The sequence below is a fragment of the Pseudoxanthomonas sp. LjRoot143 genome (assembly GCF_964252945.1).
Taxonomy (GTDB): domain Bacteria; phylum Pseudomonadota; class Gammaproteobacteria; order Xanthomonadales; family Xanthomonadaceae; genus Pseudoxanthomonas_A.
Window position 1 is genome coordinate 3,820,213 of the sequence record NZ_CAXUPM020000001.1, and the last position, 228,285, is coordinate 4,048,497.

197 protein-coding genes and 1 pseudogene (2 of these 198 cut by a window edge) are annotated in these 228,285 nt (G+C 66.9%); 105 read left to right on the top strand and 93 right to left on the bottom strand.

The window, feature by feature from the left end; genetic code table 11:
* From ACSQ1W_RS18445 to ACSQ1W_RS18475, 7 genes are all read left to right on the top strand, one after another.
* Window positions 1–363: the 3' end of an ABC transporter permease gene (locus tag ACSQ1W_RS18445; protein WP_436045278.1), read on the top strand. 891 nt of this gene lie to the left of the window's left edge; the window shows 363 of its 1,254 coding nt (coding positions 892–1,254); the start codon falls outside the window, past its left edge; it ends in the stop codon at window positions 361–363.
* A 72-nt stretch (window positions 364–435) separates the two neighbouring features.
* Window positions 436–2,478 carry a TonB-dependent receptor gene (locus ACSQ1W_RS18450; RefSeq protein WP_436045279.1) on the top strand — a complete coding sequence of 681 codons (2,043 nt, stop codon included), beginning with the start codon at window positions 436–438 and terminating at the stop codon, window positions 2,476–2,478.
* 85 nt (window positions 2,479–2,563) lie between these two features.
* Window positions 2,564–5,440 (top strand): hypothetical protein, encoded by a 2,877-nt coding sequence (locus ACSQ1W_RS18455; protein ID WP_436045280.1) that lies wholly within the window; start codon window positions 2,564–2,566, stop codon window positions 5,438–5,440.
* Between the two features lie 65 nt (window positions 5,441–5,505).
* Entirely contained in the window at window positions 5,506–6,222 is a 717-nt protein-coding gene (gene exbB / locus ACSQ1W_RS18460; protein WP_436045282.1) for a tonB-system energizer ExbB, read from the top strand.
* On the top strand, window positions 6,219–6,644 hold the full coding sequence (gene exbD / locus ACSQ1W_RS18465; protein ID WP_436045283.1) for a TonB system transport protein ExbD: 426 nt from the start codon (window positions 6,219–6,221) through the stop codon (window positions 6,642–6,644). Before exbB (ACSQ1W_RS18460) ends, exbD begins: the two co-directional genes overlap by 4 nt.
* A 431-nt stretch (window positions 6,645–7,075) precedes the next feature.
* Window positions 7,076–7,369, top strand: coding sequence for an energy transducer TonB family protein (locus ACSQ1W_RS18470; RefSeq protein ID WP_436045284.1), 294 nt, complete (start codon window positions 7,076–7,078; stop codon window positions 7,367–7,369).
* Between the two features lie 66 nt (window positions 7,370–7,435).
* A complete protein-coding gene (locus ACSQ1W_RS18475; RefSeq protein ID WP_436045285.1) occupies window positions 7,436–8,422 on the top strand; it encodes a hypothetical protein in 987 nt (328 codons plus the stop codon).
* A gap of 13 nt (window positions 8,423–8,435) precedes the next feature.
* Here the strand turns inward: ACSQ1W_RS18475 and ACSQ1W_RS18480 are convergent, their stop codons facing one another.
* From ACSQ1W_RS18480 to ACSQ1W_RS18505, 6 genes are all read right to left on the bottom strand, one after another.
* Window positions 8,436–9,308 (bottom strand): ion transporter, encoded by an 873-nt coding sequence (locus tag ACSQ1W_RS18480; RefSeq protein ID WP_436045286.1) that lies wholly within the window; start codon window positions 9,306–9,308, stop codon window positions 8,436–8,438.
* Window positions 9,309–9,360: 52 nt separating this feature from the next.
* Window positions 9,361–10,920 (bottom strand): BCCT family transporter, encoded by a 1,560-nt coding sequence (locus ACSQ1W_RS18485; protein WP_436045287.1) that lies wholly within the window; start codon window positions 10,918–10,920, stop codon window positions 9,361–9,363.
* 192 nt (window positions 10,921–11,112) lie between these two features.
* Window positions 11,113–11,487: a DUF6768 family protein gene (locus tag ACSQ1W_RS18490; RefSeq protein ID WP_436045288.1), complete on the bottom strand. Its 375-nt coding sequence runs from the start codon at window positions 11,485–11,487 to the stop codon at window positions 11,113–11,115.
* The gene (locus ACSQ1W_RS18495; protein WP_436045289.1) at window positions 11,480–12,034 is read right to left on the bottom strand and encodes an RNA polymerase sigma factor; all 555 of its coding nucleotides are present in this window, start codon (window positions 12,032–12,034) and stop codon (window positions 11,480–11,482) included. Before ACSQ1W_RS18495 ends, ACSQ1W_RS18490 begins: the two co-directional genes overlap by 8 nt.
* A 135-nt stretch (window positions 12,035–12,169) precedes the next feature.
* Complete coding sequence (locus ACSQ1W_RS18500; RefSeq protein ID WP_436045291.1) at window positions 12,170–13,999, bottom strand: sodium:solute symporter family protein; 1,830 nt, start codon at window positions 13,997–13,999, stop codon at window positions 12,170–12,172.
* A 566-nt stretch (window positions 14,000–14,565) separates the two neighbouring features.
* Entirely contained in the window at window positions 14,566–15,303 is a 738-nt protein-coding gene (locus ACSQ1W_RS18505) for a response regulator transcription factor (protein WP_436045293.1), read from the bottom strand.
* A gap of 355 nt (window positions 15,304–15,658) precedes the next feature.
* Here ACSQ1W_RS18505 and ACSQ1W_RS18510 point away from each other — a divergent pair, with 355 nt between their 5' ends.
* The 6 genes from ACSQ1W_RS18510 (at window position 15,659) to ACSQ1W_RS18535 (ending at window position 21,018) form a co-directional block, all read left to right on the top strand.
* Entirely contained in the window at window positions 15,659–16,753 is a 1,095-nt protein-coding gene (locus ACSQ1W_RS18510; protein ID WP_436045294.1) for a sensor histidine kinase, read from the top strand.
* Window positions 16,750–17,499 carry a LytR/AlgR family response regulator transcription factor gene (locus ACSQ1W_RS18515; protein WP_436045296.1) on the top strand — a complete coding sequence of 250 codons (750 nt, stop codon included), beginning with the start codon at window positions 16,750–16,752 and terminating at the stop codon, window positions 17,497–17,499. The genes ACSQ1W_RS18510 and ACSQ1W_RS18515 overlap by 4 nt, the downstream gene beginning before the upstream one ends.
* A gap of 117 nt (window positions 17,500–17,616) precedes the next feature.
* Window positions 17,617–19,056, top strand: coding sequence for a serine hydrolase domain-containing protein (locus tag ACSQ1W_RS18520; protein WP_436045298.1), 1,440 nt, complete (start codon window positions 17,617–17,619; stop codon window positions 19,054–19,056).
* Between the two features lie 73 nt (window positions 19,057–19,129).
* Window positions 19,130–19,426: a hypothetical protein gene (locus tag ACSQ1W_RS18525; RefSeq protein ID WP_436045300.1), complete on the top strand. Its 297-nt coding sequence runs from the start codon at window positions 19,130–19,132 to the stop codon at window positions 19,424–19,426.
* Window positions 19,427–19,654: 228 nt separating this feature from the next.
* Window positions 19,655–20,437: a hypothetical protein gene (locus ACSQ1W_RS18530; protein ID WP_436045301.1), complete on the top strand. Its 783-nt coding sequence runs from the start codon at window positions 19,655–19,657 to the stop codon at window positions 20,435–20,437.
* Between the two features lie 248 nt (window positions 20,438–20,685).
* Entirely contained in the window at window positions 20,686–21,018 is a 333-nt protein-coding gene (locus tag ACSQ1W_RS18535) for a Qac family quaternary ammonium compound efflux SMR transporter (protein ID WP_436045303.1), read from the top strand.
* 371 nt (window positions 21,019–21,389) lie between these two features.
* On the opposite strand, the gene ACSQ1W_RS18540 is transcribed toward ACSQ1W_RS18535, so the two are convergent.
* The gene (locus ACSQ1W_RS18540) at window positions 21,390–22,235 is read right to left on the bottom strand and encodes a DUF4238 domain-containing protein (RefSeq protein WP_436045305.1); all 846 of its coding nucleotides are present in this window, start codon (window positions 22,233–22,235) and stop codon (window positions 21,390–21,392) included.
* 118 nt (window positions 22,236–22,353) lie between these two features.
* Window positions 22,354–23,925: a YecA family protein gene (locus ACSQ1W_RS18545; RefSeq protein ID WP_436045306.1), complete on the bottom strand. Its 1,572-nt coding sequence runs from the start codon at window positions 23,923–23,925 to the stop codon at window positions 22,354–22,356.
* A 354-nt stretch (window positions 23,926–24,279) separates the two neighbouring features.
* Between ACSQ1W_RS18545 and ACSQ1W_RS18550 the strand changes: the two genes are divergently transcribed.
* The gene (locus tag ACSQ1W_RS18550) at window positions 24,280–24,825 is read left to right on the top strand and encodes a DUF6232 family protein (RefSeq protein ID WP_436045307.1); all 546 of its coding nucleotides are present in this window, start codon (window positions 24,280–24,282) and stop codon (window positions 24,823–24,825) included.
* A gap of 50 nt (window positions 24,826–24,875) precedes the next feature.
* Here the strand turns inward: ACSQ1W_RS18550 and ACSQ1W_RS18555 are convergent, their stop codons facing one another.
* The 3 genes from ACSQ1W_RS18555 to ACSQ1W_RS18565 all read right to left on the bottom strand — a co-directional run bounded on the left by ACSQ1W_RS18555 (window position 24,876) and on the right by ACSQ1W_RS18565 (window position 27,516).
* Window positions 24,876–25,469, bottom strand: coding sequence for a hypothetical protein (locus ACSQ1W_RS18555; protein WP_436045308.1), 594 nt, complete (start codon window positions 25,467–25,469; stop codon window positions 24,876–24,878).
* A gap of 35 nt (window positions 25,470–25,504) precedes the next feature.
* Window positions 25,505–26,503, bottom strand: coding sequence for a J domain-containing protein (locus tag ACSQ1W_RS18560; RefSeq protein ID WP_436045309.1), 999 nt, complete (start codon window positions 26,501–26,503; stop codon window positions 25,505–25,507).
* A 143-nt stretch (window positions 26,504–26,646) separates the two neighbouring features.
* Window positions 26,647–27,516: a TonB family protein gene (locus tag ACSQ1W_RS18565; protein ID WP_436045310.1), complete on the bottom strand. Its 870-nt coding sequence runs from the start codon at window positions 27,514–27,516 to the stop codon at window positions 26,647–26,649.
* Between the two features lie 220 nt (window positions 27,517–27,736).
* Between ACSQ1W_RS18565 and ACSQ1W_RS18570 the strand changes: the two genes are divergently transcribed.
* The 3 genes from ACSQ1W_RS18570 to ACSQ1W_RS18580 all read left to right on the top strand — a co-directional run bounded on the left by ACSQ1W_RS18570 (window position 27,737) and on the right by ACSQ1W_RS18580 (window position 35,378).
* Window positions 27,737–32,062 (top strand): AAA domain-containing protein, encoded by a 4,326-nt coding sequence (locus ACSQ1W_RS18570; protein WP_436045311.1) that lies wholly within the window; start codon window positions 27,737–27,739, stop codon window positions 32,060–32,062.
* Window positions 32,063–32,159: 97 nt separating this feature from the next.
* Window positions 32,160–32,426, top strand: coding sequence for a BPSL0761 family protein (locus ACSQ1W_RS18575; RefSeq protein ID WP_436046248.1), 267 nt, complete (start codon window positions 32,160–32,162; stop codon window positions 32,424–32,426).
* A gap of 258 nt (window positions 32,427–32,684) precedes the next feature.
* The gene (locus ACSQ1W_RS18580; RefSeq protein ID WP_436045312.1) at window positions 32,685–35,378 is read left to right on the top strand and encodes a protein kinase domain-containing protein; all 2,694 of its coding nucleotides are present in this window, start codon (window positions 32,685–32,687) and stop codon (window positions 35,376–35,378) included.
* 29 nt (window positions 35,379–35,407) lie between these two features.
* Here ACSQ1W_RS18580 and ACSQ1W_RS18585 read toward each other — a convergent pair whose 3' ends face one another.
* The 3 genes from ACSQ1W_RS18585 to ACSQ1W_RS18595 all read right to left on the bottom strand — a co-directional run bounded on the left by ACSQ1W_RS18585 (window position 35,408) and on the right by ACSQ1W_RS18595 (window position 54,016).
* The gene (locus ACSQ1W_RS18585; protein WP_436045313.1) at window positions 35,408–39,121 is read right to left on the bottom strand and encodes a hypothetical protein; all 3,714 of its coding nucleotides are present in this window, start codon (window positions 39,119–39,121) and stop codon (window positions 35,408–35,410) included.
* Between the two features lie 11 nt (window positions 39,122–39,132).
* The gene (locus ACSQ1W_RS18590; protein WP_436045314.1) at window positions 39,133–52,854 is read right to left on the bottom strand and encodes a DUF7507 domain-containing protein; all 13,722 of its coding nucleotides are present in this window, start codon (window positions 52,852–52,854) and stop codon (window positions 39,133–39,135) included.
* 412 nt (window positions 52,855–53,266) lie between these two features.
* Entirely contained in the window at window positions 53,267–54,016 is a 750-nt protein-coding gene (locus tag ACSQ1W_RS18595) for a GntR family transcriptional regulator (protein ID WP_192273979.1), read from the bottom strand.
* 122 nt (window positions 54,017–54,138) lie between these two features.
* Here ACSQ1W_RS18595 and zwf point away from each other — a divergent pair, with 122 nt between their 5' ends.
* The 4 genes from zwf to ACSQ1W_RS18615 all read left to right on the top strand — a co-directional run bounded on the left by zwf (window position 54,139) and on the right by ACSQ1W_RS18615 (window position 59,150).
* Window positions 54,139–55,617 carry a glucose-6-phosphate dehydrogenase gene (zwf, locus tag ACSQ1W_RS18600; protein WP_436045315.1) on the top strand — a complete coding sequence of 493 codons (1,479 nt, stop codon included), beginning with the start codon at window positions 54,139–54,141 and terminating at the stop codon, window positions 55,615–55,617.
* Window positions 55,618–55,704: 87 nt separating this feature from the next.
* On the top strand, window positions 55,705–56,418 hold the full coding sequence (pgl, locus tag ACSQ1W_RS18605) for a 6-phosphogluconolactonase (protein WP_436045316.1): 714 nt from the start codon (window positions 55,705–55,707) through the stop codon (window positions 56,416–56,418).
* A 136-nt stretch (window positions 56,419–56,554) separates the two neighbouring features.
* On the top strand, window positions 56,555–57,073 hold the full coding sequence (locus ACSQ1W_RS18610) for a c-type cytochrome (RefSeq protein ID WP_192273982.1): 519 nt from the start codon (window positions 56,555–56,557) through the stop codon (window positions 57,071–57,073).
* A gap of 334 nt (window positions 57,074–57,407) precedes the next feature.
* Window positions 57,408–59,150, top strand: coding sequence for an ExeM/NucH family extracellular endonuclease (locus ACSQ1W_RS18615; protein ID WP_436045317.1), 1,743 nt, complete (start codon window positions 57,408–57,410; stop codon window positions 59,148–59,150).
* 338 nt (window positions 59,151–59,488) lie between these two features.
* On the opposite strand, the gene ACSQ1W_RS18620 is transcribed toward ACSQ1W_RS18615, so the two are convergent.
* The 9 genes from ACSQ1W_RS18620 to ACSQ1W_RS18660 form a co-directional block, all read right to left on the bottom strand.
* Window positions 59,489–59,902 (bottom strand): hypothetical protein, encoded by a 414-nt coding sequence (locus ACSQ1W_RS18620; protein ID WP_436045318.1) that lies wholly within the window; start codon window positions 59,900–59,902, stop codon window positions 59,489–59,491.
* A 33-nt stretch (window positions 59,903–59,935) separates the two neighbouring features.
* A complete protein-coding gene (locus tag ACSQ1W_RS18625; protein WP_436045319.1) occupies window positions 59,936–60,481 on the bottom strand; it encodes a DUF1697 domain-containing protein in 546 nt (181 codons plus the stop codon).
* A 105-nt stretch (window positions 60,482–60,586) separates the two neighbouring features.
* Window positions 60,587–60,832 carry a hypothetical protein gene (locus tag ACSQ1W_RS18630; RefSeq protein WP_436045320.1) on the bottom strand — a complete coding sequence of 82 codons (246 nt, stop codon included), beginning with the start codon at window positions 60,830–60,832 and terminating at the stop codon, window positions 60,587–60,589.
* A 7-nt stretch (window positions 60,833–60,839) separates the two neighbouring features.
* The gene (locus ACSQ1W_RS18635; protein WP_436045321.1) at window positions 60,840–61,082 is read right to left on the bottom strand and encodes a DUF1653 domain-containing protein; all 243 of its coding nucleotides are present in this window, start codon (window positions 61,080–61,082) and stop codon (window positions 60,840–60,842) included.
* Window positions 61,083–61,207: 125 nt separating this feature from the next.
* Window positions 61,208–61,675, bottom strand: coding sequence for a hypothetical protein (locus ACSQ1W_RS18640; RefSeq protein ID WP_436045322.1), 468 nt, complete (start codon window positions 61,673–61,675; stop codon window positions 61,208–61,210).
* Window positions 61,676–61,828: 153 nt separating this feature from the next.
* Window positions 61,829–62,182, bottom strand: a complete 354-nt coding sequence (locus ACSQ1W_RS18645; protein ID WP_436045323.1) for a hypothetical protein — start codon at window positions 62,180–62,182, stop codon at window positions 61,829–61,831.
* A 114-nt stretch (window positions 62,183–62,296) separates the two neighbouring features.
* On the bottom strand, window positions 62,297–62,683 hold the full coding sequence (locus tag ACSQ1W_RS18650) for a hypothetical protein (RefSeq protein WP_436045324.1): 387 nt from the start codon (window positions 62,681–62,683) through the stop codon (window positions 62,297–62,299).
* 65 nt (window positions 62,684–62,748) lie between these two features.
* A complete protein-coding gene (ggt, locus tag ACSQ1W_RS18655) occupies window positions 62,749–64,482 on the bottom strand; it encodes a gamma-glutamyltransferase (RefSeq protein WP_436045325.1) in 1,734 nt (577 codons plus the stop codon).
* A gap of 49 nt (window positions 64,483–64,531) precedes the next feature.
* Window positions 64,532–65,164 (bottom strand): tetratricopeptide repeat protein, encoded by a 633-nt coding sequence (locus ACSQ1W_RS18660; RefSeq protein WP_343227351.1) that lies wholly within the window; start codon window positions 65,162–65,164, stop codon window positions 64,532–64,534.
* Window positions 65,165–65,319: 155 nt separating this feature from the next.
* On the opposite strand from ACSQ1W_RS18660, the gene ACSQ1W_RS18665 reads away from it, so the two are divergent.
* Window positions 65,320–69,027 carry an indolepyruvate ferredoxin oxidoreductase family protein gene (locus ACSQ1W_RS18665; protein ID WP_436045326.1) on the top strand — a complete coding sequence of 1,236 codons (3,708 nt, stop codon included), beginning with the start codon at window positions 65,320–65,322 and terminating at the stop codon, window positions 69,025–69,027.
* A gap of 45 nt (window positions 69,028–69,072) precedes the next feature.
* On the opposite strand, the gene ACSQ1W_RS18670 is transcribed toward ACSQ1W_RS18665, so the two are convergent.
* The gene (locus tag ACSQ1W_RS18670) at window positions 69,073–69,900 is read right to left on the bottom strand and encodes a hypothetical protein (protein ID WP_436045327.1); all 828 of its coding nucleotides are present in this window, start codon (window positions 69,898–69,900) and stop codon (window positions 69,073–69,075) included.
* A gap of 221 nt (window positions 69,901–70,121) precedes the next feature.
* On the opposite strand from ACSQ1W_RS18670, the gene ACSQ1W_RS18675 reads away from it, so the two are divergent.
* Window positions 70,122–70,829 carry an iron-containing redox enzyme family protein gene (locus tag ACSQ1W_RS18675; RefSeq protein WP_436045328.1) on the top strand — a complete coding sequence of 236 codons (708 nt, stop codon included), beginning with the start codon at window positions 70,122–70,124 and terminating at the stop codon, window positions 70,827–70,829.
* A complete protein-coding gene (locus ACSQ1W_RS18680) occupies window positions 70,826–71,260 on the top strand; it encodes a VOC family protein (RefSeq protein ID WP_343227352.1) in 435 nt (144 codons plus the stop codon). The genes ACSQ1W_RS18675 and ACSQ1W_RS18680 overlap by 4 nt, the downstream gene beginning before the upstream one ends.
* 3 nt (window positions 71,261–71,263) lie before the next feature.
* Here the strand turns inward: ACSQ1W_RS18680 and ACSQ1W_RS18685 are convergent, their stop codons facing one another.
* From ACSQ1W_RS18685 to ACSQ1W_RS18695, 3 genes are read right to left on the bottom strand one after another with little or no spacing between them, the layout of a single operon-like run.
* Window positions 71,264–71,860 carry a DUF938 domain-containing protein gene (locus tag ACSQ1W_RS18685; protein ID WP_436045329.1) on the bottom strand — a complete coding sequence of 199 codons (597 nt, stop codon included), beginning with the start codon at window positions 71,858–71,860 and terminating at the stop codon, window positions 71,264–71,266.
* A gap of 33 nt (window positions 71,861–71,893) precedes the next feature.
* Window positions 71,894–72,214 (bottom strand): hypothetical protein, encoded by a 321-nt coding sequence (locus tag ACSQ1W_RS18690; protein WP_436045330.1) that lies wholly within the window; start codon window positions 72,212–72,214, stop codon window positions 71,894–71,896.
* A gap of 12 nt (window positions 72,215–72,226) precedes the next feature.
* Complete coding sequence (locus ACSQ1W_RS18695; RefSeq protein ID WP_436045331.1) at window positions 72,227–73,078, bottom strand: NYN domain-containing protein; 852 nt, start codon at window positions 73,076–73,078, stop codon at window positions 72,227–72,229.
* A gap of 124 nt (window positions 73,079–73,202) precedes the next feature.
* Here ACSQ1W_RS18695 and ACSQ1W_RS18700 point away from each other — a divergent pair, with 124 nt between their 5' ends.
* From ACSQ1W_RS18700 to ACSQ1W_RS18755, 12 genes are all read left to right on the top strand, one after another.
* Window positions 73,203–74,831 (top strand): TldD/PmbA family protein, encoded by a 1,629-nt coding sequence (locus tag ACSQ1W_RS18700; RefSeq protein ID WP_436045333.1) that lies wholly within the window; start codon window positions 73,203–73,205, stop codon window positions 74,829–74,831.
* 171 nt (window positions 74,832–75,002) lie between these two features.
* Window positions 75,003–76,637, top strand: a complete 1,635-nt coding sequence (locus ACSQ1W_RS18705) for a TldD/PmbA family protein (RefSeq protein ID WP_436045335.1) — start codon at window positions 75,003–75,005, stop codon at window positions 76,635–76,637.
* Window positions 76,638–76,660: 23 nt separating this feature from the next.
* Entirely contained in the window at window positions 76,661–77,995 is a 1,335-nt protein-coding gene (locus ACSQ1W_RS18710) for a TldD/PmbA family protein (protein WP_436045337.1), read from the top strand.
* Between the two features lie 217 nt (window positions 77,996–78,212).
* Complete coding sequence (locus tag ACSQ1W_RS18715; protein ID WP_436046249.1) at window positions 78,213–78,890, top strand: DUF4159 domain-containing protein; 678 nt, start codon at window positions 78,213–78,215, stop codon at window positions 78,888–78,890.
* A gap of 103 nt (window positions 78,891–78,993) precedes the next feature.
* Window positions 78,994–79,986: an AAA family ATPase gene (locus tag ACSQ1W_RS18720; protein WP_436045339.1), complete on the top strand. Its 993-nt coding sequence runs from the start codon at window positions 78,994–78,996 to the stop codon at window positions 79,984–79,986.
* 13 nt (window positions 79,987–79,999) lie between these two features.
* Window positions 80,000–80,890: a DUF58 domain-containing protein gene (locus tag ACSQ1W_RS18725; RefSeq protein WP_192274000.1), complete on the top strand. Its 891-nt coding sequence runs from the start codon at window positions 80,000–80,002 to the stop codon at window positions 80,888–80,890.
* Window positions 80,887–82,050 (top strand): BatA domain-containing protein, encoded by a 1,164-nt coding sequence (locus tag ACSQ1W_RS18730; RefSeq protein ID WP_436045341.1) that lies wholly within the window; start codon window positions 80,887–80,889, stop codon window positions 82,048–82,050. The genes ACSQ1W_RS18725 and ACSQ1W_RS18730 overlap by 4 nt, the downstream gene beginning before the upstream one ends.
* A complete protein-coding gene (locus tag ACSQ1W_RS18735; protein ID WP_436045343.1) occupies window positions 82,047–84,218 on the top strand; it encodes a hypothetical protein in 2,172 nt (723 codons plus the stop codon). The genes ACSQ1W_RS18730 and ACSQ1W_RS18735 overlap by 4 nt, the downstream gene beginning before the upstream one ends.
* Window positions 84,215–86,038 (top strand): carboxypeptidase regulatory-like domain-containing protein, encoded by a 1,824-nt coding sequence (locus ACSQ1W_RS18740; RefSeq protein ID WP_436045345.1) that lies wholly within the window; start codon window positions 84,215–84,217, stop codon window positions 86,036–86,038. Before ACSQ1W_RS18735 ends, ACSQ1W_RS18740 begins: the two co-directional genes overlap by 4 nt.
* A 59-nt stretch (window positions 86,039–86,097) precedes the next feature.
* Window positions 86,098–86,463 (top strand): I78 family peptidase inhibitor, encoded by a 366-nt coding sequence (locus tag ACSQ1W_RS18745; protein ID WP_192274004.1) that lies wholly within the window; start codon window positions 86,098–86,100, stop codon window positions 86,461–86,463.
* A gap of 239 nt (window positions 86,464–86,702) precedes the next feature.
* Complete coding sequence (gltB, locus tag ACSQ1W_RS18750; RefSeq protein WP_436045348.1) at window positions 86,703–91,175, top strand: glutamate synthase large subunit; 4,473 nt, start codon at window positions 86,703–86,705, stop codon at window positions 91,173–91,175.
* On the top strand, window positions 91,172–92,614 hold the full coding sequence (locus tag ACSQ1W_RS18755) for an FAD-dependent oxidoreductase (RefSeq protein WP_436045350.1): 1,443 nt from the start codon (window positions 91,172–91,174) through the stop codon (window positions 92,612–92,614). Before gltB ends, ACSQ1W_RS18755 begins: the two co-directional genes overlap by 4 nt.
* Window positions 92,615–92,686: 72 nt before the next feature.
* On the opposite strand, the gene ACSQ1W_RS18760 is transcribed toward ACSQ1W_RS18755, so the two are convergent.
* The gene (locus ACSQ1W_RS18760) at window positions 92,687–93,739 is read right to left on the bottom strand and encodes an NAD(P)-dependent alcohol dehydrogenase (protein ID WP_436045351.1); all 1,053 of its coding nucleotides are present in this window, start codon (window positions 93,737–93,739) and stop codon (window positions 92,687–92,689) included.
* A 143-nt stretch (window positions 93,740–93,882) separates the two neighbouring features.
* On the opposite strand from ACSQ1W_RS18760, the gene ACSQ1W_RS18765 reads away from it, so the two are divergent.
* From ACSQ1W_RS18765 to ACSQ1W_RS18775, 3 genes are all read left to right on the top strand, one after another.
* Complete coding sequence (locus ACSQ1W_RS18765; RefSeq protein ID WP_436045353.1) at window positions 93,883–94,767, top strand: methylglyoxal synthase; 885 nt, start codon at window positions 93,883–93,885, stop codon at window positions 94,765–94,767.
* 117 nt (window positions 94,768–94,884) lie between these two features.
* Window positions 94,885–96,060, top strand: a complete 1,176-nt coding sequence (locus ACSQ1W_RS18770) for a benzoate/H(+) symporter BenE family transporter (protein WP_436045355.1) — start codon at window positions 94,885–94,887, stop codon at window positions 96,058–96,060.
* 129 nt (window positions 96,061–96,189) lie between these two features.
* Window positions 96,190–96,648, top strand: coding sequence for a PepSY domain-containing protein (locus tag ACSQ1W_RS18775; protein WP_436045356.1), 459 nt, complete (start codon window positions 96,190–96,192; stop codon window positions 96,646–96,648).
* A gap of 54 nt (window positions 96,649–96,702) precedes the next feature.
* Here ACSQ1W_RS18775 and ACSQ1W_RS18780 read toward each other — a convergent pair whose 3' ends face one another.
* The 5 genes from ACSQ1W_RS18780 to ACSQ1W_RS18800 all read right to left on the bottom strand — a co-directional run bounded on the left by ACSQ1W_RS18780 (window position 96,703) and on the right by ACSQ1W_RS18800 (window position 101,526).
* Entirely contained in the window at window positions 96,703–97,947 is a 1,245-nt protein-coding gene (locus ACSQ1W_RS18780; RefSeq protein ID WP_436045358.1) for a TCR/Tet family MFS transporter, read from the bottom strand.
* 198 nt (window positions 97,948–98,145) lie between these two features.
* A complete protein-coding gene (locus tag ACSQ1W_RS18785) occupies window positions 98,146–99,012 on the bottom strand; it encodes a D-hexose-6-phosphate mutarotase (RefSeq protein ID WP_436045360.1) in 867 nt (288 codons plus the stop codon).
* Entirely contained in the window at window positions 99,009–100,253 is a 1,245-nt protein-coding gene (locus ACSQ1W_RS18790) for a lytic murein transglycosylase (RefSeq protein WP_436045362.1), read from the bottom strand. Before ACSQ1W_RS18790 ends, ACSQ1W_RS18785 begins: the two co-directional genes overlap by 4 nt.
* A 173-nt stretch (window positions 100,254–100,426) precedes the next feature.
* Window positions 100,427–101,098: a DUF6624 domain-containing protein gene (locus tag ACSQ1W_RS18795; protein ID WP_192274014.1), complete on the bottom strand. Its 672-nt coding sequence runs from the start codon at window positions 101,096–101,098 to the stop codon at window positions 100,427–100,429.
* 5 nt (window positions 101,099–101,103) lie between these two features.
* Window positions 101,104–101,526, bottom strand: coding sequence for a protease inhibitor I42 family protein (locus tag ACSQ1W_RS18800; protein ID WP_436045364.1), 423 nt, complete (start codon window positions 101,524–101,526; stop codon window positions 101,104–101,106).
* A 69-nt stretch (window positions 101,527–101,595) separates the two neighbouring features.
* Between ACSQ1W_RS18800 and queF the strand changes: the two genes are divergently transcribed.
* The 9 genes from queF (at window position 101,596) to ACSQ1W_RS18845 (ending at window position 108,558) form a co-directional block, all read left to right on the top strand.
* Window positions 101,596–102,414 carry an NADPH-dependent 7-cyano-7-deazaguanine reductase QueF gene (gene queF, locus ACSQ1W_RS18805; RefSeq protein WP_436045366.1) on the top strand — a complete coding sequence of 273 codons (819 nt, stop codon included), beginning with the start codon at window positions 101,596–101,598 and terminating at the stop codon, window positions 102,412–102,414.
* 109 nt (window positions 102,415–102,523) lie between these two features.
* Entirely contained in the window at window positions 102,524–102,823 is a 300-nt protein-coding gene (locus ACSQ1W_RS18810; RefSeq protein WP_192274017.1) for a LysM peptidoglycan-binding domain-containing protein, read from the top strand.
* Between the two features lie 32 nt (window positions 102,824–102,855).
* Window positions 102,856–103,338, top strand: coding sequence for a hypothetical protein (locus ACSQ1W_RS18815; RefSeq protein WP_192274018.1), 483 nt, complete (start codon window positions 102,856–102,858; stop codon window positions 103,336–103,338).
* Window positions 103,339–103,593: 255 nt separating this feature from the next.
* Entirely contained in the window at window positions 103,594–105,819 is a 2,226-nt protein-coding gene (locus ACSQ1W_RS18820; RefSeq protein WP_436045369.1) for an NADP-dependent isocitrate dehydrogenase, read from the top strand.
* Window positions 105,820–106,052: 233 nt separating this feature from the next.
* Window positions 106,053–106,748 (top strand): hypothetical protein, encoded by a 696-nt coding sequence (locus ACSQ1W_RS18825; RefSeq protein WP_436045371.1) that lies wholly within the window; start codon window positions 106,053–106,055, stop codon window positions 106,746–106,748.
* Window positions 106,745–107,296, top strand: coding sequence for a GTP-binding protein (locus tag ACSQ1W_RS18830; RefSeq protein WP_225589646.1), 552 nt, complete (start codon window positions 106,745–106,747; stop codon window positions 107,294–107,296). The genes ACSQ1W_RS18825 and ACSQ1W_RS18830 overlap by 4 nt, the downstream gene beginning before the upstream one ends.
* Window positions 107,289–107,705 (top strand): roadblock/LC7 domain-containing protein, encoded by a 417-nt coding sequence (locus ACSQ1W_RS18835; RefSeq protein ID WP_436045373.1) that lies wholly within the window; start codon window positions 107,289–107,291, stop codon window positions 107,703–107,705. The genes ACSQ1W_RS18830 and ACSQ1W_RS18835 overlap by 8 nt, the downstream gene beginning before the upstream one ends.
* A 54-nt stretch (window positions 107,706–107,759) precedes the next feature.
* Window positions 107,760–108,119 (top strand): hypothetical protein, encoded by a 360-nt coding sequence (locus tag ACSQ1W_RS18840; RefSeq protein WP_436045375.1) that lies wholly within the window; start codon window positions 107,760–107,762, stop codon window positions 108,117–108,119.
* Between the two features lie 94 nt (window positions 108,120–108,213).
* Entirely contained in the window at window positions 108,214–108,558 is a 345-nt protein-coding gene (locus tag ACSQ1W_RS18845) for a gamma-glutamylcyclotransferase family protein (protein WP_436045377.1), read from the top strand.
* Window positions 108,559–108,690: 132 nt separating this feature from the next.
* Here ACSQ1W_RS18845 and ACSQ1W_RS18850 read toward each other — a convergent pair whose 3' ends face one another.
* Window positions 108,691–108,930 (bottom strand): hypothetical protein, encoded by a 240-nt coding sequence (locus ACSQ1W_RS18850; RefSeq protein WP_436045379.1) that lies wholly within the window; start codon window positions 108,928–108,930, stop codon window positions 108,691–108,693.
* Window positions 108,931–109,039: 109 nt separating this feature from the next.
* Here ACSQ1W_RS18850 and ACSQ1W_RS18855 point away from each other — a divergent pair, with 109 nt between their 5' ends.
* The 4 genes from ACSQ1W_RS18855 (at window position 109,040) to ACSQ1W_RS18870 (ending at window position 115,345) form a co-directional block, all read left to right on the top strand.
* Window positions 109,040–109,918 (top strand): LysR substrate-binding domain-containing protein, encoded by an 879-nt coding sequence (locus ACSQ1W_RS18855; protein ID WP_192274024.1) that lies wholly within the window; start codon window positions 109,040–109,042, stop codon window positions 109,916–109,918.
* Window positions 109,919–109,948: 30 nt separating this feature from the next.
* The gene (gene aceK / locus ACSQ1W_RS18860; protein ID WP_436045381.1) at window positions 109,949–111,658 is read left to right on the top strand and encodes a bifunctional isocitrate dehydrogenase kinase/phosphatase; all 1,710 of its coding nucleotides are present in this window, start codon (window positions 109,949–109,951) and stop codon (window positions 111,656–111,658) included.
* Window positions 111,659–111,725: 67 nt separating this feature from the next.
* Entirely contained in the window at window positions 111,726–114,431 is a 2,706-nt protein-coding gene (locus tag ACSQ1W_RS18865) for a bifunctional acetate--CoA ligase family protein/GNAT family N-acetyltransferase (protein ID WP_436045383.1), read from the top strand.
* Entirely contained in the window at window positions 114,428–115,345 is a 918-nt protein-coding gene (locus ACSQ1W_RS18870; protein ID WP_436045385.1) for a hypothetical protein, read from the top strand. The genes ACSQ1W_RS18865 and ACSQ1W_RS18870 overlap by 4 nt, the downstream gene beginning before the upstream one ends.
* A 10-nt stretch (window positions 115,346–115,355) precedes the next feature.
* Here the strand turns inward: ACSQ1W_RS18870 and ACSQ1W_RS18875 are convergent, their stop codons facing one another.
* Window positions 115,356–116,384, bottom strand: a complete 1,029-nt coding sequence (locus ACSQ1W_RS18875; RefSeq protein ID WP_436045387.1) for an NADP-dependent oxidoreductase — start codon at window positions 116,382–116,384, stop codon at window positions 115,356–115,358.
* A gap of 143 nt (window positions 116,385–116,527) precedes the next feature.
* Between ACSQ1W_RS18875 and ACSQ1W_RS18880 the strand changes: the two genes are divergently transcribed.
* Complete coding sequence (locus tag ACSQ1W_RS18880) at window positions 116,528–117,391, top strand: class I SAM-dependent methyltransferase (protein WP_436045389.1); 864 nt, start codon at window positions 116,528–116,530, stop codon at window positions 117,389–117,391.
* Window positions 117,392–117,453: 62 nt separating this feature from the next.
* Window positions 117,454–117,990, top strand: coding sequence for a pseudouridine synthase (locus ACSQ1W_RS18885; protein WP_436045391.1), 537 nt, complete (start codon window positions 117,454–117,456; stop codon window positions 117,988–117,990).
* Between the two features lie 23 nt (window positions 117,991–118,013).
* On the opposite strand, the gene ACSQ1W_RS18890 is transcribed toward ACSQ1W_RS18885, so the two are convergent.
* Window positions 118,014–118,388, bottom strand: coding sequence for a hypothetical protein (locus ACSQ1W_RS18890; RefSeq protein ID WP_225589648.1), 375 nt, complete (start codon window positions 118,386–118,388; stop codon window positions 118,014–118,016).
* 113 nt (window positions 118,389–118,501) lie between these two features.
* On the bottom strand, window positions 118,502–120,988 hold the full coding sequence (gene hrpB / locus ACSQ1W_RS18895) for an ATP-dependent helicase HrpB (protein WP_436045394.1): 2,487 nt from the start codon (window positions 120,986–120,988) through the stop codon (window positions 118,502–118,504).
* A gap of 163 nt (window positions 120,989–121,151) precedes the next feature.
* Here hrpB and ACSQ1W_RS18900 point away from each other — a divergent pair, with 163 nt between their 5' ends.
* Window positions 121,152–121,949: a TatD family hydrolase gene (locus ACSQ1W_RS18900; protein WP_192274032.1), complete on the top strand. Its 798-nt coding sequence runs from the start codon at window positions 121,152–121,154 to the stop codon at window positions 121,947–121,949.
* Between the two features lie 12 nt (window positions 121,950–121,961).
* Here the strand turns inward: ACSQ1W_RS18900 and ACSQ1W_RS18905 are convergent, their stop codons facing one another.
* The 5 genes from ACSQ1W_RS18905 to ACSQ1W_RS18925 form a co-directional block, all read right to left on the bottom strand.
* A complete protein-coding gene (locus ACSQ1W_RS18905; protein ID WP_192274033.1) occupies window positions 121,962–122,477 on the bottom strand; it encodes a hypothetical protein in 516 nt (171 codons plus the stop codon).
* A gap of 72 nt (window positions 122,478–122,549) precedes the next feature.
* Window positions 122,550–124,073, bottom strand: coding sequence for an OmpA family protein (locus ACSQ1W_RS18910; protein ID WP_225589649.1), 1,524 nt, complete (start codon window positions 124,071–124,073; stop codon window positions 122,550–122,552).
* 93 nt (window positions 124,074–124,166) lie between these two features.
* Window positions 124,167–125,096: a 2-dehydropantoate 2-reductase gene (gene panE, locus ACSQ1W_RS18915; protein ID WP_436045397.1), complete on the bottom strand. Its 930-nt coding sequence runs from the start codon at window positions 125,094–125,096 to the stop codon at window positions 124,167–124,169.
* Window positions 125,096–125,866, bottom strand: coding sequence for an ABC transporter permease (locus tag ACSQ1W_RS18920; RefSeq protein WP_192274036.1), 771 nt, complete (start codon window positions 125,864–125,866; stop codon window positions 125,096–125,098). The genes panE and ACSQ1W_RS18920 overlap by 1 nt, the downstream gene beginning before the upstream one ends.
* A complete protein-coding gene (locus ACSQ1W_RS18925) occupies window positions 125,863–126,831 on the bottom strand; it encodes an ABC transporter ATP-binding protein (protein WP_192274037.1) in 969 nt (322 codons plus the stop codon). Before ACSQ1W_RS18925 ends, ACSQ1W_RS18920 begins: the two co-directional genes overlap by 4 nt.
* 99 nt (window positions 126,832–126,930) lie before the next feature.
* Between ACSQ1W_RS18925 and ACSQ1W_RS18930 the strand changes: the two genes are divergently transcribed.
* From ACSQ1W_RS18930 to ACSQ1W_RS18945, 4 genes are all read left to right on the top strand, one after another.
* A complete protein-coding gene (locus ACSQ1W_RS18930; protein ID WP_436045400.1) occupies window positions 126,931–127,683 on the top strand; it encodes a ferredoxin--NADP reductase in 753 nt (250 codons plus the stop codon).
* Window positions 127,684–127,774: 91 nt separating this feature from the next.
* Entirely contained in the window at window positions 127,775–129,280 is a 1,506-nt protein-coding gene (locus ACSQ1W_RS18935; protein ID WP_436045402.1) for an alpha/beta fold hydrolase, read from the top strand.
* Between the two features lie 42 nt (window positions 129,281–129,322).
* On the top strand, window positions 129,323–130,069 hold the full coding sequence (locus ACSQ1W_RS18940) for an ABC transporter ATP-binding protein (protein ID WP_436045404.1): 747 nt from the start codon (window positions 129,323–129,325) through the stop codon (window positions 130,067–130,069).
* The gene (locus ACSQ1W_RS18945; protein ID WP_436045406.1) at window positions 130,066–131,247 is read left to right on the top strand and encodes an ABC transporter permease; all 1,182 of its coding nucleotides are present in this window, start codon (window positions 130,066–130,068) and stop codon (window positions 131,245–131,247) included. The genes ACSQ1W_RS18940 and ACSQ1W_RS18945 overlap by 4 nt, the downstream gene beginning before the upstream one ends.
* Window positions 131,248–131,300: 53 nt before the next feature.
* On the opposite strand, the gene ACSQ1W_RS18950 is transcribed toward ACSQ1W_RS18945, so the two are convergent.
* The 6 genes from ACSQ1W_RS18950 to rpmH all read right to left on the bottom strand — a co-directional run bounded on the left by ACSQ1W_RS18950 (window position 131,301) and on the right by rpmH (window position 137,060).
* Entirely contained in the window at window positions 131,301–131,852 is a 552-nt protein-coding gene (locus tag ACSQ1W_RS18950) for an outer membrane beta-barrel protein (RefSeq protein WP_436045408.1), read from the bottom strand.
* 169 nt (window positions 131,853–132,021) lie between these two features.
* Window positions 132,022–133,011, bottom strand: coding sequence for an energy transducer TonB (locus ACSQ1W_RS18955; RefSeq protein WP_436045410.1), 990 nt, complete (start codon window positions 133,009–133,011; stop codon window positions 132,022–132,024).
* A gap of 233 nt (window positions 133,012–133,244) precedes the next feature.
* Entirely contained in the window at window positions 133,245–134,585 is a 1,341-nt protein-coding gene (gene mnmE, locus ACSQ1W_RS18960) for a tRNA uridine-5-carboxymethylaminomethyl(34) synthesis GTPase MnmE (RefSeq protein ID WP_192274044.1), read from the bottom strand.
* Between the two features lie 88 nt (window positions 134,586–134,673).
* Complete coding sequence (gene yidC, locus ACSQ1W_RS18965) at window positions 134,674–136,380, bottom strand: membrane protein insertase YidC (RefSeq protein WP_192274045.1); 1,707 nt, start codon at window positions 136,378–136,380, stop codon at window positions 134,674–134,676.
* Window positions 136,381–136,393: 13 nt separating this feature from the next.
* A complete protein-coding gene (gene rnpA, locus ACSQ1W_RS18970; protein ID WP_436045412.1) occupies window positions 136,394–136,834 on the bottom strand; it encodes a ribonuclease P protein component in 441 nt (146 codons plus the stop codon).
* Between the two features lie 85 nt (window positions 136,835–136,919).
* The gene (gene rpmH / locus ACSQ1W_RS18975) at window positions 136,920–137,060 is read right to left on the bottom strand and encodes a 50S ribosomal protein L34 (protein WP_027083663.1); all 141 of its coding nucleotides are present in this window, start codon (window positions 137,058–137,060) and stop codon (window positions 136,920–136,922) included.
* Window positions 137,061–137,330: 270 nt separating this feature from the next.
* On the opposite strand from rpmH, the gene dnaA reads away from it, so the two are divergent.
* The 12 genes from dnaA to ACSQ1W_RS19035 all read left to right on the top strand — a co-directional run bounded on the left by dnaA (window position 137,331) and on the right by ACSQ1W_RS19035 (window position 150,247).
* Complete coding sequence (gene dnaA / locus ACSQ1W_RS18980) at window positions 137,331–138,659, top strand: chromosomal replication initiator protein DnaA (protein WP_192274047.1); 1,329 nt, start codon at window positions 137,331–137,333, stop codon at window positions 138,657–138,659.
* A 474-nt stretch (window positions 138,660–139,133) separates the two neighbouring features.
* Window positions 139,134–140,234 carry a DNA polymerase III subunit beta gene (dnaN, locus tag ACSQ1W_RS18985; RefSeq protein WP_192274048.1) on the top strand — a complete coding sequence of 367 codons (1,101 nt, stop codon included), beginning with the start codon at window positions 139,134–139,136 and terminating at the stop codon, window positions 140,232–140,234.
* Window positions 140,235–140,432: 198 nt separating this feature from the next.
* Window positions 140,433–141,539: a DNA replication/repair protein RecF gene (gene recF / locus ACSQ1W_RS18990; protein ID WP_436045415.1), complete on the top strand. Its 1,107-nt coding sequence runs from the start codon at window positions 140,433–140,435 to the stop codon at window positions 141,537–141,539.
* A gap of 112 nt (window positions 141,540–141,651) precedes the next feature.
* The gene (gene gyrB, locus ACSQ1W_RS18995; RefSeq protein WP_436045417.1) at window positions 141,652–144,117 is read left to right on the top strand and encodes a DNA topoisomerase (ATP-hydrolyzing) subunit B; all 2,466 of its coding nucleotides are present in this window, start codon (window positions 141,652–141,654) and stop codon (window positions 144,115–144,117) included.
* Window positions 144,118–144,127: 10 nt separating this feature from the next.
* On the top strand, window positions 144,128–144,964 hold the full coding sequence (locus ACSQ1W_RS19000; protein WP_436045419.1) for a CPBP family intramembrane glutamic endopeptidase: 837 nt from the start codon (window positions 144,128–144,130) through the stop codon (window positions 144,962–144,964).
* A gap of 69 nt (window positions 144,965–145,033) precedes the next feature.
* Window positions 145,034–145,840, top strand: a complete 807-nt coding sequence (locus tag ACSQ1W_RS19005; RefSeq protein ID WP_192274052.1) for a M48 family metallopeptidase — start codon at window positions 145,034–145,036, stop codon at window positions 145,838–145,840.
* A gap of 134 nt (window positions 145,841–145,974) precedes the next feature.
* Window positions 145,975–147,165: a tetratricopeptide repeat protein gene (locus ACSQ1W_RS19010; RefSeq protein ID WP_436045421.1), complete on the top strand. Its 1,191-nt coding sequence runs from the start codon at window positions 145,975–145,977 to the stop codon at window positions 147,163–147,165.
* Window positions 147,166–147,324: 159 nt separating this feature from the next.
* On the top strand, window positions 147,325–148,002 hold the full coding sequence (locus tag ACSQ1W_RS19015) for an energy transducer TonB (protein WP_192274054.1): 678 nt from the start codon (window positions 147,325–147,327) through the stop codon (window positions 148,000–148,002).
* 73 nt (window positions 148,003–148,075) lie between these two features.
* Window positions 148,076–148,825, top strand: a complete 750-nt coding sequence (exbB, locus tag ACSQ1W_RS19020) for a TonB-system energizer ExbB (RefSeq protein WP_192274055.1) — start codon at window positions 148,076–148,078, stop codon at window positions 148,823–148,825.
* Between the two features lie 47 nt (window positions 148,826–148,872).
* Entirely contained in the window at window positions 148,873–149,298 is a 426-nt protein-coding gene (locus ACSQ1W_RS19025) for an ExbD/TolR family protein (RefSeq protein ID WP_192274056.1), read from the top strand.
* Between the two features lie 3 nt (window positions 149,299–149,301).
* Entirely contained in the window at window positions 149,302–149,712 is a 411-nt protein-coding gene (locus ACSQ1W_RS19030) for an ExbD/TolR family protein (RefSeq protein WP_192274057.1), read from the top strand.
* 133 nt (window positions 149,713–149,845) lie between these two features.
* Window positions 149,846–150,247: an ExbD/TolR family protein gene (locus ACSQ1W_RS19035; protein WP_436045424.1), complete on the top strand. Its 402-nt coding sequence runs from the start codon at window positions 149,846–149,848 to the stop codon at window positions 150,245–150,247.
* A 32-nt stretch (window positions 150,248–150,279) separates the two neighbouring features.
* Here ACSQ1W_RS19035 and ACSQ1W_RS19040 read toward each other — a convergent pair whose 3' ends face one another.
* The 3 genes from ACSQ1W_RS19040 to cls all read right to left on the bottom strand — a co-directional run bounded on the left by ACSQ1W_RS19040 (window position 150,280) and on the right by cls (window position 152,834).
* The gene (locus ACSQ1W_RS19040; protein ID WP_436045426.1) at window positions 150,280–151,053 is read right to left on the bottom strand and encodes a pyridoxine 5'-phosphate synthase; all 774 of its coding nucleotides are present in this window, start codon (window positions 151,051–151,053) and stop codon (window positions 150,280–150,282) included.
* Window positions 151,050–151,313 carry a hypothetical protein gene (locus ACSQ1W_RS19045; protein WP_436045428.1) on the bottom strand — a complete coding sequence of 88 codons (264 nt, stop codon included), beginning with the start codon at window positions 151,311–151,313 and terminating at the stop codon, window positions 151,050–151,052. Before ACSQ1W_RS19045 ends, ACSQ1W_RS19040 begins: the two co-directional genes overlap by 4 nt.
* A gap of 66 nt (window positions 151,314–151,379) precedes the next feature.
* On the bottom strand, window positions 151,380–152,834 hold the full coding sequence (gene cls, locus ACSQ1W_RS19050) for a cardiolipin synthase (RefSeq protein ID WP_436045430.1): 1,455 nt from the start codon (window positions 152,832–152,834) through the stop codon (window positions 151,380–151,382).
* Window positions 152,835–152,891: 57 nt separating this feature from the next.
* Between cls and ACSQ1W_RS19055 the strand changes: the two genes are divergently transcribed.
* Entirely contained in the window at window positions 152,892–153,980 is a 1,089-nt protein-coding gene (locus ACSQ1W_RS19055; protein ID WP_436045432.1) for a PA0069 family radical SAM protein, read from the top strand.
* Between the two features lie 87 nt (window positions 153,981–154,067).
* Complete coding sequence (locus tag ACSQ1W_RS19060; protein ID WP_436045434.1) at window positions 154,068–154,616, top strand: nucleoside 2-deoxyribosyltransferase; 549 nt, start codon at window positions 154,068–154,070, stop codon at window positions 154,614–154,616.
* Here the strand turns inward: ACSQ1W_RS19060 and ACSQ1W_RS19065 are convergent.
* Both ACSQ1W_RS19065 and ACSQ1W_RS19070 read right to left on the bottom strand, forming a co-directional pair.
* Window positions 154,599–155,306, bottom strand: coding sequence for a 2OG-Fe(II) oxygenase (locus tag ACSQ1W_RS19065; protein ID WP_436045436.1), 708 nt, complete (start codon window positions 155,304–155,306; stop codon window positions 154,599–154,601). The genes ACSQ1W_RS19060 and ACSQ1W_RS19065 overlap by 18 nt on opposite strands.
* Before the next feature lie 34 nt (window positions 155,307–155,340).
* Window positions 155,341–156,372, bottom strand: coding sequence for a class 1 fructose-bisphosphatase (locus tag ACSQ1W_RS19070; protein WP_436045437.1), 1,032 nt, complete (start codon window positions 156,370–156,372; stop codon window positions 155,341–155,343).
* A gap of 98 nt (window positions 156,373–156,470) precedes the next feature.
* Here ACSQ1W_RS19070 and ACSQ1W_RS19075 point away from each other — a divergent pair, with 98 nt between their 5' ends.
* The gene (locus ACSQ1W_RS19075) at window positions 156,471–157,706 is read left to right on the top strand and encodes an MgtC/SapB family protein (protein ID WP_436045439.1); all 1,236 of its coding nucleotides are present in this window, start codon (window positions 156,471–156,473) and stop codon (window positions 157,704–157,706) included.
* 105 nt (window positions 157,707–157,811) lie between these two features.
* On the opposite strand, the gene ACSQ1W_RS19080 is transcribed toward ACSQ1W_RS19075, so the two are convergent.
* The 8 genes from ACSQ1W_RS19080 to phhA form a co-directional block, all read right to left on the bottom strand.
* Window positions 157,812–158,441: a response regulator gene (locus ACSQ1W_RS19080; RefSeq protein WP_436045441.1), complete on the bottom strand. Its 630-nt coding sequence runs from the start codon at window positions 158,439–158,441 to the stop codon at window positions 157,812–157,814.
* Entirely contained in the window at window positions 158,438–159,544 is a 1,107-nt protein-coding gene (locus ACSQ1W_RS19085; protein WP_436045443.1) for a sensor histidine kinase, read from the bottom strand. Before ACSQ1W_RS19085 ends, ACSQ1W_RS19080 begins: the two co-directional genes overlap by 4 nt.
* Before the next feature lie 81 nt (window positions 159,545–159,625).
* Complete coding sequence (gene prpF / locus ACSQ1W_RS19090; protein WP_436045445.1) at window positions 159,626–160,819, bottom strand: 2-methylaconitate cis-trans isomerase PrpF; 1,194 nt, start codon at window positions 160,817–160,819, stop codon at window positions 159,626–159,628.
* A 32-nt stretch (window positions 160,820–160,851) separates the two neighbouring features.
* Window positions 160,852–161,340, bottom strand: a complete 489-nt coding sequence (locus ACSQ1W_RS19095) for a hypothetical protein (protein WP_436045447.1) — start codon at window positions 161,338–161,340, stop codon at window positions 160,852–160,854.
* A gap of 129 nt (window positions 161,341–161,469) precedes the next feature.
* Window positions 161,470–161,934: an SRPBCC family protein gene (locus tag ACSQ1W_RS19100; protein WP_436045449.1), complete on the bottom strand. Its 465-nt coding sequence runs from the start codon at window positions 161,932–161,934 to the stop codon at window positions 161,470–161,472.
* Window positions 161,935–161,977: 43 nt separating this feature from the next.
* Entirely contained in the window at window positions 161,978–164,593 is a 2,616-nt protein-coding gene (gene acnD, locus ACSQ1W_RS19105) for a Fe/S-dependent 2-methylisocitrate dehydratase AcnD (RefSeq protein WP_436045451.1), read from the bottom strand.
* A 141-nt stretch (window positions 164,594–164,734) separates the two neighbouring features.
* Window positions 164,735–165,190 carry an azurin gene (azu, locus tag ACSQ1W_RS19110; protein WP_436045453.1) on the bottom strand — a complete coding sequence of 152 codons (456 nt, stop codon included), beginning with the start codon at window positions 165,188–165,190 and terminating at the stop codon, window positions 164,735–164,737.
* A gap of 45 nt (window positions 165,191–165,235) precedes the next feature.
* Window positions 165,236–166,120 carry a phenylalanine 4-monooxygenase gene (gene phhA / locus ACSQ1W_RS19115; protein WP_436045455.1) on the bottom strand — a complete coding sequence of 295 codons (885 nt, stop codon included), beginning with the start codon at window positions 166,118–166,120 and terminating at the stop codon, window positions 165,236–165,238.
* 129 nt (window positions 166,121–166,249) lie between these two features.
* Here phhA and ACSQ1W_RS19120 point away from each other — a divergent pair, with 129 nt between their 5' ends.
* From ACSQ1W_RS19120 to ACSQ1W_RS19130, 3 genes are all read left to right on the top strand, one after another.
* Window positions 166,250–166,729, top strand: coding sequence for an Lrp/AsnC family transcriptional regulator (locus ACSQ1W_RS19120; RefSeq protein ID WP_436045457.1), 480 nt, complete (start codon window positions 166,250–166,252; stop codon window positions 166,727–166,729).
* A 63-nt stretch (window positions 166,730–166,792) separates the two neighbouring features.
* Complete coding sequence (locus ACSQ1W_RS19125; RefSeq protein WP_436045459.1) at window positions 166,793–167,095, top strand: putative quinol monooxygenase; 303 nt, start codon at window positions 166,793–166,795, stop codon at window positions 167,093–167,095.
* A 124-nt stretch (window positions 167,096–167,219) separates the two neighbouring features.
* On the top strand, window positions 167,220–167,831 hold the full coding sequence (locus ACSQ1W_RS19130) for an HD domain-containing protein (RefSeq protein ID WP_436045461.1): 612 nt from the start codon (window positions 167,220–167,222) through the stop codon (window positions 167,829–167,831).
* Between the two features lie 4 nt (window positions 167,832–167,835).
* Here the strand turns inward: ACSQ1W_RS19130 and ACSQ1W_RS19135 are convergent, their stop codons facing one another.
* Window positions 167,836–168,870 carry a patatin-like phospholipase family protein gene (locus tag ACSQ1W_RS19135; RefSeq protein ID WP_436045463.1) on the bottom strand — a complete coding sequence of 345 codons (1,035 nt, stop codon included), beginning with the start codon at window positions 168,868–168,870 and terminating at the stop codon, window positions 167,836–167,838.
* A 72-nt stretch (window positions 168,871–168,942) separates the two neighbouring features.
* On the bottom strand, window positions 168,943–169,755 hold the full coding sequence (locus ACSQ1W_RS19140) for a hypothetical protein (protein WP_436045464.1): 813 nt from the start codon (window positions 169,753–169,755) through the stop codon (window positions 168,943–168,945).
* 306 nt (window positions 169,756–170,061) lie between these two features.
* Here ACSQ1W_RS19140 and ACSQ1W_RS19145 point away from each other — a divergent pair, with 306 nt between their 5' ends.
* Complete coding sequence (locus ACSQ1W_RS19145) at window positions 170,062–172,332, top strand: TonB-dependent receptor (protein WP_436045466.1); 2,271 nt, start codon at window positions 170,062–170,064, stop codon at window positions 172,330–172,332.
* Between the two features lie 68 nt (window positions 172,333–172,400).
* On the opposite strand, the gene ACSQ1W_RS19150 is transcribed toward ACSQ1W_RS19145, so the two are convergent.
* From ACSQ1W_RS19150 to ACSQ1W_RS19160, 3 genes are all read right to left on the bottom strand, one after another.
* On the bottom strand, window positions 172,401–173,513 hold the full coding sequence (locus ACSQ1W_RS19150) for a glycoside hydrolase family 18 protein (protein WP_436045468.1): 1,113 nt from the start codon (window positions 173,511–173,513) through the stop codon (window positions 172,401–172,403).
* 53 nt (window positions 173,514–173,566) lie between these two features.
* Entirely contained in the window at window positions 173,567–174,370 is an 804-nt protein-coding gene (locus ACSQ1W_RS19155; RefSeq protein ID WP_436045470.1) for a rhomboid family intramembrane serine protease, read from the bottom strand.
* 90 nt (window positions 174,371–174,460) lie between these two features.
* Entirely contained in the window at window positions 174,461–175,420 is a 960-nt protein-coding gene (locus tag ACSQ1W_RS19160; protein ID WP_436045472.1) for a TerC family protein, read from the bottom strand.
* A gap of 241 nt (window positions 175,421–175,661) precedes the next feature.
* Between ACSQ1W_RS19160 and ACSQ1W_RS19165 the strand changes: the two genes are divergently transcribed.
* Together ACSQ1W_RS19165 and ACSQ1W_RS19170 are read left to right on the top strand one after the other, a co-directional pair.
* The gene (locus tag ACSQ1W_RS19165; RefSeq protein ID WP_436045474.1) at window positions 175,662–176,831 is read left to right on the top strand and encodes a class I SAM-dependent rRNA methyltransferase; all 1,170 of its coding nucleotides are present in this window, start codon (window positions 175,662–175,664) and stop codon (window positions 176,829–176,831) included.
* A gap of 2 nt (window positions 176,832–176,833) precedes the next feature.
* Complete coding sequence (locus ACSQ1W_RS19170) at window positions 176,834–177,511, top strand: 3-keto-disaccharide hydrolase (RefSeq protein WP_436045476.1); 678 nt, start codon at window positions 176,834–176,836, stop codon at window positions 177,509–177,511.
* 149 nt (window positions 177,512–177,660) lie between these two features.
* On the opposite strand, the gene fabV is transcribed toward ACSQ1W_RS19170, so the two are convergent.
* The 3 genes from fabV to ACSQ1W_RS19185 all read right to left on the bottom strand — a co-directional run bounded on the left by fabV (window position 177,661) and on the right by ACSQ1W_RS19185 (window position 181,290).
* Complete coding sequence (fabV, locus tag ACSQ1W_RS19175) at window positions 177,661–178,878, bottom strand: enoyl-ACP reductase FabV (protein WP_436045478.1); 1,218 nt, start codon at window positions 178,876–178,878, stop codon at window positions 177,661–177,663.
* Between the two features lie 172 nt (window positions 178,879–179,050).
* Window positions 179,051–180,487, bottom strand: coding sequence for an amino acid permease (locus tag ACSQ1W_RS19180; protein ID WP_436045480.1), 1,437 nt, complete (start codon window positions 180,485–180,487; stop codon window positions 179,051–179,053).
* A gap of 164 nt (window positions 180,488–180,651) precedes the next feature.
* A complete protein-coding gene (locus ACSQ1W_RS19185) occupies window positions 180,652–181,290 on the bottom strand; it encodes a suppressor of fused domain protein (protein WP_436045482.1) in 639 nt (212 codons plus the stop codon).
* Window positions 181,291–181,453: 163 nt separating this feature from the next.
* On the opposite strand from ACSQ1W_RS19185, the gene rmuC reads away from it, so the two are divergent.
* From rmuC to ACSQ1W_RS19200, 3 genes are all read left to right on the top strand, one after another.
* A complete protein-coding gene (gene rmuC, locus ACSQ1W_RS19190) occupies window positions 181,454–182,839 on the top strand; it encodes a DNA recombination protein RmuC (RefSeq protein WP_436045484.1) in 1,386 nt (461 codons plus the stop codon).
* A gap of 63 nt (window positions 182,840–182,902) precedes the next feature.
* Complete coding sequence (locus ACSQ1W_RS19195) at window positions 182,903–183,250, top strand: hypothetical protein (RefSeq protein ID WP_436045486.1); 348 nt, start codon at window positions 182,903–182,905, stop codon at window positions 183,248–183,250.
* A 52-nt stretch (window positions 183,251–183,302) separates the two neighbouring features.
* On the top strand, window positions 183,303–183,845 hold the full coding sequence (locus ACSQ1W_RS19200; RefSeq protein WP_192274090.1) for a glutathione peroxidase: 543 nt from the start codon (window positions 183,303–183,305) through the stop codon (window positions 183,843–183,845).
* 68 nt (window positions 183,846–183,913) lie between these two features.
* Here the strand turns inward: ACSQ1W_RS19200 and ACSQ1W_RS19205 are convergent, their stop codons facing one another.
* From ACSQ1W_RS19205 to ACSQ1W_RS19230, 6 genes are read right to left on the bottom strand one after another with little or no spacing between them, the layout of a single operon-like run.
* The gene (locus tag ACSQ1W_RS19205; RefSeq protein ID WP_192274091.1) at window positions 183,914–184,918 is read right to left on the bottom strand and encodes an MlaA family lipoprotein; all 1,005 of its coding nucleotides are present in this window, start codon (window positions 184,916–184,918) and stop codon (window positions 183,914–183,916) included.
* A 31-nt stretch (window positions 184,919–184,949) separates the two neighbouring features.
* Window positions 184,950–185,249 carry an STAS domain-containing protein gene (locus ACSQ1W_RS19210; RefSeq protein ID WP_436045488.1) on the bottom strand — a complete coding sequence of 100 codons (300 nt, stop codon included), beginning with the start codon at window positions 185,247–185,249 and terminating at the stop codon, window positions 184,950–184,952.
* Window positions 185,236–185,904, bottom strand: a complete 669-nt coding sequence (locus ACSQ1W_RS19215; protein WP_436045490.1) for an MlaC/ttg2D family ABC transporter substrate-binding protein — start codon at window positions 185,902–185,904, stop codon at window positions 185,236–185,238. Before ACSQ1W_RS19215 ends, ACSQ1W_RS19210 begins: the two co-directional genes overlap by 14 nt.
* The gene (mlaD, locus tag ACSQ1W_RS19220) at window positions 185,901–186,443 is read right to left on the bottom strand and encodes an outer membrane lipid asymmetry maintenance protein MlaD (protein ID WP_436045491.1); all 543 of its coding nucleotides are present in this window, start codon (window positions 186,441–186,443) and stop codon (window positions 185,901–185,903) included. The genes ACSQ1W_RS19215 and mlaD overlap by 4 nt, the downstream gene beginning before the upstream one ends.
* A gap of 4 nt (window positions 186,444–186,447) precedes the next feature.
* Window positions 186,448–187,200 carry an MlaE family lipid ABC transporter permease subunit gene (locus ACSQ1W_RS19225; RefSeq protein WP_192274095.1) on the bottom strand — a complete coding sequence of 251 codons (753 nt, stop codon included), beginning with the start codon at window positions 187,198–187,200 and terminating at the stop codon, window positions 186,448–186,450.
* The gene (locus ACSQ1W_RS19230; protein ID WP_192274096.1) at window positions 187,200–187,988 is read right to left on the bottom strand and encodes an ABC transporter ATP-binding protein; all 789 of its coding nucleotides are present in this window, start codon (window positions 187,986–187,988) and stop codon (window positions 187,200–187,202) included. Before ACSQ1W_RS19230 ends, ACSQ1W_RS19225 begins: the two co-directional genes overlap by 1 nt.
* 215 nt (window positions 187,989–188,203) lie before the next feature.
* Between ACSQ1W_RS19230 and recC the strand changes: the two genes are divergently transcribed.
* From recC to ACSQ1W_RS19255, 5 genes are all read left to right on the top strand, one after another.
* Window positions 188,204–191,788, top strand: coding sequence for an exodeoxyribonuclease V subunit gamma (gene recC / locus ACSQ1W_RS19235; protein ID WP_436045494.1), 3,585 nt, complete (start codon window positions 188,204–188,206; stop codon window positions 191,786–191,788).
* A complete protein-coding gene (locus ACSQ1W_RS19240; RefSeq protein ID WP_436045496.1) occupies window positions 191,785–195,411 on the top strand; it encodes a UvrD-helicase domain-containing protein in 3,627 nt (1,208 codons plus the stop codon). Before recC ends, ACSQ1W_RS19240 begins: the two co-directional genes overlap by 4 nt.
* A complete protein-coding gene (recD, locus tag ACSQ1W_RS19245) occupies window positions 195,408–197,294 on the top strand; it encodes an exodeoxyribonuclease V subunit alpha (RefSeq protein ID WP_436045497.1) in 1,887 nt (628 codons plus the stop codon). Before ACSQ1W_RS19240 ends, recD begins: the two co-directional genes overlap by 4 nt.
* 77 nt (window positions 197,295–197,371) lie before the next feature.
* Window positions 197,372–197,866: a hypothetical protein gene (locus ACSQ1W_RS19250; protein WP_436045498.1), complete on the top strand. Its 495-nt coding sequence runs from the start codon at window positions 197,372–197,374 to the stop codon at window positions 197,864–197,866.
* Between the two features lie 277 nt (window positions 197,867–198,143).
* A complete protein-coding gene (locus ACSQ1W_RS19255; protein ID WP_436045500.1) occupies window positions 198,144–198,488 on the top strand; it encodes a hypothetical protein in 345 nt (114 codons plus the stop codon).
* Between the two features lie 94 nt (window positions 198,489–198,582).
* Here the strand turns inward: ACSQ1W_RS19255 and ACSQ1W_RS19260 are convergent, their stop codons facing one another.
* Window positions 198,583–198,765, bottom strand: a complete 183-nt coding sequence (locus ACSQ1W_RS19260; protein ID WP_436045502.1) for a lana protein — start codon at window positions 198,763–198,765, stop codon at window positions 198,583–198,585.
* 218 nt (window positions 198,766–198,983) lie between these two features.
* Between ACSQ1W_RS19260 and ACSQ1W_RS19265 the strand changes: the two genes are divergently transcribed.
* The 6 genes from ACSQ1W_RS19265 to ACSQ1W_RS19290 all read left to right on the top strand — a co-directional run bounded on the left by ACSQ1W_RS19265 (window position 198,984) and on the right by ACSQ1W_RS19290 (window position 202,069).
* Window positions 198,984–199,259 (top strand): hypothetical protein, encoded by a 276-nt coding sequence (locus ACSQ1W_RS19265; RefSeq protein WP_436045504.1) that lies wholly within the window; start codon window positions 198,984–198,986, stop codon window positions 199,257–199,259.
* A gap of 188 nt (window positions 199,260–199,447) precedes the next feature.
* Window positions 199,448–200,332: a hypothetical protein gene (locus ACSQ1W_RS19270; RefSeq protein ID WP_436045505.1), complete on the top strand. Its 885-nt coding sequence runs from the start codon at window positions 199,448–199,450 to the stop codon at window positions 200,330–200,332.
* Between the two features lie 36 nt (window positions 200,333–200,368).
* Window positions 200,369–200,863, top strand: coding sequence for a hypothetical protein (locus tag ACSQ1W_RS19275; RefSeq protein WP_436045507.1), 495 nt, complete (start codon window positions 200,369–200,371; stop codon window positions 200,861–200,863).
* A 97-nt stretch (window positions 200,864–200,960) separates the two neighbouring features.
* Window positions 200,961–201,161, top strand: a complete 201-nt coding sequence (locus ACSQ1W_RS19280; RefSeq protein WP_436045509.1) for a polyprenyl synthetase — start codon at window positions 200,961–200,963, stop codon at window positions 201,159–201,161.
* Window positions 201,162–201,219: 58 nt separating this feature from the next.
* The gene (locus ACSQ1W_RS19285) at window positions 201,220–201,588 is read left to right on the top strand and encodes a GFA family protein (protein ID WP_436045511.1); all 369 of its coding nucleotides are present in this window, start codon (window positions 201,220–201,222) and stop codon (window positions 201,586–201,588) included.
* Between the two features lie 55 nt (window positions 201,589–201,643).
* Window positions 201,644–202,069: a hypothetical protein gene (locus ACSQ1W_RS19290; RefSeq protein ID WP_436045513.1), complete on the top strand. Its 426-nt coding sequence runs from the start codon at window positions 201,644–201,646 to the stop codon at window positions 202,067–202,069.
* A 42-nt stretch (window positions 202,070–202,111) separates the two neighbouring features.
* Here the strand turns inward: ACSQ1W_RS19290 and ACSQ1W_RS19295 are convergent, their stop codons facing one another.
* The gene (locus ACSQ1W_RS19295; protein WP_436045515.1) at window positions 202,112–202,651 is read right to left on the bottom strand and encodes a GNAT family N-acetyltransferase; all 540 of its coding nucleotides are present in this window, start codon (window positions 202,649–202,651) and stop codon (window positions 202,112–202,114) included.
* Window positions 202,652–202,677: 26 nt separating this feature from the next.
* Between ACSQ1W_RS19295 and ACSQ1W_RS19300 the strand changes: the two genes are divergently transcribed.
* The 5 genes from ACSQ1W_RS19300 to ACSQ1W_RS19320 all read left to right on the top strand — a co-directional run bounded on the left by ACSQ1W_RS19300 (window position 202,678) and on the right by ACSQ1W_RS19320 (window position 205,456).
* Window positions 202,678–203,439, top strand: coding sequence for a hypothetical protein (locus ACSQ1W_RS19300; protein WP_436045517.1), 762 nt, complete (start codon window positions 202,678–202,680; stop codon window positions 203,437–203,439).
* A gap of 37 nt (window positions 203,440–203,476) precedes the next feature.
* Window positions 203,477–203,827 (top strand): PDZ domain-containing protein, encoded by a 351-nt coding sequence (locus tag ACSQ1W_RS19305; protein WP_436045519.1) that lies wholly within the window; start codon window positions 203,477–203,479, stop codon window positions 203,825–203,827.
* Between the two features lie 462 nt (window positions 203,828–204,289).
* Window positions 204,290–204,616, top strand: coding sequence for a hypothetical protein (locus ACSQ1W_RS19310; RefSeq protein ID WP_436045521.1), 327 nt, complete (start codon window positions 204,290–204,292; stop codon window positions 204,614–204,616).
* 5 nt (window positions 204,617–204,621) lie between these two features.
* On the top strand, window positions 204,622–204,975 hold the full coding sequence (locus ACSQ1W_RS19315; RefSeq protein WP_436045523.1) for a hypothetical protein: 354 nt from the start codon (window positions 204,622–204,624) through the stop codon (window positions 204,973–204,975).
* 52 nt (window positions 204,976–205,027) lie between these two features.
* Window positions 205,028–205,456 (top strand): energy transducer TonB, encoded by a 429-nt coding sequence (locus ACSQ1W_RS19320; protein ID WP_436045525.1) that lies wholly within the window; start codon window positions 205,028–205,030, stop codon window positions 205,454–205,456.
* A 67-nt stretch (window positions 205,457–205,523) separates the two neighbouring features.
* Here ACSQ1W_RS19320 and ACSQ1W_RS19325 read toward each other — a convergent pair whose 3' ends face one another.
* Genes ACSQ1W_RS19325 through ACSQ1W_RS19335 form a run of 3 tightly spaced genes read right to left on the bottom strand, consistent with a single transcriptional unit; the run spans window position 205,524 to window position 207,979 of the window.
* Window positions 205,524–206,627 carry a hypothetical protein gene (locus ACSQ1W_RS19325; RefSeq protein WP_436045527.1) on the bottom strand — a complete coding sequence of 368 codons (1,104 nt, stop codon included), beginning with the start codon at window positions 206,625–206,627 and terminating at the stop codon, window positions 205,524–205,526.
* 46 nt (window positions 206,628–206,673) lie between these two features.
* Window positions 206,674–207,372: a class I SAM-dependent methyltransferase gene (locus tag ACSQ1W_RS19330; protein WP_436045529.1), complete on the bottom strand. Its 699-nt coding sequence runs from the start codon at window positions 207,370–207,372 to the stop codon at window positions 206,674–206,676.
* A 58-nt stretch (window positions 207,373–207,430) separates the two neighbouring features.
* Window positions 207,431–207,979, bottom strand: coding sequence for a DUF2058 domain-containing protein (locus ACSQ1W_RS19335; RefSeq protein WP_436045531.1), 549 nt, complete (start codon window positions 207,977–207,979; stop codon window positions 207,431–207,433).
* A gap of 68 nt (window positions 207,980–208,047) precedes the next feature.
* On the opposite strand from ACSQ1W_RS19335, the gene ACSQ1W_RS19340 reads away from it, so the two are divergent.
* Window positions 208,048–208,548, top strand: a complete 501-nt coding sequence (locus tag ACSQ1W_RS19340; RefSeq protein WP_436045533.1) for a YgjP-like metallopeptidase domain-containing protein — start codon at window positions 208,048–208,050, stop codon at window positions 208,546–208,548.
* Window positions 208,549–208,582: 34 nt separating this feature from the next.
* On the opposite strand, the gene ACSQ1W_RS19345 is transcribed toward ACSQ1W_RS19340, so the two are convergent.
* Together ACSQ1W_RS19345 and ACSQ1W_RS19350 are read right to left on the bottom strand one after the other, a co-directional pair.
* Window positions 208,583–209,575, bottom strand: coding sequence for a S41 family peptidase (locus ACSQ1W_RS19345; RefSeq protein ID WP_436045535.1), 993 nt, complete (start codon window positions 209,573–209,575; stop codon window positions 208,583–208,585).
* A gap of 59 nt (window positions 209,576–209,634) precedes the next feature.
* Entirely contained in the window at window positions 209,635–210,105 is a 471-nt protein-coding gene (locus ACSQ1W_RS19350; RefSeq protein WP_436045536.1) for a LuxR family transcriptional regulator, read from the bottom strand.
* 147 nt (window positions 210,106–210,252) lie between these two features.
* On the opposite strand from ACSQ1W_RS19350, the gene ACSQ1W_RS19355 reads away from it, so the two are divergent.
* Window positions 210,253–210,666, top strand: coding sequence for a DUF4279 domain-containing protein (locus ACSQ1W_RS19355; protein ID WP_436045538.1), 414 nt, complete (start codon window positions 210,253–210,255; stop codon window positions 210,664–210,666).
* 32 nt (window positions 210,667–210,698) lie between these two features.
* Here ACSQ1W_RS19355 and ACSQ1W_RS19360 read toward each other — a convergent pair whose 3' ends face one another.
* Window positions 210,699–211,745 carry a lipid A deacylase LpxR family protein gene (locus tag ACSQ1W_RS19360; RefSeq protein ID WP_436046251.1) on the bottom strand — a complete coding sequence of 349 codons (1,047 nt, stop codon included), beginning with the start codon at window positions 211,743–211,745 and terminating at the stop codon, window positions 210,699–210,701.
* Between the two features lie 67 nt (window positions 211,746–211,812).
* The gene (locus ACSQ1W_RS19365; protein WP_436045540.1) at window positions 211,813–212,241 is read right to left on the bottom strand and encodes a hypothetical protein; all 429 of its coding nucleotides are present in this window, start codon (window positions 212,239–212,241) and stop codon (window positions 211,813–211,815) included.
* A gap of 139 nt (window positions 212,242–212,380) precedes the next feature.
* Between ACSQ1W_RS19365 and ACSQ1W_RS19370 the strand changes: the two genes are divergently transcribed.
* Entirely contained in the window at window positions 212,381–212,929 is a 549-nt protein-coding gene (locus tag ACSQ1W_RS19370; RefSeq protein WP_436045542.1) for a DUF1905 domain-containing protein, read from the top strand.
* A gap of 15 nt (window positions 212,930–212,944) precedes the next feature.
* Here the strand turns inward: ACSQ1W_RS19370 and ACSQ1W_RS19375 are convergent, their stop codons facing one another.
* The 3 genes from ACSQ1W_RS19375 to dcp form a co-directional block, all read right to left on the bottom strand.
* Window positions 212,945–214,144 (bottom strand): glycosyltransferase, encoded by a 1,200-nt coding sequence (locus ACSQ1W_RS19375; RefSeq protein WP_436045544.1) that lies wholly within the window; start codon window positions 214,142–214,144, stop codon window positions 212,945–212,947.
* Window positions 214,145–214,201: 57 nt separating this feature from the next.
* Complete coding sequence (locus ACSQ1W_RS19380; protein ID WP_436045546.1) at window positions 214,202–214,585, bottom strand: hypothetical protein; 384 nt, start codon at window positions 214,583–214,585, stop codon at window positions 214,202–214,204.
* A gap of 160 nt (window positions 214,586–214,745) precedes the next feature.
* Window positions 214,746–216,893 (bottom strand): peptidyl-dipeptidase Dcp, encoded by a 2,148-nt coding sequence (dcp, locus tag ACSQ1W_RS19385; protein WP_436045548.1) that lies wholly within the window; start codon window positions 216,891–216,893, stop codon window positions 214,746–214,748.
* Between the two features lie 209 nt (window positions 216,894–217,102).
* On the opposite strand from dcp, the gene folE reads away from it, so the two are divergent.
* Window positions 217,103–217,708, top strand: coding sequence for a GTP cyclohydrolase I FolE (gene folE / locus ACSQ1W_RS19390; RefSeq protein WP_192274124.1), 606 nt, complete (start codon window positions 217,103–217,105; stop codon window positions 217,706–217,708).
* A gap of 118 nt (window positions 217,709–217,826) precedes the next feature.
* Complete coding sequence (locus tag ACSQ1W_RS19395; protein WP_436045550.1) at window positions 217,827–218,210, top strand: YchJ family protein; 384 nt, start codon at window positions 217,827–217,829, stop codon at window positions 218,208–218,210.
* A 24-nt stretch (window positions 218,211–218,234) separates the two neighbouring features.
* Here ACSQ1W_RS19395 and ACSQ1W_RS19400 read toward each other — a convergent pair whose 3' ends face one another.
* The 5 genes and pseudogenes from ACSQ1W_RS19400 to ACSQ1W_RS19420 form a co-directional block, all read right to left on the bottom strand.
* The gene (locus ACSQ1W_RS19400) at window positions 218,235–221,108 is read right to left on the bottom strand and encodes a protein kinase domain-containing protein (protein WP_436045552.1); all 2,874 of its coding nucleotides are present in this window, start codon (window positions 221,106–221,108) and stop codon (window positions 218,235–218,237) included.
* The gene (locus tag ACSQ1W_RS19405; RefSeq protein WP_436045554.1) at window positions 221,105–223,696 is read right to left on the bottom strand and encodes a protein kinase domain-containing protein; all 2,592 of its coding nucleotides are present in this window, start codon (window positions 223,694–223,696) and stop codon (window positions 221,105–221,107) included. Before ACSQ1W_RS19405 ends, ACSQ1W_RS19400 begins: the two co-directional genes overlap by 4 nt.
* A 9-nt stretch (window positions 223,697–223,705) precedes the next feature.
* Window positions 223,706–223,993, bottom strand: coding sequence for a hypothetical protein (locus ACSQ1W_RS19410; protein WP_436045556.1), 288 nt, complete (start codon window positions 223,991–223,993; stop codon window positions 223,706–223,708).
* Between the two features lie 247 nt (window positions 223,994–224,240).
* Complete coding sequence (locus ACSQ1W_RS19415) at window positions 224,241–225,566, bottom strand: M20 family metallopeptidase (RefSeq protein ID WP_436045557.1); 1,326 nt, start codon at window positions 225,564–225,566, stop codon at window positions 224,241–224,243.
* 43 nt (window positions 225,567–225,609) lie between these two features.
* Window positions 225,610–226,692: pseudogene (locus ACSQ1W_RS19420) on the bottom strand (DUF6624 domain-containing protein).
* Between ACSQ1W_RS19420 and ACSQ1W_RS19425 the strand changes: the two are divergent.
* Window positions 226,592–227,380 (top strand): TSUP family transporter, encoded by a 789-nt coding sequence (locus ACSQ1W_RS19425; RefSeq protein ID WP_436045559.1) that lies wholly within the window; start codon window positions 226,592–226,594, stop codon window positions 227,378–227,380. The pseudogene ACSQ1W_RS19420 and the gene ACSQ1W_RS19425 overlap by 101 nt on opposite strands.
* A 97-nt stretch (window positions 227,381–227,477) precedes the next feature.
* On the opposite strand, the gene ACSQ1W_RS19430 is transcribed toward ACSQ1W_RS19425, so the two are convergent.
* A protein-coding gene (locus ACSQ1W_RS19430; protein WP_436045561.1) for an amidohydrolase crosses the window boundary here: on the bottom strand, window positions 227,478–228,285 show its 3' portion. The gene runs 497 nt beyond the window's last position; the window shows 808 of its 1,305 coding nt (coding positions 498–1,305); the start codon falls outside the window, past its right edge; it ends in the stop codon at window positions 227,478–227,480.

Genomic DNA, 228,285 nt, shown 5'->3' on the forward strand with positions numbered 1-228,285 from the left:
TATGCGCGCTATCCGGAATGGAGCGACTCAGCCCCCTTGGGGACTGCGTTCCACTACAAGTGGTACCTCGCGTTCCACCAGAACGGCGACGACGATGTCGCGCAGATGGCCGCGGACTATCGTGCGGGCATCGAGCATCGCTCGGCTGCGGCTTCCAACCTCGGCTGGCTGTTGCCACCTGTGGGCATGCAGGCCGCACTGACACGCCTGGCGGACACCGACATGCAGGCGCATCTCGCCTACCAGGACCGGATCCGCGCCTATCACGCCGACCTGCGCGCCTACTACTACCGCTTTCTCTTTCGCGATGAGCCGTTCCGGCAGGCGGACTACCCGCGTGCGCCCGCGTTCGAGCCCCACTAGGCCCCGTCGCTGCTTCCTACCCTCTTCCCACTCCCGGTGCCGCCCCGCCGCACCTGCCAGGCCCCTGTCTCCATGAAATTCCACATCCTGAGTGTCTCCCTCCTGTCCGCATTGGCGGCCAACTCGGCCCACGCGCAATCCACAAGCGCCACCACCTCCATGGGAACGGTGGAAGTCCGCTCCAGTCGCGGCCAGCTCACCGCGAACGAAGTGCTGACGTCCGTCGACGTCCTCGGCGCCGAAGACATCGAGGACAAGAACGTCTCCCAGAGCTGGGAACTGCTGGGCCTGATGCCCGGCATGCAACTGACCGAGACGCGCCAGGGTGCGGAATCCGGCAAGGTCAGCTTCCGCGCATTCAATGGCGAGGGCTATCTCAATGCCATCAAGACGCTGATCGACGGCGTGCCGAGCAACGTCAACAGCGGCAATCAACGCTTCATCGACATGCTGTTCCCGCTGGAGATCGACTACATCGAAGTCGTGCGCGGCACCAACGATCCCCGCTACGGGCTGCACAACATCGGCGGCAACATCAACTTCGGCACACGGCAGGGCGGCGAGTACACCGATGCCCGGCTGAACTACGGCAGCTTCAATACGCGCGGCGCGCAAGTGGCGGTGGGGCGCGAGCACGGGGACTTCTCGCAGAACTACTTCGTCGGCGTGCTCGCGTCGGACGGCTACCGCGACCACGACACCTCGGAGAAATACGCGATCGGCGGCAAGTGGTTCTACGGCAGCCTGGAAGATGGCATGCGGATCGGACTGACGGCACGTGCCTACCACCATGAGGCGGATGAACCCGGCTTCATGACAGCCGAGGAACTGCGTGCAGACCGCAGGGGCTCCGATCTTCGCAACCGCAACGACGGCGATGACCGCGACATGCAGCAGGCCGCCCTTCACTTGGATCTCGGCCTGGCCGACGGCCTGGTGCTGGGCAGCAAGCTCTACTACAGCCGCTACGAAGACGATCGCCGCGTCACCTTCAGTGACCTGCCCACCGGCAATGCACCCCGGCAGCGTCGTCTCTGGGACGAGAAACAGGCCGGCCTGCTCGCCACGCTGACCTGGACCGCCAGCAACATGCTGACGCTGGAGGGCGGCGTCAACTACGAGCAGCAGGACAACCACTACCGGCGCGAGCGCTTCAACTACGTCGAGCCCACCGATTTCGATGGTGTGCCGGCGCGGGTCCAGAACGACGACAACCACACGTTCGACAACTGGGGCGCCTACGTCCAGGCGATCTATCAACCCCTCGATGCGCTGAAGATCGTGCCGGCCTATCGCGTCGACAGGTTCGATGGCACCACCCACTTGTTGGGTGGTGTTCGTGCTCCGCTGCAGGACTACGGCACGATCAGACAGCCCAAGCTCAGCGTGGTGTATGCGCTGACGCCGAGCACGAACGTGTACGCCAACTGGGGCCGCACGTTCCAGGTGCTCACGGGCGCGACGGCGCCGGCCTACCTGACGCCGGGCCAGGCCGCGATGCGACCGTCGACCAACACGGGCGTCGAAGCGGGCATCAAGTTCAGCCCGTTTGATGGTGTCCAAGCGCGCATCGCGCTGTGGCAGCAGGATGCGGAGAACGAGGTCTCCAACATGCCCGCGACCGGCACCACCGTGGTGCTGGGCAAGACCCGCCGCCGTGGCGTCGACATGCAGGTCGATGCCCGCCTGGGCGAGCGCTGGACGGTCTGGGCGTCGCACGCCTACCAGGAAGCGAAGATCGAACGAGACGGACGCGCGGCCGGCGCTTCCCTCGAAGGGCGCGAAGTCGCCGCCACGCCCCGCTACATCAGCAATGTCGGCATCGACTTCCGTGCCACCGATGCATTGACCTTCGGACTGCAGGGTCGCGCGCAAGGCGACTACTACCTGGAGGAGCAGAACGTGGCCGGAAAGTTCGGCGGCTTCGCGGTGCTCGACCTGAGCGCGAAGTACCAGATCAATCCGCGACTGAGCCTGGACATGCAGGTCAAGAACGCGACCGGACGCGACTACGTCTACGCCTGGTACGACAGCTTCTTCTGGGAACAGGCGCAGCCGATGTTCTCGCCGTCCACAGGCCGAGCGCTATTCGTCGGCCTCACGCTGAAGCTCTGACACCTATCTCGCTTCAAGCCTCCCCCGGAAGAACTTCATCTCTCGCCGAGCCTGGCGAGCAAACCCCGCTCAAGGAGTGTCACCCATGTCGCGCCATTCTCGTACCCGTCGCCCACTGTTTCCTACGCTGGCGCTGGCCGGTGCGGTTTCAATCGCCCTGTCCTCCGTTGCTACCGACGCCACGGCGGCTGACGGCAGCGCTTACAACGTCAGGCAATTCGACATTCCCGCGCAGCCGCTGGAGACGGCACTGGCGCAGTTTCGGACCCAGTCGGGCACCGGGGTGCAGTTGCCGCCCGGCCTGACGGGTCGTGGCTCGGCCGTGCAGGGCGCATTGACCCCGGAAGCTGCCCTGCGACAGCTACTGGCTGGCACGCCATGGCAAGTGGTGGTCCGCTCTGGAGGAGAGTATGCGCTGGTGCCTTCCCGCGATGGCGATACGTCCGGGACCCTGGTCACCGCGCCGCTTTCGGTACAGGGAAGCGGGGACGCAGACGGCGCCTATCAGGGAAAGAGTGAGTATGACGAGCGATCGCTCAACGCGATCCCGGCCAGCCACGGACAGATCACCAGCCTGCTGCGGATGAATCCAGCCGTACAACTCGACGGCGGTGCCAACAGCAGCAACCGACCCGGCGATCTCGAGCCGGCGGACATCAGCATCCACGGTGCGGCGTTCTGGCAGAACCTGTTCATGGTCGACGGCATGTCGGTGAACAACGACATCAATCCGTCCAATCGCGAGTATGCCTACGTCAATGCGTCGGCGACCGAACTGCACGGGAACACCAGCCAGGGCATCGCGCTGGATATCGGCCTGGTCGACCGCGTCGTCGTCTACGACAGCAACGTTCCCGCCGAGTATGGTGGCTTCAACGGTGGCGTGATCGATGCGGTCACGCGCATGCCGAGCAAGGACTACCACGGCAGCGTGTCGGCCACCCACACGCGGAGTTCGTGGGCGAAGTACCACCTGGATGATTGGAAAAAGGACGAGTTCTATGACACGCCGGCCATTGCAGATGGCTACGTGCGCAACCAGCCCGAGTTCGCTACTACGACGTGGCGCCTGAACCTCGAAGGTCATCTCACCGACACCTTCGGGCTGCTCGGCAGCTTCACCCGCAAGCGCTCGGATATCTACAACCAGCGCATGCTCAACGAGTCGATGGAACAGGGCGGAGCAAGCCTGCCCACCTTCACCAACGTCTTCCGGCAGATCGACAACTACTTCCTGAAAGGGGTATGGACCCCGACCGACCGCCTGATGCTGGAGACGGTGGTCAACTACGAACCGCACCAGAGTGAGCACTTCAACCGCAACGCGATGAACGGCGATTTCATCATCGACGGTGGCGGCACCAATGTCGGCATGACGCTCACCTACGACGGCGATCGTGTCGTGCAAACCCACAAGTTCAACGGCTCCCTCCTGGAGCATTCGCGTACCGGCGGTCCGGGGTGGTTCGCCCGCTGGCGGCACTCGCCCGAGATCAACTGGGGCGAGCGCCGCCCCACCGGCCTGGCCTTGTACGGCACCTTCGGCGATCTGCATCAGGAACAGGAGAGCGTGGGCTACCAGGGCAAGTTCGAATGGTCCCCGGTCGAACTGTTCGGCGGCGAACATCGCTTCGCGGCCGGCGTGGGCCTGTCGCGCACCGAGGCGCTGTACGAGCGTAAACAGCAGTACACCGACCATGGCGTGGGGGCGCTGCGCCCGACGCGGACCTGCGTCGATGCCAACGGCGTGCTCGATGACCGTCACTGCTCGACCTCGCCGCTGACGTTCCCGGAGGGAATGCCGGCATCTTCCGGCTTCCGGCCTGGCGATGGCCAGTATGCCAACCAGGTCTATCTCTACAAGGCAGGCCGGTTCGATGTCGAGCAGAACACCTGGACGGTGTGGGCAGAGGACGACATGCGCTTCGGCAACGCCCGCTTCCGACCCGGCGTTCGCATAGACAGCGACGACTACACCGACAAGACCACGGTCGCTCCCCGGTTGGCATTCGAGTACGACTTTGCCGTCGATGGCAGCAGCCGCCTGATCGCGGGCATCAACCGCTATTACGGGCGCAACATCTTCGACCGTGCCCTTCGTGTGGGGCGCGAGTCGCTGGAGTTCACCATGTCACGCGGATCCAATCTCGTGTGGTCGACGCCAGTGCCCACGGCACTCAACACCACCGTGCTGGGCGATCTGGACGTACCGTACGATGATGAGTGGACGCTGGGGTTCCAGCAGATCGCATGGAATACCGCCTTCGACCTCAAGTACGTCAAGCGCAAAGGGCGCGACCAGATCATCACGGTCCGGGTCGATGGGCCCGTACCTGACCCCACGGTTCGGCAGACCTTCCACTACGCCTACGAGAACATCGGCTACAGCGATACGGACAGCGTCTCGCTCACCGTGCAGCCCCAGCGCGAGTTCGAGTGGGGTGGAACAAGCACCCGTGCGCAACTGATCGCCAACTGGACCGACATCGAGCGCTCTCACAACGATCCGGACGGTGCCCGATACGGCTACAACTACTTCATCCAGTACCGGGGCCAGGTATTCCGTTACAACGAGCGCCCAGTGGAGAACTTCGCCCGCCCGTGGACGGTGCGCATCATGACGCAGACGGAGATACCGGCGCTGGACCTGACGGTCGGAAGTTTCCTGAGCTGGCGCGGCCCTTACAAAGCTGCGTGGTACACGGGCGAAAGCGCGGAGTATGAAGGTGACCAGATCGATGTCTACGAGCCGCGCGACTTCGGCACGGCAATGACATGGGATCTGCGTCTCGCTTGGGCAAAGCGTCTGGGCGTGAAGCAGGAGACGGTGTTCGCCAATCTTGACGTGACCAATGTGCTCAACCGGCGCAACGTGGCCAGCCATATCGACGATTTTGCCGGTGGCTACGAGGAGTACGAGCTGGGTCGCCACTTCCAGCTGGAACTCGGCTACCGCTTCTAAGCGACGAACCGGGCAGGCGGCACGTGCCGCCTGCTTCGTCCAAACCCTTGCCCAGGACGCTCTCCATGTTGCCGTTTTCCGCCGCTGCCGGGGTTGCCCGCGCTCCCGACACACTGACCGCGTGGGGGATGTTCGTCCATGCGGACATCATCGTGCAGGCCGTCATGGTGGGGCTGGCGCTGGCCTCACTGGTCACCTGGACCGTGCTGCTCGCCAAGTCCTGGGAGTTTTCCCGCGTGCGCCGCCGCTTGGGCGAGGCGCGCGACCAAGTAGTCGCCGCCGTTCGGCTGAGCGACATCGAAGGCGCGGATGCCCTGCAGCACGACATCCCCCGGTCGCTGCTCGATGCGACGGTGCTGGAACTTCGGTTATCGCACGATGTGGAAGACAAGGCGGGTGTCAGCGAGCGTGTCGCCTCCCGGCTTGACCGACTGGAAGCCCGTCACCTGCGCGAGCTGCGCAAGGGCGCCAGTGTCCTGGCCACCATCGGCGCGACGGCGCCGTTCGTGGGGCTGTTCGGGACGGTCTGGGGCATCATGAACAGCTTCGTGGGCATCGCCGAATCCAACACCACCAATCTGGCGGTGGTTGCCCCCGGCATTGCCGAAGCCCTGTTGGCCACCGCGCTTGGTCTGGTGGCCGCCATCCCTGCCGTCGTCATCTACAACCACTTCGCGCGAACGCTTGCAAGCCTCAGGGGCGTACTTGGCGATCTCTCCGCGGGTATCCAGCAGGTGGTTTCCCGGGATCTGGATAGAAGGGCGCAGGGGCGAGCGCCATGAAGTCCGGTGCAGGTGGGCACAATGACGAGGATCTTGAGGAGAACCACGAGATCAATGTCACCCCCTTCATCGACGTCATGCTGGTGCTGTTGATCATCTTCATGATTGCTGCGCCGTTGGCGACGGTGGACATCCCCGTGGAGCTCCCTGCCAATGCAGCGGAACCCAAGCCTCGCGAGGCCGATCCTGTCTTCCTGACGGTGCAGGCCGATCTGAGCTGGAGCGTCAACAAGCAGCGCGTCACGGCAAACAGCCTGCGCAACACGCTTGACGCCACCACGCAGGGCGATCGCGACACCCGCGTCTTCCTTCGCGCCGATCAGTCCGTGTCGTACGCCGATCTGATGGACGCGATGAACGCACTGCGCGATGCCGGCTATCTGAAGGTCGCGCTGGTGGGGTTGGAGCGGACCGGGGAATGACGGCGTCCAGGCACGCGGTCGTGTGGGCTTCTAGCTTTGGCGTGGTGGTCCTTGTCCATCTGGCGGCCATCGGGGTAGTGCTGTGGTGGGGATCTGCCCCTCCTGCGACGGCGGATCTTGCTGCTGACGCCATCATGCTTGAGCTGGCCGCGACGCCCGAGGCGCCGCCGGCGCCATCCACGGACATGCCGCCAGGTCCCGTGCAACCGCCGAACGAGCGCCTCCTGCGGGCGGAGCAACCGCGCCTGCAACCCCGCGTCGAATTACCGACGTTCGATAGTCCTGATGTCCAGGATCCCGGCCAGGCACCCGAGGAGCCCGTAGGGCCTCCCTCTGAGAAGCCAATGCAGGCGCAGGCACCCCCCAGCGCCGATGCCGCGCCCAGCACGCGGCTTGCCGCGCGACAGACGGTGTCAGGCGCTCGGACAGAGATGGCCGCGACATGGCAGGGGATCCTGCTGGGACATCTCGAGCAGCATCGCCGTTATCCCCGCCAGGCCGAACGCATGCGCCAGGAGGGCACGGCCCATGTGCGCTTCTCGGTGGACCAACGAGGCCATGTCGCCAATGCAAGGATCGAGCGAAGCAGTGGCAACGCGCTGCTGGATCAGGCAACGCTCGACACCGTCCAGCGGGCCAGCCCCGTCCCGCCGCCACCGACCGAACTGGCGCCCTACCCCGTCGACGTGATGGTGCCTGTGGAGTTCTACGTCCGAAGACGTTGATGGGTATCCAGACCCCACTCCGCGACCAGCGTCGCTCCATCCTTCCCAACATAAGGCAGAGAGTTCATGAAAACCGCGAAGACACGCCTGAGGATCGCTCCTCTTGTTCTACTGGCGATCGCCGGTCTCACCGCGAGCACGACGTCGCTGGCTCAGACGAACACGAAGAGCCAGTGCTTCAGCAACGAAGGACTCTCTGCGGAGCTCCAGAAGAAGTCGGAGGAGTATCTGCTCGAAGCGCTAGACACCGAAGCACTCTTCACGCTGGTGGGTGCCCTCAAGCCCATGAGTTCCGGCTTCTACGACCGAAGGGTATCCACCTCCATCCCCCGCATGAGCGAGGAAGAAGCGACGTCAGCGATGGCCGAGCTCGGATCGCGCCGCGCGTCGAAGATGACGGACGAGCAAAAGACCCGGCTCGCCGAAGCCAAGTCTGCAGCAGACCGCTTCTCCGACCTTCGGGACGTCGATGATCTGCGGCGGATCGTCTCCACCTGGACATGCGGCGATGAGATCCATGCGGACATCGTGCACTTCGCCACGCCCCATGCGGGCAATCGGCATGTGGAAGGCGTGCTCTTCTCTCGACCCGCCCTGGCGGACATGATCCAGCGAAAGGAGAAGTTCTTCTCCCGCTGGTCGATCACGCCGCACTCCAATCCCATTGAGGCGCTTATGGCGGTTGAGTACGCGCGCGATGCGTCGCGATTCGCCGGCTACGGGTATCTTTTCGGCTACCCCGACGAGGCCGTCCGCTTCTTCGTGAACTCCTCTATCCATCAGGACATGACGGGCGATTTCGTGACGCGCGACTTCCGTGCGATCCCCACGTTCCAGCGCGAGACCGGACAGTTCACGTACGCGGTGCCAAAGGGGCAGGACGTTACGGAGGCTGATCTCCGGCTCAAGGAGCGAGCGGGCGCGATCCTCAGCGCCTACAAGGTGCGGCGCGCGCAGTACGTGGGTCCCGGAAAGCCAGGCGTCGCCGCCATGCTGCGCGACTGGTTCTGCCCCACCGACAACGCATGCAGTCCCGCCAACGCAGCGCTCTAGACGGGCTGACACATCAGCCACCGCTCGGCAGTCGTTCGCCGCAACGATGGCAGTAGTTCGCTTCCGATGGATGGACGTCGAGCTGGCATCGCCCACAGATCGTGCCCTCCTGCGTGGCTGCATGGCGATCCTCCCTGAACACGGCAGCAAGCTCAGCCGTATAGATGCCAGTAGGCACCGCGATGATGCCGTAGCCGATGAGAATCAAGAGAGATGTCACCACTCGACCCAGGGGCGTAATTGGCGTGATGTCGCCAAAGCCCACTGTCGCGACGGTGACGACGGCCCAATACATGGCGGTGGGAATGCTCGTAAAACCGTTGTTGGGCCCTTCGATCACGTACATCGCAGCGCCAAAGATCACCACCAGCGTCAGCACGACCGAGAGAAAGACGAGGATCTTTCGCCGGCTGCGCCATAGCGCCTCCCCGAGAAGACCGCTCTCCTGCACGTATCGGGTGAGCTTGAGGATGCGAAACAGCCGCAGAAGGCGCAGGACTCGTACGACTAGCAGACTCTGACTGCCCGGAAAGATCAATGAGAAGTAGGTAGGCAGTATCGAGAGAAGATCGATAACTCCCCATAGACTCGTTGCGTACTTGAGCGGCCGCTTTACCACGATGAGGCGCAACACATACTCGGCAGTGAAGAGCAGCGTGAAGCCCCACTCAAGGACCGAGAACAGGCCAGCAAAGCGCGCGTGAACTGACGGCGTGCTATCTGCGAACACGACGAACACGCTCGCGAAGATGGCAGCAATGAGCGCGAGGTCAAAGTTGCGCGAGCGGGGTGTGTCGTGCCGGTAGATGGTCTCGAACCAGCGAGCGCGCCATCCCGTCCCTCCGGGCTCCAGGTCTTCCAACTCATCACGTCTTGCAAGGGTCATAGCGGCACGCGACCAAACTTTCCTGGACGATGTTCGGCGATGTGAATCTCCTTCACTGCTTCAGTTCCTCGTCACTGTTCCCAGCATCGCGCTCCCGTTGCAGCCAGCGCCGCTCCGCGCGATGAAGCTCTCGCTCTTCCTGCTCAATCGATGCAAGGTCATTCAGTAAAAGACGGCGAAGCGAATAAAGGACCGCGGCCAGCAGGATGGCGAAGGGAAGCGCGGCCACGATCACCACTGCTTGCAGGGCCTGCAACCCGCCGGCAGCCAGTAGGGCGACGGCGATGGCCGCCTGCATGACACCCCACACGACGCGTCGGAACAGCGGCGGGTCGTCCTGCGACTCGCTGGACATACTTGCAAGCACCAGGGTTGCCGAATCCGCCGAGGTGACGAAAAAGCTGAGCAACAGCAGGATTGAGATCCAGCTGAGCAAGGTGGACAGTTGCAGCCCGCCTAGCGAGGCGAAGAGCACGTGCTCGTAACCTGTAGCAAGCGCCGACGCCAGATCCATGCCTCCGAACAATTGCTGGTATAGCGCCGTGCCGCCGAAGGCTGAGAACCAGAGGAAGCTGACCAGCGTGGGGCCCAGGACGACACCGAACACGAACTCCCGCACTGTGCGGCCATACGAGATGCGGGCAAAGAACGCACCCACGAAGGGAGCCCATGCTATCCACCAGGCCCAGTAGAAAATCGTCCACTCCCCGACCCAGGTCGTCTGTGAGAACGGCGTCATACGCAGACTCATCGCCGGCAACTGGTTCAGGTAGCCTCCCAAAGTCGTCGTCAACGTCTCAAAGATAAAGCCCGTTGGCCCCAGTCCGATCACCAGTAACAGAAGCACAGCCGCCGCGCCGATGTTGACGTTCGACAGCCATTTGATGCCTTTATCTAGACCGGTAGCGCTGGACGTCATGTACAGGATGAAGGCGACGGCGATCACCAGCAGTTCGACGACAAAGGAGTCCTTTACGCCAGCCACATGTTCCAGACCCGCGCTGATCTGCACCGCCCCTAGGCCCAAAGTGGTGGCCACCCCGACCGCCGTTGCGACCACCGCGAACACATTGACCAGGCTGCCGAGCATGCCGTCCACGCGTTGTCCCAGCAGCGGGCGCAGCAGATCGCTGACCAGGCCACGCCCCTCGCGGTTGTACTGCGCCCACGCCATCGCCAGCCCCATAAGCGCGTATATCGCCCAGGGATGGAGTCCCCAGTGAAAGAACGCATAGCGCATGCTGGCCCGCGCGGCAGCGGCAGTGCCGGGTTCCAACCCCTCTGGGGGAGCTCCCAGATGCGAGAGCGGTTCAGCCGCACCCCAGAACACCAGACCGATGCCCATTCCCGCCGAAAAGAGCATCGCGAACCAGGAACTGCGTGAGAACTCCGGAGTTGCGTCCTGGCCACCAATACGCAACTGGCCTACACGTCCGAATGCCAGATAGACCAGAAAGGCCAATACGCCGAAGACGATGACGAGATAGAGCCAGCCGGCACTGCCCAGCGTGGCCGCTTGCATCCGCTGACTCAACGCGCCGAACGCATCCGGCGCCACCACACCGGCAATCACCAAAGCCGCCAGTAGCGCTATCGATAGACGGAAGACCATGGCAGGACCGCTCGTCGACGGTTCTGCAGTCTACCACTGCGTGACAATCGAACAGAAATTACGGCATCTGCAGAAGAGGCCTTCGATGCTGATCTCAGCAGCAGCAGGACACGCGATCACAGCAAGCGTTGGCGTTGAGCACCTCAACGCATGCGGCCATTCTCGTAGGCGTGCAAGCGCAGACCGTGCCCCCTACGGCAGCTTCCGTTCGTTCATCAGTGCCACTTGAAGCTCAAGTCGCTTGAATTCACGCAGCATGCGATTGGCTTCCATATGCGTTCCCAAGAAGCTCTTGCAGAGCGAGGTCATCTGAAACAGAACAATCGAACCAACACCCCACCGGATGGCCGATACCGCTTCTACTGAGGTACCCATCTTCCATAGTGCAAGTGCCGCGCCCACGAAGGTGAGAAACACCATCACATAGACCAGGCGCATGGTGCCACCCATGGGGCCGCTGAACATGCTGGTGGCTTCGGACACGTAATCACGCTGCCCGTAGCGGGCCAACAGCGCACGGTCCTCTTCCGTCAAGGCGCGGCCGATCACTTCATCAAACTTATCCACGAGATTCTCCATCGAGTTGTGTGCGCAGCTTGGTCCGCGCATGCATTAGGCGTGTTTTTACTGTTCCGGGCGGCACGTCAAGCGCGACCGCTATTTCCGCCACGGTCATCCCCTCCAGGTAAAAGAGGGCAAGCGTGGCGCGCTGGGGCGCGGGCAGCCCGGCAAGGGCAGCGAGAACGAGGCTGAGGTCGTAAGAGAACTCGCCTGACTCGCGCTCGGATACTCGGGGTTCTTCAGCCTGTACAACCTCCTCTTCGAAGGGCGCTCGTGCGCTCCTATTCAAGGCTCGATAGCAACGGCGCGAGACGATCTGGTAGGCCCATGCGGGGAAAGCAGCAACGTCGTTCAGTCTGTGGATGCCTCGCAGGATCTCGATCCATGCTTCCTGTAGCGCATCTTGAGCTCTATCCACATCACCCAGTACGCGCCAAGCGTGCCGCAGCAGTCTCGGCTGCCAACGAGCTATCAACCTGTCCAGCGCCTGTCGGTCGCCGTCCGTGGCTGTTGCTACCAGTAGTTCGTCGTAGATCCGCTCGCTGTCCCGCACTGGCGCACTGTCCAAATGGCTCGTCTACCCATATAGGTGCCACGAAGTGACAGAACGGTTCAATCGCTTGGGTCCGAAAACTGCCCCAACCCAGGAACTGGGTCTCGGCAATGCGATGCCCCCCAGGGCTTACCGTTACTGGATGTATCGGGCCATCGCGAGCGCTCGGCCTGAACGGCAGCGCTCGCAGGCCCACAGGGTCACGATCAGGGCGATGACCCCGCAAAGGACCAACATCGCGCCTGTAAGTGCATCAGCCAGCAGTATCTCCCCAATACCGAACATCACGCCGAACACCCCTGCATTCCCACACGTCCACGCCAAGATCAGCCAGCCCATCGTTCTGGGAGGTGCGGCGCCGGGAAGTCCGGGCCAATACCCCACCGGGCGCACTTTCTCCACGAATGCCGTTAGCTGCCGCTGCGGCACAGGGGGCGTGAGCCACGTGGCTACAACGGCCGAGATCGTGGACACGGCAACAATGCCGAGCAACAAGTACTCATCGCGTGCATGAGGGAATCGCCAGTAGAGGAAGACTGCGGCAAGCAAAGCAGATAGGAGTCCAACGATCTCGGTCCACGCGTTCGCGCGCCACCATACCCACCTCAGCATGGACGGCAGTCCAAGGCCCGCGCCCAGTGCGACGAAGAAGCGCCACGCCTGCTCGATGCTGTTGATCTGGGACGCAACCAGTACCCCCATGGTTGCCAGCGAGAGAACCGAAAGACGACTCACCAAGACCAATGTGCGTTGGCTCGCGCGCGGATTGACGAATCGGCGATACAGATCGTTGGTGAGGTAGCTCGATCCCCAGTTGAGATGCGTGTCCACCGTGCTCATGAATGCCGCGAGCAAGGAGACGAAGAGCAGACCGAGCACGCCCGCCGGAAGCAGTTCGGACATAAGCACGGGATAGGCCATCTCCCGGTCGGCCAGGACGGCCTCGCTCGATCCAGTCGCATCCATTCCTAGCGGGTAGACCACAAGCGCAACCAGCGCGACAAGGATCCAGGGCCAGCTCCGCACGGCGTAGTTCAGTACGGCGAACCAGAGTGCGCCGGCCGTCGCGTGACGTTCGTCGCGAGCGGTGAACAGCCGCTGCGCCAGGTAGCCACTGCCATCACTGTAGTACTGTGCCCACCACTGAACGGCAATGTAGACAAGAAACACCTGGACTGGGAGCCACGCTGCGTCGGTTGCCGGCAAGAAGGCCAGCAACCTATCTGCCTCATAGTGGCGCTCAAGACCCGCGCGCAGTCCGCTCAGGCCGCCCACATGGTCGATGGCATACCAAGCGAAGACGATGCCGCCCAGTAGGCCCAGCGCAAACTGGAACAAGTCGGTCAGGATGACGCCTCGAATGCCCCCTAGGCTGGAGTACAAGCCAACGAGCCCGAAGAGCGCAAGCACCGTGAGAGTGTCGCCTCCGCTATTGCCAATCAGTAGGGCCGAAGGCCAGGCATGCTCGAACGTCGCAACCGCGTCGACGCCAAGCCAATGTTCCCAGTGAACGAATGGCGCCGCGATCTTGACCATAGCGCGAACGACCCATCCCAGAATGATCGCGTTAAGAAGAACGGCGAAGAAGCTGGCCTTGAGGCCTCGAAGGAAGGCGGCGCTGCGCCCGAAGTATCTGAGCTCGATGAATTCAGCGTCTGTGAGCACTTCAGCGCGGCGCCACAGTGCGGCAAAGAGTACTGCCACCGTAACGTGAGAGATCGCCCACGACCACCAGAACCAATTGCCAGCGACACCATACTCCGCCACCAGTCCTGCGACCACCAAAGGCGTGTCTGCAGCGAAGGTGGTCGCCGCCATGGATGTACCAAGCCACCACCAAGGCAGAGAACGGTCAGCAACAAAGTACGACTCAAGGGACCTTCCCGCCGAACGGGATGCCCAGATACCTACCGCCAGCGTCAAGAGCAGATAGCCCACGACGATGACCCAGTCGATGTTGGCCAACCTCCCCATCAGGGGCGCTTGGCCTGCTCGGAGATGTGCATCGCGATGCTAGGGTAACACCTTGCGCCGCTCGGCCTAGTTCGCGAGGGCTACTGGTTGAGCTGGAGGTGATACGCGAGCAGATCGGATTCAAATGACCGCGCGTAAGTAAAGATTAGGAGATGTCGCGACGCGTTCTATCTCTGCGCGGGTCGCAACTAGCCCTCGCGATCACGGCACACAGCGCCTCAGAAAGCCGCTTGGTCACACTAGAACCAACCATTCACCCAGCCAGGACGTCCGGCGTGCACGTTGTTGGCAAAGCGCTCATCGATGAGAACCGCGCCGATAAATTGCATGTCCTCAATAGAATTTCGACTGGTGCCGGGAGTCGAGGGTGGGCGGACGTCTTGCCAAGACATTACTGCCTCGAAGATCGAGAGCTGCGAGGCAGGAAGTAAAAGGAGTTTAGGCGGGCATGAAGCTATCTGTTGAGACATTTTGGCGCGGCTTAGACACATTTCAGCCGCCGCAAACTCCGAGAGACGCTAGCTCGGCAATCATAGATCTTGCCACTACCGCGTCTTTTACGCCGCAGCATAAGCTGACACAGGCCCGCTTGCATTTTCCTGAAATTGGCCAATGTCTGCTAAGCGATAGCCAGCATTCTGGACGGTCTGCAGCAGCGGATTGGCGAAATCCCGATCTATCGCCCTACGCAAATTGTAGAGATGACTCCTCAAGACGTCAGACTCAGGCAGATCGTCTCCCCAGATTTCCCTCTCAATCTCTTTACGACTCACAACTCGAGGAGACTCACGCATCAAGATCTGAAGCAACTGTATGCCGACCCGCGATAGATGAATCTCTTTGCCCTCGCGCGTGGCACTTTGACTTACGGGGTCATAGCTGAGATCGCCCACGCACAACGCCTGGCCACAAAGTTGCTTGCGATTGCGGCGAATCACGGCATGCAGACGCGCTTCCAACTCCTGCGCAGCAAATGGCTTGGTGAGATAGTCATCTACGCCAAGCTCCAGCCCTTTAACCTTGTCCTCCAGTGCGTCGCGTGCCGTCACCATGATGATGGGAGTGGACGCCTTGGACTCCTCTCGCAGCTTGCGAACCACCTCTAGACCATCCATCCGAGGCATGTTGCCGTCTAGCACTATTGCATCGTATCGGTTCTCTTGGGCTAGCCGATAGCCCTCCAATCCGTCGGCGGCGTAGTCAACATCCAGCCCCCTTGTTTCCAAGTAGTTCCCTATCGCCTCTGCAAGGGTTCGGTTGTCTTCGACAAGAAGGATGATCCCGGAACCTAGCATGTCGTACCTCCTTCTTTGGTCAGTTTCACTAAACTGAACTGGACGCTGTCATGATGACGTGAAGGTGGGCAAGCGTCACTTTTATCCACTTGCGGGCCCATCAGTGCTCTGCACGGAGATGTGGAGACGCGCAGCACCTGTCGGACAACTTTTCCACTCGAGTGCTCTGCCAATTTCCGCTATTAGCCAATACGGGTCGTAGAACGACGTGGTATGCGATCGCGAAGGACAGCATCCAGTCGCCAACCCGTACCAGCGCATCGCATCACCGGCCCGGCGCAGCCCGCTGGCCGGATCGCCGTTGGCCGTGGTGAACTGATGGCCCGGCGATCTGCCCGTCACCACCGGCCCTTTCATGCCCACCCGCGCCCCGCGCCCTGCGCTTCCGCCGTTCTGGCTACCGGTGCTGGCCGGCCTGCCGCTCGGCGCCTGCCTGCTGGTAATGGCGTTGCCGCTGTTCGGCCATGGCAACGCGACGCTGTCGCGCACGTTGTACCTGTCCGCCTTCGTGCTGTGGCTGCTGCCGCTGACCGCGTTGCAGCGCTGGCTGTGGCGACGCGGCACGCCGGGCTGGCGCGTCGCCCTGGCACTGCTGGCCACGACCTATGCGATGGCGCTGGCGACGCGCCTGATGAGCGTGGCCGTACAGGCGATGGCCTCGGGCAGTCTCGCCCGGCTGGCCACGCCGGGCGTGGTGGAGGTGCCGCTACTGTTCCGCGGACTGGAAGGGGCGTGGCTGGTGCTGGTGGCGTACTGCGCGATCCACGCGGTGGTGACCTATTACGCCGCCTTGCGCCAGGAGCAGGCGGACCACCTGGAAGCCCGCTCGCTCGCGCGCGACGCCGAACTGCGTGCGCTGCGCTACCAGCTGCAGCCGCACTTCCTGTTCAACACGCTCAACGCGGTGTCCACGCTGGTCGCCGAAGGCCATGGCACGGAGGCGCGACAGATGCTGGCGCGGCTCAGCGACTTCCTGCGTACCGTGCTCGACGCGCGGCCCCGCCACGAGGTGACGCTGGCCGAGGAGATCGCGATGACCGAAGCCTACCTGGAAGTGGAGAAGGCCCGGCTGGGGCGACGGCTGCAACTGTCGTGGCAGCTGGGCGACGGCGTGCTCGCCGCCTACGTGCCCTATCTGCTGTTGCAGCCGCTGGTGGAAAACGCGATCCGCCACGGCATCGCACCGCGCCGCGCACCGGGAAGGCTCGACCTGCGGATCGCCCGCGACGGCACGCGGCTCCAACTCCACCTTCTCAACGATCTGCCGGAGACCGACGATGTGCCGCCGTCGCCGGCCGACGCGCGCGATGCCGTCGGATTGGACAATGTGCGTGGCCGGCTGGCGCGCCTGTACCCGGGCGACGCCACCCTGTGTGCCGGCATCGAGAGCGAGCGCTACCACGTCCGCCTGACGCTGCCGTTGCGCCTGCAACCCGAGGCGAGCGCATGATCCGCGTGGCCGTGGTCGACGACGAACCGCTGGCACGGCGCGGCGTGATCGCGCAACTGGCCGCGTTCGACGACCTAGTGCTGACCGGCGAGTACGAGGATGGTCCCACCGCCCTGGAGGGATTCCGCGACACGCCACCGGACCTGGTGTTCCTCGATGTGCAGATGCCGGGCATGACCGGCCTCGACGTGCTGGCTGCGCTGCCCCCGGAGCACCGGCCGCTCGCCATCCTGCTGACCGCGCACGAAGGCTTCGCGGTGCGCGCGTTCGCCTTGAACGCGGTGGACTACCTGCTCAAACCGCTCGACGACCTGCGCTTCGGCGAAGCGGTGGCGCGCGCGCGCGCCCTGCTGCGCCTGCGCACCCTCGATGCGCCGCCGGTGAAGGCCCGTGCGGCGGCACCGGCACGTCCGCTGCAGAAGTTCCTGGTGCGGATCGGCAGCCGCACGCTCTTCATCGGCGCCGATGCGGTGGAATGGATCGGCGCCGACGGCGACTACGCCGTGCTGCATGTCGGCACCCGCACGTACATGGTGCGGGAGTCGCTGCACCAGCTGGCCACGCAGCTGGATCCCGCGCGCTTCGTGCGCGTGCACCGCTCCTCGATCGTGCGCCTGGACCAGGTGGCGGAGATCCAGCCGCTGACCAACCGCGATGCCGTGCTACGCCTGCATGACGGCACGCCGGTCCGGGTCAGCCGCACCTACATCGACGCGCTGCTCGCCGCCCTGCACGCGCGCGCCTGACCGTCGCACGCGCACCGTTCCACCGGACCGGCGCACCGCAGGCACGCGCAACCGCACGCAGCGCGACATCGCCGGATCGCGTCACTAGGGTGAAGGCTCCCCGACCGGAGCCGATCGATGCCCCTCACGTCTTCCCGCCTGACCGCTGCCTGCGCGTTCGCGCTGCTGTCCGTCGCGACGTCCGCGATGGCGGCCGATACCTGCGGCACGGCTCCCGCCGATGCCGCCAGCGCCACCTCGCAACGCCTGCTGCAGGCCCTGGTCGATACCAACGGCGTGCCCGGCATGGGCGCGGCGGTGTGGCGCGATGGCCGCGTCGCCTGGACCGGCTGCGCCGGCCTGCGCGATGTCGACGCGCGCGCGCCGGTGCAGCGCGACACGGTGTTCCGGCTGGCCAGCGTGTCCAAGGTCATCGCCACCACGGCGGCGGCGAAACTGATCGACGAAGGCCGACTCGACATCGACGCGCCGGTCGGCGACACGCTGCCGTGGCTGCCGCCGGCATGGTCGCGGGTGACCGTACGCCAGCTCGCCGCACACATCTCAGGCGCACCGCATTACGCCGGCAACGATCTGCAGACGCTCGGCAGGATCCGTTATCCCACCGCCCGCGATGCCGTCGGCTACTTCTCCGGTCGCGCACTGCTGTCGCCGCCGGGCACCGCATACCGCTACTCCTCCTGGGGCTACACGCTGATCGGCGCGATGATCGAAGCGCGCGCGGGCGAACACTTCCTCGACTACGTCCGCCGCGTCACCGACGGCCTGGACATCGGCGCCGATGGCGACGCGCCGGCCACGCAGGCGGCGACGCTGTACGACATCGAACACGGCGACGCCCGCCGCGTGCCGCGCACCGACATGAGCTATACCTGGCCGGGCGGCGGACTGGCGGCGACGCCTGAAGCGCTGGTGACGTTCGGTGGGCGCCTGCTCGAACACCGCATCGTCGGCGCCGCGCGCTGGCAGGCGATGCAACAACCCGCCCTGCTGGCCGACGGCACGCCCGTGCACGAGCGCGACTACGAGGTCGGGTTCGGCTGGCGCATCGGCCGCGATGCCGACGGCGACCGCATCGCGCACCACGCCGGCACCACCACCGGTGCGCGCAGCGTGCTGCTGCTGTGGCCCGGACAGGACACCGCCGTCGGCGTGCTCTCGAATGCGATGTGGGTGTCGGCGATCGAGCCCACCGCGCAACTGCTGGCCGCCCCGTTCCGCGCGCCGCCGTCCGGTCTGGTCGCCGCGGCATGCCCCACCGGCGCGCGCCTGACCGGCACGCTGAAGGAAGCGCGCTTCGACCTCGCTGCGACGTTCCGCCTCGAACACGGACGCTGCGTCGGCGACATCGCCGCGCCTGCGCCGCTGCGCGACTTCTTCGCCAGCGCGTATGCGTGGCCCGGGCATCGCCTGCGCATCGTCGCCCTCGCCGACGACGGCACGCTGTCGCGCGCGGCGCTGGCCACGCCGTACGGCCTGTACGACCTGCGTGCGGTGCGCGAAGGCGAATGGACGGCATCGCTCAACGCCACGTCGACGCTGACCCTGACGCGCTGACCTCCTGCGCGCGCGTCCCCGGGGCCGGCACGCGCGATCCCTCCCGGCCCCCATCATGGAAAGGAACCACACGATGCGTTTCCGCACGTTTGCCTGCACCATCCTCGTCGCCACCTGTCTCGCCACCGTCGGCTGCAGTTCGATCGCCGGCCGCACCAACGCCCTCTCCGACGAACGCATCCTGTCCGAGACCGGCGGCGTGCTCGGCCTGTCGCCGTCGGAACTGACCCTCGTCGAGCGCCGCACCGAAGGCACCAACACCTACGTCACCCTCAAGGCGCGCAACGGCAAGACGTATGCGTGCACCGTCAACGGCGGCAACCTGCTGTCCTTCGGCATGACCAATCCCCCGGTCTGTCAGCTGCGCTGATAGTTCTGCCGCGACCACGTCCATGTCCGCCTTGGGTTGCAAGCCGGCGCAGAACTTGCCCGAAGCAGTGCTGACGAACGGCAAGCGCATACAGCGACGTCGACGCGGCGTGAGTAACTGTGAAAGGCCGCTTACATACTTCGTCCTGTTTGAATCCACCTCCATCACACGTGCGTAGAGCCCTTGCCTACAGTAGGTAGGCGCTATCCGTACTGATGGGAGAGGCACATGCAGATCAAACTTCTCGGCGCCGCCTTGCTGATGGCGGCAGGGCCCGCGTTCGCGGCAGGTCCCGAGCAGGGAAAATTCTCGATGTCGGTGTTCGGCGGCGTCGACAGGCCGGTCAGCGGGGACGTCCACACCGGCGCGGTGGCACCGGTGCCGGATCTCGGTCCCTTGAACCCCGCGCTGGCGGGCGTCAGCGCGGAGTTGCGCATTCGTTCCCGTAGCCATGAGCAGATCTACGGCACCGCCAAGTCATGGGGCCTGGAACTGGGCTACGGACTGAGCGACCGGAGCGAAGTGTTCCTCCAGGCGAGGGAGACCAGCGCCGATGATGGTCGCGTGCGAGTCGGTGCCGCGTACGTGCCGGCGCTCGACACCGAGCTCGACGTCTTCGGAAGGTTCTCGGGCTATGACTCGTACGCGTGGGAGGCTGGGTACCGGCACTTCTTCCGCGACGGCAGCCGGGTCAGACCATTCGTCGCGGCGCGACTGGGTGCGACCGAAACCGATGTCATCAGGGCAACCTTCGAGATTCCCGATGCCGCGATCACGATCCCGAATGCGCCGTTCTACGAGAAGGACTGGGCACTGAGTGGCGGTCTTGAGGCCGGTGCGCAGATTTCGTTCACCGAGCGCTTCAGTATGAGGCTCACCGCAGGGGTGAACTACATCGACGATCTCTCGGAAGACGATTCCGCGATCGCCGGGCTCGGCCTGGCTGCCATCAACGACAACGGTAGCCGCGTCTCGATGCCGCTATTGATCACCGGCCGATGGGATTTTTGAAAATGTTCGACGGCGGGCGCGGCAACGTGCCCGCTGCCTTGGCCTGACGTCAGCAGCCAAGAGCAGACTCTCGCCATCGGTGTGCGCTACCGGCCAGAAACAGACATTGAGACCTCATTGCGCTTAGCGGACCGGCTATCCACATCTGGTGATGGTGTGCCCATAAAAAAGGTAGCGCGACAAGACTGTTCTTTGCCTATAGGAAACCGCACCATTTCTTTCTGACCCAGTAGACTGGAGATAAAAAAGTGAAGAACTGGTTGTTTCTAGCCATCGCAATCGTCGGGGAGGTCATTGCGACGTCCGCGCTGAAATCCAGCGAAGGCTTCACCAAGCTACTCCCATCCGTTGTAGTTGTAGTTGGTTATGGGGCGGCGTTTTACTTCCTCTCACTTTCGCTCAAGTCGATTCCGGTGGGGATTGCATATGCCGTTTGGGCTGGTCTTGGAATCGTACTGGTTGCGGCAATTGCTTGGGTCTTTCACGGACAGAAACTAGATGCTTGGGCTCTTGTTGGCATGGTGCTGATCATCAGCGGAGTATCAGTTCTCAACTTGCTTTCTAAGGTGAGCGCACATTGAGCGGGCGAGCATCTTGAAGTTTGTTCGCCGCGGTGGCTTTTTCACATTCATCCGCTTCTCGGCGATGGCAGCTATCCAGGCTCACAAGTCCGCTTCCGGTCAGAAGCGGACATCGGGAAACGGCTGAACTGAGCGGTGCGCAGGCCGTTGCTTGGTTGCTGCTGCCGTCAGCAGAGTCTGCCCATCGGAAGGATTCGGGGAGTGGCATGCCGCTATGCTACGAGCCGCCACCCCAAGGACTGAGACCGCCGGTCGTGTCGCGGCCGGTGGCAGAATGGTCCATGCCTACGTGCCTGACGTCCTCCGAGTCCAACGTTCGTGTACGAACACTGTATCCCCGGCGGGTTCCGCTTCGGGTTGGCTGCCGCCACTCAAGCTATCCCAAGCAATGGCGCCACCTCATGGTGCGCACGCCAGACAAACGGCAGGGTCCAACTCTCGACCGACCTAGCGAAGACAAACCTCTGCGACCTCGCTACCGTTCTTGCATTGAGCTGGCGAATCACCCGCGGGGCGGCCTCGCGATAAGTCGACGGTTGCGGTCCGTCCCAGGTAGCGAACAGCGTTGCGTCCGCCGCCAGCGGGATTGAAAGCTCCGATTGCCTTCGTCCTATTCCAATTTCCTCGAAGTAGAACAGTGGGTTGTCACTAGTGAAGTAGCTGCCACTCTCATCTACTAGAAGCTCCCATTTCATGGACAACATTGCGCTGACCATGCGCGCCCCTGGCCCCTCTGCCAGAGTCTTGTGCCAAATATCGGCCGGAGGATTCTGGACATACTTTGCGATAAGGGCATCAACAACCGACATTGCGTCTTGTGCGTCGCCACGAACCTCAGAAGCGAGGCTCGGGTCCACTGCAAGCTTCCGTCTGATGTTCTCGCGCGCGACAACGGCGGCACTCGGAAGCTGCTCCGCAACTCTAATGCGACCTCTAGGTACGCGCTTCCAGAGCATCACGATGTACTGGCTAAGTCTCTCGCGATCGACTTGACGAAGTGGCTGACGATTGCGCACGCGGCCCAGTGCCTCCTGCGCCGGAAGCTCAATATGCTCATTCAGCCAGTTCTCCAGCTCTTCCGTGTACATGCCGGTTTCGTTGGCTACTGACTTTGGCTGCGTTCTGAACTGGCTCCTCTTCTCACGATCAAGCACCCAAAGTCGCTCGTCTGTGCAGAAGCCACGTAGGTAGTACTGTGGAATGTAGTGGTGGCCCATCTACCAATGATATTCGCGAGACCAACTCCGAATCTGGCTTGGGGCCCAACGACGACGAGTTCTCTTACTACATTTCCCCGCAGGACGCTCGCAGGCCAGAATCCATACGACGATCCCGCTAACTACGACCAGCGAGGACTCCTCTGGCGAATCGACCGCAGTAGCGAATCGCCAGTTCGTCTTGATCCAGCCCCTTAAGCTCTTCGATGTCAGGTGCATCCTGCATGAACTCCAATAACCGTTCTTTGGGCGTGTGCCTGTAGGTCTCATAGGCGAACTCGAACCAATCCAACTGGGTCTCGGGCTGCTTTGTTCTCGCGTTCTTGTCCAGAACTCCAAAGAAAGTTTCTGGGTGCGCATTGTATGCTTCAAGCTCGGCGTCGGAGAGCGGATCTCGAGAGATGAAGCGATCCGATCCACACCGGAAGACGAGAGCAGCCTCCTTGTCCTCTGGAGAGACTAACCCAGACTCAAGGATGCAGGGATCTTCCATATCCTCGATTCTGTACGCCTCCCCCACAATCCAGCGCCGCGTAGCTTCGCCAAAAGAGAAGTGGGGAAGCTCGCCGTCGAAGGTTGATGGAATTGAGTAAGCCTTATAACGGTCCATCAGTTGGTACAGCGGTCCATGCATACGCTTTGCCTTGAACGCCTCTTCAACCGAAGGGTATTCCACGCCCACCCCAAACTCCGGTTTTTTGAACCCCAGGGGAACTATCATTCGCCTTGGTGGTGGCGCTTCGATGCATAGATGCGGAGAGAAGTTCGTCACAAAGAGAAAAGCTGGAGGTGCGGGCTTGCCGTCAATCGTTATAGATTGCTCACACTCACGAACCTGCTTTGTAAGCTCATCCGCGATAGTTTCATCAAGCGTGCTATCCCTGACATTTATATCAATGAACACCACACGCTCTACTTCGGCATCCTTTCTAAGCGCTCTGTACAGCTGATCTCTGATACTCAGGTGCTCTTTTTCGGCAATTCGAGACTTTGCCTCAACCCAGAATCGCCTCTCGTTGTTCGGGTCAATCGCATAGAACTCGCAGTGAGTAGAGCTTCCATCCCCTTCATCCTCCAGCTCTAGTTTCAGCCCGGCCAGAATGCATGTAGCCGCGACACAGGTCTCGTAGTACGCACCATGAAAATAGTGCGTTGACCGGAGTCTACGAAGCAGTCGCTTCTTTAGCTCTGAATTGTGTTGTAGCAGATAGAGGTTGTATGCAAGCCCAAAGTAGGCAGCATGCGCACCTACAGACCTCATCGTTCTTACGCCATTAGGCGTAGCTGGCGCCTGTTCTAACTGTTTCGCGTACTCATCGATCCAGGAGAACAATGGATGTCGCTCATCAGTGGGCTTTGCTAGCTCTTCGTCCGCCCAATGTTTTCCGAACGCGAGCTTTAGGTTGGTATCCAAGAAGTCTTCGAAAGTCTTCCAGTTGCCCCAGCGCAACTTATCCCCAACTCCTACGAATTGAACTTCGCCGAGCTTTGCACCAATGATTGGCTTGCCGCGTCCCTGTTGGTGCTGACGGCGGGCTTGGAGGGCTTCGTGGCGGGCCTTGCCGGCTTGGAAGCCCCTCTCCAGCTCCTCATTCCAGTGCGACGGGAAGGCTCCGTGGCATTTCTTGTAGATTTTACCGCTGCCGCACGGACAGGGGTCCATTCTTCGCGGCTCATTCTGATTCGTCATCGCTCTTCCTCCCAACCCTCGCGGCCGGAGTAGAACAGATTTCGGAGGGATCACGGTAGAGCTGTTAGATGAGCCACTTGGCGCGCCTGATGAGCCCAGCTTGGCTAGCGTTGCGGACGCTCGGCTGCTGGCTGTCGGCTTTGGGTCGGAAACGGACATCGAACTACTGCATTAAGCCGCGCCGCGAGACGGCGCTGGCTTGAATGAGTTGCTAGGCTGGCTACCGAACCTTGGACTGCGACCGCCGTTGTGCGGAGCCTTCATGGGTGTAAGCTGATCCGGTCTGAGCGGGGATCAACTCGGATCGATGCCGGTAGCCCACTGGCGTACATCAATTTCAGATATGTGAGCCCTATGGCACTGATTCCTTGCCGCGAGTGCGGAAGAACCATCAGCAGCGAAGCCGTCGCTTGCCCACAGTGTGGAGCGCCTCCACTTGCCGCCGCTGCCCCGCCCCAGATCATCGCCCCTGCACTTCCCACTGATGCCCGACGGGAGGCACAGGAGGAAACGCTGCACTCAGATCCCTACGTAAGTGTTACATCATCCCGAGTAATCATTCGGGGAACGACCTATGCGCTACGGAACATCACGTCCGTACGCATGACGGTTACGGCACCGAATACAACCCTGCCAACGTTGATGATCGTGTTCGGCGCCATTGTCCTGTTCATGGCGCTGCTGTCATTCCTCAACTCTGCCGCAGCTGGATTGACGACCTTGGTGATCGCCGCAGCCATCATTGGTCTTGGCGTGCTTTGGCTGAGGAGCTTGAAGACCTTCTTCCACGTCGCTATTGCCAGCTCATCGGGTGAGGCCAATGCCCTGAGCTCGATCGATAGAAGCTACATCGATACCGTCGTGCAGAGCATCAACAAGGCCATCGTCCAGTATCGGTGAACCGATTGCTGACGGACCCTGGCCTTTGGCATGCCGACTGATGGCAAGACCTAGTCGCCCTCCTCTGGTTTCAGGCGCCCTTTCAGAAACCGCCCGGAGCCACCGGAGAGCTCTTGCCGGTTGAAGAGTTTGGCCTTGAAGTTGAACTGATCGTCGATGCGGACGATCAGCAACTTCTCGAAGTCACCCTGTCTTTTCACTAGGACGTGGTCTGCCGTCTTCTCAGGCGAGATGGTCTTTACTTCAACGAGCTTGCCGTTCATTGTGCCATCGGAACCGGCTTCGCAGCTTCCATGACGACGTAGGCCGAATTTTACTTCGGCGTATATCTCGCCAAGCTCCCCCCATATCTGGAGATACCGACCTGTGTTGTGGAAGTGCCGCTCAGCACACTCGACTAGGTCATGGAAGATCTCGGTTTGCTCGAGTACGCTGAAAGGAAATCCGCTCCTGCTCTTGAATGGTTCTTTTGCCTTTACAGCGTTGGGAGCTTCAGCAGGAACACCACTGAGCGCCGCGTCGATCCAGTCCTTGCTGATGTACTCCCATTCCCAGGGAGCAAATCCCAACCCGGCGGCGATCGCAATCTCGTCCTCACTGTAGCCGCGTTGATTCATCTCATAGAGAAAGTCCCAGTCGCCCATGGCCTCCTACCTTCTTAAAGAATGAGCTCGCTCACTTAGAACTCGGACATGGGAATGCGGGTCGTGCGCATGTTGCCGCCGGCGACTTGATAGAGCGTCATCTCGATGGTGTCGTACTGGATGCCATCGAAGGTGTCCCACTGATTGAGGTTGAACGTCGTGGACTTGGCGATCGAGCCACTCTCACGATCCAGGTAGCGCACGTCGTACTGGCCAGGTGATATGTCCTCAACAACGAACTTGTCGCCTGCGCTGATGAAGAACGTTCTTACCGGATAGGCTTGTCCCAGTTCCAGCCTGACGAGTTTGACCAGGACATCCGATTGATTCTGGCCGTTGTCGATGGACACGGTAGACAAGCCGTCACCTTGGAGCTTGTCTTCGCCCACGATGTAGCCCGATCGCGTCGGTACCCGGTCCTTGCCGACCAGGGCTGCGATATGGTCCACCGGCTCAGGCGGTGCCGCCGCGATCGGTGTTTCGCTGACTACCTCCCAGGGCTTGACCTCAGCCGCAGGCCTCGTATCAGGCGATGGGGCGTGCGTAGCCTGAGGCGGTGGCGTACGGGTATAGGTGCTGGAGGGACGTGAGGGTGATTTGTCGGAGAAATTGATGCCCACGACGATCGCCAGCAAGACGAAGCCCCAAAAGAACAGGGCGCCGAAGGCGCGGCGCGGCGGCGACTCGGCATAGCGAGGCGGCTGTGCGGCCTGGGTGTACGAGGGTCTGGGTGTGGGTGGTTGCTGGGGCGGCGGTGGCGGTGGCGCCCAGTTCGCGCGGTCTTGCGCTTGGCGAGCTTCGGCTGCCTTGAGCTCTTCCTGACGGATCCACTCGTCGTGTTCCTGTCGAAGGTCTGGGTCCGACAGTACTTGGTAGGCGCGGTTGACCACCTGCATGATGCGCTCGGCATCACCACTGGTGTTCCGGTCCGGGTGGTACTTCTGGCAAAGCGTGCGGTAGGCCGCCTTGATCACTTCCGGTGGCGCGTTGCGCGTGACTTTTAGATTGTCGTAGTGCGTCGTAAAGCCGGACATCCGTATCCCCTGTCTCCCCGGAAGAAATCTTAAACACGTGGCGCCCCCGCCGGAGGGGGCGAAGCGGTCAGTGTTGGCCTGTCAGCTACCCCCTGACCCCACTCCAGGAACTGCAAGCCCACACCGGCCTTGATTCACTGCACCTACTGCCCCGCGCCGGTGAGGTGATCGGCCTCGGTGGAGGCAAACTTGAGTTGCCTGCCTCGCACATAGCCGACCTTGCCATCGTAGGTCTTGATCAACACCCACTTACCTTCCCGTGCCGAGGCTCTCACCGGCGAGCCGGCGGCCAGCTTGGCCACGTTGTCTCCCATCATGGAGGGCTTGGACTGCAGGACCACCTGACCCTTGAAGTCCTCTAAGGTCGCCTCGTAGGCGAACGTGGAATTGGGCAGATGGGAGAGATCGCCAGCGTCGCCGGTGGCTTGGGCGGGTGCAGCATCGGGTGACTCGACCTCAGCCGTACCGGGTTGACCTTCAAGTGAGAAGTCCAGAGCCAGCGTGCCCTCGCCAGCGGCACCGGGGCAGGCCCGGGCGCGACGCGCACCGGTGATTGCCGCCCTATCCAGCTCGGGATTGCCCGAACTGGTCTGGACCGTGACATCAAGGATTTCGCCTGCCTCATTCCAGCGCAACAGCACCACGGTCGTGCCCTCTTGGCCTTTCAGCAGCGCCTGGCGCGGATACGTCAATGTTGGCCTTTCGCACAGCGCCGCCGGCAGCAGGGGGCTGGCCTTCAGGCCCACCCCTGACTCCATGGACAGCGCGGCGTCCTGCTCGCTCGGGGACGGCGGGGCGACAGCGGGGGCGGGGTCGCTGGATCCACCACCACGGAACATCGAGAACACGACGTACACGACAACCGCCAGCGCCGTCGCACCAATGGTCGGCCCCACGATGCGGGTACTGGTGCTCTGGCACTTGGGGCAGCGATGCGATTGGTCCTTGCCCTTGGGAAACCACGTATAACCACAAGTCCCGCATTTGTTCTGCGGGCGAATCGTCTTTCTCATATCCCCAGACTCCCTTCCCCTACGCTCGATTGTACTGGCTGGATTTGCTGATCCAACAAGACCGCTGGCGGCACCTTCCGCATTGCAGCAGACCTGCTGGATCGTCGGCGCTACCCCGAGGAATCGCGGTAGCATTTTGGTTTGGGGAATTTGAGATGGGCAGGTACGGCCGGGGACAGTCCATCGGCTGGCGGCGCATCCGCTGATAGTGGTGAACAGAATGGACGCATTGAAATCACACCTGCGACCGATTGCCTCACGGGTCAGCCAGTACTTCCGTGACTTCCTGGATTCGGACTTCAAACGTCAGCAGGCGCCTCGCCGGCGCATCGTGCTGACATCCGAGAGCGGCTTTCGCTCCGGACTGCGGACCTCGCCCTATCCCAGTCTGGATCGCGACCTCTGGTCGCTGGTCAGTCGGCCCAGCGGGGATGATCTGTCCTTGTCGATCGGCCCACGTAAGTACACCCGCCCGATCAGCCCCGTGCTGCGCAAGGTGATCGAGGAGCAGGTCAACGCGATCCCGGCCTCGGCGGTGGAGATCGTGCAGCACGAAGCGGGTGCTCTGGCTGTAAGCACCTACGCCAGCGCAGTGAAGGATCCGGAGCTGTGGATCGATGGCGTGCAGGCCCATCTGGCCGACAAGGTCTCCGAGCACATTATCCGCCCGCTGATCGCCCATCTGGATGGGCCACTGCGCAGCCAGGCTTATTGGGTGGTGGATTCCCTGCATGCGGCAGAGCGCGACCTGGTAGAGCGGGTCAGCGCGGATCTGTCCAGGATCCTGCCCGAGCAGCTGGCCAAGTTGCTGGCGACCCAGGATTCAGCCCCCCTGCTTGAGGCCATCCGGCAGTTCCTCACCCTGGAAGGTACGCACCAGGCGTTGATCACCTTCTTCGACGGCTATGTCGCCGCGGATGCTTACCTCGAGTTTCGCGACCTGGAGACGTATGTCACCACCAGCGACAACCTGCAGCTCTACCTGTACATCGGCGCGGTCAAGTACAAGGGCAACCAGTACCCGTTGTTCTTCCTGCCGATTGAGGTACAGCGTGAGACCAGTGGTGCGGGGTACCAGCTCAAGCTGGTCAACCACCTCTATGCCAACCGCAAGGCGATCGACTTTGTCCTGCAGGAACTGGCCGCCGGTTTGAATCGGGCGTGGGTATCGCCCATTCCCGAACGCATCACTTACCTCAAGCCAGAGCAGTCCGTTTACGAGGAAGCGCGCCTGCTGTTCCGGCGTGTGGCCAATGCCATGGATCTGGGCGGAGAAATCGATCTGTCCTCGAGCTCCCAGGATGCAGCTACCGCCCAAGTGGGGCTGTCCAGTGCGCTGTATCTGGCGGCTTTCGAACGGGCAGATGAGGCGCTGCTCAACGACTACGAGGAGATATTGGATGCCCTGAACAAGGGCGGCTCGGCCGTGGTCGACCTCTTCGAAGGCATCGTAGGTGGGGTGCTGCGCGAGAATCCCAAGTCCATCGCCGCGGCGGTGGAGTCCGAGTGGGAGGCCCTGCCCATGGTGGATCGGGTGGTCTATGACTCGCCCATTCCTCTCAATGAGGAACAGCGCAAGGTACTGCTGGCCGTGCGTCACCCGGAAGGCAAGATCGTCGTGGTGGCAGGTCCTCCCGGTACCGGCAAGAGCCACACCATCACCGCCATCGCCGCCGACTGCGCCTTCAACCATCGCTCCTGCCTGGTTCTTTCAGATAAGACCGAGGCCCTGGACGTGGTCTACGACAAGCTGTCCGAGGCGATGTCGCGTGTCAGGCACGATCCGGACTTCCCCAACCCTTTGCTCCGCTTGGGTCAGCAAGCGGCGAATTTCAAGAAGCTCACTTCCAACCAAGCCATCACCCAGATCGGCGCTTACGCCAAAGCGATGAAGGCCAACCAGTCGCGGCTGGAAGCCGAACGCCAGGGTAAGGCGGTAGAGCTGAAGGAACAGATTGCCAAGACAGTGACCGCCTTGGGGGCCATCGAGCTGACCTCGGTGCATGCCATGCATCAGGACGAAGCTCACTTGGCCGAGCTCGAGCCTGCGCTGCTGGATCAACTACGTCGCTGCAAGGACGCGCGCCTACTGCCGGAGTTGGATGCCATCGGGCCCCTGCTGCAGGACCTTGAGGCGTATCTGACCAACGTATTTGAGGAACGCGACTACTCAGCCACGACCCTTTGGGATCGGCTGAATCTGGAATTGGCGCTATCCCAGTTCCTCAAGGACGCTGGTCCACGACCTTGGAACATGTTCGAGCAGCTGGATGCCGATCAGCTTCGTATCCTGGGCGGCCTGCTGGTGACCTACGGTCAGCTGCGCATGCCGGTACTCGGTTATCTGCTGCGCGGCGGGCAGGTGCGTGAGCTGGAGCGTCAACTCAACCTGCTCCCGGTAACCCAGCCACTCCTGCTTAAAGCCTCGCACACCCAGCTTCAGGCGGTGGTGTCCGGCGGCAACGCCCTCAGGCTCAAGTTGGCGGGCCAAGGACAGGAGCATGCTTTCCCCGCTGCCTATCGCTGGTTGGCCATGTCCCGCCCCGCGGACCCCACGGCCACGGGCGCCGCGCAGACGTTTGCCCTCCTTCGCAGGATCGACCCCACCATCCTGGACAAGCTGCTCGAGCGCCCCAAGGATGATGCGCGGCTCTGGCCACTGGCCATCCGCTTCCTGACCGGGTGGCTCAAGACACAACAGGCCTTTGCCGCGGCGCCCCAGATCGACTACGTGGGTACCAAGACGCAGCTGGAGCGCCTCAACACCTCGGTCATGAACTCCCACGTCGATGGGCGACTGATCAACTTCATGGACAACTACCGCTCTGATGCACGGGCCCTGGCCGGCGTGATCTCCAGTCGCCAGAAGTTTCCTGAGGAGAAGTTCGGTCAGGTACGAGAGAGCTTCCCGGTCATCATCGCCAGCATTCGAGAGTTCGGCGAGTTCATGCCTCTTGCCCCGGACTTGTTCGATGTCGTGGTCATCGATGAGGCTTCCCAGGTCTCGGTTGCCCAGGCCCTACCGGCGCTGCTGCGCGCCAAGAAAGTTGTGGTGCTGGGCGATGACAAGCAGTTCTCCAACGTCAAGTCTTCCAATGCCAGCATTGAGCAGAACGAGAAGTACCGCAGCGAGCTGACCAACTACTTCCGCTCCAACGTCAGTGATGCCGCCGATGCCTTGCAGCGACTGTCTATGTTTGACGTCAAACGCTCGATTCTGGAGTTCTGCAACCACGCGGCCTCCTACTCGGTGATGCTGCGCAAGCACTTCCGCTCCTATCAGGAACTGATCGGCTACTCCTCAGGCACCTTCTATGGCCATCAGCTGCAGGCCATCAAGATTCGGGGCGTCCCCGTGGATGAGGTCATCCGGTTCGACCAGGTCGATACCACGGACAAGAAGGTCACTCGCGGCACCAATGAAGCGGAGGCAGACTTCATCCTGGACCGACTGTTGGAGCTGATCGAAGAGGACGATCCGCCGACCGTGGGCGTGATTACGCCCTTTCGTGAGCAGCAAACCTACCTGTCCAAACGCCTGTTCAATCACTCACAGGGCACCGAGTTTGAGCGCCTGCTCCGGCTCAAGGTCATGACCTTCGATAGCTGCCAGGGTGAAGAGCGCAACATCATCTTCTACTCCATGGTCGCCAGCGCTGAGCACGATGCCCTGAACTATGTTTTCCCGGTGGCCTTGACCGATGCCCAGCAAGCCGTTGAGGAGAAGCTCAAGGTTCAGCGCCTCAATGTGGGTTTCAGCCGTGCCCAGGAGATGGTCTGGTTCGTTCACTCCAAGCCGCTGCATGAGTACCGCGGCTCCATCGGACAAGCCTTGCACCACTACGCCAACGTACTGAGCAATGCCGCGCGCCTGCCTGAGGCACAGGATGTAGACCCCTCCAGCCCGATGGAAGCCAAAGTCCTGGACTGGCTCCACAAGACCGCCTTCTACCAGGAGAACATGGACGATATCGACGTGTTCGCCCAGTTCGAGGTCGGCACCTATCTCAAGCAGCTGGATCCGACCTACCAACATCCGGCCTGGCGCGTGGACTTCCTGGTGACCTATCAGTCGCCCAAAGGTCCGATCCAGATCGTGATCGAGTACGACGGCTTTGAGCATCACTTCCAGAAAGGAAAACACGTCCATGTCGGCAACCATGAGCGGTACCTCCATGAGGCTGACGTGGAGCGCCAGCTAACCCTGGAGAGCTACGGCTATCGCTTCCTGCGCATCAACCGATTCAACCTGGGAGACGACCCAATCAGCACGCTGTCCGAGCGCTTGTATCGTCTGGTCGAGATCGCCGTCGGCGAGCAGCGCTCAGAGGTGGTCAGCCATGTGCAATCTCAAGCGGCCGGCCTGGCGAGCAAGGAGCTCAAGCCCTGCTCACGGTGTGGTGAGATTAAGGAGCAAGCGGAGTACTTTGATCCCACGCTAAAAGGTGGGGCCGGAGGTTACGGCCGCGTCTGCCTACCTTGCAAAGGGGCCAATGGGGCGCCAACACCCAAAGCCAGAAGATCCAAGCGGCGGCGGTGGCATTAGTGGTAAGTGAGCCGCCAGCCCGACATATTCTCAGTTGGTGCGATACCGAAGCAGTAGGTTCGTGGCATCCAAAGGTACGAAGGTGCGCGCCATGACCATGCCAACTGAGCGGACTAGGGCATTGCTTTGGGCCGGAGGCTTCCTGATTGAACTGGCCAGAGATAAGCGCCTGCCGGTGGAAGTTAGACGCCGAGCAGTTGTTATTGCCCGACACTTCCCTACTAAGGAAGATGTGACCGACCTAGCCTTTCTACAGCCAATTGAGTCTGGTGGTCCTCTGGCACCTCCAGACGAGGTGGCTTGGAGAGATGACTGCAAGTACGGTCCGCTACTGCACGGATCACGCTTCGGTTGGCCGGAGTGACGTCAGATTCTGGTCGGTAAGGCAGGCCCGAAGTGCCACGAAGGGACCAAGCGGATCCTTGTATCTGTCGCAAACTCTTTTAATCTCAGTGCCTTACGACTCGGCCACCATCTCTCTCACTAATTCCTAGTTTTTTTCTCTCATTTATTCGTGGTGGGCCCACCCCGCCGCGAAAGCGCGATACCCTCGCGCCAATGGGTCCGTGGCCGCCTCGTCTGTTTTACGCGCGACGTCCTTGCCCTTGACCGACTGTCGCTGATGTCCGACCTGGAAGCCCGTGCGCTGGATCTGTTCGACGAGTACGTCGACCTGGCGCCGTTGCAGCGTTCCGCTGCCCTCGCACGATTGAAGGATCGAGACTCCCCCCTCCACGACGCGCTGCTGCGCCTGCTGTCGGCCGATGCGGCGGCCCATCCGCTCGAAGTCGCGGCCTTCGACCTCCTGGGCGAGGCGTCGACGGAAGGCGACGATGATGACGCATCGGCGCGCGTGGGCAACCGGCTGGGGCCATGGCGGATCGATCGTGTCCTCGGATCGGGCGGCATGGGAACCGTCTACGGCGCCAGCCGTGCCGATGGCCAGTACGAGAAGCAGGTCGCGCTGAAGTGCATGCGCGCGGAGATCTCGTCGCCTGCGCTGATCGATGCCTTCATGCGCGAGCGCAACCATCTCGCGCAACTCGATCACCCGCATATCGCGCCCTTGCTGGATGGCGGCGTCGAGGCCGACGGCAGGCCCTGGTTCGCGATGCGCCTCGTGCACGGCACCGCCATGGACCTGTGGGCGGACCAGCAGCGGCTCGGGCTCGCGGAGCGCATGCGCCTGCTGCTGCAGGCATGCCAGGCGCTGCGGTATGCCCACGATCACGGCGTGCTGCACCAGGACATCAAGCCCGGCAACCTGCTGGTGTCGACCGACGGCCGCGTACATCTGGTGGATTTCGGGCTGTCGGCCGTCACCGGCAGCCTGCATGGCGCGGCGGCCCCACGGATCGCCGTGTCCAATGGGTACACACCACCGGACGTGCTGTCGGGTGCGGCGGCATCGGTGGCCAGCGATGTCTACTCGATCGGCGTGATGCTGTACCAGTTGCTCGTCGGCGACTGGCCCCGCCCCCTGCTTCCCCTGCATGCCAGCCTCATCGGACTTCCTTCGATGCCTGCCCGCGCGCCGTCCGCGCTGGCGATGTCGAGTTCACCGGAACTGGCGAGGAAACGGGGCGGCCTGGACCCACGACGCCTGCGCAAGCGGCTGCAGGGCGACCTGGATGCCATCGCCATGAAGGCCGTCGCACTGGCGCCGGAGGACCGGTATGCGAGCGTAGATGCGCTGATCGACGACCTGGAACGCTGGCTCACGCGACATCCGGTGGTCGCACGTGGCGGGCGGCGCACCTATGTGTTCGGACGTTTCCTGCAACGGAACGCGCTGGCCAGCGCGCTGGCGGCCAGCGTGGTGGTCGTGGGCACCGCCGGCGCCGGCGTGCTGGGGTGGCTGCATCGCCAGGACCGACAGACGCTGCACGATGCCCAGGCGGTGTCCTCCGTGTTCGAACAGACCCTCGGCAGCGTGACCTTGTCGGGACTGGCGGACACCCGCCCGTCGTCCCGCCATCTGCTGGGGAGGACCGAAGCAGGCCTGCGCGCGCTTTCCCTGGATGCCAGCCCCGCCATCAAGGCGAGGGCGCTCGCTGCTCTGGCACGTAGCTACGCAGCACTGGGCGACTACCGACAGGCCCTGGCGCTGGCGGGCGAAGCCCATGGCCTGCTGTCGAACGATGCGGCCGGCGATGCCGACACCCAGGCCATGCTGGCGATGCTGCTCAACCTGCAGGCGCGCCATGCGGAAGCGCGTGATGTCGCCACGCAGGGACTGCAGCGCTCGACATCCACCCAGACGAGCGCAGACCCCTCCACGCTCGGACTGCTGGTCGAGTTGGCACGCGCGCACTGGGGATTGTCCGAGTACGACGCCGCATTCGACGCGCTCGCCTTCGCACAACGCAGCGCCGCCGGCACGTCCTCGCAGACGGCCCTCGACATGCAGGTGGAACTGCTCGTGCTGCGTGCACAGTGGCATCTCCAGCTGCTGGACCTGACGGCCGCGGACATCGAGCTGCAGAACGCGGCCCGCGCAGCGCACGCAAGCGCGCCGACCGTGAAGGAGAGCGTGAGTGAAGCCATGCTCCCGCTGCTGATGCTCCGGGAGCGTTATGCGGAAGCTTCCGAACGGGCCACCGCACTGTTCGATGCGCGTCGCCAGCGCCTGGGTGCGCATCATCCCGATACCGCACGAAGCCTGCGCCTGCAGCTTGACGTCGCTTCGCGAACCCCAGGCAACGCCGCCCTCGCGACCACCGCCGTGCAGGCGGCACACGAGGCCATCCTCGCCACCTACGGTGCCCGGCACCCGGAGTACGCACAGCTGCTGCTGCTCGAGGCCCGCGTCGCATCACGCGGCGACGCAGGCAAAGGCGCAGCCCTTTCGCGACAGGCGGTCCAACTGCTGGAGAGCACGCTGGGTCCGCGTCATCCCACGACACTGGATGCGAAGGAGGAGCAGGCGACGGCGTTGCTGGCCTTCGCCCACCAGACGCCTGCCATGTCCGCGCCACTCCCGTTGCGCGAAGCGATCAGTCTGCTGCAGGAAGTGATCCACGCCACCGGGCAGCGTCACTGGCCGTCACCCGGTGCCCGGCACCTGCTGGCGCAGGCGCTGCTGCAACGCGCCCGTCTTGCCGGCCCGACGTCGGTTGCGGATCGGCGTCAGGCCGAAACCCTGCTGCAGGACGCACTGGTGGAAGCCAGTCGGCACTTCGGTGCGCGCCATGCCAGCACTACCACGATCCGCGCGACGCTGGTGCGGGACTATCAACCGGACGCGGCCCAGGCGGGGCCCCAGCCAGATCATCGTCTCGATGACGCGCCTTCTCGCGGCGGAGCGCCTCGCTGAGGCGCCGCACCGTCGGACCGGACCGGACGTCAGTACGTGCCGACCAGGTTCAGGAACCAGCCCTTGTGGTCGTAGTCGAAGTCGGTCAGGTCGTCGCTGAAGTCGGTGAAGTTGTAACCCACACCGATACGGAAGTTCTTGCTGAGGTCGCGATCGACACCCAGCAGGACGCCCTGCTTCGACCCACCGTCATCCACGTCGAGCCAGCGGTACTCCGCCAAGGCATGCCACTGCGTGCGCAGGTCGTAGCGCACCTGCGCCGCCGCGAACGTGGTGGCCGAATCCAGCCACACGCCCGTGCCACGCCCCATGCGCACTTCGCCTTCGCGGCGCGCCAGCTTGCCGGCGAATTCCCAGCGCTGGTCCAGCTTGTACACGCCTTCGAATGAGAGGATCTGCGACTTCTGGTCGTAGTCCGCGCCGCCGATCTGGCCGAGTGTGGCCAGGTCGTACAGGTAGGTGTAACGGCCGAACAGGCCCCAGCGCTGGTTGTCCCAGGGACGGTAAGCGAAGCCCACGTTGCCTTCGATGAAGCGGGCGCTGGCCAGCGGATCCAGCTGATCGTCGGTGTCTGCGTAATTCAACCGTGCCGCGATGCGCCAGCTCTCGTTGAACTTGTGCGTCAGGCGGTTCGTGCTGACCCACTGCTCACGCTGCTCGGCACCGTTGTCCTCGCGCCACTCCAGCTTGCTCTGCCAGTCGGTATCCGGCGACGTGCGACCACCCGACACGCTGATCGCGCGGCGATCGACATTGCCGCCCGCCGTGTTGGTCAGCTCGCCATCGGACAGCGTGAACCCCATGTTCCAACCCTGGGCCGGATAGAAATCCATGCCGAAGGTATGCGCCAGCCCGGAAGCATCACGCTCCTTCAGGAACTGGCTCTCGTTGTACAGGTTGACCTGGTTGGACAGGCGCCAGCGCTGGCCCAGCGTCCAGCCATTCTGGGCGCTGCGGTTGAACACCGAATCGTAGTCGGTGGTATCGGTCGAGTAGGTGTACGCGCCGTAGATCGAGTGTTCCGCGGTCAGGCGATGCTCGGCATTGACGGTGGCGGCTTCGCCACGGTCGCCCGTGGTGACTTCCGCACCCACGGACGACTGGTTGCCGTACAGGTACTTGCCACCGAGGGTCAGTGCGTTGTTGTCGGCGTACTCGCCGCCATCGTCGTCCAGCGTCACCTGCCCGATACCGTACAGCTCCAGCGAGCTGCCGAAGCGGTGCAGGTACTTCAACGCACCCAGCGTGCCGGCGGCATCGGCCGCGGTGCCTTCCTGATCCACGCGGCGGACTTCCGCACTGAATGTGCTGGCGTCATTGACGCGCCATTCCAGCGTGGCCTGCGCCTGCGTCAACGTTTCCACGCCGCTCTCGGCACGGGTGTAGCGCGTGTACAGGCCCAGGTTGGGCGTGAACTGGCCCAGCAGCTCGGCACCGTATTCGGTGACCGGACGGCCGGTGTCGTAGCGCGAGATGGAATAGCCCGCGCTGGTGTTGCGCCACCACGCACCGACACTCCAGTCCTGCTCGGTCCAGCCCAGTTCCTTGAAGTTGGCGCGCGCTTCCAGCGACTTGGCGTCGCCTTCGCGGAACAGCGCGGTGTCGTTCTGCTGGATGAAGCTCAGGCCGCCGTTGTCGGAGAAGAACACCGGTGCGCCGAACGACTCGGTCTGCGCGTACTCGGCCTTGATGTAGGTGCCCTTGCCGGCCTGCAGGGTGAGATCGCCAGCCGCCAGCGTGTAGTCCTCGCCCGCACGGTTCTCCTGCACGTAGGTCGCTCCCACGCCAACGTGGTTACCGAACCAGTGCTTGCCGCGGAAGCCGGCGGTGATGTCGTCGGCATCGAAGCCCGACGGCACCCATTCGTAGTCCACGATCAGGCGCTGCTCGAAACCGTCCAGCGGCGTATCGCGGGTCAGCGTGGGCGCGTTCTCACGGGTGATCTGGGCCAGCGGGCGCGTCAGCAGCACGCGACCCTGCAGTTCGTCGATCTCATAGTCGGTGCCACGCTGCAGGACCACGCGGTTCTCGGTGCGTCCGGTGGTCAGGTCGCGGATCTCCAGCGTCACCACGTCGGAGCCCGGCAACAGGTCGGTGTGCCGCAGGTAGTACAGGCTGCCGCCGGTACCGATGAACTCGTTGTGGCCCGGCGCGGTTTCCGCCCGGGAACCGAACACGCGCACTTCGCTTCCGGGATCGCCCCAGCGGTTGGTCGCATTGGAGCGCCAGTTCAACGCCGCGCCGTACAGCGAGCGCTGGTACTGGGCGTACTCGGTGCCGGTGATGCCGGTGCTGTAGTTGCCCCACAGCGCCTGGTTCTTGTCCCAGTCCACGCGCAGGTAGAAGCGGCCCATCGTGTCCACGTCGCGGTACGTCGTGGAGTCGTCGCCATAGACGGGGTAGTACAGGTCCGGATCGAGGCGACGGAAGATGTCCTGGGGATCGGCTTTCGTGAAGCCGTCGAACAGGCGCTCGAGGTCGCGCTGGGTGGTGTCGGCCTGCGCGGTGACCAGATACTTGCCGGCGTATTTGGCCTTGCCATAGAACGCGAGGCGACCGTCGCTGATCACGTCGTCCTGATAGCGCGTGTCGTTGGCGAACGCGGCGCCCGAACCGCTGACCTTGTTCTGCGAGACGGTGACGTCGGCCAGGCCGACGCCGAAGAAGTAGCGGCCCGTCACGTCCACGTCCAACGCGTGCGTCGCGGCCCGTCCGCTGCCGTCACCATGGCCGGTCTCGCCCACTCCGATCTCGAAGCGGTGGCGGCCCACCGGCACCAGATACTCGGCGACGAACTTGCGCTCCAGATCCACCGGATACTGCTCGCCGTTGATGGTCAGCTGCGCCCGGTCGGGGATATTGCGGCCCTGGATGCGGATGCGGGAGCCGTACATCGGGATGTTCTGTTGACGCAACCCATTGCCGGAGAACACGTCGTCCAGCTGACGCTGCGCCTGCGCCTGCTCGCTCGACAACGACGTGCCGAGCGCACGCTCGGCGCTGTCGCGCAGCAGGTTCGCGCCGCGCTCGGCCTCTTCCGGAGACACCAGCTGCAGCGTGCGCGGATAGGTCTCATCGAAGCTGTCGCCCTCACCGTAGGCGCGCAGCACGTAGACGAGTTCGTCGCCCTTGCGGAACGGATACCTGGCCGGCAGCGCGCCATCCCAATCGGCCTGGGTCACGCCGGCCACATCCAGCGGCACGGTGGCGATCGGCTCGATCAGGTCGGCATCGCTACTGCGATAGAGCGAGATTTCCAGGCGCTTGATGAAGGCCGGGTAGTTGCCCCGCACGTAGAACTGCACTGGCTTGGTGATGCGCTGGCCGTCGAACGACACGATCGTCGGGGCGGACACCGACAGCTCCGGCTGGCCGAGCGTGGGATCCTCGGTCGCCCAGATGGCGCCGCCGCCGGGCAGGTCGATGGAGAACTTGCCCATCGCCGTCGCCTTGCCGGGCTGCTCGGTCGCCACGGTCACGCGGCGGTCGGGCTGCAGGGCCGGAGACGAGGACTGCTCGCTCGTGCCTTGGGTGACCGGCCTGTCGTAGCTGCGCGTGCGCAGCCGGAACAGCAGGCCCTCCTCGCCGGCGCACTGTTGGCCATCGCATTCCACCGGTGCCGCCGCCTCGCCGGTCTTCGCCGGGGCCGGCACAGGCGCCTGCGCGGCGGCGACCGGGGTGGCACCCGCCAACAGTCCGATCAGCGTGTAGTCCAGCAGCTTCATCTTCATACGCTTCTTCATGATCCGCCCCTTCACTTGCGCACGCCGACAGGGGCTGTCGGATCGTTACTGGATTCCACGCGAACGTTGGCGCGCACCTCCGGGCTCAGTCGCTTGGCAAGGGCCTCGTAGACCGCTTTTGCACGGCGCATGCCAAGGGCGGTGTTGTACGCATGCGAACCCCGCACATCGGTATGGCCGACGATGGCGATGCTGCCGCCGCCCCGCTTCTCCAGTGCCGCCGCCACCTTGTCCAGCAACGGTTCGAACTCCGGACGGATCGCCGCCTTGTCGGTGTCGAACAGCACCGTGCCAAGAAGCGCGCCGCCTTCATCCACGCCGACGACCAGCGAACCTGGATCGTCGACGTTGCCGCGCACGCTGACCACCAGCGCCTGCGCGACGGTCGGTTCCAGCATCTCCAGCAACGCAGCCTTGACCGCGTTGGCGCGTTCGAACGCCAGGGGCTCGGCATCGCCGTTGGCACTGATCACCACCTCGCCGCCGCCGTGCTTGCGCACCTGGGCAGCCATCGCTTCGATCACCGGCTGGTACTGCACGCGGACCTCGGCACTGCCGGGCGCGAAGAACACCTCGCCCAGCTCCAGCTCCACCTGCTCGCTGCCACCCTCGATCACCTGTTCGGGCAGCTTCACGCCGAAGTCGAAGCGCACCGGCACACCGGGAGTGATCCGACGGAGCAGCGGGTTGTCGGTGGTGAACTCGGCACCGGACGGCAGCGTGGACGGGTCGACCTTCAGGATGAAGTTGCGGCCACGCTCCCATGCGCCGCCCGACATGCCTGCCAGGTGATAGCGGCCGTACTGGTCGGTCTCGATCAGCAGACCTTCCACCGACGCGATGCGGACACCGGGGATGCCACGCTCGTCGATGCCGGCGTTGCGGATGACGTAGTCGACCACGTAGCCGCTCTCACCCTGCGCCACACGACGCTCGACCGTCGGCGCTGCCGCGGTCAGGCCCTTGGCGGCATCACCGGACTGCTCGATGCGCGTGTTGCCCACGGCATCCATGCGCACCGTGACGCCCTGGTCGCTGGTCAGCACGAAGTCGTCGGTGAAGGCCAGCTCGCTCAAGCGCTGCCGGATGACCACTTCATGGGCGTCCACCGGGTCCGCGGGCGACTGGCGACCGCTGATCGTGCCGACCGCGATGCCATGCAGCATCGGCGAGCTGGCATCCGGCTCGGGCTGCGGGCCCGCGCCATGGTCCAAGGTGGTCGAGTTGGCGATATAGGCGCCCGGCGCGAAACCGCCCTGCACCTTCACGCCGCCCAGCGTAGCGCTGTCCTGCCAGCCGTCGCCGTCGCGGTCGTTGAAGACCGTACCGAACAGCAGGCTGTCATCCAGCATCGCATCGGCGGTCAACTGCACCTCCGCTGTGGCCACGTTCGACACCGGCTCATCGATCGACGAACGCACCTGCGCCTGGTTGATGTGGGCGCCCGGACGCACGCCCGCGCCCACCCGCAACACGTACACCAGCGTGGCGGTCTCGCCGGCACGCACGTCCACGCCTGCGAAGCGTAGCGGCTGGTGGCCCGAGACGGTCGCCATCTGGTCGGCATCGGCCGCCAACAGCGAACCCTCGACATAGCTGAAGCCAGCCGCCGGCGTGTCCGTGATGCTGCCATTGACCAGGTCGGTGCTGCCCACGTTCTCCACCGTCAGCGTGTAGCGGACCAGGTCACCAATGCGCACCTCGCGCACGCCGGCCGACTTGCTCAGGCGGATCTCCGGCAGGCCGACCAGATGCTCGGTGCTGCAGGTCTGGCAGGTCGGCGGCGGATCGGTCGGATCCGCGCCGCTGGCCACGACCACGTTCGTCACGCGACCCGTCACCGACGCATTCACGGTGGCCGTGTAGGTGAACGTCTGTGTACCCACCGGCGTACCAGCCGGCACGATGCAGGTGATGGTCGTGCCGTTGTAGGCGCAGCCAGCCGGCATGGCGCCCAGCGTCAGCCCGCGATCCGGCGTGTCCACCAGGGTCACGGCGGAATCCAGAGCCGCCTGGCCAACCTGCACCGACAAGGTGTAGGTGATCACCTGGCCAGGCTGCACGGTCGCACCGTTGGCGGGATCGGAGCCCTTGTTCACCACCACCGTCGGCGTTGCCACCGGCGTCTCGATGTCGCACTCGTTCGCACACACCGGGTTATCGGTACCCGTACCGACCACCGCATTGCGGACCACGCCGCTCGCCTGGTCGTTGACCGTCGCGGTGTAGGTGACCGTGTAGACGCCTGGCACCGTGCCCTCCGGCAGCGTGCACACCAGCGGACTGGTCGCGCTGCAGGTGTAGGCACCCGCCGAGGTCACCGTCCCGAACGTCAGGCCTGTGCCCAGCGTGTCGGTCAGGGTGATTGCGCTGGAGGTCGGCGCTGCCGCCACCGTCGCAGACAACGTATAGGTGATCACGTCGCCCGCGACCACGCTGGTCTTGCCTGCCGGCAGCACGGCAGACTTGCCGTAGCTGACGATGGCCGGCAACGGCTCGGTCACGATGGTTTCGGTCTGGCACGCGCCCTGGCAGGTCGGGGCGTCATCGCCCGTCGCCACCACCACGTTGCGCACGAAGCCGGTCGCCAGTTCGTTCACGATTGCGGTGTAGGTCACCAGATAGGTGCCCGGCACCGTATTCGCCGGCAGCGTGCACACCAGCGGATTGCCCGTGCCGCAGCTCAGGCTGCCCGCCGTCACCGCACCCAGCGTCAGGCCCTGGCCCAGCGTGTCGGTCAGCGTGACCGGCGACGTGGTCGCAGCATCGCCGACCACGACCTGCAGGTTGTAGGTGAGGGTGTCCCCCACCGAGACCTCGGTCTGCCCGATCGGGAGGATGACCGACTTGCTGAAGGTCACCGCCGGGTTCTGCACCGGGGTGTCGATCGTCGTCGTGCAGCCCGGATCCGTGCTGCCCGCCGGACAGGCCGGACTCGTCACCACCGCCGTGTTGCGGATCGTGCCCGCATCCGCGTCAGCCTGGGTCACCGTATACGTGCCCACCAGCTCGCAGCTCGCGCCCGGCGCCACGCTGGCGCAGGTGACGGTTGACGGTGTGGTCAGCGCATCGCCCACCACCACGCTGCTCAACGTCGTGTTGCCCGTGTTGGTCATCGTCACCGTATAGGTCAGCACGTCACCCACCACGACGGCGCCACCGGTGCTGTCGTTGGTCAATGCCTTCACCAGGGTCTGCGAAGACGTCTGCGTGATCGGCGTGGTCGTCGTGCCGGTCACCGGATCGGTCTCATTCGAGTCCGCCGTCGCCGTGTTCACCACCTGGCCCGCGTCAACGTCCGTCTGCTGCACGGCATAGCTGCCCGTCAGCGTGCACGTCGCACCCGGCGCCAGCGTCGCGCACGTCGTGCTGTTCGGCGCCGCCAGCAGCGGATCGCTCACCACCACGTTGTTCAGCGTCACCGTGCCGCTGTTGGTCGCCACCACGCTGTAGCTGATCGTCGAGCCCAGCGCGTACGGACCCGTCGAGGTCACACTCTTGGCCACCGTCAGAGCCGAGCTCTGCGTGATCGGCGTGGTCGTCGTGCCGGTCACCGGATCGGTCTCATTCGAGTCCGCCGTCGCCGTGTTCACCACCTGGCCCGCGTCAACGTCCGTCTGCTGCACGGCATAGCTGCCCGTCAGCGTGCACGTCGCACCCGGCGCCAGCGTCGCGCACGTCGTGCTGTTCGGCGCCGCCAGCAGCGGATCGCTCACCACCACGTTGTTCAGCGTCACCGTGCCGCTGTTGGTCGCCACCACGCTGTAGCTGATCGTCGAGCCCAGCGCGTACGGACCCGTCGAGGTCACACTCTTGGCCACCGTCAGAGCCGAGCTCTGCGTGATCGGCGTGGTCGTCGTGCCGGTCACCGGATCGGTCTCATTCGAGTCCGCCGTCGCCGTGTTCACCACCTGGCCCGCGTCAACGTCCGTCTGCTGCACGGCATAGCTGCCCGTCAGCGTGCACGTCGCACCCGGCGCCAGCGTCGCGCACGTCGTGCTGTTCGGCGCCGCCAGCAGCGGATCGCTCACCACCACGTTGTTCAGCGTCACCGTGCCGCTGTTGGTCGCCACCACGCTGTAGCTGATCGTCGAGCCCAGCGCGTACGGACCCGTCGAGGTCACACTCTTGGCCACCGTCAGAGCCGAGCTCTGCGTGATCGGCGTGGTCGTCGTGCCGGTCACCGGATCGGTCTCATTCGAGTCCGCCGTCGCCGTGTTCACCACCTGGCCCGCGTCAACGTCCGTCTGCTGCACGGCATAGCTGCCCGTCAGCGTGCACGTCGCACCCGGCGCCAGCGTCGCGCACGTCGTGCTGTTCGGCGCCGCCAGCAGCGGATCGCTCACCACCACGTTGTTCAGCGTCACCGTGCCGCTGTTGGTCGCCACCACGCTGTAGCTGATCGTCGAGCCCAGCGCGTACGGACCCGTCGAGGTCACACTCTTGGCCACCGTCAGAGCCGAGCTCTGCGTGATCGGCGTGGTCGTCGTGCCGGTCACCGGATCGGTCTCATTCGAGTCCGCCGTCGCCGTGTTCACCACCTGGCCCGCGTCAACGTCCGTCTGCTGCACGGCATAGCTGCCCGTCAGCGTGCACGTCGCACCCGGCGCCAGCGTCGCGCACGTCGTGCTGTTCGGCGCCGCCAGCAGCGGATCGCTCACCACCACGTTGTTCAGCGTCACCGTGCCGCTGTTGGTCGCCACCACGCTGTAGCTGATCGTCGAGCCCAGCGCGTACGGACCCGTCGAGGTCACACTCTTGGCCACCGTCAGAGCCGAGCTCTGCGTGATCGGCGTGGTCGTCGTGCCGGTCACCGGATCGGTCTCATTCGAGTCCGCCGTCGCCGTGTTCACCACCTGGCCCGCGTCAACGTCCGTCTGCTGCACGGCATAGCTGCCCGTCAGCGTGCACGTCGCACCCGGCGCCAGCGTCGCGCACGTCGTGCTGTTCGGCGCCGCCAGCAGCGGATCGCTCACCACCACGTTGTTCAGCGTCACCGTGCCGCTGTTGGTCGCCACCACGCTGTAGCTGATCGTCGAGCCCAGCGCGTACGGACCCGTCGAGGTCACACTCTTGGCCACCGTCAGAGCCGAGCTCTGCGTGATCGGCGTGGTCGTCGTGCCGGTCACCGGATCGGTCTCATTCGAGTCCGCCGTCGCCGTGTTCACCACCTGGCCCGCGTCAACGTCCGTCTGCTGCACGGCATAGCTGCCCGTCAGCGTGCACGTCGCACCCGGCGCCAGCGTCGCGCACGTCGTGCTGTTCGGCGCCGCCAGCAGCGGATCGCTCACCACCACGTTGTTCAGCGTCACCGTGCCGCTGTTGGTCGCCACCACGCTGTAGCTGATCGTCGAGCCCAGCGCGTACGGACCCGTCGAGGTCACACTCTTGGCCACCGTCAGAGCCGAGCTCTGCGTGATCGGCGTGGTCGTCGTGCCGGTCACCGGATCGGTCTCATTCGAGTCCGCCGTCGCCGTGTTCACCACCTGGCCCGCGTCAACGTCCGTCTGCTGCACGGCATAGCTGCCCGTCAGCGTGCACGTCGCACCCGGCGCCAGCGTCGCGCACGTCGTGCTGTTCGGCGCCGCCAGCAGCGGATCGCTCACCACCACGTTGTTCAGCGTCACCGTGCCGCTGTTGGTCGCCACCACGCTGTAGCTGATCGTCGAGCCCAGCGCGTACGGACCCGTCGAGGTCACACTCTTGGCCACCGTCAGAGCCGAGCTCTGCGTGATCGGCGTGGTCGTCGTGCCGGTCACCGGATCGGTCTCATTCGAGTCCGCCGTCGCCGTGTTCACCACCTGGCCCGCGTCAACGTCCGTCTGCTGCACGGCATAGCTGCCCGTCAGCGTGCACGTCGCACCCGGCGCCAGCGTCGCGCACGTCGTGCTGTTCGGCGCCGCCAGCAGCGGATCGCTCACCACCACGTTGTTCAGCGTCACCGTGCCGCTGTTGGTCGCCACCACGCTGTAGCTGATCGTCGAGCCCAGCGCGTACGGACCCGTCGAGGTCACACTCTTGGCCACCGTCAGAGCCGAGCTCTGCGTGATCGGCGTGGTCGTCGTGCCGGTCACCGGATCGGTCTCATTCGAGTCCGCCGTCGCCGTGTTCACCACCTGGCCCGCGTCAACGTCCGTCTGCTGCACGGCATAGCTGCCCGTCAGCGTGCACGTCGCACCCGGCGCCAGCGTCGCGCACGTCGTGCTGTTCGGCGCCGCCAGCAGCGGATCGCTCACCACCACGTTGTTCAGCGTCACCGTGCCGCTGTTGGTCGCCACCACGCTGTAGCTGATCGTCGAGCCCAGCGCGTACGGACCCGTCGAGGTCACACTCTTGGCCACCGTCAGAGCCGAGCTCTGCGTGATCGGCGTGGTCGTCGTGCCGGTCACCGGATCGGTCTCATTCGAGTCCGCCGTCGCCGTGTTCACCACCTGGCCCGCGTCAACGTCCGTCTGCTGCACGGCATAGCTGCCCGTCAGCGTGCACGTCGCACCCGGCGCCAGCGTCGCGCACGTCGTGCTGTTCGGCGCCGCCAGCAGCGGATCGCTCACCACCACGTTGTTCAGCGTCACCGTGCCGCTGTTGGTCGCCACCACGCTGTAGCTGATCGTCGAGCCCAGCGCGTACGGACCCGTCGAGGTCACACTCTTGGCCACCGTCAGAGCCGAGCTCTGCGTGATCGGCGTGGTCGTCGTGCCGGTCACCGGATCGGTCTCATTCGAGTCCGCCGTCGCCGTGTTCACCACCTGGCCCGCGTCAACGTCCGTCTGCTGCACGGCATAGCTGCCCGTCAGCGTGCACGTCGCACCCGGCGCCAGCGTCGCGCACGTCGTGCTGTTCGGCGCCGCCAGCAGCGGATCGCTCACCACCACGTTGTTCAGCGTCACCGTGCCGCTGTTGGTCGCCACCACGCTGTAGCTGATCGTCGAGCCCAGCGCGTACGGACCCGTCGAGGTCACACTCTTGGCCACCGTCAGAGCCGAGCTCTGCGTGATCGGCGTGGTCGTCGTGCCGGTCACCGGATCGGTCTCATTCGAGTCCGCCGTCGCCGTGTTCACCACCTGGCCCGCGTCAACGTCCGTCTGCTGCACGGCATAGCTGCCCGTCAGCGTGCACGTCGCACCCGGCGCCAGCGTCGCGCACGTCGTGCTGTTCGGCGCCGCCAGCAGCGGATCGCTCACCACCACGTTGTTCAGCGTCACCGTGCCGCTGTTGGTCGCCACCACGCTGTAGCTGATCGTCGAGCCCAGCGCGTACGGACCCGTCGAGGTCACACTCTTGGCCACCGTCAGAGCCGAGCTCTGCGTGATCGGCGTGGTCGTCGTGCCGGTCACCGGATCGGTCTCATTCGAGTCCGCCGTCGCCGTGTTCACCACCTGGCCCGCGTCAACGTCCGTCTGCTGCACGGCATAGCTGCCCGTCAGCGTGCACGTCGCACCCGGCGCCAGCGTCGCGCACGTCGTGCTGTTCGGCGCCGCCAGCAGCGGATCGCTCACCACCACGTTGTTCAGCGTCACCGTGCCGCTGTTGGTCGCCACCACGCTGTAGCTGATCGTCGAGCCCAGCGCGTACGGACCCGTCGAGGTCACACTCTTGGCCACCGTCAGAGCCGAGCTCTGCGTGATCGGCGTGGTCGTCGTGCCGGTCACCGGATCGGTCTCATTCGAGTCCGCCGTCGCCGTGTTCACCACCTGGCCCGCGTCAACGTCCGTCTGCTGCACGGCATAGCTGCCCGTCAGCGTGCACGTCGCACCCGGCGCCAGCGTCGCGCACGTCGTGCTGTTCGGCGCCGCCAGCAGCGGATCGCTCACCACCACGTTGTTCAGCGTCACCGTGCCGCTGTTGGTCGCCACCACGCTGTAGCTGATCGTCGAGCCCAGCGCGTACGGACCCGTCGAGGTCACACTCTTGGCCACCGTCAGAGCCGAGCTCTGCGTGATCGGCGTGGTCGTCGTGCCGGTCACCGGATCGGTCTCATTCGAGTCCGCCGTCGCCGTGTTCACCACCTGGCCCGCGTCAACGTCCGTCTGCTGCACGGCATAGCTGCCCGTCAGCGTGCACGTCGCACCCGGCGCCAGCGTCGCGCACGTCGTGCTGTTCGGCGCCGCCAGCAGCGGATCGCTCACCACCACGTTGTTCAGCGTCACCGTGCCGCTGTTGGTCGCCACCACGCTGTAGCTGATCGTCGAGCCCAGCGCGTACGGACCCGTCGAGGTCACACTCTTGGCCACCGTCAGAGCCGAGCTCTGCGTGATCGGCGTGGTCGTCGTGCCGGTCACCGGATCGGTCTCATTCGAGTCCGCCGTCGCCGTGTTCACCACCTGGCCCGCGTCAACGTCCGTCTGCTGCACGGCATAGCTGCCCGTCAGCGTGCACGTCGCACCCGGCGCCAGCGTCGCGCACGTCGTGCTGTTCGGCGCCGCCAGCAGCGGATCGCTCACCACCACGTTGTTCAGCGTCACCGTGCCGCTGTTGGTCGCCACCACGCTGTAGCTGATCGTCGAGCCCAGCGCGTACGGACCCGTCGAGGTCACACTCTTGGCCACCGTCAGAGCCGAGCTCTGCGTGATCGGCGTGGTCGTCGTGCCGGTCACCGGATCGGTCTCATTCGAGTCCGCCGTCGCCGTGTTCACCACCTGGCCCGCGTCAACGTCCGTCTGCTGCACGGCATAGCTGCCCGTCAGCGTGCACGTCGCACCCGGCGCCAGCGTCGCGCACGTCGTGCTGTTCGGCGCCGCCAGCAGCGGATCGCTCACCACCACGTTGTTCAGCGTCACCGTGCCGCTGTTGGTCGCCACCACGCTGTAGCTGATCGTCGAGCCCAGCGCGTACGGACCCGTCGAGGTCACACTCTTGGCCACCGTCAGAGCCGAGCTCTGCGTGATCGGCGTGGTCGTCGTGCCGGTCACCGGATCGGTCTCATTCGAGTCCGCCGTCGCCGTGTTCACCACCTGGCCCGCGTCAACGTCCGTCTGCTGCACGGCATAGCTGCCCGTCAGCGTGCACGTCGCACCCGGCGCCAGCGTCGCGCACGTCGTGCTGTTCGGCGCCGCCAGCAGCGGATCGCTCACCACCACGTTGTTCAGCGTCACCGTGCCGCTGTTGGTCGCCACCACGCTGTAGCTGATCGTCGAGCCCAGCGCGTACGGACCCGTCGAGGTCACACTCTTGGCCACCGTCAGAGCCGAGCTCTGCGTGATCGGCGTGGTCGTCGTGCCGGTCACCGGATCGGTCTCATTCGAGTCCGCCGTCGCCGTGTTCACCACCTGGCCCGCGTCAACGTCCGTCTGCTGCACGGCATAGCTGCCCGTCAGCGTGCACGTCGCACCCGGCGCCAGCGTCGCGCACGTCGTGCTGTTCGGCGCCGCCAGCAGCGGATCGCTCACCACCACGTTGTTCAGCGTCACCGTGCCGCTGTTGGTCGCCACCACGCTGTAGCTGATCGTCGAGCCCAGCGCGTACGGACCCGTCGAGGTCACACTCTTGGCCACCGTCAGAGCCGAGCTCTGCGTGATCGGCGTGGTCGTCGTGCCGGTCACCGGATCGGTCTCATTCGAGTCCGCCGTCGCCGTGTTCACCACCTGGCCCGCGTCAACGTCCGTCTGCTGCACGGCATAGCTGCCCGTCAGCGTGCACGTCGCACCCGGCGCCAGCGTCGCGCACGTCGTGCTGTTCGGCGCCGCCAGCAGCGGATCGCTCACCACCACGTTGTTCAGCGTCACCGTGCCGCTGTTGGTCGCCACCACGCTGTAGCTGATCGTCGAGCCCAGCGCGTACGGACCCGTCGAGGTCACACTCTTGGCCACCGTCAGAGCCGAGCTCTGCGTGATCGGCGTGGTCGTCGTGCCGGTCACCGGATCGGTCTCATTCGAGTCCGCCGTCGCCGTGTTCACCACCTGGCCCGCGTCAACGTCCGTCTGCTGCACGGCATAGCTGCCCGTCAGCGTGCACGTCGCACCCGGCGCCAGCGTCGCGCACGTCGTGCTGTTCGGCGCCGCCAGCAGCGGATCGCTCACCACCACGTTGTTCAGCGTCACCGTGCCGCTGTTGGTCGCCACCACGCTGTAGCTGATCGTCGAGCCCAGCGCGTACGGACCCGTCGAGGTCACACTCTTGGCCACCGTCAGAGCCGAGCTCTGCGTGATCGGCGTGGTCGTCGTGCCGGTCACCGGATCGGTCTCATTCGAGTCCGCCGTCGCCGTGTTCACCACCTGGCCCGCGTCAACGTCCGTCTGCTGCACGGCATAGCTGCCCGTCAGCGTGCACGTCGCACCCGGCGCCAGCGTCGCGCACGTCGTGCTGTTCGGCGCCGCCAGCAGCGGATCGCTCACCACCACGTTGTTCAGCGTCACCGTGCCGCTGTTGGTCGCCACCACGCTGTAGCTGATCGTCGAGCCCAGCGCGTACGGACCCGTCGAGGTCACACTCTTGGCCACCGTCAGAGCCGAGCTCTGCGTGATCGGCGTGGTCGTCGTGCCGGTCACCGGATCGGTCTCATTCGAGTCCGCCGTCGCCGTGTTCACCACCTGGCCCGCGTCAACGTCCGTCTGCTGCACGGCATAGCTGCCCGTCAGCGTGCACGTCGCACCCGGCGCCAGCGTCGCGCACGTCGTGCTGTTCGGCGCCGCCAGCAGCGGATCGCTCACCACCACGTTGTTCAGCGTCACCGTGCCGCTGTTGGTCGCCACCACGCTGTAGCTGATCGTCGAGCCCAGCGCGTACGGACCCGTCGAGGTCACACTCTTGGCCACCGTCAGAGCCGAGCTCTGCGTGATCGGCGTGGTCGTCGTGCCGGTCACCGGATCGGTCTCATTCGAGTCCGCCGTCGCCGTGTTCACCACCTGGCCCGCGTCAACGTCCGTCTGCTGCACGGCATAGCTGCCCGTCAGCGTGCACGTCGCACCCGGCGCCAGCGTCGCGCACGTCGTGCTGTTCGGCGCCGCCAGCAGCGGATCGCTCACCACCACGTTGTTCAGCGTCACCGTGCCGCTGTTGGTCGCCACCACGCTGTAGCTGATCGTCGAGCCCAGCGCGTACGGACCCGTCGAGGTCACACTCTTGGCCACCGTCAGAGCCGAGCTCTGCGTGATCGGCGTGGTCGTCGTGCCGGTCACCGGATCGGTCTCATTCGAGTCCGCCGTCGCCGTGTTCACCACCTGGCCCGCGTCAACGTCCGTCTGCTGCACGGCATAGCTGCCCGTCAGCGTGCACGTCGCACCCGGCGCCAGCGTCGCGCACGTCGTGCTGTTCGGCGCCGCCAGCAGCGGATCGCTCACCACCACGTTGTTCAGCGTCACCGTGCCGCTGTTGGTCGCCACCACGCTGTAGCTGATCGTCGAGCCCAGCGCGTACGGACCCGTCGAGGTCACACTCTTGGCCACCGTCAGAGCCGAGCTCTGCGTGATCGGCGTGGTCGTCGTGTCAGGCGGCGAGGTCACGGCCGGGGCGGAGGGAGGCGTGCCCGTGGCCGTGGCGCTGTTGTTCACCACACCGGCATCGATGTTCGCCTGGGTGATCGCATAACTGGCCGTGCAGGTGGTGCTCGCACCCGGAGCCAGCGCGGTCACCGGACATGCCGCTGCTGCCGTCAGGAGCGGATCGTTGATCACGATGCCCGTCAGGGGAGTGTTGCCGGTGTTGGTCACCAGGAACGAATAGGCGATCGTACTGCCCACCGTGCCGCCGCTCGGCGCGCCAGCCGACTTGTCGATCGTCAGCGCAGGCGCCGCCGCGATGACGACGGTCGCGACAGCACTGTCGCAGGTCACGGGCACCGTCGCGGGACTGGTGCAGATCTGATAGGGATAGCTGTAGCTACCCGCTGCAGTGTTCGCAGCTACGGTGATGGTGCCGTTGGCACCCATCGTGATGCTGCCAACCGCGGGCACAGGTGCCGCACCCGGCGTCAGCGTGACGTTGGTACCGATGACCGCCGCCACATTGTTGGTGGTGTCGTTGGCGATGACGCTGGCCGTAGTGCCGCCCGCAGCAGGAACGGTGTAGCTGTCGTCCACCGCGTCGATCGTCGGCCTCACCGTCGTGACCACCGGCGGGGTGGTGCAGCCGGTGCCCACGCAGTCCGGGTCGCCACCGCCGGTCACCACCGCCGTGTTCGACACGCTGGACGCTGCCGATGCCGTCGGCGTCACGTTGATCGTGAAGCTTCTGGTGTTGCCTGGCGCCACGTTCGACAGACCCGCCGCCACCGGACAGGTCACCGTCTGGCCGCTGGTTGTGCAGCCGACCGCTGTGTTGATCGTTAGGCCCGCAGGCACGACGTCAGTGATCGTCGCGGCCGCCGTCGTCGGCGCCGTGCCGTTGTTGGTCACCGTGACGACATAGTTGTAGGCCGTGCCTACCACTGCCGTCGCCGGACCGCTCTTGGCGATCACCAGGTTCGGGGCCGTGACCGTCGTGACCACCGGCGGGGTGGTGCAGCCGGTGCCCACGCAGTCCGGGTCACCACCGCCGGTCACCACCGCCGTGTTCGACACGCTCGCTGCTGCCGATGCCGTCGGCGTCACGTTGATCGTGAAGCTCGCCGTGTTCCCTGGCGCCACGTTCGACAGGTTCGCCGGTACCGAGCAGGTCACGGTCTGGCCGCTGATCGAGCAGCCGGTCGCCGAGTTGATCGTCAGGCCCGCCGGCACCGCATCGGTCACCGTCGCGATGGCCGTCGTTGGCGCCGTGCCGTTGTTGGTCACCGTAACGACGTAGTTGTAGGCCGTACCCACCACCGCCGTCGCCGGCCCACTCTTGGCGATCACCAAGTTCGGTGCCGTGACCGTCGTGACCACCGGCGGGGTGGTGCAGCCAGTGCCCACGCAGTCCGGGTCACCGCCGCCGGTCACCACCGCCGTGTTCGACACGCTGGCTGCCGCCGATGCTGTTGGCGTCACGTTGATCGTGAAGCTTCTCGTGTTGCCTGGCGCCACATTCGACAGGTTCGCCGGTACCGAACAGGTCACGGTCTGGCCGCTGATCGAGCAGCCGGTCGCCGAGTTGATCGTCAGGCCCGCCGGCACCGCATCGGTCACCGTCGCGATGGCCGTCGTTGGCGCCGTGCCGTTGTTGGTCACCGTAACGACGTAGTTGTAGGCCGTACCCACCACCGCCGTCGCCGGCCCACTCTTGGCGATCACCAGGTTCGGTGCCGTGACCGTCGTGACCACCGGCGGGGTGGTGCAGCCAGTGCCCACGCAGTCCGGGTCACCGCCGCCGGTCACCACCGCCGTGTTCGACACGCTGGCTGCCGCCGACGCCGTCGGCGTCACATTGATCGTGAAGCTCGCCGTGTTGCCTGGCGCCACGTTCGACAGGTTCGCCGGTACCGAACAGGTCACGGTCTGGCCGCTGATCGAGCAGCCGGTCGCCGAGTTGATCGTCAGGCCCGCCGGCACCGCATCGGTCACCGTCGCGATGGCCGTGGTCGGCGCCGTGCCGTTGTTGGTCACCGTGACGACATAGTTGTAGGCCGTGCCTACCACTGCCGTCGCCGGACCGCTCTTGGCGATCACCAGGTTCGGTGCTACCACACTGACCGTCACGCTTGCCGTGTTGTTGGACGAGTTCGTGTCCACCACACCGGCGGGGACCGTCACGCTGGCGTTGTTGACGACCTGGGTCTGCGCCAACACCGGTGCCGCGAACGCGCCGTAGAGAGCCAACGCTCCAAAGGCGAGGGCGAAGCGGCTCTTCTGGGCCAAACGACGGAAGTGAGTGGAGACGTACACGGTGGTCCCTTACGGCTGGATCGGGAGAACGGCCAGCCGGGACTGCCTCCCCCAAGGCTGTCTTGAAAGTCGCATTGCCGTTCGGCGGCTCGATCGGCCTGCCTGAACGGGCATACGACACACATCGCACTTCACTTCGTAAAGCGGACATCTCTCACAAAGAAGTGAGACGCCTATTACACATTTACTTTAAATTAACGTCAACTCATTGACGTCAATAGGTAAGCGCGTGAACTTCATCACAGAAGTGCATCAGGGCGGCGTCAGAATGCCGCCGGGACCGACAGAAGGCTTTTCCTGACGGATCAGCGGGGCTTTTTTGCAGGCAATACAAAGCTCGCCCCGCCGGTCCGGGGCAGGACAGGCAGGGGGCGGAAGACTCAGGAACGGTCGGCCGGGGCCGACAGGCGGCTCAGTCGCTCTGCAGCTCGGCGACGAAGTCGTAGGCGTCGCCGCGGTAGTACGAGCGGGTGGATTCGACCACCCGACCGTCCTCGAGGAAGGCGCGGCGTTCGACCAGCAGGCCCGGGGCGCCGACGGGCAGTTCGAGGTGGCGGGCCGCCTCTTCGTCTAGGGCCACGGCGCGCAGGCGCTGGAGGGCCCGGCGAGGCCGATGGCCGTAAGCATCCAGCGCCTCATATAAAGAAGTGGTCACGCTCTCCGGATCAGGCAGGAGGGCATACGGCACCAGAGTCCGCTCAATGGCGATCGGCGAACCATCCACGTGCCGTAGTCGATACATACGGACCACGCCACTGCCCGGCGACAGGTTGAGCGCCATCGATTCTTCCGGCGTCACTTCACCGACCGAGCGCTCCAGGAACTTCACCTGCGGGTTCAACCCGCGCTCGCGCAGATCGTCGGTGAAGCTGGTCAGGCGGGAGAACTGTCGCAGGATGCGCTCGGCGACGAAGGTGCCCGCGCCCTGGCGCTGCACCAGCAGACCACTTTCGATCAGCCCGGCCAGTGCCTTGCGGATGGTCACCCGCGACAGGTCCAGCAACTGCGCCAGATCGCGCTCGCTGGGCAGCGCCTGTCCGGGCCGCAGCACGCCGGCATCCATCAGGTTCTGCAGCGCGCGACGCAGGCGCAGGTAGGCCACGGCCCGGGTGGACTCACCGGTCTGCAGCCGCTGGTATTCCTCGAGCAGGTTCGTTTGCATGTGAATCACGATACCAGTGCCGTACCAATATCGCAACAATCCTTTTACAAAGCGGACCTGTTGGCATCCCGTGGTACCCCGGTGGTATTGTTGCCTCTCACTTCAGCTGCACCGAGACGCCCGTGACCGCGAAGACCCTGCCCGTCGACACCTTCGATCTCGTCATCTTCGGCGGCACCGGCGATCTGGCGCTGCGCAAGCTGCTGCCGGGCCTGCTGCGCCGCTATGCCGACGGCCAGATCCCCGAGGACAGCCGCATCATCGGCGTGGCCCGCGACAAGCAGGGCGATGCCGAATACCAGACCAAGGTCGGCGAAGCCCTGGCCCGCATCGCCGCCAGCGATGAGACCTTGAGAGCCAAGCTGCCCGCCTTCCTGCAGAAGCTCGGCTACCTGGCGCTGGACGCGACCAAGGACGAAGGCTGGGACGAGTTCGCCAGCCGCCTGCAGTCCACCGGCGACCGCATCCGCGTGTTCTACCTGTCGACCAGCCCCACCCTGTTCGTCGCCATCTGCGACCGCCTGCGCGCGCATGGCCTGAACACCGGCAACGCCCGCGTCGTCATCGAGAAGCCGATCGGCCACGACTCGGCCAGCGCCGCGGTCATCAACGACGCCGTCGGCAGCGCCTTCGCGGAAAACCAGATCTTCCGCATCGACCACTACCTGGGCAAAGAGACGGTCCAGAACCTGCTCGCCCTGCGTTTCGCCAACATCCTGTTCGAGCCGCTGTGGAACGCCAGCCGCATCGACCACGTGCAGATCACCGTGGCCGAGACCGTCGGCCTGGAGAAGCGCGCCGGCTACTACGACACCTCCGGCGCGCTGCGCGACATGGTGCAGAACCACCTGCTGCAGCTGCTGTGCATGGTGGCGATGGAACCGCCGGCTGCATTGCAGGCCGATGCCGTGCGCGACGAGAAGCTCAAGGTGCTGCGCTCGCTCAAACCGATGCGCGGCGAAGATGTCGCCCACCTGTCCGTGCGTGGCCAGTATCGCGCCGGCGCCAGCAGCGGCGCCGCGGTGCCGGGTTACCTGGAAGAACTGGGCAAGCCCGATTCGCGCACCGAGACCTTCGTGGCGCTGAAGGCCGAAGTCGACAACTGGCGCTGGGCCGGCGTGCCGTTCTACCTGCGCACCGGCAAGCGCCTGTCCGAGCGCGTGTCCGAGATCGTCATCGCCTTCAAGCAGATCCCGCATTCCATCTTCGAGGACAGCGCCGGCCCGGTGATGGGCAACAAGCTGGTGCTGCGCCTGCAGCCGGACGAAGGCGTCAAGCTGTGGCTGATGATCAAGGACCCTGGCCCCGGCGGCCTGCGCCTGCAGCACGTACCGCTGGACATGAGCTTCGCCGAGGCCTTCGGCGTGCACCAGCCGGAAGCCTACGAGCGCCTGCTGATGGACGTGGTGCGCGGCAACCAGACGCTCTTCATGCGCCGTGATGAAGTCGAAGCCGCATGGGCGTGGATCGATCCGATCCTCGCCGCCTGGGAGACGCAGCGCGACGCGCCCAAGCCGTATACCGCCGGTTCGTGGGGCCCCAGCGCCGCCGTGGCCCTGGTCGAGCGCGACGGCCGCACCTGGCACGAAGACACCGTCTGACGCGCCCGGCCCCGCACCCGCGGGGCCTTCTCCCGGCGCACCGCCGGCCTGTCTTCCCCCGGGAAGCCCCCACTCCCGAGACCCGCCATGCCCCCCACCGATCTCTCGCTGCAGATCCAACTGCACCCGTTCCCCGATGGCGATGCCGTCGCCGCCGCGCTGGCCCAGGCCGTGGCCGACGACCTGCGCACGGCACTGGCCTCGCGCGGCCACGCCAGCCTGGCGCTGTCGGGCGGCACCACCCCGCGCCGCTTCCTGCAGGCGCTGTCGCAGCAGCCGCTGGACTGGGCGAACGTCACCGTCACCCTGGTCGACGAGCGCTGGGTCGACGACGACCATGAGCGTTCCAATGCGCGGCTGGTGAAGGAGCACCTGCTGCAGCATGAAGCCGCCGCGGCCCGCTTCGTCCCGCTCTATCGCCCCACCGCCACGCCGGACGACGCCCTGGCCGACGTCGCGTCAGCCCTGCCGGCCACGCTGGATGTTGCCGTGCTGGGCATGGGCGGCGACGGACACACTGCCTCGTTCTTCCCGGGCGGCGACCGTCTGGCCGAGGCGATGGATCCAGCCACCCCTGCCACCGTGCTGCCGATGCGTGCGCCCGGCGCCGGCGAGCCCCGCATCACCCTGACCCTGCCCGTCCTGCGCGATGCCGGCCATCTCTACCTGCACATCGAAGGCGGCGAGAAGCGGCAGGTGCTCCAGCAGGCCCTGTCGGGACACGGCGCCGGGGCGCAGTACCCGATGCACCATGTACTGCAGGCCCTGCGCTCCCCGCTGCAGGTCTACCTGACCGCCTGAGCCGCCGCGCGCCGGTGTTGAGGCAAAACCGGCCGCCCTGCTTATAATGTGGCCTTGTCCGCAGCGCCCCGGCGCCCGTCGACCCCCGTTTTCGTAGCCATGCGCGGCCTCGCGGCCGTGCTGCCAAAGGTGGAAAGTGCGTAACTACGACCTCGAATTCCTCAAGCATTTCTCGATGGTGATCGGCTTCCTGATGCTGGTCACCGCGGGCCTGATCGTCGGCGCGTACTTCCTGCACGACAGCCTGCCGCCGGAAGTGAACCCGAAGACCGTGCAGATCACCGAGGCGCGCATCGCGCCGGCCGGTGCGGTCTATGCCGGCGAAACGGGCGCCGCCGCGCAGGCCGCTGCAGCGGCCGCCGCCGCCGCCGCCGCCGCTTCCCAGGTCGCCTACGGCGGCACGCTGGATGGCGGCGAGATCTACAAGAACCTCTGCGGCGCCTGCCACACCAACGGCGTGGGCAAGGCCCCGATGCTGACGGCCGCCGGCATGGGCGCACGCGCCAGCAAGGGTGTGGACACGCTGTACAAGCACGCCATCGAGGGTTTCACCGGTCCGGACGGCGGCATCATGCCCCCGAAGGGCGGCAACCCGGCCATCACCGAGGAGCAGATCCACGCCACGGTCGACTGGATGCTGGCCAACAGCAAGTAAGGCCTACCGCCTTCCACGAAACGCCGCCTCCGGGCGGCGTTTTTGTTTGTGCGGTCCATAAGCGCATGTCGGAGATGCCCCTTCTCCCCCGCCACGGGGGAGAAGGTGGCCGAAGGCCGGATGAAGGGGCGAACGAAATCCCATTCCCACGGTCGAAGGCTGCCCCGTAACGTTCGAGACATCACGGTCGCGATGATGCGGCGGCGCCGTCGCCCCTCACCCACCCTCCGGGCACCCTCTCCCCGCACGCGGGGCGAGTGGAACACGCGGGCACCGCATCGCCCGTCACCCAATCCGTTTAACCTTGCCGCCTCGTTTCAATGGTCGCCTCCCGATGACGTCTGCCCGCTCGCTGCTTACCCTCGCCCTGCTCGCCTCCCTCGCCCTGCTCGCCTCCCTCGCGCTGCCCGCCTGCGCGGCCACGCCGAAGGAGCGTGTCATTCCCATCGGTCAGGTGCAGGGCGAAGGCAAACGCAGCGCGCTCGACGACCAGACCGTCACCATCGAAGGTGTCGTCACCGGCGCATTCCTCGAAGGCCTCGGCGGCTTCTTCGTGCAGGACGCCGGCGATGGCAATCCGAAGACCTCCGATGCCCTGTTCGTTGCGCTGGACGAAGGCGCGACGCCCCCGGCTCTCACCGCAGGCGATCGTGTCCGCGTGCGCGGTATCGTCGGTGAGCGCAAAGCCGGTGGCGATGACACGCTGACCGCGCTGCATGCGCCGGTGATCCAGCCCCGCGGCAAAGGCGAGGTCGCCCCGACCATGTTGGCCTCGCAGCCCGACGACTGGGAACGCTACGAAGGCATGCTGGTGCGCATCGACGCCCCGCTCACGCTCAGCGGCACTCACACGCTCGAACGCTTCGGCGAACTGATCACCAGCTTTGGCGGCCGCCTGTGGCAGTCCAGCGAGCTCGCCACGCCCGGCAGCGCCGAGGCGAAGCGGCTTAACGCCGACAACGCGCGCCGCACGCTGCTGCTCGACGACGGCAGCACGCAGCGCGACCCCGCCACCGTCTGGTACGTGAAGGACGGCCAGCCGCTGCGCACCGGCACCGTGCTGACCGGCGTGCAGGGCATCGTCGAACCACGCATGGGCGGCTGGCGCCTGCAGCTCACCGCCGCGCCGACGATCGCCGCGCCAGAGCGTCCGGCCGCGCCGCAGGTCGCCGGCGATGTGCGCGTCGCCGCGTTCAACCTGGAGAACCTGTTCAACGGCGACGGCAAGGGCGGCGGCTTTCCCACTGAGCGCGGCGCCAAGACACCGGAACAACTGAAGGCGCAGGTCGCCAAGCTCACCGCCACCATCCGCGGCCTCAACCCCGACATCGCCGCGCTGATGGAACTGGAGAACGACGGCTATGGCGCCGATTCCAGCCTCGTGCAGCTGGTCGCCGCCCTGAACACGAACGGCGGCACGTGGCGCTTCGTCGATGCAAAGCGAGGTCCGGGCCCGGACACCATCCGCGTCGGCATCATCTACCGCAGCGACAAGGTCAAGCCGACCGGCAAGCCCGCCACGCTGGAGGAAGGCCCGTTCGGCGAACGCAGCCGCAGCCCGCTGGCGCAGGCCTTCGTGCGCGGCAACGGCAAACCCTTCGTCGTGGTCGCCAACCACCTGAAGTCGAAGGGCTGTTCCGAAGCCACCGGCCTGGACGCGGACCAGAAGGATGGCGCCGGTTGTTGGAATGCGCTGCGCCTGGATTCGTCCAAGCGCCTGGACGCGTGGCTGAAGACCGATCCCACGCGCACGCGCAGCGACCGCGTGGTGATGCTGGGCGACTTCAACGCCTACGCGATGGAAGACCCGGTGCGCTGGCTGCGCGACGACGCCGGCTGGATCGACGCGTTCAAGCAGCCGGGCGTCGAGCAGCCTTACAGCTACGTGTACAACGGCCTGACCGGCCGCCTCGACCACGCCCTGCTCAGCCCGTCGCTGGCGAAGCAGCTGCGCGGCGCGGCCGAGTGGCATATCAACGCCGATGAACAGGACGCCCAGGGCTACGCCGACGGCGACGCCAGCGTGCCTTTCCGCAGCTCCGACCATGATCCGCTGCTGCTGGGCTTCGATCTCTGACGCAGGCCCGGCATCGCGCGCGGCGCTCCCGAGCGCGTCCGGTAGTGCGGCGTCAAAGCCCTGAAATGCGGCGGCGAAGTTTCTTTCCTCAACGGCGAGGCACTTCGGTGCCATGACGAGGCAGTGAGGTGAGCCGACGAGGCGTCAAGGCAGGACGCCGCACCTCGGAAGCGCGTTATCCCGTGCTTCTACTGTGCCACGACGAAGCCTTGCGGTGAGCTGGCGAGGCTTTTCTGTTCCCTGCGGACGGAAGACGCTTCGCCCACGACGTTGCGAGCTTCAAACGTCGAGGAAGAAAGCGTCGTCAGGGAACAGAAGAACCTCGACGGCCTTACGGGTTACGCGGGATCTGCCTCGATACGCACGGCGACCGGCGAAAAGTACGCCAGCGCCAGGCAGGCGCCCCAGAGCAGGGACGAAGCCTCCGTCAACATCATTTCGACGGGCGATTGCAGGGTCGGACCGAGCAACAGGTACAGCGGCAGGCCGGCCAGCGTGAGGACCAGCGACAGCGTGCGGCCCCATCGCTTCAACAGCAACAGACCCACGAAGCCGGCAACTACCGCCGCCAGCATCGCGAGCAGCACGGCGATGGCCATGCCCTCGTGTTGCAGCAGTGGCGGTACCGGCTCGTTGGCATAGGCGTCGGCCAGCGCCGTCGAATAGCCACCGGGCAGCAGCCCGGCCACCGCACCCGCGATCGCCAGCACGGCGGAGAGGATCAGGAGCTGGCGGAAGCGGGGAATGGTCATGCGCGGAGGTCCCGGGTCATTCGCGAGTCGGCATCAAGCATCAGCCTTTTCCACCAGCGCCAGCAACTTCTGCACGGTGCCCCAGTTGCGTGTGGTGGCCGCCTTGCCTGCCTTGCCCACCAGCGCTTCCCCCGCCTTGCTGTCGAGGATGCCCCGGGCGCAATGCAGGTACGCGGCATGCGTGCCGACATGGAACTGCTCCGGCGCGACGACCAGCGGCGCGATCGCGGACACGGCGGACAACGCACTGGTATCCGGCACGAAAGCGATCAGCAGGCGCGAGGGATCGGCGGCTGTGTTCGCGAACGGATTGTCCTCCGCGATCAACGCGAGATCCTTCGCCGGCACCACGATGACGGGCACCTCGATTCCCAGCTGCGTCGCGATGGCGGCCGAGATGTCGGCGGCGATTTTCTTCGGCGTGCCCTTGCCGGCCTTGAAGACGACATTGCCGCTGTTGAGCAGCGTGGCGACGCCAGTGTGGCCGAGGCCTTCCAGCAACGTGCGCAGATCCGCCATCGCGATGCGCTTGGCCTTGCCGACGTTGATGCCGCGGAGGAGTGCTATGTATATGGACACGTGGATGCCTGGTTGATTGATGTCAGCGACGACTGATCCGGTGCGGATGGCCGAGTAAGTATCTGGCAGTTGATGTCAGGGTGTTCAGATCATGCCAAGGGATGGTCAGATGTCATCGCGACGATCGTCCCTGTAGCCACCCACGAACAGCAAAGCAACACCGATGATTCCCACCGCAATTGGCCAGGCCACATGTAGTGCAGCATGCCGATGCAGTTGCGACAGGATCAACGCGACGGCGATGAGGAGGCCACCGATGAGGCTCAATGGACCGATGGATGCATTACCCACCCGGTAGAACCGCCCATCATCGCGATTGATCCACGCCCTCAGTTTCGACAACTTTCCCATGCACACCTCACTGCTGTGCGTGCTCGATCGGTGCGAAGCGGCGCACGGTACGCCCATCCACCACCACCTCCTCACAGAACATCGCGTACGGCCGTACCCACAGGCCGCCTTCACCGTACAGCGCGCGGTACACCACCACCGGCTCCAGCGTCTCGCTGTGCCGTGCCACCGCGACGACTTCGTAGTCGTTGCCCTTATAGTGGCGATAGAGGCCGGTGGCGAGTTCGGGAAGGGCGGGGAGTGCGGCCATGTCATATCCAGCTTTGGAGGATGGGTGGAGCGAAGCGATACCCATCGTCTGCCGATCAGAACAAAAGAGCGATGGGTATCGCTTCGCTCCACCCATCCTACGTGTTCGGATCGACCACGTAATGCTTACGGCACGATCTCGAACCATGCCTCCAGGCCCTTGTCCCCGTCGCCGTCGCTCGCCTGCCCGCTGCAGGTGGCGCGATGCAGGTTGTCATAGTCGTTGTGCACCACGCAGTACAGCTGCCGCGGTGTGCCAGGGTGATCAACGGTGACGTACAGTTGTTTGACGCCTTCACCACAACGCATGTAGCGCGCTGTGGCGTGCCGGGTCCTGGTACCGATCCTTGATTCGAGGCGGATCTCGGTGGCGGTGGAGGCCACGATCTTCATCGTGCCCGAATAAGGCGCGCGATCCTTCGGCGTCAGCCCGACGATGCGGTAGTCGCCCTGCAAGCTCTCCACTGTCCTGGCCTCAGTTCCCACGCTCGCCGTACAGAAGGCACGCTCAACCAGCGGCCGAGGCGTCGGCGGCGGACGCGGTGGTTCGGCGGCGCCTTGCGCGAGTGCCGCAAGCATGAGCCATGTCTGCATGAAGGCCTCCTCCGCGATGCGGTGCCGGTCGGATTGGCGAGCTCAGGACACCACTCACCGCCATACGATACAAACAAAAAGCGATGGATAGACCGGCCCCGCCGTTGCAAGCCGCTTCGCTTCACCCATGCTACGTGCTCTTCCTATCTCAGTTCATCGTACGCGCGGCAGTTCGGAGACGATGACTTCGCGTAGGCGTCCGACATCCGAGGGCCAAACCAGTCTCGCCAGCGGGTCCCGAGTAGTGATGCCCCACTGCGGAAACATCGGAAGGATACGCCGCGCCCATGCAAGCAGTCTTGGCAGCGTGGGATAGCGTGTACGTAATCGGGTCAGCTCGATCCGTCCTTCCGGGCAAGGCTGTATATCCACCGCGATCAGTACGCCGTCCGTCCACCACCGGATTTCCCAGTTGAATGCGTCGAAATGCGTGTCGTACACGACCCGCTGGCCGTACTCGCGCGCAATGGCCGTAATGAGCTGGTGGAGTGCGGGATCACGACGCATAGGCGCTCCGGCGAGGGGCGGTCGATCGTATCGATGGGTAGACCGGCTTCGCCGTTGGAAGCCGCTTCGCTCCACCCATCCTACGCCCTGTTTGCAGCCTGGGACGGCGCGGGTTTACGGCTTCACCATCAGGCCGGCTTCAATCGAGCCTACGGGCTCACGCATTCGTGCCAGTGCAGATCGGAGTTCCCGCTCATACTCGGGATGGCGGCGCGGATCCGTCAGGCGTGCCCCACCATCCGGATTCGTCACCAGGATCGCGCGGTCGCCGGGCTTGAAGATGAAGCTGTCGCCGCAGCGTACCGTGTGCCGGAACTCGGCGCGGACCCGCCCCTTCAGAACGTCCTGGGTGCTCAGGGAGACAACGGGCTCACGCGCAGGCCCATGGCCGTCCATGTCGACATCGACGACCTTGGCCACCAGGATCGCGCGTGACGCAAGCGCATCCTGATAGCCGACACGGAGGTCTTCCTCGCATGCCGACGCGAGCGGTGACAGCAACAGCAGCAGACATGCTGCTGAGCGAGTCTTCGTCCTACGCAAGTGCATGCCTGCCGCCTGCATCCTCAATACCCCGCCGCCTGCCCATCCTTGCGACTCTCGCTGGCGCCGTAATACACGCCGCTCTTCGGGTCGCGCTGGATGGCCTGGTAACCGCCGTATGGACCCAGCGCCCATTCGACGTGATGGCCCTTGTCCATCAGTGCGCGCACGGTTTCGTAGGGGAAGCCGGATTCCAGCTGCACCACGCCGCCGTCGCTCATGACCGTGGCGCTGCCGACCGGTTCGGTGGAACCGTCGTGCTGCACGCGCGGCGCATCGCCGGCCTCCTGCAACGTCATGCCGAAGTCGACCAGGTTCATCACGATCTGCACGTGGCCCTGCGGCTGCATCGCGCCGCCCATCACGCCGAAGCTGACCCACGGCTTGCCGTCCTTGGTGATGAAGGCCGGGATGATGGTCTGGAACGGACGCTTGCCCGGCGCGTAGCAGTTCGGATGCGGCGTGGCGCTTTCGCAGTCCTTCAGCACGAACATCTCGCCGCGGTCCTGCAGGATGAAGCCCAGGCCGGTCGGCGTCATGCCGCTGCCCATGCCGCGGTAGTTCGACTGGATCAGCGAGACCATCATGCCGTCCTTGTCGGCGACGGTCATGTAGATGGTGTCGCCCTCTTCCAGCTCCTTCGGCGTGCCCGGCTGAACTTCTCGCAGCACCTTGTCGGGCGAAATCAGCTTGGCGCGCTCACGCGCATACGGCTTGGAGATCATGCGCGCGACAGGCAACGGCTGGAAGGCAGGGTCGGCGTACCACCGCGCGCGGTCGGCGAAGGCCAGCTTCTTGGCTTCCACCAGCAGGTGCACGTGCTCGGCGCTGCCGTAAGGGATCCTGCTGAAGTCGTAGCCTTCCAGCACGTTGAGCATCTGCAGCGCGGCGATGCCCTGCCCGTTCGGCGGCAGTTCCCACACGTCGTAGCCGCGGTAGTTGGTGCTTACGGGCGTGACCCATTCGCCGTGGTGTGCGGCCATGTCCTCGTACGAGAGGAAGCCGCCGTTGGCCTTGAAGTAGGCGTCGATGGTGCGCGCGATGTCTCCCTTGTAGAACGCATCGCGGCCACCGTCGGCGATCTTCTGCAGCGTGTCGGCCAGATACGGGTTCTTCCACATCTCACCGGTGCGCGGTGCGCGGCCGTCGATCGTGAACTGCTCGGTGAAGCCGGGGAACTTCGACAGCCGCGGCACCGAGCGCTGCCAGTAATAGGCGATCGTCTGGTGGACCGGGTGGCCGTCGCGCGCGTAGCGGATGGTCGGCGCCAGCACGTCGCGCATCGGCAGCTTGCCGAAGCGGTCGTGCAGCGCGAACCAGCCATCGACCGCACCGGGCACGCTGACCGGCAACGGCCCGTGCGCGGGGATATCGGTGATGCCCTGCTGTTTGAAATGATCGAGCGTCAGCGACTTCGGCGAACGGCCCGAGCCGTTGTAGCCGTGCAGCTTCTTCGTCTTCGGGTCCCAGACGATGGCGAACAGGTCGCCGCCGATGCCGTTACCGGTGGGTTCCATCAGGCCCAGCGCCGCGTTGGCGGCGATGGCCGCGTCCATCGCGGTGCCGCCCTGCTTCATCACATCCAGCGCGATCTGGGTGGCGAGCGGATGCGAGGTGGCCGCCATCGCGTGCGGCGCGATGACATCGGAGCGGGTGGCGAAGGCGCGACCGGTGATGCGGTCGGCGGCGGAAGCGGGGATACCGGCGGCGGCGGTCAACGCCGTCGCCAGGCACAGCGAAGCAAGGGTGCGCATCATGGACGGAGGATGGCGCACGGTGCGCGCCTTCATCTGCCGATCTTACGCGTTACGGCCAGACCGGCGGATTGGCCTGCCAGGCGCCGAGCACTTCGGCCAGCGTGTCGCGATCTTCCTGTCGCCAGCCGGGCAGCAGCGTGGCGTAGTTGCGCGCATCGGTCCACAGCAGGGGCTCGGTGCGCACGGCCGCGCCGTACCATTGCACCGCGTCTTCCTTGCGGCCCTGCTTCCACAGTGCCAGCGCGAGGGTGGGCGGCACCCACGAGGGGCCGCGGACCGCGCTGACCAGCGGCGTCCACTGCTGCAACGCAGCCTCGTGTTCGCCCAGGCGATACAGGTCCCAGCCGTAGTTCCAGCTGATCGAACGCCACAGGTTGCCGCCGGACTGCGTGCTGCTCAGGGCCTGCTGGTAAAGCTGCCGTCCCAGGTCGGCACGGCCATCGTTCAGCGCGATGTGCCCCAGTTGCGCAGTGGCTTCGACCATCTTGCGGCCACGCTCGCGCGCCTTCACCAACTGGTCCACCAGCGCAGCCCCTTCCACGCCGGTGATGGCGACGACCGGCACGGCCGCGCGGTCCTCGTCGAAATAGAATTCCTTCGGCTTCGGCACCGACTGTGCCTGCGCGGAAAAGACCGCCGATGCCAGCACGATGGCCAGCAGTGTGCACTTGCCTGCTTTCACTACGTTTCCCCCGGACTACAACAGCCCCCCGGCGCATCCTAACCGCTGCAACGCACAACGACGCAGTGATGCGCGTCACAGAAAATGCCGCTGTTACAATGCGCGCCTTCACGCCCGAGGGGTTATCGGGCCTCGCCAGCCGCTTTGGGCCCGCCATGACCAGCACCGCCGAACTCACCTCGCCCTCGTCCGCCAATACGCCGCAGATCGGGGTGATCGACAGCGACTACACGCTGGAACACAAGTACACGCGCACCGACGGCCGCATCTACCTGAGTGGCGTGCAGGCGCTGGTGCGGTTGCCGCTGATGCAGCGGCTGCGCGACCAGGCCGCCGGCCTGAACACGGCGGGCTTCATCAGTGGCTACCGCGGTTCGCCGCTGGGCGGCTTCGACTTGGAACTGTGGCGCGCACGCAAGCATCTCGAGTCCGCCGGCGTGAAGTTCACCCCGGGCCTGAACGAGGACCTGGGCGCGACCATGGTGTGGGGCACGCAGCAGACCAACCTGTTCCCCGGCGCCACCGTCGATGGCGTGTACTCGATGTGGTACGGCAAGGGTCCCGGCGTGGACCGCTGCGGCGACGTGTTCAAGCACGGCAACGCCGCCGGCACCTCGAAGTTCGGTGGTGTGCTGGCGCTGGCGGCGGACGACCACAACTGCCGCAGCTCGACGCTGCCGCACGGCTCGGAGGATGAATTCGTCAGCGCGATGATGCCGGTGCTGAACCCGGCCGGCGTGCAGGACATCCTCGACCTGGGTCTGGTCGGCTGGGCGATGAGCCGTTACACGGGCCGCTGGATCGGCTTCAAGACGATCGCCGAGACCGTGGAGTCGTCGGCCTCGGTGCAGGTGGATCCGTTCGCGCGCGAGATCATCCTGCCGGAAGACTTCGCGATGCCGGCGGGCGGTTTGAACATCCGCTGGCCGAACCCGCCGCTCGACCAGGAGATGCGCCTGCACAAGTACGCGGTCGCCGCGGCGCAGGCGTTCGCGCGGGCGAACAAGGTGGACCGCATCGTGCTGGACTCGCCGCGCGCGCGTCTTGGCATCGTCACCACCGGCAAGAGCTACCTGGACGTGCTGCAGGCGCTGGAATACCTGGGCCTGGACGAGCAGGCCTGCGCCGACATCGGCATCCGCGTCTACAAGGTCGGCATGACTTGGCCGCTGGAACCGGTCGGCATCACCGAGTTCGCGAAAGGGCTGGAAGACATCGTCGTTGTGGAGGAGAAGCGCGCCTTCATCGAGCGGCAGATGAAGGAGTACTTCTACAACTGGCCCGCCAGCGCGGGCACGCGTCCGTCCATCGTCGGCAAGTACGACGAGGGCGGCGAGTGGATCCTGCCGTCCACCGGCGAGCTGACCCCGGCGACGATCGCCGGCGTGATCGGCCGCCGCATCCAGCGTTTCTTCACGACGGAATCCATCGAACAGCGCCTGCGCTGGATGGAGGATAAGGAAGCCGAGATGGCGCTGCCGCGCGCCAACTTCCCGCGCGTGCCGCACTACTGCAGCGGCTGCCCGCACAACACTTCGACGGTGGTGCCGGAAGGCTCGCGCGCGCTCGGCGGCATCGGCTGCCACTACATGGTCACGTGGATGGACCGCGACACCGACACCTTCACCCACATGGGAGGCGAAGGCGTGACGTGGTCGGGCCAAGCGCCGTTCACCGAGACCGAGCACGTCTTCCAGAATCTGGGCGACGGCACGTTCTTCCACTCCGGTTCGCTGGCGGTGCGCCAGTCGGTCGCCACCGGCGTGAACATCACCTACAAGATCCTCTACAACGACGCGGTGGCGATGACCGGCGGCCAGCCGGTGGACGGCACGCTGTCGGTGCCGCAGATCGCGCACATGATGCGCGCCGAGGGCGTGGACACGATCGTCGTGGTCAGCGACGACATCCGCAAGTGGAGCAAGCGCGAGCTGTTCCCGAGCGGCGTGGAGTTCTTCGACCGTGCCGAACTGGACGACGTGCAGCGCCGCCTGCGCACGGTCAAGGGCGTGTCCATCCTGATCTACGACCAGGTCTGCGCCACCGAGAAGCGCCGCCGCCGCAAGCGCGGCAAGCTGCCGGACCCGGCCAAGCGCACGATGATCAACACGCTGGTCTGCGAGGGCTGCGGCGACTGCGGCGTGAAGAGCTTCTGCGTGTCGGTACTGCCGAAGGAAACCGAGTTCGGTCGCAAGCGCGAGATCGACCAGTCGAACTGCAACAAGGACTTCCGCTGCGTCGACGGCTTCTGCCCCAGCTTCGTCACGGTGCACGGCGGCACGCCGCGCAAGGGCAAGAAGGCCAACGCCGCCGACCTGCTCGCCGCGCTGCCGGCGCCTGCATTCAAGTCGGACCTCAATGAACCCTGGAACATCCTGATCACCGGCGTCGGCGGCACCGGCGTGGTGACCATCGGCGCGCTGCTCGGCATGGCCGGCCATCTGGAAGGCAAGGGCGCCAGCGTGCTCGACCAGACCGGCCTGGCGCAGAAGGGCGGCGCGGTGACCACGCACATCCGCATCGCACGCACGCCGGAAGACATCCACGCCGTGCGCATCGCCGCCGGCGAAGCCGACCTGGTGCTGGGCTGCGACATGGTGGTGGTCAACGACTACTGGGTGCTGTCGAAGGTGCGCGGCGAACGTTCGCAGGTCGTGCTGAACACCTACGAGGCGATGCCGGGCACGTTCACCACCCATCCGGACATGCAGTTCCCCGCCACCGACATCGTGGCTGGCGTGAAGGTCGCCCTGGGCGGCCGCGACCCGCTGCTGGTCGATGCCACGCAGATCGCGACCGCGCTGATCGGCGACGCCATCGGCAGCAACCTCTTCATGCTGGGCTATGCCTGGCAGCAGGGCCTGGTACCGATCTCGTTCGACGCGATCATGCGTGCGGTCGAGCTCAATGGCGCCGCCATCGAGATGAACAAGACCGCCTTCGCCTGGGGCAGACTGGCCGTGGTGAATCCGCAGGCGGTGCAGGAAGCCGCCGGCCTGATCCGCAATACGCAGACCGAGAGCGAACGCACGCCGCGTGCCCTGCAGGTGCTGCCGCCGGGCGAGTGGGAAAGCACCGAATGGGGTGCCAACGCGGCGCCGCGCAATCCAGGCAACGAGAGCGAGCTGCGTGGCCTGCCGGAAGACGGCGCGGGCGACGCGGACGTCGCCTTCCTGCCGCTGGACGACCTGCGCCTGTCGCGTTCGCTGGACGAGTTGATCGCACGCCGCACCACGTTCCTGACCGAGTATCAGGACGCCGCCTATGCCCGCCGCTACACCGATCTGGTGACGCAGGTGCGCAGCGCCGAGAACACCCGGGCGCCCGGTTCGACCGCGCTGACCGAGGCGGTGGCCCGCTACTTCTTCAAGCTGATGGCGTACAAGGACGAGTACGAAGTCGCGCGCCTGTACACCAGCGGCGAGTTCCAGCGCCGCCTGCAGCAGCAGTTCGACGGCGACTACGAGGTGCACTTCCACCTCGCGCCGCCGCTGTTCGCCAAGAAGGACGCGCACGGTCGACTGATGAAGAAGGAATACGGTCCGTGGATGTTCAAGGCGTTCGGCCTGCTGGCGAAGCTGCGCTTCCTTCGCGGCGGCACGTTCGACGTGTTCGGCTACACCGATGAACGCAAGGGCGAGCGCCAGCTGATCGCGGACTACGAGAAGACCATCGGCGAGCTGCTGGCCGCGCTGGATGCCGGCAAGCTGGGCCTGGCCGTGGAGATCGCGAGCATCCCCGAGCACATCCGCGGCTACGGCCACGTCAAGGAAAAGCACCAGCACGCCGCCAAGGCGCGCGAAGCGGAGCTGCTGGGCTTGTGGCGCAACCCGAAGGCGCTGCACATCGTGCAGGCGGCGTAAGCAGACAGAAGACCCCGCTCCGGCGGGGTTTTTCCTGTGTGCTGGCTAGGAGCGCGCGCCTCTCAACCCGAGCGTGGCCAGTGCGCTGCGCAACGGCGGCTTCAGCGGCAACGCCAGTGTCCGGTAGACGAAGGACAGCGCGCGGCGCGTCCGCGGCACGCGCCACGCGAGGCCTTCCTCGATCGTGTACACGCATGGCGCGCAAGCGCCGCAGGGTCGGCCACGCCACGGACGATGGCAGAACCACGTCATGTCCATCAGCGCGCTCCAGCCTTCGCGCGCGGCCTCGTCCTGCATCGCGCGCTTGTCGATCGGGAACAGCGGAAAGCTGAAGTGGCGGAACAGGGTGTACTCCGGCGTGCCCGCATGGCGCGCGGACAGCCGGAAACTGCGGTAGGTGTCCGCCTGTTCGAACGCCTCCACCTTCGACGACAGCAGCGCCTGCACCTTGTCGTCCACGTGCACGCTCAGCTCGATGCCATCGATGCCGTGCTGTCTGCAGAATTGCGGAAGCCAGGCGTACTGGCTGCCGATGTACATGTGCCGTCGCACCCTGCGCAATGCGTCGGCAATGTCGGCATCGTGATCCAGTTCCGCAACACGGAACCGCCGCAGCGGCCGCAGCAGGTCGCGCGTATGCGGATGCCGGGCATGCAGGGCGTCGGTGATCCGCTGCAGGCTCTGCAGTTCCGTGGCCGTGGAAGGCCGCGTCGGATCCTCCAGGTAATAAGGCGTCACCACCAGCCGGTGCTTCAGCAGTAGACGAAGCAGCTGGAACGTCGAGTCCCAACCGCTGGTCCACAACAGGCGCACGCCCTCGTCGTCGCCGGGCGATGCGCGTTCATGCAGGGACACGTGGTACAGCGACGTCATGGCCGGATGCTAGCAAGCGCGCGCGCAGGTGGCCGTGGCTTCTCTTCACATTGCTTCGCACTGCATTAATCGCGCAGTGATACGTCCTGTTCATTCCTTCTTTGCACGCGCTGCTCACGCCTGCGCTCACCATCATCCGGAGGAACGGCGCGCTCGTGCGCATGAGTGCTGGTGATGCGTCGCGCCCCATCCGCAGGAGTCCATCGATGCATGCGCAGCCCATGAACCGGGAGCAATTCTGGCGTTTCGCCGACGCCGCCAAGGAATCCACCGAAGCGCTGGCCGCCCAGCGCATGAAGATCCTGCCGGAGCTCGATGTCGAGGCGCTGCGCGGCTTCTGCATCCAGTACCGCTTCTTCACCATCGACTACATCAGCGACCTCGCACTGCTGGTCGCACGCCTGCCGTTCGGCGGCCTGCGCAGCCTGCTCGGCCAGATCCTGACCGAGGAGCTGGGCGAAGGCGATCCTGCACGCGCGCATCCGACGGTGTACGACCGCTTCCTCACCAGCATCGGTGTGGACAGCCAGGACCTGTCGAACGTGCTGCCCGCCAACGAGCGCATCCTGCAGGGACTGACGCGCGACATGACCCGCCACCCCGTCGCCTACGGCGTGGGCCTGCGCGGGATGGGCGGCGAATGCCTGTGTCAGACCTACCTGTCGGTGATGTTCGAGCACATGCGCACGCACCCCTACCTGCAGGCGAACGCCGACACGATCGACTGGGAGTTCTGGACCATCCACACCGGCGAGGAGGACATCATCCACGGCGAGCTGACCCGCGCCGCCATCGACGAATACCTGCGCGACGACCCCAGCGTACTGCCCGAGCTGGCACGCGGCTACGAGCGCAGCATCACCGCCTGGAACCTGTTCTGGCAAAACATCCTGGACGCATATGCACCGCCGCTGGAGGTCGCGTCGTGAACGCGGTGGCAGAGGCATCGATCGCCCAGTTCCACCTCGCGTTCCCGGTCCGCGACCTCGACGAGGCACGCGGCTTCTATGGCGGCGTGATGGGCTGCACGATGGGCCGCCGCGATACCTCGTACCAGGACTTCGATTTCTTCGGTCACCACCTGGTCGCGCATATCGGCGCCGACGGCCGGCCGCTGCACAACGGGCGCTTCGACGGCGAGGCCGTACCGGTACCGCATTTCGGCATGAACCTGGACCGTGCTGCGTGGGAGGCGCTGGCCATGCGGCTCAAGGCCGCCGGCATTCCGTTCCATGAGGAACCGCACCTGCGCCTGAAGGGCAAGCCAGGCCAGCACGTCACCATGTTCCTGTTCGACCCCTCCGGCAACGCGCTCGAATTCAAGTCTTTCGACGATCCCGAGCAGACCTTCATCCCCTGAGCGTCAGCCGCCGCGTCGCCAGACCAGGCATCGGTTGTTCGCCGGCATCGCGTTGTCTTCGAGCAAAACCAGGCCAATGCGTCGCGCCAGCGCGTCCACGGCTTCGAAGTCGCGGATGCCCGACGCCGCATCGCGATCCTTCAGCCACTGCTCGAAGGCGCGGTTGCTGTCGCTGGTGAACTCGCCGCCGTAGTTGAAGGGCCCGTAGACGATCAGCAGACCGCCCTTCGCAAGCACCTGGCCGACACCGGCGAAGAACGCCTCGACCTGGGGCCAGCCCATGATGTGCAGGCTGTTGGCGGTGAACACCGCTTCAAAGGTCGCGTCAGGCCACGGGCCGTCGACATTGAGTTCGATCGTGGGCGGCGTGTTCGGCAACGCCATGTCGTCGAGCCAGGCCGTGATGCCCGGGAGATTGTCGGCGCGATCGCTGGTTTGCCAAGTCAGCCACGGCATCGCCGCCGCGAAGTGCACGGCATGCTGGCCGGTGCCGCTGCCGACCTCGAGCAAGCGGCGCGTCTCGCTCAAGTGGCGCTGCAGGACCTCCAGGATCGGCCCCCGGTTGCGTTCGCACGAGGGCGCGAATGGTTTCTCTGTCATCAACTGCATTCCGTCTCTGGACACGAGCGGACGCTAGTCCGAGATGGCTCGTGGCACGCCATTGTTCCAGAAGCGGACTCCCGTCGTGTCTATCTTGTTCTCCGCCAGCAGCGCTTTCAGGCGCTCGTCGACATCGCGTACCTGTATCGCCTGGTCGCTTGAAAGTGACCCGGCGTCGATCGCATCCTGCAGTGTGTCCCTGAAGGTGATATCGAAAAGATATTCATACAGATATCCGCAACCGCGCGCCCGCCACTCATCGCCAGCGAGAACCTGTTCGCCGCAGTCACAGGACTCGGCCTCCACGCCTGTGACCGTTCTTCGGTATCGAGCAATCAATGCGTCCAGATCCATTGATCACCGTTCCTATGACTGCCCTTCTTTGCCGGCTGCGCGCACGTAGATGCGCTTCAGGCCATTGTCGCCGCCGCGCTCCTCGACGGTGAAGTGGCGGGGATGCGCCTTCAGCAGGTCGCTGAGCTTCTTGTGGCCATACAGGCGGGTGTCGAAATCGGGACGCACCTTGTTGAGGTAGCTGCCCACGCTGCCGAGGAAGGCCCAGCCCTGGTCATCGCTGGCCTCTTCGATGGCTTGGCGGATCAGCCGCAGCGGCAACGATTCGTGCCTGCCCGCCTCGACCACGGGCGCGGCGGTCGGTTCCGCCTGCGCAGCAGGCTTCTTCGCGGCCGGCCTGGCCGCCTTCTTCGCGGGTTTCGGTGGCGACGGCGGCGCAGGCGGTGCCGGCACTTCGCTGCGCAACACCTCGACATAGATGAACTTGTCGCAGGCCTGCACGAAGGCGTCCGGCGTCTTGCGTTCGCCGAAACCGTACACGGTCAGCCCTTCCTCGCGCAGGCGCTGCGCCAGGCGGGTGAAGTCGCTGTCGCTGGAGACCAGGCATACGCCATCGAACCGGCGCGTGTACATCAGGTCCATCGCGTCGATGATCAGCGAGCTGTCGGTGGCATTCTTGCCGCTGGTGTAGGCGAACTGCTGCACCGGGTTGATCGAGTGCTTCAGCAGCGCCTGCTTCCACTGCGTCATGCGCGTGCTGGTGAAGTCGCCGTAGATGCGCTTGACGCTGGCGACGCCGTATTTGGCGGTTTCCGCGAGCAGGCCTTCGATGACGGCGGGCTGCGCGTTGTCGGCGTCGATCAGCACGGCCAGCCGCGGCTGTTCGTCGTCGTTTTCGGGCCGGGCGACCGGACGGGATTTCATGTGCGCCATTCCTGTGCAGGATCGGGTGCATTGTGCACCACGTCGCCGCGGCATGACCGGCGTCACTTGACGTTGCCGCGCGTGCCGACGACAGTCCTGAGGCTTCCGCTCCAGGACCCGATCGATGCAACGACGCGACTTTCTCGCCCTCGGTGGCCTCACCCTCGCGGGGCTCGCACTGCCCGGCACGCGCGTCATCGCCGCCGAAGCCCTGCTGGAACCCGGCGACATGGCGAAGAAGAAGCGCCTGGCCGATGCCGCGCTGGCGGCGGCGACCGCCGCGGGCGCGACCTACTGCGACGTGCGCATCGGGCGCTACCTGCGGCAGTCGCTGATCACCCGCGAGGACAAGGTGCAGAACGTGGTGAACACGGAGTCCTCCGGCATCGGCGTGCGCGTGATCGCACAGGGCGCCTGGGGCTTCGCCGCGACCAACGACCAGACGCCGGACGGCGTCGCGGCCGCCGCGCGGCAGGCCGTTGCCATCGCCCGCGCCAACGCGCGCATCCAGGGCAAGCCGGTGCAGCTCGCGCCGCTGACCGGCACCGGCGAGGTGGCGTGGAAGACGCCGATCGTCAAGAACGCGATGGCGGTGCCGGTGAAGGACAAGGTCGACCTGCTGCTGGGCGCCAACGCCACCGCGCTGTCGGCCGGCGCCAGCTTCGCGGCCTCGCGCATGTTCGTCATCAACGAGCAGAAGTACTTCGCCAGCACCGACGGCTCCTACATCGACCAGGACGTGCACCGCATCTGGGTGCCCTTCACCGTGACCGTGGTGGACAAGGCGACCGGCAGGTTCAAGACGCGCGACGGCCTGTCCGCGCCGATGGGCATGGGCTACGAATACCTGGACGCCAACCCGGCCGACAAGATCGCGCTGCCCGGTGGCGTGGTGGCGTACGGCGCCTCGTATGACCTGCGCGAGGACATCGTGGCCGCGGCGAAACAGGCGCGCGCCAAGCTGACCGCGCCGTCGGTGAAACCCGGCAAGTACGACCTGGTGCTGGACCCGTCCAACCTGTTCCTGACCATCCACGAGAACGTCGGCCATCCGCTGGAGCTCGACCGTGTGCTCGGCTATGAAGCCAACTACGCCGGCACCAGCTTCGCCACGCTGGACAAGCGCGAGCAGCGCTTCCAGTGGGGCAGCCCGATCGTGACCTTCACCGCCGACAAGACCGAGCCGCGCAGCCTCGGCGCGGTCGGCTACGACGACGAAGGCGTCAAGACGCGGCGCTGGGACCTGGTGAAGGACGGCGTGCTGGTCAATTACCAGGCCACGCGCGACGAGGTGCACATCCTCGGCGAAGACGCCTCGCACGGCTGCAGCTATGCGGACTCGTGGAGCAGCGTGCAGTTCCAGCGCATGGCCAATGTCTCGCTGGCGCCGGGCAAGACGCCGCTGACCGTGGCGGAGATGGTCAAGGACGTCGAGAACGGCATCTACATCCATGGCCGCGGTTCCTATTCCATCGACCAGCAGCGCTACAACGCCCAGTTCGGCGGCCAGCTGTACTTCGAGATCAGGAACGGCCAGGTGACGCGGCAGATCGAGGACGCGGCCTACCAGATCCGCACGCCGGAGTTCTGGAACGCCTGCACCGCCATCTGCGACGCGCGCGACTTCCGCCTCGGCGGTTCGTTCTTCGACGGCAAGGGCCAGCCCAGCCAGGTCTCTGCGGTCTCGCACGGCTCGGCGACCACACGCTTCAACGGCATCAACATCATCAACACGGCGCGCAGCCTGGGGTGATCGCACGATCCGGGCATCGCGACGCGGGGTGTATGCCGAAAGTCATTTGACGCTGTCTCCACCGCGGCGCAAGAATCGGGGACGACCCGCGCGGTGGACATGGCGCGGGCCACAACGCGTCCGTCGCAGTCCCCCGCCTGCCCCGCGCAGGCCCAATGGTGGAGAACAGCCTTGCAACGTCGTGACTTCCTGGCCCTGACCGGCCTCACCGTGGGCGGCCTGATGGTGCCGTCCTACTTCGGCAAGGCGATCGCCGCCGAGCAACTCCAGTCCACCCTCGATGTCGCGTTCAAGAAGCGCCTCGCCGACGCCGCGCTGGCCGCCGCCAAGCAGGCCGGCGCCACCTACTGCGACGTGCGCATCGGCCGCTACCTGCGCCAGTTCGTGATCACCCGCGAGGACAAGGTGCAGAACGTGGTGAACACGGAGTCCACCGGCGCTGGCATCCGCGTGATCGCCAACGGCGCCTGGGGCTTCGCCGCCACCAATACGCTGACCGCCGAGGGCGTGGCCGCCGCCGCGCGCCAGGCCGCCGCGATCGCCACCGCCAACAGCAAGACCCAGACCGCGCCGGTGCAGCTGGCCAAGGCGCCGGGCTTCGGCGAGGTGTCGTGGAAGACGCCGATCAGGAAGAACGCGATGGAGGTGCCGATCAAGGATAAGGTCGACCTGCTGCTGGGCGTCAACGCCGCCGCGATCAACGCCGGCGCCGACTTCGTCAACTCGATGATGTTCGTGGTCAACGAGCAGAAGTACTTCGCCAGCACCGACGGCTCCTACATCGACCAGGACGTGCACCGCATCTGGGTGCCGATGACGGTCACCGCCATCGACAAGGCCAGTGGCAAGTTCCGCACCCGCGACGGCCTGTCCTCGCCGGTCGGCATGGGCTATGAGTACCTCGACGGCGACGCCTCGCAGAAGTACGCCACGCCGAACGGCGTGATCAACTACGGCCTGTCGTACGACATGAAGGAGGACGCCATCGCGTCCGCCAAGCAGGCGCGCGCCAAGCTGACCGCCCCGTCGGTGAAGCCCGGCAAGTACGACCTGGTGCTGGACCCGTCGCATACCTGGCTGACCATCCACGAGAACGTCGGTCACCCGCTGGAACTGGATCGCGTGCTCGGCTACGAGGCCAACTACGCCGGCACCAGCTTCGCCACGCTGGACAAGCGCAAGGACGCGTTCCAGTACGGCAGCGGCATCGTCAACCTGTTCGCCGACAAGGTGCAGACCGGCAGCCTGGGCGCCGTCGGTTACGACGACGAGGGCGTCAAGACCAAGCGCTGGGACCTGGTGAAGGAAGGCAAGCTGGTCGACTACCAGACCATCCGCGACCAGGCCCACATCCTGGGCAAGGACGAATCCGACGGCTGCTGCTACGCCGACTCGTGGAGCAGCGTGCAGTTCCAGCGCATGGCCAACGTCTCGCTGGCCCCGGGCAAGACCAAGCTGTCGGTGGCCGACATGATCAAGGACGTCGAGAACGGCATCTACATCATCGGCGACGGCTCGTTCTCGATCGACCAGCAGCGCTACAACGCGCAGTTCGGCGGCCAGCTGTTCTACGAGATCAAGAACGGCAAGATCACCCAGCAGCTCGAGGACGTGGCCTACCAGATCCGCACGCCGGAATTCTGGAACGCCTGCACCGCGATCTGCGACGAGAGCGACTACCGCCTGGGCGGTTCGTTCTTCGACGGCAAGGGCCAGCCCGGCCAGGTATCCGCGGTGTCGCACGGGTCGTCCACCGCGCGCTTCAACGGCATGAACGTCATCAACACCGCCCGCTCGCTCGGCTGACCGGCGCAAGGAGACCCTAGAACATGAGCATCCTCACCGAAGCGCGGGCCAAGGCCATCCTGGACAAGGTCCTTGCGCTGTCCAAGGCGGACGAGTGCACCGCATCCCTCACCGGCTCGATCGAAGGCAACATCCGTTTCGCGCTGAATAACGTCTCCACCAGCGGCATCGTCAGCAACACCGACCTCGCCGTGCAGGTCGCGTTCGGCAAGCGCACCGGCGTGGCGACGATCAACGAGTTCGACGACGCCTCGCTGGAACGCGTGGTGCGCCGCGCCGAAGACCTGGCCCGCCTGGCGCCGGAGAATCCGGAGTTCATGCCGGCCGTCGAGAAGCAGACCTACAAGGCTTCACCGACCTTCAGCGACTCCACCGCCGCCATCACCCCGGAATTCCGCGCGCAGGTCGCCGCCGATTCGATCGGCCCGTGCAAGGCCGAGAAGCTGATCGCCGCCGGCTTCCTGGAGGACGGCCAGAGCTTCGTCGCCTTCGCCAACAGCAAGGGCAACTTCGGCTACCAGAAGGCCACCGCGTTCAACTACACCTGCACGGTGCGCACCGAGGACGGCCGCGGTTCCGGCTGGGTCGGCCGCAACCTGAAGGACGCGAACGCGTTCAAGGCCGACAGCGACATCCGCACCGCGATGCGCAAGGCCAGCGAATCGGCGGAAGCCAAGGCACTGGAGCCGGGCAAGTACACGGTCATCTTGGAACCGGCCGCGGCCGCCGGCCTGATCTCCTTCATGATGAACTTCTTCGACGCGCGCCAGGCCGACGAAGGCCGCAGCTTCCTGTCCAAGAAGGGCGGCGGCAACAAGCTGGGCGAGCAGGTCTACGATCCGCGCGTCAACATCAGCGCGGATCCGTGGCATCCGGGCGCAGAAGTGATGCCGTGGGACAACGAGGGCCTGCCGCGCGAAAAGATGGCCATCGTCGAGAACGGCAAGGTGGTCAACCTGGAGTACTCGCGCTTCTGGGCGCAGAAGCAGGGCAAGCGCGCCACCGGTTCGCCGGGCAACCTGCTGTTCGCCGGCGGCACCAAGTCCACCGCCGAGCTGGTCGCCGGCACGCAGAAGGGCATCCTGGTCACGCGTACCTGGTACATCCGGATGGTCGATCCGCAGACCGTGCTGCTGACCGGCCTGACCCGCGACGGCACCTTCTACATCGAGAACGGCCAGATCAAGCACCCGGTGAAGAATTTCCGCTTCAACGAATCGCCGGTGATCATGCTCAACAACATCGAGGAACTCGGCAGGCCCGTCCGCGTGGCCGGCGACGAGTCCAGCTTCGTGATGATGATCCCGCCGATGAAGCTGCGCGACTTCACCTTCACCTCGCTGTCGGACGCGGTGTAAGTGTTCTGCCCCCTCCCCCGCCTGCGGGGGAGGGCTGGGGTGGGGGCCCGACGAAGCCGCCTGCGTTCCGCGCCACGGATCGCACCGACGCCCGCTCTTTCTCTCGACGCCTTTCGATGAAACCCCTTCTGCCCTTGCCCCCATCCCAGCCTTCCCCCGCACGCGGGGGAAGGGGCGGTCTGCTGGCGCCGTGACCCGGAACGAGTTCCTCCGCCTGATGACCGGCGGCCTGGCCGGCGCGCTGCTGGCCGGTGCGCCGCGCAACGCGCGTGCGGCGGGCAACTACGACTTCTGGTTCACCCGCCTGAAGTACGACTCCGGCGACTGGGACGTGGATGCGCGCATGCCGTCCAACGTCATCACTTCGCTGATCGACTACACCAGCCTGCGCGTCGACCCGAAGGAACACGTGCTGGCCCTGTCCGACCCACGCATGCTGGCCGCGCCGTTCTGCTACCTGGCCGGGCACAAGCTGGTGGACTTCAATCCCGCCGAGCGGCGCAACTTCGAGCGCTATGTGCGCAACGGCGGCTTCGTCTTCGTCGACGACTGCAACCACGACATCGACGGCCTGTTCGCCAAGTCGTTCGAAGCGCAGATGGCGGCGATCTTCGGCGCGAAGGCAATGAAGAAACTGCCGAACACGCACGGCATCTACTCCTCGTTCTTCAAATTCGACGGTCCGCCCGCCACCAGCTTCGAACTCAACGGCTGGGGCGACGACCTGGTGCACGAGTACCTGCACGGTATCGAGATCAACGGCCGCCTCGGCGTGCTCTACAGCAACAAGGACTACGGCTGCGAGTGGGACTACGACTGGCGCAACAAGCGCTTCCTGGCCGAGGACAACACCAAGTTCGCGGTCAACCTCGTGATCTACGCGCTGACGACATGATCTCTCTTCTCCGTAGAGCGGAGCTTGCTCCGCTGCTCTTCCGGCTAGCACCATCGATACCGCAGCGGAGCAAGCTCCGCTCTACGACCTCCACGGAAACCGCATGAACGCCATCACCGAATCCGACCTCCAGCAGCAGCTCGCGAAGCTGGGCGAACTCCGCGCCGCCATCGGCCAGGCCATCGTCGGCCAGCAGGACGTGGTGGAGCAGCTGCTGATCGGCCTGCTCGCCGGCGGCCACTGTCTGCTGGAAGGCGTACCCGGCCTGGGCAAGACGCTGCTGGTACGGTCACTGGGCCAGGCGCTGCACCTGCAGTTCCGCCGCGTGCAGTTCACACCCGACCTGATGCCGAGCGACATCCTGGGTACCGAGCTGCTGGAAGAAGACCACGGCACCGGCCATCGTCATTTCCGTTTCCAGCCCGGCCCGATCTTCACGAATCTGTTGCTTGCCGACGAACTGAACCGCACGCCGCCGAAGACGCAGGCCGCGCTGCTGGAAGCCATGCAGGAGCGCACCGTCAGCTATGCCGGCACCACGCATGAACTGCCCTCGCCGTTCTTCGTGCTGGCCACGCAGAACCCGCTGGAGCAGGCCGGCACGTATCCGCTGCCGGAAGCGCAGCTCGACCGCTTCCTGCTGCACATCCGCGTCGACTATCCGACCGAGCAGGAAGAACACGACATCCTGACGCAGACCACCGGCCGTGCCGGCGGCGACGTGCCACGCGTGATGGAAGGCGAGGCCGTGCTGGCACTGCAGAAGCACGTGCGCGACGTGCACGTCAGCGACGACCTGCTGCGCTGGATCACCCGGCTGGTGCGCGCCAGCCGGCCCGGCGACGGCGTGCCCGAGGAGATCCGCAAGTACGTGCGCTGGGGCGCGGGTCCGCGCGCCGGCCAGTCGTTGGTGCTGGCGGCGAAGGCGCGCGCCCTGCTGCACGGCCGCCTGGCGGCGACGCGCGAGGATATCGTCGCGCTGGCCAAGCCGGTGATGCGCCATCGCCTGCTGCTGTCGTTCGCTGCCGAGGCCGAGCAGGTCAGTGCGGACGACGTGATCGCCGCGCTGCTGCGCGGCGTGCCGTTCGCCGCCTGACCGTTCACACGCCGTGGCGCACGACCTGATCCCCGCCGACGTCCGCAGCCGGTTGAAGGACCTGCGGCTGACCGCGCGCCGCGCCATCGGCGCGCAGGGGATCGGCGTGCACCACAGCCGCAGCCGCGGCGCCGGACTGGAGTTCGCCCAGTACCGCGCCTACGAACCCGGCGACGAACTGCGGCAGATCGACTGGAAGCTGTACGCGCGCTCGGACCGCTTCTTCGTCCGCGAGGCCGAACGCGAGAGTCCGCTGACGGTGTGGATCGTGCTCGATGCAACTGCGTCAATGACGCAGCGCGATGGCGAACGAGGCACCCGCTTCGATGCGGCGCGGCGGTTGACCGCCTGCATCGCCGAACTGGCGCTGCGGCAGGGCGACCGCTTCGGCCTGCTGGTGCTGCATGGCGATGGCGTGCGGCTGGTGTCGCCCGGCAACGGCGCGCGCCAGCGCGATCAGCTGCTGTTGGCACTGCGTGGACTGACAGCAGGCGGCATGTTTCCCGCCGCCGAGAAGCTCTCTCCGGTCTGGGAACGCATCGGCGCCGGCGACCTGGTGCTGGCGTTGAGCGACGGGTTCGACGAGGCGATGGTCGCGTTGATCGAACGCCTGGCCTCGGCACGCCGCGAAGTGTTGGCGATCCAGCTGCTCACCGCCGAGGAACGCGACTTTCCGTTCACCGGCGGCCATCGCTTCCGCGATCCGGAGACCGGTGAGGAACTGCTCGGCGACGCCGTCGCGCTGCGCGCCGATTACCTGCAACGTTTCGCCGAGGCGCAACGCCTGCTCGATGCGCGACTGGATGCCAGCGGCATCCGCCACGCGCGCTACTACACCGACCAGCCGCTGGATCTGCCGCTGCGGCGGCTGTTCGGTGCGCGCGACGCGGCGGAGTACGCATGAATCTGGCTCTGCTGTTGCCCGCCGGGTTGGCCGCGCTCGCCGCCGCGCTGCTGCCGCTGCTGCTGCATCTCGCGCGCCGCCACGAGCAGACACCGACCGACTTCGCCGCGCTGCGCTGGCTGCGGCAGAAGCCGAAGCCGCGCCACCGCATCCGCTTCGACGAATGGCCGCTGCTGCTGCTTCGGTTGCTGTTGCTGGCACTGCTCGCGCTGTGGCTGGCGAAGCCGGTGCTGTCCGGCGCGGACGACACGCGGCCATGGATCGTCGTCGTGCCTGGCGTCGATGTCGCATCCGCAGGCGAGCAGGCACGCAACGCGGATGCGCAACGACACTGGCTGGCGCCGGATTTCCCGTCGCTGGACACGCCTTCGCCTGCCGGTGGTCCCGCCATCGGCAGCCTGTTACGGCAGCTGGATGCGGAACTACCACCGGACACCCCGTTGACCGTCGTCGTGCCAGCGACGCTGCAAGGCGCTGATGCCGAGCGTCCAAGGCTGTCGCGCGCGGTGACATGGACGGTGGTCGACGGCGCGATGGCATCGGCATCCCGTCCCGCTTCAACGGCGCCAACCTTCGTCGTCCGCCATCCCGCGGGCAACGACACGGGCCTGCGCTACCTGCGTGCCGCGGCGCTGGCGTGGCAGCCAGCCGCGTCAACGACATCGACGCTGCGCGTCGGTACGCAGGACGAAGTCCTGCCTGCGATCACGACACCGCTCGTCTGGCTGGTCCCGGGCCCCGTGCCGGCGCGAGTCGTGCAGTGGATCGAGTCCGGTGGCACCGCGCTGCTGGCGAGCGACAGCGCGCTCGATGGCTTCGCTCCGACCTCGACGCCCTGGCGGGACGGCGACGGCGTCGCGCTGGTCGAGGCAGGCGCGCGGAAGGAAGGTCGCGTGCTGCGCTTCACCCGCCCGCTGCGACCGGACGCGATGCCGACCCTGGTCGAAGCCGATTTCCCACAGCACCTGCGGGCCCTGTTCGACACGCAGGCGGCCGCACCAACGCGCGTGCTTGCCACCGACTACGCGCCGTCGACAGGCGGCGCGACGTATCCGGTCGCACCGCACGACCTGCAACCCTGGCTGGCGCTGCTGATCGCGCTGCTGGCATTGGTCGAGCGCTGGATGGCCACGCGAAGCTCGCGGAACGTGGCGCCATGACCCTGTCGGCAACGGAACGTCTCGCGCAGGTACGCCGGCACGCAGGTGTCGGCCAGCTGCTGCTGGGCGCGGCGATTCCGGTGGCGGTGGGTGGCGTGCTGTGGCGAGTGGCGTCGCCCGGCGTCGCGATCGCCATCGCCGTCACGGGTATCGCACTGCTCGCGCTCCTCGCCTGGCGACGGACGCGCGCCTTCGACACACCGTGGCTCGTCCGCCAACTCGATGCGAGACGCAAGGATCTCGACGACAGCACCGACCTGCTGCTGGCGCCGCCGGCCACGCTGACCCCGTTGCAGCAGTTGCAGCAGGCCCGTGTACGCGAACGCCTGCGCACGCAGCCCGCACCGGACCTGCGCACGCCCTGGCCGTGGGCGCGCATCGCCGCGCTGTGGCTCACTGCGGCAGTGGTGATTGCGGCCGCGATGCTATGGCCTGGACGGACCGGCCAGCCCGGTGCGCTCACGCCTTCCGACGAGCCGGTGCCGACGACGCCCGGCATCCCGCATCTGGTCGCCCAGCGCCTGCACGTGGCACCGCCCGCCTACACCGGCATCGCCGCGCACGACGAAGCCACGCTCGACGCCAAGGCGCCGGTCGGTTCGCGGCTGGCGTGGACGCTGCGCTTCGCGCCGCAACCGGTCGCCGCCGCCCTCGTCTTCCACGACGGGCAGCGCATCGCGCTGTCGCGCGACGGCGACACCTGGCAGGCGACGCACGTGCTGGCGAGGTCGACGCTGTACCGCGTGGTCGCCGCCGGCACCGAAGACCAGCCACGAACGAAACTGCGACGGCTCGACGCGATTCCCGACCGCGCACCGGAGGTGAAGGTGCTGGCGCCGGACCGCGGGCTCAGCCTGGTGACGGTCGGGCAGACGCGCTGGGCGCTCGCGTTCGAGGCGCGCGACGACTTCGGCATCGCGCCGACCGCGATGCTGAAGCTGACGCTGGCGCAGGGCAGCGGCGAGAACATCGCGTTCAAGGAACAGGTGATGACGCTGCAAGGCAGCGGGCCGGCGAAGGCGCGCCGCTTCACCTCCTCGCTGGACCTGAAGGCGCTGGGCATGGCGGTGGGCGACGACCTGATCGCGCAGCTCACCGTGCAGGACAACCGCTCGCCCTCGCCGCAGCGCGCGCAGAGCCCCGGCCTGATCCTGCGCTGGCCGGCCGACCTCGGTCAGGAAAGCACCGGGCTGGAAGGTCTGGTGAAGAAGGTGATGCCGGCCTACTTCCGCAGCCAGCGCCAGATCATCATCGACGCCGAAGCGCTGCAGAAGCAGAAGCGCAGCTTGGCGGCGGACACGTTCGTCACCCGCGCCGACGCGATCGGCGTCGACCAGCGCATCCTGCGGCTGCGTTACGGCCAGTTCCTCGGCGAGGAGGCCGAGGGCGAACCCCAGCCCCCGCCGACCAACGATGCCGACGATGAGCACACGGACGACGACGGCCACGACCATGCCGGCGAATCCGCGCGGGCCGACGATGGCCACGGTCACGGCGAAGCGACCAGCGCGACCGGCGCCAGCTTCGGCCGCGAAGCGGACGTGCTGGAAGCGTACGGCCACACGCACGACCATGCGGAAGCGGCGACCCTGCTCGACCCGGAGACACGCGCCACGTTGAAGAAGGCGCTGGACCAGATGTGGCAGTCGGAACTGCACCTGCGCCAGGGCCATCCCGACCAGGCGCTTCCGCTCGCCTACAAGGCGCTGGAGTACATCAAGCAGGTGCAGCAGGCCACGCGCATCTACCTGGCGCGGGTGGGACCGGAGCTGCCGCCGATCGACGAGACGCGCCGGCTTGGCGGCGATCGCAAGGGCATCGCGCCGCGTGCGCTCGGCGCGCTCGAGCGCCCGGATGACGAAGACGCCGCACCGGCACGCGTCTGGGCGGCGCTGGCGAACGACACCGCACCCGCGGACGCCACCGATCTCGAAGCGTTGCAGGCGTGGCTGCGGACGAACGAAGCCCGCGTGCCGGATGCGCTGGACCTGTTCGCCGCCATCGACGAAGTCCGCGGCGATCCCGCCTGTGCTCCCTGCCGACAGCGCCTGCGTGCGCTGCTGTGGTCGGCCTCGCCGCAGCCGCCGGCGCAGGTGCCGCGACGCGGGGCGGTGGATGCGGCCGGTCGTCGTTACCTCGACGCCTTGCGGCAGGAGCCCTCGCGATGAACGTCGCCGCCTCGCTGCCGTGGTGGTTGGCCGGCGTGCTTACGCTCGTCGTGGCGATGGCGTGGGTGCGCCTGGCGCTATGGCGTCATCGCGCACCCAGCGACCAACGCGGCGCGCCGCTGCGCTTTGCCCTGCTCTGCCTGCTGCAACCGGTCGTCGCATCGCTGCTCTACCTCACCCTGCTGCCACCGCGGCAGGCGGCGACCACCGGCACGCTCGTGGTGATGACCGCGCAGGCAGAAGGCGTGGCCCTGCCCGCCGAGCTCCAGGGCCAGCCGCGCGTCGCGCTGCCGGAAGCGCCGGCGATGGCCGATGCCGAGCGCGTGCCGGACCTCGGCACCGCGCTGCGCCGGCATCCGGAGATCCGCAGCCTTCATGTCGTCGGCGCGGGGCTGGAAGCGCGCGATCGCGACGCCGCCGGCGGTCGCGCCCTCGCGTTCTCGCCGTCGCCGGTGCCGCGCGGACTGGTGCAACTGTCACCGGTCGCGACTGCGACGCCGGGTGCGCCGTTCGCCGTCAGCGGCCGCGTGCAGGGTGTGCCCAACGCGACCGTGGCTCTGCGCGATCCTGCCGGCCAGCGCATCGCCGCTGCCGCACCTGATGCGCAAGGCGTTTTCCATGTCGGCGGACTCGCCCGCCTGCCGGGACCCGCGCTGTTCCGCCTCGAGGTGCTGGATGCCGCGCGCCGCGTCGTCGACACCGCCACCGTGCCGGTATGGACACGGACGAACGCAGCGCCGCGCGTCTGGGCGTTGGCCGGCGCCCCGAACGCCGAGTTGAAATACCTGCGTCGCTGGGCGAGCGATGCCGGCATTCCGTTGCACCTGCAGATCAGTCTCGGCGGTGGCCTGCAGCTCGGTGACGCACCGCTGCCGATGAGCGCCGACACGCTGCGACGCTTCGACCTGGTGCTGCTGGATGCGCGCAGCGCGGCGGCGCTGGGCGACGGACAGCGCGCGGCGCTCATCGCGGCGATGCGCGATGGTCTCGGCGTGCTGGTGCGCACCGACGGTGCGCTGCCGGCAAGCGTGCAGCGGATGTTGGGTCTGTCGCTGGCCGGCAACGAAGAGATCGAATTCCACCTGCCGCGTCCTGCCCCCGACGACGACGCCTGGCGCGCCCGCCGCGGCGCCGGCACGACGGACGCGCCTGTCGACGCCGACGCCATACCGGCAGGCCTGCCGACCCTGGCGCGACGCGCGCTGCGCACGGCATCGCCGGACGCGATCCCGTTGCTGCGCGACGCCGAGGGCAGCGTCGTCGCCTGGTGGCGCGCGGAAGGACGCGGGCGGATCGGCGCGTGGACCCCGACGGATACCTATGTCCTGGTGCTGGCCGGGCATCCGGACGCGCATGCCGCCCTGTGGTCGCAGGCGGTCGGCACGCTCGCGCGTACGACGGCGGAGGCATCGCATTCCGTGCCGGACGATGCGCGCGTCACCCAGCGCGTCGTGCTCTGCGACCTCGCCGACAACGCCCGCGTCACCGCGCCGGATGGCCGGATCACCCGGCTGCAACGCGATGCGGCGACCGGCGGCGCGCAGTGCGCCGGCTTCTGGCCGCGCGTCGCCGGCTGGTACGAGCTGGGCGTAGGCGAGAAGACGACGCCGTTCCATGTACGCGCGGCGGACGACGCACCCACGCTCCACGCCATGGCCGTGCGCGAACAGACCCTGCAGCTGGCCGCACGACCACGGCCCGACGCCAGCCGCGCCATCGTCGAGGGGCCACGCGGATCGGCATGGCCGTGGTTCCTCGGCTTCCTGGTCGCTGCGGGCCTGCTCTGGTGGCTGGAGCGCCGTCGTCCGACCGCCGGTTAACGACTCTCGAATGTCCGATGCGTAATTCTTCCTTCAGTCCCAATCTTCCGGAGTGCCGCATGATCCGAACCGCGATTCCCGCCCTGCTGCTGACCCTGTCGCTGGCCGCGTGCTCCGCGCCCGATGCCGACGAGCAGACCGCCGCCGCCGAACAGTCCCAGGCGGCCGCCACCGAAGCCGCCGAACCGGCGCCCGCGGAACCGGCATCGACCGAGCTCGCCGGCACCTGCGACGACACCCAGGCGCAGTGGATCATAGGCAAGACCGCGACCGAGAAAGACATCGAGCAGGCGAAGACGGACAGCAAGTCCGAGGCTGTGCGCGCGCTCAAGCCCGGCGACGCGGCGACGATGGACTTCAACCCGAACCGTCTGAACATCATCCTCGACGACAAGGGCGCGGCGGCTTCGGTCAACTGCGGCTGATCGCGTCACGACAGGTTTCGAAGACGAGCCGCCTGTGCCTGCACAGGCGGCTTTTTCATGCGTGGCGATCGCATGCCGACACCGCCGAAAAAGTTGCCGTTGCAACCAACCACTGGCGTGGAATAGGTGTTGTTGCGGCATCGCAACAACTGTGATTTAGTCGGGTTTCCGGTGACATTTCGAAGTGCCGCTGCGTGGGCAGGGCACGGTGTCGCCGTCACTCCGGTTTGAGGCAACACATGGCCCCTCGCAATCGCCAAGGCGGCTTTGACCACGGTCTGTACGACCCGAACGACGAACGCGATGCCTGCGGTTTCGGCATGATCGCGCAACTCGACGACCAGCCCTCGCGTGCGCTGGTCGATACCGCCATCGCCGCGCTCTCGCGCATGACCCACCGTGGCGGTGTTGCCGCCGACGGACTCACCGGCGATGGCTGCGGCCTGCTGATCCGCAAACCGGACATCTTCCTCCGCGCACTCGCCGCGGAAGCCAACATCGCGGTCGGCGCGCGCTTCGCCGCCGGGCTGGTGTTCCTGCCCCACGACGAGGCGCAGGCCGCGCGGTGCCGCGCCACGCTGGAAGCCGAGCTGTTCCGCGCCGGCGCCACCCTGAAGGGCTGGCGCGTGCCGCCGACCAACGACAGCGTCTGCGGCCAGCTGGCGAAGGACACGTTGCCTCGCATCGAGCAGGTGTTCGTCGACGCCGGCGAGGACCAGAAGGACGAGGCGTTCGGACTGGCACTGTTCCTCGCGCGACGCCGCAGTGAACAGCAGCTGCGCGTGTCGGTGCCCGACTTCTACGTGGTCACGCTGTCGCCGCATGCCATCGGCTACAAGGGCATGGTGCTGCCGGACAAGCTGGCGGTGTTCTTCGCCGACCTGCAGCGCCCCGAGCTGGCCAGCAGCGCAGTCGTGTTCCACCAGCGCTTCTCGACCAACACGCTGCCGCGCTGGCCACTGGCGCATCCGTTCCGCCTGCTGGCGCACAACGGTGAGATCAACACCATCGAGGGCAACCGCCGCTGGGCGCAGGCGCGCAGCAAGGTGTGGAAGACGCCGCGCTTCGACATCGCCGAATTCGACCCGGTCATCTCGATGCACGGCTCCGACTCGCAGAGCCTGGACAACATGCTGGAGCTGCTGGTCGCCGGCGGCATGGAGTTGATCCAGGCGCTGCGCATCCTGGTACCGCCGGCGACGCAGTCGCTGGAGTTCAAGGACGCCGATCTCGCCGCGTTCTACGAGTTCTACGGCCTCAACACCGAACCGTGGGACGGCCCGGCCGGCATCGTCTCGATGGATGCGCGCTATGCCGCGTGCACGCTGGACCGCAACGGCCTGCGCCCCGCGCGCTGGATGCTGACCAGCGACCGCCACTTCATCGTCGCCAGCGAAGCCGGCGTGTGGGAAGTGCCCGCCGAGCGCGTGACCCGCAAGGGCAAGCTGGGCCCCGGCGAGATGATGGCGATCGACCTGCGTCGTGGCGACCTGCTCGACAGCGAGGCGGTGGACCGCATCAACCGCGGCCGCGCGCCGTACAAGCAGTGGCTGCAGCAGGGCGTCACCTACCTGCAGACCGAGTTGATCGATCCCTCGCTGGTCGAGGAGCCCTTCGACGAGAAGACGCTGCGTGGCTACCACAAGCTGTTCCAGCTCACGACCGAGGAAGTCGAGCAGGTGCTGCGGCCGCTCGCCGAAACCGAGCAGGAAGCCACCGGTTCGATGGGCGACGACACGCCGATGGCGGTGCTGAGCCGGCAGACGCGCCCGCTGTACGACTACTTCCGCCAGGCGTTCGCGCAGGTCACCAACCCGCCGATCGATCCGCTGCGCGAAGACTGCGTGATGTCGTTGACCACCCAGCTGGGCCGGGAGACCAACATCTTCCACGCCGGCGCGGAGACGGTGAACCACGTCATCCTCAACTCGCCGGTGCTGAGCCAGCGGAAGCTGCGGCAGCTCTTGAAGATGCCGCAGTACGTCGAGAAGAACCGCCTGATCGACCTGTCGTACGCGCCCGAGGAAGGCCTCAAGGCGGGCCTGGAACGGATCTGCCGCGAAGCCGAACAGGCGGCGCGCGATGGCGACGTCATGCTGCTGCTGTCGGACCGCTACCCGCAGCCGGGCCGGCCGATGGCCCACGCGCTGCTCGCCACCGGCGCGGTGCACCACCACCTGTGCCGCGTGGGCCTGCGCTGCGACGCCAACCTGATCGTCGAGACCGGTACCGCGCGCGACCCGCACCACATGGCCTGCCTGATCGGCGTCGGTGCGACAGCGGTGTATCCGTACCTCGCCTACCAGACGCTGTTCGACCTCGGCCGCCGCGGCATCCTGCAGATCAAGAAGGGCGGCGAACAGGCGCAGATCGGCCGCAGCTACCGCAAGGGCGTCTACAAGGGGTTGTCCAAGATCATCTCGAAGATGGGCATCTGCACCATCAGCAGCTACCGCGGCGCGCAGCTGTTCGAGATCGTCGGCCTCGACCCGGACGTGGTGGACCTGTGCTTCGCCGAAACCCCGTCGCGCATCGGCGGCGTCGGCTTCGAACGGCTCGACCTGGAAGCGCGCCAGCTGGATGCGCGCGCCTGGAACGACCGCGAGGCCCCGGAAGTCGGCGGCCTGCTGAAGTACGTGCATGGCGGCGAGTACCACATGTACAACCCGGACGTGGTGATGACGCTGCAGCGCGCGACGCGCACCGGCGATGCCCGCGACTGGCAGGCCTACGCCGACGTGGTGAACTCGCGTCCGCCGTCCGCGCTGCGCGACCTGTTGCAGCTCAGGAAGGCCGAGACGCCGACGCCGCTCGGCGAGGTCGCCGACGCGTCCGACCTGTTGCGCCGCTTCGACACCGCTGCGATTTCGCTGGGCGCGCTGTCGCCGGAAGCGCACGAGGCGCTGGCCATCGCGATGAACCGCCTCGGCGGCCGCAGCAACTCGGGCGAAGGCGGCGAAGATCCCGCGCGCTACGGCACCGAGAAGCGCAGCAAGATCAAGCAGGTCGCGTCCGGCCGCTTCGGCGTGACGCCGGAATACCTGGTCAACGCGGAAGTCCTGCAGATCAAGGTCGCGCAGGGCGCCAAGCCCGGCGAAGGCGGCCAGCTGCCCGGCCACAAGGTCAACGACCTGATCGCGCGGCTGCGCTACGCCAAGCCCGGCATCGGCCTGATCTCGCCGCCGCCGCACCACGACATCTATTCGATCGAAGACCTCGCGCAGCTGATCTACGACCTGAAGCAGGTCAATCCCAAGGCGCTGGTGTCGGTGAAGCTGGTCAGCCATGCGGGCGTGGGCACGATAGCCGCCGGCGTGGTGAAGGCCGGCGCCGACCTGATCACCATCTCCGGCCACGACGGCGGTACCGGCGCCAGTCCGGTCAGCTCGATCCGCTACGCCGGCGTGCCGTGGGAACTCGGCGTGGCCGAGGCGCACCACGCACTGGTGGTGAACCAGCTGCGCGACCGCACCGTGCTGCAGACCGACGGCGGCCTGAAGACCGGCCTCGATGTGGTGAAGGCCGCGCTGCTCGGCGCCGACAGTTTCGGCTTCGGCACCGGCCCGATGATCGTGCTGGGCTGCAAGTACCTGCGCATCTGCCACCTCAACAACTGCGCCACCGGCGTGGCCACCCAGGACGAGCGCCTGCGCACGCAGTACTTCACCGGCCTGCCGGAGCGGGTGGAGAACTTCTTCCGCCTGCTGTCCGAGGAAGTGCGGCAATGGCTGTCTTACCTGGGTGCGCGTTCGCTGGACGAGATCGTCGGCCGCACTGACCTGCTGCAGCAGATCGACGCGTCGCCGCGACAGGGCGTCAACGTCGATCTGTCGCGCCTGCTGAAGGGTGCGCAGTTCGACAGCAGCACCTGCGCGGCGCAGCGCCTGTACGAATCGCCCGACAGCCTGGCGACGCAACTCGACGGCCTGCTGGCCGAACCGATCCGCAAGAAGAGCGGCGGCGACCATCGCTTCCTGATCCACAACACCGACCGCAGCATCGGCACCCGCCTGTCCGGCGCCATCGCGCGCCAGCACGGCAACCAGGGCATGGCCGACGCGCCATTGAACCTGCGCTTCCGCGGCACCGCCGGGCAGAGCTTCGGCGCGTTCAACGCCGGCGGGCTGCAGATGGAACTGGAAGGCGAAGCCAACGACTACGTCGGCAAGGGCATGGCCGGCGGCCGGCTGGTGGTGCGTCCGCCGCGCGGTGCGCGCTTCGAGGCACGCAACACACCGATCATCGGCAACACCTGCCTGTACGGTGCGACCGGCGGCGAACTGTTCGCGGCCGGCCGCGCGGGCGAGCGCTTCGGCGTGCGCAACTCCGGCGCGCTGGCCGTCATCGAAGGTGCCGGCGACCACTGCTGCGAGTACATGACCGATGGCATCGTGCTGGTGCTGGGCAAGGTGGGCCTGAACTTCGGCGCCGGTTTCACCGGTGGCCTGGCCTACGTGCTCGACCTGGACCGCGATTTCGTCGACCGCTACAACCACGAGCTGATCGACATCCATCGCATCAGCCCGGAAGGCTTCGAGAGCCACCGCCAGCACCTGCATACGCTGATCAGCCGCCACCGCGAGCTGACCGGCAGCATTTGGGCGCAGCAGATCCTCGACGAGTTCCGCGACTACGTGGGCAAGTTCTGGCTGGTGAAGCCGAAGGCGGCGAGCATCGACTCGTTGAACGAGACCCTGCGGAGGGCTGCATGAGCAAGAAGCAGGTATTCCAGTTCCTCGACCTGCCGCGGACGATGCCGCAGCGCATCCCGCTGGAGCTGCGCACGGGCGGCGACTGGGGCGAGCTGTACGGCAAGTTCGGCAAGGACGAGGCGCAGTACCAGGCGGGTCGCTGCCTCGACTGCGGCAATCCCTACTGCAGCTGGAAGTGCCCGGTGCACAACGCCATCCCGCAGTGGCTGCAGCTGGTGCAGGAGAACCGCATCGAGGAAGCCGCGGCGCTGTGCCATTCCACCAACCCGCTGCCGGAAGTCTGCGGCCGCGTGTGCCCGCAGGACCGCCTGTGCGAAGGCAGCTGCACGCTGGAGGAGTTCGGCGCGGTCACCATCGGTGCGGTCGAGAAGTACATCGTCGACACGGCGCTGGCCAACGGCTGGCGCCCGGACCTCAGCGACGTGCAGCCGACCGGCAAACGTGTCGCCGTGATCGGTGCGGGACCGGCCGGCATCGGCTGCGCGGATCGCCTGGCGCGCGCCGGCATCCAGGCGGTGGTCTACGACCGCTACGAACAGATCGGCGGCCTGCTGCAATTCGGTATCCCCAGCTTCAAGCTCGACAAGAGCGTCATCGCCACGCGCCGCGAGGTGCTGGAAGGTATGGGCATCGAGTTCCGCCTGGGCGTGGAGGTCGGCCGCGACATCACGCTGGCGCAGCTGCTGGAGGAGTACGACGCCGTGTTCCTCGGCACCGGCGCCTACCGCTATACCGATGGCGGCCTGCCGGGCCAGGACCTGGACGGCGTGCTGCCTGCCCTGCCCTTCCTGGTGCAGAACGGCCGCATCGTCAGCGGCAACGATCCGTGGGGCCGCCCCATCGCCGGCTGGGAAGACAAGCTGCAGCTCCCTGACCTGCAAGGCAAGCGCGTGGTCGTGCTGGGCGGCGGCGACACCGGCATGGACTGCGTGCGTAGCGCGATCCGGCTGGGCGCGGCGAAGGTCACCTGCGCCTACCGCCGCGATGAAGCCAACATGCCCGGCTCCGCACGCGAAGTCGCGAACGCGCGCGAGGAAGGCGTGCGCTTCCTGTTCAATCGCCAACCGCTGGGCATCGTGGCCGGCGAGGATGGCTTGGTCGCCGGCGTGCAGGTGGTGGAAACGAAGCTGGGCGAGCCCGACGAACGCGGCCGCCAGAACGCGGTACCGATCGAAGGCAGCGAGTCGGTGCTGGAGGCGGACGTGGTGATCATCGCGTTCGGCTTCTCGCCTACCGTGCCGGCCTGGCTGGCCGAGGTCGGCGTCGAAGGCACGCCGAACGGCCGCATCGTCGCCGGCGGCGGCGACCGCCTGCCGTTCCAGACCACGCACCCGAAGCTGTTCGCCGGTGGCGATGCCGTCCGCGGTGCGGATCTGGTGGTCACCGCGGTCGCCGAAGGCCGCGATGCCGCCGGCAGCATCGTCACCCTGCTCTCGTAGAGCGGAGCTTGCTCTGCTGCGCTTGTCTTCGATTAACGCAAAGCCGAGCAAGCTCGGCTCTACGGAAGGCGATCAGGCCTTCAGCGTCGCCATGTCGATGACGAAGCGGTACTTCACGTCGCCCTTCAGCATGCGCTCGTAGGCGGCGTTGATCGCGTCCATGCGGATCGTCTCGATGTCGGACACGATGCCGTGCTTCGCGCAGAAATCGAGCATCTCCTGCGTCTCGCGGATACCGCCGATCAGCGAACCGGCAATCGAACGGCGCTTCAGGATCAGGTTGAACACGCCCGGCGACGGGTGCGGCTGGTCCGGCGCACCGACCAGGGCCATCGTGCCGTCGCGCTTCAGCGCATTGAGGAACGGGTCCAGGTTGTGCGGCGCGGCCACCGTGTTGACGATGAAGTCGAGCGTGTTGCCTTGTGCCGCCATCTGCGCGTCGTCCTTCGACACCACCACCTCGTCCGCGCCCAGGCGCAGCGCATCGTCGCGCTTGTTCGGCGAGGTGGTGAACAGCACCACGTGCGCGCCCATCGCCTTGGCGATCTTCACCGCCATATGGCCCAGGCCGCCGAGTCCGACCACACCGACCTTGCTGCCCGGCCCGACCTTCCAGTGCGCCAGCGGCGAGTAGGTGGTGATGCCGGCGCACAGCAGCGGCGCCACCGCGGCGAGCTGGGCTTCGTCATGGCGGATCTGCAGCACGTACTTGGCATCGACGACGATCTGGTCGGAGTAGCCGCCGTAGGTGTTCTCGCCGCCGAACAACGGACCGTTGTAGGTACCGGTGAAGCCGTTCTCGCAGTACTGCTCCTCGCCTTCCTGGCAGGAGGCGCAGGTACGGCAGCTGTCGACGATGCAGCCGACACCGGCCAGATCGCCGACCTTGAAGTCCTGCACGTTGGCGCCGACCGCGGTGACGCGACCGACGATCTCGTGGCCCGGCACCGAGGGATACAGGGTGTTCTGCCACTCGTTGCGCGCGGTGTGCAGGTCGGAATGGCACACGCCGCAGTAAAGGATGTCAATGCGGACGTCGTCCGGACCGGGTTCGCGACGCTCGAATGCGAACGCGGTCAGCGGTTGGTCGGACGACAGCGCGGCATAGCCGTGGGCCTGGCTCATGGGGGATTCTCCGGGGGATGGAACGAGGCGGAAATTCTAGACGCCGTCGATGACGGCACAACCCGTCGCTCATGGGTTTCACTGTCCCAATCGACCTCGACCCTCGCTTAGACTGTCGTTCCACCCACGACTTACGCTCCGTCATGCGCCTGGGCCTGGCCGCCAACCGCCTGCATCACCACACCGAGGACGCCGCGCTGTTCCGCTGGCTGCGCGCCTGCGAACCCGGCATCCGCGACCTGCAATTGGCGCTGCATGCGGTGGGCCGCACGCACGATGCGATCGCCGCCGCCGGCATGCTGCGCGGCTACGACGGGCTCAAGCGCTATCCGTACGGCCGCGATGGTGGGTTGATGAAGCTGGTGGCGGAAGTCGTCGGGCTGGAAGGTGCGGAGCGCAGCCTCGATGGCGCGATCTATTTCATCGATCCGGTCGACCCCTCGTCGATCTTCCCGGAAGCGACCGCGCTGAAGCGACAGTGCGTGATCCACGGCAAGCCGTTCCTGTCGACGGTGGCGTCGGCACGCGACTGGGTGGAGATGGAACGCATCCACGCCGGTTTCGCGCCGGACCGCGGCGCGGACCGCTTCCACGCTTTGGAATCGCAGACCCTGGCGCTGATCGCGCACGATGCGATGAAGCCGCAGATGCTCGCGTTCGCTGACACCCATTTCGACGTGCTGTCGCGCTTCGCGCACCGCATGGCGACCGGCACCACCGGCCTGCGCCTCAACGAACTGGCCTGGAGCCGCGGCTGGCCGCAGGACACACCGTGGGTCGAGCGTTTCCAGAGTGGTCCGCTCGGCGGCGACGCGCAGATCGCAGATCGCGTGCTGGAGCATCGTTGCCAGCGCGTGATCTTCTTCGAGGATCCGCACGTGGCCCGCCAGCACGAGGCCGACATCCAGCTACTGGAGCGCGCGGTGACCACCGTGACCGACGAGGCGGTGTGCACGACGTCACTGGCAGTGGCGAAGCGCTGGTGCGAGGCGGTCGACAAGCGTGCGCTTCTTGTAGGAGCGACGTAAGTCGCGACCGCACCTCTAAGCATTCCGTGGTGTCTTCTCCAGGATTGACCCACGCCACACCCAGTTTCGTTCTCGCGGTCGCGACTTACGTCGCTCCTACAGGAACAGCAGGAAAGAATGAACGCCCCACCCCGCCACCTGCTCAAGGACCTTTCCCTCTCCGCCATCGCCGCGGGCTTCGTCACCGTGCTGGTCGGTTTCGCCAGCTCGGCGGTGATCGTGTTCCAGGCGGCGCAGTCGCTGGGCGCAACGCCGGAAGAGATCAGTTCGTGGATGTGGGCGCTCGGCCTGGGCATGGGCCTGACCTGCATCGGCCTGTCGCTGCGCTACCGCATGCCGGTAGTGACCGCGTGGTCGACGCCGGGCGCGGCGATGCTGATCAGCAGCGCGGCCGGGTTGCCGCTGTCGGACGCCATCGGTGCGTTCCTGCTGTCGGCGCTGCTGATCGCGGTCTGCGGTTTCTCGGGCTTCTTCGAGCGGATGATCAGCCGCATCCCCGTGTCGCTGGCGTCCGGGATGCTCGCGGGGGTGCTGTTGCGGTTCGGCATCGATGCGTTCGCGGCCATGAAAACCCAGCTCGGCATGGTGCTGACGATGTTCGCGGTGTACCTGCTCGCACGCCGCCTGTTGCCACGTTACGCGGTGATTCTGACGTTGCTGGTGGGCATCGCGTTCGCGGCAGGCCTTGGTCTGTTGCACGTGGAGGGGCTGTCGCTGCAGCTGGCGAAACCGATCTTCACGACGCCGACGTTCTCGTTCGCCGCCATCGTCGGCATCGCGCTGCCGCTGTTCATCGTCACGATGGCGTCGCAGAACGTGCCCGGCGTGGCGGTGATCCGCGCGTCCGGCTATGCGATTCCGATCTCGTCCGTCGTCGGCTGGACCGGCGTGACCAACCTGCTGCTGGCCCCGTTCGGTGCGTTCGCACTGAACCTCGCGGCGATCACCGCGGCGATTTGCATGGGTCGCGAAGCGCACGAGGACGCGTCGCGCCGTTACGTCGCGGCTATCGCGGCCGGCGTGTTCTATCTGCTCGTCGGCCTGTTCGGTGCGACGGTGGCCGCGTTGTTCGCGGCGTTCCCGAAGGAACTGATCCTCGCCATCGCCGGCATCGCCCTGCTCGGCACCATCGGCAACAGCCTGGCCGCCGCGCTGCGCGAGGAAGCGGATCGCGAACCGGCGCTGGTGACCTTCCTCGTCACTGCATCGGGGCTGTCGCTGGGCGGCATCGGGTCGGCGTTCTGGGGACTGGTGGCGGGCGTCGTCACCCTGCTGGTGCTGCGTCGCCGCTGAGCGTTGTTCGGATGCAGCTCATGCTGGTGAACGCGGTGTGGAGTGTTCAGTTCCAGCGCGCGGGATTCACCTGAGGGTGATGCCGGCGTGGGCAGGATCGCCACTCCATCCTTGCAGGAGACGATCCCCATGCAGACCATCCGCTTCCGCCATCGCCTGTTGATGCTGGCCACGTTGGCCACCCTGTCCGGTGCCGCGTTCGCGCAGGCGCCTGCGCCGACCGCCGGCAAGGACGCGCTGAAGGAGCCGCAGGTGCGCGCACTGCTGACCGAGAAGGGCTACACCAAGGTCGACGATCTCGACTTCGAGGATGGCCAGTGGGAGACCGACGCCACCAGCGCGAACGGCGAGCGGGTCGACGTACGCATCAACCCGGCCACCGGCGACATCGTCGCCGAGAAGCTGGTGTCGAACCTGAGCGAGAACGACGTCAAGGCCAAGCTGGCCGCCGCCGGCTACTCCAAGATCCACGACGTGGATTTCGATGACGGCGTGTGGAAGGCCGAAGCCGAGCGCGCCGACGGCAACGATGTGGAGATCCACCTGGCCGCCAACACCAGCGAGATCATCCACGTCGAGAACGACTGACCGGTCACGCCAAGTGACGCACAAGGAAGGCCGTCCGAGGACGGCCTTCCTTGTTCAGGGTGCCTGACGCGCCGGAGGCCGTGCGAAGCGCCAGCCCACCAGGAACCCGCAGGCCAGCAGAAGCGCCGCCAGGTACCAGGGCGCGCCAGGGACATGGGCAGGCGCTTCCTTGCCGATGAACAGCGCGAAGGTACCGGCGAACAGCAGTGGCCCGATGATGCCCGCCAGACTCGCGAGGCTCATCAGCGCACCCTGCATGCGCCCTTGTTCACGCTCATCCACCTCGCGCGTGATCAGCGACTGTGTTGCGGGTGTCGCCAGTGCCCACAACGCACTGATCGGCAATCCGAGCAGGAATGCCGTGCCGACCGGCGCCCAACCGTAGACGACGAAACCGAGCGCGCCACACGCCAGCCCGAACAGCAACGTCCTGCGTTCGCTGAGTCGTTTCACCACGCGGCCGATCAGCAGGGCGTTCACGATCACGCTCAGGACGCCGACCGCTGCGAGCACCCAGCCGACCTCCTTCGGTCCCCACTGGAAGCGGTAGCCGGCGAACAGCACGAACACGCTCGGATAAACGAAGTGCGCGAGGTTGGCGATGAAGACGACTGCGACGAGGCCATACACCTGCGGGTAGCGCCTCAGCAATACCAGCGAACCGAAGGGATTGGCGTGCTTCCAGTCGATGCGTGGGGTCCGCTTCTCCGGCGCGAGCGATTCAGGCAGCACGAACCAGCCATAAAGGAAGTTCAGCGTCGCCAACGCGGCAGCGAACCAGAACGGAAGGCGCAGGTCGATGTCGCCGAGTGCGCCACCGATCAGGGGACCGATCACGAATCCCACGCCGAATGCAGCGCCGATCATGCCGAACGCCTGCGCGCGCCGCTCGGGTGGGGTGACGTCCGCGATGTACGCATTCGCCGTGGTGAAGCTTGCCGAGAAGACGCCCGAGAAAACCCGCGCCAGCAGGAGCAGCGGCAACGTGCCGGCGACCGCCATCAGGACGAAATCGGCGCCAAGTCCCAGGCAGGAAAAGAGGATCACCGGCCTGCGTCCGAAACGGTCGGACAGCGCACCCTGCACGGGTGAGCTGATGAACTGGATGGCGTAGAAGACGGTACCGAAGACACCGACCCAGATCGCGGCGCGCGCCGCGTCACCGCCCGTGAACTGCTTCACCAGATCCGGCAGCACCGGAATGATCACGCCGAACGACAGGATGTCGATCAGCACCGTGACGAAGATGAAGACCAGGGCGGCGCGACGGCCGGCGTGTGCGGGAGCTTCGGCGTTCACGAAAGGAACCGGCGAAAAGGTGCGCAAGTGTAGGGCATCGCCGACGCGTCCGGCGCCCTGCCAACCCCTGTAGGAGCGACGTCAGTCGCGACCACGGACCAGGGCGGTCCGTGCTGTTCGATGGTCACCGCCCGGATGCACTTCGACACATCCGGCACCACGTACGGGGCGAGCCTGCGGTCGCGACTGACGTCGCTCCTACAGTGTGCTCACCGAGATCACCTGGCTCAGCCGGTGACGCTGGCCCGGTTCCAGCTCGATGGCATCGTCGCTGGCGTTCGCCGCCTCCAGGCAGACGAACGCCCGCCAGCCGTCGTCGGGCATGTCGGCGATGGCGGCCGCACCGGCCTCACCCGGATTCCACACCACCAGCGAACGGCTGCCGAAGGTGTCCAGGCGGATACGGCGACCACCGGCGGGATCGAGCAGATCGAAGCGGTGCCCGGTGCCGGCATAGATACGGTCGCTGCGGCCGGGATCGCGCGGATCGTGCAGCGACCACTCGCCGGACTGCACATGCGTGCCACCGTCGTACTTGTCGTCGTAGCGCAGCCCATCCAGGCCGGTGACCCGTACCTGCGCCGCGTCGGCGACACGGAAGTAGGTGTGCAGGGCCTGTGTCAGCCGGTAGGGCGCATCGTCACGATGCAGCGTGTCGATGCTTTGTCGCAGTTCGCGACCCACATGGATCGACATGTGCAGTTCCAGCGGCACGCCATCGCGCAGCGGAAGCGCCAGCTTCAGCACGGCAGTGCCATCCGCTTCGCGCTTCACCTCGGTCAGCGGCCACCGCGAGATGCGTGCATGGCCGTGCTGGATGGCATCGTCCGGCTGCCCCTGCTTGCCGAAGTACGGCCAGCAGACCGGCACGCCGCCGCGGATCGCCTTCGGTGGCCGCGACGTCGTCGGCGACACCCACAGCAGGTCGTCGAAGCCGGCCGGTACGAACGACAGCAGCTGTGCGCCATGCAGGCTGAGGCGGGCGACGGAGAACGGCGTCTCCACGCGCAGTACATCGATGCCCTGCCAGGTTTCGCGGGTGACGCCTTCGGGAAGGGCACTCATGGCTTCGGGGCTTCCGCTGGTGCGACCGGCGGACCTTCCGCTTTCAGCGCGGCGAGGATCTTCGTACCGGCGCGCCCGTCGGCGGGCAGCAGGCCTAAACGCTGCTGTTCGACCACGATGGCCCGCCGCGTCTGCGTACCGATCATGCCGTCGGCGGTGCCGATGGCATGGCCACGGGCGAGCAGCAGGGTCTGCAGTTCGCGTCGCTGCGGACGCCCGATCCCGGGATCGTCTGTTGGCCAGGCGGCGACCAGCCCCGTGCCGCCACGCAGGCGGTCCGCCAGCAGCGCGATGGCCAGGGCGTAGCTCTCGGCCGCGTTGTAGGAATAGATCGCGTCGTAGTTCTTGAACACGACAAACGCCGGGCCATTGACGCCGGTCGGCACCAGCACCGCGGCGTTACGGTCGTCGGCCGGCAACGGTTGGCCGTCGACGCGGGCGATGCCCTGCGCCACCCACTGTGTCAGCGGCTTCCGGCTGGTGCGCCCGGCCTGCCCGATGTCGAAGCCGGCGGGCAGCTTCACCTCGTAGCCCCACGGTTCGCCGGTACGCCAGCCGGACTTCACCAGGTAGTTGGCGGTCGATGCGAGCGCATCGGGAATGCTGTCGATCAGGTTGCGGCGCCCATCGCCATCGAAGTCGACCGCGATGCGCTGGTAGGTGCTGGGCATGAACTGCGTATGCCCGAACGCGCCGGCCCAGGACCCGTTCAAGCCATCCACCCGCACGTCGCCCGCCTGCAACAGTTTGAGCGTGGTCAGAAACTCGCCGCGGAAGAACGCCTGCCGCCGGCCGAAACACGACAGCGTGGACAGCGACACCAGCAGCGGCCGCTTGCCGAACACGCGGCCGTAGTCGCTCTCCACGCCCCACACCGCGACGACGGTGGCGGGGTCCACGCCGTAGGCCTGCGACACCCGGCCCAGCAGCTCGGCATGCGTGGTCAGCATCGCCTGCCCATCGCTGACGCGCTGGTCGTCGACGAGGGCCGCCAGGTAATCCCACAGCGGCGTGGTGAATTCGGGCTGCGCATCCAGCAGGTCCAGCACGCTCATGTCAGCGACCAGATCCTTCGTGTAGGTATCGAACGTGGTCGCGGTGATGCCCTGCTTCTCGGCGACGCTGCGCAGGCTGGCCATGCAGGCGGTGAAAACCGGGTCGGCAGCGGGAGCAGTAGCTGGCGGCGCGACGGGCGATGGCACTGCGGGCAGGGTCTGTGCCACGGCAGGAGTTGCAGCCATCAACGTAAGCCAGAGAATGGATGCGCGCGAGATCATGACGGCCTCCCTGGCCTTCGGGGGAGGGCTCACTTTGCCTCGCGACGCCATCGAAGCCAAGTCGCAGGCGGGCATCGCGCGGAATCCTTCGGGAAAACAGCGCGAGATGCGGCTCGCGAGGTCGAACCAGAACCGCCTCAGTCAGCCGGACACGATGAAGGCTGGAACAGCACGTCCTCCGGCCAGACCAGAGCGGCCGTCCCAGTGGATGACGAAACCCGCTGCGCCCAGCAGTAGAAGCTCTCGAGCCCAATCTCCTGTCTGCGCTCGTCCAGCTTCGTCGGCGTCACGATGTCGTAGAACTCGACGACACCCTGGCCATTCCTGAAGTACTGCATGCCGTACACCTGGGCCTGGTCGGTGAGGCGACGATTCCTGTCGACCAACGATGCCAGTTGCCTGCCGTCGGCTTCGTCTGCCAGGACAGCCTGCTTCATCTGCTGGGCGGCCGATGCCTGGTACTGCGGATCCATGTCGGCATGCTGGGTCAGCAGCCACGCCGCCTTCGCCGCCTCCTCGCCGATGGCCGAACGCTTCGGCCAGCCACACGAGCCGACGACACCCCGCATGAATTTGGCGTTGTCCGCGTCGATGTCCAGTACCTTGTCCAGTGCCACCTTCGATTCTGGTGACGCGGTCAATGCGTTGCGCGCTGCTTGGTCTCCATCGCGGCGCTGCAGCAGTTCGTGCCGCAGTGCCGCTGGCGCACAGTCGACCGGGGCGCCGGAGCCGGCGGACGCAGACACCGGCACCGTGAGCAGAAGCCAGCCTGCCGAGAGAAGTCCTTTTCTTGCACCCATCGCGATCATGCTCCTTACTTCACCAGGACAACGTACTCCACCACCTCCATCGGCGGCACTGTTTCCCACGAGCGCCGGTACACCATCCGCACCTTCGTCTCCCCCGCCTTGTCCGCACGGAACCACCAGCGTGCCATCGAGGGAGCGCCCGGCATCGGCGGCTGGGTATCCATCGGCGGCGGCGTGGCCGGGCCCGTGGTGCGCGACAGCACCGGGGCGCCGTCGGCGGTGAATTCCCACTGGTAGCCGGTGCTGGCATTGGACATCAGTGCGATCTCCAGCACCTGGCCCACCTGCATCGAGATGGGTCCCTTGCCTTGCGGGCGGACCAGGCCATCGTCCGGCAGCGCGGCCGGAGGCGGACCGCTACCGGTCGCGGGGCTGCTCGCACAGGCGGACAGCAGGACGCACAGGCCGGGCAGCAGCAGTGATCGCATGGTCGCGTCCTCCCTGGAGACGCCGCCGTTATACACCCCGGCTTTAGGGCCCGTCCGTAAAATGGCGGCATGAACAACACCCCCCAGGACTCCTCGCTGGGTCGCGAGGTCGCGTATCCCGCGCACTACGACCCGACCCTGCTGTTCCCGATCCCGCGCCAGGGCGCGCGCGACGAGATCGGCATCGCCGCCGATGCCCTGCCCTTCATCGGCCACGACCGCTGGCACGGCTACGAGCTGAGCTGGCTCGACGCCCGCGGCAAGCCGCGCGTGGCGACGGCCACGCTGACGGTGCCCTGCACCTCGCCCTGCCTGATCGAATCGAAGTCGCTCAAGCTCTATCTCAACTCGCTCAACAGCACGCGCTTCAACAGCGATGCCGCCGTGCTCGAACGCATCGCCACCGACCTGTCGGCGCGCGCGGGCGCGGACGTGCAGGTGGTGTTCGGCCTGCCGCCGATGGCGGACGCGCCGGAAGGCGAGTCGATCGACGGGCTGGACGTCGAGATCGACCATTACGGTCCGCCACGCGCCGAGTTCCTGGCCGCCGATCCGGACGAACAGGTCGAGGAAGTGCTGTCGTCCGAGCTGCTGAAATCGAACTGCCCGGTCACCGGCCAGCCGGACTGGGCAACCGTCGTCATCCGCTATGCCGGCCCGCGCATCGACCGCGTCGAGCTGCTGCGCTACCTGGTGAGCTTCCGCGACCACGCCGAGTTTCACGAGCAGTGCGTCGAACGGATTTTTCACGATCTGCTGGCGCATTGCCGTCCAGCCTCGCTGTCGGTCGAAGCGCGGTACACGCGGCGTGGTGGCCTGGATATCAATCCCTGGCGCGCCACCGCCGACATGAATGTCCCGCTCATGAAGCGCGACGTACGACAGTAAGGTTACTCACGTAACAATAGAGCCGGTTTCACGTGCGCGCTATGGATTCTTAACAGAGCGCGTGCAACGCTTTGCGCATCCCAACGGCCCGCCAGGAAGGGTGGTTGCAATGAGCACAGAAAAGAAAGCGGATTTCTCGGACGTCACCGCCAAGGTGGACTCCACTGCTGAGAAAGCAGCGGATTTCTCCGACGTGACCGCACGCGTCGACAGTACTGCTGAAATCGTCGGCGAACAAAGCTACACCATCGAGAAGGGCGACACGCTCTCGAAGATCGCCAAGACGCACTACGGCAGTGCCAATGCGTGGAAGCAGATCTTCGAAGCCAACCGCGACGTCATCGACGATCCGGATCGCATTTTCCCGGGGCAGGTCATCAAGCTGCCGCCGAAGCCTGCCGAAGCCTGATCGCCTCCCACTTCATTACAAGGACCGAACCCATGAAGCACAACCGCATCTCCTATGCCCTGGCCGCCGCGCTGGTCGGCACCGTCGCGCTGGTCGGCTGCAAGAAGAAGGAAGAACCCGTCGTCGCGCCGCCGGCCGCTGTCGAACCCGCGCCCGCGCCTGTCGAGCCTGTTCCCGCGCCGGCACCTGTCAGCGCGACCAGCGTCACCGTGGGCAACACGGCTGCAGCCGACAAGTCCGTGGCCGCTGTCGGCATGTTCGGCGTGAAGGACAAGATCATCGTGTCGGTGAAGACCGACGCTGCGACGCCGGCCAATGCCGTGATCGACGCCAAGCTGACGTTCCAGGACGGTCAGGTGGCCGGTCAGCAGACGGCCAACGTCGTCGCCGGCGGCGTCGACACCACCAACGTCGAATTCACCAAGGCGACCGACTGGCCCGCCGGCAAGTACAAGGTCGACGTGACCTTGAACGGCCAGCCGGTCGGCATCACGCAGGAAATCGAAGTCAAGTAATCCCCGCAAGACCAAGGCTCTCTCCCACGTGTGTGGGGCAAGCTCGGGCGTGGAGTGATCCACGCCCGCTTTTTTTGCGCGTTTCCTGACTCTGGTCGTTCCCGTTGCAACGATGTCGCGCTCGCCGCCGTGTCCCGGGACATGACCCTGCGACACACTGCGATCCATACCCCCTCGTTTTGCCCTGCGTGCGCTGGCGCGCGACAATGGCGCGCTGAATTCCCCATCGCCCCCTTGTCGAGAGTCCTGATCCCCATGTCGGATACGCCCCGCATCATCTACACCCTCACCGATGAAGCCCCGTTCCTCGCCACCCAGTCGCTGCTGCCGATCGTCGAAGCGTTCACCGCGCCGGCCGGCATCGCCGTGGAGACCCGCGACATCTCGCTCGCCGGCCGCCTGCTGTCGCAGTTCCCCGAATACCTGAGCGACGCGCAGAAGATCAGCGACGACCTGGCCGAGCTGGGCCAGCTGGCGACGCAGCCGGAAGCCAACATCATCAAGCTGCCGAACATCAGCGCCTCGGTGCCGCAGCTGAAGGCCGCCATCAAGGAACTGCAGGCGCAGGGCTATCCGCTGCCGGACTACCTGGACGAGCCCAAGGACGACAAGGAGAAGGACGCCAAGGCGCGCTACGACAAGGTCAAGGGCAGCGCGGTGAACCCGGTGCTGCGCGAAGGCAACTCCGACCGCCGTGCGCCGCTGTCGGTCAAGAACTTCGCCCGCAAGCATCCGCACCGCATGGGCGCCTGGAGCACGGAGTCGAAGTCGCACGTCGCGCACATGGCGTCCGGCGACTTCTTCGGCAGCGAGCAGTCCGCCACGCTGGCCGCCGATGGCGCGCTGAAGATCGAACTGGTCGCCAACGACGGCACCGTCACCGTCCTCAAGGACAAGGTGAAGGTGAAGGCGGGTGAGATCGTCGACGCCGCTTCGATGAGCCGCAAGGCGCTGGCCGCGTTCGTCGCCGCCGAGATCGCCGACGCCAAGGCCAAGGGCGTGCTGTTCTCGCTGCACCTCAAGGCCACGATGATGAAGGTCTCCGATCCCATCATGTTCGGCGTGGTCGTCAACGAGTTCTACAAGGCCGCACTCGCCAAGCACGCCGCCGTGCTGGAGCAGATCGGCTTCGACGCCAACAACGGCATCGGCGACCTTTACAGCCGCCTGGGCGCGCTGCCGGCCGACCAGCAGGAAGCCATCAAGGCCGACCTGCAGGCCGTGTATGCCGACAGCGCCGCGGTGGCGATGGTGAACTCCGACAAGGGCATCACCAACCTGCACGTGCCGAGCGACGTGATCGTCGACGCCTCGATGCCGGCGATGATCCGCGACTCCGGCAAGATGTGGAACGCCGAGGGCAAGCTGCAGGACACCAAGGCCGTCATCCCCGATCGCTGCTACGCCGGCATCTACCAGGCGGTGATCGACGACTGCCGTGCGAACGGCGCGTTCGATCCGGCGACGATGGGCAGCGTGCCCAACGTCGGCCTGATGGCGCAAAAGGCCGAGGAGTACGGCAGCCACGACAAGACCTTCCAGATCGCGGCCGACGGCACCGTGCGCGTCACCGACGAGGCCGGCAAGGTCGTGTTCGAGAGCAACGTGGAAGCCGGCGATATCTGGCGCATGTGCCAGACCAAGGATGCGCCGATCCAGGACTGGGTGAAGCTGGCCGTCGGCCGCGCGCGCCTGAGCAAGACACCGGCGATCTTCTGGCTGGACAAGGCCCGCGCGCACGACGCACAGGTGATCGCCAAGGTCGAGCAGTACCTGAAGGACTACACCATCGACGCGCTGGACATCCGCATCCTGCCGCCGGTCGAGGCGATGAAGGTGTCGCTGGAGCGCACCCGCAAGGGCGAGGACACCATTTCGGTGACCGGCAACGTGCTGCGCGACTACCTGACCGACCTGTTCCCGATCATGGAGCTGGGCACCAGCGCCAAGATGCTGTCGATCGTGCCGCTGATGGCCGGTGGCGGCCTGTTCGAGACCGGCGCCGGCGGTTCCGCGCCGAAGCACGTGCAGCAGTTCCTGGAAGAGGACTACCTGCGCTGGGATTCGCTGGGCGAGTTCCTCGCGCTGGCGGCGTCGCTGGAACACCTGGGCCAGCGTTACCTCAACACGCCGGCCAAAGTGCTGGCCAACGCGCTGGACATGGCCAACGGCCGCATCCTCGATGAGAACCGCTCGCCCGCGCGCAAGGTCGGTGAACTCGACAACCGCGGCAGCCACTTCTACCTGGCGCAGTACTGGGCGCAGGCCCTGGCCGAGCAGGACGAGAACGCTGAACTGAAGGCGAAGTTCGCGCCGCTGGCGAAGGCACTGGTCGACAACGAGTCGACCATCCTCGGCGAGTTGAACGGCGCGCAGGGCAAGGCGCTGGATATCGGCGGTTACTACCATCCCGACATCGCCAAGACCTCCGCTGCCATGCGGCCCAGCAAGACGTTCAACGACGCACTGGCTGCGCTGTAATCGCGGCGGCGATGCCGTAACGGCATCGCTGTACGGTTCCCCCTGTCAGGAAAAACCCGCGCTCCGGCGCGGGTTTTTCTTTGCGTGCGTGCCGCGCGTCAGGTTCATGCAGATACGTGGCGTGCAGCGCGCGGTTCTGTGGTTCTCCGCACGAATCGTGCGCGGAGGTTTGCATACCGTACGTCGCACACCACGTCCACCCAGCGGCAGTGCTTTCTGGCAGGGGAAAGAGCATGGCCAGTATTTCTGTTGCCGCACCGGAGTATCGGGAGCGGCTGGATTCCGCATCGTCGCCGGCGATCACCGGCAGCAAGCCGCTGACGCGTCGCCTGCGACAACAGCTGTGGGCGAAAAGCGGCCACGCGCTGCTCTCGCTGGATGGACAACCGCGCCTGTTGCTCGATTTCGCGCACGATCACGGCGTACCGCTCTCGGCGAACATCGCGGCATCGCCGGCGTCATTGGCGCATGTGCTGGGCGAAGGCTTCGGCCGCATCGTCTTTCAGGCATTGCCTGCCGAACGCTTCGAGACGCTTGCCAGGCACCAGTTCCATCAACCCTTGCGGCCGATCCTGTGGCAGATCGCGCAGCACGGCGGCGACTGGCAGGACCTCGATCACCGGCTGTTCCGGCATGCGCGCATCCGCTTGCTGCGCTGGCCGGACTTCCGCCTGCTGGCACACCAGCACGATGGCTTCCGCCTGTGCTCGCTGCTGCTCAAGCGCGCGTGTTCGGTGGACGAATGCCAGCAGTTGCTCGATCTCGATGCCGCCACCGTGCTGGCCTTCGTCCGTTCGGCCTATCTGTGCGGTTACGCGATGGTGGAGACGCCCGACGCGGTCGTGGCGGACGCGCCCGCATCACGTCCGGCCATCACCGGTTCGTTGCTGGCACGGATGTGGCGCAGCCTGCGGAGCAAGACTGCTTGAGCCCGCGCGAGCACAAGATCGTCGTGCTCGGCGCCATGGGCGCCGGCAAGTCCACGCTGGTACGGGCGCTGGCGGGTGACCGGGTCGTCGATACCGACGTCGCCAATACCGACAGTGCCTCCGACAAGCTGTCGACCACCGTGGCGATGGACTATGCCGATATCGACCTGCCCAACGGCGACCGTCTGCGCCTGTACGGCACGCCCGGCCAGGCGCGCTTCGACTTCATCTGGCCGGTGCTGCTGCAGGGCGCCAGCGGCGTACTGGTCCTGGCCGACGCAAGCGCACGCGCCGTCGTGGACGAGCTGGATCGCTACCTGCTGGCGCTGCACGATCACGCGCCAGACGCGCCGACGGCCATCGGACTGTCGAAATTGGATCTCGCCCCGCACGTAGACATCGACGCGCTCGCGACGCGCGCCAGCGAACTGCTGCGTGCATTGCCGGTCGTGCCGTTCGATCCGCGCTCCGACGCGTCGGTGATGCTGCTGATGGATGTGCTGATGTCGGAGATCGAAGCCTTCGACCTGGTCGCTGCGCATGGCTGACGGACAGCGTCATCGCGGACTCGGCGAACAGGAGCGCGCCAACGTGGAGCGCTGCCTGCGCAAGTTCTCCGACGCAGTCGACGGTGTCCGCACCGCCGTGGTCGCCAGTGTCGACGGCTTCGCGCTGGCGCAGTCCAACCCCGCCTCGGCGAACGGTGAGCGTCTGGCTGCGATGACCAGCGCGATGCTGGCCTTGGCCGCGGCGATCGGCCGCGAGCTGTCGCTCGGCCAGCTGGGCGTGCTGATGCTGGAGTCGGAGCACGGCAAGGTGTTGATGCTGTCGTTGCGCACGGAACGCGAGCCGTTCCTGCTGATGGCCGCCTGCGACCACCGCAGCGTGATCGGCAACATCTTGTGGAGCGCGAAGGAATGCGGCCGGAACGTCCTGGCCGAACTCGACGGGTCCTGAGCCGGCCCGTACCGAGGCATGCATGGCTCTTACTTCCAACGACAGGGGTGCGACATGGCGGGACTTGGTGATTCGTTGAACGAACTGATGACCATCGACGGCGCGCAGGCGGTCGCTCTGGTGGACTACGAGAGCGGCATGCTGCTCGGCGAGGCCGGGGGCGGCATGGACATGGAAGTGGCGGCGGCGGGCAACACCGAAGTGATCCGCGCCAAGATGAAGACCGCCGGTGCGCTGAAGCTCAACGACACCATCGAGGACATCCTGATCTCGCTGGGCAGGGCGTACCACATCATGCGTCCGGTGGCGGCCAAGCCGGGCCTGTTCTTCTACGTGGTGCTCGACCGCAACAAGTCGAACCTGGCGCTGGCACGCCGCAAGGTGCTCGACGTGGAAAGTCAGCTCTCGATCTGACAGGACGAGCCAGGCGACGCACGTCGTCCGGCCATCCTGCGTTGCGGCGACGGTGTGGGAACCGCATGCTGTGGTTCCCCGCCGAGCGCCGACCATGACCGACCACAACATCCTGCTGTTCTCGTATGGCACGTTGCAGCTGGAAAGCGTGCAGTTGTCCTCGTTCGGCCGCCGCCTGGACGGTGAGCCCGATGCGATGACGGGCTATGCACGGACGATGGTGGAGATCACCGACCCGGAGGTGCTGGCTGCCAGCGGCGAGCGCTTCCACCCGATCGTCAGCCCCAGCGGTGATCCGTCCGACGAGGTCGCCGGCACCGTGTTCCGCATCAGCGCCGACGAACTCGCCGCCGCGGACCGCTATGAGGTCGCCGACTACACGCGGGTGCAGGTGCGCCTGAAGTCCGGACGCGATGCCTGGGTGTACGTGAAGGCCTGATCCGGACGGGAGGATCGGTGTGGGAGCGACGTCGGTCGCGATGGATTGCCGCGGTGGCCCTTTCGCGACTGACGTCGCTCCCACAGAGGAGATGTTTGAGTACCGTCAGACGCCGGAACACGTGGCGCGCTTTCAGGGCACAGGCCGCTCGGCCGACAGCAACGCGACGATCATGCCCAGGCGTCGCGCGCCCAGCCGCTGCACCGCACGCTGATGCCTCACCTTGCCCCTCGCGTCGTGCACATGGTGACGGCGCTCTTCCTGCATCTGCGCCACCTCGACGGGAGGGACCACATGGCCATGCATGAACAACATGCCCTGGCTCATGCCACCCAGCTGCTGCCACCACTGCTTCCTGGTTCCGGTTTGCATGGGACTGCTCCGTTGCGCCGGTATCCGGCTTGAAGGACTACCAAGCTAGGCGCATCATTCCTCCTGAAAAAGCGAAAGCTCCGCAACCCAGCCTTGAGGTGGATTCAAGATGAGCCGGCTGCCGCTGGACCAGGTGGACGCCTTCGTCACCGCCGCCCGCCTGCGCAACCTGACGCGTGCGGCGGAGGCCATGCACCTCACCGTCAGTGCGTTGAGCCACCGCATGCGGCTGCTGGAGCAGCGGCTCGGCCACAAGCTCCTGGCGCGGGGCCCGCGCGGCGTGGAACTGACGCCGGACGGCCAGCGCCTGTTCGATGCGATTTCGGGTCCGCTGGACACCATCGACCACGCACTGCGGCGCGCGACGCTGCGCAACGACCACACGGTCACGCTGAGCCTCATCCCGTCGATGGCCACGGCCTGGCTGGTGCCGCGGCTGCCCGCATTTCTCGCCGCGCATCCGGAGTTGGGCCTCAACCTGCAGTCGAGCACACACGTGGTCGATTTCGAACGCGAGCCGGTCGACCTGGCGCTGCGCCTCGGCGGCGGACGCTGGCCGAACGTGCATGCGGAGTTCCTGTTCCACGAATGGATCACGCCGGTGGCCAGTCCCGCGCTGGTGAAGCAGCACGGCAAGCCGGCGCCGGACCAGATGGCGAAGCTGCCGCTGCTCGGCGACCCGGCCAACCGCTGGAAGGACTGGTTCGAGCATTTCGGCGGGCAAGCGCCGGCGCGCTACGTGGCGCAGTTCGACGACACCGAGACGCTGCACCAGGCCGCGGCGCAGGGCGTCGGCGTGGCGCTGGCGCGCTGGACGCTGGCCGAGCCGCTGGTGAAGGCGGGCCGGCTGGTGACGCTGACGAAGAAGCGACTGCAGGCCGACTTCGCGCATTACCTGGTCTATCCCGAACGCAGCCTCTCGCACCCCGGCTTCCGCAAGGTGCGCGGTTGGCTGCTGGAACAGGCCGGCATCGCGGTGGAGCGATGACTCCAGCGCACGCCGGCTAACATCGGTCGCATGGTCCACGACGATGCCATCGCCCGCCTGATCAACGACGCGTTCGCCGACTACCACGCGCGGTTCGCGGAGATCACGCAGCGCGCGAAAGGCCGGTTCGAAACGATGGACTGGGCCGGTGCGCGTGCCGACGCGGTCGAACGCATCGAGTTGTACGACCAGTGCATTGCCGAATGCGCGCTGCGCCTGCAATCGGCGCTCCTGGGCCAAGCCCATGACCGGACGCTGTGGATCACCGCGCGCGCCGCGTTCGAGGCGCTGGTCGCGGGACAGATCGACCGCGAGCTCTACAAGACGTTCTACAACACGCTCTGCCGCCGCTTCCTTCGTATCCGCGGTGTCGATTCCGCACTGGAATTCGTGGCGCTCGATGTCGAACCCACCGATGCGATCACCCATCCGGTCGCCCGCCACAGCTATGCCGTGTCGGAACAGCGGCCGACCGATACCTTCGCGCGCGTGCTCGGCGACTACGGGTTCGACGTGCCCTACGCCCACCGTACCCGCTGCGCTGCGGCGATCGCGGTGCGGCTGCAGGACGACCTGGCGCACTGGGGCGCCCATCCGATCCGCGGCATCGAACTGCTGGACACGGTGTTCTACCGCGAGCGGCGCGCCTATCTGGTGGGACGCGTGTTCGGTGAGCACCGGTTCTCGCCCTGCGTGATCGCGCTGGTCAACGACGGCGGCCGGCTAAAGGCGGAAGCCGTACTGACGCACCGGGGCGACGTGGCGCACCTGTTCGGGACCTCGCGCAGCTACTTCCATGCCGACCTGACGACGGTCGGCGATGCGGTGGTGTTCCTGCGCTCGCTGCTGCCCGGCAAGCCGATCGACGAGATCTACACCGTGCTCGGCCGCGCCAAGCAGGGCAAGACCGAGCGCTACCGCACGTTCTTCCACCACTTCCACGCGCATCCGGATGAACGGCTGGTCCATGCCGAGGGCACGCCCGGCATGGTGATGGCGGTGTTCACCCTGCCCAGCTATCCGCTGGTGTTCAAGGTGATCCGCGACCGCTTCGCCTATCCCAAGGCGATGACCCGGCAGGACGTGGAGGACAAGTACGATCTGGTGTTCCATCTCGACCGCGTCGGCCGGCTGCTGGACACGCAGGCGTTCCGTTTCCTGCGCTTCCCGCGCGCACGCTTCTCGCCCGAGCTGCTGCAGGAACTGCACGAGAGCTGCGGGCAAAGCCTCAGCGAAGATGGCGACGACCTGGTCATCCACCTCTGCTACGTGCAGCGACGCCTGCGGCCGCTGAACCTGTACCTGCGCGAGCAGAAGGCCGACGCGGCGCGCACCGCCGCGCTCGATTACGGGCAGGCGATCAAGGACATGGCGCGCAACAACATCTTTCCCGGCGACATGCTCTTGAAGAACTTCGGCGTGTCGCGCCATGGCCGGGTGGTGTTCTACGACTACGACGAACTGCGGCTGGTGGCCGATTGCCGGTTCCGCGACTGGCCACAACCAACGACATACGAAGAGCAGATGGCCGATGGCCCATGGTTCCACGTGGACGCGGGCGATGTCTTCCCCGAACGCTTCCCCCAGTTCCTCGGCCTGCCCGATGCGCTGGCAAAGGCGCTGAAGGCCGCACATGGCGAGCTGTTCCGGCCCGCATGGTGGCGCGACCTCCAGTCGCATCTCGCCGCGGGCGAGTACCCGGATACTGCACCGTATCCGGATGCGTTGAAGCTGGCGTGATCGCGCGCATGCGGACGCAATGCGCATCGCGCTACCCTTGCCGCCATCCGGAGAACGCTGTCCCGTCATGAGCACCTACCGCCTCGATTCCATCTTCCGGCCGCGCGCCGTCGCGGTGGTGGGCAGCCAGTCGCGGCCGCGCTCGGTCGGCCGCGCCGTGATCGAGAACCTGCTGGCGGCGGGTTTCGACGGACAGATCGGGCTGGTGAACAAGCATCCCACCCCAATGGACGGCGTCACCATCGCGCGCCAGTTGCGCGACCTGCCGTGGACACCGGACCTGGTGGTCATCGCCACGCCGGCGGCGACCGTGCCGCACCTCGCCGCCGAGGCGGCGGAGAAAGGTGCCGCCGCCATCGTCGTGCTGACCGCGGCAATGGGCAGCGGACCGGGTTCGCCCGCGGCGCAGCTCGAAACCCTGACGCGCGAGAAGGGCCTGCGCGTGCTCGGCCCGAACTGCCTGGGCGTGATCGCGCCACATGCGCGCCTCAACGCCAGCCTCGCCAGCCGCTTCCCGAAGGCCGGTGACCTCGCGCTGATTTCGCAATCGGGCGCCATCTCCGGCGGACTGGTCGAGTGGAGCATGAGCCAGCCGGTCGGCTTTTCGGCGGTGGTGTCGCTGGGCGATGCATTGGACGTCGACTTCGCCGACCTGCTCGACTACTTCGCCACCGACCATCGCACGCGCGCAATCCTGCTGTACGTGGAGGCCATCCGCGATGCGCGCAAATTCATGTCGGCCGCGCGCGCCGCGGCGCGCACCAAACCCGTCGTCGTGGTGAAGTCCGGCCATGGCGTGCCTGCCCGTTCCACGCCGGCAGGCAGCACGCATACCCAGAATCTGGCGAAACCGAACGCGGTGTATGGCGCCGCATTCCGGCGTGCCGGCCTGCTGCGCGTGCGCTCGCTGCACGAACTGTTCGCCGCCGCACGCACCCTGGGCCAGGTCCGTCCGTTCAACGGCCGCCGCCTCGCGATCCTGACCAACGGCGGTGGCGTCGGTGCGCTGTCCGTCGACCACCTGTACGAACAGGGCGGCACGCTGGCAACGCTATCGGACGCCACGCGCGATGTGCTGGACCGCACCCTGCCCGTGGGCTGGTCGCGGACCAATCCGGTCGACCTGCTGACCGACATCGACGCCGACAGTTATGCGGCCACCATCGAGGCACTGCTCGCCGATCCGGAGAATGACGCCCTGCTGGCGGTCAACGTGCCGACCGTACTGTCGTCGTCGTCGGAAGCCGCGCATGCCGTGACCCGCGTGCTGTCGCAGCGGCCGGCGCACAGCGCGCGCAAGCCCGTCTTCACCGTCTGGCTGGGCAACGATCCGCAGGCCGAAGCGGTGCTCGATGCCGCGCAGATCCCGCGCTATCCGAACGAGTCCGATGCCGTCGCCGGCTTCATGCATCTGGTCCGCCACCGCGAGGTGCAGGCCGCGTTGATGGAGACGCCGCCCAGCCTGCCCGAGGATTTCAGTCCGGACGTCGCCACCGCCCGCGCGCTGGTCCACGCCGCGCTCGATGCCGGCCAGACGTGGCTGGATCCGCTCGCCACCACGCAGCTGCTGGCGGCTTACGGCATCCCGATGGCGCCGGTGTGGCGCGCGGAAGACGCCGACGATGCGGCGCGCATCGCCGCGCCGTTGCTGGCCGAAGGCGCCACGGTGGCGGTGAAGATCCTGTCGCCCGACATTCCGCACAAATCCGACGTGGACGGCGTGCGCCTCAACCTGCCCAACGCCAACGCCGTGCGCGAGGCCACCGCCGGCATCCTGCAGCGCGCGCGCGAACGGCGACCGGAGGCGCGCATCGAAGGCGTGCTGGTGCAGCCCACGCTGCTGCGGCCCAAGGCGCGCGAACTGATCGCCGGTATCGCCGACGATCCGGTGTTCGGTCCGGTCATCGCATTCGGCCGCGGCGGCACGGCAGTCGAGGTGATCAACGACCAGGCCGTCGCGCTGCCGCCGCTGGACCTGCGCCTGGCGCACGAGCTGATCGCGCGCACGCGCGTCTCGCGCGTGCTGAAGGCCTATCGCGACGTGCCGGCCGCGGACGAGCGCGCCGTCGCGCTGGTGCTGGTGAAGCTGGCGCAGCTGGCCGCCGACATCCCCGAGATCCAGCAGCTCGACATCAATCCGCTGCTGGCCGACCGCGACGGCGTGGTCGCGGTGGACGCGCGCATCGCCGTCGCGCGCGGCCGTGCGCTGCACAAGGGCCGCGGCCATCCACGCTTCGCGATCTTCCCGTATCCGACCGAATGGGAGCGCACGATCCTGCTGGCCGACGGCCAGCCCGCGCTGGTGCGGCCGGTGCGACCGGAGGATGACGCGATGTTCCGCGAATTCTTCACCCACATCACCGACGAAGACCTGCGCCTGCGCTTCTTCCAGTCGGTCCGCCACTTCAGCCACGAGTTCATCGCCCGCCTCACCCAGCTCGACTACGCGCGCTCGATCGCGCTGGTGGCCGTGCATCCCGGCACGCACGAGATGCTCGGCGCGGTGCGCCTGCACGCCGATGCCAACTACGAGAAGGGCGAGTACGGCATCCTCGTGCGTTCCGACCTGAAGGGCCACGGCATCGGCTGGAAGCTGATGCAGATCATGATCGAGTACGCGCAGTGGCAGGGCCTGAAGATCATCGAAGGCCAGGTGCTGCGCGAGAACCGCACCATGCTGGCGATGTGCGAAAGCCTGGGCTTCGCGGTGAAACTCGACCCCGACGATCCCACGCTGATGAATGTCAGCCTGCCGGTACCGCCGGTGGCATGACGCGGCGTAGCTTGCTCATCGCCGCAGTCCTGGCGTCCCTGGCGCTGGTCGGCGGCATCATCGGATGGCAGCATGCGCGCCCTGCGCCTGCGCCAGTACCCGTCCCGGCACCCGCCGCGCGCATTCCCGCAACGGCCACACTGCTGCAAACGCCGCACTATCGCATCCACAGTACCGCCGCCCCGGAGCAGACTCGACAGGTGGCGGACGCGGTCGAAAGCCTCCACGCCGCGTACATGGCCTTGTTCGCCGACAAGGTCCGCCCTTCTTCGCGACCGCTCACGCTGGTGCTGTATGCAGACCGCGACGAGTTCCAGCGCAACAACCGCAGCCGGCCCTGGGCGGAGGCGTACTACCTGCGACCTGCGTGCTACGCCTATTACGGCGGCGGCAAGGCGAAACCGCACCACTGGATGCTCCATGAGGCCGTGCACCAGTTGAACACCGAAGTCGCCGGCTGGCGCCTGCCTGCGTGGGCCAATGAAGGGGTCGCAGGCTATCTTGGCGCGAGCTGGCTGGAGGACGGTGTACTGACGCCGGGTCGCAGTGATCCCGACACGTACCCGATCTGGTGGCTGTCGCGGATGAAGCTGACGGGAAGCCTGCAGGCGGACGTCGCCGCCGTCCGCTTCATCCCGTTGCGCGACCTGCTGGAGGGTCATGGGCCGGACATCAACCAGCACGTGAATCTCTACTACCTGCACTATTGGGGCCTGACGCACTTCCTGTTCCATTACGAGAACGGCAGGTATGCGAACGCCTACAAACAACTGCTTTCGCTTGGCGCGTCGACGCCCGACTTCGAGCGCCTGGTGGGTCCCATCGAGGACGTCGAGAAAGCCTGGTACGCGTACCTGCTGGACGCCATCGCGACGATGCAGAAGTACGAAGCCGAGAACGGCATCGAGCGCTGAGTAGCGGCCTTCAGAGCTTCACCACCACCTTGCCGAAGTTCTCGCCGCGCAGCAGGCCGATCAGCGCGCGTGGTGCGTTCTCCAGTCCTTCGACCAGATCCTCGCGGTAGCGGATCTTTCCGTCCGCCAGCCAGCCACCCATCTCGCGCAGGAACTGCGGATACAGCGCGATGAAATCGTGCTGGATGAAACCGCGCACGGTCAGGTGGCGGGTCAGGATCTGGCTCATCAGCCACGGCATGCGGTCGGGTCCGGACGGCAGCGCCTTGTCGTTGTAGTGCGCGACCAGACCACAGACCGGGATGCGGGCGAAATCGTTGAGCAGCGGAACCACCGCGTCGAACACGGCGCCGCCGACGTTCTCGAAGTAGACGTCGATGCCTTCAGGACAGGCCGCGCGAAGCTGCTCGACGAAATCCGTCGCGCGATGGTCCAGCGCGACGTCGAAGCCGAGTTCGTCCTGCAAATAGGCGCGCTTGCGCTCGCCACCGGCGATGCCGACGGTGCGGACGCCCTGCAGCTTCGCGATCTGGCCGACGGTCGCGCCGACCGGCCCGCTGGCCGCGGCGACCACCACGGTCTCGCCCGGCTTCGGCTGACCGATTTCGTGCAGGCCGACGTAAGCGGTGAAGCCGGGCATGCCGTAGACGCCGAGCGCCGTCGTCAGCGGGACGAGGCTGGCGTCGAGCTTGCGCTTCAGCGTTCCGCCATCGGCGATGGCATGCGTCTGCCATCCGCCGTGCGCGAGCACAAGGTCACCGACCTGCAGACCGGGATGGCGCGATTCGATCACCTCCGACACCGTGCCGCCGTCCATCACGCCGCCGATCTCGACCGGCTTGGCATACGAACGCCCTGCATTCATGCGGCCACGCATGTACGGGTCCAGCGACAGATAGCGGTTGCGCAGCAGCACCTGGCCATCGGCGGGCGTCGGCAGCGGCGCCTGCTCCCGACGGAAATCTTCCGCTTTCGGCTCGCCCTGCGGGCGCGCGGCCAGCACGATGCGGGTGTTGTGGTCTGCGTCGTGGCTGCTCATGCCTGGTCTCCGGTGTCGTCGATGCCTGCAGTCTAGCCACCGCGCACGCCGATGCGGTGAAGCGTGCAGGACACGCGGCAGCCGCCATGCCGGCTGAACATGACGCATGCTAGGCTCCGCGCACCTTTCTGGAGGGCTGACGCATGACCCGCATTTCGCTTTCCCTGGCCATCGTGGCCGCACTCGCCGCTGCGCAACCGGCATTCGCCGCATCGCCGGCCAAGCCCGCGCCCGCCGCGCAGTCCCTACCCGCCGCCGACGCCGCGGCGCTCGACGCCGCGCTGAAGGGCGACTGGCGCGATCCGAAGAATGCCGCGCGCGACATCTATCGCCATCCGAAGGAAACGCTGTCGTTCTTCGGCGTGAAGCCGACGCAGACGGTGGTCGAGATCACCCCCGGTGGCGGCTGGTACGCCGAAGTCCTCGCGCCCTACCTGAAGGCCGGCGGCACCTATGTCGCCGCCGTGGTCGATCCGGCCAGCGTGGCCGAGAAGAGCCGCAACTACTACCAGCGCAGCGCCGACGGCCTGCAGAAGAAATTCACCGACGGCGCCGCGCAGTACGACAAGGCGACGACGGTGAAGTACGACCCCGCGGCGCCGGTGTTCGGTGCGCCGGCCTCCGCGGACGTGGTGCTGACGTTCCGCAACGTGCACAACTGGCGCAAGGCGAGCCAGGCGGAAGGCATGTTCAAGGGTTTCTTCGCCGTGCTGAAGCCGGGCGGCGTGCTCGGCGTGGTCGAGCACCGTGCGAACAAGGACGTGGCGGCCGACGACGATACCGGCTACGTCAGCGAAGCGCAGGTCATCGCACTGGCCGAGGCCGCGGGCTTCCGCCTCGATGCGAAGAGCGAGGTCAACGCGAACCCGAAGGACACCAAGGACTACGCGAATGGCGTGTGGACGCTGCCACCGTCCAACAACCATCCAGAAGCCGAACGCGCGAAGTACCAGGCCATCGGCGAGAGCGACCGCATGACGCTGCGGTTCGTGAAGCCGCACCACTGATCATGTCGTTGCGCTGACGCCACACTCCACCGGGGCGTGGTGTTGCCGTTTCCCGGGCTTCCATGCTGATCGCGTTCAACAAGCCGTTCAACGTGCTCTGCCAGTTCACCGACCGCAGCGATCCGCCGCGGCGGACGCTGGCGGAGTTCGGCCTGCCGCCCAATGTGTACGCGGCGGGCCGGCTGGATTACGACAGCGAAGGCCTGCTGCTGCTCACCGACGACGGCACGCTGGCGAACCGGTTGACCGATCCGCGCCACAAACAGCCGAAGACGTACTGGGTGATGGTGGAAGGCACGCCGACGGATGATCAGCTCGATACGCTGCGTCGCGGCGTGGTGTTGAACGACGGGCCGACGCGGCCCGCACAGATAGAACGCCTGGACCCTGCACCAACACTGTGGCCGCGCGATCCGCCGGTGCGCTTCCGCAAGACGGTGCCGGACGCGTGGCTGTCGGTGACGATCACCGAAGGTCGCAACCGACAGGTCCGCCGCATGACCGCGGCGGTCCGTTTACCGACGTTGCGACTGGTGCGCACGGCCATGGGCGAGGCGCGCCTGGGCGACCTCGTCCCCGGGGCGTGGCGCGCGCTCTGACGCGCTGCGCCACCCGGATCAGATCAACTTTCGGCGGAACGTGCGGTGCTGCGCGGCTTGCGCGGCGTGCCCGTCTTGCGCGCCGTGGAGGCCTTGCCGTTGACCTTGCGCGCTTCCACGCGGCGCGACTTGCCTTCGATCGGACCATTCGCCTGATCGCTCTTGCGCTTGCGGTAGGCCACCAGCGCCAGCAGGCCGACACCGATGCCCGTGGCGACCGCGACCGCGGGATTGCGCCGGACGAAGTTCACCGCCAGCTTGCCACCGGTCTTGGCGACACCCAGCGCGGCGCCGGTCTGCAGCAGCTTGTCTGCGCTCGGCACGGCATGCTTGAGGCTGCTGCCCGCCTGGCTGGCGAGTTCGAGTGCGCGGTCGGTGATGGTGGTCAGCTTGCTCATGGGGGTCTTCCCTGAAAGATGGGTAGGTAGCCAGTGTCGGGGCGGGGATGTTTACGCGGTGTTAGTTCGGTAGACCGGCGCTGGCCGTGCGCTGAACGAAGCTCGACGAGAGATCAGGTACCGCGAGGTTTCGCCCGATGGGTCGCCTGGGCACTCCACGGGTCGTCCGGCCACGGATGCTTCGGGTAGCGCCCCTTCATTTCCTTCTTCACCTCGGCGTAGGTCGAGTTCCAGAAGTTGCGCAGGTCCGAGGTGACCTGCAGCGGCTTGCCGCCGGGCGACAGCAGGTGCAGCAGCACCGGCACGCGGCCGTCGGCGACGCGCGGGGTGTCGGCCAGGCCGAACAGCTCCTGCAGCTTCACCGCCAGCACCGGCGGCTGCCCGTGCGCGTACTCGATGCGCCGCTCCATGCCCGAGGGCACGGTGATTCGGGTCGGCGCAAGTTGATCGACGCGCTGGCGCAGCGACCACTCCATACCGGATTTCAGCGCGTTCGCCAGATCGTCTTCTCCCAGTGCGTCCAGCCGGGTCTTGCCGGCGAACGCGGGCTTGAGCCAGTCGTCCAGGGTCGCCATCAGCGCGTCGTTCGACAGGTCAGGCAGGCCGAAGTCCGGCATCCAGTCGCGCAGGCAGCGCACGCGCTCGCGCCACTGTTGAAGCGACTCCGGCCACGCGAGTGCCTCCAGGCCGAGATCGCGCACCGCGTCGGTCAGAGCCGCGGCAGCGAGCACCGGATCCACGCGGCCCGCAGGGCGCGCGTCGAACACGATCTGGTCGAAGCGCGATTCGCGCTGGGCGGACAATGCCCGGCGCGCCGGATCCCAGCGCACGGTGTCCTCGGTGACGAAGCGATCGGCGAACTCGCGGCGCAATCGCTGCTCATCCACCGGCGCACCGCGCTGCACCAGCGCATCGCGCGCCTCATGGCGCAGCTCGCTGACGACGATCCACGGTTCGCCGAACAGCGCGCTGTCGTCGAACAGCTTCGCGCTGCGGCCGTTTGCCAGCAGGTAACGGCGTGCGTCCTGCGGATGCTGGAAACCGATGCGGTCGGGAAACGCATGCATCAGCACGTCGCCGAGGCGATGCGCTTCGACCGTGCCGGGCGGTGTCGCGTTCTCGCGGACGCGGCGACGCCACTGCTTGGCGGCGGCATCGATGACCGCCAGTCCCGAACGATTGGCCTCACCCGGCGTACGTCCCGTGCGGAACGCCGCCAGCGCCCGCCAGCGCGCCGCCAGCGCGTCGCCACCCATGCGCAGCGGATCGCGTGCCTCGACCAGCGCCGCCAGGTCGCACGCAAGCGCGCGGTCATCGCCCTCGCCCGCCGACAGCAGCATCGCCGCCAGTCGCGGATGCGTGCCCAATGCCAGCATCCGTTTGCCGAGCGGCGTGATGGCGTTCGCCGGGGTGAGCGCACCCAGTCGGCGCAGCAGGTCGCGCGCTGCACTCATCGCGCCCGGGGGCGGTGCGTCGACGAAGCGCAACGCGTCGCTGCCCCACGCGGCCAGTTCCAGCGCCAGCGCGCCGAGCTCGACCAGCGCGATTTCCGGCCGCCGCTGCGGATCCAGCCGCTGCGACTGCGGCCAGAGCCGGTAGGCCCAGCCGTCGGCGACGCGGCCGGCGCGACCCGCGCGCTGGTCGGCGGACGCCTGCGAGATGCTGGCCACTTCCAGCCGCGAGAATCCGCTGTTGGGATCGTACGAGGGTTCGCGTGCGAGACCGCTGTCGATCACCACGCGCACGCCAGGCAGGGTCACCGAGGATTCGGCCACGTTGGTCGCCAGCACCACGCGGCGGCGGCCTTGCGGATCGGGCTGCAGCGCTTCGGACTGCTTCTCGACCGGTAGCTCGCCGTGCAGCGCCAGCACCACCACGTCGCGCGGCAGCACGTCAGCCAGCATCGCCTCGACGCGCGCGATCTCGCGCTGACCCGGCAGGAACACCAGCACGTCGCCGGGATGCGACTGCACCGCATGTTCGATCGCGCGACGGATCTGCACCTCAAGCGACTCGTCGCGGCGTGGCGGGAAGTGCGCGACCTGGACCGGATAGCTGCGTCCCTCGCTGCTCAACCGCGGCGCATCGAGGAAACGCGCCAGCTTCTCCCCATCCAGCGTGGCCGACATCACCACCAGGCGCAGGTCCTCGCGCAGCTGCGTCTGTACGTCCAGCGCCAGCGCCAGGCCGAGATCGCCGGCGAGGTGACGCTCATGGAATTCGTCGAACAGGATCGCGCCGACGTCCTCGAGCATCGGGTCGTCCTGGATCATCCGGGTCAGGATGCCCTCGGTGACCACTTCGATGCGGGTACCGGGACCGACCTTGTTCTCGAAGCGGATCCGGTAGCCCACCGTCCCACCGACGGCTTCGCCACGCTGCTTCGCCATGAAGCCGGCGGCGGCGCGCGCGGCCACGCGGCGCGGTTCCAGCATCACGATCTTGCGGCCCTGCAGCCACGGCTGGTCGAGCAGCGCCAGCGGCACCTGCGTGGTCTTGCCGGCGCCCGGTGGCGCCTCCAGCACCAGGCGCGGGTGCTCGGACAGGCTGCGGACGATGTCCGGCAGCAGCGGGGTGATCGGGAAGGTGGGCGACGGCATGCGGAGGAAAGGATAAGGCCTGCGCGGATCGATCCATGAAAATCGGTGTGGGAGCGACGTCAGTCGTGATGGAGGTTTACCGGCGGTCTTTCGCGACTGACGTCGCTCCCACACCTGACATCGCGAGCCCAACCAACGGTCCGGGGGGCTTAAAATGGGCGCCATGGATCTCATCGACATCGGCGCCAACCTTACCCACGAGAGCTTCGACCACGACCGCAACGCGGTGCTCCAGCGCGCGCGCGAGGCCGGCGTGGTGCAGCAGGTGGTGACCGGCGCCAGCCGTGAGCACTCGCCGACGGCGCTGCGCTTGGCGCAGGCGCACGCGGGCGAGCTGTTCGCCACCGCCGGCGTGCATCCGCACCACGCCACCGAGTACACCGACGAATGCGACGCCGAGATGCGTGCTTTGCATGCGCATCCCGAAGTCGTGGCTGTCGGCGAATGCGGGCTGGACTACTTCCGCGACTTCTCGCCGCGTCCGGCGCAACGCAAGGCGTTCGAGCGGCAGCTGCAGATCGCGGTCGACACCGGAAAGCCGCTGTTCCTGCACCAGCGCGACGCGCACGACGACTTCGTGGCGATGATGAAGAACTTCGAGGGCAAGCTGGGACCGGCAGTCGTGCATTGCTTCACCGGCACGAAGAGGGAACTGTTCGACTGCCTGGACCAGGACTGGCATATCGGCATCACGGGCTGGCTGTGCGACGAGCGCCGCGGCCTGCACCTGCGCGAGCTGGTGAAGAACATCCCGGCGAACCGGTTGATGATCGAGACCGATGCGCCCTACCTGCTGCCGCGTACCGTGAAGCCGCAGCCCTCGCACCGGCGCAATGAACCGATGTACCTCGCCCACATCGTCGCCGAGCTGGCGCGCGACCGTGGCGAGGACATCGAGGTCACCGCCGCCGCGACCACGGCGACGGCGCGTGCGTTCTTCCGGCTGCCGACGCCGGCGTAAGACAGCGACGGCTCACTCGACCTTGCTGTCCTCGGACTTGGCCTGCTGCATCGCCTCGGGTTCGAGTTCTTCCGCGCTGCGGTTGAGGCGGACGAACACGCCCCACGCCACCAGCAGCAGCGCCGCCGAGCCGCCGATGGCGATGACGTACGGCAGCTGGCGCGGATCCTCATGCATCAGTTCGAACGTCGCGACCAGCGTCTCGATCGACAGCGCGATGACGATGACCACGAGGAAGCGCGACAGGTAGCGGCGCACGCGGGTCGGCCCGCTGACCTTGACGTCGCGCTGCACCTCTTCCTCGAACACCGTCTGCGCCAGTTCCAGCGCCACCAGCGCGATGGTCAGCATGCCGATGCTCTCGAGCAGGCTGTCGAAGCGCTGGCGCAGGCCGACGTCCTGGCCCGCGGCCAGCATGCCGTGCCAGAGCTCGCCACCGGCCAGCACCACCAGCGACAGCGCGCACACGAAGAACAGCGCGACGATGACGACATGACCGACCAGGAACACCGCGCTGAGATGCTTCATGGACGCCTCGGACGGGGAAGGTGGCGCAGCATGGCGACCCTCCCCGTCGGTACCGCGTGAAGCCCGTCGGGGTCAGGATTTCTTGACCAGCTCCACACGCCGGTTCTTCGCACGGCCTGCGTCGGTGCCGTTGTCGGCCACCGGCTTGTCCTGGCCGAAGCCGGCCGGCGTCAGCCGCTTCGCCTCGATGCCCTGGCCGGTCAGCGCCGAGACGACCGACGTCGCGCGCGCCGTCGACAGCGTGCGGTTGCGCTCGACAGTCCCGGTGTTGTCGGTATGGCCTTCGACCGACAACGACAGCGACGGATCCTGCTTCAGCAGCGCGAGCACCTGGTCCAGCTGCGGCTTGGAATCCGGCAGGATGTCGGCCTTGTCGGTGGCGAAGTTCACCTGGATCGCGACACGGCCACTGGTATCGAGCTGCTTCTTCAGCGCGTCGGCCGGCAGCAGCGCGGCGGTCTGCACCAGGCCCTTGCGCTCGACGACGACCCAGCCCGCGCTGAGGTATTCCAGCCGCGCATGCACCCACACCTGGCGACCATCCGGCAGGTCGGCGCGGTAGATCAGCGAGTCGTAACCTTCCCAGCCGAAGCTGGTGCCATCGCTGTACGGGCTCTTCTGTTCAAAGGTGATGCTCTCGGCCGCCTCTTTCGGGATGCGGCCGTCGAAGACCTTGGTCGCGCCGGCCTCGGCCATCATCGCTTCCAGGTTGCGGCGCACCTCGTGCATCGAGTGCTGGCCTTCCTTCGCCTTGATCGACGCGACGTAGGTCTTGCCTTCCACGTTCTCGAACGCGGTGCCTGTCCAGAACGGATAGGCGTCGAAGTCGCGCTGCTTCGGCCGGTTGCCATCCTCGTAGTTCGTCGGCGGCACCAGGTGCGGGAACGCGTCCTGCCAGCGCGCGGTCGCGACGAACGGTCGCTCTTCGACGATCGCCATGCCGGTGGAGTAGCCGTCCATCGCCATCTGGATCCAGACGGTACGATCCGCCTGGCGCAGCACGTAGACCAGCGTCGGCGTGTCCTCGCCCATGTTGACCGCATCGATGAAGCCGCCGCCGATCTCGTCTTCCAGCTGTTCTCCGTAGTAGAGATCACGCTTCAACGGACCTTCGAACACTTTCCTGGCACCGGCCTGTTCCAGCACCGCCTCCAGATTGCGGCGCAACTCAAGGGCCGAGTACTCCTTGTCCGGCGCCACATCGTCGTCGATGCCGATGCGGGTGCTCCAGCTTGGGCCTTCGACCCAGTGCAGGCCGTCGCCCAGGCGGAACGGGAAGCGCGCGTACGCCCGCTTCTCCACACGATTGACCGGACCGTAACCGGTCGGCATCGAGAAGAATGGCAGCTCGCTGCCGAGCGGTTGCGTGCTGACGGGCACGCTGGCGAGATCGAACGGGACGAGCGGGATCGGATTGCCTTGCTTGTCCCGCAGCTGACCGTCGGCCGTCCCGCTGGCGGACGTCGGTGCATCGGGCGCAGGCATTGCGGGCGTTTCCGTCGGTGCGGCGTCGGTCGCCGCCGGCGGGGTTTCCGTGTCCTTGCTACCGCATGCCGACAGCACCAGCACCGTGGCGCAGGCTGTGGCCAGCATCATGCTCCGCATTCGTCCTCGCTCCTGAGTTTCTGTGGGAGCGGCGAGCGTAACCGATGGATGTTCAGCGTTCGTGGAAACGCGCCAGGACGACGATCAGCCGGCGCGTTGCGCTTCGTAGGCCTGCAGGTGCACCCAGGCCGCGTGCAGACGGGGAACGGCAATGCCGTGCAGGCCCGCGCGATGGACCATGTCGCCGACGATATGGGCGGCCTCGACCCGTTGGCCGGCTTCGAGATCGCGCAGCATCGAGGCTTTCATCGGCGAGCCGGCCGCCGTCAGCGTCTCGCGCGCGGTCACCTGCGCCGCGTGGGGTACGGGCTGCCCGGACGCAACGGCCACGGCGAGGCACTCCTCGTGCAGCGCCGCCATGTGGTCCGCACCACCCTCGCTCGCCACGATGGTGCCGATAGGCGCACGCATCGCGCAGGTGCCGGCGGCCAACGCGGTGAGGAAGGTGTACTTCACCCACTGCGCCTGGGCGATGTCAGGCGTGTGCGCGTGATCGATACCCGCCTGCGCACACGCCGCGGCCAGCGCCTGCAGTCGTGCATCCGGCGCCTGGCCCGCGCGTTCGCCGAACGTCATCGACGCCGGCTTGCCCAGGTGCAGGATCTCGCCCTCGCTCCCCAGCGCCGCGCTGATGAAGCACAGACCGCCGAGCACGCGGTCGAACCCGAATCGCGCGTCCAGCGCATCGTAATGCCGCAGCCCGTTGAGCAGCGGCAGCACGCGGGCACCGGCATCGACGGCCGGCGCGATGGCGTCCAGCGCGCTGTCCAGGTCGTAGGCCTTGGCGCTCAGCAGCACCAGGTCGAACGGGGCGGCATCGGCCAGTTCGTCCGCGGTCAGCACCTGCACCGGCACGTCGGCGTCACCGAGCGGGCTGCGGATGCGCAGCCCACGCTCGCGCAGCAGCGCCGCGCGCGCGGGACGCACCAGGAAACTGACGTCGATGCCCGCCTGTACGAGGCGTCCGCCGAAGTAACCGCCGGTGCCGCCGGCGCCGAGCACGAGCAGGCGCATCAGCTGCGCAGCCCCACGCCTTTCTTCAACAGCCACAGACCGAGCGCGGCCAGGGCGACGACGAAACCGATCATCAGTGCGTACGACACCCCGAGCGACACGTCGCTGGTTCCCAGCAGGCCGTAGCGGAACGCGTTGACCATGTAGAAGATCGGGTTGGCGTGGGTCAGCGCTTCCGCCCATGGCGGCAGCAGCGTCACCGAATAGAACACGCCACCCAGGTAGGTCAGCGGGGTGAGGATGAAGGTGGGGACGATGGCGATGTCGTCGAACTTCTTCGCATAGGCCGCGTTGACGAAGCCCGCCAGCGAGAAGATCGTCGCGCCCAGCAGCACGGTGCTGATGGTCACCAGCGGATGCGGGATGCGCACCTTGGTGAAGAACATCGCGATGACCAGCACGATGGCGCCCACCATCAGGCCGCGCAGCACGGCGCCGGCCACGTAGCCGAGCAGGATCACCCAGTTCGGCATCGGGCTGACCAGCAGCTCCTCGACATGGCGGCCGAACTTGGCGCCGAAGAACGAGGACGAGATGTTCCCGTAGCTGTTCTGGATGATGCTCATCATCACCAGGCCCGGCACGATGAACTCCATGTAGCTGTAGCCGCCCATGTTGCGGATCTGGCTGCCGATCAGGCCGCCGAAGATCAGGAAGTACAGCGTCATCGTGATCGCCGGCGGCACCAGGGTCTGGCCCCAGATACGCAGGATGCGGGCGACTTCGCGGCGGACGATCGTGCCCAGCGCGACCATGTTGGGGTGGCTCATGCCGCCTTCTCCTTGTTGGCGTCGCCATTGCCCGTCATGCGCACGAACAGCTCCTCCAGGCGGTTGCTCTTGGTGCGCATCGAACGCACGCGGATGCCGGCATCGTTGAGCGCGGCGAACACGCGGTTGAGGTCCATCGCGCGCGGCATGTCCAGGTCCAGCGTGTGCGCATCGGTGGCGACCAGCGTGGTGCCCTCGATTACCGGCAACTGCGCCGGCAGATCACCGTCGATGTCGAACAGGAAACCTTCCACGTCCAGCTTGGCCAGCAGCGCGCGCATCGGGCCCTGCTCGACGATCATGCCGTGGTCGATGATGGCGAGGTTGCGGCAGAGGCTTTCGGCCTCTTCCAGGTAGTGCGTGGTCAGGATGATGGTGGTGCCGGCCGCGTTGATCTCCTTCAGCGTCTTCCACATGCCGCGGCGGATCTCGATGTCGACGCCGGCGGTGGGTTCGTCGAGGATCAGCAGCTTCGGCCGGGTCATCATGGCGCGGGCGATCATCAGGCGGCGCTTCATGCCGCCGGACAGCGTGCGGCTCATGACGTTGGCCTTCTCCCACAGCTGCGCGCGCTTGAGTTCCTCTTCGGCGCGGACCAGCGCCTCGGCGCGCGGGATGCCGTAGAAGCCCGCGTAGTTCACGCAGATGTCCAGCGGCTTCTCGAACATGTTGAAGTTGATTTCCTGCGGGACGAGGCCGAGCAGGCGCATCGCGCCGTCGCGGTCGCGGTCGATGTCCACGCCGAACACGCCGACCTGGCCACTGCTCTTGTTGACCAGCGAGCTGACGATGCCGATCAGGGTGGACTTGCCGGCCCCGTTGGGGCCGAGCAGGGCGAAGAAATCGCCGGGTTCGACCTGCAGCGACACGCCCTTGAGGGCCTGCACACCGGTGTCGTAGACCTTGCGCAGGTCGGAAATGGCCAGTGCGGGAGTTGCGGCCGATGCCGCGGAAAGAGACGCCATGGGAGCCTTGCGGTGCGCGCGGGGGCGCGGTGGGAGGGCGAGCGCTTATTATAGGCGTCCCGCCGGGGCCACCCCGGGTCACACAGTGTTCCAGCCGCCTTGGCGATCGCGCATTTCCCCCTGAAGCTCGTTGGACGCCGCATGCTGGCTCCCAGCGTGGGCCACTACAGCTTCGTCCGCGACGACGGCCAGCCGCTGGACTTCATCCCCGGCCAGTTCATCCAGGTCCATTTCACCTACGCCGACGGCACGGCCACCAAGCGTAGCTATTCGCTGGCGACGATCCACGACCATGCGATGGGGCCGGGCGAAGCGGTGGAGATCGCGGTCAGTTACGTCCCGGGTGGCGCGGCGACCGCACTATTCGAAGGCCTGCCCGAAGGCGGCCACGTGGAAGCCAGTGGTCCGTTCGGCCGCTTTTGCCTGATGCCCACCGACCGCAACGCGCGCTACCTGCTGATCGCCACCGGCACCGGTGTGACGCCCTACCGCTCGATGCTGCCGCAACTGGAAGCATTGATGGCCGAGCGTGGCGTCGAGGTCGTGCTGCTGCAGGGCGCACGCACGCCGACGGAATTGCTCTACGGCGACGACTTCCGCCGCTTCGCCGACGCGCACCCCGGCTTCCGCTACGTGCCGTGCCTGTCGCGCGAATTGCCTGCCGATCCCCATCCCGACGTCCGCCAGGGCTACGTGCAGCAGCACCTGGCCGAGTTCACCCCGGATGCCGCGCGCGACATTGCGTACCTGTGCGGCAACCCGGACATGGTCGACACCTGCTTCGAGACGCTGAAGGGACACGACCTGCCGATCCCGCAGATCAGGCGGGAGAAGTACGTGTCCAGCAAATAGGCCCGGATCCATCCTCGTACAGTTCGTTGGTCACATCCGTCCCGCCGCATCGTCATGGCATGCTGGGACCCGCCTCCAACGGAACTGATACATGGCACTTCTTCATCGATCACTTGCAATCGCGCTGGGCGCGGGGCTGTTGGCCGGCTGCAACGGCGGCGCCACCGGCCCCGACCAGCAGGCCGTGCGCCACTACGGCGACATCGCCTTCAAGCCCTGCACGCTCACCGCGCCCTACCTGACCACTACGGTGGAAGCGCAGTGCGCGACCTACGATGTCGCGGAAGATCCCGCCAAGCCGGAGGGTCGCAAGGTGGCGTTGAACATCGCGTGGCTGCCGGCGACCAACGAGGGCTCTGCGACGGAAGACCCGGTGTTCTTCCTCGCCGGCGGCCCCGGCCAGTCCGCGGTGCAGGTGTGGCCTGCCATCGACGCCGCTTTCCGTGACGTGCGCAAGTCGCGGCACATCGTGCTGGTCGACCAGCGCGGCACCGGCAAGTCGAATCCGCTGTCCTGCAAGGACGGGGAAGGCCGTAATGCCTACAGCGATGCAGAGGACCTGAGCGAAACGGCGGCGATCGCGTTCGCTCGCGATTGCGCCGCTTCGCTGAAAGCGGATCCGCGCTTCTACACCACCACCGATGCCGTGCGCGATCTGGACAGCGTGCGCAAGGCACTGGGTGCGGCGAAGATCAACCTGGTCGGCGGCTCCTACGGCACGCGCGTTGCCCAGCAGTACGCGATGCGTCACCCGGACAGCACGCGCGCCGTGGTGATCGATGGCGTGGTGCCGAACGAACTGGTGCTGGGCAGCGAGCACGCCCGCAACCTCGATGCGGCACTGACACTGCAGTTCCAGCGGTGCCAGGCGACGCCGAGCTGCAAGGAGCGCTTTGGCGACGACCTGCGCGGCCAGCTGCGCACGCTGATGACGCGTCTGGCGACCACGCCCGTCAGCACCGAGTATCGCGATCCATCGACAGGTGAACTCGTCACCGGCGAGGCCACCGCCGGTGCCGTCGCCGGCATCACCCGCATGTACTCGTACTACCCGCAGGGCGCCGCCCTGCTGCCGCTGGTCTTGAACGAAGCGCAGCAGGGCCGCTACGGCTCGCTGATGTCGCTGTCCAAGCTGCTGGAGACGCAGGTCGGCGACCAGTTCATGCACGGCATGCAGCTGTCGGTGATCTGCGCCGAAGACGCCGACCTGCTGAAGGCAGACCCCGGCGATGCCGACACGGTGCTGGGCAGTCTGCTGGGCGACACGCTGAAGGCGCAGTGCGGTGCGTGGCCGACGGGCAAGCGGCCTGCGGATTTCCACACGGCGTGGACGTCCGACATTCCCACGCTGATCAGCTCGGGCGAGCTGGATCCGGTGACGCCGCCACGTTACGGCGACCAGGTGCTGCGCACGCTGTCCAACGGCCGGCACCTCACGCTGAAGGGCCAGGGCCACGGCACGTTCGCCGTCGGCTGCATGCCCAAGCTGCTGGGACGTTTCCTGGAAACGGCGAACGCCAAGGATCTCGACGCCACGTGCCTCGACAGCCTGGACTACGTGCCGCCCTTCACCAGCTTCAACGGCTGGGAGCCGTGAGCCGCGCCTTGCGCGCCCGCCACTTTCAATGGACATGACCGAATGATCATCGCCAACGACCTGCACAAGTCCTTCAAGACCAAGACCGGAACGGTCACCGCCGTGGATGGCGTCAGCTTCACCGCCCACGACGGCCAGATCACCGGCCTGCTCGGCCCCAACGGCGCCGGCAAGACCACCACCATGCGCATGCTGTACACCCTGATGACGCCCGACCGCGGCGAAATCAAGGTCGATGGCATCGACACCACCCAGGATCCCGTCGCCGTGCGTCGCGCACTGGGCGTGCTGCCCGACGCGCGTGGCGTGTACAAGCGCCTGACCGCGCGCGAGAACATCGCCTACTTCGGCGAGCTGCATGGGTTGTCGTCGAAGCAGATCGCCGAACGGACGAAAGCGCTGTCCGATGCGCTGGACATGGGCGACATCCTCGACCGCCAGACCGAAGGCTTCAGCCAGGGCCAGCGCACCAAGACCGCGATCGCCCGCGCGCTGGTGCACGACCCGCGCAACGTCATCCTCGACGAGCCCACCAACGGCCTGGACGTGATGACCACCCGCGCGATGCGCGGCTTCCTGCGCCAGCTGCGCGAGGAAGGCCGCTGCGTGATCTTCTCCAGCCACATCATGCAGGAGGTCGCTGCGCTGTGTGACCGCATCGTCATCATCGCGAAGGGGACCGTCGTGGCCGCCGGCACTGCCGACGAACTGCGCGAACAGGCGGGCGAGGACAACCTGGAGGACGCCTTCGTCAAGGTCATCGGTTCGGAGGAGGGCCTGCTGGCATGAACATGTTCCGTACCGTCTTTACCGTGATGCGCAAGGAACTGCGCGACCTGTCGCGCGATCGGCGCACACTGGCGCTGGCACTGTTCCTCGGACCGCTGCTGTATCCCGCCCTGATGCTCGGCATGGGCTATTTGACCGAGAACCGCATCCGCACGCAGGTCGACAAGACGCTGGAGATTCCGATGGTGGGCGCCGAGCACGCGCCGAACCTGGTGAAGTTCCTCGCCACCAACGGCATCACCACGGCGAAAGCGCCGGCCAATCTCGACGCGGCGATCCGTTCGCAGGAGATCGATGTGGCGTTGCGCATCAGCCCCGACTACGCCGACGACTGGCGCAACGGCCGTCCGGCGCTGGTCGAGATCATCCGCGACAGCACGCGCCGCGATGCCGACATTCCCACCCAGCGCGTCAACGCCGCACTGTCGGCATACAGCCAGCAGGTCGGGGCGTTGCGCCTGCTCGCGCGCGGTGTGGATGCGTCGGTCGCACGGCCCGTGAACGTCGGCATGCAGGACCTGGCCACGCCCGAGGCCAAGCAGGGCATGCTGTTGTCGGTGCTGCTGCCCTACCTGCTGATCCTGACGTCCTTCATCGGCGGCGCCTACCTGATCCTCGATGCGACGGCAGGTGAGCGCGAGCGGCAATCGCTGGAGCCGTTGCTGGCCACGCCGGCGCCTCGCAGTGCAGTGGTCAGCGGCAAGATCGCGGCCGCATGCGTGATCGGCCTGGCCACGCTGCTGCTGACGCTGCTGGCGTTCAAGTTCAGCGCGCAGTTCGCGGGCACGCTGGGTCGTCAGTTGAACGTGTCGTTCCTGTCGATGGCCAAGATGCTGCTGATCCTGCTGCCGATGCTGTTCATCGGCACGTCGCTGCTGACCTACTTGGCCGCCTCCGCCAAGAGCATGAAGGAAGCCCAGAGCCACATGACCTGGCTGATGCTGCTGCCGATGATCCCGACGTTCGCGCTGATGGCCAATCCGCTGAAGAGCCAGCCGTGGCAGTTCGCCGTGCCGTTCCTGGCGCAGAACCAGTTGCTGCTGAAGGTGATTCGCAACGAGTACATCGGGCCGCAGACGTGGGGTATCTACATCGCTGCCGCATTCGGCGTAGCCGCGTTGCTGTGGTTCGCCGCGGTGCGGCGCTATCACCAGGAGAAGATGGCCATCGCCGGCTGACCATCGCACTCCCCTGGAACGGAAACGGCCACCTCGCGGTGGCCGTTTTTTCTTCAGAAGCGGTATTCGTATCCGAGCGTCAGCGTGTGTGCGGTGACGTCGGCATTGAACAGGTCACCCGTGTTGTAGTCGTAGTTGAGGCTCAGGCCGTTGTGGTGATCGAAGTCGTAACCCGCGCCCACGCCGACGTACGGCTTGGTCGAGCGCTCGCGCAGACGGTAGCCACCCGCGCTCAGCTTGGTGTTGACGCTCTGCGCACCCGCGCGGCCGGCGATGAAGAAGCCGGTGTGGTCGGCGCCGAAGTTCTTCTTGCCCACCACGCCCAGGCCGGCGACGTCCATGTCATGGGACACGCCATCGACCGAGCGGTCACCGAGGATGGAGTAGAAGCCTTCCATCGCGACGTTGGGGGTGAAGTAGTGGCCGATGCGCAGGCCGTAGACGGTGTCGGTGTCGTCGGCGCTGAATCCGTCGACCTCGATCTTCAGGTCGCTGTGGCCTATTTCGAAGCGTCCATACCATTGGCCGGCCTCGGTGGCGGCGGCGGTGGACGAGAGCGTGAGGCACGCCAGCGCAACGGCGCCGGCAAGGGTGAATCGCTTCATGGAATCCTTCCGTGTTGTTGTGATGTTCGCCCGTCGTGCGGGCGGCGGCACAGTAAGCGTCGTCCGTGTTGTCGTCCAGTGTCGGCGCTCTAGTGTTAGGCGAGACCCTTCGCGCAAAAAAAACGCCGGCTGCATGCCGGCGTTTCGCATCACGTTCCTGTGGGGGCGATCAGCCCGGGCTGAAGCCGATGGTGCGACGGGTGGTGACCGGCGCATCCACCGGTTCGAAGCGCCAGCGACGCACGGCGTTCAACGCTTCACGATCGAACACGCGCGCCGGTGTCGCACGTACCACGCGGGCATTGGTGACCGAGCCATCCGTACCGACCGTGATCTCGACGAGCACCTCGCCCTGGGTGCCCGAACGCAGGGCTTCCGGCGGGTAACGCGGGGCGGGCGTACTCACCGCACGGAGGGCCTGCGACGGCGCCGCGGCAGGAGCGGCGGCGCGGGCCGCAGCCGCCTGGCGTTCGGCCGCCTCACGCTGGGCGGCGGCCTGGCGTTCGGTTTCCTGGCGGGCAGCTTCGGCACGGGCGGCTTCCTGCTGCTGGACGAGCTGCTGGGCGGCGGCGGCTTCGTTGGCGCGCTGCTGGTCCGCCACCTGCGTCAGTCGCTGCTGTTCCCTCAGGCGCGCATCTTCGGCCGCCTTGGTCTTGGCGGCTTCGTCGGTGACCGCACGTTGGGCGACCGCCTGCTGCGCGGCGGCGATGCTCTGCTGCAGGCGCGGCAAGGCGGGCGCCTTCGGATCGGCCTTCTCGATGATCGCCGACAGGCGCTGGGCCTCGGTGAACTCCTCGCGCGCGATGCTCTGCTCAGCGGCGATCAAGGTATAGGGCATCAGGTCGGTCAGCGCACTGGTGACGCCCGGATCGTTCGGCAGTTTGTCACGCAGGGCCAGGTAGTACTCCATGGCGTTGTCGCCGCCCGGCGCATAGATGCGGTTCTCGCGTAGCGCCTTGGTGGCGGCGTCGCGCAGGCTGTCGGCATCCATTGCCTGGACTTCGGCGGACACGGCCGGCGGCGGCGGTGCAGCCAGCGTGGTCGCGGGTGCGGCCGCCGGCGCGGCGGCCTCGTCCTGCTTGGAGCACGCCGCCAGCGCAACGATCAGCAGCAGCGGCGCGGCGTAGCGCAGGCGCCCGGTGGTCTGGATCAAGGACATCGTTTCAACTCCCCCAAGTACGTTTCTAATGTTGTCGACACGCCGTCGACCCGCGCGCAAGCGCGGTGGCGGGTGTCGCGAATCAGCACGGGCCCGCCACCTGCCAGGCCCCGTCCGGGCTGGAATGGCGCGATGCCTTCCGGGTACCCCTACCCGGACGCCAGAGTACGTCGGCGCCTCGGGGCCCACACTTGATCTCTGTCACACTTTTGGCGGACTGCGCCGCAGCACTGTCATTTGCCGATGCAGAACGTGGAGAAGATGTGCCCCAGCATGTCGTCCGCGCTGAGGCGACCCGTGATCTCGCCCAGCGCATCGTGGGCCAGGCGGAGTTCCTCCGCTGCCAGTTCCAGCTGTTCGTGCCGCAGCTGGTCGCCGGCCATGGACGCATGGGCGCCGGCGCGGTGCAGCGCCTCCACGTGACGGGCACGCGCCGAGAACTCGCCATCGCCGCCCTCGCTGGCCGATCCACCCGCCAGCGCACGCAGGCGCCGGTGCAGCCGATCAAGGCCGAAGCCCTGCGCGGCGGAGACGTACACACGATCATCGTCCTCCGCAGGTACGTGGGTCAGCAGATCGACCTTGTTGTGGATCCACAGGACAGTACTCACGCCATCGATGCTGTCCGCGACCGCCGCACGGCCGGCCTCCGGATCACGCGCGTCGACGACCGCCAGTGCAACGTCGGCGCGGGCGAGCTCGGCGCGCGCGCGCCGCATGCCCTCGCGCTCGATCGCGTCGCCACCGTCGCGCAGGCCGGCGGTATCCACCAGGTGCAGTTCCAGTCCGTCCAGGCGGATCGTCTCCCGCAACGTATCGCGGGTGGTGCCGGCGACGTCGGTGACGATGGCGCGATCGCTGCCGGCCAGCGCATTGAGCAGCGAGCTCTTGCCGGCGTTCGGCGGACCGACGATCACCGCGTGCACGCCGTCACGCAGCTTGCGTCCGCGTTCGGCGTCAACGATCAGCGTGTCCAGGCGTTGCCGCGCGTCGGCCAGGCGAAGGCGCACCTGTTCACCACCCAGCGTGTCGATCGATTCGTCGGCGAAGTCGATCGCGGCCTCGACGTGCACCCGCAGGGCGAGCAACGACTGGCCGATGCCGTCGACGCGCTCGGAGAACACGCCATCGAGGGATCGCCGCGCGGCGCGGGCAGCGCGCGCATCGGCGGCGGCGATCAGGTCGGCGATTGCTTCAGCCTGGGCGAGATCGAGCTTGCGGTTGAGGAAGGCGCGTTCGGAGAATTCGCCGGGACGCGCCATCCGTGCGCCGAGTGCGCAGGCGCGCGCGACGAGCTGCTGCAGTACGACGGGACTGCCATGCGCCTGCAGTTCGACGACGTCCTCGCCGGTGAAGCTCGCGGGGCCGGGAAACGACAGCGCGATGCCATCGTCGATCGTGCCGCCCTCGGTATCGCGGAAGCGCACGTGGTGCGCATGGCGTGGTGTCAGCGGGCGGGCGCAGATCGCGTTCGTGATCGCCGCTGCGGCCGGACCCGACAGGCGCACGATGCCGACGCCACCTGCGCCGGGAGCGGTGGCGATGGCAACGATGGTGTCCTGGGCTGGCGGCATGGCTGCGGGTTCGCGGAAGAGTTTTCAGGGTAGCGGAAACACGAAGCCCGCCGGAGGGCGGGCTTCGTGGCGTTGCGGCGGGTGCGGATTACTTCGCGATCGCGGTCTTCGGCGGCGTGGCCGATTCGCCGTGGCGCTTGGTCATCCACCACTGCTGCAGCAGGCCCAACGCGCCGTTGGTGACCCAGTACAGCACCAGGCCCGACGGGAAGAAGGCCATCATCACGCCGAACACCAGCGGCATGAACTGCATCATCTTCTGCTGCATCGGGTCCATGCCCGGCGCCGGCGTCAGCTTCTGCGTCAGCCACATCACCAGCATGTTGAGCACCGGCAGGATGAAATACGGATCGCGCGCAGTCAGGTCCTGGATCCACGCGAACCACGGTGCCTGGCGCAGTTCGACCGATTCCACCAGCACCCAGTACAGCGCCAGGAAGACCGGCATCTGCACGAGGATCGGCAGGCAGCCGCCCATCGGGTTGATCTTCTCCTTCTTGTACAGCTCCATCATGGCGACCTGGAACTTCTGCTTGTCGTCGCCGTAGCGCTCCTTCAGCTGCTGGATGCGCGGCTGGAACTTGCGCATCTTGGCGAAGCTCTTGTACTGCGCCGCCGACAGCGGATACAGCGCCAGCTTCACCAGGATCACCAGTCCGATGATGGCCCAGCCCCAGTTGCCGATAAAGCCGTGCAACATGTTGAGGACGAAGAACAGGCCCTGGCCCAGCAGCGCGAGGACCGAGAACTGGCTGTAGTCGACGACGCGGTCGATACCCGGCGCGTTGATCGCGTGGATCTTGTCGACCAGCTTCGGACCGACCCACAGGCGGGCGGTGGTGGTCGCCTGTTGGCCGGGACCGACGTTGACGCCCGGGCCCATTTCGCGGATCAGCGCACGCGTGCCGTTGTCCGGATTGTCGAGCGAGATGGTGGTGGTGTCTTCGGCCTGCGGAATCCACGCACTGAAGAAGTGGTGCTGCGGGATGGCGATCCAGCCGCCCTTGACCTGCTGGTTGACGCGACCGTCCTCCAGGTAGTCCTCATTGAACTTGCGGCGCTGGTAGCTGCCATCCCACCAGGTGGCGCCATTGAAGCTGAAGGACTCCGGATTGGTCATGCCGCTCTTGACCAGCGGCGGCGTGCGCAGCAGCTGGCGATAGACCGTGCCCTGCCAGGTGCCGGCACCGGCATTGACCACCTGGTCGCGGACTTCGATTTCGTAGCTGGCGCGCTTGAAGGTGTAGGTGCGGCGGACGGTGACGCCATCCGGGCCCTGCCACACGAAGGGCACGATGAGGCTGTCCGCACCTTTCGCGAGTTCAACCTCGCCTGCACCGTTCTCCGGCACGAACGCATGGTGGTCCGGCGCCTTCGAGCCTGCGCTGACCCAGCCGCTTTCGGCGGTGTAGAAATGCTGCGGATCTTCGCTGAAGAGGCGAACCGGGCCGCTGCCTGGCGTCTTGCTCTGCGGATAGTGCAGCAGGTCGGCTTCCAGCACGCTGCCGCCGTCCAGCACCAAGCGCAGGACGTCGGTGTTCACGGTCACGCGTGGACCCGCGACACCCTTGGAGGCGGTGGCAGGCATCGGTGCCACGGTGGGCGCGCTGGGCACGCTGCCGGAGGTTGGGGTGCTGGGCGCCACCGCGGTCGGGACCGTGCTGCCCGGGGTCGTGGTGGTCTGCGCCGCTACCGCTGGCGCCGCAGGTGCTGCCTTGTCCCGGCTCCATTCGAACCACAACAGGGTCGCCACCATCAGCCAGGCGAAGATCAGGAATACACGGGTCTGGTTCATCAGGCAGGCAATCTCAACCGGCGTCGGAAACCGGTTTGGTCGAAGAAGAAGGAGTGGGTGGCGGCGCGGGGGAATTCAAGCCCGGCGGCATTGTGCCGCCCGGTGCCGATGCGGGCAATGCGCCGGCGCGCGCCAACACGCGTTCGAAGGTCGCGCGCAACTGGGCGGGATCGGCTTTCGCCGCGGGCGCACGGGCGACAACGACATAGTCGCCACCCCGCAGCATGGCGCGGAGGCGACGGAAGTGTTCTCGCAACTGACGCTTGATGCGATTGCGGCCGACGGCCCGCGTATCGACCTTGCGGGACACCGCCAGCCCAAGGCGTGCAGAACCCTCGCCGGGGAGCCAGTGCAGGCTCATCAGCGGATCGGAGGTGCGGCGGGCCTGTTCGAACACGCGCGCATACTCGGCGCTTGCGCGTACCCGCGCGCTGCGCGGGAATGCCGTGCTCATCTCAGCAAGAAGCCCGCTCGTGAACGGGCGGGCTCCTTTTGATGCAGGGAACGCATGGAAGCATGGCCGCGATGCGGCCAAGCCATCAGGCGGTCAGGCGCTTGCGGCCCTTGGCACGGCGACGGGCCAGGATCTTGCGGCCGTCGGCGGTGGCCATACGGGCGCGGAAGCCGTGATCGCGCTTGCGCTTGAGGTTGCTGGGTTGGTAAGTGCGCTTGGTGGCCATGGGGCCCTCGGGCGTGTTCGGGTGGAAAGAACCGGAAATTCTATAGGAACCACCGGGTTAGGGTCAACTCCCTGCGTGCTTTCGAAACACATGCCGCGCAGACCGCATGTCAGGCGATGCCGTTCGTCCTGTCATCCACATCTTATGCACAGGATCGTTGGCGGGTCCCGGCACCGGTGGTAGTCTGGCCGACCCCAGTGATTCCGCCCCGCGCTGCCCCCGGCAATGCGGGATGGCCTGTTCTCCCCCACACGCGAGTTGTTCCACCTGATGGATGCCTGGCCACGTTGCCTCGAACGCCTGGAAGCCGAATTGCCGGCCGAGGATGTACATACCTGGCTGAAGCCCTTGCAGGCCGAGCAGCGCAGCAACGCGATGGTGCTGTACGCACCCAATGCGTTCATCGTCGAACAGGTTCGCGAACGTTACCTCGGCCGCATCCGCGAGCTGCTGGATTACTTCGCCGGCCATGACGATGTGTCGCTGGAGATCGGTTCGCGCAGCAAGCCGGTGGACAGTGCGGCGCCGGTTTCATCGCCCACGGCCGCCAGTGCGGTCGCGCCGGTCGAACCGTTTGCCGGCAACATGGATACGCACTACACCTTCGACAACTTCGTCGAGGGCCGCAGCAACCAGTTGGGTCGCGCCGCCGCCTGGCAGGCCGCCCAGAAGCCGGGCGACCGGTCGCACAACCCGCTGTTGCTGTACGGCGGCACCGGCCTGGGCAAGACCCATCTGATGTTCGCCGCCGGTAACGAGATGCGCCGGCAGAATCCGAATGCGCGCGTGCTGTACCTGCGCAGCGAGCAGTTCTTCAGTGCCATGACCAAGGCGCTGATCGAAAAGTCGATGGACCAGTTCAAGCGCCGCTTCCAGCAGGTCGACGCGCTACTGATCGACGACATCCAGTTCTTCGCGGGCAAGGACCGCACGCAGGAGGAGTTCTTCCACACCTTCAACGCGCTGTTCGACGGCCGCCAGCAGATCATCCTGACCTGTGATCGGTATCCGCGTGAAGTGGAAGGCCTGGAGCCACGACTGAAGTCCCGCCTGGCCTGGGGTCTGAGCGTGGCGATCGATCCGCCGGACTTCGAGACGCGTGCAGCAATCGTGCTCGCCAAGGCGCACGAGCGGGGCGCGCAGATCCCCGATGACGTGGCGTTCCTGCTGGCCAAGAAGATGCGCAGCAACGTGCGCGACCTGGAGGGTGCGCTCAACACGCTGGCGGCCCGAGCCAACTTCACCGGCCGCGCCATCACCACCGAGTTCGCGCAGGAAACCTTGCGCGACCTGCTGCGCGCGCAGCAGCAGGCCATCAGCATCCCCAATATCCAGAAGACCGTGGCAGACTACTACGGTCTGCAAGTCAAGGACCTGCTATCCAAGCGGCGCACGCGTTCACTCGCGCGCCCGCGGCAGGTGGCGATGGCCTTGGCCAAGGAACTGACCGAACACAGCCTGCCTGAAATCGGCGATGCGTTCGCCGGTCGCGACCACACGACCGTGCTGCACGCCTGTCGCCAGATCCGCACTCTGATGGAGACGGACGGCAAGCTGCGCGAGGACTGGGACAAGCTGATCCGGAAACTCAGCGAGTAAGCGCACGCTCGGCATCGGGCCACGCTATCGGCGAGTCTTCAATTGGTGCTTTATCTGTCCGAGCAATACATATGGCTGTGCGGTACGCGCAGGCCTTCACCGGCCCTGCGTGTGCCGTGATCGGGTACCGGACCGGAAGGTTCGCACTGATCGCGGCGCCGTCTCACGTCGCCAGCAGGATCGCGCTGCCCAACCTGGAGCGCACTGTAGGCAAGTGGTTCGGGGACGGCAACGCATAACTTCGTGGGCAACCGGACGCACGATCTGTGGATAAGATGTGTGCGCTTTCAGAGGCAAAAGTTGTCCACAGGTTCCGACACAGCTGCAACCGACCCTGTCCACCGGGTTGGTGGAAGAAAAAACAAAGCGAATTCATGGGGTTAGGTAAGTTTTCCCGGATTTTCGGGCCTACCATCACCACCAGCTTTTAAGCTTTTAGTCTTAAAAATCCAAAGCTAAGGGGCTCCAACACTCATGCGTTTCAGTCTGCAGCGCGAAGCTTTCCTCAAGCCGTTGGCCCAGGTGGTCAACGTGGTAGAACGCCGGCAAACGTTGCCGGTCCTGGCGAATTTCCTGGTGCAGGTACAGAACGGCCAGTTGTCGCTGACGGGTACCGACCTGGAAGTCGAAATGATTTCCCGCAGTGCGGTCGATGACGCACAGGACGGCGAAACGACGATTCCGGCGCGCAAGCTGTTCGACATCATTCGTGCCCTGCCCGACGGCAGCAAAGTCACCGTCAGTCAGACGGGCGACAAGGTCACAGTGCAGGCCGGACGCAGCCGGTTCACGCTGGCGACGCTACCTGCCAACGATTTCCCGTCGGTCGACGAAGTGGAAGCTACCGAGCGCATCGAGGTGCCGGAAGCGACGCTTAAGGAGCTTATCGAGCGCACCTCGTTCGCAATGGCCCAGCAGGACGTTCGCTATTACCTCAATGGCCTGCTGTTCGACCTTAGCGAGCGCACCCTGCGCTGCGTTGCGACCGATGGTCATCGCCTTGCCATGTGCGAGTCGCAGCTGGAAGGCGCGCCTGTCGGCAAGCGCCAGATCATCGTGCCGCGCAAGGGCGTGACCGAGCTGCAGCGCCTGCTGGAAGGTGGCGACCGTGCGCTGGAACTGGAAGTCGGCCGCAGCCATATCCGGGTGAAGCGCGACGACGTCACCTTTACCTCCAAGCTGATCGACGGCCGCTTCCCGGATTACGCCGCGGTGATTCCGATCGGTGCTGACCGTGAAGTGCTGCTCGACCGCGAAGTCCTGCGCGCCGCCCTCCAGCGCGCCGCAATCCTCTCGAACGAGAAGTACCGCGGCGTCCGTGTCGAGGTTTCGCCTGGCCAGCTGAAGATCAGCGCCCACAATCCCGAACAGGAAGAGGCCCAGGAAGAAATCGAGGCGGACACCAAGGTCGACGGCCTGGCGATCGGCTTCAACGTGAACTACCTGCTGGATGCGCTCTCGGCGCTACGCGATGAGCACATCGTCCTGCAGCTGCGCGATGCCAACTCCTCTGCCCTGGTTCGCGAAGCCAGCAGCGAGAAGTCGCGGCACGTCGTGATGCCGCTGCGTCTCTGACCTGTCTGTTCCACGTGGAACACAATGCATCGCCCGGCTCAGGCCGGGCGATTTCGTTTGGGTTCCGCAGGATTCATGTGGGCCCGGCCCGGATACCGCACACGCTAGAATTTGATCCATGACGCCGCTGGTCTCCTGCCCTTTTTCTGCTCCGGTCCATGACAGCCTGCGCCCATCGTCCTGCGCGAGGCGTCTCCCATGCAGGTAACCCGACTGGAAGCCAGCGGGTTGCGGCGCTTTCCGGAGGTTTCCCTGACACCGGAAGCCGGCCTCAACCTGATCACCGGCGACAACGGCGCAGGCAAGACCAGCCTGCTTGAGGCCCTGCATCTGATGGCCTATGGGCGGAGTTTCCGCGGCCGGGTGAGGGACGGGCTGGTCCGAACAGGCTCGGAGGCGGTCGAGGTTTTTGTCGAGTGGCGAGAATCAAGCCAGGGCCGTCATCGACGGGCCGGCTTGCGACACAGTGGGCAGGCGTGGACCGGCAGGCTGGACGGCGAGAACGTCGCGCAGCTGGGAGATCTCTGCGCCGCCCTGGCAGTCGTCAGCTTTGAACCTGGCAGCCACGCGCTGGTCACTGGTGGGGGCGAACCGCGCCGCCGGTTCATGGATTGGGGCTTGTTCCACGTGGAACAGGGTCGCGAAGGGGGATTTCTCCCTTTGTGGCGCCGATACGCGCGCGCGTTGAAGCAGCGGAACAGCTTGCTCAAGGCAGGCATCGGCGGCGCGCAGCTGGATGCGTGGGACCACGAACTAGCAGACGCCGGCGAGCCGCTGACCGGCCACCGTCAACGCTATCTGGACGCTCTCCAAGACGATCTGGCGGACGTGGTTCGTGAACTTGCCCCGTCGCTTGGCGCTGCAACGCTCCAGTTCCAGCCTGGATGGCGCCGCCATGAGTTTTCACTGTCGGATGCGTTGCTGCTGTCCCGCGAACGGGACCGTGCCGCCGGCTACACAACGGTTGGGCCGCACAGGGCCGATTGGCGTATCGAGTACTCCACCCTGCCCCAACGCGAGACCCTGTCACGTGGCCAAGCCAAGCTGACCGCCCTCTCATGTCTGCTGGCGCAGGCGCAGGACTTTGCCCGTCGCCGCGGCGAGTGGCCGATCATGGCGCTCGATGATCTGGCGTCTGAACTCGACCGGCACCACCAGCGCCGAATCCTGGAGCGCCTGCTCGCCAGTGGTGCTCAGGTCTTCATCACGGGGACCGAGCGTCCGACAGGGCTGACCGACACTGGCATCCGTCCAACCGTGTTCCACGTGGAACAGGGGATAGTCCAGCCGGTCCCGAATGCCTGAACCCGGGGCTAAGTGCCCACCGGTGCTATAATTCCGCATTGATCCTTTGGCCTGCGCATTGCGCCTACCGACCCGGTGGCGCGGCGTCCGCCATGCAGCCGACCCGAAGCGAATGACCGACGAAACGACCTCTTCTGCACCGAACGGCAATACGTACGACGCGAACAGCATCACCGCCCTGGAAGGTCTGGAAGCGGTCCGCAAGCGCCCCGGCATGTACATCGGCGACGTGCATGACGGCACGGGCCTGCATCACATGGTGTTCGAAGTCGTCGACAACTCGATCGACGAGGCCTTGGCGGGTCATGCCGATCACGTGGCGGTGACGATTCATGCGGATGGCTCGGTCTCCGTCTCCGACAACGGTCGCGGTATCCCGGTCGGCAAGCATGCGCAGATGAGCGCCAAGCTGGGTCGCGAGGTCTCTGCGGCCGAAGTCGTCATGACCGTCCTTCACGCGGGTGGCAAGTTCGACGACAACAGCTACAAGGTGTCCGGCGGCCTGCACGGCGTGGGCGTGAGCGTGGTCAACGCACTCTCCGAGAAGCTGCAGCTGGATATCTTCCAGGGCGGTTCCCACTACCGTCAGGAATACAGCAACGGCGCCGCTCTCGGACCGCTGAATCAGGTTGAAAACAGCACGAAGCGCGGTACCACGTTGCGGTTCTGGCCGTCGGTCACGGCCTTCCACGGCAACGTCGAGTTCCACTACGACATCCTGGCCCGTCGCCTGCGCGAGCTGTCCTTCCTCAACTCCGGCGTCAAGATCGTGCTGGTCGACGAACGCGGCGAGGGCCGTCACGACGACTTCCACTACGAGGGTGGCATCCGCAGCTTCGTGGAGCATCTGGCGCACCTCAAGACACCGCTGCATCCGAACGTGATCGCGGTCAGTGGCGAACAGAACGGCATCACGGTGGAAGTCGCCCTGCAGTGGACCGATGCCTACCAGGAAACGATGTTCTGCTTCACCAACAACATTCCGCAGAAGGATGGCGGTACCCACCTGATCGGCTTCCGTGCGGCGCTGACGCGCACGCTGACGAACTACATCGAACAGAACGGCATCGCCAAGCAGGCCAAGGTCAACCTGTCGGGCGACGACATGCGCGAAGGGATGATCGCCGTGCTGTCGGTGAAGGTGCCGGATCCGAGCTTCTCCTCCCAAACCAAGGAGAAGCTGGTCAGTTCCGACGTCAGGCCGGTCGTTGAGAGCACGTTCGGTGCACGTTTGGAGGAGTTCCTGCAGGAACACCCCCATGAGGCGCGCGCCATCGCGGGCAAGATCGTCGATGCCGCCCGTGCGCGCGAAGCGGCCCGCAAGGCGCGCGACCTGACCCGTCGCAAGGGCGCGTTGGACATCGCCGGCCTGCCCGGAAAACTGGCCGACTGCCAGGAGAAGGATCCCGCGCTGTCCGAGCTGTTCATCGTCGAGGGTGACTCGGCAGGCGGTTCCGCCAAGCAGGGTCGCAACCGCAAGAACCAGGCGGTGCTGCCGCTGCGCGGCAAGATCCTCAACGTGGAACGTGCGCGCTTCGACCGCATGCTCGCATCCGCCGAAGTCGGCACGCTGATCACTGCGCTCGGCACCGGCATCGGCAAGGACGAGTACAACCCGGACAAGCTGCGCTACCACCGCATCATCATCATGACCGACGCCGACGTCGACGGTTCGCACATCCGCACGTTGCTGCTGACGTTCTTCTACCGGCAGATGCCCGAACTCATCGAGCGCGGCCATGTCTACATCGGCCTGCCGCCGCTGTACAAGCTCAAGCAAGGCAAGCAGGAGCTGTACCTGAAGGACGACGCGGCACTCAACGTCTATCTCGCGAACAACGCGGTGGAAGGCGCGTCGCTGATTCCTGCCGATGGCGAACCACCGATCTCCGGCGAGGCGCTGGAGAAGTTGCTGCTGGTGTTCACCACCGCCCGCGACGTGATCGCGCGCAACGCGCACCGCTACGATCCGGTGCTGCTGGAATCGCTGATCGACTTCACGCCGCTCGATGCGGAACACCTGCAGCAGAACATCGACGAGCGCCACGAACTCGATGCGCTGGAAGCCAAGCTCAACCGTGGCAGCCTGGGCAGTGCGCGCTACGCGCTGACGCTGCAGCCCGCCACCGAACAGCGCCCTGCGGCGCTGCTGGCCACGCGCCGGCACATGGGCGAGGAGCTGGTGCAGGTGTTGTCGCTGTCGGCCTTCGAGAGCGGCGAACTGCGCCCGCTGCGCGAAGCGGCCGCACTCCTGCACGGTCTGGTGCGCGATGGCGCGCAGGTCATCCGCGGCAACAAGGCGCAGCCTGTCGCAACGTTCGCGGATGCGCAGGCATGGTTGCTGGAGGAGGCCAAGAAGGGCCGCAGCATCCAGCGCTTCAAGGGCCTGGGCGAAATGAATCCGGAGCAGTTGTGGGACACCACGGTCAATCCCGACACGCGCCGCCTGCTGCAGGTACGCATCGAGGATGCGGTCGCCGCCGACCAGATCTTCAGCACGCTGATGGGCGATGTCGTCGAGCCGCGCCGAGAATTCATCGAAGACAACGCGCTGAAGGTGTCCAACCTCGACATCTGACGCTGCGCGAATGAGCGAGGTGCGCTCCCTGCCGCCCGACGCCGTCGGAGCGAAGCCGGCCCCCCTGCCTTTGCGCAGCGTGCTGTCGGCGTTCACCGTCGACGTGGCGCTCGCCATCACGCTGTCGTTTTCGACGCTGATGCTGGGCCTTGTCGGATGGGCTGCGTGGCAGGGCATCCGGATTGCGCAACAGCAAGGGGGAGCGCCGGATGCGCAGGCCTTGCAGGCGCAGCTCGGTACGCCGCCCGTCCTCTTCCTGATCGTCACCACGCTGGTCAGCACGGGCGGTACGGCGCTTGTGTTGTACTTCTGGCGCCGCCGGGCGACTGCCGCGGAGCGGAGCGACTCCCTTGACCGCCTGCGTCTTCCCGCAACCTGGAGTTGGGCGCTGGTGGCGGGTCTGGCGACGTTTTTTTTCAGCACAGTGATGAGCGCTGGTGGGCGCGCGCTGGGGTTGGATCTCGAACCCAGCAACCTGGACCTGATCCGGGAAGGATTCACACGCTTCCCGGTGTTCCTGGCGCTGTTCGCCGTGATGCTGGCGCCCTTGTACGAGGAGCTGTTGTTCCGCCGCGTCCTGTTCGGACGCCTCTGGCAGGGCGGCTGGCCGGTCCTCGGCCTGATCCTCAGCAGCCTGGTCTTCGCGCTGGTCCATGAGCTGCCCGGCCTCAACGGCAAGCCGATGGGCAGCACGGTATTCCTGATCCTGGTCTACGCCGGCATGGGCGCCATCTTCGCCTGGGTTTACCGTCGGACCGGCACCCTGTGGGCACCCATCGCCGCCCACATCCTGAACAATGCGATAGCGCTGGCTGTCCTGCAGGTTTACGGCGGTGCGCCGGTCTAATGTGATTGACGAAAGTTTAAGACGCGCTTGCCCAGACTCTGGTGTCACGCAATGTCGCAGGGGGCGAGCATGAAACTCCGGATCCTCGGAACCGCCATGGTGCTGGGCCTGACGGCCTGCGCCACCACCACCTCGCCCACCGGCCGCACGCAGATGGTCGGCGGTGTGTCGCAAGCGCAGCTGGACCAGTTGGGCGCACAGGCCTTCGCCGAGACCAAGGCGAAGGAAACCCTCAACCGGGACGCGAAACAGAACGCCTACGTCACCTGCGTGGTCAACGCGCTGGTACGGCAGTTGCCGCCAGAACAACGCAGCGTCGCCTGGGAAACCGCGGTCTTCACCGACAACGAGCCCAACGCGTTCGCCTTGCCGGGAGGCAAGGTGGGCGTGAACACCGGTATCTTCACCGTCGCCAAGAATCAGGACCAACTGGCTGCTGTGCTGGGCCACGAAATCGGCCATGTGATCGCGCGCCACCACGAAGAACGCATCACCCGGCAGATGGGTGCCCAGGCCGGCCTGGGCGTACTGGGCGCGCTGGCCGGTGCCCGTTACGGCGATGGCGCGGCCAGCACCGTCAACCAGCTCGGCGGCATGACGGCGCAGGCCGCCTTCCTGCTGCCGGGTTCGCGCACGCAGGAAAGCGAAGCCGATGTCGTTGGCCAGCGGCTGATGGCACAGGCAGGCTTCGATCCGCGCCAGGCCGTCGGACTCTGGCAGAACATGATGGCTGCCAGCGGCGGGCGCTCGCCGCAGTGGCTGTCGACGCACCCCGATCCAGCGAACCGCATCCGTGAACTGGAGCGCGACGCACCCTCCCTCGTACCCACCTACGAGGCAGCCAGGAAGGCTGGAAACGCACCGAAATGCGGCTGACACACGCCACGGTATTGCTGCTAAGCAACACCTGAAACGGTATCCGCCTTCCCCAGGTTTCTGTTAGTTTTGCCGGCCCCGCACGCAGACGGGAAAAACGATCTTCCTTCTGCATGGCCCCACGAGGTTCAGACATGAAGCACCGTACGCCCAAGAAAACCCTTCTCAGCCTGATGTTGCTGGCCGCTTTCGGCGGTGCCGTCGTTGCCGACGCCGTGGCGTACGACGCCCGCTCGGCCGATCGTGGCGGCCGCAAGAACAGCAGCAAGCCCGAGGTGCGTTATCCCGATGCGACGCGCGAAGAGCCTAAGGCCAAGGGTTCCAGCAAGGCGCAGGGCAAGCTGAGCAAGCTCTTCAAGGCATACGAAAAGGAAGACAACGAGGCCGAGACCCTCACCCTGGCAAAGGAACTGCTGGCCGATTCCAACGCGAACGAGTACGACAAGGCGATGGCGGCGCAGCTGGGCGCGCAGGCCGCCTACAACCTCGACGACATGCCGACCGCCAAGCAGTTGCTGCAGCAGGCCGTGGACCTCAACGCGCTCGACAATAACGGCCACTATCAGTCGCTGCTGATGCTGGCGCAGCTGCAGCTGCAGGACGAGGAGTTCGAGCCGGGCATGGCCAACCTCGACCGCTATCTGGCCGAAACCAAGTCCAGCAAGCCCGAAGACCTGATCCGGAAGGGGCAGGCCCTGTACCAGATGGAGAAGTTCAACGACGCCATTCCGGTGCTCGAGAAAGCCATCGCGGCCACGCCGGAGCCCAAGGACAGCTGGTACAGCCTGCTGCTCGCCTCGCTGATCGGCGCGGATCGTCCCGCTGACGCGGTGAAGATCGCCGAGCAGATGGCGGCCAAGGCCCCGGGCGACAAGAAGACACAGCTCAACCTGGTGGCCACCTACCAGCAGGCGGACCAGTTCGACAAGGCCGCTGCCGCGCTGGAAAAGCTGCGCGCTGCCGGCCAGTTGACCGAAGAAAAGGAATACCGCCAGCTCTACGTCACCTACGCCAACATGGACGGCAAGGAGAAGGAAGTCATCTCCGTCGTCAACGAGGGCCTGCAGAAAGGGGCGCTGAAGCCGGACTACCAGACCCAGCTCGCGTTGGCGCAGGCGTACTACTACTCCGAGCAGATCCCGCAGGCCATCGATGCCTGGCAGAAGGCGGCTCCGTTGGCCCCCAATGGCGACACCTACCTCAACCTGGCGCGCGTGTTCTGGCAGGAGGGCCGGATCCCCGAAGCCAAGACCGCCGCCCGCGCGGCGCTGGAGAAGGGAATCAAGAAGCCGGAAGATGCGAAGAAGATCATCGCGCTGCCGTAACGGGATCCACTGACACCGAAGGCCAAAAAAGCCGTTTGGATGATGGCATCGGGGTGTCGGATTGGTATAAGCTGGGGGTTCCGCCGATGAAAACCATCGGCAGGATCCAGAATCAACGAGGCGCCCCGGCGCCCGTATCAACCTTGAGTTAATTGGCGCATGGCTGAACAACTGGTCATCAACAGGTACCGGGAACAGGAAGAGGACAACAGCCTCAACTGGCCTCGTATCATCGGTATTGCCTTCGTGATCGCGTTGCACGCAGCTGCGCTGCTTGCGCTGCTGATCCCGGCGGTCGCTCCGCCGGCGGAAAAGGAAAAGGAGCGCCGGACGTCGGTCGTCATCGTCGACGCACCGCCACCGCCTCCCCCGCCGCCGCCGCCGCCGCCGCCGCAGGACACGCCGCCGCCGCCGGTCAAGAACCTGGCTCCGCCGCGCACCACGCCGCTGCCGCCGCCGCCTGAAGCGCCGCCGGTCGACGTCGCCGAACCGCGACCGACCGACATCGTGACGCCGCCGTCGCCGCCGGCACCGCCGTCCCCGACGCCGGACATCGGCGCCAGCGTGGACATCTCGTCGAAGAACATGAACCCGCCGCGCTATCCGCCTGCTGCCATCCGTGCAGGCATCGAAGGCACGGTCATCCTGATCATCGACGTCGACGCCAACGGCAACGTGACCAACGTGTCCGTGGAGAAGTCCAGCCGCAACCGCGATCTTGATCGCGCTGCCATGGATGCCGCACGCAAGTGGCGCTTCAACGCGTCCGTCGTCAATGGTCAGAAGGCGGCAGGCCGCGTCCGCGTACCGGTCGACTTCAACATGGGCGGTGGTTGATGCCGCCAGGCATCGACCGACGCCAACGTAACCCGCAACACCCTCAATCAACACTTATATAAAGGTAAGCGTCATGCTGCAGGAAACCCTTTTCGCCGCCGCCGCCGGGGGCACCAACGCCGCGAATGCCCTGTCGCAGATGGGCTTCGAGCACATGATGAGCGAGATGATCAGCAAGCCCGGCGAGTTCATCGTCTCCTGGGTCGTGCTGCTCACCCTGGTCATCATGTCGGCGATGTCCTGGTACTGGACCGTCATCAACGTGCTGCGCAGCACCCGCCTGAAGGGCCAGGCTGATCGCGTGACCAGCTCGTTCTGGGAAACCCCGAACGCGCAGGACGCCATCCGCCTGATGGAAGAGCAGCCGAAGAACGAGCCCTTCTCCAAGATTGCGCTCGACGCCGCCCAGGCCGCCGCCCACCACCAGCGTTCGGAAGGTTCGGGCGAGACCCTGAGCCGTTCGGAGTTCGTGGACCGCGCCCTGCGCCAGGCCGTGACCCGCGAGAGCACCAACCTGCAGGGCGGCATGACGCTGCTCGCCACCGTCGGTGCGACCGCGCCGTTCGTGGGTCTGCTGGGTACGGTGTGGGGCATCTACGGCGCCCTGATCCGCATCGGTGCGACCGGCCAGGCCTCGATCGACGCCGTCGCCGGCCCGGTGGGTGAAGCGCTGATCATGACCGCCATCGGTCTGTTCGTCGCCATCCCGGCGGTGTTCGCCTACAACTTCTTCAGCAAGACGAACGCGGCCGTCATCGCCAAGTTCGACACGTTCGCGCACGACCTGCACGACTTCTTCGCCACCGGCTCGCGCGTTCGCTGAGCCGGCGGTTAGAAGCAGTCAACGCAACGTTCTAGACGGAGCCCGTCATGGCTTTCAGTAGTGGTAATAGCGGTGGCCCGATGGCCGAGATCAACGTCACGCCCCTCGTGGACGTGATGTTGGTGCTGCTGATCATCTTCATCATCACGGCGCCGCTGATGTCGCACAAGGTGAAGATCGATCTGCCGGAAACGGCCCAGATCGCGAAGGAAGCGGACGACGGTCCGAAGACCCCGCCGATCACGATCTCCGTCAAGGAGAATGGTGACCTGTACTGGGGCGACGAGCCGGTCAGCAAGGAAATCCTCGAGTCGCGCCTGTCGAGTGCAGCGCAGCTGCAGCCGCAGCCGAAGCTCAACCTGCGTGGCGACAGGACGACCAAGATGGGCGTCATCGCCGAGGTCACCAAGATCGCGCAAGGCCAGGGCATGCTGGACATCGGCTACGTAGCGACGAAAGTGAAGGGGGAGTAAGCCATGGCATTCAGTAGTGGTGGTAGCAAGGGTCCCATGGCCGACATCAACGTCACGCCCCTCGTGGACGTGATGCTGGTGCTCCTGATCATCTTCATCGTGACCGCTCCGATCATGACGTACCCGATCGAAGTGGCCCTGCCGCAGCGCGTGATCAACCCGCCGCCGCAGGTCAAGGAACCGCCTCCGCCGATCGAACTCAAGATCAACGCCGATGGCACGGTGTACTGGAACAACAGTCCGGTGAACGTGGGCGAGTTGCAGGAGCGGATGCAGAATGAAGTGCAGCGCGATCCGACCAACCAGCCGGAATTGCGCATCGAAGCGAACTCGGAAGCGCACTACGAGGTGATGGCCAAGGTATTGGCCGCCGCCAAGAACGCGCAGATGTTGAAGATCGGTTTCGTGCAGTAATCCTGACGCGTAACACACCTTTGAACGCCGCCCTTTCAGGGCGGCGTTTTTTTTTGGCGGGGGCGGCGCGCTTGCGAAGTGCCGGGGACGGGCGTAGCGTCAGGCGCACGGTCCCGACAGAAGGAGGTGTGCCATGGCGTTCTCCGCTCCCGCAAGCCGTTCCGAACTGGCCGAGATCAACATCACGCCGCTGGTCGACGTGATGCTGGTCCTGCTGGTGATCTTCATGGTCACCGCGCCCGTGCTATCGCGTCCGATCGAAACGCTGCTCCCGCAGCCTGTGCCCCACCCGGTGAAGCCGGTCGAGCCCCTCAATGACCTGGTGCTGCGGGTCGGCCTGTCAGGTACCTACACCCTGGACGATCGTCCGCTCACGCTGGCCGAACTGCGCGCGCAGCTCGAGGATGCCCGCATCACGGACCCCCGCACCGTCCTGCACGTCGAGGCGGCCGAAGGCGCGGACTACCAGCAGCTTGTCAGCGCGCTGGCGCAGGCGGAGGCCAGTGGTATCGACAACATCGTGATGCGGTACTGAGTGGTCCCGCAGCGCCCGGGACGGGCGTCGGGTCAGTCCCGGCGCCCGGTGGCGACCTGCCCGTCCAGGATCTCGAGGTACCGGCGAACGGTGGTGTCCAGTCCGGCATACAGGGCTTCGCCGATGAGCGCATGGCCGATCGAGACTTCCAGGACATCTGGCACGTTGGCGAGGAACTGACCCAGGTTGTCCTGGCTGAGATCGTGGCCGGCATTCACCCCTAGGCCAAACGCCCGGGCTTCCTGTGCGGTCCGCTGGCATAACGCAAGCGCTCCGGTGGCATCCCCGGCCAGCGCCGCTTCGGCAAAGGGACCGGTGTAGATCTCGATCCGGTCAGCGCCGATATGCGCTGCATGCTCCAGTCCCTCGCAGCCGGCATCGACGAACAGGCTGACCCGACAGCCCATCGCCTTGAGCTCGGCTACCAGCGGTCGCAGGCGTTCGGTATCGCGGGAAAAATCAAAGCCATGGTCGGAGGTGATCTGGCTGTCGCCATCAGGCACCAGTGTGGCCTGTGCGGGGCGCACCTCATCGCAGAGCGCCAAGAAGCCGGGATACCCCGACCGAGGCGGCGCGAAAGGATTCCCTTCGACATTCAGCTCGACGCCCTGAGCGTGCGTCACCGAGGACAGCGCACGGACGTCATCCGGCCGGATGTGCCGGAGATCCGGTCGCGGGTGCACGGTAATGCCGTGCGCACCGGCCGCCAGGCAAGCCTGCGCCGCGCGCACCACATCAGGCTCAGCGCCACCCCGGGAATTTCTCAGGACCGCGATCTTGTTGACGTTGACGCTGAGCAGGGTCACGGGGCCGGCGGCTCCGTCGGTGGCGGCGTCGCATTGCGGCGTGCTTCGGCCAGCTCGCGCAGCTTCCGCAGTTCGGTGGGGTCGATCATCATCGAGGGATCACGGCTCGTTTCGCCCAATCGGCGCGCGTGCCGGCCCATGATCCAGGCCACGAAGAGGCCCAGCGACACCAGCAGCAACGTGACCGCCAGCAGCGGCGATGTCGTGCGCATGGCCATGAACATGCAGCCGATCGCCATCAACAGGAAAAGCCAGTGCATCGTCCACCCCCGGGGCTTGGTGGGCGCATCTTACCGCTTCCCCTCCAGCGCAAAAACGGCCGTGCTTCACAGCAGCGGCGACATCAGCCGCGCCAACGCCTCGGGCAGCCGGTGGCGCCAGAGCGAGCGGTGCCGCTGGAGCCGGACGGGCTCGCTGGCGGCGATCTCGCCTTCCAGCCATTGCGCCAGCGTGCCGGCGACGCCGCGATCGCGGAACATCATGGAAATCTCGAAGTTCAGCCGGAAGCTGCGATGGTCGAAGTTGGCGCTGCCGATGATCGCCAGCGCGTCGTCGCACAGCAGCGCCTTGCTGTGCATCATCCGAGGCCCGTACTCGTACACCTTCACGCCCGCCGCCAGCAGCTCTTCGAAGTAGGAGCGCGCCGCCAGCGTCACCAGGCGCGAGTCGCTCACCTTGGGCACCACCAGCCGCACGTCGAGCCCACCGAGCGCGGCCGAGGTCAGCGCCATCCGCGCCGCCTCGCCGGGCACGAAGTAGGGCGTCACCAGCCATACGCGCTGTCGGGCCTCATGGATCGCGGCGACCTTCGCGCGATGGATCGGCTCCCATGCGGAATCCGGTCCCGAGACCAGCGCCTGCACGGCGATGCCGCCACGCACGTTCGCGTCGTTCGCACTCCACAGGCGCGTGCCCTGGAAGTCCTTGCGCTGCTGTCCGGTCGCGTAGACCCAGTCTTCGACGAACACCTGCTGGATGCTGCGCACGATCTCGCCTTCCAGCCGCAGGTGCAGGTCGCGGTAGGCATCCTCGCGCAGCGACTCGTCCTCGTCGTCGGTGACGTTGATGCCGCCCGTGAAGGCGATGCGTCCGTCGACCACGACGATCTTGCGATGCGTACGCAGGTTGAGCCAGGGTCGTGTGAAGGGCCGGAACCGAGTCGGGTGGAACCAGGCATACTCGCCGCCCGCCGCGACCAGCGCATTCAACGCGCGCTTCTTCAACCGGTTGGAGCCCACCGCATCCAGCAACAACCGTACCTTCACGCCTTCGCGTGCCTTCACCGCCAACGCGTCGAGCACGCGCTGCCCGGTGCGGTCGCCGTTGAAGATGTAGTACTCCACGTGGATGTGGTTCTCCGCGACCGCGATGGCGTCGAGGATCGCCTGGTACGTGGCACAGCCGTCCACCAGCTGCTGCACGGACGTCGCCGTGGAAGGCGGCAGCCCGGTGGTCTTCTGGGCCAGCATCGGCAGCTCGGCACTGTTGCCATCCGCCGGCGCGAAGACCTCGTAACTCTCCACGCCTTCGCGCGAACGCGTGCGGCGCAGCTGGTGCCGCTTGATGCGTTGCGGACCGAGCAGGAAGTAGATCAGGTAGCCCACATAAGGCAGCAACGCCAGCGAGAGCAGCCAGCTCAACGTGGCCACCGGCTCGCGCTTCTGCAGGATGATCCACGAGCACAGCGGCACCAGGTACAGCAGCCACGCCAGCGTCACCCACCACTGGAGGTGGGGCAGCGAAGAGAAGAAGTCGCCCAAGGCGGCAAGCATGTCGTGCATCTGAGGATTCTATTCGGTGTCGCGGCGCCTGCGACGGGGGTAGCGTAGGCTGCCCGCATGACGACGAGGGGACGGCCGGGTATCAAGGGACGGGGTTCCACCGGCTACCTGCCGGGCCGGTTCGCCGTGACCACGCCGGAGACGGTCGATGACGGTTGGCACGACGCCGACACCGAGGGCGACATCGCGTCCGCGCCGCCGACCCAGGTGATCGAAGAGGTCGCGCGCAGCGTCATCACCCGCAACCAGTCGCCGGACATCCCGTTCGACCAGTCATTGAACCCGTATCGCGGCTGCGAGCACGGCTGCTCGTACTGCTTTGCCCGCCCCTCGCACGCCTACCTCGACCTGTCGCCGGGGCTGGACTTCGAAACGAAGATCTTCGCCAAGACCAACGCCGCCGACGTGCTGCGGCGCGAGCTGTCGAAGCGGGGTTACGAACCGAAGCCGATCTCGCTGGGCATCAACACCGACGCCTATCAGCCGACCGAACGCAGGCTGCAGCTGACACGCCGGATCATCGAGGTGCTTGCCGAGACGAAGCATCCGTTCTCGCTGATCACCAAGAACGCGCTGATCGAGCGCGATGTGGATCTGCTGGCGCCCATGGCGCGAGAGAACCTGGTGCACGTCTATTTCTCCATCACCACGCTGGACAACGGCCTGTCCTCCCGACTGGAGCCACGCGCCTCGGCGCCCCACAGTCGCCTGCGTGCGGTGAAGCGCCTCGGCGAGGCCGGCATACCGGTCGGCGTGATGTTCGCGCCGGTCATTCCATGGGTGAACGACGCCGAGCTGGAAGCCGTACTGGAGGCGGCGCGCGACGCCGGCGCCACCGCGGCCGGCTATGTGCTGCTGCGCCTGCCGCACGAAGTCGCCCCGCTGTTCCGCGACTGGCTGCAGACGCACCTGCCGGATCGCGCGGCGCATGTGATGAGCACGATCCAGCAACTCCGTGGCGGCAAGGACTACGACAGCCGCTTCGGCCAGTGCCTGAGCGGCGAGGGTGTGTACGCCGACCTGCTGGCGCGTCGCTTCGCGCTGGCGCTGAAGCGCTACGGCTTCCAGGGGCGGCGGCACCCGCCGTTCGACCTCACGCGCTTCGTGGCGCCACGCGCGCCGTCGCCGCAAGGCGAACTGTTCTGAGTTCCGTCGTCGCACCGCGACGATCGGTCACATCGAAGACGCCACCCGCTTGCGGACAATGCACGCTTTCACCTGCACGCGTCTCCCATGATCCAATCGCTCTACCTGGCCGGTCCTGACATCTTCCGTCCCGATGCCGTGGCGCATGGCGAGCGCCTCAAGACGCTGTGCGCGCACTATGGTTTCGAAGGGCTTTTCCCGCTGGACGCGCAGGTCGCCGGGCACGCCACCGGTGATCCGCGCGAGACCGCACGCTGGATCTACCGTGCGGACCTCGGCCTGCTCGATGCCGCCGACGCCGTGCTGGCCAATCTCGACTTTTTCCGTGGCGCCGAGCCCGACAGCGGCACCTGTTTCGAGGTCGGCTACGCGATCGCGCGCGGCAAGCCCGTCTACGGCTACGTGCCCGAAGGTGGCAGCCTGGCCGAGCGCATGCGCCGGCGGTGTCCGCAGTATCTCGGTGCGGAAGGCGGGCTCGACGCGTCTGGATGGGAGCTCGAGGAATTCGACCTGCCCCTCAACCTGATGCTGGCCGTGCCCAGCGTGATCGTCGTGGGTGATGCGGAACTTGCCCTGCAGCGCCTGCGTGCCGACATGGATGCAGGCCTGATCCGCGTGTCAGTGGCTGCCGTATAGCCGTTCCGCCCGCTGGAACAGCACCCAGCTGGTCGCGATGTACTTGTCGCCGTGCAGCGGCCGGTTGCCGCGATGAGTGTGGGTGAAGGCCGTCGGCGCGATCAGCAGGCTGCCCGTGCGCGGCACGATCTTGCGCTGCTGGTGGAAGAACTCGGTCTCACCGGCGCCGAAACCGTCGTTGAGATAGATCGTCCACAGCACGTGGCGGTGCAGGGTCTCCGCATCCGTCGCCTTCGGGAACAGTTCGCAGTGCCAGTACGGGTACCCGCCCTCGCCGGCGGCGTAGCGCTGCAGGTTGATCTTGCCCGGCACGAAGACCTTCATCACCAGCTTCATCAGCGCGGCATCGTCCATGCCGGCGACATCGTCGTAGCGCAGGCGGCGTAGCACGCCCTCCGCATCCGGCTGTTGCAGCATCAATGGCGCGATCAGGCTGAAGGGGTACTTGCGCAGGTACTGCTGCAGGCCGCTGAGCACGGCCAGGTTGAGGCGTTGTTCCACGTCGCGCCAGTCGGCGACACCGCTGATGCCGATGTCGCGGCTGTGCTTGAGCTCGGGATAGTGGCCGCCGCCCACGTGCCCGGGCTGGTCCTGCCCGCTGTTGTCGAAGCGGGCGACGATGGCGCGGCAGGTGTCCGCGTCCAGCGCGTCGGGGTAGACCTCGATGAAGTCGGCGGCCGTGGCGTTCATCGCCCGATTCTAGCCGCCGCGGCTCCTCCGCTCGTCACGCCGCCGCGGTGTCGTGTGCCCGGTGGTAGCCGACCGCGGCCTCGACTTCCTTCTTCGACCCAAGGAACACCGGCACGCGCTGGTGCAGCTGGGTCGGGCGCAGCGACAGGATGTCCTCGCGGCCGGTGCTGGCCGCGCCGCCGGCTTGCTCGACCAGCATGCCCATCGGGTTGGCCTCGTACATCAGGCGCAGCTTGCCGGCCTTGCCCGGGTCCTTGCGGTCCCACGGATAGATGAAGATGCCGCCGCGGGTCAGGATGCGGTGCACGTCGGCGACCATGCTGGCGATCCAGCGCATGTTGAAATCCTTGCCGCGCGGGCCTTCCTTGCCGGTGAGCAGGTCGCTGACGTAGCCCTGCATCGGCGCCTCCCAGTGGCGCTGGTTCGACATGTTGATCGCGAACTCCTTCGTCTCTTCCGGGATCCGCATATCGCGCTGGGTCAACACGAAGGCGCCCTGCTCGCGGTCCAGCGTGAACGCATGCGTGCCGTTGCCGGTGGTCAGCACCAGCATCGTGCTGGGCCCGTAGATGCAGTAGCCGGCGGCGACCTGGTCGCGACCCGGCTGCAGGAAGTGCTCGTCGCCCGGTTTGGTCACGCCGTCCGGGCAGCGCAGTACCGAGAAGATGGTGCCGACCGAAACGTTCACGTCGATGTTCGAGCTGCCGTCCAGCGGATCGAACAGCAGCAGGAAGCCGCCACGCGGATAGGCGTCCGGGATCGGCTGGCTGTGGTCCATTTCCTCCGACGCGCAGGCGGCCAGGTGGCCGCCCCAGGCGTTGGCTTCCAGCAGGATGTCGTTGCTCAGCACGTCCAGCTTCTTCTGCGCTTCGCCCTGCACGTTGCCGGTGCCGGCGTCGCCCAGCACGCCGCCCAGCGCGCCCTTGCTGACCGCGATCGAGATGCTGGTGCAGGCGCGGGCCACCACCGCGATCAGCTGGCGCAGGTCGGCGCTGATGCGGCCGGCGCGCTGTTCTTCGATCAGGTAGCGGCTCAGCGAGACGGCGGACGGAGCGGGAGCGGGCATGATGGGGTCCACGGCGAAGGTGGCGCGCATTGTCCGGGTTGACGAGACCAATGCAAGACCATTCGCTATGCTCGCGGACCTGAACGAGGAAGGATGGGATGGACGAAGCGACCCCGCAGACCTGGCTGGCCCTGTCCTCGGCGCTGGGGCTGGGCCTGCTGATCGGGCTGGTGCGCGAACGCAGCGGCGGGCGTGGCCACAGGATCGCCGGCCTGCGCACGCATGCGCTGGTGGCGTTGGGTGCGGCGGTCGCCGCTTCGCTGGGCCAGCCGGTCCTGCTGGTCGGCCTCGGCATCGTCGGCGTCCTCGCGGCGATGGCCTACCGGGCGACCCACGCGGACGATCCCGGCCTGACCAGCGAGGTCACGCTGGTAGTGACCTTCCTGCTCGGCGCCATGGCGATGCGCACGCCGGCGCTGGCGACCGGGCTGGCGGTCGTCGTCGCCGTGCTGCTTTACGCCAAGCAGCCGCTGCATGAACTGACCCGCGAAACCTTCAGCGAGCGCGAAGTCTTCGACGGCCTGCTGCTATTGGCATCCGCGCTGGTGATCCTGCCGATCCTGCCGGACCGCGCCATCGGACCGTTCGAGGCGATCAACCTGGCGACAATCTGGAAGCTGGTCGTGCTGGTGATGGCGGTCAGCGCGCTAGGCCACATCGTGCTGCGCCTCGTCGGCAATCGCTGGGGCCTGGCGGCGGCGGGTTTCTTCGCCGGCTACGTGTCGTCGACGGCGGCGACGATCGGCTTCGGCCAGCGGGCGAAGGAAACCCCGGCGCTGCTGCGTTCTGCCGTGGCAGCCGCGTTGCTGTCCAATCTCGCCTCGCTGACGCTGTGCGTGCCGATCCTGTGGGCGGTATCGCCACCACTGGTGCGCGACCTGCTGCCCGAGCTGTGCGTGATCGGCGCGGTCCTGCTGGCGGGTGGCCTCGTCGGTCTGCGCGCCGGCCGCGACGAAACGGTGAAACCGCCGACCTCCGAAAGCCGCATGTTCCGCTTCGGCCAGGCGCTGGGTTTCGCCCTGCTGGTCGCGGTGCTGACGTTCGTTGCGGCAGCGCTGGCGGCGTGGATCGGCCCGCGCGGCGCGATGGCGGCTGCTGCGCTGTCTGCTGCGGCGGAACTGCATGCCGCGGTGGCGACACTGGCCAACCAGTTCGCGCGTGGCGGACTCGAAGCGGCGGAGGCACGCTGGTGGATGCTGGCGCTGCTGTCGGCCAGCCTGATCGCCAAGTCGGTGATCGCGTGGGTCAGTGGCGGTGCGGCGTATGGCGTGCGCGTGTCGGCCGGTCTGCTGACCGCGCTCGCCGCCGGAGCGGCGATGGTGTGGGTGTTCTGACGCGCTTGCGATGTTTGTTGTGGGAGCGACGTCAGTCGCGATGCTTTTCCCCTGATTGTTCATCGCGACTGACGTCGCTCCCACAGGAAGCAGGGTCGGCGTCTTTCAGATGATCCGCAGCGTGATCGCCTTCAGCACGGCACGGGTGCGGTCGCGCGTGCCCAGCTTGTCGAGGATGGTGGAGACGTAGTTCTTCACCGTGCCTTCGGCCAGGAACAGCGTGCGTGCGATCTCCTTGTTCGAGTAACCGCCGGCGAGCAGGCGCAGGATCGCGACCTCGCGTTCGCTGAAGGTATCGGTGGGCGGCGCTTCGTCGCGGAAGCGGAAACGCGCGCGCACGGGGTCCGTGCTCACCGGCTGCAGCAGCGTCTCGCCTGCGGCCACGCGCTGGATAGCGTCGTGCAGGTCTTCCGGTGCGGCGTCCTTCAGCAGGAAGCCTTGAGCGCCCGCGTCGGTCGCGCGCAGCAGCAGGTCGCTGTCGTCGAACGTGGTGAGCAGCAGGAACGGCGTGCGGTCGCCGCGCTCGCGCAGCCTGATCAATGCATCGATGCCGTCGACACCGGGCATGCGGATATCGCTCAGCACCACGTCCACCGGCTGCGATTCCAACTTCGCCAGCAGGTCGGCGCCGTCGTCGGCCTCGAACACCACCTCGACCTGCTGCGCTTTCAGCAGGGCGCGCAGGCCGGCGCGGACCAGCGCCTGGTCGTCGGCCAGGGCGACACGCACGCTCATGCGGGCAACCTCACGTCCAGGCGCAGGCCACCTGTCGCGCTAGTGCCAAAGTGCAGCTCGCCCCCCAGGGCGGCGACGCGCTCACGGATGCCCGACAGGCCGTTGCCTTCGCGCACGCGGCTCTTGAGGCGGCCGTCGTCTTCGATCTGCAGGTGCATGCCTGCGTCCTCCTTCTTCAATGACACGGTCAGCGTCTCCGCACTGGCATGGCGCGCCGCGTTCGTCAGGCATTCCTGGACGATGCGCAGCAGTGACTCGGCAACGGCAGGATCGTCGACCTTCACGCCGTCCTCAATACGGAGATCCAGTGCCGGTCGCGGCAGCGGCGCGGCTAGCGCGCGGATCGCCGTCTGCAGGTCCAGTCCGCGCGAGTCGCGCATGGCCTGCACCACGCTGCGGATGTCGTCCAGCAGTTCGGTCGACAGCTGTTGCGCGATGCGGATTTCCTCGCGTGCCGCCAGCGCCGGATCGCTCGCGAGCGCACGCAGGTTGAGTTTCATCGCGGTCAGCTTGTGGCCGGCGACGTCATGCAGCTCCCGCGCCACGCGCAGGCGTTCGGCGTCGCGTGCGCTGTCGGCCAACAGGGCGCGCGTCGCCAGCAGGTCGGCATTGACGCGTGCCAGTGCATCGCGCGAGTCCTCGGCGCGACGGGCGTAGTACACGCACAGGCCGGCCAGCGACTGGAACCCGATGTTGATCAGCGTCATCGTGAACGGCGCTCCGAACTCGTGATGCACCATCATCAGGTAGAAGGCGAGGTTCAACAGCGCAGCCGCCGCGATCAGCCAGCGCGGCGGCAGCACGTTCGTGGCGCAGGCGACCCAGACGACCAGCAGTACCTGCGCGGTGCCGAGCCGTGGCGTCAGCCAGGCCAGCAGCAGGCACAGGCCCGCCATCGCCGCCAACGCCAGCAACCGGCGCCGATGCCAGTGTTCGGGCCCGATGGCGAAGAACAGAAACCCCGCGGCGTAGCCCGCCAACGCGGCGGATGCGGCCGGCAGCACGTCCGCCGGCAGGAAGCGCAGGCCCAGCGCCACGGCGGCCAGCGTGAAGACGCCTGCCAGCGTCATGGGTTCGCGAAGTCGGGTCAGGGACGTCCACATGCGTCCATGCTGTCGCGTGCCTCGCGCCGAGGCAATGGCTTCGGCGCAAGTGGTGACTTCCGGCAGGTCGGTCGCTGACGGTCAGAACGCGTCGCCGGGCACGCGCACCGCGCCTTCCATCAGCACGCGCGCGCTGCGGCTCATCACCGCCTTGGTCACCGCCCACTTGCCGTCGACCTGCTTCACGTCAGCCCCCACGCGCAGCGTGCCGGAGGGATGTCCGAACACCAGCACCTCGCGCGTGCCGCCACCGGCGGCCGCGTTCACCACGGTGCCGGGCACGGCGGCCGCGGTGGCGATGGCGACCGACGCGGTGCCCATCATCGCGTGGTGCAGCTTGCCCATCGACATGGCGCGTGCGAGCAGGTCGATGTCGCCGGCCTGTACCGGCTTGCCGCTGGACGATACGTAGTCCTTTGGTGGCGCGACGAAGGCCACCTTCGGCGTCAGCGGTCGCTTCGCCGCGGCCTCGACGCTGTCGACCAGGCCCATGCGGACGGCGCCATGCGCGCGGATCGCTTCCAGTTTCGCCAGCGCGGCCTTGTCCTCGTTGATCGCGCCCTGCAGTTCGGTGCCGTCGTAACCGAGTGCCGCGGCCTCGACGAACACCACCGGCACGCCGGCATTGATCATCGTGGCCTTGAACACGCCCACGCCCGGCACGTCGAGGTCGTCGACCAGGTGGCCGGTCGGGAACATGGCGCCGCCACCCTCGCCTTCGCCCTCGTCGGCCGGATCGATGAACTCGAGCTGCACTTCCGCGGCCGGAAACGTCACGCCGTCCAGTTCGAAGTCGCCGGTCTCTTGCACTTCCCCATTCGTCACTTGCACGTGCGCAACGATGGTCTTGTGGATGTTGGCCTGCCAGATGCGGACGGTGACGACGCCGTTCTCGGGAATGCGCGCCGCATCGATGAAGCCGTTGGCGATCGCGAACGGACCCACCGCCGACGACAGGTTGCCGCAGTTGCCGCTCCAGTCGATGAAGGACTCGTTGATCGGCACCTGTCCGTAGAGGTAGTCGACGTCATGACCGGGCTGCGTGCTGGCCGAAATGATCACCACCTTGCTGGTGCTCGACGTCGCCCCGCCCATGCCGTCGGTGTGCTTGCCGTACGGATCAGGCGATCCGATGACACGGCTGAGCACCGCATCGCGCACCGGTCCTGGTGCCCGCGCACGTTCGGGCAGGTCCTGAAGGCGGAAGAACACGCCTTTCGACGTGCCGCCGCGCATGTAGGTGGCGGGGATGCGAATCTGGGGGGCGTGGGTCATGGACGTTATCCGTTGACTTGATAGGGTACGACTTAGAACAAGGACGATTGCGTTGCAGGCGGATCAAGCTCGGGCAGCAAAGACCAACTCCCGACGACTTCGTAGCCATATGGGTCGCCGCTACCGATCACCAGGCACAAGGTATCGATCGTCCAGGCGATCGGCGGATCAAGCGCGACCTTGTTGAACGCGCGTGGCGCCCTGTAACTCAAGGTGACATGCGGCGTCACGCCCGTCGCAATATGGCCGAATCCGGCTTCGATCAGCTGGCCCTGCACCGACGCGAGCAACTCCTTGAACGCCGTGGGCTTGCCATATGCACGCAGGGTGCAGTGCTGCTTCGGGGCCGCAAGATCAGGGCCCTCGATGCGATTGAAGATGAGCGTGCAAGCATGTGCCGAAATGCGATCGCCGACCCGCAGCAACGCATCGCGATCCCTTGTCGTCGGATCAAAGATCCGTTCCGAGAAAGACTGGTGCCAGTTCTCTGCAGGAAACAGGGAAGTTCCCAATTCGCGCATCACCCCAAGGGAGATAAACCGCTGCAGCGCGTCTCTCGACCACGCGGTCGGGGGCAGCGCTGCGAAGAAGATGCGAGGAGGAGAAGGTCTTCTCACCTGATGACCACGCACAAGAACTTTGGCGTAGTGTTACGCGCCATCGGGAATCTCGGGTTCGACCAGCTTCGCCAGCATCTCCAGCGATTCCTGCCAACCCTGGTAGCAGAAGTCGACCGGGATCGCGGCGGGGATGCCTTCCTGCACGACATTCAACTCGGTGCCGGCGATGCTCTGCTTCAGCGTCACCGTCATCTGCATCTGGCCCGGCAGGCCAGGGTTGTCGAACTGGTCGGTGTAGCGCAGCAGCTCGTTCTCCACCAACTCCACGTAGGTGCCGCCGAAGGAATGGCTGGAGCCGGTGCCGAAGTTGGTGAACGACATCGTGTAGCCCCCGCCCACGCGCGCGTCCATCGAATGAACCTTGCCGGTGAACCCATGCGGCGGCAGCCATTTCACCATCGCGTCCGGATCGAGGAACGCGCGATAGACGCGGGACGGCGGCGCGCGCAGCACGCGGTGAAGGCGGACGGTACCGGGCGTGGCGTTGTCGGACATGATCGGACTCCTGTGCGTTGGATGTACCGGTACGACGAACGGGTCAGGCCGCTTTCGACGCGTCGAGGAAATCCTGCGCGAACCGTTGCAGCACCCCGCCCGCCTCGTAGATCGACACTTCCTCGTCCGAGTCGAGGCGGCAGGTCACCGGCACCCGCACGGTCTCGCCGTTGGCGCGATGGATCACCAGCGTCAGCTCGGCGCGCGGCCGGCGCTCGCCGACCACGTCGAACGTCTCGGTGCCGTCGATGCCGTAGGTCTTGCGGGTCTCGCCCGGCCTGAACTCCAGCGGCAGCACGCCCATGCCGATCAGGTTGGTGCGGTGGATGCGCTCGAAGCCTTCGGCCACGATCGCCTCCACGCCGGCCAGGCGCACGCCCTTCGCCGCCCAGTCGCGCGAACTGCCCTGGCCGTAGTCGGCGCCGGCGATGATCACCAGCGGCTGCTTGCGGTCCATGTAGGTCTCGATGGCTTCCCACATGCGCACCACCTGCCCGTCCGGCTCGATGCGGGCCAGCGATCCCTTCTTCACCTCGCCGCCAACCACGGCCATCTCGTTGACGAGCTGCGGGTTGGCGAACGTCGCGCGCTGCGCGGTCAGGTGATCGCCGCGGTGCGTGGCGTAGGAATTGAAGTCCTCTTCCGGCAAGCCCATCTTCGCCAGGTACTCGCCGGCCGCGCTGGACGCGAGGATCGCGTTCGACGGCGACAGGTGGTCGGTGGTGATGTTGTCGCCCAGCACGGCCAGCGGCCGCATGCCGCGCAGCGTGCGTTCGCCGGCCAGTGCGCCTTCCCAGTACGGCGGACGACGGATGTAGGTGCTCTGCGGGCGCCAGGCGTACAGCGGGTCAACCTTGCCGCCGTGCTCAACGCGCACATTGAACATCGGCTCGTAGACCTTGCGGAACTGCGCCGGCTTCACGCTCGCCTTGACGATGGCGTCGATCTCCTCGTCGCTCGGCCAGATGTCCTTCAACGTGATCGCGTTGCCATCGGCATCGAGGCCCAGCGCGTCCTTCTCGATGTCGAAGCGCACGGTGCCAGCGATGGCGTAGGCGATCACCAGCGGTGGCGAGGCCAAGAACGCCTGCTTCGCATACGGATGGATGCGGCCATCGAAGTTGCGGTTGCCCGACAACACGGCCGTCGCATACAGGTCGCGGTCGATGATCTCCTGTTGGATCTTCGGATCCAGCGCACCGCTCATGCCGTTGCAGGTGGTGCAGGCGAACGCGACGATGCCGAAGCCGAGCTGCTCCAGGTCGGGCAGCAGGCCGGACTCTTCCAGGTACAGCTGCACGGCCTTGGAGCCCGGCGCCAGCGACGATTTCACCCACGGCTTGCGCACCAGGCCCTTCGCATTGGCGTTGCGTGCGAGCAGCGCGGCGGCGATGACGTTGCGCGGGTTGCTGGTGTTGGTGCACGAGGTGATCGCGGCGATGATCACCGCGCCATCGGGCATCAGGCCCTGCGCCTCCTCTCCCCTGCCCGCCTGCAGCTTGGCTTCGTCGGCGATGCCGCGCTCGGCCAGTGCGCTGGTCGGCAGGCGCTTGTGCGGGTTCGACGGGCCGGCCATGTTGCGCACGACGGTGGACAGGTCGAACTGCAGCGTTCGTTCGTACTGCGCGCTCTTCAGGTCGTCGGCCCACAGGCCGGCGGTCTTCGCGTAGGCCTCGACCAGTGCGACCTGCTCGTCGCTGCGGCCGGTCAGGCGCAGGTAGTCCAGCGTGTTGTCGTCGATGAAGAACATCGCCGCGGTCGCGCCGTACTCGGGCGCCATGTTCGAGATGGTCGCGCGGTCGCCGATGGTCAGCGCCGCCGCACCTTCGCCGCGGAACTCCAGGTACGCGCCGACGACCTTCGACTGGCGCAGGAATTCGGTCAGCGCCAGCACCACATCGGTCGCGGTGATGCCCGGTGCAGGCCTTCCGCTCAGTTCGACACCGACGATGTCCGGCGTGCGCATCCACGACGCGCGACCGAGCATGACGTTCTCTGCTTCCAGCCCGCCGACGCCGATCGCGATGACGCCCAGCGCATCGACGTGCGGCGTGTGGCTGTCGGTGCCGACGCAGGTGTCGGGGAACGCGACGCCGTCCTGGGTGTAGATCACCGGCGACATCTTCTCCAGGTTGATCTGATGCATGATCCCGTTACCCGGCGGGATCACGTCGACGTTCTTGAATGCCAGCTTGGTCCAGTCGATGAAGTGGAACCGGTCCTCGTTGCGACGGTCCTCGATGGCGCGGTTCTTCGCGAATGCATCCGGGTCGTAGCCGCCGCACTCCACCGCCAGCGAGTGGTCGACGATCAGCTGCACCGGCACCACCGGGTTCACCTGCGCCGGATCGCCGCCCATGTCGGCGATGGCATCGCGCAGGCCGGCCAAGTCGACCAACGCGGTCTGGCCGAGGATGTCGTGGCAGACCACGCGCACCGGGAACCAGGGGAAATCCAGGTCGCGGCGGCGCTCGATGAGCTGGCGCAGGAAGTCGTCGCGGCGCGCGGGATCGGCGCGACGGACGATGTTTTCGGCGTGGACGCGCGCGGTGTACGGCAACGTGGCCCAGGCGCCGGCCTGCAGGGCATCGACGGCGGCGCGCGCGTCGTAGTAATCGAGCTTGGTGCCCGGGAGCGAGGTGCGGTAGTCGGTATTCATGGCGTGCCGTCAGCTGTGAACGAAGCGCGCGTGGCGCGCGATCACTATGCTACCGGAGCCCCTGCCCGCCCACGTGGAGCGGTGACCCGCCGTCGGAAAGAAATCGCCGATGCGTTGACGGAGACCATCAACCTGCGCCGGTTATCCGAAGACCAGCACGCCCTTCATCATGTTCCAGTGCCCGGGGAAGCTGCAGAAGAAGGTGTAGTCGCCGCCCTTGCGCAGGCGCGAGGTCGGGAACACCACCTCGGTCGTCTGTCCGCCACCGATCACCGGTGTATGCGCCAGCACGCGCGCGTCGTTGCGCGGCAGGAAATCGTCGGCCAGTTTCATGCGCCCGCCGGCCAGCCCGACCTCGCGGTGGTGGCGCGTTTCCGTCAGCACCCAGTTGTGCCCCATCGCCTGCGCCGGCATGCGGCCCACGTGCTGCAGCACCACGCGTAGCTGCGCGCAGTCGCCCGGCACGCGGATCGTCTTCAGGTTGAAGCTCATCATGTCCGTCGCTTCGATCGTCACCGCGCAGTTGCGGCCGAAGGCGGTGTTGGAGACGGACAACAGCGCGCAGAGGGCGATCAGCGGAAGCAGGTATCGGAGCATCGGGCATCCACGGAAACGAGGGATGCCACGATTGTAAGCGCTGCGTCAGACGTCGCCGCCGTCCGCCCAGCCTTCACCGGTGCCGCGCGTATAGACCTTGTCGCCTTCGCGTACGTCGCCGGCCGGGATCGCATCCTGCTTTTCCAGGCGGGCATAGATCGGCGTGAAGTCCGGCGCGGTCGCGTTCATCAGCTGATCGAAGCTGTCGATGACGAAGTAGGTCTTCTGGAAGGTGTCGATGCGATAGCGCGTGCGCATGATCCGCTCCAGGTCGAAGCCGATGCGGTTGGGCGCGTCGGATTCCAGCGAGTACAGCGACTCGCCTTTCGACGACACGATGCCGGCACCGTAGATGCGCAGGCCGTCCTTGGTGTTGATCAGGCCGAATTCCACCGTGTACCAGTACAGCCGCGTCAGGTGCTGCAGCGCGTCCGTGCCGATGCCGTGCGCCTTCACGCCGCCCTTGCCGTACGCCTCCATGTAGTCGGCGAACACCGGGTTCATCAGCAGCGGCACGTGGCCGAACAGGTCGTGGAACAGGTCCGGCTCGGCGATGTAGTCGATCTGGTCGGGGCGACGGATCCACCAGGTCACCGGGAAGCGCCGGTTGGCCAGGTGGTCGAAGAATTCCAGCTCCGGCAGCAGGCCCTCCACGCCGACCAGCGTCCAGCCCGTGGCGGCGCGCAGCACGTCGTTCAGTTCTTCGAAGCGGGGGATGCGGTCCGGGGTCATGCCCATCGCGTCCTGCGCCTGCAGGAACTCGTCGCAGGCGCGCCCGACCAGCAGCGCCCGCTGGCGCTCATACAGCGTGCCCCAGGTGGCGTGGTCGTCGGCCGGGTAGTCGGCGGGCTGATCCACGAGGGCGGTCGTGTACACCGGCACGTAGCCCTTGTCGGTCTGATGGTGCTCGACGCGGCGCGGCTCGTTCATGGGGTTCCCCGGAAAGATCTGGTCAAGGGACGATGCTAGCCGTAGTTCCACGCAACAGGCTTGCAAAGTTGCGCGAATACCGACAGGTGGCGCAATGATCGTGCATGAACAGGCTATCCTGTGCAGGATATGACCGAATCGGCCACCCTCGACCGGACCGACCTGCGCCTGCTGGCCCTGCTTCAGCGGGATGGCCGGGCGACCAATGCCGACATCGCCGCTCAGGTGAACCTGTCGCCGTCGGCGTGTCTCCGTCGCATCCAGCGGCTGGAGGCGACAGGCGTGATCGCCGGGTACGGCGCGCGCGTCGATCCCAAGGCGGTGGGCCTGGGCCTCCAGGCGTTCGTGCGTGTCCAGCTCGAGCGGCACGACCCCGCCAGCGTCCAGCTGTTCGGCGACGGCGTGCGGGCGAGGGACGAAGTGGTGGCCTGCTATGCGTTGACCGGCGACATGGACTACCTGTTGCACGTGGTGGTGCAGGACCTGGAGCACTTCTCACGCTTCCTGCTCGACGGGCTGCTCAACGCCAGCGGCGTCGCCGACGTGAACTCCAGCTTCGTGCTGCGCGCGGTGAAGACCGACGCCGGCTTGCCGTTGCCGAAGGTCTGATCGAGGACATCGCCTGTCCGCGTCGCGTGCTACAACGCGCTCGCCACTTTCGGAGGAACCGCCATGTACGGACTGATCGGCAAGATGCGCGCCACGCCCGGGCAGCGCGACGCAGTGCTCGCGATCCTGCTGGAGGGCACCGAGGCCATGCCGGGCTGCCTGAGCTACGTCATCGCGCAGGATCCGGCCGATGCGGACGCGATCTGGATCACCGAAGTCTGGACCGATGCCGCCAGCCACAAGGCCTCGCTGTCGCTGCCCGCCGTGCAGCAGGCCATCGCGAAGGCGCGCCCACTGATCGCCGGCTTCGACAGCCATGTCGAAACGGTGCCGGTGGGCGGGCAGGGATTGCCGTCAGTGCGCTGATCGCGCGAAACATCGATGTGGGAGCGACGCAAGTCGCGATGACGGCACCGCGGCGGTTCATCGCGACTTGCGTCGCTCCCGCATCAGCGTCGGCGTACCCGCGGATTTCGTCCTAGACTGCGTCATGGATCTCTTCCTCGCCTCCTGGCAGCGCGCATGGACCGGCATCGGCGCGGCGGGCGAGGGCAGTGCGCTGTTCGAGCAGCTGAAAACCGCGTACGCGGAACCGCAGCGCCATTACCACACGCTCCAGCACCTCGGTGAATGCCTGGCGGCCTTCGATGGAGCGCAAGGGTTGGCCGAGCATCCGCATGCGATCGAGATGGCGCTGTGGTTCCACGACGCCATCTACGACGTCAAAGGCCATGACAACGAACAGCGCAGTGCCGACTGGGCGCGCGATGCGCTACTCGCGGCCGGCGTCGGCAGCGAATCGGCGCAGCATGTCCACGATCTGGTGATGGCGACGCGGCATACCGCCGTGCCGCAGGGCAGGGACGAACAACTGCTGGTCGACATCGACCTGTCGATCCTCGGCGCTGAACGCACCCGCTTCGACGAATACGAGCAGCAGATCCGCAAGGAATACAGCTACGTGCCGGCCTTCCTGTTCCGGCGGAAGCGCAAGGAGATCCTGCTCGGCTTCATGGATCGTCCGGCGATCTACAGCACGCCGCATTTCCACGCTGCGCTGGAGGCGAGGGCGCGCGACAACCTGCGTCGCGTGACCTCCTGATCGCTTACGGTTTCACCGGCTGGCCGGTGGCATCGCACTTCACATCGCGGCCAAACAGGCGGCCCAGGCGCGACGGTTCTTCCAGGCAACGTGGATCCGGCTTCGGCGGCGCATGCTTCGCGGCATGGGCGGCGGTGCGGGTGCGCTGCAACTCGGCGAGCTTCGCCTTGATCTGCGGCATCGCCGCCAGCGCGGCGCGCTCGCCTTCGAGGATGGCGTTGTTCTTCTGCTCGAAGTCGGCCGGGCCGATGTCGTTGACCTTCGGGCGGATGACGATGTCCGCGCGGGCCAGTTCCTGTTCGCCCAGGCGTTGGCCCATGATGCCGATGGACTGGTTGACGATGCCCAGCATGCTGCCGGGCTTGGTGCCGGGCGCCTTGGTGGAGATGTCCACCGCGATGACGAAGTCCGCGCCCAGCTGGCGCGCGGCGTCCACGGGGACCGGGCTGACCACGCCGCCGTCCACGTAGCTGGCCTTGCCGATCACCACCGGCTCGAACACGCCGGGGATGCTGCTGGACGCGCGCACGGCCTGGCCGGTGTTGCCGCGCACGAACACCGTGCGCTCGCCGGTCTCCAGTTGGGTGGACACGGCGGCGAACGGCTTCTTCAATTGCTGGATCGTGCGCTTGCCGACCAGATCGTTGACGTAGTCCTGCAGCTTCTGGCCCTGCACAAGCCCGCCGGAGAACAGGCGCACGTCGCGGATCTTCGCCTCGTCCAGTGCGAACGCCTGCTTCTGCATCTGGAACGGGTCCATGCCGCTGGCGTACAGCGCGCCGACCACGCTGCCGGCGCTGGTGCCCGAGACGATCTGCGGTTCGATGCCGTTGGCTTCCAGCATCTTGATCACGCCGATGTGCGCGAAGCCCTTGGCCGCACCGCCACCCAGCGCGATGCCGACCTTCGGCTTCGGTGCGGGCGGTACCGTCGCGACGGGGACGGGCGGGGGTGTCGGCTTGACGTTGTCGCCGCCGCATGCGGCCAGCACGAGCAGTGCGGCGAGGGACAGCACGCGGGCAGGAAGGGAGTGCGTCATGGCAGGCAGGGCAGGGGAGAGGCGGGAAGGATACGTAGGTTTACCCAAATGGCGCTGGACTGGCGCAGCGGATCAGGTTTCCGGGCAAGTGGCCGTCGTCGCCGTGTCGGTGATCGGATGCGGCCTGAGCAGCCGCGCCTGCACCAGGGACAACGCCGGCCGCATGTCGTTGAAGAGCTGCTCCCAACCGAAGCCCTCGATGTCGCACTGGTGGGACTCGATGCGCCGAAGCCGCAGCAGGGTCAGGTCTCCGGCTGCCTGGACCTCGAAACGCGCCCACGCTTGTCCACAACTTTCCATCTCGAAGAAGAGCATCAGTTCCCCATTGCTGGCATCGGCATCGCCCTCTTGGGCAAGCACCGTGGCGACCAGCGCGTCGGCGGGAACGGGCGACAGATAGGTCAGGTCGACGTCGCGCCGCGACACGCGGCTGGTGGCGGTGAACGCCAGCAGGGCGACCAGCGCCACCGTCCATCGCACCCAGGCTCGACGGGCTGCGGTGCCCATCCGCCAGGCCCGCCGCAGGAGGGTCAGTGAGGCCGGCAATACGAGCAGTGCCAGCAGATCGGTCGGATCCACCACACGCGTGATGTCGAACCAGGGGCCGGTGTTCCATGCGTCGATGAAAGGCTGCGAGGCCGGTGATTTCCACCATGCGAATGCCAGCGCGACGGCCAGATGGACGAGGACCAGCCGTCGGCCCGCCAGCACGCCGAGAAAGTAGGCGAAGGTGAACACGCCTGCAAAATCCGACAGCTTGCCTGTCACCGCGTTGTGGAATGCCGCCTTGAGCAGGTGGTCGTTGACGACCAACACCACCAGGGCCGATACGAAAGCCGGGTGCAGCAGGGCGTTCAGGCGTGCGTGCAGTGTGGAAGGCGGCATGCGGATCCCCCGGGGTCGACCGGGCGGAGGATAGCGTCCCCTCCGGTCCGCGTCAGACGACGGTGCTGCGCCCGGGGTGCCGCAGGATGGCGCTCGGTCCCCGGACCTGCCGGCGCTCGTGCCGACGTGCCTGAACGTACCCGAGCGGCGGCCTGCGTACGGAGAGCCGACCCCCGATGGGCAACCGCCGTTACCTTCGTCGGAAGCGGGACTTCCGGCCATTGCCCCCCTTGTTGCTGTAATGCAACATTCGCGTGCTAGCGCCCTCGAGCGCCCCGAACCCCACCCACTCGGAAAGCCACCGCCATGTCCCCAGTCCGCCCGGCCGCCCTCCGGCCGCAACGCCTCGCCTTTGCCATCGCCGCGCTGCTGCCCTTCGGCACCGCGTTCGCCCAGGAAGCCGCCACGTCGGCAGAGAAGGAAGCCGCCACGCTCGACACCGTGCAGGTCACCGCACAGCGCAAGGTCGAGAACATCCAGGACGTGCCGGTCTCGATTTCCAGCGTCAGTGCCGAGAAGCTGGACGTGCTGGGCTCCGGGGGCAACGACGTGCGCTTCCTGTCCGGCCGCGTGCCGAGCCTGAACATCGAATCGTCCTACGGTCGCGCTTTCCCGCGCTTCTATATCCGCGGCCTGGGCAACACCGACTTCGACCTCAATGCGTCGCAGCCGGTCTCGCTGATCTACGACGAAGTCGTGCAGGAAAGCCCGCTGCTGAAGGGCTTCCCGGTGTTCGACCTGGAGCGCATCGAGGTGCTGCGCGGTCCCCAGGGCACGCTGTTCGGCCGCAACACCCCGGCTGGCGTGGTGAAGTTCGAATCGGCCAAGCCGACCCGCGAACTGAGCGGCTACGCCCAGCTCGCCTACGGCACCGACAACATGTGGAACTTCGAGGGCGCCGTCGGCGGCCCGCTGAGCGAACGCTGGTCGGCCCGCGTCTCCGCGCTGTATCAGCGCAAGGACGACTGGGTGGACAACACCTACACCGCCGGTACCAGCGACGGCTTCGAAGGCTATGACGAATCCGCCGCGCGCGTGCAGTTCCTGTACGAAGGCGACGGCTTCGAGGCGCTGTTCAACCTGCACAAGCGTCACCTCAACGGCACCGCTCGCCTGTTCCGCGCCAACATCATCGATCCGGGCACCAACAACTTCGTGCCGGGCTTCGACAAGGACAAGGTCTCGGTCGACGGCCAGAACTTCTCGTGGCTGGACACCTGGGGCGGCAGCGCGCGCCTGAGCTGGGACTTCGGCGACCTGAGCCTGTACTCGATCACCGGCTATGAGACCGCGGAATCGCTCAATCGCGGCGACATCGACGGTGGTTACGGTGCGGTGTTCCTGCCGGTCTCTGGCCCGGGCGTGATCCCGTTCGCGTCCGAGTCGGCCGACGGCCTGCCGGACCACAAGCAGGTCACCCAGGAATTCCGCCTGGAGTCCGACTACGCCGGCAATTTCAACTGGCAGGCGGGCGTCTTCTACTTCAAGGAAGACATCACCATCGACAGCTTCAACTACGACTCGCTGGCGCCAGGCAACCCGCGCGCCGGTTATGCCGTACAGGAGCAGGAGAACACCGCGTGGGCCGCGTTCGCCTCCGGTGAGTACGACCTTACTGAAAAGCTGAAGCTGCGTGGCGGCGTGCGTTACACGCAGGACAAGAAGGACTTCAGCGCCAGCGTACTGGAAGCCGCGCCGTTCGGCGCCCCGGTCGGAGGTCCGTACCGCGTCAGCACCGATGTCAACGACGTCAGCTGGGACCTGAGCGCGGTGTATGCGCTCAACGAGGATGTCAACTTCTATGGCCGCGTCGCCAAGGGCTTCCGCGCGCCGTCCATCCAGGGTCGCCTGTTGTTCGCGGCGGCAGGCGCACCGAACGGCGGCGTGTCGACCGCCGATTCGGAAGAAGTGATCTCCTACGAAGTGGGCGTCAAGGCCGACCTGTGGGACAAGCGCGCACGCCTGGGCTTCAACGTGTTCCGTTACAACGTCGACGACCAGCAGATCATCGCCGTTGGCGGCGGCTCCAACATCGCCACCCTGCTCAACGCCGACAAGAGCGTGGGCCAGGGCTTCGAGCTGGACCTGGAGGCCTATCTGACCGACAGCCTGCTGGTCACGCTGGGCAGCAGCTACAACGACACCGAGATCAAGGACGCCAACCTCACCGTGCCGGGTTGCGGCGGTGGTTGCACCGTCACCGATCCGCTCACGCCGGCCGGCTACTCGATCGACGGCAACCCGCTGCCCCAGGCGCCGAAGTGGGTGCACAACCTGACCGCGCGTTACGGCGTCGGCATGGGCGATGGCGCCGAGCTGTACATCTACACCGACTGGGCCTACCGCAGCGAAGTGAACTTCTTCCTGTACGAGTCGCCGGAATTCCGCGGCAAGTCGTCGCTGGAAGGCGGCCTGCGCATCGGCTACGCGTGGAACTACGGTGACTACGAGGTGGCGCTGTTCGGCCGCAACATCACCGACCAGACGCGCGTTGTCGGTGGCATCGACTTCAACAACCTGACCGGCTTCATCAACGAGCCGCGCACGGTGGGCGTGGAGTTCAGCGCGAAGTTCTGATCCATCGGGTTCCTTCCCAGGAGCCCTGCGTCAGTGAAAGGCGTCACCCCCGCGGGTGGCGCCTTTTTTCATGGGTCGTACAGACCGTCGCGCAGCGCGTCGAGCAGGGTGCCGTCGTCCTGGCGGTGTTCCCAGTACATCACGCCGCCTAGGCCACGCTCGCGCACGTAGGCGGCTTTCGCACGCAGTGCTTCCGGACTTTCGTACGTGACGAAGCTCGCTTCCGCGTCGTTCCACAGCCACGCTGCCTGCGCCTCCTGATCCCAGTGGCGTACGTAGCCGTTGCGGCCGATGTAATCCGCCTGCAGTTCGCGCCACGACAGGAACGCGGCATGCTCGCCGTAGGCCTGGTGCAGGCCGTGGTCCGCGCGCCGTACGCCTACGAACTTGCGACCATAGAACGCTGCGCCGACATTGAGCTTGGCGGGTGGCACGCCACCGGCGAGGAATTCGTCCACGGCCGCCATCGTCGTGCGCGCATCCGCCGATGCAGACGCGGATTTCCCGAGCGCCGCGTGATGACCCGTGACCGGCGTCAGGCTGCCGAAGAAGTCGTAGGTCATCAGGTTGATCCAGTCCAGCAGCGGCACGATGCGCGGCAGGTCGAGGCCGCGCGCCGCCTCGCCGTCCGCTGCAGCGATGGTCAGGAGGTAATGGCGGCCATCGGCCTTGCCCAGGGCATCGAGCCGGTCGCGCACGGCCTGCAGCATCCGCGTGAAATTGTCGCGATCCGCGGGGCTGTGGCTGATGCCGGGGCCGGGCAGGGTGGGGTACTCCCAGTCGATGTCGATGCCGTCCAGCCGGTGCTGCACGACCAGCCGCACGGCGCTTTCGGCGAATGCGGTACGTGCGGCATCGCTCGCCGCGGCTTCCGAGAAGTTGCCCGATCCCCAGCCACCTACCGATAGCAACAGCTTGAGATCGGGATTGTCCGTCTTCAGCGCATTGAGGCCGACGAGCGCGGTGGTTGCGGTGTCGCTGCGCAGGAAGATTTCATGGGCGTCATCGACGTGCGCAAACGCGAAATTGATCGCATCCAGCTTGCGCGCCTCGATGGGCGGCAGTGTCGCACCGTCCATCACGTAGCCGATCACGATGGGGCGATGCGCCGGTGTTTCGGCAAGGCTCGCGAACGGCGACAGCGCGATCAGTGCCAGCAGGCAGAGGGCGAAGCGGGGCACGGGCACTCCACGGTCGTCGCCACGCGGGCGGGGCCGTCACTATAGCCGCGCGTTCACTCCGTCTTGCGCGGCGGACCTTCTTCCGGCGGGCGACTGGTGAAGTGCAGCACCACGCCGCGCTGCTCTTCTTCCGGATGCTCCGGGCGCACCCACAGCAGCGGGACTTCGCGGGGCGCGGGCAGTTCGAGTTCGTCGTCGCCACGCGCGGCGGCTTCCTCTTCCTCGATTTCCCAGCTGTACTTCTTGCGCGGCAGTTCGGGATCGAGGCGACGGAACAGGAACGCGGCGATCAGTCCCGCCACCGCGCCCCCCAGGTGCGCCTGCCACGACACGCCGGCCTCACGCGGCAGGATGGTCAGCACCATGCCGCCGTAGAACAGGAACGCGATCATGCCGGCTGCGATCGCCGCGCGGTCGCGACGCAGCAGGCCGAGCATGAAGATCATGAACATCAGGCCATGCGTCAGGCCGCTGGCCCCCAGCGTATGCGTGCCGGGATCGGCCAGCAGCCACGGGCCCAGGCCGGAACCCAGCCAGACCAGCGGAATCGCCCACAGCGTCGCGCGCGGATAGACCGCGCCGGCCAGCGTGCCGAGGATCAGCAGCGCGGAGGCGTTGGCTGCGATGTGTTCCAGCGAGCCGTGCAGCAGCGGCGCGGTGAGGATGCCGAGCAGGCCTTCCACCGACAGCGGCATGATGGTGAACGCGCGGACGTCGAAGCTGTTCTGCGCCGAATACACCATCGCCAGCACCAGCACGAAGGCCAGGCTCAGGTTCAGCGCGCGCAGGATGCGCTTGCGGTCGTAGCGCTGCTGGGTTTCCGGATCGAACGCCGGATCGTCGGGATGCAGGTCCATGGTCCAGTTCTGGCGGCGGCCCCGGCGATTGCAAGGCCGGGCCAGGATGGACAGACCATCCCGCGGGCGGGATGGTCTGCCGGTGCCGCGTCAGGCCGCCGGTTCGGTCTTCTGCGGCCGCGCCAGGCTCAGCGCGACGGTCACCGCCAGGATCGCCGCCACCGTACCCAGCGCCCACGGCACCGGGATCTTGTAGATGTCGATCAGCAGCATCTTGATGCCGATGAAGCCCAGCACCACCGCCAGACCGTACGGCAGCAGGTGGAAGCGGTCGGCCATGCCGGCCAGCAGGAAGAACATCGCGCGCAGGCCCAGCACCGCGAACACGTTCGAGGTCAGCACGATGAACGGGTCCGAGGTGATCGCGAAGATCGCCGGGATGCTGTCGACCGCGAAGATCACGTCGGTCACGCCGATCAGCACCAGCACCACGAACAGCGGGGTGAACCAACGCACGCCGTTCTCGCGCACGCTGAGCGCCGCACCGCGATAGCCATCGGTCAGCTTCAGGTGTCCGCGCATCCAGCGCAGTGCGGGGTTCTTCTCCAGGTCCGGTTCCTTGCCGGCGGCGAACCACATCTTGATGCCGGTCAGCAGCAGGAACGCACCGAAGAGATAGAGCAGCCAGTGGAACTTCGCCAGCAGCGCCGCGCCTGCGAAGATCAGGATGCTGCGCAGGACGATCGCGCCCAGGATGCCGATCACCAGCACGCGTTGGCGCTGTTCCTCGGGCACCGCGAAGTAGGTCATCACCATCAGGAAGACGAAGATGTTGTCGACCGCCAGCGCTTTCTCGACCAGATAGCCGGTCAGGAATTCCAGGCCCACGCGATTGGCCTCGACCAGGCCGGCGGTTTCGTTGACGTACCACCACAGGCCGCCGTTGAAGGCCATCGCCAGCGCGACCCAGCCCAGGCTCCACCACATCGCTTCCTTGAACGTGACCTTGTGCGGCCCGCCGTGGCGCATCAGCACCAGGTCGACCAGCAGCGCGACCACGACCAGGCCGCCGAAGCCGGCCCACAACCAGGGGTTACCAATCGTTTCCATGAGATTCCCGAAAAAAGTGGAGGACGGCCGCGGGCGCGGACATCTCGGGAACCGGGAAACGGGGATCCAGGGTATGCCTTCGCCATCGCGGCGAAGGTCTCGCTCACAGCCCGGTGGGCTGCCGTGGGACCGGAGCATCGCTGCTCGAAATGACGGCCGGCACGTTGGGAGCTACTCCCCTTCTGCGGCGAATTGTCCGGATGGCGCCCGGCACGGTCAACCGCGCGGGTAAAATGCGTTCATGAACACGCCCAACCCGACCGTACGCCTGAAGAACGCCTGGCGTTCCAGCCACCCGTGGATCTTCCAGAAACTGGTCGAAAAGCCCGCCCAGAAGCCCAAGCCCGGCAGCCTCGTCGAGGTGGTCGGGGTGGACGGGGAGTGGATCGGCCGCGGCTTCTACAACGGCCATTCGCGCATCGCCGTGCGCATCCTGGAGACGCATCCCGACATCCCGGTCGACGCCGGCTGGTTCTCGCGCAAGATCGCGGCCGCCGTCTCGCTGCGCCGCGACGTGCTGAAGCTGGACGCGACCACCGACGCCTGGCGCGTGGTGCATGCCGAAGGCGACGGCCTGTCGGGCCTGGTCGTGGACCGTTACGGCGACCTGATCGTGGTCGAGTTCTTCGCCGCCGGCATGTTCCGCCACCGCGAATGGATCTACGAGGCACTGCGCGAGCAGTTCCCCGGCTGCCGTTTCCACAGCTTCGCCGACGAACATGTGCAGAAGCAGGAGAGCTTCGAGTTCCACGGCAACACGACCACCGAAGCGGCCGTCATCACCGAGTACGGCGTGAAGTTCCGCGCCGATCCGGCCGGCGCGCACAAGACCGGCTTCTTCGCCGACCAGCGCGAGAACCGCGAATGGCTCAGCCGGCAGGTCGAAGGCAAGAGCGTGCTCGACCTGTGCTGCAACACCGGCGGTTTCGCGGTGTATGCGGCGGCGCGCGGGGCATCCGAGGTCATCGGCGTGGACATCGACCAGGACGTCATCCAGATCGCCAAGGGCAACGCCAAGCTCAACAACGCGCGGCCGAAGTTCGTGCAGGCCGACATCTTCCCGTACCTGCGCGACGCGGCGAACCGCGGCGAGCAGTACGACGTGGTGATCCTCGACCCCGCCAAGATGACGCGCGACCGCGAGCAGGTGATCGCCGCGCTCAAGAAGTACCTCGACATGAACAAGCTGGCGCTGGGCGTGGTGAAGCCGGGCGGCCTGTTCGCGACGTTCTCGTGCACCGGCCTGGTCAGCGAGGAGCAGTTCCTCGACATGCTGCGCCGCGCGGCGTACTTCTCCGGCCGCACCATCCAGATCCTGAAAGTCGCCGGTGCCGGTCCCGATCATCCGTTCATGGCGCACGTGCAGGAATCGCGCTACCTGAAGGCGGTGTTCTGCCGCGTGGTCGACTGACGATGCAGCATGCGCACGGCCTGCGGATCGTTCCGGTCCTGCTTGCCGCGCTACTGGCCGGTTGTGCATCCACGCCGGCCACGCCCTGGCAATCGCTCGTCGACGCATCGCAATGGCGCAGTGTCGGCGGAGCCGCGCTGGATCCGCGCTGGCAGGTCCGCGACGGCGAACTCGCGCTGACCGAAGCCGGTGGCGGCGACATCCTCAGCGTCGGCACGTACGGCGATTTCGAGCTGGAACTGGAATGGCGGCTGCCGGTCGGTGGCAACAGCGGCCTGTTCTATCGCGCGGTCGATGCCTCGCCCATCTGGGCGCGTGCGGTGGAGTACCAGCTGCTCGACGACCGCGAAGCCGAGGACCGCATCGTGCCGAGCCACCGTGCCGGTGCCGTGTACGATCTCATCGCACCTGCACGCGATGTGCTGCGTCCCATCGGCGAGTACAACCAGGCGCGCATCGTGGCCTGCGGTCCGCGTGTGGAGCACTGGCTCAATGGCGTGCGTGTCGCTGCGTACGACACGGAGAGCGAGGAATGGCGCCGGCGCGTGGCCATCAGCAAATTCGCCGGGCAGGCGGAGTTCGCCAAGGCGCGTCACGGGCACCTTGGCTTGCAGGACCATGGCAACGCCGTATACCTGCGCAAGATGCGTATCCGCGCGCTGGACCCGAACTGCTCGTAGGTTCTGCTGTGGGAGCGACGTAAGTCGCGATGACACTGTGCAGCGATCTGCCATCGCGACTTACGTCGCTCCCACAGGCAGAATCCACGGGCAGGACCCACAGAAAAGGCGGGCCGAGGCCCGCCTTTTTCACTCACGACGCGAGACGCTCAACCCTCCGGCGACAACTCGATGCAGTCGAACTGCACGTCGGGGTTCACGTCGGCGTCGTAGTCCACGTCGCTGCGCTCGAAGCCGAACAGCTTCAGGAACTCGTGCTTGTAGTTGGCGTAGTCGGTCAACTGGAACAGGTTCTCGCTGGTGACCTGCGGCCACAGCGCCTTGGCCTGGTCCTGCACTTCGGGCTTCAGTTCCCAGTCGTCCAGGCGCAGGCGGTTCTCGTCGTCGGTCTCGGCCGGCGCACCGTCGGCGCGGTACATGCGGTCGCGGAACAGGCGGTCGAGCTGCTCGATGGTGCCTTCGTGCAGGCCGAGTTCCTTCATCACCTTGAACACGATGCTGATGTACAGCGGCATCACCGGGATCGCGGAGCTGGCCTGCGTCACCACCGACTTCAGCACGGCGACGTTGGCGGTGCCGCCGGTCTTCTTCAGTCGCTTGTCCAGGCGCTGCGCGGTCTGGTCCAGGTCGACCTTGGCGCGGCCGAGCGCGCCGTGCCAGTAGATCGGCCAGGTGATGTCGGTGCCGATGTAGCTGAAGGCCACCGTGCGTGCGCCGTCGGCCAGCACGCCGGCGGTGGCCAGCGCATCGATCCACAGTTCCCAGTCCTGGCCGCCCATCACGGTGACCGTGTCTTCGATCTCCTGCTCGGTGGCCGGTTCGATCGTCGCGTGGGTGATGACGTCCTTGTTGGTGTCGACGGCGGTGGACGTATACGGCGCGCCGATCGGCTTCAGCGCGGAGCGCTTCACTTCGCCGGTCGAGGGCAGCTTGCGCACCGGCGAGGCCAGCGAATAGATCACCAGGTCGACCTGGCCGCCCATCTCTTCCTTGATCAGCTCGATGACCTTGGCGCGCGCCTCGTCGGAGAAGGCATCCCCGTTGATCGAGCGACTGTACAGGCCCGCTTCCTTCGCGACCTTGTCGAAGGCGGCGGAGTTGTACCAGCCGGCGGTGCCCGCCTTCTTCTCGTTGCCGGGCTTCTCGAAGAACACGCCCAGCGTGTCCGCGCCGAACCCGAACGCCGCGCTGATGCGCGCTGCCAGGCCGTAACCGCTGGACGCACCGATCACCAGCACCTTCTTCGGTCCGTCGTTGCGCACGCCCTGCGCGCGCGTCGCCGCGATCTGGTCGCGCACGTTGAGCTCGCAGCCGAGCGGATGGGTGGTGGTGCAGATGAAGCCGCGGACTTTGGGATGGATGATCAACGTCGTAACCCGGGGGATGGTGTGCCTGCGCGGCATCTTAGTGCCGCGGGCGCCGGGAATGAAGCGCCGACGCTGCACACGCCTGCGTATGGCGTGCGGCTGTCGAGGATGCGTGGGCAAAGAAAAAGCGGGCCGAGGCCCGCTTTCCCGAGATAAGGATCTCTCGACGCGCTTACGCGTCGCCGCCCTTCGCCAGCATGCTGTTGCGGCGACTGTAGGCGAGGTAGACGACCACGCCGACCACGTTCCAGATCAGGAACCACAGCTGCGTGCGGTGCGGCAGGCTCCAGAACAGGTACAGGCAGCCGAGGATCGCGACCGGACCGACCACCCACGCCAGCGGCGTGCGGAATACGCGTGGCCGGTTCGGTTCGCGCGTGCGCAGCACCAGCAGGCAGACGCCCACGGCGACGAACGCGGCCAGTGTGCCGGCATTGGCGAGCGCGGCGATCTCGTCCAGGCGCGCCACGCCGGCCAGCGCCGCGACCAGCACGGCGGTGAACACGGTGATCGCCACCGGCGTGCCGGTGCGCGGATTGACCTTCGACAGGCCGCGCGGCAGCAGGCCGTCGCGCGACATCACGAAGAAGATGCGGCTCTGGCCGTAGAAGAACGCCAGCAGCACGGTCGGCAGCGCGACGATCGCCACGATGCCGATCACCAGCGCGGCGGTGCCATGGCCGAGTTCACGCATGATCAGCGCCAGCGGTTCTGCGCTCTGGCCGAAGACGGTGTAGCTCAGCGCGCCGACCGCGGCCACCGCGACCACCAGGTAGATCAGCGTGCAGCCGACCATCGAGCCGATGATGCCGATGGACAGGTCGCGCCCGGGGTTCTTGGTTTCTTCGGCCGCGGTGGAGATCGCATCGAAGCCGTAGAAGGCGAAGAAGATGATCGCCGCCGCCGCCATCACGCCGCGCTCGACGCCATCCGCTCCGATCGACTTCGGGAAGCCGTACGGCATGAACGGCTGCAGGTTGTCCGGATTGAACGCGGGCAGTGCGACCGCGATGAACACCGCCAGCGCGATCAGCTTGAACACCACCAGGATCGCGTTGAGCGTGGCGCTCTCGCGCGTGCCGGCGATCAGCAGGCCGGCGACGGCGAAGGTGATGACGATGGCGGGCAGGTTGATGACGCCGCCCGCATGCGGTCCGGCGGACAGCGCGGCGGGCAGGGTGACGTTCCAGCCGAAGTTCTGCTGCATCCATTCGAGGAAGCCGACGAAGTAGCCGGACCACCCCACGGCCACTGTGCTGACCACCAGCGAGTATTCGAGGATCAGGCTCCAGCCCACGATCCAGGCGATGGACTCGCCCAGCACACCGTAGCTGTACGTATAGGCGCTGCCGGCGGCCGGCATCATCGTCGACAGCTCGGCATAGGCCAGCGCGGCGCAGGCGCAGACCACGCCTGCGACCACGAACGAGATCAGCACCGCAGGCCCCGCCTTCTCGGCGCCCACGCCGATCAGCGTGTAGATGCCGGTGCCGACGATCGCGCCGATGCCCAGCGCCACCAGGTGCGGCCAGCTCAGCGTGGGGACCAGTCGCCGGCCTTCTTCGTGCTCGGTGATCCGGTCGATGGATTTGCGCCGTAGCCAGGTCATGGGAACTCCTCGGGGTGCGTCAACGGGACAGCGCGCGGGCGGGTGCGCCAGCGCAAACGGGATGGGGCGAAAGATCCGCGGCGTGTCGCCCGCGACCGCCCGCAGCCTAAGCGGCCCGGGCCGGCGCTGGCAATCGGCGGCGCACCACGCGCGGGTGGCGAGGCTCAGAGATACGACGGTCGCGCGGGGTCGAACACCGGCGGGTAGCGGTGCACGTCGAGCAGGTCGAGGAACACGTCCAATCCTTCGTCCGAACGCACCAGGTCGTACTCGGCATCCGACAGCAGGTGCACCACCAGCGCTTCCACCCCATGGCCCTGCAGGTGCAGGTTGTCGAACAGGTGCCGGTCGCCGGCCAGCGCCGGCGGCAGCAGCAGGAAGGTCGAGAACGGCGAGGCGTCCAGCGGTGGCGTGGACATCGGCACGGTATGGCCGTAGCCCAGCCAGCTGTCCTCGGCGAAGGGCAGCTTCGCCAGCCAGCGCAGCCGTTCGATGAAGGCCGGATGCGGTTCGCGCACGTACCAGAACAGCTCTCGCGCCGCCGATTCGTCGCCGTCGTAGCCGCGCGGCAAGGTCATCAGCCGGTCGCTCATGCCGCAGGTCGCCAGCACGTAACCCGGCCTGTCGTCGCCGGGAAAGGTGCGGGCATAGACATGGACATCGACGCGGTGGCGACGGTCGTCGTCGTGGTCCACGCGGATGGGTTCGCCCAGCGCATCGCGCAACGCCGCCGCACGCGCGGCCGCGAGCGCGGGCAGCGGATCGGGCGCGGCGCCCATCAGCGTGCGGAGACGTTGCAGCAAGCCGGCTTTCCCCAGGCGGTCAGTGCGCCGCGACTGTGCGCCGGGCGGAAGCCGAGGGTCAAGGCGCATGTGCGCATCCGTGACGCTGCGCGCGCTTCCGTTGCGAGGCGGTTCGCGCTGCCGCCGGCGCAGGCCGTGAGACGCCAGCGGCTACACTGTCCGCATGGATTCCCAGACCCTGCTCATTCTCCTGCTGGTCCTCGTGGCCGTGGCCGTCGTCCTGCTGGCGGTGCTGGTGCTGCGCCGCCCGGAGGCGCGCATCGGCGACCTGCTGGAGCGCGCGCTGCGCGACGAACAGCGCGAGGGCCGTAGCGAGTTGCGCGAGCAGCTGGAAGGCCTGTCGCGCGCGCAGGAAGTACGCATCGACGGCTTCGCCCGCAATCTCGCCGACCTGAGCACGCGCACCGACCAGCGCCTGGATGTGCTGCGCGACACGCTGAGCGAGGACGCACGCAAGGGCCGGCTGGAGGCGTCCGAATCGCAGCAACGCTTCGCCGACACACTCGGCCAGCGGCTCAACGAGCTGACCCAGCGCAATGAACAACGCATCGGCGAGATGCGCACCACGCTGGAAGGCCGCCTGAAGGAGCTGCAGGCCGACAACGCGCAGAAGCTGGAACAGATGCGCGCCACCGTGGACGAGAAGTTGCAGACTACGCTGGAAGCGCGGCTGGGTGCGTCGTTCAAGCTGGTGTCCGAGCGGTTGGAACAGGTGCAGCGCGGCTTGGGAGAGATGCAGCAGCTCGCCACCGGCGTCGGCGACCTCAAGCGCGTGCTGACCAATGTCAAGAACCGTGGCGGCTGGGGCGAAGTGCAGCTGGAAAGCATCCTCGAGCAGACCCTGACCCAGGAGCAGTACGGCCGCAGCGTGAAGGTGCGCCCGGACAGTGGCGAGATGGTGGATTTCGCAGTGCGCCTGCCCGGCCGCAGTCCCGATGACGTGCCGGTCTGGCTGCCGATCGATTCCAAGTTCCCCAGCGAGGACTACGAACGCCTGATCGATGCGCAGGAGCAGGGCGACGCCGAGGGCGTGCGCCAGCAGGGGGCGCAGCTGGAGCGCGCGATCCGCATCCAGGCCAAGTCGATCAGCGACAAGTACGTCGTGCCGCCGCATACCACCGACTTCGCGGTGATGTTCCTGCCCACCGAAGGCCTGTATGCCGAGGTGATCCGTCGTCCCGGGCTGGTCGACCTGCTGCAGCGCGAACACCGCATCGTCGTCGCGGGGCCAACCACGGTCACCGCGCTGCTCAACAGCCTGCAGATGGGCTTCCGCACGCTGGCCATCGAACGGCGCTCCAGCGAAGTGTGGGTGTTGCTGGGCGCGGTGAAGAGCGAGTTCGGCAAGTTCGCCGGCATCCTGGAAAAGGCCGAGAAGCAGATCAGCACCGTCGGCCGCAGCCTGGGCGAAGCCAGCCGCAAGACCCGCACCATCGAGCGGCGGTTGCGTGGCGTGGAATCGCTGGGAGGCGAACAGACCCGGCAGCTGCTCGGCGATATCGGGCTGGATGGCGGCGATGAAGACGAGACGGACACCGACGCCGAATAGGGGTGTCGTGTCCACGGTGGTGGCCTACCATCTTTCCTTCAGTCTTCCCCCAGGAACCCCCGTATGCGCCTTACCCTGATCTTGTCGACGTTGCTGGTGCTCGCCGGCTGCACCACCACACCTGCGACCGATCCCTCTGCCGTCGATGCTGCTCAGTGCGCCGCCTCCGGTGGCCGGGTCCAGACGCTGGGCCGTCTGCAGCGTGAGCAATGCGTGGTGGTGTATGCCGACGCCGGCAAGGCCTGCAGCAGCAAGTCGGACTGCAGCGGCCAGTGTCTGGCCAGTGGCGACGAGGAACTGGTGCCGGGTGCAAAAGCCACCGGCGTGTGCCAGCGCGACGTGAGCCAGAATTTCGGCTGCCGCCAGCGTATCGATGGCGGCGTGGCGCAGGGCACGATCTGTGTCGACTGATCCTTCCCAGGGTGCTGCGACGCGGCGCCCGCTTGCCTGCTACGAGAGCCGCATGAGCCAGACCATCCACGACATTCCTGTTTCCACCCTCGAAGGCCAGCCTTCATCGCTGGCCGACCATGCCGGCAAGGTACTGCTGGTGGTCAACGTGGCCTCCAAGTGCGGCCTGACGCCGCAATACGAAGGCCTGGAGAAGCTCTATCGCGAACAGCGCGACGCCGGGCTGGAGGTGCTGGGTTTCCCGGCCAACGATTTCATGGGCCAGGAGCCGGGCAGCGAGGACGAGATCCGCCAGTTCTGCTCGCTGACCTATGACGTGACGTTCCCGATGTTCGCCAAGATCGCCGTCACCGGCGAAAGCACGCACCCGCTCTACCGGGCGCTGATCGACGCGCAGCCGGCCGCCACCGGTGAGGGTCCGTTGCGCGAAAAGCTGGCCGGGCTTGGCCTGTCGCCGAATCCGGCCCCCGGCATCCTGTGGAACTTCGAGAAGTTCCTGGTCGGCCGCGATGGCCAGGTGCTCGCGCGCTTCGCACCGGACGTCACCCCCGACGATGCGCGCCTGCGCGAGGCGATCGAACGCGCACTGGCCTGATCGCCCGTCGTCAGCCAAAGAAAAAGCCGGCGCATGCGCCGGCTTTTCTTTTCCCGCGTTCCGGTGGCTCAACCGCCGCCGCTGATCTCCGGCATCGGCATGGCATCGGCCGGGACGGTCGGGTTGTTCTCGTCCTGCAGGTACTCCGGCAGTTCCGCTTCGGTCTGCTTCTGCGTGCGATGGCTTTCGATCTGGTAGTTGCGGCGCTGCAGCCAGGAGTCACGAACCAGCGCGTAGTCGTCCACCGCGCCTTCGCGCAGGCTGTCCAGCGACAGCAGCTGGGCGCGCGTATCCACCAGGTTCAGGCCTTGCAGGAAGATGCGCGCCTTGTCGTCCTCTACGTAACGGGTCGGACTGAGTGGCATGTCGCCGGCCAGTCCGAGCACGTCGCGCACCGTGCGCGGGCCGAAGAACGGCAGCTCCACGTAACGCGAGCGTTTCCAGCCCCACGTGCCCAGCGTCTGTCCGAAGTCCTCGCTGCGGCGCTTCATCTTCAGGTCGCTGGCGGGATCGAAGATGCCGCCGATGCCCACCGTCGAATTCAGCAGGAAGCGGCCGAAGGTCTGCGTCGCATCGCGCGGACGTCCCTGCAACAGCTGGTTCACCATCGTCAGCGGCTGGCGCAGGTTGTCGAAGAAGTTGCCCACGCCCAGCCGCACCGGCCGCGGCACCACCGCCACATAGGCACGTGCCAACGGCCGCGCGACGGCACGGTCGACCGCATTGTTGAAGGCGTGCACCTTGCGGTTGAACTTCTCCCAGGGGTCGTAGGCGATGGGCGACTGCGCCGGTGCGGGGAGGGTCGGATCGGCGACCGGGTCGTAAGCGCCCTGGCCATAGATCGCGGCGAAGTCGTCCTCGCTTTCCGATGCCGTTGCGACGTCCGTGGCCGAAGCGGGGGCATCAATGCTCGCCGGGTCGATCGGGGGTTCGGGAGGCAACGGAGCGGCGGCGGCGGTGCTGTCGATCACCACCGATTCGGCCGGCGCATTCGCCGACGGCGTGGGCGCCGAGGCGCATGCGGTCGCCAGGGCGGCCAGCAGGAGCACGGTGCTGAGGCGGAACAGATTCATCCTGATTCCTGGGAAACGGCGGGGGTGGGGGTTACGCCGGAAAATCCAGTTCCGGCGTCAAACGGTAGGCGGCCTGCAGGTCGGCGAGACCCGCAGGCTGTCCTTCGATGCGGGGAGCGGTACCGCGGGTGCGCAGGCGCGCGGCCAGTTCCGCCAACAGTGCCAGCCCGGCGCTGTCGACGGTAGTGACGTTGGTCAGCACGATGCGTTTCACGCCCGCCAGCTGCGCCGACGCCTGCGGCCACAGTGCGGCCGCGGCCGCGCGGTCCAGCGCGCCCGTGAACACGAGCGCGTCGCCGTCGCGCCGGACGCTGGCGTCAGTTGCCGGCACTGCCGTTGACCTGCAGCTTGCCGGACTTCAGGTCCGCCGCCACCTGGGCGATGGACTTCTGCCGCAGCGGCGTGTCGAACTGGGTCTTGAACGTCTGCACGAAGGACACGCCTTCCGGCAGCACGTCGAACACCTTCCACTGGCCGCCGACGTTGCGCGCGTAGAAGGTGATCGGCGTGACGGTCTGGTCGGCCTGCACGAACTCGGTATCGACCTTCACGCCACGGCCACCGGGCAGCGGGGTTTCGGACTTCACCCGCACCTTCAGGCGCGCGTTGAAGTCCGCCAGGCGCGCACCGTAGGCGGACAGCAGGCGCTCGGTCAGCGCCTGGCCGAACAGCTTCACGTCGGCATCGGAGGCGCCGCGGCCATGCACGCCCAGCACCAGGCGCGCGGCGTAGTCGCCATCGAACAGCGTGTTGAACTCGCCGGTGACGAACTGGCGCAGCGCGGCCGGGTTCGACTTGAACTCGGCGCGGCGCTGGTCGAGCGTGGTCAGGATGCGCGTGCTGCTGGCCAGCACGACCTGGCTGGCGCTGTTCTGCTTGGCGGCAGCCGCCGGCGCCGCGGCCTGCGCAAACACGACGACCGGCGCGGAGGCCAGCAGGGCGGCCGACAGCACGACCGAGAGGAGGGAGGGCTTGAGCGTCTTCATGGCGTGGGTTCTTCCGTAACGGGGGGAGCGGCGGTCTCGCCGCTGGCCGGGGTCTCCCCGGAGCCTGCGTCGGCATTGTTGGCGCCGCCGCTGAACATGTACTTGCCGGCCAGCTGCAGCAGGTCCACCGCCGGCTGGGTGAAGGCGATCTCTTCGCCCGGCTTCAGTACCTCGGGATCGCCGCCCGGCGACAGCCCGACGTAGTTCTCGCCCAGCAGGCCGCTGGTGAAGATGCCGGCCGCGGTGTCCGCCGGCAGGTCCTTGTACTGGCTGTCGATGGACAGGGTGACCAGCGAGTCGAACTTCACCGGGTCCAGCCGGATGTCGGACACCTGTCCGATCACCACGCCGCCGATCTTCACCGGCGCCTGCTTGCGCAGCTGGCCGAGGTTGGAGAAGCGCGCGGTCAGCTCGTAGCTGCCGCCGCCCACGCCGAAGCGCTTGTTGGTGGAGGCCAGCGCCAGCACCAGCAGCGAGGCCAGGGCCAGCAGCAGGAAGGCGCCGACGGCGAACTCAAGACGGGGTCCACGGACGGACATGGGGTCAGCTCCTGAACAGCAATGCAGACATGACGAAATTGAACATCAGCACCAGCAGCGAGGCGTTCACCACCGCGCGGGTGGTGGCCACCGAAGTGCCCTCGATGGTCGGCTCGGCGTGGAAGCCTACATAGGCCGCCACCAGCGCACTGGTGCCGCCGAACACGGCCGACTTCAGCAGCGCGACGCCGAAGTCGTCCCAGAAGTCGACGCTGTTCTGCAGCGCCGACCAGAACGTGCCGTTGTCGAGGCCGAGCACGTGCACGGCCTCGAAGTAGCTCGCGCTGATCGCCAGCGAGCAGAAGAAGCCGGTCAGCAGCGGCACTGTCAGCACCGCCGCCCAGAAGCGCGGCGCCACGGCCTTGGCGACCGGGTCGATCGCCATCAGTTCCAGCGCCTTGATCTGGTCGGTGGCGCGCATCAGGCCGAGTTCGGCGGCGATCGAGCTGCCGGCGCGGCCGATGAACAGCAGCGCGGTCAGCACCGGGCCCAGTTCGCGGTACAGCGACAGGCCCAGCAGCGTGGACAGCGCATCGCTGGCACCGAACGTGGTCAGCGTGCGGTAGCCCTGCAGGGTCAGCACCAGGCCCACGAACGCACCGCCGACGGCAATGATCGGCAGCGAGCGCCCGCCGATCTTGTAGATCTCGCGGGTCAGTTCGGCGAAGAAGTCGCGGGTCGGCGCCGAGGCACGCAGCACCGACAGCGAGAACAGCCCGGCACGGCCCAGCGAGCGGGTAGCGGCGACGAAGGGCATCAGGCGGCCTCCCCGCGCTTGACCGTGTCGAAGGCGATCGGGCCGTCCGGCTCGCCGCGCAGGAACTGCTGCACCAGCGGGTCCGACGAGGCTTCCAGTTCCGCCGGCGTGCCGGAGAACACCAGGCCGCCATTGGCGATGACCACCGCCTGGTCGGCGATCGGCAGCGTCTCGTGCACGTGGTGGGTCACGATGATGCTGGTCAGGCCCAGCGTGTCGTTGAGGCGCTGGATCAGGCTCATGATCACGCCCGAGGCGATCGGGTCCAGCCCGGTCAGCGGCTCGTCGTAGATCATCAGCGGCGGGTCCAGCGCCAGCGCGCGGGCCAGCGCGACGCGGCGCGCCATGCCGCCGGACAGTTCGCGCGGATAGGCCTCGGCGGCGGCACGCAGGCCGACCGCATTCAACTTGAATTCCACCAGCCGGCGGATCAGCGCGTCCGGGAGCTTCGTATGCGTGCGCAGCGGCAGCGCGACGTTCTCCGCCACCGTCAGGTCGGTCAGCAGGCCGTTGCCCTGCAGCAGCACGCCCACGCCCTTGCGCATCTCCAGCAGCGCGCGGCTGCGGTGCGGCACCGGCTGGCCGAACACGTCCACCGTGCCTGCCGCCGGCGGCAGTTCGCCTGTCAGTGCGGCCAGCATGGTCGACTTGCCACTGCCGGACGGACCGAGCACGGCGGCGATGCTGCCGCGGGGCACGGTCAGGTCGATGCCGCGCAGGATGGTGCGGCCACCGCGATCGAGGCGGAGGCCGGACAGGTGCACGGCAGGGGCGTCGGCAGGCGTCATGGGCGTCGTCGGCGGACCAGCAGGGAGTTAACGGAAAAACAACGGTGTAGCTTCGCGGCCAGCGGCTGAACATAAACCGTACCGCGCAGTTTGATTATTGTGGCATCCATGTCGCGGCCATGTCGTATCCGCGTGCGGATTTCGTGCGGGATGCTGTGGCCCAAACGGCCGCGTCTCGGGGACTGCGACCGCTATCCGGCACAATGCGGCCGACGATGACGACCTCCGCCACGCCCGACTTCCGCCTGTATCCGTCCAACACGCTGGAGTTGCTGGCCGCACTGTTGGCGGACGAACTCCGCCGGCCGGTGCCGGGACAGGCGCTGCTGGCGCCGGACATCGTGCTGATCCCGCAGGTCGCCATGCGTCGCTGGCTGCAGGCCACGCTGGCGGCCGAGTACGGCATCGCCGCGAACCTGGAATTTCTGACCCCCGGCGAATTCGTTGCCCGCGCGCTCGACGCCAACCTCGGGCCGGCTGGCGAGGACGATCTCGACGCCGCCTCGCTGCAGTGGCGTCTGTACGCCGCGCTCGATGAGCCCGCCTTGCGCCGCGATCCCGCGCTGGTGACGCTCGACGGCTGGCTGGCCGATGGCGATCCGCTCAAGCCTTGGCAGCTGGCCGGCGAACTGGCGGGCGTGTACGAGAAGTACCAGGCGTGGCGGCGCGACTGGCTGCTGCGCTGGGACGCGGGCGCCGACCGCGACGATCCGCAGGCGCGGCTGTGGCGCGCCGTCGCCGCTGGCCGCGATTACCGTGCACGCCGCATCGACGCTTACCTCGCGCGCTTCGGCCGCGACGACGGCCCGCTGCCGCAAGGCCTGCCCACGCGCCTGCTGGTCTTCGCCACGCTCAACATCTCGCCCGACGTACTGCGCGTGCTGGCCACGCAGGCGCGCGTCGGCACGTTGCACTTCTACCTGCCCACGCCGGCACGCGGCTATTGGGGGGACCTGCAGACGTTGCGCGAGCGCCGCCGCGAAGGTCAGGCCGAGCTGTTCGCCGACGACGTGCAGGAGAACCCGCTGTTGCAGGCCTGGGGCGCGGCCGGCCGCGACTTCATGGCGCTGCTCGGCGATTACGAAGTGGTGCATCCGCGCGCCGAGATCGACGTCTACGCCGATCCGCTCACCGACGACGGCCCGGACGCGCTGCTGCACCGGCTGCAATCGGACCTGTTCCACCGCCGCCCGCCCGCATTGCCGCCGGTGCGCCGCACGCTCGACCTGGCCGATCCCAGCCTGCAGGTGCATGCCTGCCATACGCGCCTGCGCGAACTGCAGGTGCTGCACGACCAGCTGCGCGCGCTGCTGGACGATCCCCGCTTCGACCCGCCGCTGCAGCCGCGCGACATCGCGGTGCTCGCGCCCGACATCGATCCGTACGTGCCCTATCTCGACGCGGTGTTCGGCGGCAGCGGTCATGACGACGCCCTGCCCTGGGCGCTGGCCGATACCAGCCCGCTGGCGAGCGAGCCACTGGCCGAGGTGTTCCTGCGCCTGCTCGACCTGCCGCTGTCCCGCTTCGGCCTGGACGAGGTGTTGGATTTGCTGGCCAGCGCGCCGGTGGCCGAAGCGGCGGGGCTCGACACGGACGCCATCGACCGCGTGCATGGCTGGCTTCGCGAGGCCGGCGCGCGCTGGGGCCTGGACGCCAGCCATCGCGCCGCGTCCGGTGCGCCCGCCGACGATGCCTACACCTGGCAGTTCGCCCTCGATCGCCTGTTGCTGGGCCATGCCAGTGGCGCGGACGAGATGATGGCCGGCGTCGCGCCGTGGCCGGACCTGGAAGGCGGCGCGCTGGACGCACTCGACACGCTGGTGCGGCTGCTGCGCGAACTCGCGCGCCAGCGTCGCGCGCTGAGCGAGGCGGCCACGCCGGCGCAGTGGCGCGAACGCCTGCTGCACCTGCTTGCCGTGCTGCTGCCGGAACAGCCCGCCGCGCCGCGCGCGCAGCGCACCCTGGACCGCCTGCGCACGCTGGTCGACCGCTTCGCGCGCGATGCGGAGACGGCGGGCTACGCCGGTGTCGTGCCGCCCGAGGTCGTGCGCGCGCATTTCAACGACCAGCTCTCGCAGGCCGACACGCGCGCGCCGCTCCTGACCGGCGGCATCAGCGTAGGCCGCATGGTGCCGATGCGCCTGCTGCCGTTCCGCGCGATCTGTCTGCTCGGCATGAACGACGGCGACTTCCCGCGCCGCGATCCCGCTGCCGGCCTCAACAAGCTCACCGCCGACCTGCATGCCGGCCGCCGCAAGCTAGGCGACCGCTCCACGCGCGAGGACGACCGCTTCCTGTTCCTGCAACTGTTCGTCGCCGCCCAGGACGTGTTCTACGTCAGTTACCTCGGTGCCGATCCGCGCGACGGCAGCGTGCGCGAGCCCTCGGCGCTGGTCAGCGAACTGCTCGATGTGGCCGCCCGCTACCACGCCGATCCCGAGGCGAAGAAACGCTTCGTCGTCCGCCACACGCTGCAGCCATTCGCGCCGGCGGCGTTCGGCAGCGCCGACGAGCCGCGCAGGTTCAGCTATCGCGCCGCCTGGCGCCCGGCCGCCGATCGCGTGGATGCCGCACGTGGCGTGCTCACGCCGTGGGTGGACGGGCCGTTGCCCGCAGCGGAAAACGAACATGATCTTCCGCTCGAGACGTTGCGGCGCTTCCTGCTCGATCCGGCCGGCGCCTTCCTCGCGCACCGCCTCGGCCTGCGCCTGCCCGACCCGATCGACATCGCCGAGGACACCGAGCCGCTGGTCGCGCCGGTGCGCGGCCGCGATCGCGCCCGCTTGCGGCGCGAGGTGTTCGACTGGCTGCTCGACGTCGCGCATCCCCAGCACGCCCGCACGCCGTCCGCGCTCTATGCCCGGCTGCGCGCGCGCGGCCAGCTGCCGACCGGCCCGTTGGGCGAACAGGCGGCGGAGCACGTGCTCGCCGAGGTGGAGCCTTACGCACAGGCTTTCGCCGACTGGATCAGCCACGATCGCCGCCATCGGCAACACGACGCGCTGACCGAGCCGGATGGCCAGGCGGTCCTCGCCGCGGTGCTGGCCGGCGAAGCCATCGATGCCGACGCATTGAGGGCGCGGCTGGCGGAACACGGGCTGTTTCCATGGCAGCGTGGCAACGGACATGCAGCAGGGTCGGACACCGAACTGCGCCGCCTGATGTTGCTGGTGCATGAAGCGGAACAGTACGTACGCCTGCAGCCGCAGTGGCGCGAGCAGATCGAATGGCGCGGACTGGTCGCGGCCGATGATCTCGGCGCGCCACGCGTCGAAACCACGATCGACGGCGTGCGCGTGCACGGCCGCATCGCCGACGTGTATCCGCATGGTCTGGCGCGTGTGCACATCGGTGCGCTCAACGGTGCCGCCGTCATCCGCCACGGGCTGGACGCGCTGCTGCTCAATGCGGCGGGCCTGTCCGTCCCGCTGGTGCAGATCCACGAGGGCGACGAAGGCATCCGCGCCTACGTCACCCCGGCGCGTCCGGTCGACGAGGCGCAGGAGGCCTTGCGCACCTTGCTGGCGCTACGCCACGACGGCCTGCGCGCGCCGCTCCCCTTCGCACCGGGTACCGGCTGGGCCATCCACACCGCCGAGCCGGTGTTGCGCGAGGGCGCGGCGCGCGATGCGTGGTATCCCGGCGACTATCGCTGGGGCGAAAGCACCGGGGAGGCGATCCAGCTCGCGTTCCGTGGTCGCGATCCGCTGGCCGATGCCCACGGCCTCGCCGCCTTCATCGATACCAGTCTGCGGATCTACGGCGCACTGCATGGCCCGCGTGGGGAGGATGCAGCATGAGCGCGTTCGCTTCCGCCCGCGAGCCCTACCTGGCGCGTGCGCTCGACGGCGTGCAGCTGATCGAGGCCAGCGCCGGCACCGGCAAGACCTATACGCTGGCCACACTGTTCACGCGCCTGATCGTCGAACGGCGCCTGCGGATGGGCGACGTACTGGCGGTGACCTATACCGAGGCGGCGACGCAGGAACTGCGCAAGCGCATCCGTGAGCGCCTGGCGCTGGCCGCCGACCTGGTCGGCACGCCGCGGCTGGACGATGAGCCGCACGAGGCCATGTTGACGCGGTTCGTCATCGACCGTCATCTCGCGCTCGGCGAGGAAACGCCGGCCCAGCTGGCGCGCCGCCTGCGCACCGCCGCCGAGGAAACCGATCTCGCCGCCATCTTCACCATCCATGGCTTCTGCGCACGCGTGTTGCGCGAGCACGCCCTGGAGGCGGGGCAGGGCTTCGAGGCCGGCGAACTGCTCGGCAACGCGAGCGCGCTCTACGCCGAGCTCGCCGCCGACCTGTGGCGCACGTACGCCGCCGATACGGCGACGGTCGACGCATTGACGGGTCTGTGGAACGGACCCGAGGCATTGGCGGGCGATCTGCCGGCGCTGTGCGGTCCCTTGCCGTTGTTGCCGCCGGCGCCGACATCCACGGCTGGCGATGATGTCGTGCCGCTGCTCGCGCTTGCCCGGACACGCCTCGCGGAGGGCGTGTCAGCAGAAGGAGATGCCTACTTCACGGCGCTGTTGGCGGCCGTGGACGGAGGCATCCTCAACAAGACCTCTTACAAGCCTGAATGGCTGTCGCTGCTGCAGCGTCAGGTGGCTTCATGGGCGCAGCACCCTACGTTCGATGCACCCATGCAGGACAAGCTTTTCAAGCTGACACTGGACGCACTGACGAAGGGCACCAAGAAGGACCACACGGGAAAGACGCCGATCTCGTCCTTGCAGCCACTGATTGCGGACTATGAGGTTGCTCTCGAACGCTACACGCAATGGCGCCGAAGCCAGTCGATCCTGCTGTTGCACCACCTGCGCGGCGATGCCCGCCGCCGGCTGGACGATCTCAAGCGCACGCGCCGCGTGCAGACCTACGACGACCTGATCGAACGCGTCGCGGTCGCGCTCGACGGTCCGCGCCGACAGGCGCTGGTCGCCGCGTTGCGTGCGCAGTACCGCGTCGCGCTGGTGGACGAATTCCAGGACACCGACGAGCGACAGTGGCGGATCTTCGCACGCGTATTCGGCGACTCCGATGAAGTCCGCGCGCTGGGCGAGACGCCGGCGCTGTTCCTGATCGGCGATCCCAAGCAGGCCATCTACGGTTTCCGCGGCGGCGATGTGGCGACCTATCTGCTCGCGCGTGGCGTGGCCGATGAGGCCCCGCGGCTGTCGCACAACTTCCGCTCGCGGCCTTCCGTGCTGCGCGCGGTGCGCGCGCTGTACGAAGGCGCGTCCGCCGCCGGCCAGGACGCCTTCGCGCATCCCGACATCCGCTTCGAACCGGTCGAACCCGGTGGCAAGCGCGGCGACGACGACTATCGCCACGACGATGCCGCTGCGCCAGCGCTGACCCTGCGCCTGCTGCGCAATGAGGCAGGTGGCGCGCTCGACGCCGACGGTTCACGCGAGGCGGCCACGGCGGCGTGCGTGGCCGACATCCACCGCGTACTTACCGACGCGCGCGCGGGCCGTGCGCGCATCGATGGTCGTCCCGTGCGGCCCGGCGATATCGCGGTGCTGGTGCGCAACCACAAGGAGGCCACGCGCGTGCAGCAGGCGCTCGCGCGCGCCGGCGTGCCCGCGGTCGCGGCCGGCAAGCAGAGCCTGTTCGCCAGCACCGAGGCAGCAGAGCTGCGCACGCTGTTGCTGGCGCTGCTGCACCCCGCCGACAGCGGCCGGCTGCGTACCGCGCTCGCCACCGTACTGCTGGGCGAAGACGCGGCCGACCTCGCCGTGCTGGACGAGCACGGCGAGGCGCAGAGCCTGCACCAGGCGCGCCTGCTCCACTGGCGCGACCGCTGGCAGCGCGGCGGCCCGTTCGCGCTGGTGTCCGAGCTGTGCGCCGCGCAGGCCGAACGCGTACTCGGCCTGCTCGATGGCGAGCGCCGCCTGACCAACTATCTGCAGCTCGGCGAGCAGCTGCAGGAAGCCGCCGGCCGCACGCTGGGCCTGCACGGGCTGCTCGACTGGCTGCAGGCACGCATGGCGGAGGCCGACGCGGACGACGAGACGCAGCTGCTGCGGCTGGAATCCGACGCGCTGCGCGTGCAGATCGTCACCCTGCACAAGAGCAAGGGCCTGGAGTATCCGCTGGTCTACCTGCCATTCGCCGGCCTGGGTACCTCGCGTCCCGACAGCGGCCGCCATCGCGTGGTGCACGACGGCACGCAACGCGTGCTGCAGTGGAAGCTCGACAAGGACGATCCCGCCTGGAAGGCTGCCGGCGATGCCGCGCGCCGCGAGGCCATCGCTGAAGACGCACGCCTGCTCTACGTCGGCCTGACCCGCGCCGAACACGCGCTGTGGATCGCCGCCGGCGACGTCGCCGACCTCGGCAAGAGCCGGCTCGCCCCTCTGATTGCCGATCTCGACCTGCTCGGCGCGCATGCCGACGTGCTCATCGTCGAAGGGCCTGCCGAACCGCCTCCGCCGCGCTTGCCGCCAGAGCGCGACGCCGTCGTCGCACCCGCGCGCATCGCCACGCGCCGCATCGCATCGGACTGGTGGGTCTACAGCTTCACTCAGCTTGCGCATGCCGAGGGCGGCGCCGATCCGCTGGCCGCGTCCACCGAGGCCGATCCCGGTGGCGGGGACGAGGCGCCGGCATCGGACATCGATGAAGCGCCGCGCGACGCCGGCATGCCTGCCCTCGTGGATCCGCGTTTTGCCGGCAGCCGCTTCGGCGTGGTGATGCACGGCGCGCTGGAACACGCCGACTTCACCGCGTGGCGCGACTGGCGACCCGGCGATGGCGCACCCGACGGACAGGATCTCGTCATCGCCGATGCCCTGCGCGAGGGTGGTTACGCGGAAACCGACGTCGTCGACGGCCTGGACGTGCTGGTGCCGCTGGTCGGCCACACGCTGGGCACAGTCCTGCCCGAAGGCGTGCGCCTGGCTGATGTGCCGGCCGACCACCGCCGCGCGGAAATCGAGTTCCACTTCGCCATGCAGCCCACCGGCGTGCCGGCCCTGCTTGCATTGCTGCATCGCCACGGCCTGCTGCGTCATCGCACCGCCTTCGGTGCGCGGTCGCGGCTGGAGGGCCTGATGACCGGCCTGATCGACTTGACCTACCTGCACGACGGGCGCTGGTATGTGCTCGACTACAAGTCCAACCAGCTGCCCGCTTACAACGCCGCCGCCATGCAGCAGGCGATGGCGCACAGCGAGTACGACCTGCAGGCACTGATCTATACGCTGGCCCTGCATCGCTGGTTGCGGTTCCGGCTGGGCGATACCTACGACTACGCACGCGACTTCGGCGGCATCCGTTACCTGTTCTGCCGCGGCCTGGACCTGGCGCGCGAGGCCTCGCCCGGCGTGCATGCGCAGCGCTACGCGCCTGAACTGGTCCATGCACTCGACGCCTTGTTCGCTGGCGCAGTGCAGGGAGCCAGCGCATGAGCCTGCTCGATGCACTCCATCGCGGCGGCCACCTGCGCACCCTGGACCACGCGCTGGCGCAGAGCCTGCGCCGGCTGGACCGCGACACGCCCGACAGCGTGCTCGCCGCCGCCGCACTCGCCTCGCTGGCCGTCGCCAAGGGCCATGCCGGCGTGGCGCTGGCGTCGCCGCACCTGTTGCTCGATGCGGACGCCGTTCTTCCCTGGCCCGATGGCGACGACTGGCGCGGACAGCTCGGCGCGTCGCGATGGGTCGCCACGCCGCGCAACGCCATCGACGAAGCCGATCCGCACGCGCCGCTGGTGCTGGAAGGCGACCTGCTCTACCTGCGCCGCTACCGCGAATACGAACGCACGCTGGCGCTCGGTCTGCAGCGCATCGCACGCCGCACGTTGCCGGCGGACGATGTCGCATCGCTCGCACCGCTGTTCGCCATGCTGTTCCCGCCGGCCGCGCACGACCATCACCAGGCACGCGCCGCCGCGCTGGCCCTGCGGCATGCGCTGCTGCTGGTCACCGGCGGACCCGGTACCGGCAAGACCACCACGACCGCACGCCTGCTGGTGTTGCTGGCGGCACAGGCGCAGCTCGCCGGCCGCGCATCGCCGCGCATCGCACTGGCCGCGCCCACCGGCCGTGCCGCCGAACGCATGGCGGAAAGCGTGCGCCATGCCGTGCAGGCGCTCGCCGCCGCCGGCGTCGACGCCGGCCTGCTGGCTGCGCTCCCCGTCACCGGCACCACCCTGCATCGCCTGCTCGGCACGATTCCCGATTCGCCGCGCTTCCGCCACGACCGCGACAATCCGCTGCCGGTCGACGTGGTGGTGGTCGACGAGGCCTCGATGATCGACCTGCCGCTGATGGCGAAGCTGGTCGACGCGGTGGCCGACGGCACGCGTCTGGTGTTGCTCGGCGACCCCGACCAACTGCCGTCGGTGGAAGCCGGCGACGTGCTCGCCGCCATCCTCGGTGCCGCGGGTGAAGGCGACCGTCTCGCATCGGAAGACGCTGACGCGCTGCGTCCGCTGATGGGCGAAGGCGGAGAAGCAACGCCTTCCGGCATCGCAGGAGATGCCGGCCCGTGCGCAGGCGACGGCACGACGTTCGCGGGCGTTCGCGTCCACCTGCAGCGCGGATGGCGCCAGAGCGAGGCGCTGCAGCTCGCGCCGCTTGCCGCTGCGGTGCGCGAAGGCGCCGCTGACACCGCGCTCGATCTGCTGCGCAGCGACACGCTGTCGAACGTGCAGTTCCATGAAGGGCTTACCGACCCGCTCGAGACGCAGCGTGATGCACTGCTCGCCCACTGGCGCTCGCTCGCCCACGCCGCCACGCCGGTCGAGGCCCTGGCGCAGTCCGCGCGGTTGCGCCTGCTTACCGCCGTGCGCGAAGGCCCGCAGGGCGCGCGCACGCTCAACGCGCGCATCGAGCGCCTGCTGATGGACACCGGTGCCGGCTTCGCGCGTGGCGGACCGGGCCATTTCCACGGCCAACTGCTGATCGTCACCGAGAACAGCTACCGCCACCGCCTGTTCAACGGCGACATCGGGATCTGCCTGCGCGACGACCGCGGCGCATTGATCGCCTGGTTCCCCGGCGAGGAACCCTCACAGCCTCGTGCCTTCCATCCTGCGGCCCTGCCCGCGCACGAATCCGCCTTCGCTATGACGGTGCACAAGGCGCAGGGTTCGGAGTTCGACAGCGTGTGGCTGCTGCTGCCCGCGCGCGACAACCGCGTGCTGTCGCGCGAGCTGGTCTACACCGGCATCACCCGGGCCCGCCGTGAACTGCACATCGCCGGCAGCGACGCGGTGATCCGCGAAGCCCTGTCGCGGCATGCGAGCCGGTGGTCGGGGCTGGGGTGGCGGTTGGGCCGCGGACCGTGAGCCGCCTTCGTGCGAGCCGGAGGACTGCCCCGGCACTTCATCACCGCTTCCGTGAGGCAATTCGCTTCGTCTTGTTGATGCTGGTCGTCCTGGCGGGCCACGCCGGTGGAGCGACGACGCTGGGACAGCGGGACATCGATACGCTGCATTCGGATATCCAGACGATGACCGAGGCCTTCGAGCGCGGCGATGCCGAACCGATGATCCAGCGCACGCATCCGTCGCTCAAGGCGATGGTGGGTGGAGACGAGGCGTTCGCGGAGATGACGCGCAATGCCGTCGTCCAACTCGGTGCGATGGGCCTGACGTTCGTCAGCCAGGAGATCGGAGCGCCGACGCGGGTCTATCCGGCTGGTAAAGAGGAAGTCTGCTTCGTGCCGCGCATCTCCGTGATGGCGTTGCAGGACAGGCAGATGAAGAGCATCGGCTACATGGTCGCCATCCGGCCCAAGGGGGGCGGCACGTGGACCTACCTCGACGGTGCCGGTCTCAGGACGCGCCCCGAACTGCTGTACCGGCTGCTGCCGGACCTCGAGCGCGACATTCCGCTGCCCACCAATACGCTGGAATAGCGGGCCGTCGTCGTCTGCATGAGCTTATGCGGGCCGCATGTTTGCGGTCCCGCCGCCAAGGGCGTATACCTGCTACTGCTGACTGGCAGTCCTCTCCGCCGCTTCCGCCGGCCGATCCCCTCCCTCTCGGCTTACCGACGCGATCACGCGCGTGCCGACGAGGTGTGTGTGGCCATGCTGCAAGTCTCCGCTCTCTCCTTTCCATCGTGGAATGCCGTGCCGTGTGCAAGGCTGGCGCTTGGCGTGCCATTGGTTTCCCTGTCTTCCAGGAGGACGCATGACGTTTGATGTCGGGATCGGCAAGTGCCGGTCGGTGCAATCGGATTCGGTGGACGTGTGGGTGGACGGCTCCATCGTCCGGCGGCTGGTGCCGGAGACCAAGTGGCAGCGCGACGGCATCAGCGTGCTGCAGGTGCCGGTGAAGCTGTGCAGTGCGCGCCACCGCGTGGCGGTGGGCGAAGAAGTGTTCCTGGATACCGCGCTTATCAATGCCAACAGCGCGGGCAAGCTGGATGTGGACGGCAACGGCGACTACGCCAAGACGCGCCTGTCGCTGCTGGTGCCCACCCTCGATGCCGACCCCGCGCCGCCGCCGCCATCGCGCAAGGCGAACTGGCGCTGAGCGACGGCGTCGCGCGGGCAACGCTTCGCGCGGACGATGCTGCAAACGAAGAGAGCCCCTCGCGGGGCTCTCGTTCCTCAGGCGATGACGCGGATCAGTGCTTCTGGTCCTGCTTGCGGTTCTGATCCTGCTGCGGATCGCGCTGACGGTCCTGGTCGTTCTGCTGGCCGGGATCCTTCGTCTGGGTCTGCTGCTTCTGCGGATCCTGGTCCTGCTGCGGATTGCGCTTCTGCTGCTGCGGATTCTGCTGATTCTGCGGGTTCGTATTGTTGCCCATCGGTGTTTCTCCAGCTCGACCACATGCCGAGGTGTGGCCACGCTGCGCCCTGCCGCGTGAGTGCAGTGTGCGGGTCTTCGTCGCGTGATGGTCATCTGCGTGAATCGTGTTAAGCGATAAGCGACATCGCGCGAAAACACACGAAACATCGCAGCCTCCGTCACACGACGAGCACGGCGCGTGTGTGAGGGTGAGGTCCGTCTTCGTGGGGTTTCGCCGTGAGCACACGTACTCCAGCACCGTTGCCTGAAGGGTTCTCGTGGGACGTTGGCGACCGGCGAAGGACGCTGGTCTGTCGCGGCCGCCCCATCGTGGAGATCGGCCCGGAACGGCAAGGGTGGATCGCGCGCATCCTGATCAGCGGCAAGGGCGTTCGCCAGGACCAGGTGGCGGTGCGCTCGCTCGACGCGGGCACGGGCTGGGCGACGCGCTGGATGCTGGAGCGCCAGACGGCGCTGATCCGTGCGGTGTCCGAACAGCCTCCGGGCGCCTGACCCACGAACGCCCTGCCGTTCGTCGGCACGGCATCGATGGCAGGCGTTGCGGAACACCGCGCCTGGGTCCGCTTCCCCGACCCGCAGCACACCCTCCGCCTCGCCTCGCGTCTGACGTCGCGGCGCCACCCCCGCTGTTCGCGTACGCGTGGATCGCGCTAAGGTGCGTCACGGGGAAAGGGGGCCACATGGAACATGCGTTTCGAGCGCGGTCGGCGACACCGTGTCGCGGTACCTGGAGAACGGCGCGCGCGCTGGCGACGGTCCTGGCGATGGTGCCGGGCGTCGCGATCGCCTGCGACCAGGCGACGCGGCTGGAAGGCGTGCTGTCCATTCCGCAATGCGATCCGGCAACGTCCACGAAGGGATGCATCCCGGCTGGCGAGGCCCTGTACCAGGCCGGCACCGCGTTCGACATCGCGGACGTCTTCACCATCTCCCTGCAGACCAGTCCCTGGCGCATGTACGACGCCGAAGACCGCATCCTGACCGTGGACGAGGTGGCGGCACTGATCCGCGCGAAGCGCACCGACACGGACCGCGGGGTCTACCTTGCCGGCTCGTGGACGGCGGCCATGCCCGACGGTAGTGCCGCGACGCTGGCGCAGCGCCTGTCGAGCGCGCTGGACGGATTCCCGGTCGACGGCAGCGACGGTTTCCTGTGGATGAGCGCCACCGGCGAGCTGCGCACAACGCACCAGGCGTTCTCGGTCTGGAAGACCGGGCCGTATGCCGTGGAGCGCGGTGCCGAGGTGCTGACGGCGTTGGTGCCCGGGTGGGCGGCCCAGTTCGAGGAGCGCTTCGCCGAGGAGGGCAATGCCATCGGCGTGGTGCGCGCCGGCCTGGGCTACGACGTCTTCATGCTGTGCCAGCCGAGGGCCCTCGCTGCGTTCGAGCGGGCAGGCGACATGGGCAACGCCATCGGCGCCTACAACGCGGGCCTCATGCACGCCGAGGCGGGCGACCGCGCGGCGGCGATCACGTGGCTGCAGAAGGCACAGGCGCTGGGAGAGGGGAAGGCGGCGACTGCGTTGTCCCTGCTGGACGCACTGCCGGGCACGCAGGCGAAGTAAGCACAGCGCGACGGCAGGCATCGACAAGGGATGGGCATGAAGAGCTACTCATTGACGGGTGTCGCGGCGATCGCGTTGCTGGCGGTCTGCGATACGCGCGCGGAGGACCGGCATGTCGGCATGTCCTTCTTCGATGCCGGCGGGCGGGAATACACCACACACGATTACCGTGCCGAGATGGCGCAGCGCTATCCGGGAGTGCGTCCGACCCTTTTCCTGATCGTCACGCGCGACGACCGGAATCCGGAGTTCCGCAAGCAGATGGCGATCCTCGATACGCTGGATGCGGAAGCGCTGCAGGTCGTGTTCGTCGTCGGCAACGCGTCCGCCGCCGCAAAGCAGGGCTACTGGCTGGAACCGGAGGACGCGGATGCGCTGCTGGAGGATGGCGGTAGCTTCAGGTTCATCGCGCTGGGTGATGAGGGCGAGGTCTGTTTGTCCAGCAGCACCGCAATGGAGAGAGCCGCCTTGGTGACTGCCCGCAACACGCTGCACCCGGCGTTCGCGCGCTGCGCACCGGCGAGCGACTGACGAGCATTCGAGACGCTCCGTCCCTGTCCTCATCCTGCTGGTGCACAATGCAGCGCCTTGAATGGATCCCGGTGCACCGATGGATATTGAAGCGATGTTGAGTTCCGTCCTCCGCGAGGCGGGCTACGGGCCGGACGCCATCGGCTCGGCGATGCCGAGGATCCTGCGCATCCTGGAAGCCGAGGACGTGCGCATCGAGATGGGTCGCGCCTTGTCGCGCAAGGAGCACGAGTACGTCCGCCTCCAGCTCGAACTGGGCCTCAGCGTGCGCGAGGTCGTCGCAGGCCTGAAGAAGTAGCCGAGCCCATGGGCCGCAGCCATACGCATTCTCTCGCCGACACAGCCGGAAACACCCCATGCACACGGTAAGGGGCACCTGCCACTGCAAGGCCGTCGAGTTCGAGGTCGACCTGATCGACGGCCACCAGAACATCCGCCGCTGCAACTGCTCGATGTGCAGCCGCCGCGGCGCCATCATGGCCGGCGTCACCCTCGATCGCTTGCGCATCACCCGCGGCGAGGACAAGCTGAGCCTCTACCAGTGGAACACGAAGATCGCGAAACACTGGTTCTGCAGCGTGTGCGGCATCTACACCCATCACCAGCGCCGCAGCGTGCCTACCGAGTACGGCTACAACCTCGCCTGCATCGAGGGCATCGACCTCACCACGATCGGTGAGATCGGTGCCAGCAATGGTGCGGCGCAGACGCTGGTCCAGTCCTGATGTCATCTGTATGCGGTGTACTGAAAATGTCATCGTGTCGAGATGGAGAGCGTAGGTGAGGGAACCGGTGCTGATGGTGTGGGACTTCTACGACGGCGTCCGGTCCGGCATCGCGCTGTATCAAGGACAGTCGCATTACTTCGAATGTGGTTTCGACGAAGAGGAGGGCGAGCACACCGACGTCTTTGAACTCTGGCCCTTGGATGAGCCGATGATGGCGTTGGCCGCCGAACAATGGATGCTCTTTTGCGCGTGGGAACGGTGCTTCCGGGCAGGGGAAGTTCCGGCAGAGACGCATCCCGGTCATCGCGGACAGAATGCGCGCTACGACGAGATCGAGGACCGGATCAAAGACTTCCTCGACTCGCGCGTAGCGCCAGTTCATCGACTGCAAGCCACGTTCGAGCCGCGTGAGACCCAGCCAGAGAATTCAGTCGGTCCGTTCAAGGCGCTGGACGTCACCTGGCTCGACCTGGGGTGAACCAGCGCCTGCGCCGTACGTAACGCGCACCTAGCGAGCGGCTCACCCCACCTCCCGCTCCATCACCAGCTTCGCGCGCCTCTCCATGCGCACCGCTGCGGTCATCTCGGTCCTGCCGGTGACGCGGAACCCGAGGCGGGTGTACGCCTTCACCGCCCAGTCCGCGTGCGCCATCAGGTCGAGCCACAGATAGCGCGCGCCCGCGGCCGTGGCTTCGGCCAGCGCGGCCTCGAACAACGCACCGCCGATGCCTTGGCCGCTCGCCGGCCCCAGCAGGTAGAAGCGCGTGATCTCAGCACCGCCGTCGCGCTTCGATGCCGGACTGGGCACGCCCGTCACCAGCGTCAGGAAGCCCACCGGTGCGCCGTCGAGGGCCGCGATCCAGGTATGCGCATTGGCCGACTGCAGGCAGTCCGCGAACGCGTCGGCACGGAACGTCGCCAGCTTGTCGACCAGCCCGGCGGCATCCTCCCAGATGTCCGCATACGTGGCCGCGTAGGCTGCCGTACCGATCATCGACAGCAGGTCTGCATCCCGACGCGTCGCCCGCCGTACCGTCACCCGCGCCTTTCGATCCGTCATGCGTCTACTCCAGGGTCGTGGCGTCCATGTCGCCGCTCGACAGGATCATCGTCGGGGCTGGCGTTGCGGGAGGTGAAGCCCGCGAACGGGCACGGGTCCACCAAGCGCTTGACGGCGCGTCGTCCAGAACGTCTCCTTGTCGGGTGAAGGCTCAAGGATGGTGCTTGAACATGCGAAGAGTCCTGGTGGTACTGCTTTGTCTGCTGCTGCTGGCATGTGAGCGTCGACCTCCCGTCGTCAACGATGCGCCAAGCGATGCGGTACACGTCACCATCCTCACGACCGGGCTGCCGCCAGAAGGAAAGGTCTCGGCCATCGCGCACTATCTGGTGGAGGACGACCGATGCCTTCCTGTGGATTACAGCAAGGCCATTGGTGGGACGAAGCCGGAGATAACGCTGCAGCACGGGATTGCCGTCGAGCGGGTGGGTGACGGATCGTTCGTGTCGACGGCATACGGTGACCACTACGCGCCCACGGTGGTCAGGCGCGGCTACAGCGCCTGCATCTGGAAGCTTCAAAGCATCTCGGTCGGGTTCGACGTACGCAATGTGTCTCGCGTGTCGTTCCTCAAAGAGAGCGATATCGATTCGGGTGCCGCCAAGCATGAGGTCTGCCGTTTCCGCGATCCCGTACCGGCGTTCTGTCATGCGGAACCCGAAGACGAGCCTCTTTATTCGGGTGTCCGCATTGTGATTCAAGCCAACCGTAACCCACCACGCCCCGCCCTTCAGAGCGAGGTGCCGTCGGCCGGCAACTCGGCACCCGCCACGCCTTCCCTGCGCTGAGTTTTCCGATCCTGCCGACGGACATACGAGACCGCTTATGCCGCTCCGTTTTCGCATTGTTGCCATCCTGCTGTTCGGACTGATGTCCCTCCCGGCCCACGCTGCGCAGAGCAAGCTCGGCTTCACCGTCGACGCGAAGTTCGACCGCAAGGTGCTGGATGCCGACATCAGGCACGTCGAGGTGACCGTGGTCGCACCCGCGTCGCCGGCCTCGCGGGCGGGCCTGCAGGTCGGCGACGTGGTGCAGCAACTCAACGGCAAACCGCTGGTCGGCAGTTCCGCGCGCAAGTTCTTCGGCGACATGGGCAAGGTGAAGCCCGGCGACAAGGTGGCGCTGGTCGTGCTGCGCGCGGGCAAGCCGGTCGCGTTGGTGCTGGTGGCGGAGTAGCGCCGCGGTATGGCGCGGACGGGACCTGTGGACGCGCTCTTCCCACGTAAAGGTCCAACGACGGACGAAAACTGACAGCGTTGGCCTGAAAACACCCTTTCTTCGCACTAAGCGTCGACGTTCCCCGAAATACTTCCGGCGTCGGACAAAAGGTCGATGACGCGCCGGCGGCATCCCTCTGGCGGAGGATTCTCCAGGACAGGCCGTTCGGCCGTGCGGGTCCGCCGGCTGGGCTGATGAAGCCAGCGCGCATGAAGGTCGTCCGCTGCCGTGGCTGCCGGGATTCCGCTGCGGCCGGGTGCCGCCGCGGGATGGGAGGCGGTGCGGCTTGTGGGCCGTCGCGCCCGAACCTAAGATCGGACGGCGTCGTGGGGACGACGCACTCGGGGGCATGCGATGGGCGTGCCGCACACCGGCTCCATCTCCGGTGATCGGGACACAGGACATCACGAGGGGGAGTGCATGGAACTTGTCGGATTCATCATCGTTTTTCTCGTCTGCATGGGGATCGCCAAGGCGATCAACGCGATGCGCGGGCGGTTGACCGTCAATGGCGCGGGCATCTACCTGGCGCTGGCAGCCCTCTTCGTCGCCTGGAACGTATCCTTGGCGTGGGGCTCCGGGCTGCCGCCCTATGAGCTGGGCTACGCTTTCGGACGCAATGTCGGACCGGCCCTCATCGTGGGCGCCGTCGCTGCCTACTACTTCTTCAACTTCAGGACGGAGAAGGCGCATCAGCGGCATGTGCAGCAGCTGCGCGAAAAAAGAGCCGCCGAACAGCAGGTATGAGCGGCGTGCGGCGACTATCGCGGCTGGTCCTCCTGCTTCTGCTGACCGTGGCGTGCGGCTGCACGCCATCGCTGTCGCGCCTGGAAGCCAAGGCGCTGGTCGCCGCGCGCGAAGAGCTGCTCAGGCATCCCATCGGCGACATCGCACCCGCGGCATGGCCCGAGGCCGTCGTCCGGTTGAAGCCAGAACGTGTCTACCGTGACGAGCGGGGCATCTATCTCTACACCTACGAATTCGTCGTCGAGCAGAAAGGCATCTTCCTGCTGGATCCGGCATCGGACTTCATCCCGAGCGCAGACGCGGACCCCCGCTATGAGCTCGTCATCACCGATGTATTCATCTACCGCAGTGCGGGCTAGGGAAGCCCACCTGCTGGAAAATTCTCCCTGCTGCCGTTCACAAGGAGGTTCCATGGTTCGTCCCACCAGACTCGTACTCGTCGCATCGGTGCTGATTCTGGCCGGCTGCAGCACGCTGGTTACGCCGGCCGGGCAGTCCGTGTCCACCGACGCCTATAACCGTGAAATGTCCAGGCAAGGCACGCAGTACTACTGCGGCGACGGCAAGTGCGATCGTCCGCCGAGGCTGTTGAGTGCCGCTGCACCCCTGTACCCGCCAGCGGCACTGCGCGCGGGACAGTCGGGCGAAGCGTCGGTGTTGTTCGAGATCGACGAGCAGGGCGCCGTCACCAACGCGACACTGGAGACGGCGACCGCACCGGAGTTCGGTGAAGCGGCCCTCCGTGCGATCCGCTTGTGGAAATACCAGCCCGCCACGCTGGGCGGCAAGCCGGTCCGGGTCGGCCCCAGCAGGCAGAAGATTCCCTTCGAGTGGCGGTGACGGCGTCACGTCTGGTCGTCCTGATCGTCAGGGCTGACGTGCGGGGCGCGGTGCGCTGACTTCGCGATCACCTGTCCGGTCGTGCCCCCGTCTCCACCCACCCGGTCAGCACGCGGAACGCATCCTGGACCTGCTCGCCCGAGAAGTTGCAGTGTCCACCGGGAGCCGCCGGCAAGGTCAGCGGAGGTATGGCCGCACCCTGCGCGCGCCTTGCGTAGACCGGGCGGAAGCGCGGGGCGATGGTCGGGTCGTCGGCGTTGTCCAGCAGCACCAGCGGCTTCTGCAGGCGGCCGGTAAGCGCAGGCGCCGAGGTCGCGTAGTCCATCGCCTTCGCATCGCCCGCGTAGCGCGGCACGGCGGCGTTGAACGCGGCGTCGTCGCCGAAGCCGGTATAGCGCACCGCACCGTTGTCCACCGGCATGCCGCCGGCGCGCGTCACCATGTCGCGGAACACCAGGTAATGCAGGCCGATGATGCCGGGCAAGGCGTCGGCAGGGACTTCCAGCTTGGCAGCGAGTGATGTTGTCGCCTCGGTATCGCGCGGCAGCGCCGCGGAGACGATGTCCATCACCTCGCCCTGTCCGAGCGTGGGCGAGGCGGGATCCGACAGGCGATGCGCCGCGGCGCCGTCGCCCGAGGAAAACAACGCATCGAACGCGACCAGCGAGGTGAACAGCTCGTTCGCCAGCACGTCGCCCGGCAGGTTGGCCCCGCACAGCGACAGCGCGCCGTCGTAGTGCGCGGCCTGCTGTTCGATCGTGGCGATGGCGATGCCACCGCCCATCGACATGCCGACGAACCAGGTACGTTTCGGTTGCCCGTGCCGCTGCACGAAGTGCGCGCGCAGGCGCTCGCTGTCGGCAACGCCATCGCGCACCGCCCAGCCCTGCGTGGCATAGCCGCTCTGCGCCACCGCGTAACCGCCTGAAGTGAACATCGGGGTCGCCGGATCGGCCGGCCAGGGCGTCTCGCGCGGCACGCCGACCGGTTCGAAGCCGTGCGCCAGCACCACCAGTTCGCCGTTCCAGTCGGCCGGGATGTCGATGCGGTACGGCGCCTCGGCCAGCGTGCCGGTGTCTTCCACCGGCGGCGATACCGCGGTGGAGGCGTCCTGCGCGAACGCGGACGACACGGCGAGGTACAACGCGAACGACAGGCAGGTCAGGCGCATGGAATCTCCGTGTGAGCGATGCCGCGAGGGCGGTCAGTGGGCAAGCCTACCGCGGGGTGCGGGCGCACCATCCGTGGATCATCCCGGCCTGGTGGAAGCGCAGCGGCCGCAGGAAGCCGCCGGCTTCCGCCAGCGCGGCGACGCGGTCGGGCGGCAGGATGGCGACATCGCGCGCGTAGTTGGCGCGGATCTGCGTGAGCGCCTCGTCGTCGAGGCCGGCGCCGGACATCGTCTCCATCCACAGCTTCAGCATCGCGGGATAGTCGGCGGCCTCCGTATCCCAGGCGAGATCGGCCCATGCCAGCGTGCCGCCGGCCTGTAGGCGACGTGCGATCGCGGCGAAGAACGCGGTGCGCACAGCGGGATCGAGCAGGAACTGCGAGACCAGCAGGCAGGTGGCGCCGTCGAACGTCGCCAGGTCCGGCAGCGTGTCGACGAGGTCGGCGTGGAAAACGCAGCGGTCGGCGAAGCCTTCACGCTCGGCGCGCTCGCGGCAGGCGTCGATCATCTTCGTCGACGGGTCCAGCGCGACGAAGGTCCAGCGCGGGAAGCGCCGCGCGAAGTGCGCGATCTCGGCGCCCGTGCCCGCGCCGACGCACAGCACGTGCGCATCTTCCGGCAATCCCGCGAACACGGTCTCCATCAGGAACAGCAGGCTGTCGCGGATCGGCGCCATCCGCACCCAGCGCGCGTCGTAGCCGGCGGCCTGCTGGTCGAAGAGGGCATCGAGTTCGTGCTGCTGCATGGCGGTCTCCGCAGGGGTTTCATTCCACCCTACACGGCTCGTCAAGCCCGGCCCGGCGTCACCACATCAGGTCGTCGGGTACCTTGAACTGCGCGTAGTAGTCGTCGTCCTCGGAGGTGCTGGCCACGGCATCCGCCGGCTGGCCGTGGTCGAGCACGATCAGGCTGGCATCGCGTTCGCGCACTTTGTCGGCGGCCACGCGGGGCAGCAGTTCGTAGCGGTCGTCGAGATGGACGATGACCAGGGCGCCGGCCACCAGCTTCTTCTTCAGCTCGTCGTTGACCAGCACGGTGCGGATGGCGCCGTCGGCGCTGAAGCGGTACTCCACCTCGCCGGTGCGCGGCACCTTGCGGTCGCTGATGATCTGGCGCGCCTGCGCACGCAGTTCGGCAGTGCGCGCCTGCGCCTTGCGCTCGGCTTCCAGCGCACGGTCGCGCTCGGCCTTCTCGGCACGCGCGCGTTCGGCGTCGCGCTGGATCTCGCTGGGGGCGGCGGGTCCCTTGCCGTGGCGCGCCTTGTTCTGTTCGCGCGCGACCTCGGCCAGCTTGGACTTCTTGACCAGTCCGGCCTTCAGCAGCTGCTCCTGCAGCGGATTTCCCTTTGCCATGGCGTACGTGCTTCGTGGTGATTTCGCGGCATCATACCCGCCCGCCACGCCGTCGACGCCCGCCCCCGATGGATCCGCTGAAGTACCTCGCCGGCTACCCGCAGGATCTGCAGGCCCGCGTGCGCGCGCTGATCGCCGAGGACCGGCTGAGCCCCATGCTGGCGAAGAAGTACGCCCAGCCGCACACGGTGCGCAGCGACGGCCAGCTGTACGACTACGTGCAGGCGCTGAAGGAGCAATACCTGCGCCGCTCGGTGCCGCTGGGCAAGGTGGTGTACGACAGCACGCTGCAGGTGATGAAGCACGCGCTGGGCACGCACACCACGGTCTCGCGCGTGCAGGGCAGCCGGCTGAAGGCCAGCCGCGAGATCCGCATCGCCACCGTGTTCCGCGACGCCCCGGCCGAGTTCCTGAAGATGATCGCCGTGCACGAACTCGCGCACCTGAAGGAGTCCGACCACAACAAGGCCTTCTACCAGCTGTGCACGCACATGGAAGCGGACTACCACCAGCTGGAATTCGATCTGCGGTTGTATCTGACTCAGATGGAGATGGGTGCGGGGAAGTAGGGCGCGCTGATGCCGGCAACGGAAGCGGGTTTCGCTACCGTCGCCAAGCGGTCAGGGTTTCGCGCACTGCCGTACCAGCCATGCGCGGGCGGCCTGCAGCGGCTGGTCCGTAGCCTCGTCCGGCAACTCCGTTATGAACGATGCCCTTGCGGTCGAGGATGCGTGCGGTGGTAAGCCCGACCATGCCGCCGTTCGCCAGCCGGATCGTCTGGTTCGCCGTCGTCAGGCCGCGCGTGGGTTGGCCGAAGAAGCGCACGTTGCGTTGGCCCTTGAAACCGAGAGCAAGGATCTCGCCGGAACTCATCGTGCCCGGTCCCAGGAGGATCGCCACCTGAGGTGGTTTGCGTACCATTACCGGCAGGTCCACGCGCGGGAACACACTGTCGCCCATCCGCAGCAGGCCGTCGTCGACATTGACGACCTGCCGTTCGTCGTGGCGTCCCTGGAAGGTTTCCACCACACCATCGTCGTACAGCGGTGCGATGCCACCCATCATGGGCCACATGTTGCCGCCAGCGTTGTGCGCAACGTCGACTACCAGGCCACAACGCGCGTCTGCCAGGGCCTGGTTGAGTCCGTCGCGCACCTCCCGTGTCGCCGCCGGGATTTCGCCTGTCCTGCCAGCCCACGCGTGGATCGTCAGATGGCCGACGCCGTCCGCCGTGTCGTATGCGGTCGCGATGCGCCGCGATGATGCCGGAGGTTTCGACGAGGGCATCGCGTGGGACACCACGCCAGCCGAGCCGGAGACCGGAGAAGCGGGCGGCACATAGAAGGAGTGGCCATCCTTGAGTGCCCTGAGTACATGCCAGATCGCCGCCGTGCGTCCGCCCTCGCCTGGCGCATTCGCGAGCAGGGCATAGGCCTCGCGCTCCACCCTGGGCCAGTCCGGCGCTTCGCCGTTCATGCCTTTCGTGCGCGCAGCGATGATTACTTCATCGAGGATAGCGTCGGCGGCCCGCAGCGGCGTCGCGACGAACAGCAACAGTATGGCGATCGCCAGGGAGGTGGCGTGACGAAACATCATGAGTGCAGTCCTTTGCGTGGCGGATTGATGGGAGGTGACGCGACGTCGCCAACTGTCCTTCAAGGCAGCCGCTTGAACGTCGTGGTCTGCAACACCGGCTGGCCGTCCTTGCTGAAGAAGGCCTTGGTCTCGGTCAGCGTGGCGCCGTCGGCGCTCACCGAATAGATGCGGGTGGACGAGGGCGTGCCCTGGTAGGCCAGCTGCACCACGACCACGTTCGGTGCCGGCATCTTCGCGGTGCCCACGTCGGCCCAGTAGCTGCCGCTGACCTTGCCCGGCGTGCCATCCAGCGCCAACGTGGCGGCCGAATCCATCTTGCCGCCGTCGGGCGCGATGATCTCTATGTCGGTCTGCCACGTACCAGCGTCGGGTTGCGCGAACGTCAGCGTGACGCTCTTCGGACGCGCGTCCGGCGGCATCGGCAACGATGCGATATCGAGCGCCCAGCGTCCGACCAGTGGCGACGCAGCGAATGCGGGGACGGCGTGCAGCAACAGAGCCGTCAGCAGCAGGGTAGACAGGGTCTTCATGGTGGCTCCCGTCAGGCGGACCGCGCGACCATGCCACCGTCGATGCAGACCTGTCCAGCCGAGGGACGTCGCGATGGTGGCAGTACTGGTGTCCAGCACTCGCCTGCCGGATGATGCGCATCGCCAGATGATGCAGGAGCGAGCGCCATGGACGACGACAGGCCGTATGGGTACGAAGTCTCGCTGAAGATCGAGCATCCCTCGATGCATCCTGCTTTCGTGACCGCCGCATTGGCGATGGAGCCCAAGGTGGCGTGGGCGGTGGGTGAGCCACGGCGCGACCGGCATGGCGCCGTCGTCCCGGGGGTGCGCGAACAGTCCTACTGGCTGCACAGCTTCGGCGAGGGAGACGACAACCTCACCTCATTCCTGCAGGAGATCGTGTCGCGCCTGGAGCCTCATGCTGCATTCTTCCGCGAGCTGGGCGCCACGGGAGGAGGGTTGCAGCTGTTCGTCGGGTACTTCGTCAGCGCGCCGAACACGTATGTCGCCCTCGATCCCGACCTGATGGCGCGCTGCGCCGCATTGGGCGCGCATCTCTACTTCGACATCTATGCCTGATCCGGGATCGCCCGCATGACGGACGTTCCGCCCTACAACGCCCGGCTGATCGTGAAGCTGCCGAACACCGGCGCTTCCTGCTGGCCTTCGAACTCGCGGCTGCGGTAGTAGCGCGCCAGCGCGAACTTCCAGCGGCCCTTGGTGATTGCCAGGCCCGCGCCGACTTCGCCGACGAAAGACTTCTTGTCCACGCTGTGGCTGTCCTTCCACGTGTTGCCGTCCAGGGTGATGTCGCGCAGCACCCAGCGCGCATCGGTGGTCAGGAACAGATGGAAGCCGACCGGCCCGCCGGGCGAACGGCTGCGCGTGGGCGCGGTGTTCTCGCCGGCCGGGCGCAGCGGCGTGCTGCCGAAGTCGTCCGGCAGGTGGCGGCCGAAGCGCAGCTCGGCGCCGGCGTTCGCGTAGGTCGCCAGGTTGCCGAGGCTGCCGCCGTAGTGGGTGATCGCATCCCAGCCCCAAGTGCCTTTCTCTTCCGGCGAGAAGCGGCGCATGCGTTCGTGGACGATGCGGAACACCGGCTCGTCGCGCAGCTGGTTGTCCCAACCCTGGAAGGGCTCGTCGCCGAGCATCTTGTGCACTTCGTTCTGGATCTGTTCGCCGCGTGCGGACGGCCCGACGATGCCGAACTGCAGTTGCGTGGTGCGCAGGTGGTCGCCGTTGCGCGCGTTATAGCCCAGCCCGACCAGCAGCGCCGCCGCATACGGCCGGTCGTCGACGATCAGGTCGCTGCGGGTGAAATCGGTGGGGGTGAAGATGGCGTGCGCGAAGGTCGCCACCATGTTCTGCTGCTCGAAGCCTTCCGGCGTCAGCGCGTTGAGATAGCCGTTCACCCAGCGCGCCAGTCGCGGCAGGCAGGGATCATCGGTGTAGTCGGTCAGGTTGGGCGAGACCAGCGTGAGCTGCACACCGTTGCTGTAGCCCTGGTCCTGGTTGCCGAACAGGTCGTTGTCGACGCGGAAGTTGACCGTCGGCGGCAGGTCGGTGCGACGGTCGCACTGGTCGGCGGCGAAGGCGCCGGTGGAAGCGAGAGCGGAGAGAGCGAGGAAGCGGCTTGCGATCCGTGCGCGCGAACTCATCAGGACACCTGGCCTGCGGACGTAGGGGGAGGAACATGGTGTCCGTCCCCGCGTGAAGACCGCATGCGCGTCAGTGCACCAGCCGCGCCGCCACGCTGTCGAGGTCGTAGCCGAAGCCGCCGTCGAGGCGACGCACGATGTCGGCGCTCGCCGCGGCATGCAGGAAGGCTGGCGTGATCTGGTAGCCGTCCGGAGACACGCCGATGTGGCTGGCGGTGCGGCTGTCGCCTTCGGCCTGGCTGACCAGGTCGCCGAACGCGACCACGCGCAGCACCAGCGAGGCTTCCTCTTCCAGCGTCAGGCCATGCCCGCCGATCTGGCGCGCGATGACGTTCATGCCGGTGCAGGCGAGATCGTCGCCGTCGTACTCGCCGACCGGCATCGCGCCGTTCATCACCGCCTGGAACACGTCGATGCCGAAGTTCAGCAGGGCAGGATCGACCGCAACCACGTCGACCGCATGACGCGGCAGTTCGTCGTACCGTTGGATCTGGGGCATGGCCGGCTCCTCGGTTCGTCGGGGGAAGGTCCGTTCTAGGCAGGCGGGCGGAAACATGGCGTGACGAGCGCCGATGCACGGTATTCACGAGCCGGAACCGTGCACAACGCGGCGACCACGACAGCGCTACCATCGGCGCATGAGCACCTCCGCCGCCATCCGCTTCACCGCCCCGCTGCACCGCCCGGCCGAACCCAAGGGCGCCACGTGGACCTTCCTGGTACTGCCGCAGGCCGCCAGCGCGAAGCTGCCCGCGCGCAGCATGACGACGGTGGAGGGCACGTTCGCGGGCCAGCCGTTCCAGGCCACGCTGGAGCCGGATGGCGAAGGCAGTCATTGGCTGAAGGTCGAGAAGGCATTGCGCGAGGCAGCGGGTGTCGCCGCCGGCGACAAGGTCGACCTGGTGATCGCGCCGGTAAAGGACGAGCCCGAGCCCACCGTGCCCGCCGACATCCGCAAGGCGCTGGCCGCCGCACCGGAAGCGAAAGCCGTCTGGGCCAGCCTCACGCCGGTGGCGCGGCGCGACTGGATCCACTGGATGACCTCCGGCAAGAAGGCCGAGACGCGGGTGAAGCGCATCACCAGCGGCTGCGACATGCTCGCGTCCGGCAAGCGCCGCGCTTGCTGCTTCGACCGCTCCGGCATGTACAGCAAGGGCAACATGGGCGCGCCGGTCGCGGCGGACTGAGCCGCCGCGCCCTCGTCACCGGCGGGCGTAACGTTCCACATATGCGATGGCTGCAGCGCAACCGTCTTCACTGCGCATCCGGCTACCTAGGTCAGCGGCCCGGCGGCGCGCGCCGTCGCTGCCTGCAAAGACGACCGCTTCTCGGAGTTTGCCGGCCGTGATCGAAGCACCCTTCAGCGTGTGGGCCATCACCCCGGCATCGCGCAGGCGCGCGTTCCAGAAGAACTGGTCGCCCGCGAACGGCACGATGACCGAGGGAATGCCGGCGCGACACGTGGAATGCGTGGTGCCCGAGCCGCCGTGATGGATCGCCAGCGCGCAGCGTGGCAGCAGCCAGTCGTGCGGCACGTGGCCGATGGCATGGACGTTCGCCGGCAGCCGTGTCGTGTCGATGCCGCTCCAGCCTGCGTTGAACAGCGTGCGCCGCGAACCCAGTGCACCAACCACGGCGTCCACCAGCCTCGCGTTGTCGAAGCCGGCCATGCTGCCGAAGCCGACATAGACCGGTGGTTCGCCGGCATCGAGGAAGGCGCGCAGTTCGTCGGAAGGCGTGAACGCCGTCGCCAGCGGCGGTATCCACTGCCCGCAGACATGCGCGTTGTCCGGCCAGTCCGTGGGGCGCGGCACCAGTGCGGGCGACACGCCGTACAGCATCGGGTGGTCGGTCCACAGTGTGCGTCGTGGCGGCAGGCCTGCCTGCTCGCGTGCCCGGTTGGTTGCTTTGCGGAACAACCGCCAGCTCAGTTGCCCGAACAGCGTGTGGCTGGTGTGGTTGAACAGGCGGGGCGGGGTGAACGGCAGGAAGGGCGAGGCGAACACGGATGTCGGCGAGATCGGAATCAGCATCGCGCCGATCGCCGGCACGCGCAGTGCTTCGGCGGCCGACAGGCCGACGAAGGCGGCCAGGCCCGAGACGATCACCGCGTCGCAGCCGCGACCGGCTTCGATCGCCTGGTACAACCAGTCGCCGCTGTGTGCGATGGTGAGCTTGGCGAGGTTGCGCGTGATGTCGCGCATCGCACCGTCGGCGGCGATGGTCGCGCGGATATCGCCGGCCAGCGCCCGGGCCGGCACGCCGAGCGCCTGCGCGATGCCGAGCGTGCTGGCGTCGCCGAGCAGCTCGACCTCGTGCCCGGCCTGCATCAGCGCATGGCCCAGCGCGGCCAGCGGGCGGGTATCGCCTTCGGTGCCGTAAGTGATGATCAGCAGCTTCATGCGCGGAGGATACGCATGCGGGACCTCTCCGCAGTGAAGCGGCAGGCGAACCGGAACTCAGGGAAGGAGGGGCTGCGCGCCGTCGGTGTGGATCACGACCAGACGCTTGCTGCGGAACGGCAGGCTGACTTCCGTCGCACCTCCATCATCGAGGCGTTTGCCCTTCAACATCGTCGCGCAGTCGCCGCGGATGGGGCAGCGGTCGATCACGACCTGGAGGTCGTCGCCTGCCGTCCGGTAGGACACGCCGGCGGCGTAGTAGAGGCTCTCCGGCGGCGAGATGAAACGGATTCGTACGTTGCCGTCATCGCCCGCCTGCGCGACGACCGGCTGCACGGCGTTGCTGGAATAGTGCGGTTCCAGCGCCGCGCCCGCACAGGCGGCAACGGACGCCAGCATGAGGACCAGCATGCCGAGTGGCAGGGGAAAGCGGTGCGTCATCGCGCGTGATCCTCTGGCTGACCCTGTCGTCCGATGCCGCCCGACTCTAGTGCGTACATCCATGTAGGACAAACCGCCGGACTTCATTCACGCGCATGCACGACGGAAAGAAGAAGGCCCGCTTGCGCGGGCCTTCGTGGGGTCGTGAACACGCCGTAGCTTACTTCAGGCCGCGGTGCTCCAGCAGCGGTTCGACGCTGGGATCCTTGCCGCGGAACTCACGGTAGGCGGCGGCGAGATCGCGCGAGTGGCCGATCGACAGCACCTTGTCGCGGAACGTCTGGCCGTTCTGGCGGGTCAGGCCGCCGTCCTCGCGGAACCACTGGAAGGCGTCGTGGTCGAGCACTTCCGCGCCGAAGTAGGCGTAGTAACCGGCCGCATAACCACCGCCCCAGATGTGGCTGAAGTAGCTGGTGCGGTAGCGCGGCGGCACCGCGGCGATGTCCACCTTGTACTTGGCCAGCGCCTGCTTCTCGAACGCGTCGACGTCCTGCTTGCCGGCGCCGGCCGGCTGCAGGTGCCACGCCAGATCCAGCAGCGCGGCCGACAGGTATTCCGTGGTCGCGTAGCCCTGGTTGAACGTGCGTGCCTTGACGATCTTGTCGACCAGCGCCTGCGGCATCGCCTCGCCGGTCTGGTGGTGCTTGGCGTAGTTGGCGAACACCTTCGGGTCCAGCGCCCAGTGCTCGTTGAACTGCGACGGGAACTCGACGAAGTCGCGCGGCACGTTGGTGCCGGCCACGCTCGGGTACTGCGTCTTCGAGAAGAAGCCGTGCAGCGCATGGCCGAACTCGTGAAACAGCGTGGTCACGTCGTCGAAGCTCAGCAGCGCGGGCTGGCCGGCGGCGGGCTTGGTGAAGTTCTCCACGTTGTAGACCACCGGGATGTCGCCGGTCAGGCCGTTCTGCTCGACGAAGTTGCCCATCCACGCGCCGCCCTGCTTGCTCTCGCGCTTGAACGGATCCAGGTAGAACAGCGCCAGCTGCTTGCCGTCGGCGTCCATGATGTCGAACACGCGCACGTCCGGGTGGTAGACCGGGATGTCCTTGCGCTCCTTCGCGGTGATGCCGTACAGCGCGTGCGCGGCGAAGAACACGCCGTCCTTCAGCACGCGGTCCAGCTCGAAGTAGGGCTTGATCTGCGACTCGTCCAGGTCGAACTCGGCCTTGCGGACCTGCTCGGCGTAGAAGTCCCAGTCGGCCGCGCCGGCGGTGAAGCCGCCCTTCTGCGCGTCGACCACGCCCTGGATCTTGGCCAGCTCGGCACGCGCACGCGCGGTGGCGGCGGGCACGGTGTCGGTCAGCAGCTTCAGCGCGACCTCGGGCGTGCCGGCCATCTGGTCGGCGATGCTGTAGGCGGCGTAGTTCGGGAAGCCGAGCAGCTGCGCCTTGCGCGCACGCAGTTCGGCAAGGCGCTGGATGGTGGCGCGGGTGTCGTTGGCGTCGCCCTTCTCGGCGCGGCCCAGCGAGGCGGCCATCAGCTGCTCGCGCAGCGCACGGTCCTTCAGCGACCCGAGCGACGGTTGCTGGGTGGTGTTCTGCAGGCTCAGCAGCCACTGGCCGTCCTTGCCGGCGGCCTTGGCGGCATCGGCCGCAGCAGCGATGGCGCCTTCGTCCATGCCGTCGAGCTTCGCCTTGTCGGTCACGAACACGCCACCGGCATTGCCGGCGGCCAGCAGCTTGGTGCCGAACGCGGTGGTCAACGAGGACTCTTCGCTGTTGAGTGTGCGCAGTTCGGCCTTGTCGGCGTCGGACAGCTGCGCGCCGGCGCGGACGAAGCCGTCGTAGGTGTGCTCGACCACGGTCTTCTGCTCAGGCGTCAGGCCGAGCGTGTCGCGCTGGTCGTAGACCGACTTCACGCGGGCGAAGAGCTTCGGATCCAGGTGGATGCTGTCGCTGTGTTCGGCCAGCTTCGGCGCCAGCGCTTCTTCGGCGGCCTGCAGCGCGGGATTGGTGTTGGCGCCGGTCATCGCGAAGAACACGGTGGTCGCGCGGGTCAGCAGCGTGCCGCTGCGCTCCAGCGCCTCGAAGGTGTTGGCGAAGGTCGCCGGCTCGGCGCTGTCGGCGATCTTGCGGACCTCGGCGAGGTGCTGGCGCATGCCTTCCTCGATCGCCGGCTGGTAGTCGGCGTCCTTGATCTTGTCGAACGGCGGCGCCTGGAACGGCAGCGCGCTGGCGGTGAGCAGGGGATTCGCGCTTTCGGCGGACGTGGCGGCAGTGGCGGGCATGGCGGATTCGGCAGCAGGGCGGTCGCCGCAGGCGGACAGGGCGACGGCGATGGCGGAGGAGAGCAACAGCGTACGCAGCATGGAGAGGCTCCGGAACGGACAGCGGGAAGTACGACGGGATCGCCCGTCACGGTGGTGGACCGGCGCATAGCGTGCGCCAGTCGACGCCGGTCGGGGAGTGCCCCGGTCGATCCGCCGCGATGGGCAAAGCGCACGCCGTGGCGCCACCGGTGGACAGGGCCGGAAGGACGGATGCGGTATCCTCCACGCCCCCCGCAGGAATCCATCCGATGAGTCAGTCCGACGACAAACCCGGCAAGGTGAGCCAGGCGCAGGCCGAAGACGCCGTGCGCGTGCTGCTGGAGTGGGCGGGCGAGGACCCCACGCGCGAAGGCCTGCTGGATACGCCCAAGCGCGTCGCCAAGGCGTACCGGGACTGGTTCAGCGGCTACCAGATGGATCCGCGCGAGTACCTGGCGCGCACCTTCGAGGAAGTCGCCGGGTACGACGAGATGATCGTGCTGCGCGACATCGAGTTCGAAAGCCACTGCGAGCACCATATGGCCCCGATCATCGGCCGCGCGCACGTGGGCTATCTGCCGGACGGCAAGGTGGTCGGCATCAGCAAGCTGGCGCGCGTGGTGGACGTGTATGCGCGCCGCTTCCAGGTGCAGGAGAAGATGACCGCGCAGATCGCGCAGTGCATCCAGGACGTGCTGCAGCCGCGCGGCGTCGCCGTCGTGGTCGACGGCGCGCACGAATGCATGACCACGCGCGGCGTGCACAAGCGCGGCGTCAGCATGGTCACCAGCAAGATGCTGGGCACGTTCCGCGAGGACGCACGCACGCGCGCGGAGTTCCTGCGGTTCATCGAGACGGGTCACAACCGCCGTTGACGGGCGCCGATGTCCGATCCAGGTGGAGGGGTGGGCGTGGGAGCGACGTAAGTCGCGATGAATCGCCGCGGAGGCCCCTTCGCGACTTACGTCGCTCCCACAAACAGCCAGCCCTGCCATGACCCTCTGCCCCTGCGGCACCGGCCGCGATTACGCCGCCTGCTGCGGCCGCTACCACGCAGGCGAGCCTGCGCCCGATGCCGAGTCACTGATGCGCTCGCGCTACAGCGCCTTCGTGCTCGGCGATGCCGACTACCTGCGTGCCAGCTGGCATCCCGATACGCGCCCGGCCGAACTGGGGCTGGATGCGCCGGGTGCGGCGAAGACCACGTGGCTGGGGCTGTCAGTGAAATCGCACCGTGCGACCGGATCAGAGACGGCCGAAGTCGAGTTCGTCGCGCGCTACCGCATCGGCGGTGGCAGCGCGGTGCGGATGCAGGAGTCGAGCCGCTTCGTCCGCATCGAAGATCGCTGGTACTACCTCGACGGCGAGCATCGCTGAGCGCGCCGGCGCGTGCCGGCAGGCCTAGTCCAGCAACGCGAAGGTGCCGGTCCGGTCGAGTGCCTGCACCTGTGCGCGCGTGCGCTGGACGGCCGGATGCCCGGGTTCGAAGGTGGCTTCCACGTGCGCAAGGGCGTCTGCCAGCAATGCGCGGGCGTGGTCGCGGTCGTGGGCCCGGAGCGCGATCATCGCGCGCAGCATCAGGGCGTTGCGCAGCACGAACCGGTTGTTGATGGTGGCCAGGTGCTGGCGCAGCGGCACAACGAGGTCGGCCAGCAGCGCGTCGGCGTGCGTGTGATCTCCCTCGTCGTAGGCGACCCGCGCGAGCAGGTAGTGGTTGTAGAACCCCATGCTGTAGGCCGGCGGATAGGCTTTGAGCGCGCCCTCGTTCTGTTCCAGCAACCGCTGGGCCCGTGCCCTGTCGCCGTCGCCCGCGCGCAGCATGAGGCCCTGGGCCAGCGTGATCCGGTACAGGGGCTGCAGCGGGAGGTGGCTGCGGTCATGCGCGTCGTGCACCTGTTCCATCAGCGCGATGGCTTCGTCCAGCGTGGCGGCACGCGAGGCGGTGTCGCTCGACAGGATCAGGCGCCGGGCGAGCATGTTGCGGACGCGCAGCACGGTCTCGTGCCGTTCCGGGTAGGTGGCGGTCAGCAAGGCCTCGGCACGGCGCAGCAGCGCGACGCCGTCGCTCTCGCTGGACCGGCCGAAGACGCCCAACAGCGATCGCACGCGCAGCACGTCGGCGAATTCCGGATGCTGCTCCCCATAGTGCTGACGGACGATCCGCTCGGCGTGCTCGATGGAGGCCGCGCACGTCTCGAGCTGGCCGCCGGCGCACTGCAGGTTGGCCACCACGCGCCAGGCGCGGCCCACCAGCGGGTGCGCGTCGCCCAGGCGGCGCCGATAGTCGGAGAGCAGGTCGTCGGCGATCGTCTGGCCCTCCTCCACGCGGTCCTGCAGCAGCAGGTTCTGCGCGCGGATGCGACGCGCGTCGTTGGCGACCAGCGGAAAGTCCCTTTCGGCCAGGGCGATCGCGCGCTGCAGGTCGGCATCGGCCTCGGCGAACCGGGCCAGGCGCGTGCTCCAGTAGCCGCGCAGGATCAGCAGTTCCGCCTGCGAGGACGCCCGTCCGTGCTGCCCGGCCAGTGCCAGCGCCTCGTCCAGGGCGCGGCGTGCCGCGTCCGGTTCGGCCATGTCCCAATGGCTGCGCGCCAGTTCGGTCAGCAGTTGCAGGTGGGCCGTGGTGTCGTCGGCGCCATCGGGCACGGCCAGCCCCTCCCGAGCGGCAGCCTGCGCCTCGCGCGGCTTGCCGTGCAGGTTGAGCAGCGCGGCAAGCGTGGCCTGCGCCGTGGCCCGGGCCGCGGGATCATCGCCCTGCAGCCGGGCGGCTTCCTGCGCGAGCCGGACCGCACGCGGATAGTCGCCGAGCACGCTGTAGTTGCGCGCCAGCATCGACAGCCCGCGCGCCAGTACGACCGGATGCTCCTGCAGCGGCAGGGCGCGGACCCTGCGTTCGGTGTCCTGCAGCAGCGCGCGCGACGACAGCGGCGTATCGCCGAGGCCCGACACGGTGGCATGGCCCAGCATCTGTTCGAATACCTGCGACAGCGCGAGGCTGGACCGGGTCTCGTCGGCCGCGCTGCGTTCCCGCCAGGCGATCACGCCCAGGCTGCCCGCCATCACCAACACGGCCAGCGCGAGCAGCGATGCAGTCAGCCGGTGGCGCTGCAGAAGCCGCCCCGTGCGATAAGCCATGCCGCCGGCGCGCGCCTGCACGGGCCGTTGCTGCAGCCATGCCGCCAGATCGTCGCGCAGGGCGGCGATGGACGGGTAACGCTGCCCGGGGTCGCGCGCGATGCAGCGCGCGGCGATGGCATCCAGATCGCCCGACAGCGCACGCGCCAGCTCGCCCGACGTGTCGAAGCCGCGGGCCAGCGCGATGGATGAGGCTCCCTGCGCCGCGAGATGCGACATCAGCGAAGGACGATGCTCGTGCTGCATCAACACCGTCGACAACAGGCGCGTGGAGGCATGCGGCAATACGCCGCCGAGCAGGCGGTACATCAGCACGCCCATCGACCACACGTCCATGGTGACGGCGGGGAGGGCGCCGGACAGCGCTTCGGGCGCGGTATAGCCATCGGAAGCCGCGAGCCGCGGCACGGCTTCAGGGCTTGCGAGCGAGACGGTCAGGCCGAAATCCAGCATCTGCACCTGGCCGGTGTCGTTGACCATCAGGTTGGAGGGCTTGATGTCCTGGTGCAGCACCAGCCGTTCGTGGGCGTAGGCGAGGGCGTCGCAGGCCTGCACCAGCAGTTCCACGCGCCGGCGCAGCCCGGCGCCGCGGGCGTCGCACCAGGCGTCGATCTGTGCGCCGTGCACGTAGCGCATCGCGAACCAGGGCTGTCCGTCGGGCTCGACGCCGCCGTCGAACAGCGTGGCGATGCCGGGATGGTCCAACGCCGCGAGCGCTTCGCGCTCACGGCGGAAGCTCTCGACCAGCCGCGGCGATGTCAGTTCGCCGCGGATGCACTTCAGCGCGACGCGCTGCTGGTACTGGCCGTCGTCGCGCCAGGCCTCGTACACCGTGCCCATGCCGCCGGATGCCAGCACGCGTTCTATCCGCCACGGCCCCAGCCGGCTGCCGACCCGAGCGTCCGCCGCGTCGCTGATCATCAGCGCAGACGATCCTGGGGACAGCGCGTCCAGGGCGATCCGCGGCAATGTATCGTGTTCGCCCGCTTCCAGGGCTTTGTCCGACGCCAGCAGCGCTGCCAGCGCGCGGTGGGTATCCGGGTCGCGTTCCAGGAGCCCGGCCAGCAGCGCGGCGCGCTCTGCGGGCGGCATCGCCACGCAGTCGTCGAACAGCGCCAATGCACGGGCGAATGCCGGGCTCATGCCGGTCGGGTAGAGAGGGAGTGGGAGTGCGCCAGGCGGCCGGTGCGATCGAATGCGGACAGCATGTCTTCCAGTCTTCGCGCCGCCGGGTGTCGTGGGCCGAACGACGCCTTCGTGTGCCGTAGGGCGTCGACCAGGAACACCCGCGCCTGCCTCCGGTCGCCGCGTCCGGCGGCGATCTCGGCGCGCAGCAGCCAGGCATCGCGCAGGGAGAAGCGGTTGCTGGTGACGGCCTGGTGGCGTGCGAGCCCGGGCAGCAGGGCGAGTACCCGCGCCTCCGCACCCGGGGCATCACCTTCGCGAAGCAGCAGCTGCGCCTCGCACAGCCCATCGCTGAAGCGCGCGCTGTAGCCTTGCGGATAAGGTGCCATCACGCGCAGGTTTTCCGCCAGCAGGGCGCGCACGCGCGCGCGGTCGCCAGGGGTATCCCGCGCCAGCAGCGCCTGCGCCAGCGTGGACCGGTGGTTCGGTCGCAGCGGCACCCCCGTCGCGCTCTGTCGCGCCAGCGGCGCCTCCAGCAGTGCGAGCGCCTCGTCGAGGTTGCGCGCGCGTGCCTGCGGACTCGCGGGCCGTGCCGCGAGCAGGCGGCCACCCAGCTCGGTCTGCATCTTCTGGGTATGTTCGTTGCCGCGGGGATACCACGCCCGCATGATGGCGTACGCGCGCCGCAGCAGCGGAATGTCCGCGTCGGACTCGGGCTGCCGCCATGCGGCCAGCTGCGACCGGATGCGGAGCACGTCCGCGTAATCCGGATGCGACTCGCCTAGCGACTGGCGCACGACCACGTCGGCGCGTCCGATGGAGGTCGCGCACGCGTCCAGCTGCGCGTTGACGCACTGCGCATTGGCCAGGCGCCACCATGCGCGGCCGACGAGCGGATGCGCTTCACCGAGCCGCTTGCGCGCCTCTTCCAACTGCACACGCGCCACCTGTACCGCCTCGGTCGCGCGTTCCTCCAGCAGCAGCAAGCCAGCCAGCGAATGGCGCGCCTCGTTGGCGACCAGCGGAGCGCTCGCGCCAGCCAGGGCGATGGCCTGCTTCATGTCGCTCTCCGCGTCGCGGATGTGGCGCAGGCGGGCGTGCCACGAGCCGCGCTGCCGGTGGAGTTCCGCCTGCGCGACGCGGTTGCCCGATTGTTGCGCGAGCGCCATGGCCTGTTCGAGCGTCTTCTGGGCCTGCGCCCGCTGCAACTCGTTCCATTCGCTGCGGGCGATCTCCATCATCACTTGCAGCCTGACAGGCCGCTCATCGTCGGGCAGCGCCGCCAGCGCGAGCCGCGCTACCTGCTGTGCCTCCGCATGCTTGCCCTGCAGATTGAGCAGGGACGCCAGCGTGGCCTGGTCCTGCGCATCCGCGACCGGATCGCCCGCGGTCAGCGCCGCCGCCTCGCGTGCGAGCGCGGTGCCGCGCGGATAGTCGCCGAGTACCGTGTAGTTGCGGGCGAGGATCGCCAGGCCACGCGATAGCACGGCGGGATGCCTATCGCCGGCGACGGCCCGTATCCGCCCTTCCGTATCCTGCAGCAGTTCGCGCGAGGTCAGCGCGGTATCCCCCAGTCCCGACAGCGTGGCGATGCCCAGGGTCTGCTCGAACACGTCCGACAGGGCCAGCGTCGCAGCCGCCTCGCGCGCGTTGCGCTCGACCTGCCAGGCAGCGACGCCCGCGCCGACAACACACGTCACCAGGAGCAGGCTGGCCAACCCGACCGCGATGCGATGCCGGCTGACGAAGCGACCGCCGCGATACAGCACGCCTCCGTTCCGCGCCTGCACGGGACGTCGCCGGCGCCAGGCGAGCAGGTCGTCGCGCAAGGCGATGGCCGATGCATAGCGTTGCGCCGGATCGAGCGCGATGCAGCGCAGTGCGATGGCATCCAGATCCCCGGCGAGTCGGTGCGCCAGCGTGCGCCCGTCGCGGTGGCCGCGCACGCATGCGGCCGCGGCGGGCATGTCGCCGGCCACCTGCGACATCGACGCCGCCCGAGGAGGGGTGCCCTCCTTCACCAGCCACCAGGGCGAGGCGGTGACGGGCAGTCGATCGCACAGCAGCCGGTACATCACCATGCCGAGCGACCAGAGATCCGACGCGACGGTCGGACGATCGTCACTCGTGGCTTCCGGTGGCGCGTAGCCTTCGGAGATCGCCACACGGGGCGCCGGCGTGTCGACCGCCAGCGATGCCGTCAGGCCGAAGTCCAGCAGTTGCACTTGCGCGTCCGGCGTCACCAGCAGGTTGGTCGGCTTGATGTCCTGGTGCAGGACCAAGCGTGCGTGGGCGTACGCCAAGGCATCGCAGGCCTGTACCAGCAAGTCGATGCGCTGCTCCACGCTGGCGCGGTGCCGGTCGCACCATTGGTCGATCGGCATGCCGTCCACGTAGCGCATCGCGAACCACGGACGCCCGCTGACGTCGATGCCGCCATCGATCAGCGCGGCGATCCCGGGGTGCTCGAGCGATGCGAGCGCTTCCCGCTCGCGCAGGAAGCTCTCCACCAGCCTTGGCGATGACAGTTCGTGGCGCATGCATTTCAGGGCCACGCGCTGCCGGTACTGGCCGTCGTCGCGCCAGGCCTCGTAAACCGTCCCCATCCCGCCGGTCTAGATCACCGCATCGATTCGCCAAGAGCCGAGCCGTTGGCCCAAGCGCGGATCAGTGCCCGCAGGGTTGGCCTCGTGCTGGAACAGCTGGTCGGTCAGTCCGTCCAGTGCATGTTCCGGCGCATCGTTACCGGCCAGGTCGTCGTCGGTCGCCAGCAGGCGTTGCAGCGCGTCGTGCACGGCGGCGTCCTCGGCCGCCAATGCGGCCAGCGCGCGTTCCCGCGGTGCAGGCGCCAGCGCGACGATGTCGTCGAACAACGCCAGGGCCCGGATGTAGGCCGGGGTCACGGAGACGTCCCGGCGGCACCGGCCGTCAGCGCACGGCAAACCCGGCGTGCATGCGCCATGAGAGGCGGAACCGCGCTCGACTGCGGGGTGGCGATGACCGGACCTCCTCCGGACCCTCCGGTGTCAGACGCCGCATTGTTGTCTTCTGCCCGGCATGCAGCAATCCCCGGGCTCTAGAGTGAGTTGAGGCGGCGCGGCGGCGCGCGTCAGGCAGCGGAGGTGCAGGACCGGCTGGCGCCCTGGCGATTCAACGCTCGGCGCCCAGATAGTCCAGCGTCACCTGCAGCAGCGCGCGCAGGCCGACGTCGAGCGCGCCTTCGTCAAGCATGAACTCCGGCGAGTGGTTGCTCGGCGCGGCGACCGGGTCGATGCCCTTGGCGGTGCTGCCGACGAAGAAGAACATCGAGGGCACTTCGCGCGCGTAGAACGAGAAGTCCTCCGCCCCCATCTGCAGCGACGGCGTGATGACGTTGTCGGCGCCGACCACGGCCTGCAGGCTGGGCAGCATCCGCGCGGTCAACTCGGGGTTGTTGACGGTGACGGGGTTGCCGTCGTTGTCGGGCACGCTCGCTTCCACCTTCGCACCATGCGCGGCGGCGACATGCGTGGCGACGTTCTTCAGGTCGGCGAAGATCTTCTTCCGCATGCCCTCGTCGAAGGTGCGGATGGTGCCGACCACTTCCACGTCGTCGGGAATGATGTTGTAGCGGATGCCGCCCTTGATCGCGCCGAAGCTGACCACCGCTGGCAGTTTCGAGATGTCGGTACGACGGCTGACGATGGTCTGGGTGGTGCCGATGATGTCGGCCATCGCCACGATCGGATCGATGCCGCCCCACGGCCGCGAGCCGTGCGTCTGCCGGCCGATGACCTTCAGGGTGAAGGCATCCGACGCCGCCATCAACGGCCCCTGGCGCACGCCGATCTGGCCGACCGGGATCGACGAGAACACATGCAGGCCGAATACCGCCTCCGGCTTGAAGTCCTTGAACACGCCTTCGGCCAGCATCAGCGACGCGCCGCCTTCCTCGCCGGCCGGCGCGCCTTCCTCGGCGGCCTGGAACACCAGCAGTACTTCACCCGGCAACTGGTCCTTCATCGCCACCAGCGATTTCGCCACGCCCAGCAGGATGCCGGTATGCGCGTCATGGCCGCACGCATGCATCACGCCGACCGTCTCGCCGCGATAGGTGGCCGTCGCCTTCGACGCGAACGGCAGGCTGTTGCGCTCGGTCACCGGCAGCGCATCCATGTCGGCGCGCAGGGCGATGCGCGGGCCGGGCTTGCCGCCCTTGATGACGGCGGTGACGCCGTGGTGCGCGATGCCGGTGCGCGGCTGCAGGCCCAGCTTGCGGAGTTCCTCGGCCACGCGCTTCGCCGTCTGCTCCTCGCGGTTCGACAGTTCCGGGTACTGGTGGAAATGCCGGCGCCAGTCGATCACCTGCTGCTGCAAGGCCTTGCCGGCAGCGGCGACCTCGGTCCGCTGGACGGGCGCGGCTTCCTGCGCCCGTACCGGACTGCCGACCGATGCCATGGCCAGCGTGAGGGCGGAAAGCAGCAGTCGGTTATGCATGGCGACGTCCGGCAGGAGGGAAGGAGAGGCAGACAGTAGTCGGTTACTTCGCCGGTGTCGCGTACATGTCTTCGATGTTGGCGGTGTACTCGGCCAGCGATTCCATGCCAAGGGCGGCGCGACGCGCCTCCACGTGTTCGGCATCCTCGATCGCTTGAGGCTGCGGCTTTCCGTCCACCGTGTGGAACTGCGTTCCATAAAGCTGCGGTTTGCCCTAGGCAAGCCGCACGCGGTCGGTCAGATAGGCCAGATGGATGCCGGACGCCTGCTGACGCGCAACGGCGTCCTGCAGCATCACCAGCACCTGTTCCTGGAACGCCGGATCCTGGTCGGCATGCTGGGCCAGCAGGAAGAAGCCCTGGCTGCCGCTCCTGCCGACGAGGTCGTAGCCCGGCCATCCGTGTTCGCCCAGGTAGGCTTTCAGCCAGGCGGTGTTGTCGCGATCGACCTCGCCCAGCGTGGCGGCAACGGCCGCATTCTCCGGATCCCGCATCGCCCGGTTGCGGGCCTCCTGGTCCTTGTCGATGCGGTGCTGGAGTTCATCCAGCAGGGCATCGTCACGGCGGCTTACCAGTGATGCCATGTCGCCCCGGTAGCGGGCCAGCAACGCCTGCCAGCGCGGATCGTCATGCAGGGACACCAGGTCGGCGTCGTCGGCGATATGGCTGCGCAGCAGGTCCGACGGCGTCGCCAGCAGCCGTTCGAACGCAGCCTCCTTCTCGCCTGCCAGGGCCAGGCAGCAGGCGGCATCGTAGGCCGCCCCCCGCACCGGCGGCGTGCGGTCGGCCTGCTGGCCGTACAGGCGCGCGCAGGCGGGGTAGTCCTTCGCCTTGTAGGCGCCCAGCGCGCTGCGGTAATCGGCCGCCGCCGCGTCCCCCGCAGTGCAGAGCCCCACGCACGCGGCAAGCATCAGTGGAAAGCGCATCGTCGTCGTCCCTGGCGATGGAGGAGGTCCTAGAATACACAGGCATTCCGCATGGCCCGGGATGCGAACCACCGATCTTTCTCCCGTCTTGCCCGCCCCCATGCCCGACCTTGCCCTGCAGGTGCTCCTGCTGCTGTTTCTCGCCGCGATGCTGGCGGGCTTCATCGATGCCATCGCCGGTGGCGGCGGCATGGTGACCATCCCGGCGATGCTGCTGGCCGGCATTCCGCCGCTGCAGGTGCTGGGCACCAACAAGCTGCAGTCGCTGTTCGGCTCCGGCTCGGCCAGCTGGGCGTACGCGCGGCATGGCCACGTCGATCTCAAGGGCCAGTTGCCGATGGTGCTGACCGCCGCGCTGGGCGCGGTGGGCGGCGCGCTGCTGGCGACGGTGATTCCGGTGGAATGGCTGAAATGGGCGCTGCCGTTCCTGCTGGTCGGCATCGCCATCTACTTCGGGCTGAAGCCGGACATCGGCCATGTGGACCGGCACCAGCGCATGCGCCCGCAGGTGTTCGCGCTGACCTTCGTGCCGGTGATCGGCTTCTACGACGGCGTGTTCGGGCCGGGTACCGGGTCGTTCCTGATGCTGGGTTTCGTGGCGCTGGCGGGCTTCGGCATCCTCAAGGCCACCGCGCACACCAAGTTCCTCAACTTCGGTTCCAACCTGGGCGCGTTCGTTGTGTTCCTGCTGCACGGTTCGGTGCTGTGGAAGGTCGGCCTGCTGATGGGTGCCGGCCAGTTCCTCGGCGCGCAGCTCGGGTCGCGCTTCGCGATGAAGCAGGGCGCGCGCATCATCAAGCCGCTGCTGGTGACCGTCTCCATCGCGCTGGCGATCCGCCTGCTGGCGGATCCGCAGCATCCGTTGCGGGTGTGGGTGGGGTCGTTCTGACCCGTGGTGTGGTTGTGGGAGCGACGTAAGTCGCGAGCTTTTCGTGTGGCCCGGGAAAGAGCATCGCGACTTACGTCGCTCCCACACCTATTCTCCCTCACGGCGTGTGGAGGTAATCCCACGCCACCTGCAGCATCGCCTTGCTGCCGATCTCCAGCGCCTGCTCGTCGAGCATGAATTGCGGCGAGTGGTTGATCGGGGCGGTGGCCGGATCGATGCCGGCCGAGGTCGAGCCGACGAAGAAGTAGAAGCCGGGCACCGTGTTGGCGAACTGGGAGAAATCCTCAGCGATGGTCACCGGCGTTACGTCGATCACCTTGTCCTCGCCGACCGCGCGCGCCAGTGACGGCCTCACCCGCTGCGCCAGCGCCGGCTGGTTGATCGTCGCGGGCGCGTTGTTGACCACCTTCAGTTCGGCGTTGCCTTCGCTGGCATGCGCATAGTCGGTCGCAATCCGCCGGAACCGTGCGATCACGTCCTCGCGTACGGCCGGCTCGAAGGTGCGCAGCGTGCCGACCAGCATCGCCTCATCGGGGATGATGTTGAAGCGCACGCCGCTGTTGAACTGGCCGGCGGTCAGCACGACCGGGTTGGCGGCGATGTTCACCTGCCGCGCGATCATGCTCTGCGTGCCGAGCAGGATCTGCGCGCCCAGCGTGATCGGGTCCACGCCATCCCACGGCCGCGAGCCGTGCGTCTGCTTGCCGCGCACCACCAGCGTCCATTCGTCCGCCGCCGCCATCAGCGGACCGCTGCGGTAGCCGACGGTGCCGACGGGCAGGCCGGCCCATACATGCAGGCCGAACACGGCGTCGGGGGTGAAGTCCTTGAACACGCCTTCCTGCAGCATCAGCGCCGCGCCGAACACCTCGCCTGCGACCGGCGGGCCTTCCTCGGCCGGCTGG

Excerpts from the sequence above, each read along its gene's own strand:
- ACSQ1W_RS18450 (WP_436045279.1), top strand. The coding sequence starts at position 436 with ATGAAATTCCACATCCTGAGTGTCTCCCTCCTGTCCGCATTGGCGGCC.
- ACSQ1W_RS18455 (WP_436045280.1), top strand. The coding sequence starts at position 2,564 with ATGTCGCGCCATTCTCGTACCCGTCGCCCACTGTTTCCTACGCTGGCG.
- exbB (WP_436045282.1), top strand. The coding sequence starts at position 5,506 with ATGTTGCCGTTTTCCGCCGCTGCCGGGGTTGCCCGCGCTCCCGACACA.
- exbD (WP_436045283.1), top strand. The coding sequence starts at position 6,219 with ATGAAGTCCGGTGCAGGTGGGCACAATGACGAGGATCTTGAGGAGAAC.
- ACSQ1W_RS18470 (WP_436045284.1), top strand. The coding sequence starts at position 7,076 with ATGGCCGCGACATGGCAGGGGATCCTGCTGGGACATCTCGAGCAGCAT.
- ACSQ1W_RS18475 (WP_436045285.1), top strand. The coding sequence starts at position 7,436 with ATGAAAACCGCGAAGACACGCCTGAGGATCGCTCCTCTTGTTCTACTG.
- ACSQ1W_RS18480 (WP_436045286.1), bottom strand. The coding sequence starts at position 9,308 with ATGACCCTTGCAAGACGTGATGAGTTGGAAGACCTGGAGCCCGGAGGG.
- ACSQ1W_RS18485 (WP_436045287.1), bottom strand. The coding sequence starts at position 10,920 with ATGGTCTTCCGTCTATCGATAGCGCTACTGGCGGCTTTGGTGATTGCC.
- ACSQ1W_RS18505 (WP_436045293.1), bottom strand. The coding sequence starts at position 15,303 with ATGCTAGGTTCCGGGATCATCCTTCTTGTCGAAGACAACCGAACCCTT.
- ACSQ1W_RS18510 (WP_436045294.1), top strand. The coding sequence starts at position 15,659 with ATGCCCACCCGCGCCCCGCGCCCTGCGCTTCCGCCGTTCTGGCTACCG.
- ACSQ1W_RS18515 (WP_436045296.1), top strand. The coding sequence starts at position 16,750 with ATGATCCGCGTGGCCGTGGTCGACGACGAACCGCTGGCACGGCGCGGC.
- ACSQ1W_RS18520 (WP_436045298.1), top strand. The coding sequence starts at position 17,617 with ATGCCCCTCACGTCTTCCCGCCTGACCGCTGCCTGCGCGTTCGCGCTG.
- ACSQ1W_RS18525 (WP_436045300.1), top strand. The coding sequence starts at position 19,130 with ATGCGTTTCCGCACGTTTGCCTGCACCATCCTCGTCGCCACCTGTCTC.
- ACSQ1W_RS18530 (WP_436045301.1), top strand. The coding sequence starts at position 19,655 with ATGCAGATCAAACTTCTCGGCGCCGCCTTGCTGATGGCGGCAGGGCCC.
- ACSQ1W_RS18540 (WP_436045305.1), bottom strand. The coding sequence starts at position 22,235 with ATGGGCCACCACTACATTCCACAGTACTACCTACGTGGCTTCTGCACA.
- ACSQ1W_RS18545 (WP_436045306.1), bottom strand. The coding sequence starts at position 23,925 with ATGACGAATCAGAATGAGCCGCGAAGAATGGACCCCTGTCCGTGCGGC.
- ACSQ1W_RS18550 (WP_436045307.1), top strand. The coding sequence starts at position 24,280 with ATGGCACTGATTCCTTGCCGCGAGTGCGGAAGAACCATCAGCAGCGAA.
- ACSQ1W_RS18555 (WP_436045308.1), bottom strand. The coding sequence starts at position 25,469 with ATGGGCGACTGGGACTTTCTCTATGAGATGAATCAACGCGGCTACAGT.
- ACSQ1W_RS18560 (WP_436045309.1), bottom strand. The coding sequence starts at position 26,503 with ATGTCCGGCTTTACGACGCACTACGACAATCTAAAAGTCACGCGCAAC.
- ACSQ1W_RS18565 (WP_436045310.1), bottom strand. The coding sequence starts at position 27,516 with ATGAGAAAGACGATTCGCCCGCAGAACAAATGCGGGACTTGTGGTTAT.
- ACSQ1W_RS18570 (WP_436045311.1), top strand. The coding sequence starts at position 27,737 with ATGGACGCATTGAAATCACACCTGCGACCGATTGCCTCACGGGTCAGC.
- ACSQ1W_RS18575 (WP_436046248.1), top strand. The coding sequence starts at position 32,160 with ATGCCAACTGAGCGGACTAGGGCATTGCTTTGGGCCGGAGGCTTCCTG.
- ACSQ1W_RS18580 (WP_436045312.1), top strand. The coding sequence starts at position 32,685 with ATGTCCGACCTGGAAGCCCGTGCGCTGGATCTGTTCGACGAGTACGTC.
- ACSQ1W_RS18585 (WP_436045313.1), bottom strand. The coding sequence starts at position 39,121 with ATGAAGAAGCGTATGAAGATGAAGCTGCTGGACTACACGCTGATCGGA.
- ACSQ1W_RS18595 (WP_192273979.1), bottom strand. The coding sequence starts at position 54,016 with ATGCAAACGAACCTGCTCGAGGAATACCAGCGGCTGCAGACCGGTGAG.
- pgl (WP_436045316.1), top strand. The coding sequence starts at position 55,705 with ATGCCCCCCACCGATCTCTCGCTGCAGATCCAACTGCACCCGTTCCCC.
- ACSQ1W_RS18615 (WP_436045317.1), top strand. The coding sequence starts at position 57,408 with ATGACGTCTGCCCGCTCGCTGCTTACCCTCGCCCTGCTCGCCTCCCTC.
- ACSQ1W_RS18620 (WP_436045318.1), bottom strand. The coding sequence starts at position 59,902 with ATGACCATTCCCCGCTTCCGCCAGCTCCTGATCCTCTCCGCCGTGCTG.
- ACSQ1W_RS18630 (WP_436045320.1), bottom strand. The coding sequence starts at position 60,832 with ATGGGAAAGTTGTCGAAACTGAGGGCGTGGATCAATCGCGATGATGGG.
- ACSQ1W_RS18635 (WP_436045321.1), bottom strand. The coding sequence starts at position 61,082 with ATGGCCGCACTCCCCGCCCTTCCCGAACTCGCCACCGGCCTCTATCGC.
- ACSQ1W_RS18640 (WP_436045322.1), bottom strand. The coding sequence starts at position 61,675 with ATGCAGACATGGCTCATGCTTGCGGCACTCGCGCAAGGCGCCGCCGAA.
- ACSQ1W_RS18645 (WP_436045323.1), bottom strand. The coding sequence starts at position 62,182 with ATGCGTCGTGATCCCGCACTCCACCAGCTCATTACGGCCATTGCGCGC.
- ggt (WP_436045325.1), bottom strand. The coding sequence starts at position 64,482 with ATGATGCGCACCCTTGCTTCGCTGTGCCTGGCGACGGCGTTGACCGCC.
- ACSQ1W_RS18665 (WP_436045326.1), top strand. The coding sequence starts at position 65,320 with ATGACCAGCACCGCCGAACTCACCTCGCCCTCGTCCGCCAATACGCCG.
- ACSQ1W_RS18670 (WP_436045327.1), bottom strand. The coding sequence starts at position 69,900 with ATGACGTCGCTGTACCACGTGTCCCTGCATGAACGCGCATCGCCCGGC.
- ACSQ1W_RS18675 (WP_436045328.1), top strand. The coding sequence starts at position 70,122 with ATGAACCGGGAGCAATTCTGGCGTTTCGCCGACGCCGCCAAGGAATCC.
- ACSQ1W_RS18685 (WP_436045329.1), bottom strand. The coding sequence starts at position 71,860 with ATGACAGAGAAACCATTCGCGCCCTCGTGCGAACGCAACCGGGGGCCG.
- ACSQ1W_RS18690 (WP_436045330.1), bottom strand. The coding sequence starts at position 72,214 with ATGGATCTGGACGCATTGATTGCTCGATACCGAAGAACGGTCACAGGC.
- ACSQ1W_RS18695 (WP_436045331.1), bottom strand. The coding sequence starts at position 73,078 with ATGAAATCCCGTCCGGTCGCCCGGCCCGAAAACGACGACGAACAGCCG.
- ACSQ1W_RS18700 (WP_436045333.1), top strand. The coding sequence starts at position 73,203 with ATGCAACGACGCGACTTTCTCGCCCTCGGTGGCCTCACCCTCGCGGGG.
- ACSQ1W_RS18710 (WP_436045337.1), top strand. The coding sequence starts at position 76,661 with ATGAGCATCCTCACCGAAGCGCGGGCCAAGGCCATCCTGGACAAGGTC.
- ACSQ1W_RS18715 (WP_436046249.1), top strand. The coding sequence starts at position 78,213 with ATGACCGGCGGCCTGGCCGGCGCGCTGCTGGCCGGTGCGCCGCGCAAC.
- ACSQ1W_RS18720 (WP_436045339.1), top strand. The coding sequence starts at position 78,994 with ATGAACGCCATCACCGAATCCGACCTCCAGCAGCAGCTCGCGAAGCTG.
- ACSQ1W_RS18730 (WP_436045341.1), top strand. The coding sequence starts at position 80,887 with ATGAATCTGGCTCTGCTGTTGCCCGCCGGGTTGGCCGCGCTCGCCGCC.
- ACSQ1W_RS18735 (WP_436045343.1), top strand. The coding sequence starts at position 82,047 with ATGACCCTGTCGGCAACGGAACGTCTCGCGCAGGTACGCCGGCACGCA.
- ACSQ1W_RS18740 (WP_436045345.1), top strand. The coding sequence starts at position 84,215 with ATGAACGTCGCCGCCTCGCTGCCGTGGTGGTTGGCCGGCGTGCTTACG.
- ACSQ1W_RS18745 (WP_192274004.1), top strand. The coding sequence starts at position 86,098 with ATGATCCGAACCGCGATTCCCGCCCTGCTGCTGACCCTGTCGCTGGCC.
- gltB (WP_436045348.1), top strand. The coding sequence starts at position 86,703 with ATGGCCCCTCGCAATCGCCAAGGCGGCTTTGACCACGGTCTGTACGAC.
- ACSQ1W_RS18755 (WP_436045350.1), top strand. The coding sequence starts at position 91,172 with ATGAGCAAGAAGCAGGTATTCCAGTTCCTCGACCTGCCGCGGACGATG.
- ACSQ1W_RS18760 (WP_436045351.1), bottom strand. The coding sequence starts at position 93,739 with ATGAGCCAGGCCCACGGCTATGCCGCGCTGTCGTCCGACCAACCGCTG.
- ACSQ1W_RS18765 (WP_436045353.1), top strand. The coding sequence starts at position 93,883 with ATGCGCCTGGGCCTGGCCGCCAACCGCCTGCATCACCACACCGAGGAC.
- ACSQ1W_RS18770 (WP_436045355.1), top strand. The coding sequence starts at position 94,885 with ATGAACGCCCCACCCCGCCACCTGCTCAAGGACCTTTCCCTCTCCGCC.
- ACSQ1W_RS18775 (WP_436045356.1), top strand. The coding sequence starts at position 96,190 with ATGCAGACCATCCGCTTCCGCCATCGCCTGTTGATGCTGGCCACGTTG.
- ACSQ1W_RS18785 (WP_436045360.1), bottom strand. The coding sequence starts at position 99,012 with ATGAGTGCCCTTCCCGAAGGCGTCACCCGCGAAACCTGGCAGGGCATC.
- ACSQ1W_RS18790 (WP_436045362.1), bottom strand. The coding sequence starts at position 100,253 with ATGGCTGCAACTCCTGCCGTGGCACAGACCCTGCCCGCAGTGCCATCG.
- ACSQ1W_RS18795 (WP_192274014.1), bottom strand. The coding sequence starts at position 101,098 with ATGATCGCGATGGGTGCAAGAAAAGGACTTCTCTCGGCAGGCTGGCTT.
- ACSQ1W_RS18800 (WP_436045364.1), bottom strand. The coding sequence starts at position 101,526 with ATGCGATCACTGCTGCTGCCCGGCCTGTGCGTCCTGCTGTCCGCCTGT.
- queF (WP_436045366.1), top strand. The coding sequence starts at position 101,596 with ATGAACAACACCCCCCAGGACTCCTCGCTGGGTCGCGAGGTCGCGTAT.
- ACSQ1W_RS18810 (WP_192274017.1), top strand. The coding sequence starts at position 102,524 with ATGAGCACAGAAAAGAAAGCGGATTTCTCGGACGTCACCGCCAAGGTG.
- ACSQ1W_RS18815 (WP_192274018.1), top strand. The coding sequence starts at position 102,856 with ATGAAGCACAACCGCATCTCCTATGCCCTGGCCGCCGCGCTGGTCGGC.
- ACSQ1W_RS18820 (WP_436045369.1), top strand. The coding sequence starts at position 103,594 with ATGTCGGATACGCCCCGCATCATCTACACCCTCACCGATGAAGCCCCG.
- ACSQ1W_RS18825 (WP_436045371.1), top strand. The coding sequence starts at position 106,053 with ATGGCCAGTATTTCTGTTGCCGCACCGGAGTATCGGGAGCGGCTGGAT.
- ACSQ1W_RS18835 (WP_436045373.1), top strand. The coding sequence starts at position 107,289 with ATGGCTGACGGACAGCGTCATCGCGGACTCGGCGAACAGGAGCGCGCC.
- ACSQ1W_RS18840 (WP_436045375.1), top strand. The coding sequence starts at position 107,760 with ATGGCGGGACTTGGTGATTCGTTGAACGAACTGATGACCATCGACGGC.
- ACSQ1W_RS18845 (WP_436045377.1), top strand. The coding sequence starts at position 108,214 with ATGACCGACCACAACATCCTGCTGTTCTCGTATGGCACGTTGCAGCTG.
- ACSQ1W_RS18850 (WP_436045379.1), bottom strand. The coding sequence starts at position 108,930 with ATGCAAACCGGAACCAGGAAGCAGTGGTGGCAGCAGCTGGGTGGCATG.
- ACSQ1W_RS18855 (WP_192274024.1), top strand. The coding sequence starts at position 109,040 with ATGAGCCGGCTGCCGCTGGACCAGGTGGACGCCTTCGTCACCGCCGCC.
- aceK (WP_436045381.1), top strand. The coding sequence starts at position 109,949 with ATGGTCCACGACGATGCCATCGCCCGCCTGATCAACGACGCGTTCGCC.
- ACSQ1W_RS18865 (WP_436045383.1), top strand. The coding sequence starts at position 111,726 with ATGAGCACCTACCGCCTCGATTCCATCTTCCGGCCGCGCGCCGTCGCG.
- ACSQ1W_RS18870 (WP_436045385.1), top strand. The coding sequence starts at position 114,428 with ATGACGCGGCGTAGCTTGCTCATCGCCGCAGTCCTGGCGTCCCTGGCG.
- ACSQ1W_RS18875 (WP_436045387.1), bottom strand. The coding sequence starts at position 116,384 with ATGAGCAGCCACGACGCAGACCACAACACCCGCATCGTGCTGGCCGCG.
- ACSQ1W_RS18880 (WP_436045389.1), top strand. The coding sequence starts at position 116,528 with ATGACCCGCATTTCGCTTTCCCTGGCCATCGTGGCCGCACTCGCCGCT.
- ACSQ1W_RS18885 (WP_436045391.1), top strand. The coding sequence starts at position 117,454 with ATGCTGATCGCGTTCAACAAGCCGTTCAACGTGCTCTGCCAGTTCACC.
- ACSQ1W_RS18890 (WP_225589648.1), bottom strand. The coding sequence starts at position 118,388 with ATGAGCAAGCTGACCACCATCACCGACCGCGCACTCGAACTCGCCAGC.
- hrpB (WP_436045394.1), bottom strand. The coding sequence starts at position 120,988 with ATGCCGTCGCCCACCTTCCCGATCACCCCGCTGCTGCCGGACATCGTC.
- ACSQ1W_RS18900 (WP_192274032.1), top strand. The coding sequence starts at position 121,152 with ATGGATCTCATCGACATCGGCGCCAACCTTACCCACGAGAGCTTCGAC.
- ACSQ1W_RS18905 (WP_192274033.1), bottom strand. The coding sequence starts at position 122,477 with ATGAAGCATCTCAGCGCGGTGTTCCTGGTCGGTCATGTCGTCATCGTC.
- ACSQ1W_RS18910 (WP_225589649.1), bottom strand. The coding sequence starts at position 124,073 with ATGATGCTGGCCACAGCCTGCGCCACGGTGCTGGTGCTGTCGGCATGC.
- panE (WP_436045397.1), bottom strand. The coding sequence starts at position 125,096 with ATGCGCCTGCTCGTGCTCGGCGCCGGCGGCACCGGCGGTTACTTCGGC.
- ACSQ1W_RS18920 (WP_192274036.1), bottom strand. The coding sequence starts at position 125,866 with ATGAGCCACCCCAACATGGTCGCGCTGGGCACGATCGTCCGCCGCGAA.
- ACSQ1W_RS18925 (WP_192274037.1), bottom strand. The coding sequence starts at position 126,831 with ATGGCGTCTCTTTCCGCGGCATCGGCCGCAACTCCCGCACTGGCCATT.
- ACSQ1W_RS18935 (WP_436045402.1), top strand. The coding sequence starts at position 127,775 with ATGGCACTTCTTCATCGATCACTTGCAATCGCGCTGGGCGCGGGGCTG.
- ACSQ1W_RS18940 (WP_436045404.1), top strand. The coding sequence starts at position 129,323 with ATGATCATCGCCAACGACCTGCACAAGTCCTTCAAGACCAAGACCGGA.
- ACSQ1W_RS18945 (WP_436045406.1), top strand. The coding sequence starts at position 130,066 with ATGAACATGTTCCGTACCGTCTTTACCGTGATGCGCAAGGAACTGCGC.
- ACSQ1W_RS18950 (WP_436045408.1), bottom strand. The coding sequence starts at position 131,852 with ATGAAGCGATTCACCCTTGCCGGCGCCGTTGCGCTGGCGTGCCTCACG.
- ACSQ1W_RS18955 (WP_436045410.1), bottom strand. The coding sequence starts at position 133,011 with ATGTCCTTGATCCAGACCACCGGGCGCCTGCGCTACGCCGCGCCGCTG.
- mnmE (WP_192274044.1), bottom strand. The coding sequence starts at position 134,585 with ATGCCGCCAGCCCAGGACACCATCGTTGCCATCGCCACCGCTCCCGGC.
- yidC (WP_192274045.1), bottom strand. The coding sequence starts at position 136,380 with ATGAACCAGACCCGTGTATTCCTGATCTTCGCCTGGCTGATGGTGGCG.
- rnpA (WP_436045412.1), bottom strand. The coding sequence starts at position 136,834 with ATGAGCACGGCATTCCCGCGCAGCGCGCGGGTACGCGCAAGCGCCGAG.
- rpmH (WP_027083663.1), bottom strand. The coding sequence starts at position 137,060 with ATGGCCACCAAGCGCACTTACCAACCCAGCAACCTCAAGCGCAAGCGC.
- dnaA (WP_192274047.1), top strand. The coding sequence starts at position 137,331 with ATGGATGCCTGGCCACGTTGCCTCGAACGCCTGGAAGCCGAATTGCCG.
- dnaN (WP_192274048.1), top strand. The coding sequence starts at position 139,134 with ATGCGTTTCAGTCTGCAGCGCGAAGCTTTCCTCAAGCCGTTGGCCCAG.
- recF (WP_436045415.1), top strand. The coding sequence starts at position 140,433 with ATGCAGGTAACCCGACTGGAAGCCAGCGGGTTGCGGCGCTTTCCGGAG.
- gyrB (WP_436045417.1), top strand. The coding sequence starts at position 141,652 with ATGACCGACGAAACGACCTCTTCTGCACCGAACGGCAATACGTACGAC.
- ACSQ1W_RS19000 (WP_436045419.1), top strand. The coding sequence starts at position 144,128 with ATGAGCGAGGTGCGCTCCCTGCCGCCCGACGCCGTCGGAGCGAAGCCG.
- ACSQ1W_RS19005 (WP_192274052.1), top strand. The coding sequence starts at position 145,034 with ATGAAACTCCGGATCCTCGGAACCGCCATGGTGCTGGGCCTGACGGCC.
- ACSQ1W_RS19010 (WP_436045421.1), top strand. The coding sequence starts at position 145,975 with ATGAAGCACCGTACGCCCAAGAAAACCCTTCTCAGCCTGATGTTGCTG.
- ACSQ1W_RS19015 (WP_192274054.1), top strand. The coding sequence starts at position 147,325 with ATGGCTGAACAACTGGTCATCAACAGGTACCGGGAACAGGAAGAGGAC.
- exbB (WP_192274055.1), top strand. The coding sequence starts at position 148,076 with ATGCTGCAGGAAACCCTTTTCGCCGCCGCCGCCGGGGGCACCAACGCC.
- ACSQ1W_RS19025 (WP_192274056.1), top strand. The coding sequence starts at position 148,873 with ATGGCTTTCAGTAGTGGTAATAGCGGTGGCCCGATGGCCGAGATCAAC.
- ACSQ1W_RS19030 (WP_192274057.1), top strand. The coding sequence starts at position 149,302 with ATGGCATTCAGTAGTGGTGGTAGCAAGGGTCCCATGGCCGACATCAAC.
- ACSQ1W_RS19035 (WP_436045424.1), top strand. The coding sequence starts at position 149,846 with ATGGCGTTCTCCGCTCCCGCAAGCCGTTCCGAACTGGCCGAGATCAAC.
- ACSQ1W_RS19045 (WP_436045428.1), bottom strand. The coding sequence starts at position 151,313 with ATGCACTGGCTTTTCCTGTTGATGGCGATCGGCTGCATGTTCATGGCC.
- cls (WP_436045430.1), bottom strand. The coding sequence starts at position 152,834 with ATGCACGACATGCTTGCCGCCTTGGGCGACTTCTTCTCTTCGCTGCCC.
- ACSQ1W_RS19055 (WP_436045432.1), top strand. The coding sequence starts at position 152,892 with ATGACGACGAGGGGACGGCCGGGTATCAAGGGACGGGGTTCCACCGGC.
- ACSQ1W_RS19060 (WP_436045434.1), top strand. The coding sequence starts at position 154,068 with ATGATCCAATCGCTCTACCTGGCCGGTCCTGACATCTTCCGTCCCGAT.
- ACSQ1W_RS19065 (WP_436045436.1), bottom strand. The coding sequence starts at position 155,306 with ATGAACGCCACGGCCGCCGACTTCATCGAGGTCTACCCCGACGCGCTG.
- ACSQ1W_RS19070 (WP_436045437.1), bottom strand. The coding sequence starts at position 156,372 with ATGCCCGCTCCCGCTCCGTCCGCCGTCTCGCTGAGCCGCTACCTGATC.
- ACSQ1W_RS19075 (WP_436045439.1), top strand. The coding sequence starts at position 156,471 with ATGGACGAAGCGACCCCGCAGACCTGGCTGGCCCTGTCCTCGGCGCTG.
- ACSQ1W_RS19080 (WP_436045441.1), bottom strand. The coding sequence starts at position 158,441 with ATGAGCGTGCGTGTCGCCCTGGCCGACGACCAGGCGCTGGTCCGCGCC.
- ACSQ1W_RS19085 (WP_436045443.1), bottom strand. The coding sequence starts at position 159,544 with ATGTGGACGTCCCTGACCCGACTTCGCGAACCCATGACGCTGGCAGGC.
- prpF (WP_436045445.1), bottom strand. The coding sequence starts at position 160,819 with ATGACCCACGCCCCCCAGATTCGCATCCCCGCCACCTACATGCGCGGC.
- ACSQ1W_RS19095 (WP_436045447.1), bottom strand. The coding sequence starts at position 161,340 with ATGCGCGAATTGGGAACTTCCCTGTTTCCTGCAGAGAACTGGCACCAG.
- ACSQ1W_RS19100 (WP_436045449.1), bottom strand. The coding sequence starts at position 161,934 with ATGTCCGACAACGCCACGCCCGGTACCGTCCGCCTTCACCGCGTGCTG.
- acnD (WP_436045451.1), bottom strand. The coding sequence starts at position 164,593 with ATGAATACCGACTACCGCACCTCGCTCCCGGGCACCAAGCTCGATTAC.
- azu (WP_436045453.1), bottom strand. The coding sequence starts at position 165,190 with ATGCTCCGATACCTGCTTCCGCTGATCGCCCTCTGCGCGCTGTTGTCC.
- phhA (WP_436045455.1), bottom strand. The coding sequence starts at position 166,120 with ATGAACGAGCCGCGCCGCGTCGAGCACCATCAGACCGACAAGGGCTAC.
- ACSQ1W_RS19120 (WP_436045457.1), top strand. The coding sequence starts at position 166,250 with ATGACCGAATCGGCCACCCTCGACCGGACCGACCTGCGCCTGCTGGCC.
- ACSQ1W_RS19125 (WP_436045459.1), top strand. The coding sequence starts at position 166,793 with ATGTACGGACTGATCGGCAAGATGCGCGCCACGCCCGGGCAGCGCGAC.
- ACSQ1W_RS19130 (WP_436045461.1), top strand. The coding sequence starts at position 167,220 with ATGGATCTCTTCCTCGCCTCCTGGCAGCGCGCATGGACCGGCATCGGC.
- ACSQ1W_RS19135 (WP_436045463.1), bottom strand. The coding sequence starts at position 168,870 with ATGACGCACTCCCTTCCTGCCCGCGTGCTGTCCCTCGCCGCACTGCTC.
- ACSQ1W_RS19140 (WP_436045464.1), bottom strand. The coding sequence starts at position 169,755 with ATGCCGCCTTCCACACTGCACGCACGCCTGAACGCCCTGCTGCACCCG.
- ACSQ1W_RS19145 (WP_436045466.1), top strand. The coding sequence starts at position 170,062 with ATGTCCCCAGTCCGCCCGGCCGCCCTCCGGCCGCAACGCCTCGCCTTT.
- ACSQ1W_RS19155 (WP_436045470.1), bottom strand. The coding sequence starts at position 174,370 with ATGGACCTGCATCCCGACGATCCGGCGTTCGATCCGGAAACCCAGCAG.
- ACSQ1W_RS19160 (WP_436045472.1), bottom strand. The coding sequence starts at position 175,420 with ATGGAAACGATTGGTAACCCCTGGTTGTGGGCCGGCTTCGGCGGCCTG.
- ACSQ1W_RS19165 (WP_436045474.1), top strand. The coding sequence starts at position 175,662 with ATGAACACGCCCAACCCGACCGTACGCCTGAAGAACGCCTGGCGTTCC.
- ACSQ1W_RS19170 (WP_436045476.1), top strand. The coding sequence starts at position 176,834 with ATGCAGCATGCGCACGGCCTGCGGATCGTTCCGGTCCTGCTTGCCGCG.
- ACSQ1W_RS19180 (WP_436045480.1), bottom strand. The coding sequence starts at position 180,487 with ATGACCTGGCTACGGCGCAAATCCATCGACCGGATCACCGAGCACGAA.
- rmuC (WP_436045484.1), top strand. The coding sequence starts at position 181,454 with ATGGATTCCCAGACCCTGCTCATTCTCCTGCTGGTCCTCGTGGCCGTG.
- ACSQ1W_RS19195 (WP_436045486.1), top strand. The coding sequence starts at position 182,903 with ATGCGCCTTACCCTGATCTTGTCGACGTTGCTGGTGCTCGCCGGCTGC.
- ACSQ1W_RS19200 (WP_192274090.1), top strand. The coding sequence starts at position 183,303 with ATGAGCCAGACCATCCACGACATTCCTGTTTCCACCCTCGAAGGCCAG.
- ACSQ1W_RS19205 (WP_192274091.1), bottom strand. The coding sequence starts at position 184,918 with ATGAATCTGTTCCGCCTCAGCACCGTGCTCCTGCTGGCCGCCCTGGCG.
- ACSQ1W_RS19215 (WP_436045490.1), bottom strand. The coding sequence starts at position 185,904 with ATGAAGACGCTCAAGCCCTCCCTCCTCTCGGTCGTGCTGTCGGCCGCC.
- mlaD (WP_436045491.1), bottom strand. The coding sequence starts at position 186,443 with ATGTCCGTCCGTGGACCCCGTCTTGAGTTCGCCGTCGGCGCCTTCCTG.
- ACSQ1W_RS19225 (WP_192274095.1), bottom strand. The coding sequence starts at position 187,200 with ATGCCCTTCGTCGCCGCTACCCGCTCGCTGGGCCGTGCCGGGCTGTTC.
- ACSQ1W_RS19230 (WP_192274096.1), bottom strand. The coding sequence starts at position 187,988 with ATGACGCCTGCCGACGCCCCTGCCGTGCACCTGTCCGGCCTCCGCCTC.
- recC (WP_436045494.1), top strand. The coding sequence starts at position 188,204 with ATGACGACCTCCGCCACGCCCGACTTCCGCCTGTATCCGTCCAACACG.
- ACSQ1W_RS19240 (WP_436045496.1), top strand. The coding sequence starts at position 191,785 with ATGAGCGCGTTCGCTTCCGCCCGCGAGCCCTACCTGGCGCGTGCGCTC.
- recD (WP_436045497.1), top strand. The coding sequence starts at position 195,408 with ATGAGCCTGCTCGATGCACTCCATCGCGGCGGCCACCTGCGCACCCTG.
- ACSQ1W_RS19250 (WP_436045498.1), top strand. The coding sequence starts at position 197,372 with ATGCTGGTCGTCCTGGCGGGCCACGCCGGTGGAGCGACGACGCTGGGA.
- ACSQ1W_RS19255 (WP_436045500.1), top strand. The coding sequence starts at position 198,144 with ATGACGTTTGATGTCGGGATCGGCAAGTGCCGGTCGGTGCAATCGGAT.
- ACSQ1W_RS19260 (WP_436045502.1), bottom strand. The coding sequence starts at position 198,765 with ATGGGCAACAATACGAACCCGCAGAATCAGCAGAATCCGCAGCAGCAG.
- ACSQ1W_RS19270 (WP_436045505.1), top strand. The coding sequence starts at position 199,448 with ATGGAACATGCGTTTCGAGCGCGGTCGGCGACACCGTGTCGCGGTACC.
- ACSQ1W_RS19275 (WP_436045507.1), top strand. The coding sequence starts at position 200,369 with ATGAAGAGCTACTCATTGACGGGTGTCGCGGCGATCGCGTTGCTGGCG.
- ACSQ1W_RS19285 (WP_436045511.1), top strand. The coding sequence starts at position 201,220 with ATGCACACGGTAAGGGGCACCTGCCACTGCAAGGCCGTCGAGTTCGAG.
- ACSQ1W_RS19295 (WP_436045515.1), bottom strand. The coding sequence starts at position 202,651 with ATGACGGATCGAAAGGCGCGGGTGACGGTACGGCGGGCGACGCGTCGG.
- ACSQ1W_RS19300 (WP_436045517.1), top strand. The coding sequence starts at position 202,678 with ATGTCGCCGCTCGACAGGATCATCGTCGGGGCTGGCGTTGCGGGAGGT.
- ACSQ1W_RS19305 (WP_436045519.1), top strand. The coding sequence starts at position 203,477 with ATGCCGCTCCGTTTTCGCATTGTTGCCATCCTGCTGTTCGGACTGATG.
- ACSQ1W_RS19310 (WP_436045521.1), top strand. The coding sequence starts at position 204,290 with ATGGAACTTGTCGGATTCATCATCGTTTTTCTCGTCTGCATGGGGATC.
- ACSQ1W_RS19320 (WP_436045525.1), top strand. The coding sequence starts at position 205,028 with ATGGTTCGTCCCACCAGACTCGTACTCGTCGCATCGGTGCTGATTCTG.
- ACSQ1W_RS19325 (WP_436045527.1), bottom strand. The coding sequence starts at position 206,627 with ATGCGCCTGACCTGCCTGTCGTTCGCGTTGTACCTCGCCGTGTCGTCC.
- ACSQ1W_RS19330 (WP_436045529.1), bottom strand. The coding sequence starts at position 207,372 with ATGCAGCAGCACGAACTCGATGCCCTCTTCGACCAGCAGGCCGCCGGC.
- ACSQ1W_RS19335 (WP_436045531.1), bottom strand. The coding sequence starts at position 207,979 with ATGGCAAAGGGAAATCCGCTGCAGGAGCAGCTGCTGAAGGCCGGACTG.
- ACSQ1W_RS19340 (WP_436045533.1), top strand. The coding sequence starts at position 208,048 with ATGGATCCGCTGAAGTACCTCGCCGGCTACCCGCAGGATCTGCAGGCC.
- ACSQ1W_RS19345 (WP_436045535.1), bottom strand. The coding sequence starts at position 209,575 with ATGATGTTTCGTCACGCCACCTCCCTGGCGATCGCCATACTGTTGCTG.
- ACSQ1W_RS19350 (WP_436045536.1), bottom strand. The coding sequence starts at position 210,105 with ATGAAGACCCTGTCTACCCTGCTGCTGACGGCTCTGTTGCTGCACGCC.
- ACSQ1W_RS19355 (WP_436045538.1), top strand. The coding sequence starts at position 210,253 with ATGGACGACGACAGGCCGTATGGGTACGAAGTCTCGCTGAAGATCGAG.
- ACSQ1W_RS19365 (WP_436045540.1), bottom strand. The coding sequence starts at position 212,241 with ATGCCCCAGATCCAACGGTACGACGAACTGCCGCGTCATGCGGTCGAC.
- ACSQ1W_RS19370 (WP_436045542.1), top strand. The coding sequence starts at position 212,381 with ATGAGCACCTCCGCCGCCATCCGCTTCACCGCCCCGCTGCACCGCCCG.
- ACSQ1W_RS19375 (WP_436045544.1), bottom strand. The coding sequence starts at position 214,144 with ATGAAGCTGCTGATCATCACTTACGGCACCGAAGGCGATACCCGCCCG.
- ACSQ1W_RS19380 (WP_436045546.1), bottom strand. The coding sequence starts at position 214,585 with ATGACGCACCGCTTTCCCCTGCCACTCGGCATGCTGGTCCTCATGCTG.
- dcp (WP_436045548.1), bottom strand. The coding sequence starts at position 216,893 with ATGCTGCGTACGCTGTTGCTCTCCTCCGCCATCGCCGTCGCCCTGTCC.
- folE (WP_192274124.1), top strand. The coding sequence starts at position 217,103 with ATGAGTCAGTCCGACGACAAACCCGGCAAGGTGAGCCAGGCGCAGGCC.
- ACSQ1W_RS19395 (WP_436045550.1), top strand. The coding sequence starts at position 217,827 with ATGACCCTCTGCCCCTGCGGCACCGGCCGCGATTACGCCGCCTGCTGC.
- ACSQ1W_RS19400 (WP_436045552.1), bottom strand. The coding sequence starts at position 221,108 with ATGAGCCCGGCATTCGCCCGTGCATTGGCGCTGTTCGACGACTGCGTG.
- ACSQ1W_RS19405 (WP_436045554.1), bottom strand. The coding sequence starts at position 223,696 with ATGGGGACGGTTTACGAGGCCTGGCGCGACGACGGCCAGTACCGGCAG.
- ACSQ1W_RS19415 (WP_436045557.1), bottom strand. The coding sequence starts at position 225,566 with ATGCATAACCGACTGCTGCTTTCCGCCCTCACGCTGGCCATGGCATCG.
- ACSQ1W_RS19425 (WP_436045559.1), top strand. The coding sequence starts at position 226,592 with ATGCCCGACCTTGCCCTGCAGGTGCTCCTGCTGCTGTTTCTCGCCGCG.